Annotated in this window: 182 protein-coding genes, 5 tRNA genes, 4 pseudogenes and 1 other annotated feature (2 of these 192 running past the window's edge); of the genes and pseudogenes, 33 read left to right on the forward strand and 158 right to left on the reverse strand. The window is 43.4% G+C overall.

Annotation, left to right across the window (positions count from 1 at the left end; genetic code table 11):
- From HMPREF9124_RS08585 to HMPREF9124_RS08620, 8 genes are all read right to left on the reverse strand, one after another.
- Nucleotides 1-994, reverse strand: partial view of an amidohydrolase family protein gene (locus tag HMPREF9124_RS08585; RefSeq protein WP_009428671.1) — the 5' portion only. It extends 281 nt beyond the left edge of the window; the window shows 994 of its 1,275 coding nt (coding positions 1-994); it begins with the start codon at nt 992-994; its stop codon lies off the left edge, out of view.
- A 71-nt stretch (nt 995-1,065) separates the two neighbouring features.
- Nucleotides 1,066-2,025 carry an ABC transporter permease gene (locus tag HMPREF9124_RS08590; RefSeq protein ID WP_009429347.1) on the reverse strand — a complete coding sequence of 320 codons (960 nt, stop codon included), beginning with the start codon at nt 2,023-2,025 and terminating at the stop codon, nt 1,066-1,068.
- Nucleotides 2,025-3,191 (reverse strand): ABC transporter permease, encoded by a 1,167-nt coding sequence (locus tag HMPREF9124_RS08595; protein WP_009429203.1) that lies wholly within the window; start codon nt 3,189-3,191, stop codon nt 2,025-2,027. The genes HMPREF9124_RS08590 and HMPREF9124_RS08595 overlap by 1 nt, the downstream gene beginning before the upstream one ends.
- On the reverse strand, nt 3,181-4,716 hold the full coding sequence (locus HMPREF9124_RS08600) for an ABC transporter ATP-binding protein (protein WP_009429857.1): 1,536 nt from the start codon (nt 4,714-4,716) through the stop codon (nt 3,181-3,183). Before HMPREF9124_RS08600 ends, HMPREF9124_RS08595 begins: the two co-directional genes overlap by 11 nt.
- 73 nt (nt 4,717-4,789) lie before the next feature.
- Nucleotides 4,790-5,992: a BMP family lipoprotein gene (locus HMPREF9124_RS08605; RefSeq protein WP_009427985.1), complete on the reverse strand. Its 1,203-nt coding sequence runs from the start codon at nt 5,990-5,992 to the stop codon at nt 4,790-4,792.
- 104 nt (nt 5,993-6,096) lie between these two features.
- The gene (gene mtnA / locus HMPREF9124_RS08610) at nt 6,097-7,203 is read right to left on the reverse strand and encodes an S-methyl-5-thioribose-1-phosphate isomerase (RefSeq protein WP_009428500.1); all 1,107 of its coding nucleotides are present in this window, start codon (nt 7,201-7,203) and stop codon (nt 6,097-6,099) included.
- Between the two features lie 83 nt (nt 7,204-7,286).
- A complete protein-coding gene (locus HMPREF9124_RS08615) occupies nt 7,287-8,129 on the reverse strand; it encodes a purine-nucleoside phosphorylase (RefSeq protein ID WP_009429041.1) in 843 nt (280 codons plus the stop codon).
- 15 nt (nt 8,130-8,144) lie between these two features.
- Nucleotides 8,145-9,521, reverse strand: coding sequence for a hypothetical protein (locus HMPREF9124_RS08620; RefSeq protein ID WP_036598065.1), 1,377 nt, complete (start codon nt 9,519-9,521; stop codon nt 8,145-8,147).
- A gap of 205 nt (nt 9,522-9,726) precedes the next feature.
- Between HMPREF9124_RS08620 and HMPREF9124_RS08625 the strand changes: the two genes are divergently transcribed.
- A tRNA-Arg gene (locus HMPREF9124_RS08625) sits at nt 9,727-9,798 on the forward strand.
- Between the two features lie 474 nt (nt 9,799-10,272).
- Here HMPREF9124_RS08625 and HMPREF9124_RS08630 read toward each other — a convergent pair.
- From HMPREF9124_RS08630 to tnpA (HMPREF9124_RS08655), 6 genes and pseudogenes are all read right to left on the reverse strand, one after another.
- Nucleotides 10,273-11,937 (reverse strand): DUF5722 domain-containing protein, encoded by a 1,665-nt coding sequence (locus tag HMPREF9124_RS08630; protein ID WP_009427718.1) that lies wholly within the window; start codon nt 11,935-11,937, stop codon nt 10,273-10,275.
- A 207-nt stretch (nt 11,938-12,144) separates the two neighbouring features.
- Nucleotides 12,145-13,239, reverse strand: a complete 1,095-nt coding sequence (darG, locus tag HMPREF9124_RS08635; RefSeq protein ID WP_009429360.1) for a type II toxin-antitoxin system antitoxin DNA ADP-ribosyl glycohydrolase DarG — start codon at nt 13,237-13,239, stop codon at nt 12,145-12,147.
- A gap of 1 nt (nt 13,240) precedes the next feature.
- The gene (locus HMPREF9124_RS08640; protein WP_009428163.1) at nt 13,241-13,858 is read right to left on the reverse strand and encodes a DUF4433 domain-containing protein; all 618 of its coding nucleotides are present in this window, start codon (nt 13,856-13,858) and stop codon (nt 13,241-13,243) included.
- Nucleotides 13,859-14,341: 483 nt separating this feature from the next.
- Nucleotides 14,342-14,908, reverse strand: a pseudogene (locus HMPREF9124_RS08645) (ORF6N domain-containing protein); the annotation flags it as partial.
- A gap of 128 nt (nt 14,909-15,036) precedes the next feature.
- A complete protein-coding gene (locus HMPREF9124_RS08650; RefSeq protein ID WP_009429213.1) occupies nt 15,037-16,236 on the reverse strand; it encodes an ATP-binding protein in 1,200 nt (399 codons plus the stop codon).
- 165 nt (nt 16,237-16,401) lie between these two features.
- Nucleotides 16,402-16,839 (reverse strand): annotated as a pseudogene (tnpA, locus tag HMPREF9124_RS08655) (IS66 family insertion sequence element accessory protein TnpA); the annotation flags it as partial.
- A 257-nt stretch (nt 16,840-17,096) separates the two neighbouring features.
- Between tnpA (HMPREF9124_RS08655) and HMPREF9124_RS11470 the strand changes: the two are divergent.
- Nucleotides 17,097-17,432 (forward strand): IS110 family transposase, encoded by a 336-nt coding sequence (locus tag HMPREF9124_RS11470; RefSeq protein ID WP_050791210.1) that lies wholly within the window; start codon nt 17,097-17,099, stop codon nt 17,430-17,432.
- A 306-nt stretch (nt 17,433-17,738) separates the two neighbouring features.
- Here the strand turns inward: HMPREF9124_RS11470 and HMPREF9124_RS08665 are convergent, their stop codons facing one another.
- The 72 genes from HMPREF9124_RS08665 to HMPREF9124_RS09000 form a co-directional block, all read right to left on the reverse strand.
- Nucleotides 17,739-18,686, reverse strand: coding sequence for a hypothetical protein (locus HMPREF9124_RS08665; protein WP_009428015.1), 948 nt, complete (start codon nt 18,684-18,686; stop codon nt 17,739-17,741).
- Between the two features lie 11 nt (nt 18,687-18,697).
- Nucleotides 18,698-18,895, reverse strand: a complete 198-nt coding sequence (locus HMPREF9124_RS08670) for a hypothetical protein (RefSeq protein WP_009429935.1) — start codon at nt 18,893-18,895, stop codon at nt 18,698-18,700.
- A complete protein-coding gene (locus HMPREF9124_RS08675; RefSeq protein ID WP_009429402.1) occupies nt 18,871-20,271 on the reverse strand; it encodes an MBOAT family O-acyltransferase in 1,401 nt (466 codons plus the stop codon). Before HMPREF9124_RS08675 ends, HMPREF9124_RS08670 begins: the two co-directional genes overlap by 25 nt.
- A 1-nt stretch (nt 20,272) precedes the next feature.
- Nucleotides 20,273-20,662, reverse strand: coding sequence for a VOC family protein (locus HMPREF9124_RS08680; protein ID WP_009428267.1), 390 nt, complete (start codon nt 20,660-20,662; stop codon nt 20,273-20,275).
- Nucleotides 20,662-20,904, reverse strand: coding sequence for an acyl carrier protein (locus HMPREF9124_RS08685; RefSeq protein ID WP_009427768.1), 243 nt, complete (start codon nt 20,902-20,904; stop codon nt 20,662-20,664). Before HMPREF9124_RS08685 ends, HMPREF9124_RS08680 begins: the two co-directional genes overlap by 1 nt.
- Before the next feature lie 2 nt (nt 20,905-20,906).
- Complete coding sequence (locus HMPREF9124_RS08690; protein WP_009428008.1) at nt 20,907-22,697, reverse strand: HAD-IIIC family phosphatase; 1,791 nt, start codon at nt 22,695-22,697, stop codon at nt 20,907-20,909.
- Nucleotides 22,698-22,940: 243 nt separating this feature from the next.
- Nucleotides 22,941-24,530, reverse strand: a complete 1,590-nt coding sequence (locus HMPREF9124_RS08695; protein WP_009429129.1) for a hypothetical protein — start codon at nt 24,528-24,530, stop codon at nt 22,941-22,943.
- A 309-nt stretch (nt 24,531-24,839) separates the two neighbouring features.
- Nucleotides 24,840-26,090 carry a S8 family serine peptidase gene (locus HMPREF9124_RS12385; protein ID WP_009428173.1) on the reverse strand — a complete coding sequence of 417 codons (1,251 nt, stop codon included), beginning with the start codon at nt 26,088-26,090 and terminating at the stop codon, nt 24,840-24,842.
- Between the two features lie 17 nt (nt 26,091-26,107).
- Nucleotides 26,108-27,079 carry a S8 family serine peptidase gene (locus tag HMPREF9124_RS12390; protein ID WP_009428688.1) on the reverse strand — a complete coding sequence of 324 codons (972 nt, stop codon included), beginning with the start codon at nt 27,077-27,079 and terminating at the stop codon, nt 26,108-26,110.
- Nucleotides 27,080-27,082: 3 nt separating this feature from the next.
- A complete protein-coding gene (locus tag HMPREF9124_RS08705) occupies nt 27,083-28,042 on the reverse strand; it encodes an AAA family ATPase (RefSeq protein ID WP_009429543.1) in 960 nt (319 codons plus the stop codon).
- A gap of 297 nt (nt 28,043-28,339) precedes the next feature.
- Nucleotides 28,340-29,248, reverse strand: coding sequence for an acyltransferase family protein (locus tag HMPREF9124_RS08710; RefSeq protein WP_009427671.1), 909 nt, complete (start codon nt 29,246-29,248; stop codon nt 28,340-28,342).
- A 338-nt stretch (nt 29,249-29,586) separates the two neighbouring features.
- Nucleotides 29,587-30,786 carry a polysaccharide biosynthesis C-terminal domain-containing protein gene (locus HMPREF9124_RS08715; RefSeq protein ID WP_009427931.1) on the reverse strand — a complete coding sequence of 400 codons (1,200 nt, stop codon included), beginning with the start codon at nt 30,784-30,786 and terminating at the stop codon, nt 29,587-29,589.
- 11 nt (nt 30,787-30,797) lie between these two features.
- Nucleotides 30,798-31,973, reverse strand: a complete 1,176-nt coding sequence (gene wecB / locus HMPREF9124_RS08720) for a non-hydrolyzing UDP-N-acetylglucosamine 2-epimerase (RefSeq protein WP_009428454.1) — start codon at nt 31,971-31,973, stop codon at nt 30,798-30,800.
- 29 nt (nt 31,974-32,002) lie between these two features.
- Nucleotides 32,003-33,070, reverse strand: coding sequence for a polysaccharide biosynthesis protein (locus HMPREF9124_RS08725; protein ID WP_009429220.1), 1,068 nt, complete (start codon nt 33,068-33,070; stop codon nt 32,003-32,005).
- Between the two features lie 79 nt (nt 33,071-33,149).
- The gene (gene aepX, locus HMPREF9124_RS08730; protein WP_036597784.1) at nt 33,150-35,159 is read right to left on the reverse strand and encodes a phosphoenolpyruvate mutase; all 2,010 of its coding nucleotides are present in this window, start codon (nt 35,157-35,159) and stop codon (nt 33,150-33,152) included.
- Between the two features lie 31 nt (nt 35,160-35,190).
- The gene (locus HMPREF9124_RS08735; protein WP_036597788.1) at nt 35,191-36,186 is read right to left on the reverse strand and encodes a hypothetical protein; all 996 of its coding nucleotides are present in this window, start codon (nt 36,184-36,186) and stop codon (nt 35,191-35,193) included.
- Nucleotides 36,186-36,629: a sugar 3,4-ketoisomerase gene (locus HMPREF9124_RS08740; protein ID WP_036597791.1), complete on the reverse strand. Its 444-nt coding sequence runs from the start codon at nt 36,627-36,629 to the stop codon at nt 36,186-36,188. The genes HMPREF9124_RS08735 and HMPREF9124_RS08740 overlap by 1 nt, the downstream gene beginning before the upstream one ends.
- Nucleotides 36,622-37,119, reverse strand: a complete 498-nt coding sequence (locus tag HMPREF9124_RS11485) for a GNAT family N-acetyltransferase (RefSeq protein WP_255348637.1) — start codon at nt 37,117-37,119, stop codon at nt 36,622-36,624. Before HMPREF9124_RS11485 ends, HMPREF9124_RS08740 begins: the two co-directional genes overlap by 8 nt.
- Nucleotides 37,120-37,156: 37 nt before the next feature.
- A complete protein-coding gene (locus HMPREF9124_RS08750; protein WP_009428644.1) occupies nt 37,157-38,254 on the reverse strand; it encodes a DegT/DnrJ/EryC1/StrS family aminotransferase in 1,098 nt (365 codons plus the stop codon).
- Between the two features lie 15 nt (nt 38,255-38,269).
- Nucleotides 38,270-39,688, reverse strand: coding sequence for a lipopolysaccharide biosynthesis protein (locus HMPREF9124_RS08755; protein ID WP_009428441.1), 1,419 nt, complete (start codon nt 39,686-39,688; stop codon nt 38,270-38,272).
- A 60-nt stretch (nt 39,689-39,748) separates the two neighbouring features.
- Nucleotides 39,749-40,312 carry a dTDP-4-dehydrorhamnose 3,5-epimerase gene (rfbC, locus tag HMPREF9124_RS08760; RefSeq protein WP_009429743.1) on the reverse strand — a complete coding sequence of 188 codons (564 nt, stop codon included), beginning with the start codon at nt 40,310-40,312 and terminating at the stop codon, nt 39,749-39,751.
- Between the two features lie 47 nt (nt 40,313-40,359).
- Nucleotides 40,360-41,475: a DegT/DnrJ/EryC1/StrS family aminotransferase gene (locus tag HMPREF9124_RS08765; protein WP_009429494.1), complete on the reverse strand. Its 1,116-nt coding sequence runs from the start codon at nt 41,473-41,475 to the stop codon at nt 40,360-40,362.
- 72 nt (nt 41,476-41,547) lie between these two features.
- Nucleotides 41,548-42,327 (reverse strand): glucose-1-phosphate cytidylyltransferase, encoded by a 780-nt coding sequence (rfbF, locus tag HMPREF9124_RS08770; protein WP_036597796.1) that lies wholly within the window; start codon nt 42,325-42,327, stop codon nt 41,548-41,550.
- 31 nt (nt 42,328-42,358) lie between these two features.
- Nucleotides 42,359-43,606, reverse strand: coding sequence for a glycosyltransferase (locus HMPREF9124_RS08775; RefSeq protein WP_009429339.1), 1,248 nt, complete (start codon nt 43,604-43,606; stop codon nt 42,359-42,361).
- Nucleotides 43,603-44,520, reverse strand: coding sequence for a glycosyltransferase family 2 protein (locus HMPREF9124_RS08780; RefSeq protein ID WP_009429978.1), 918 nt, complete (start codon nt 44,518-44,520; stop codon nt 43,603-43,605). Before HMPREF9124_RS08780 ends, HMPREF9124_RS08775 begins: the two co-directional genes overlap by 4 nt.
- Nucleotides 44,521-44,545: 25 nt before the next feature.
- Nucleotides 44,546-45,805, reverse strand: coding sequence for an O-antigen ligase family protein (locus HMPREF9124_RS08785; RefSeq protein ID WP_009427967.1), 1,260 nt, complete (start codon nt 45,803-45,805; stop codon nt 44,546-44,548).
- Nucleotides 45,796-46,545: a glycosyltransferase family 4 protein gene (locus HMPREF9124_RS08790; RefSeq protein WP_139090293.1), complete on the reverse strand. Its 750-nt coding sequence runs from the start codon at nt 46,543-46,545 to the stop codon at nt 45,796-45,798. The genes HMPREF9124_RS08785 and HMPREF9124_RS08790 overlap by 10 nt, the downstream gene beginning before the upstream one ends.
- A complete protein-coding gene (locus HMPREF9124_RS08795; RefSeq protein WP_009428392.1) occupies nt 46,524-47,054 on the reverse strand; it encodes a hypothetical protein in 531 nt (176 codons plus the stop codon). Before HMPREF9124_RS08795 ends, HMPREF9124_RS08790 begins: the two co-directional genes overlap by 22 nt.
- A 104-nt stretch (nt 47,055-47,158) precedes the next feature.
- A complete protein-coding gene (locus HMPREF9124_RS08800) occupies nt 47,159-48,388 on the reverse strand; it encodes a glycosyltransferase family 4 protein (RefSeq protein ID WP_009428352.1) in 1,230 nt (409 codons plus the stop codon).
- 202 nt (nt 48,389-48,590) lie between these two features.
- Nucleotides 48,591-50,141 (reverse strand): HAD-IA family hydrolase, encoded by a 1,551-nt coding sequence (locus HMPREF9124_RS08805; protein ID WP_009427700.1) that lies wholly within the window; start codon nt 50,139-50,141, stop codon nt 48,591-48,593.
- Between the two features lie 17 nt (nt 50,142-50,158).
- Nucleotides 50,159-50,884: a sugar transferase gene (locus HMPREF9124_RS08810; RefSeq protein ID WP_009428126.1), complete on the reverse strand. Its 726-nt coding sequence runs from the start codon at nt 50,882-50,884 to the stop codon at nt 50,159-50,161.
- A gap of 50 nt (nt 50,885-50,934) precedes the next feature.
- Complete coding sequence (locus HMPREF9124_RS08815) at nt 50,935-52,218, reverse strand: DegT/DnrJ/EryC1/StrS family aminotransferase (protein WP_009429242.1); 1,284 nt, start codon at nt 52,216-52,218, stop codon at nt 50,935-50,937.
- A 131-nt stretch (nt 52,219-52,349) separates the two neighbouring features.
- Nucleotides 52,350-52,610, reverse strand: a complete 261-nt coding sequence (locus tag HMPREF9124_RS08820) for a Txe/YoeB family addiction module toxin (protein WP_139090332.1) — start codon at nt 52,608-52,610, stop codon at nt 52,350-52,352.
- A gap of 11 nt (nt 52,611-52,621) precedes the next feature.
- Nucleotides 52,622-52,876, reverse strand: coding sequence for a type II toxin-antitoxin system RelB/DinJ family antitoxin (locus HMPREF9124_RS08825; RefSeq protein WP_009428543.1), 255 nt, complete (start codon nt 52,874-52,876; stop codon nt 52,622-52,624).
- 119 nt (nt 52,877-52,995) lie between these two features.
- The gene (locus HMPREF9124_RS08830; protein ID WP_009427899.1) at nt 52,996-54,750 is read right to left on the reverse strand and encodes a 1-deoxy-D-xylulose-5-phosphate synthase; all 1,755 of its coding nucleotides are present in this window, start codon (nt 54,748-54,750) and stop codon (nt 52,996-52,998) included.
- A gap of 76 nt (nt 54,751-54,826) precedes the next feature.
- Entirely contained in the window at nt 54,827-55,396 is a 570-nt protein-coding gene (locus HMPREF9124_RS08835) for a DUF5662 family protein (RefSeq protein ID WP_009429613.1), read from the reverse strand.
- On the reverse strand, nt 55,393-56,163 hold the full coding sequence (locus HMPREF9124_RS08840) for a phosphatase PAP2 family protein (RefSeq protein WP_009428418.1): 771 nt from the start codon (nt 56,161-56,163) through the stop codon (nt 55,393-55,395). Before HMPREF9124_RS08840 ends, HMPREF9124_RS08835 begins: the two co-directional genes overlap by 4 nt.
- An 84-nt stretch (nt 56,164-56,247) precedes the next feature.
- Nucleotides 56,248-56,321: transfer RNA gene (locus HMPREF9124_RS08845), tRNA-Met, on the reverse strand.
- Nucleotides 56,322-56,404: 83 nt separating this feature from the next.
- Nucleotides 56,405-56,477: transfer RNA gene (locus tag HMPREF9124_RS08850), tRNA-Val, on the reverse strand.
- 137 nt (nt 56,478-56,614) lie between these two features.
- Complete coding sequence (locus HMPREF9124_RS08855) at nt 56,615-57,343, reverse strand: B3/B4 domain-containing protein (RefSeq protein ID WP_009427791.1); 729 nt, start codon at nt 57,341-57,343, stop codon at nt 56,615-56,617.
- Nucleotides 57,344-57,381: 38 nt separating this feature from the next.
- Complete coding sequence (locus tag HMPREF9124_RS08860) at nt 57,382-58,023, reverse strand: TlpA family protein disulfide reductase (protein WP_036598078.1); 642 nt, start codon at nt 58,021-58,023, stop codon at nt 57,382-57,384.
- 136 nt (nt 58,024-58,159) lie between these two features.
- The gene (gene aroD / locus HMPREF9124_RS08865) at nt 58,160-59,395 is read right to left on the reverse strand and encodes a type I 3-dehydroquinate dehydratase (protein WP_009428715.1); all 1,236 of its coding nucleotides are present in this window, start codon (nt 59,393-59,395) and stop codon (nt 58,160-58,162) included.
- Between the two features lie 89 nt (nt 59,396-59,484).
- Nucleotides 59,485-60,033, reverse strand: coding sequence for a YqeG family HAD IIIA-type phosphatase (locus HMPREF9124_RS08870; protein ID WP_009428232.1), 549 nt, complete (start codon nt 60,031-60,033; stop codon nt 59,485-59,487).
- Nucleotides 60,030-60,506 (reverse strand): transcriptional regulator NrdR, encoded by a 477-nt coding sequence (gene nrdR, locus HMPREF9124_RS08875; RefSeq protein ID WP_009428680.1) that lies wholly within the window; start codon nt 60,504-60,506, stop codon nt 60,030-60,032. The genes HMPREF9124_RS08870 and nrdR overlap by 4 nt, the downstream gene beginning before the upstream one ends.
- Nucleotides 60,503-61,777, reverse strand: a complete 1,275-nt coding sequence (locus tag HMPREF9124_RS08880; RefSeq protein WP_009428172.1) for a DUF975 family protein — start codon at nt 61,775-61,777, stop codon at nt 60,503-60,505. The genes nrdR and HMPREF9124_RS08880 overlap by 4 nt, the downstream gene beginning before the upstream one ends.
- Before the next feature lie 125 nt (nt 61,778-61,902).
- Complete coding sequence (locus HMPREF9124_RS08885) at nt 61,903-62,814, reverse strand: MetQ/NlpA family ABC transporter substrate-binding protein (protein ID WP_009429795.1); 912 nt, start codon at nt 62,812-62,814, stop codon at nt 61,903-61,905.
- Nucleotides 62,815-62,930: 116 nt separating this feature from the next.
- Nucleotides 62,931-63,596 (reverse strand): methionine ABC transporter permease, encoded by a 666-nt coding sequence (locus HMPREF9124_RS08890; protein WP_009429224.1) that lies wholly within the window; start codon nt 63,594-63,596, stop codon nt 62,931-62,933.
- On the reverse strand, nt 63,597-64,637 hold the full coding sequence (locus tag HMPREF9124_RS08895; RefSeq protein WP_009429003.1) for a methionine ABC transporter ATP-binding protein: 1,041 nt from the start codon (nt 64,635-64,637) through the stop codon (nt 63,597-63,599).
- Between the two features lie 122 nt (nt 64,638-64,759).
- Nucleotides 64,760-66,142 carry a Sapep family Mn(2+)-dependent dipeptidase gene (locus HMPREF9124_RS08900; RefSeq protein ID WP_036598081.1) on the reverse strand — a complete coding sequence of 461 codons (1,383 nt, stop codon included), beginning with the start codon at nt 66,140-66,142 and terminating at the stop codon, nt 64,760-64,762.
- 46 nt (nt 66,143-66,188) lie between these two features.
- On the reverse strand, nt 66,189-67,781 hold the full coding sequence (locus HMPREF9124_RS08905) for a peptide chain release factor 3 (RefSeq protein ID WP_009427865.1): 1,593 nt from the start codon (nt 67,779-67,781) through the stop codon (nt 66,189-66,191).
- Between the two features lie 226 nt (nt 67,782-68,007).
- Nucleotides 68,008-69,228, reverse strand: a complete 1,221-nt coding sequence (gene ftsZ, locus HMPREF9124_RS08910; protein WP_009429567.1) for a cell division protein FtsZ — start codon at nt 69,226-69,228, stop codon at nt 68,008-68,010.
- A 125-nt stretch (nt 69,229-69,353) separates the two neighbouring features.
- Nucleotides 69,354-70,097, reverse strand: a complete 744-nt coding sequence (locus HMPREF9124_RS08915; protein WP_009429307.1) for a cell division protein FtsQ/DivIB — start codon at nt 70,095-70,097, stop codon at nt 69,354-69,356.
- Between the two features lie 2 nt (nt 70,098-70,099).
- Complete coding sequence (locus HMPREF9124_RS08920) at nt 70,100-71,242, reverse strand: FtsW/RodA/SpoVE family cell cycle protein (RefSeq protein WP_009428740.1); 1,143 nt, start codon at nt 71,240-71,242, stop codon at nt 70,100-70,102.
- A 30-nt stretch (nt 71,243-71,272) separates the two neighbouring features.
- On the reverse strand, nt 71,273-72,637 hold the full coding sequence (murD, locus tag HMPREF9124_RS08925; protein WP_009427792.1) for a UDP-N-acetylmuramoyl-L-alanine--D-glutamate ligase: 1,365 nt from the start codon (nt 72,635-72,637) through the stop codon (nt 71,273-71,275).
- 130 nt (nt 72,638-72,767) lie between these two features.
- Nucleotides 72,768-73,733 carry a phospho-N-acetylmuramoyl-pentapeptide-transferase gene (gene mraY / locus HMPREF9124_RS08930; RefSeq protein ID WP_009429685.1) on the reverse strand — a complete coding sequence of 322 codons (966 nt, stop codon included), beginning with the start codon at nt 73,731-73,733 and terminating at the stop codon, nt 72,768-72,770.
- Nucleotides 73,734-73,748: 15 nt separating this feature from the next.
- Nucleotides 73,749-75,848 (reverse strand): peptidoglycan D,D-transpeptidase FtsI family protein, encoded by a 2,100-nt coding sequence (locus HMPREF9124_RS08935; protein ID WP_009429686.1) that lies wholly within the window; start codon nt 75,846-75,848, stop codon nt 73,749-73,751.
- Between the two features lie 123 nt (nt 75,849-75,971).
- Entirely contained in the window at nt 75,972-76,535 is a 564-nt protein-coding gene (locus HMPREF9124_RS08940) for an FtsB family cell division protein (protein ID WP_036598083.1), read from the reverse strand.
- A gap of 215 nt (nt 76,536-76,750) precedes the next feature.
- A complete protein-coding gene (gene rsmH / locus HMPREF9124_RS08945; RefSeq protein WP_009429787.1) occupies nt 76,751-77,689 on the reverse strand; it encodes a 16S rRNA (cytosine(1402)-N(4))-methyltransferase RsmH in 939 nt (312 codons plus the stop codon).
- Nucleotides 77,689-78,114 carry a division/cell wall cluster transcriptional repressor MraZ gene (gene mraZ / locus HMPREF9124_RS08950; protein WP_009428787.1) on the reverse strand — a complete coding sequence of 142 codons (426 nt, stop codon included), beginning with the start codon at nt 78,112-78,114 and terminating at the stop codon, nt 77,689-77,691. Before mraZ ends, rsmH begins: the two co-directional genes overlap by 1 nt.
- A 290-nt stretch (nt 78,115-78,404) precedes the next feature.
- A complete protein-coding gene (gene ychF, locus HMPREF9124_RS08955; RefSeq protein ID WP_009427699.1) occupies nt 78,405-79,499 on the reverse strand; it encodes a redox-regulated ATPase YchF in 1,095 nt (364 codons plus the stop codon).
- Between the two features lie 180 nt (nt 79,500-79,679).
- Nucleotides 79,680-80,198 (reverse strand): hypothetical protein, encoded by a 519-nt coding sequence (locus tag HMPREF9124_RS08960; RefSeq protein ID WP_036598085.1) that lies wholly within the window; start codon nt 80,196-80,198, stop codon nt 79,680-79,682.
- Between the two features lie 71 nt (nt 80,199-80,269).
- Nucleotides 80,270-80,527: a type II toxin-antitoxin system RelB/DinJ family antitoxin gene (locus HMPREF9124_RS08965; RefSeq protein ID WP_009428601.1), complete on the reverse strand. Its 258-nt coding sequence runs from the start codon at nt 80,525-80,527 to the stop codon at nt 80,270-80,272.
- Between the two features lie 231 nt (nt 80,528-80,758).
- Nucleotides 80,759-81,610, reverse strand: coding sequence for a DUF2262 domain-containing protein (locus tag HMPREF9124_RS08970; protein WP_009427944.1), 852 nt, complete (start codon nt 81,608-81,610; stop codon nt 80,759-80,761).
- A 21-nt stretch (nt 81,611-81,631) separates the two neighbouring features.
- A complete protein-coding gene (locus tag HMPREF9124_RS08975; protein ID WP_009429955.1) occupies nt 81,632-81,979 on the reverse strand; it encodes a hypothetical protein in 348 nt (115 codons plus the stop codon).
- Between the two features lie 63 nt (nt 81,980-82,042).
- Nucleotides 82,043-82,660 (reverse strand): flavodoxin family protein, encoded by a 618-nt coding sequence (locus HMPREF9124_RS08980; protein WP_009429351.1) that lies wholly within the window; start codon nt 82,658-82,660, stop codon nt 82,043-82,045.
- A 353-nt stretch (nt 82,661-83,013) separates the two neighbouring features.
- Nucleotides 83,014-83,133: an IS66 family insertion sequence element accessory protein TnpA gene (tnpA, locus tag HMPREF9124_RS12975; protein WP_408637222.1), complete on the reverse strand. Its 120-nt coding sequence runs from the start codon at nt 83,131-83,133 to the stop codon at nt 83,014-83,016.
- Between the two features lie 72 nt (nt 83,134-83,205).
- On the reverse strand, nt 83,206-83,748 hold the full coding sequence (locus HMPREF9124_RS12500) for a 5-methylcytosine restriction system specificity protein McrC (RefSeq protein WP_255348632.1): 543 nt from the start codon (nt 83,746-83,748) through the stop codon (nt 83,206-83,208).
- A 50-nt stretch (nt 83,749-83,798) separates the two neighbouring features.
- A complete protein-coding gene (locus tag HMPREF9124_RS12505; protein ID WP_009427679.1) occupies nt 83,799-84,509 on the reverse strand; it encodes a 5-methylcytosine restriction system specificity protein McrC in 711 nt (236 codons plus the stop codon).
- Nucleotides 84,490-86,484, reverse strand: a complete 1,995-nt coding sequence (locus HMPREF9124_RS08990; RefSeq protein WP_009429666.1) for an McrB family protein — start codon at nt 86,482-86,484, stop codon at nt 84,490-84,492. The genes HMPREF9124_RS12505 and HMPREF9124_RS08990 overlap by 20 nt, the downstream gene beginning before the upstream one ends.
- Before the next feature lie 315 nt (nt 86,485-86,799).
- A complete protein-coding gene (locus HMPREF9124_RS08995) occupies nt 86,800-87,963 on the reverse strand; it encodes an iron-containing alcohol dehydrogenase (RefSeq protein WP_009429019.1) in 1,164 nt (387 codons plus the stop codon).
- Nucleotides 87,964-88,024: 61 nt separating this feature from the next.
- Nucleotides 88,025-88,210 carry a winged helix-turn-helix transcriptional regulator gene (locus tag HMPREF9124_RS11735; RefSeq protein WP_009429881.1) on the reverse strand — a complete coding sequence of 62 codons (186 nt, stop codon included), beginning with the start codon at nt 88,208-88,210 and terminating at the stop codon, nt 88,025-88,027.
- 308 nt (nt 88,211-88,518) lie between these two features.
- Complete coding sequence (locus HMPREF9124_RS09000; RefSeq protein WP_009428075.1) at nt 88,519-89,856, reverse strand: DUF5722 domain-containing protein; 1,338 nt, start codon at nt 89,854-89,856, stop codon at nt 88,519-88,521.
- 298 nt (nt 89,857-90,154) lie between these two features.
- Here HMPREF9124_RS09000 and HMPREF9124_RS09005 point away from each other — a divergent pair, with 298 nt between their 5' ends.
- On the forward strand, nt 90,155-91,087 hold the full coding sequence (locus HMPREF9124_RS09005) for an endo alpha-1,4 polygalactosaminidase (RefSeq protein ID WP_009428277.1): 933 nt from the start codon (nt 90,155-90,157) through the stop codon (nt 91,085-91,087).
- Between the two features lie 31 nt (nt 91,088-91,118).
- On the opposite strand, the gene HMPREF9124_RS09010 is transcribed toward HMPREF9124_RS09005, so the two are convergent.
- The 4 genes from HMPREF9124_RS09010 to HMPREF9124_RS09025 form a co-directional block, all read right to left on the reverse strand.
- Nucleotides 91,119-91,191 (reverse strand) — tRNA-Pro (locus HMPREF9124_RS09010).
- Nucleotides 91,192-91,358: 167 nt separating this feature from the next.
- Nucleotides 91,359-93,338 carry a hypothetical protein gene (locus HMPREF9124_RS09015; RefSeq protein WP_009429139.1) on the reverse strand — a complete coding sequence of 660 codons (1,980 nt, stop codon included), beginning with the start codon at nt 93,336-93,338 and terminating at the stop codon, nt 91,359-91,361.
- Between the two features lie 163 nt (nt 93,339-93,501).
- Nucleotides 93,502-94,959: an alanine/glycine:cation symporter family protein gene (locus HMPREF9124_RS09020; protein WP_009429628.1), complete on the reverse strand. Its 1,458-nt coding sequence runs from the start codon at nt 94,957-94,959 to the stop codon at nt 93,502-93,504.
- 245 nt (nt 94,960-95,204) lie between these two features.
- Complete coding sequence (locus HMPREF9124_RS09025; RefSeq protein WP_009428024.1) at nt 95,205-95,591, reverse strand: (deoxy)nucleoside triphosphate pyrophosphohydrolase; 387 nt, start codon at nt 95,589-95,591, stop codon at nt 95,205-95,207.
- A gap of 317 nt (nt 95,592-95,908) precedes the next feature.
- On the opposite strand from HMPREF9124_RS09025, the gene secG reads away from it, so the two are divergent.
- The 3 genes from secG to smpB all read left to right on the forward strand — a co-directional run bounded on the left by secG (nt 95,909) and on the right by smpB (nt 99,313).
- Nucleotides 95,909-96,145 (forward strand): preprotein translocase subunit SecG, encoded by a 237-nt coding sequence (gene secG, locus HMPREF9124_RS09030; protein ID WP_009428141.1) that lies wholly within the window; start codon nt 95,909-95,911, stop codon nt 96,143-96,145.
- A gap of 151 nt (nt 96,146-96,296) precedes the next feature.
- On the forward strand, nt 96,297-98,666 hold the full coding sequence (locus HMPREF9124_RS09035) for a ribonuclease R family protein (protein WP_009428535.1): 2,370 nt from the start codon (nt 96,297-96,299) through the stop codon (nt 98,664-98,666).
- A gap of 179 nt (nt 98,667-98,845) precedes the next feature.
- Entirely contained in the window at nt 98,846-99,313 is a 468-nt protein-coding gene (gene smpB, locus HMPREF9124_RS09040) for an SsrA-binding protein SmpB (RefSeq protein WP_009429612.1), read from the forward strand.
- Nucleotides 99,314-100,322: 1,009 nt separating this feature from the next.
- On the opposite strand, the gene pheT is transcribed toward smpB, so the two are convergent.
- From pheT to HMPREF9124_RS12005, 3 genes are read right to left on the reverse strand one after another with little or no spacing between them, the layout of a single operon-like run.
- On the reverse strand, nt 100,323-102,746 hold the full coding sequence (pheT, locus tag HMPREF9124_RS09050; protein ID WP_009427666.1) for a phenylalanine--tRNA ligase subunit beta: 2,424 nt from the start codon (nt 102,744-102,746) through the stop codon (nt 100,323-100,325).
- 12 nt (nt 102,747-102,758) lie between these two features.
- Nucleotides 102,759-103,781 (reverse strand): phenylalanine--tRNA ligase subunit alpha, encoded by a 1,023-nt coding sequence (gene pheS / locus HMPREF9124_RS09055; protein WP_009429663.1) that lies wholly within the window; start codon nt 103,779-103,781, stop codon nt 102,759-102,761.
- 35 nt (nt 103,782-103,816) lie between these two features.
- Entirely contained in the window at nt 103,817-103,990 is a 174-nt protein-coding gene (locus HMPREF9124_RS12005) for a hypothetical protein (protein WP_175282432.1), read from the reverse strand.
- Nucleotides 103,991-104,066: 76 nt separating this feature from the next.
- Nucleotides 104,067-104,289: a binding site (T-box leader), on the reverse strand.
- A gap of 263 nt (nt 104,290-104,552) precedes the next feature.
- On the opposite strand from HMPREF9124_RS12005, the pseudogene HMPREF9124_RS09060 reads away from it, so the two are divergent.
- Together HMPREF9124_RS09060 and HMPREF9124_RS09065 are read left to right on the forward strand one after the other, a co-directional pair.
- Nucleotides 104,553-105,244, forward strand: a pseudogene (locus HMPREF9124_RS09060) (AzlC family ABC transporter permease).
- Nucleotides 105,245-105,272: 28 nt separating this feature from the next.
- Nucleotides 105,273-105,605 carry a branched-chain amino acid transporter permease gene (locus HMPREF9124_RS09065; RefSeq protein WP_009428806.1) on the forward strand — a complete coding sequence of 111 codons (333 nt, stop codon included), beginning with the start codon at nt 105,273-105,275 and terminating at the stop codon, nt 105,603-105,605.
- Nucleotides 105,606-105,620: 15 nt separating this feature from the next.
- Here the strand turns inward: HMPREF9124_RS09065 and HMPREF9124_RS09070 are convergent, their stop codons facing one another.
- Nucleotides 105,621-107,693 carry a diguanylate cyclase gene (locus HMPREF9124_RS09070; protein ID WP_009428095.1) on the reverse strand — a complete coding sequence of 691 codons (2,073 nt, stop codon included), beginning with the start codon at nt 107,691-107,693 and terminating at the stop codon, nt 105,621-105,623.
- A gap of 15 nt (nt 107,694-107,708) precedes the next feature.
- Nucleotides 107,709-109,166: an extracellular solute-binding protein gene (locus HMPREF9124_RS09075; protein ID WP_036597806.1), complete on the reverse strand. Its 1,458-nt coding sequence runs from the start codon at nt 109,164-109,166 to the stop codon at nt 107,709-107,711.
- 298 nt (nt 109,167-109,464) lie between these two features.
- Between HMPREF9124_RS09075 and flgB the strand changes: the two genes are divergently transcribed.
- From flgB to HMPREF9124_RS09105, 6 genes are all read left to right on the forward strand, one after another.
- Nucleotides 109,465-109,854 carry a flagellar basal body rod protein FlgB gene (flgB, locus tag HMPREF9124_RS09080; RefSeq protein WP_009429510.1) on the forward strand — a complete coding sequence of 130 codons (390 nt, stop codon included), beginning with the start codon at nt 109,465-109,467 and terminating at the stop codon, nt 109,852-109,854.
- A 368-nt stretch (nt 109,855-110,222) separates the two neighbouring features.
- Nucleotides 110,223-112,301 carry a chemotaxis protein CheA gene (locus HMPREF9124_RS09085; RefSeq protein WP_009428299.1) on the forward strand — a complete coding sequence of 693 codons (2,079 nt, stop codon included), beginning with the start codon at nt 110,223-110,225 and terminating at the stop codon, nt 112,299-112,301.
- Between the two features lie 10 nt (nt 112,302-112,311).
- Complete coding sequence (locus HMPREF9124_RS09090) at nt 112,312-112,809, forward strand: chemotaxis protein CheW (RefSeq protein WP_009429141.1); 498 nt, start codon at nt 112,312-112,314, stop codon at nt 112,807-112,809.
- Nucleotides 112,810-112,820: 11 nt separating this feature from the next.
- Entirely contained in the window at nt 112,821-113,636 is an 816-nt protein-coding gene (locus tag HMPREF9124_RS09095; RefSeq protein ID WP_009427996.1) for a CheR family methyltransferase, read from the forward strand.
- An 87-nt stretch (nt 113,637-113,723) separates the two neighbouring features.
- Nucleotides 113,724-114,317 carry a CheB methylesterase domain-containing protein gene (locus HMPREF9124_RS09100; protein WP_009428670.1) on the forward strand — a complete coding sequence of 198 codons (594 nt, stop codon included), beginning with the start codon at nt 113,724-113,726 and terminating at the stop codon, nt 114,315-114,317.
- A 9-nt stretch (nt 114,318-114,326) separates the two neighbouring features.
- Nucleotides 114,327-115,583, forward strand: coding sequence for a C39 family peptidase (locus tag HMPREF9124_RS09105; protein WP_009429368.1), 1,257 nt, complete (start codon nt 114,327-114,329; stop codon nt 115,581-115,583).
- 249 nt (nt 115,584-115,832) lie between these two features.
- Here HMPREF9124_RS09105 and HMPREF9124_RS09110 read toward each other — a convergent pair whose 3' ends face one another.
- A complete protein-coding gene (locus tag HMPREF9124_RS09110; protein WP_009429893.1) occupies nt 115,833-116,489 on the reverse strand; it encodes a methyl-accepting chemotaxis protein in 657 nt (218 codons plus the stop codon).
- 295 nt (nt 116,490-116,784) lie between these two features.
- Between HMPREF9124_RS09110 and HMPREF9124_RS09115 the strand changes: the two genes are divergently transcribed.
- On the forward strand, nt 116,785-117,237 hold the full coding sequence (locus tag HMPREF9124_RS09115; protein WP_009429634.1) for a hypothetical protein: 453 nt from the start codon (nt 116,785-116,787) through the stop codon (nt 117,235-117,237).
- Here HMPREF9124_RS09115 and HMPREF9124_RS09120 read toward each other — a convergent pair.
- The 4 genes from HMPREF9124_RS09120 to HMPREF9124_RS09135 all read right to left on the reverse strand — a co-directional run bounded on the left by HMPREF9124_RS09120 (nt 117,214) and on the right by HMPREF9124_RS09135 (nt 120,149).
- Nucleotides 117,214-118,551, reverse strand: a complete 1,338-nt coding sequence (locus HMPREF9124_RS09120) for a UvrD-helicase domain-containing protein (protein WP_009428649.1) — start codon at nt 118,549-118,551, stop codon at nt 117,214-117,216. The two genes, HMPREF9124_RS09115 and HMPREF9124_RS09120, sit on opposite strands and share 24 nt — an antisense overlap.
- 54 nt (nt 118,552-118,605) lie before the next feature.
- On the reverse strand, nt 118,606-119,544 hold the full coding sequence (locus tag HMPREF9124_RS09125) for a DNA-directed RNA polymerase subunit alpha (RefSeq protein WP_009429865.1): 939 nt from the start codon (nt 119,542-119,544) through the stop codon (nt 118,606-118,608).
- Nucleotides 119,545-119,665: 121 nt separating this feature from the next.
- A complete protein-coding gene (locus tag HMPREF9124_RS09130) occupies nt 119,666-119,944 on the reverse strand; it encodes a helix-turn-helix transcriptional regulator (protein WP_009429370.1) in 279 nt (92 codons plus the stop codon).
- Nucleotides 119,945-120,076: 132 nt separating this feature from the next.
- Nucleotides 120,077-120,149, reverse strand: a tRNA-Thr gene (locus HMPREF9124_RS09135).
- Nucleotides 120,150-120,442: 293 nt separating this feature from the next.
- Between HMPREF9124_RS09135 and HMPREF9124_RS09140 the strand changes: the two genes are divergently transcribed.
- Nucleotides 120,443-121,525 carry a hypothetical protein gene (locus tag HMPREF9124_RS09140; RefSeq protein ID WP_009428117.1) on the forward strand — a complete coding sequence of 361 codons (1,083 nt, stop codon included), beginning with the start codon at nt 120,443-120,445 and terminating at the stop codon, nt 121,523-121,525.
- 127 nt (nt 121,526-121,652) lie between these two features.
- The gene (locus tag HMPREF9124_RS09145) at nt 121,653-121,856 is read left to right on the forward strand and encodes a hypothetical protein (protein ID WP_009429100.1); all 204 of its coding nucleotides are present in this window, start codon (nt 121,653-121,655) and stop codon (nt 121,854-121,856) included.
- A gap of 374 nt (nt 121,857-122,230) precedes the next feature.
- Here the strand turns inward: HMPREF9124_RS09145 and HMPREF9124_RS09150 are convergent, their stop codons facing one another.
- Nucleotides 122,231-126,169 carry a hemoblobin-interacting domain-containing protein gene (locus HMPREF9124_RS09150; protein ID WP_009428394.1) on the reverse strand — a complete coding sequence of 1,313 codons (3,939 nt, stop codon included), beginning with the start codon at nt 126,167-126,169 and terminating at the stop codon, nt 122,231-122,233.
- A gap of 370 nt (nt 126,170-126,539) precedes the next feature.
- Between HMPREF9124_RS09150 and HMPREF9124_RS09155 the strand changes: the two genes are divergently transcribed.
- Nucleotides 126,540-128,570: a leucine-rich repeat domain-containing protein gene (locus HMPREF9124_RS09155; RefSeq protein ID WP_009427964.1), complete on the forward strand. Its 2,031-nt coding sequence runs from the start codon at nt 126,540-126,542 to the stop codon at nt 128,568-128,570.
- Nucleotides 128,571-128,673: 103 nt separating this feature from the next.
- Here the strand turns inward: HMPREF9124_RS09155 and HMPREF9124_RS09160 are convergent, their stop codons facing one another.
- Nucleotides 128,674-129,159, reverse strand: a complete 486-nt coding sequence (locus HMPREF9124_RS09160) for a pyridoxamine 5'-phosphate oxidase family protein (protein WP_009428480.1) — start codon at nt 129,157-129,159, stop codon at nt 128,674-128,676.
- Between the two features lie 292 nt (nt 129,160-129,451).
- On the opposite strand from HMPREF9124_RS09160, the gene HMPREF9124_RS09165 reads away from it, so the two are divergent.
- The 9 genes from HMPREF9124_RS09165 (at nt 129,452) to HMPREF9124_RS09205 (ending at nt 140,923) form a co-directional block, all read left to right on the forward strand.
- On the forward strand, nt 129,452-131,194 hold the full coding sequence (locus tag HMPREF9124_RS09165; RefSeq protein ID WP_009427799.1) for an ABC transporter ATP-binding protein: 1,743 nt from the start codon (nt 129,452-129,454) through the stop codon (nt 131,192-131,194).
- Nucleotides 131,191-132,927 (forward strand): ABC transporter ATP-binding protein, encoded by a 1,737-nt coding sequence (locus HMPREF9124_RS09170; RefSeq protein WP_009429546.1) that lies wholly within the window; start codon nt 131,191-131,193, stop codon nt 132,925-132,927. Before HMPREF9124_RS09165 ends, HMPREF9124_RS09170 begins: the two co-directional genes overlap by 4 nt.
- A gap of 46 nt (nt 132,928-132,973) precedes the next feature.
- Nucleotides 132,974-133,558 (forward strand): MptD family putative ECF transporter S component, encoded by a 585-nt coding sequence (locus HMPREF9124_RS09175; protein ID WP_009428968.1) that lies wholly within the window; start codon nt 132,974-132,976, stop codon nt 133,556-133,558.
- Nucleotides 133,559-133,575: 17 nt separating this feature from the next.
- The gene (locus tag HMPREF9124_RS09180; RefSeq protein ID WP_009428817.1) at nt 133,576-134,322 is read left to right on the forward strand and encodes an energy-coupling factor transporter transmembrane component T; all 747 of its coding nucleotides are present in this window, start codon (nt 133,576-133,578) and stop codon (nt 134,320-134,322) included.
- 19 nt (nt 134,323-134,341) lie between these two features.
- Complete coding sequence (locus tag HMPREF9124_RS09185) at nt 134,342-135,775, forward strand: ABC transporter ATP-binding protein (RefSeq protein WP_009428149.1); 1,434 nt, start codon at nt 134,342-134,344, stop codon at nt 135,773-135,775.
- A 271-nt stretch (nt 135,776-136,046) separates the two neighbouring features.
- Entirely contained in the window at nt 136,047-138,212 is a 2,166-nt protein-coding gene (locus HMPREF9124_RS09190) for a carbohydrate-binding domain-containing protein (protein WP_242821582.1), read from the forward strand.
- 23 nt (nt 138,213-138,235) lie between these two features.
- Complete coding sequence (locus HMPREF9124_RS09195; RefSeq protein WP_009429245.1) at nt 138,236-139,327, forward strand: bifunctional glycosyltransferase family 2/GtrA family protein; 1,092 nt, start codon at nt 138,236-138,238, stop codon at nt 139,325-139,327.
- A 103-nt stretch (nt 139,328-139,430) separates the two neighbouring features.
- Entirely contained in the window at nt 139,431-140,555 is a 1,125-nt protein-coding gene (locus HMPREF9124_RS09200) for a phosphodiester glycosidase family protein (RefSeq protein ID WP_009428796.1), read from the forward strand.
- Entirely contained in the window at nt 140,552-140,923 is a 372-nt protein-coding gene (locus tag HMPREF9124_RS09205) for a hypothetical protein (protein WP_009428137.1), read from the forward strand. The genes HMPREF9124_RS09200 and HMPREF9124_RS09205 overlap by 4 nt, the downstream gene beginning before the upstream one ends.
- A 163-nt stretch (nt 140,924-141,086) precedes the next feature.
- Here HMPREF9124_RS09205 and HMPREF9124_RS09210 read toward each other — a convergent pair whose 3' ends face one another.
- From HMPREF9124_RS09210 to HMPREF9124_RS09220, 3 genes are all read right to left on the reverse strand, one after another.
- Nucleotides 141,087-147,419 (reverse strand): Spy0128 family protein, encoded by a 6,333-nt coding sequence (locus tag HMPREF9124_RS09210; protein WP_050791213.1) that lies wholly within the window; start codon nt 147,417-147,419, stop codon nt 141,087-141,089.
- 225 nt (nt 147,420-147,644) lie between these two features.
- Nucleotides 147,645-148,892: a sensor histidine kinase gene (locus HMPREF9124_RS09215; protein WP_009429668.1), complete on the reverse strand. Its 1,248-nt coding sequence runs from the start codon at nt 148,890-148,892 to the stop codon at nt 147,645-147,647.
- Nucleotides 148,885-149,562: a response regulator transcription factor gene (locus tag HMPREF9124_RS09220; protein ID WP_009428762.1), complete on the reverse strand. Its 678-nt coding sequence runs from the start codon at nt 149,560-149,562 to the stop codon at nt 148,885-148,887. Before HMPREF9124_RS09220 ends, HMPREF9124_RS09215 begins: the two co-directional genes overlap by 8 nt.
- 271 nt (nt 149,563-149,833) lie before the next feature.
- Here HMPREF9124_RS09220 and mgtE point away from each other — a divergent pair, with 271 nt between their 5' ends.
- The 5 genes from mgtE (at nt 149,834) to HMPREF9124_RS09245 (ending at nt 159,155) form a co-directional block, all read left to right on the forward strand.
- Complete coding sequence (gene mgtE, locus HMPREF9124_RS09225) at nt 149,834-151,231, forward strand: magnesium transporter (protein ID WP_036597811.1); 1,398 nt, start codon at nt 149,834-149,836, stop codon at nt 151,229-151,231.
- Nucleotides 151,232-151,393: 162 nt separating this feature from the next.
- Nucleotides 151,394-153,592: a methyl-accepting chemotaxis protein gene (locus tag HMPREF9124_RS09230; protein WP_009429497.1), complete on the forward strand. Its 2,199-nt coding sequence runs from the start codon at nt 151,394-151,396 to the stop codon at nt 153,590-153,592.
- Between the two features lie 221 nt (nt 153,593-153,813).
- Complete coding sequence (locus HMPREF9124_RS09235; RefSeq protein ID WP_036597813.1) at nt 153,814-156,012, forward strand: methyl-accepting chemotaxis protein; 2,199 nt, start codon at nt 153,814-153,816, stop codon at nt 156,010-156,012.
- A 255-nt stretch (nt 156,013-156,267) separates the two neighbouring features.
- The gene (locus HMPREF9124_RS09240; protein WP_009428990.1) at nt 156,268-158,472 is read left to right on the forward strand and encodes a methyl-accepting chemotaxis protein; all 2,205 of its coding nucleotides are present in this window, start codon (nt 156,268-156,270) and stop codon (nt 158,470-158,472) included.
- Nucleotides 158,473-158,795: 323 nt separating this feature from the next.
- Complete coding sequence (locus HMPREF9124_RS09245) at nt 158,796-159,155, forward strand: hypothetical protein (protein ID WP_009428029.1); 360 nt, start codon at nt 158,796-158,798, stop codon at nt 159,153-159,155.
- A 5-nt stretch (nt 159,156-159,160) separates the two neighbouring features.
- On the opposite strand, the gene HMPREF9124_RS09250 is transcribed toward HMPREF9124_RS09245, so the two are convergent.
- From HMPREF9124_RS09250 to HMPREF9124_RS09460, 44 genes are all read right to left on the reverse strand, one after another.
- Nucleotides 159,161-160,150 carry a LacI family DNA-binding transcriptional regulator gene (locus HMPREF9124_RS09250; protein WP_009428554.1) on the reverse strand — a complete coding sequence of 330 codons (990 nt, stop codon included), beginning with the start codon at nt 160,148-160,150 and terminating at the stop codon, nt 159,161-159,163.
- Between the two features lie 17 nt (nt 160,151-160,167).
- On the reverse strand, nt 160,168-161,040 hold the full coding sequence (locus HMPREF9124_RS09255; RefSeq protein ID WP_009427728.1) for a DMT family transporter: 873 nt from the start codon (nt 161,038-161,040) through the stop codon (nt 160,168-160,170).
- Nucleotides 161,041-161,097: 57 nt separating this feature from the next.
- Nucleotides 161,098-162,393, reverse strand: a complete 1,296-nt coding sequence (locus tag HMPREF9124_RS09260; protein ID WP_009428345.1) for an ABC transporter substrate-binding protein — start codon at nt 162,391-162,393, stop codon at nt 161,098-161,100.
- A gap of 201 nt (nt 162,394-162,594) precedes the next feature.
- Complete coding sequence (locus HMPREF9124_RS09265; RefSeq protein WP_009429306.1) at nt 162,595-163,416, reverse strand: carbohydrate ABC transporter permease; 822 nt, start codon at nt 163,414-163,416, stop codon at nt 162,595-162,597.
- A complete protein-coding gene (locus HMPREF9124_RS09270; protein WP_009429965.1) occupies nt 163,413-164,288 on the reverse strand; it encodes a carbohydrate ABC transporter permease in 876 nt (291 codons plus the stop codon). The genes HMPREF9124_RS09265 and HMPREF9124_RS09270 overlap by 4 nt, the downstream gene beginning before the upstream one ends.
- Complete coding sequence (locus tag HMPREF9124_RS09275) at nt 164,281-167,463, reverse strand: glycoside hydrolase family 2 TIM barrel-domain containing protein (protein WP_009429729.1); 3,183 nt, start codon at nt 167,461-167,463, stop codon at nt 164,281-164,283. The genes HMPREF9124_RS09270 and HMPREF9124_RS09275 overlap by 8 nt, the downstream gene beginning before the upstream one ends.
- 195 nt (nt 167,464-167,658) lie before the next feature.
- Nucleotides 167,659-168,531, reverse strand: coding sequence for a shikimate dehydrogenase (gene aroE / locus HMPREF9124_RS09280; protein ID WP_009428618.1), 873 nt, complete (start codon nt 168,529-168,531; stop codon nt 167,659-167,661).
- Nucleotides 168,532-168,610: 79 nt separating this feature from the next.
- Nucleotides 168,611-169,285, reverse strand: coding sequence for a YoaK family protein (locus HMPREF9124_RS09285; RefSeq protein WP_009428358.1), 675 nt, complete (start codon nt 169,283-169,285; stop codon nt 168,611-168,613).
- 15 nt (nt 169,286-169,300) lie between these two features.
- The gene (gene rlmB, locus HMPREF9124_RS09290; RefSeq protein WP_009429070.1) at nt 169,301-170,041 is read right to left on the reverse strand and encodes a 23S rRNA (guanosine(2251)-2'-O)-methyltransferase RlmB; all 741 of its coding nucleotides are present in this window, start codon (nt 170,039-170,041) and stop codon (nt 169,301-169,303) included.
- A complete protein-coding gene (locus HMPREF9124_RS09295) occupies nt 170,038-170,457 on the reverse strand; it encodes a Mini-ribonuclease 3 (protein WP_009429453.1) in 420 nt (139 codons plus the stop codon). The genes rlmB and HMPREF9124_RS09295 overlap by 4 nt, the downstream gene beginning before the upstream one ends.
- Nucleotides 170,442-171,860 (reverse strand): cysteine--tRNA ligase, encoded by a 1,419-nt coding sequence (gene cysS, locus HMPREF9124_RS09300; RefSeq protein WP_009428202.1) that lies wholly within the window; start codon nt 171,858-171,860, stop codon nt 170,442-170,444. Before cysS ends, HMPREF9124_RS09295 begins: the two co-directional genes overlap by 16 nt.
- A 159-nt stretch (nt 171,861-172,019) precedes the next feature.
- On the reverse strand, nt 172,020-173,432 hold the full coding sequence (locus HMPREF9124_RS09305; RefSeq protein WP_009429394.1) for a S1C family serine protease: 1,413 nt from the start codon (nt 173,430-173,432) through the stop codon (nt 172,020-172,022).
- Nucleotides 173,433-173,513: 81 nt separating this feature from the next.
- On the reverse strand, nt 173,514-173,993 hold the full coding sequence (gene ispF, locus HMPREF9124_RS09310; protein ID WP_009428505.1) for a 2-C-methyl-D-erythritol 2,4-cyclodiphosphate synthase: 480 nt from the start codon (nt 173,991-173,993) through the stop codon (nt 173,514-173,516).
- Between the two features lie 71 nt (nt 173,994-174,064).
- Nucleotides 174,065-175,033, reverse strand: coding sequence for a diacylglycerol/lipid kinase family protein (locus tag HMPREF9124_RS09315; RefSeq protein ID WP_009428042.1), 969 nt, complete (start codon nt 175,031-175,033; stop codon nt 174,065-174,067).
- A gap of 83 nt (nt 175,034-175,116) precedes the next feature.
- On the reverse strand, nt 175,117-176,556 hold the full coding sequence (locus tag HMPREF9124_RS09320) for a S41 family peptidase (RefSeq protein WP_009429550.1): 1,440 nt from the start codon (nt 176,554-176,556) through the stop codon (nt 175,117-175,119).
- A 26-nt stretch (nt 176,557-176,582) separates the two neighbouring features.
- A complete protein-coding gene (locus tag HMPREF9124_RS09325) occupies nt 176,583-177,671 on the reverse strand; it encodes a PucR family transcriptional regulator (RefSeq protein ID WP_009428856.1) in 1,089 nt (362 codons plus the stop codon).
- Nucleotides 177,637-177,891 (reverse strand): hypothetical protein, encoded by a 255-nt coding sequence (locus tag HMPREF9124_RS09330; RefSeq protein WP_009428448.1) that lies wholly within the window; start codon nt 177,889-177,891, stop codon nt 177,637-177,639. The genes HMPREF9124_RS09325 and HMPREF9124_RS09330 overlap by 35 nt, the downstream gene beginning before the upstream one ends.
- Nucleotides 177,892-177,932: 41 nt before the next feature.
- Nucleotides 177,933-179,045 carry an ABC transporter ATP-binding protein gene (locus HMPREF9124_RS09335; protein WP_009427900.1) on the reverse strand — a complete coding sequence of 371 codons (1,113 nt, stop codon included), beginning with the start codon at nt 179,043-179,045 and terminating at the stop codon, nt 177,933-177,935.
- A 302-nt stretch (nt 179,046-179,347) separates the two neighbouring features.
- Nucleotides 179,348-180,013 carry a S1-like domain-containing RNA-binding protein gene (locus HMPREF9124_RS09340; protein ID WP_009429445.1) on the reverse strand — a complete coding sequence of 222 codons (666 nt, stop codon included), beginning with the start codon at nt 180,011-180,013 and terminating at the stop codon, nt 179,348-179,350.
- Nucleotides 179,982-180,749, reverse strand: a complete 768-nt coding sequence (locus tag HMPREF9124_RS09345; protein ID WP_009428915.1) for an acyl-[acyl-carrier-protein] thioesterase — start codon at nt 180,747-180,749, stop codon at nt 179,982-179,984. Before HMPREF9124_RS09345 ends, HMPREF9124_RS09340 begins: the two co-directional genes overlap by 32 nt.
- Before the next feature lie 16 nt (nt 180,750-180,765).
- On the reverse strand, nt 180,766-181,887 hold the full coding sequence (locus tag HMPREF9124_RS09350) for a cation diffusion facilitator family transporter (protein ID WP_009429318.1): 1,122 nt from the start codon (nt 181,885-181,887) through the stop codon (nt 180,766-180,768).
- 94 nt (nt 181,888-181,981) lie between these two features.
- Complete coding sequence (gene mscL / locus HMPREF9124_RS09355) at nt 181,982-182,434, reverse strand: large conductance mechanosensitive channel protein MscL (protein ID WP_009429535.1); 453 nt, start codon at nt 182,432-182,434, stop codon at nt 181,982-181,984.
- Between the two features lie 124 nt (nt 182,435-182,558).
- Nucleotides 182,559-183,719 carry an N-acetylglucosamine-6-phosphate deacetylase gene (nagA, locus tag HMPREF9124_RS09360; RefSeq protein ID WP_009428686.1) on the reverse strand — a complete coding sequence of 387 codons (1,161 nt, stop codon included), beginning with the start codon at nt 183,717-183,719 and terminating at the stop codon, nt 182,559-182,561.
- A gap of 218 nt (nt 183,720-183,937) precedes the next feature.
- The gene (locus HMPREF9124_RS09365) at nt 183,938-190,099 is read right to left on the reverse strand and encodes a Spy0128 family protein (RefSeq protein WP_009428170.1); all 6,162 of its coding nucleotides are present in this window, start codon (nt 190,097-190,099) and stop codon (nt 183,938-183,940) included.
- A 223-nt stretch (nt 190,100-190,322) separates the two neighbouring features.
- On the reverse strand, nt 190,323-191,729 hold the full coding sequence (locus tag HMPREF9124_RS09370) for an alanyl-tRNA editing protein (RefSeq protein ID WP_009429219.1): 1,407 nt from the start codon (nt 191,727-191,729) through the stop codon (nt 190,323-190,325).
- Nucleotides 191,730-191,816: 87 nt separating this feature from the next.
- The gene (gene malQ, locus HMPREF9124_RS09375; RefSeq protein ID WP_009429799.1) at nt 191,817-193,319 is read right to left on the reverse strand and encodes a 4-alpha-glucanotransferase; all 1,503 of its coding nucleotides are present in this window, start codon (nt 193,317-193,319) and stop codon (nt 191,817-191,819) included.
- Nucleotides 193,320-193,445: 126 nt separating this feature from the next.
- Nucleotides 193,446-193,877, reverse strand: coding sequence for an aspartate carbamoyltransferase regulatory subunit (locus tag HMPREF9124_RS09380; RefSeq protein ID WP_009429674.1), 432 nt, complete (start codon nt 193,875-193,877; stop codon nt 193,446-193,448).
- A gap of 226 nt (nt 193,878-194,103) precedes the next feature.
- Nucleotides 194,104-195,027 carry an aspartate carbamoyltransferase gene (gene pyrB / locus HMPREF9124_RS09385; protein ID WP_009427808.1) on the reverse strand — a complete coding sequence of 308 codons (924 nt, stop codon included), beginning with the start codon at nt 195,025-195,027 and terminating at the stop codon, nt 194,104-194,106.
- 128 nt (nt 195,028-195,155) lie between these two features.
- Nucleotides 195,156-195,791, reverse strand: a complete 636-nt coding sequence (pyrE, locus tag HMPREF9124_RS09390) for an orotate phosphoribosyltransferase (RefSeq protein ID WP_009428318.1) — start codon at nt 195,789-195,791, stop codon at nt 195,156-195,158.
- Nucleotides 195,792-195,888: 97 nt separating this feature from the next.
- Entirely contained in the window at nt 195,889-196,653 is a 765-nt protein-coding gene (gene pyrF / locus HMPREF9124_RS09395) for an orotidine-5'-phosphate decarboxylase (RefSeq protein WP_009428843.1), read from the reverse strand.
- Nucleotides 196,654-196,665: 12 nt separating this feature from the next.
- A complete protein-coding gene (locus tag HMPREF9124_RS09400; protein ID WP_009429824.1) occupies nt 196,666-197,574 on the reverse strand; it encodes a dihydroorotate dehydrogenase in 909 nt (302 codons plus the stop codon).
- The gene (locus tag HMPREF9124_RS09405; protein WP_009428620.1) at nt 197,568-198,290 is read right to left on the reverse strand and encodes a dihydroorotate dehydrogenase electron transfer subunit; all 723 of its coding nucleotides are present in this window, start codon (nt 198,288-198,290) and stop codon (nt 197,568-197,570) included. The genes HMPREF9124_RS09400 and HMPREF9124_RS09405 overlap by 7 nt, the downstream gene beginning before the upstream one ends.
- Nucleotides 198,291-198,419: 129 nt before the next feature.
- A complete protein-coding gene (locus HMPREF9124_RS09410) occupies nt 198,420-199,808 on the reverse strand; it encodes a dihydroorotase (RefSeq protein WP_009429187.1) in 1,389 nt (462 codons plus the stop codon).
- Nucleotides 199,809-200,037: 229 nt separating this feature from the next.
- A complete protein-coding gene (locus HMPREF9124_RS09420; RefSeq protein ID WP_009429718.1) occupies nt 200,038-200,307 on the reverse strand; it encodes a type II toxin-antitoxin system HicB family antitoxin in 270 nt (89 codons plus the stop codon).
- A gap of 58 nt (nt 200,308-200,365) precedes the next feature.
- Nucleotides 200,366-201,274, reverse strand: coding sequence for a helix-turn-helix transcriptional regulator (locus HMPREF9124_RS09425; protein WP_009427729.1), 909 nt, complete (start codon nt 201,272-201,274; stop codon nt 200,366-200,368).
- Nucleotides 201,275-201,531: 257 nt separating this feature from the next.
- Nucleotides 201,532-203,754: a methyl-accepting chemotaxis protein gene (locus tag HMPREF9124_RS09430; RefSeq protein ID WP_036597820.1), complete on the reverse strand. Its 2,223-nt coding sequence runs from the start codon at nt 203,752-203,754 to the stop codon at nt 201,532-201,534.
- Nucleotides 203,755-203,922: 168 nt separating this feature from the next.
- On the reverse strand, nt 203,923-204,474 hold the full coding sequence (locus HMPREF9124_RS09435; protein ID WP_009429033.1) for a glutathione peroxidase: 552 nt from the start codon (nt 204,472-204,474) through the stop codon (nt 203,923-203,925).
- 323 nt (nt 204,475-204,797) lie between these two features.
- A complete protein-coding gene (locus tag HMPREF9124_RS09440; protein WP_330367771.1) occupies nt 204,798-207,656 on the reverse strand; it encodes a type I restriction endonuclease subunit R in 2,859 nt (952 codons plus the stop codon).
- Nucleotides 207,593-207,940: a type I restriction endonuclease gene (locus HMPREF9124_RS12395; protein WP_009427737.1), complete on the reverse strand. Its 348-nt coding sequence runs from the start codon at nt 207,938-207,940 to the stop codon at nt 207,593-207,595. Before HMPREF9124_RS12395 ends, HMPREF9124_RS09440 begins: the two co-directional genes overlap by 64 nt.
- Nucleotides 207,930-209,858, reverse strand: a complete 1,929-nt coding sequence (locus tag HMPREF9124_RS09445) for a hypothetical protein (RefSeq protein ID WP_009428101.1) — start codon at nt 209,856-209,858, stop codon at nt 207,930-207,932. The genes HMPREF9124_RS12395 and HMPREF9124_RS09445 overlap by 11 nt, the downstream gene beginning before the upstream one ends.
- Before the next feature lie 11 nt (nt 209,859-209,869).
- A complete protein-coding gene (locus tag HMPREF9124_RS11490) occupies nt 209,870-210,571 on the reverse strand; it encodes a restriction endonuclease subunit S (RefSeq protein WP_009428758.1) in 702 nt (233 codons plus the stop codon).
- Nucleotides 210,541-211,029, reverse strand: a complete 489-nt coding sequence (locus HMPREF9124_RS11495) for a restriction endonuclease subunit S (protein WP_050791214.1) — start codon at nt 211,027-211,029, stop codon at nt 210,541-210,543. The genes HMPREF9124_RS11490 and HMPREF9124_RS11495 overlap by 31 nt, the downstream gene beginning before the upstream one ends.
- Complete coding sequence (locus tag HMPREF9124_RS09455) at nt 211,026-212,879, reverse strand: HsdM family class I SAM-dependent methyltransferase (RefSeq protein ID WP_009428427.1); 1,854 nt, start codon at nt 212,877-212,879, stop codon at nt 211,026-211,028. Before HMPREF9124_RS09455 ends, HMPREF9124_RS11495 begins: the two co-directional genes overlap by 4 nt.
- The gene (locus HMPREF9124_RS09460; RefSeq protein ID WP_009428938.1) at nt 212,872-213,744 is read right to left on the reverse strand and encodes a BRO family protein; all 873 of its coding nucleotides are present in this window, start codon (nt 213,742-213,744) and stop codon (nt 212,872-212,874) included. The genes HMPREF9124_RS09455 and HMPREF9124_RS09460 overlap by 8 nt, the downstream gene beginning before the upstream one ends.
- Nucleotides 213,745-214,046: 302 nt before the next feature.
- Here HMPREF9124_RS09460 and rsmI point away from each other — a divergent pair, with 302 nt between their 5' ends.
- Entirely contained in the window at nt 214,047-214,910 is an 864-nt protein-coding gene (rsmI, locus tag HMPREF9124_RS09465) for a 16S rRNA (cytidine(1402)-2'-O)-methyltransferase (protein ID WP_009429500.1), read from the forward strand.
- Nucleotides 214,911-215,007: 97 nt separating this feature from the next.
- Here the strand turns inward: rsmI and HMPREF9124_RS11500 are convergent, their stop codons facing one another.
- The 9 genes and pseudogenes from HMPREF9124_RS11500 to HMPREF9124_RS09505 all read right to left on the reverse strand — a co-directional run.
- Nucleotides 215,008-217,497: an MSCRAMM family protein gene (locus HMPREF9124_RS11500; protein WP_009428212.1), complete on the reverse strand. Its 2,490-nt coding sequence runs from the start codon at nt 217,495-217,497 to the stop codon at nt 215,008-215,010.
- On the reverse strand, nt 217,494-223,442 hold the full coding sequence (locus HMPREF9124_RS09470; RefSeq protein ID WP_009428736.1) for a SpaA isopeptide-forming pilin-related protein: 5,949 nt from the start codon (nt 223,440-223,442) through the stop codon (nt 217,494-217,496). The genes HMPREF9124_RS11500 and HMPREF9124_RS09470 overlap by 4 nt, the downstream gene beginning before the upstream one ends.
- A 672-nt stretch (nt 223,443-224,114) precedes the next feature.
- Nucleotides 224,115-224,969 carry a nucleotidyl transferase AbiEii/AbiGii toxin family protein gene (locus tag HMPREF9124_RS09475; protein WP_009429801.1) on the reverse strand — a complete coding sequence of 285 codons (855 nt, stop codon included), beginning with the start codon at nt 224,967-224,969 and terminating at the stop codon, nt 224,115-224,117.
- Entirely contained in the window at nt 224,966-225,565 is a 600-nt protein-coding gene (locus tag HMPREF9124_RS09480) for a type IV toxin-antitoxin system AbiEi family antitoxin domain-containing protein (protein WP_009427918.1), read from the reverse strand. The genes HMPREF9124_RS09475 and HMPREF9124_RS09480 overlap by 4 nt, the downstream gene beginning before the upstream one ends.
- A 109-nt stretch (nt 225,566-225,674) precedes the next feature.
- Nucleotides 225,675-225,908, reverse strand: coding sequence for a DUF1858 domain-containing protein (locus tag HMPREF9124_RS09485; RefSeq protein WP_009428451.1), 234 nt, complete (start codon nt 225,906-225,908; stop codon nt 225,675-225,677).
- An 86-nt stretch (nt 225,909-225,994) separates the two neighbouring features.
- Nucleotides 225,995-226,708: an adaptor protein MecA gene (locus tag HMPREF9124_RS09490; RefSeq protein WP_009428910.1), complete on the reverse strand. Its 714-nt coding sequence runs from the start codon at nt 226,706-226,708 to the stop codon at nt 225,995-225,997.
- 226 nt (nt 226,709-226,934) lie between these two features.
- Nucleotides 226,935-228,289 (reverse strand): annotated as a pseudogene (gene dnaB, locus HMPREF9124_RS09495) (replicative DNA helicase).
- A gap of 3 nt (nt 228,290-228,292) precedes the next feature.
- Nucleotides 228,293-228,739: a 50S ribosomal protein L9 gene (gene rplI / locus HMPREF9124_RS09500; RefSeq protein WP_009428040.1), complete on the reverse strand. Its 447-nt coding sequence runs from the start codon at nt 228,737-228,739 to the stop codon at nt 228,293-228,295.
- Nucleotides 228,739-230,686, reverse strand: the 3' portion of a protein-coding gene (locus HMPREF9124_RS09505) for a DHH family phosphoesterase (RefSeq protein WP_009428555.1). 98 nt of this gene lie beyond the right edge of the window; 1,948 of the gene's 2,046 nt are visible here — the last part of the coding sequence; its start codon lies beyond the right edge, outside the window — the gene reads right to left on this strand; the stop codon is at nt 228,739-228,741. The genes rplI and HMPREF9124_RS09505 overlap by 1 nt, the downstream gene beginning before the upstream one ends.

A 230,686-nucleotide genomic window follows, 5' to 3' on the forward strand; every position in this document is an offset into this window, starting at 1 on the left:
TCTTCAAAACCTCTTCCGCGGAAACCACGCTCGCATCTTCCTCTCGAAGCTTCGCAAGTCCGGTAACAAGAAACATTTCCCTAAACATATCCAGGCAATTGTTGCTTGCCGCTCCATCCGTCCCGATGGCCATCGGAATACCTTTCTTTAAAATTTCCACTGTATGAGGCACTCCGCTAGCAAGCTTGGTATTGGAGCCCGGATTCGTTACCACAGTCATTCCGCGTTTTTGAAAAATATCCAAATCCGCATCGCTCATATAGACACAGTGGTACCCTCCTCCGCCATAGTCCAACATTCCAAGAGAATCCATCAGGGCCGTCGGGGTCATACCATATCGCTCCATGCAGCCGTCTACCTCTCCCTTCGTTTCCGAATTATGGGTAAATACGGGCGCCTTAAATTCCTGTGCAATCCGAGCGATTCCTTCGAGGAGTTCCTTCGAAGTCGTATATTCTGCATGGAAGCCAAGCTGATAGGAAACCAGCGGATGATAGGCATTGAACTTCTGATAAGCTTCCCGCATTTCTTCCAGAGAAAAGTTGAAATTGCTTAAACCGGAAAGTAAAACCGTTCGAAACCCGGTATCCACCGCAAGACGCGCCATCACTTCCGGATGAAAATACATATCAAAGCAGGATGTTATCCCGGAACTTAAATACTCCAGAATCGCGAGCTTCGAAAAGAGATAAATGTCTTCTCCCGTGAGCTTCGCTTCCATCGGAAAAACCTGTTTCTGCAGCCAGTCAAGGAGTGGCAGGTCATCCGCATAGGAGCGTAGGAAAGTCATGGCGGAATGCGTATGGGCATTCTTAAAGCCCGGAAGAATCAGATTTCCATGCAAATCCACTTCCCGTTCAAAAGGAACGGCACTCTCCTTTCTTTCCGGTCCGATATAGCTGATTCTCTCCCGATCCGTCCACAACTCCCCTTCCATGATATCCAAATTCTCCCGCATAGGCAGGATTCTAGCATTGTAAAAACGAATACTCATCGCCGCACCTTTCTTGTTTCTCCCTCTTTTCTATGTTTTTTGCCGTTTCGCTCTTTCCTCTTGTTTTTCTCTTATCTCTTGCCCTTATCGTAAGTCTCCCCCAAGGCTCTCGGAGCCCTATTGAACTTGGAGAAGAAAATCAAAAGTAATAAGGTTAAAATATACGGCAGAGTCATCGCAAGATCCGAATAGCTGCTCGGCATCTGCATCTTCTGTACCAGATAATAGCCTCCCGAACGAGCAAAGCCGAACAGCAGACAGGAAGCCAAGGTCGGTAGAATCGTCCAGTTACCAAAAATCATGGCCGCAATGGATAAATACCCGTAGCCCACAAAGATGCTGAAAGAAAAGCTTCCGGAAATGGAATAGGCAAAGCAGATTCCGGCAAGTCCCGACAAGGCACCGGAGAACATGACGGCAATCGTCCTAATCTTGGAAACACTTTCTCCTGCCGCATCCACCGCATGCGGATTGTCTCCGCAGGCACGAAGGTTCATGCCGTAACGCGTTTGGTACAAGATGTACCAACAAACGAAAGCAATCAAAATAATCAAGACTTCAAAAGGATAAATATCCTTGAAAAAAGCTCCTAAAACCGGAATAGAGGAAAGTCCCGGAACTGTAAATTTATCGGACACACCCAATACAAACTTATCGGACGCCGCATGAAACAAGCCCTTGTTTAAGGCCTTTGTTAAATAGGCCGTGAGAGACATTGCCAAAATATTTAAAACTACACCGCTAATGACCTGGTTTGCTTTCATCCGAATGCAAAGCAAGGCATGCAGCAGAGAATACAAAGCTCCCCCGAGGATGGCAAAGAAGATTGCCGCATAAAACTGAGAGGATGAATTCCCGATTCCGAGATTCATCATCAGTACTACCGCAAGTGCTCCGGTAAAGGCTCCCATACCCTGAAAGCCCTCTAATGCCAGGTTGGTGATGCCGCTTTTTTCACTGTAAATTCCTCCTACAGCCATGATGAACAGAGGCAAAGAAAAGGACAGTCCGTCGATAATGATTCTTTCCATTATTGTTTTCCTCCTTCCTGCACTTCTTCAGGCCTGTTTTTTTCCTGCATTTCCAGCTTCTCTTTATTCACAAGATACTTAATATACGCATTGCATGCCGAGAAAAGAAGGATAATTCCCGTAATAACCGAAGCAATTTCCGATTCCAGTCCGGACGCGGAATTCATATAAGTACTTCCCTTACTTAAGATGGTGATAAAGAAGGAGAAGAAAATGATGCCGATAGGATTGCTGTTTCCAAGAAGAGCTACCGCTACGGAATCAAAGCCCATACTCGGCAGGACTCTGGGCTGAATGGAGCCGAAGTATCCCAGATAGTAGCTAACCCCGGCAAGACCCGCCAGAGCGCCGGAAAGCGCCATCGTCAGAACCAGATTCTTTCCTACGGGAATTCCCGCGTAGCGGGAAGCTTTTCTGCTGAAGCCCACACTCTTGATTTCAAAGCCGAAACAGGTTCTATCCAACATAAATTGAATCAAAAATGCTACAAGAAGAGCTAAAACAATGGCCAGCGGAATATCGATTTTGAGGTTTCCCACCAAAGTATCCATTAGGGTGAGTCGGGACGCAACGGAGACCGGTCTCGACTGTCTGGAAGTCGGATTAACGAAATAGGTGTTGATAAAAAAGGCAATGACATATTGGGAGATGTAATTCACCATAATGGTCGACACTACCTCATTGATATTAAAACGGTACTTGAGTATCCCCACAAAGGCGCCGAGTGCCAAGCCGACCAGAATCCCGATTAAGATAACCAAGGGCTTGGCCACTACGGACGGAAGATTACTGTAGCCGACAAATACGGAGCTGATAAAGCCCGCCGTAAGCATCTGTCCGGCTACGCCGATATTGAAAAGTCCCGCACGTAAGGCAACGGCAACCGCCAAAGAGGCAAAAATCATCGGGGTCCAGGCATTCAGGAAACTGCAAAAATCCGTAAGAATATTCTTATATCCCGCATAGCTCTCCTTCGGTAAAATGCCGGAGCCCTGTAACAGATTCATATAGGCAACCAGCGGATTTTTCCCCTGCAAAAGAATGATGATTGCTCCGGCAATCAGACTCAGTACAATGGCAAAAACGGGAATCGTGACATTCTGTGTCTTTTCCTGCCCGAGGAGCGTGACTAAGAGGTGTTTACTCTTTGCTTTGTTATTTCTCATGTTTAACCCCCATCATAAATTCACCTACCTGATTTGTGCTTAGCTCCTTCGCATCCGCAATCTTCTGGATTTCCCCGTTATAAATAACCCCGATGGTATCTGCACAGTTCATAATTTCATCGAGTTCCAGGGAAATCAGGAGAATTGCTTTACCTGCATCTCTCTCCGCAATAATTTGCTTATGAATGTTTTCAATCGCTCCGATATCGAGTCCTCTTGTCGGCTGAACGAAAATCATCAAAGCGGAATTCAGTTCAATTTCTCTTCCGATAATGGCCTTCTGCTGATTTCCTCCGCTCATGGAACGTACAATGGTCTGACAACCCTGGCCGGAACGAATATCGTACTTTTGAATCAGCTCTTCTCCGTTAGCGCGAATCTCCTTGGCCCGTAAAATCCCCTTCCGGGAAAAACGGGCATTGTTATAAGTTTTTAAAACCAGATTGTTTTCCAGGGAAAAGTCCATAACAAGCCCTACATCCTGTCGATTTTCCGGAATATAGGAAATCCCGTCCAAACATCTCTTTCGGATGCTTTCACCGGATATGTCTTTTCCGTTTAAAATGACCTTTCCATCGGCAATCTTTATTAACCCTGCAATCGCATCCGCAATTTCAACCTGTCCGTTTCCCGCAACCCCGGCTATCGCAAAAACTTCTCCGCCCCGCACCGAAAAGCTGACATTCTTCACCACGGAGAAGCCGTCCCGATTCTTTACCGTAAGATTTTGTACTTCCAAAACCGTATTGCCAAACTTCGGCTCCGCTTTCTCCACGGTGAAATTCACCTCACGCCCTACCATGAGGTTTGCCATTGTCTTTGTGCTGGTTTCGGCGACATTCAAAACATCAATGAGCTTTCCTCTGTTCAAAATAGCACAGCGGTCTGCAACCTGCTTAATTTCTTCCAGCTTATGGGTAATCAGGATAATGGTTTTCCCCTTATCCCTAAGCCCCCGAATAATCTCCAAAAGGAAGCTGATTTCCTGCGGTGTGAGTACCGCGGTCGGCTCATCAAAAATCAGGATTTCCGCCTCACGGTAGAGCATTTTCAAAATCTCTACACGTTGTTGCACGGAAATGCCCACATTTTCAATGATATCCTTGGGATTGACTTCCAGTCCGTATCTTTCGGAAAGCTGAGCAACCTTCAGCTCCGCCTTCTTCACATCTACATACGGAAGAAACCCGAGCCTCTTATCCCTTGAAGGCAAGCCCAGGATGATATTCTCCGTAATACTGTAATTCTCCACCAGTTTAAAATGCTGATGCACCATACCAATATTCAGCTTGGTTGCATAGCTCGGAGAACTGATCTCTTCCTTTTTTCCCCGAATCCAAATCTCCCCTTCATCCGGCTCATACATCCCGAAGAGCATGCTCATAAGGGTGGATTTTCCGGCACCGTTTTCTCCCAGAAGGGCAAATATTTCTCCCTTTTTGATGCTTAAAGACACATCATCGTTTGCCACAATTCCAGGAAAGCGCTTGGTGATATGTTTCATCTCAACGATATATTCGGACATGCTGTTTCCTCTCTAAGCAGAACTGTCCGGCAGAATTTCCCCGCCGGACAGCCACAAAACTACTGTATTCTGTTTACTTTAAGCCTGTAAAATTATCCGGTGTCATGTTGTTAAAGTTTGCAGCAGGAACAATCTCCCCGCTCTTTACCTTTTCATAAGCATCTTCCAATTTTTCAATGGTCTCAGCGGAAAGCTGCTGTCTTCCCTCAGCCTTTACAAAACCGGTAGAATCCGTATCCGCACCGAGAAGCGCATTTTCTCCCTTGAAGCTTCCGTCCAGAACCTTCTCCAGCTGCTTCTCCACGTTGGAATGCATTACCTTCAAAACAGAGGTCAGGATAATGTTCTTGTCTCCGTTTGCTCCGTCATCGTACTGGTCAACGTCGCAACCGATAACCTGTGCATTTCCCGCTTCCTTCACCGCAGTAAATACACCGTTTCCGGAACCGCCGGCAGCTACAAGCATGATGTCAACGCCCTTATCGAGAAGTGCCTTTCCTACAACCTTTCCGGTAGCCTCATCGGAGAAGTTTCCGATATAGTTTCCGCCAACATTGGCGTTGGTTACATCGGTTCCCGCATAGGAAGGAATCTCTACATACTCTGCCTTCGCATCATACTTTGCCTTCGCATAGTTTACACCGGACATAAAGCCGTACTGGTAGTTTACGTTCGAGGGATAAGCAATACCGTTTACTACGGCAACCTTTCCGCTCTTTGTCTCTAAAGCTGCAGCGATACCGGCAAAGAATCCGCTCTCCTGCTCTTTAAACTGCATAGCATAAACATTGTCCAGAGAAACTTCCTTCCCGTCCGCATCAACAGGATAGGAATCCACTAAGATGAACTTCGTATTGGGATTATCCTTCGCAACGGTTCCGATTCCGGCAAACTGGAAACCGCAGCATACCAAAACATCATAATCCGCAACGATGTCATTTACCGCCTGCATAACAGCCGCGGTATCCCCGGTTTCCTCACGAACGGGAGTAACCGTAGCATCGGGATGCTTCTTGATGAAGCTTAAAATACCGTTGTAGTTATCCTGGTTGAAGCTTCCGTCATCGACTCCGGAAGGACTGGAAACGATGGCAATTTTTAAGCCTTTTTTCGCTTCATCTGTCTTGCCTGCATCCGCCTTTTCTTCAGCCGCAGCTGTTGTAGCACTCTCACCGGCAGCAGCAGTCGTGGACTTTGCAGCGCCGGAAGCACCACAGCCTGCCAAAAGGGAAGCGGCAAGCACAACGCCTGTAATCACGTTCCATGTTTTCTTCATAATGTATCCTCTCCTTATAAAACAAGTTTCGCACATTTTTCGTGCAAGTTTTTCTATTGAGTATCGCAGAAAAGTCCCTGCCTTCCTACGCTATCTCCGAGTTTCTAGTCCTTTGCTCTTTCCGGAAAAGCCTCTTTCAGAGATTCCGTAAAGGGCGCCCGTAAAATTCCTCTTTCCGTAATAATCGCGGTAATCAGGCTGTGATCCGTTACATCAAAGGCCGGATTATAGCATTTTACCGAAGGAAGAGCCATCGGCTTCTCGTAGAACTTACATTTAATTTCCTCAGGATTTCTCTCCTCGATGACAATGTCCTCTCCTGTTTTACAGCTGAAGTCAATGGTGGAACTCGGGCCTAAAACATAGAAAGGAATTCCGTAATACTTCGCCAGAATCGCCACTCCGCTGGTTCCAATTTTATTTGCCGCGTCTCCGTTGGCAGCAATGCGGTCGCAGCCCACGAGACAGGCCTGTACTTTTCCGCTTTTCATGACAATGCTTGCCATATTATCGCAGATTAAGGTTACATCAATTCCGCCTTGGTCCAGCTCATAAGAGGTCAGTCTTGCCCCTTGCAGTAGAGGGCGTGTCTCATCGGAAAAGACATGGAAGTTCACGCCTCTTTCCTTTCCGAGGAAAAGAGGACCCAGTGCCGTTCCATACTTGGAAGTCGCAAGAGGGCCGGCATTACAGTGGGTAAGAATTCCGTCTCCGTCCTTCAGTAAGGAAAGTCCGTACTCGGAAATTGCCTTACACATAGCGGCATCCTCCGCCTGAATCAACCTGCATTCCTCTCTTAAAAGAGCCAGAATTTCCTTCGGCGAGGAAGAAATATGCGCTTCAACCACAGACTCCATCCGCTTTAAGGCCCAGCTTAAGTTTACCGCCGTCGGGCGGGAGGAATTCAAGTACTCCGCATCTTCCTTGAACTTCTTATAAAAAGCCTCTCCCGAATCCGCCTGAATCTGCTGCGCCAAAACGTAAATCCCGTAAGCCGCGCAAATCCCGATAGCAGGGGCTCCTCGCACCTTTAATTCAAAGATGGCATCATAGAGTGCCTTTGCATCTCCAAGTTCAAGGAACTCCTTCTTTCCGGGCAGCTGTGTCTGATCTATAATCACGACAGCCGTCTCCTCTTCGTTCAAGCGAACATTTTCAATGCCCGAAAGCAACTCCGCAATTTCCTCTTCCTTAAGTCTTCCCTGGTTCATTTCTTCTTCTATTTCCCTTCTTCTGTTTCTATACTTAAGACCAATAGGCCATTATCATCCGCTTCTTCTCCGGTCACACTATATCACAGCCGCAATGACTCCTTACCTATCCTGATAATTGCCTCTGTTACAAGCTTTTTAAAGAGCGGCGCCACACGGTTTGCAACCACCTTCACATCCTCGTCACTCAAGGGTTCTTCAGAAAGACCCGCACCCAGGTTGGAAATACAGGAAATCCCGCAAATCCGCATGCCGCAGTGTCTTCCCGCAACCGCCTCACAAGCTGTACTCATTCCTACCGCATCGGCTCCGAGAATATGCGCCATCCTGACTTCAGCCGGAGTCTCAAAACTGGGACCGCTGAACTGCATATATACGCCCTCTCGGAGGGAAATGCCCAAGTCCTTCGCACAAGCAAAGATTTCCTTCCGAAGCGCCGGATCATAAACCTCCGACATATCCGGAAAACGAACACCCAGCTCCTCCGCATTGGCTCCAATCAAAGGATTCGGAACAGAGTAGAGAATATGGTCCGTAAGAAGCATGAAGTCTCCCGCCTGATAGGCCGGATTCGCAGAGCCGCAGGCATTGGTCAGGAAGAGGATTTCCGCTCCCATAAGGTGCATCAGACGTTCCGGAAGAACCACCTCTTCTATGGAGTAGCCCTCATAAAAGTGTACTCTTCCCTGCATAATGACTACCGGCACACTGCCGATATGTCCAAATACAAATCTTCCCTTGTGTCCGCTCACCGTCGATACCGGAAAATCCGTAATCTCATGATAATCGATGCTTGCCTCGATTTCGATTCTTTCCGCATAATCTCCTAGACCCGAACCGAGTACCAGCGCAAGACGCGGGCGAAAAGGAATCTTATCCTCAATGCTTTTATAGCAACGCTGCAATCTCTCGTAAACCTTTGTCATCTCTTCCCGCTTTCTCTATTGATAATCTTCTCCCGTTAAATAATTGAAGAAGGCCGTATTCACATAACGCTTCTCCGGATTAACGGAAAGCCCTTCATGAAGCGCACTAAGCTTCTTCACAACTTCATCCTTTGCCTCCACCGTCGTAAAGGGATGGATGGAATATTCCCCGTTTGTCACAACACAGTCATAAATCTCATGATAATCCTCTTTCGGCATATCTTCTCTGACCGTGCTGTAGAGCGGTTGCCACCAGGAACCGTAGATTAAGCCCTTCATATCCGCATTTTCCGAATTCTTCTTGGCAAATTCCTTAATCACCTTGTCAAATGCCATAAGATCTTCTTTATCCGCAAATTCCAGCTTTAAATCATATTCCACTGCATAAACCAGATACAGCTCATCGCTAAATTTCTTCACTTCATAGGTCGGTGTCGGATCCGGAACGGGGCCCCAGTCCAATAAATACTGATAAATGCTGATTTTCGGTTCCAGCTGAACCCGTGCATTGATATTTTCACTATCCAAAAGGCCGATAAGCTGCTGGGCATGAAGGATATCGGAATGACCGTACTGTAAAGTCAACTCCGGTAAAAATCGCGCATCATACGCTGCGGATTTTAACCCGTACCCCGTCGTAATCTTCTGTTCTACCACCTCTTTTCCAACTTCGGAAAGAGTCGGGTCATCGAAGAGTTGGAAAGCGCTCCATTCCTTCTCGAGCTTTCCGAATATATCCGGATCACTAGCAAGACCCAAATAATTTCTGCCCTTTCCTAACGCATCCGCAACCTTCATTAAAAGAGCATCCAGCGCCGCCTTATCCGGTTTTTCCTTCTTGATGCACTGTACCGCTTCCTCCGGTGTAATTAAATCCACGTCCAAAGCGCAAGCAACAGGAGAAAGATTTTCTCCTTCCCCTTCTATCCCGTATTGTTTCAGTCTCTCTTTCGCCTTCTCCGCATTGTAGGTTAAAGCAAGTTCCTCATAACCCGCAGCCTGCACTGCCGCAGATACCGCATTATCCCAGCTAAGCTCCGCTCCCAAGTCCGCATCCTTTTCCGAAATGGCCTTTAAAGCTTCGGAAAATGCCTTTGCGTCCGGTTCTTCCGGAAGACTTACAGCAAAGTAGGTCTTTAGATACGCGTCTGTCTTCTCCGGTGTATCCTTAAATTCCTCTTCTCCCTTGCGCTTCGCCGCATTCTCGTCGAGAGGCTTTTCTTCCGCCACTTTACTTTCCGCCTGTGCCGTTGTCTCCGCTTCTTCTTTCGCGGACTCCGTCACTTTCGCAGTCGTCTCTCCTGTCTGCTTTCCTCCCCCGCTTCCGCAAGAAGCGAGCGTCACTGCCACTGCAATTGATAACACCGTAGAACCTACAAGACTTTTCTTCATCTTTCCCTCCACTTTGTTCTTCCTACAACGCATCGGACTTTCCATATTAAAACATATGACTCTATAGTACCCGAACTGGTAAGTTTTAATCAAGAACCTTGTAAGATATTTTTTTTGTATTTTTCTACATACTTTATACTTTGATAACGCTTAAATTCTTCGTTCTATTGCAAATGCCAGAGTTTTGTTTTATACTTTTTTCTATGCTTCCGTAGCTTAAGGGATAGAGCCCCGGCCTCCGACGCCGGTAGTGGCGGTTCGAGTCCGTTCGGAAGCATTTTTTGTTGCCTATTTTCCAAAAACACAACGTTTAAAGCCCATTGCATTCTTTTCGAAAGCACGCTCTCGCTCGGCTCCGGCCTAACGGCGGTTCGAGTTCGTTCGGAAGAAGATTTTTTAAAAGAATGCAAAACATAAACCCCGCCGCATCCTTTCTCGAAAGCACGCTCTCACTCGGCTCCGGCCTAACGGTACTAAGCATCAAACTGCGCTATGCTCGTTTTCTGCAAGTACCGAGGCCTCCGAACGGCTTTCTCAAAAGGATACGGCGGGGTTTATTTCTGTATAGCAACTTCTTTCGAAATCAGAATCTTCTTCCAATCGAACTCTCACTGTCCCGTTTTCGGGATATTTCTTTTTATAGAAAACTCTTTTCCGAATGGACCTTCATCGTCCTATCATCCGGGATATTTTATTGAAAAGATCCTACCAAATGGACGTTCTCCCCTATCGGCAAATTATTATCTACCTTTTAGTAGTTAATGACATCCGGCTTTTCAGCCTCTCTTCCGGGGAAGTGGAAGCCGGGAATGAGCTGATCCCAGCGGTCAATGCCGATGACCGCTCTTGCAAAGTCGGCGATGCCTTCCGTTGCACTTGGATTGTCAATCCACTTAAAGACTTCGTGAGCAGGCTTCGGTACCAGCTTATGGTTCACGATGCTGGAAAGCCCGAAAGCAAGTCCGTGCTTCGTTTCGTCTTCATTGTCCTCCTGACGGCTCATGAGGTAAGCTGAAATGTAAGGGTTGTTGTCTGCGATAAAGTAGGAATAGGCTACTGCGGCAGCCTGCTCCGTCGTCTTATCTTTCTTACCCTGTGTGCTGGTAAAGCCTTCCTCCGTGAGGAATATCTTACGCACCTCGCCCTTACGATTTCGCATGGCGGGTAATTGCATAAAGTCCGTAATCACATGCAGGTTCTTAAAGTTAACGACCGGAGAATCGATGGAGTCATTGACCTTTCCGGTCTTATCATCATCCCAGAAATTCGGTGAGGTCATCGGATAAGGATAAGGGTGAAGCGCAAGACCGTAATCCATATAGCCCTCCGCCGCCTCATAATTGTGGAAGGCCAGCATAATATCCTTTCCCTTGTATTTTCCAACGGGAGCAGCCTCCGGGAACATGTTCCAATAGTGGTCGATGGAGAACATAATGTTATCATTCGCCGAAACGGACTTCATCGCAGTATAGAACACGCGGAAGGCTCTCTGGAACCGCACCGTATAGGCTGACACATCATAGTCTCCCATATAGTTCCAATACTGGTTGTTGATTTCATTTCCGACAACCCAGTTCGTAATCTTTCCGTGACCGTTCTTCCCGTTGTAGCGCTTCGCAAGGAAAGAAGCCATGGCCTTCACCGCACGGAACCCTCCCTCGGACTCCACATTAAAACCGTAGTAAACCGCCTGCTCCTTGGGCAGTTCCGTCACGCCCTTCGGATTCAACTCCGGAACAGTCTCGTTCCAGGCATTCAGCAAAATGGCGGTAACCGCAACTCCGGAATCGCTCAGTCTCTTCACTTCCGCGTCCAACTGGTCAATCAGTTCTTTATTTATCTTATAGGTCTTGTTTTCATAGGTATAGGAAATGCCGTTTCCGAAGAAGCGCTGTGTCGGAATATCCACGCCGGCATGCTTGATGTTTAAACTCAAAGCATCGTCCAGGATATTCGGATCTACACGAAGCCCTTTCTTTCCGGGATTTAATGCCGGATCCTGATTCTCCGCAACAATCTCCGGATTTTCGATATAGCGTCTGTCGGAAATCATCTCATAATGCCCATTTACCTTGACTGCCGGTACGAAAGCGCTGTAAAGCCGAAGCTCTCCCGGACCTGCATGCAAAGTAAAGGTAAACTTCTGATCCTGTCCGATATTTCCCTTTGCCAGAAAATCTCTTCTCCCCGTCAAGTCATTCTGGTAAGGCTTAATTTCAAAAATATAAATGAAACCATCGGTTCCCGTATTGTCTCCGCTACTGTCCACGGTAAGCGAAATACTTTCCTTATCCGAGGTAATGTTTACATCATGTATTTTCCCCGTAACGGAATGCGCAAAGGCGGCAAAGGAAAATAATGCCGACATCGCTAATGCAGACAAAAATCCGATACTTTTCTTCCCCAAAACTCTCATTTTCTTTCCTCAAAAATCCTTTCTTCGGAACAAAGTCCCTTTGTTCTCTTAAACGAGATATCGCACGCATTGCGCACGATACTCGTTATGAATCAAAGCTTCTCCATCCTACGATTTTTAAGGAATAATTGCTAGCGGATTTCTCTTACAAGTTCTTACGGAATAAAAACGATAAGGAAAAATAATTCCATTCCACTTTTCTTCATTTTATATCAATAGTGTATCTATTAATAAATCGGTATGTTCTATTGCAATCAGAGATAACATTGCTAAATTGTGAATTGCATCACAAAGCATATATGACTTTTCCTCTTTCCAATGTGGCTTCCAAGACATCACATAGTCGTATACATCTATATCTCTTACCAAATTATTTCTTCCTTTTAATTCATCATATGCATATAATACAGTGGCTACCATTTCCGCCTGTTCCGTATCCTTCATTCTCCCAAACAAATCTACCGTCTTTTTCATCGCATTCCATTCTTCTTCACTAAACTTACTTTGATCAATGAAAAAACTCTCTGACACACTGAGCGACACCATTCTTCCCAGTGTTCTCTCGAGAATTAAATTTGCATTGGCAAGTGTAGTAATTGAATCTTTCACAGACTCGGAATAAGGACCATAATTTCCTTTTGAAAAAATAAATCCTGTATTTACTCCATTTCTCGTTATTACATAACAAATTTTCTGATAAATCGTCCTACCTACTTTTAATGCATATTTTCTTTCATTTAATTCCCTGACTACTTCAAGAATCAAATACCATTTAGGATTAATCTTGGGATTCCCTTTCCCAAAAACTTCTCCTTCTGCAAAATTTCTTGATAAAAAGGTATCCGTTATTTTATTTTTACTTACTCCAAAAGGTGCATAAATTTCAACTTCAATCGGTAATTTTTTTAACTTTTGATACATCAGAGGACCAACAGTGTCCCAATCCAGTCCGCCATTTCCACATCCCAATGGAGGAAAAGCAACACTGGAAATGCCGTAGAATTGATAATTTTCAATAAACCAATCCAAGCCCCTTACCACATAAGAAAGACGTGAGGGAGAACGCCAATGATCTTTAGTCGGAAAATTTATGATTTGAACTCCATTCGAATTTTGAAAAACATAAGGTATTCCGGGATGGACTTCACCGGAATCGCATTTTTTGCTATAGTCACTGTACATCTCCGGATATTTTTTTTTGAATTCAAGCGCAATTCCTTTCCCCATTACCCCTACACAATTTACTGTATTGACAATAGCCTTGCAGTCGCTATCAAATATGTTTCCTATCTTTACTTTCATCCTAACTTCTCCTAAAAAAGAGCCGTGGTTCAATAACAATTTTTCCGGTATAAGCATTTGCATTTAATTTAGCTTTCGCCTCTTCACTCACTACTGCAGCAGCTACAATATACTGCGGTGGTATACGATACGGCACCAAAACCTCTGCGCATTTAATCGATCCTCTTCTGCACTTTTCATAGTAGTTCTCATCCGTCCAGTATCTGGCATATACCAAATCAAAATCTATCTTTTCCAATCCGGTTTCAACCTCGTAAAAAGATGCATAAGCACTTGAAGCGTTTCTATCCGACAAGATTACACCTTCCCTATTCAATATTGTCTTGTCAATTTTTAAGATACATATTTCATGGTTTTGATCTCGCCTTCTTGATAACATTGGATTCCATGGATCAAAATATAAATTTGCATACTGATGTAGTTTTAAGCCTCCCGGAACTTGAACGATGTCTCTGCGAGCTTGTACTTCGTTTAACGCAATAGACTTATGAAAAATCCCCATTGCTTTTTCATTCGATAATATTCCCTTCTCCATTATCGATCTTATATTACTAATAGCTTGTATATTATAAAGCCCAGTATGCTTTGTGATTTCAGTAAACTTATCTGACAACATCATTTCTGTCCTCACTCCGACCAAAAGTATGCAAAACGTTTGTTCTCTATTTAAAATATAGTACCAAATAAACGAATTAGGTGCAAGTAAATAATGAATAACCCATCGTTTTATTCTTAACTAAAAACAAATGATAACATTCCACCATTATGAATTCCGGAGTGATCCTGGGTAAAAATTCAATAGCCCATTCCTTTTAATCGAGTAGGAGGGAAATTTAAATTAAATTTCCCGACCTCTCACACCACCGTGCGTACCGTTCGGTATACGGCGGTTCAATCAACTTAACAAGTAACACACCTTGAGGTGTAGTAGTCTAACATTGAGACTAATCCAAATGAGGTTAGTCTCTTTGTGCTTATAGCCTTTTGTACCCATCCGTTATGGCACATATGCGCAATACGATTTCCTGTATTTGCAACTTTATGTGCTACCCATCTTAGTATACCTAGCTTAACCAAGTTCTTCTCTTTGTTTTGTGGAGTTTTCCAATGTTTTAAGTCCGATATAGTTATCTATAAGATAAATACTTTTCTTTGCCGACTTATATATTTTTGTATAGGCAACATCCGCTTCTATCTTATCTCCGTTCATCAAAAGGAAATGTCTATATGTTTCCGGGTCTATAAAATTATCCATTACCTTCTTCAAATCTTCTTTTGTAGCTAAAGTGTTCATCTTACTATTTAGTTCTGATATTTCCCTTGAATTTTGCTTTATATCATTTGTGTTTTGGTTTGTTTGAATTGATATTTGAACCAAATCCTTTGAGTTGATAAAATCTTGATTTTCAACGATGAAGTCCTTCATCTGCTTAAACATTCGTATTAAAGCCTTACTCTGTCTAACTGCAAGCTCTCCCCTTAATACAGTCATAAGCATATAAATGCCTTGTTCTGTAAAGGCATAAGGTAGTTTTCTACGACTGCCCCAACTTGATGTCGATTTTTTCGATATCAAGTTTTCAAATTCTGATTTCGTCAATCGAAACATAAAATCATCATCAAATTTCTCCGAATTGTTTTTTACTTGTTCGCTGAATCTTGTCGCCATTTTCTTTTTATTTCATTCAGCTTACAGCTTGTAAGCCAATTTTCCATCCTATTTATCAAAGTCTAATTGGTATAATTATACTAAAAATATAGGCTCTTTTCTATCTCTCAGTTTTCAAGACCTTTATACTACTTCAAATCCAGTAGCCAGTCTCTGGCATTCTGTATCTTTATACCTTCTATATCTCTTGGAGGGTCATCATCCAAAGTAAGGATCATCTTAGGATAATCGTCCGGAAGCATTTGCAAAGGCCTGATTTCTCTATCCAATGTAGTTTCCTCTCTTACTGTCAAAGCTACTTGATAATAATGATTACCTTCCTGGTTTTGAGCAACGAAATCCACTTCAAAGGAATCCACCTTCCCCACATACACATCATAGGATCTGCGAAGTAATTCCAAATAAACAACATTCTCCAAAATATGGCCGGCGTCCATAGCTTTTTTGCCCAGAAGCATATATCGAAGCCCAATATCTACAACATAATATTTTTCCAAGGTCTTAAGATATTGTTTTCCCTTGATATCAAATCGTTTTGCCTGATAAATGACATAGGACTCCTTTAGGGCCATAAGATATTTTTCTATTGTCTTCGAGTCAATTTTCCTTCCATCGGAAGTCATTGTATCAGCTATTTTCTTGGTAGAAAGGGGATTTCCAATGTTATCAAAAATAAACTTCAATACACTTTGAAGCATCATAGAATCCGTTACCTGTTTCCGATTCATAATGTCTTTAATGACAATCGTATTGTAAATACTTTCCAAATAATCTCTAATAATATTCGGTTCGGAATCCAATGCTAAAGTATAAGGAAACGAGCTGGATACTAAGTACTCAGTATATTTTGTTATCCTATCTTCAAATCCTCCCTTAGCCAAACAATATTCCTTAAAGGACAAAGGAAGCATCTCAATTTGAATATACCTCCCTGAAATCAAGGTGGCTATCTCAGAGGAAAGCATATAGGCATTGGAACCGGTCACATACAAATCCACATCCGGATTCAACAATAGACTGTCCAATACTTTAGGAAACTTATCTACATTTTGAATTTCATCCAGAAAAATATAAGTCTTGATATTTTTCTTTAAATTCTCTTTAATATATTGATAAAGACTTCTATAATCATTTAAGTCCTCATACTCCAAATCCTCAAAGTTAATGAATATAATCTGAGATTTTTCAACTCCCTGCTCCAGCAACCAATCTTGAAACTGGAGGAGTAGCGTTGATTTTCCGCATCTTCTAATACCGGTCACAATCTTGATAATATGTTTATCCTTGAGAGCCTTTAGCTTATTCAGATATTCTTCTCTTGTAATCACCCTAGCACCTCCTTTCCGTAGAGAATAGCATCCTTTATATAGAAAGTAAAGTTTTTGTATTTAATTCCAAAAACTATTTATTTCTTAATTGTTTTTGGAATTATTTTCTAAAACTATATTTATTCTAATATTTTTTGTAACTCATTCTAAAAAATATTAGATTTTTTATTTTGTGGATTTTATTCCAAAAATTGTAATTTTGAGAAAATTAGGATAATCATTTCTAAAATCATCTAAAATATTTTTTGTAAGCATATCCATTACCTTCTTCAAATCTTCTTTTGTAGCTAATGTGTTCATCTTACTATTTAGCTCTGATATTTCCCTTGAATTTTGCCTTATATCATTTGTGGTTACTGTCAAGTAATCGTTGGCAACATTTGCCGGTAAATCCATCGGCGTGTTTTCGTTAATCCCTAGGACGATTTCATTTAGGGACGCCGTTAACTTTGGAGATGGATGGCAGGCGGAAATCTCCACTTGTTGCCGTACTTCCACAAATCCACTCTGCGTAAGGGCTACTTCCTTTACCTTTCGAAGCCAGTAGAAGTAGGCATTTCCGGATAGGCCATGCTGTGCACAATAGTCATCTACTTTTAGACCACTCTCCTCGTATTATTAAGTTGTAGCTTTTCTTTACCTGTTCTTGGTAATCAGCTACTATTGTTATCTGATGCTGTGGATTGGTTCCGATCTCCTACCGCGCGACGGTTTTTGTAAGGCTCCAACCACAGCCTCTTTGTTACATTGTTGATCAGTTAGATACCGCATGACGGTTTATGTAGAACGAGGATACAATCAGCAAAGAGCCCTGTGGGTCGATAACAGCATCAAACACTTTTTACAGGAGGATTTACTAAATGATTTTCGTTGGAATTGATGTTGCTAAGGATAAGCATGACTGTTGTATCCTTGGGCCAGACACCGAAGAACTTTTCCAAATCTTTACGATACGGAACAATAGTGATGGCTATGGAGAATTATTCCACAAGATTGAGTCTGTCTCAAAGGACAAATCTCAGATAAAAATAGGACTCGAGGCTACCGGTCACTATTCCTACAACATTCTGGGATCACTTCTTGACCATGGCTATCACACCTTTGTCATCAATCCGTTACATACAAATCTTTACAGAAAAGGTCAAAGCCTTAGAAAGACGAAAACGGATAAAGTCGATGCCCGGCTCCATTGCTGAAATGCTTGTGACTGATAAGACACTCAAGCCCTATACAGGTACATCATACCACACCGTTTTTTAAAGATTTTAAAGAGACTTTTCCCAATGATTTATCTTAAAAAAGAAACAGAAAAAACTGAGTTATACAGCTCCGGAATAATAAAAAAGGTGGTCATCCTATCTCATCATAGAGAATCCATACCACCTTTCTTACACTATATTTTTGAATGATTATGCTTTTTTAAGGTCATTTTTTCTTTAATTCACGAACCGCATCACTAATTTGAAGATTGTATTAATCAAGGATTATCCATTTTTTACGAATTAGGGACTGGCCGGAAGGGCACCGGCATTAAGCAAGTCCTGATAGATTCGTTCCGTCCTATACTTCGCGCCGGTATTATTACAATGCATAATCCCATTAAAAAAATATTTCCTGTCAAAAATATAGTCCGATTGCTTCGATATTACCGCAGCACCAAATGTTTTCTTCAACATCCCATCAAATGCATCTATGTCTTCCTTAGAAGAAAGGACAGCCTTATCGTAACAGCAGGGCAAAGTAATATACACCTTGACTCCGTGAAGATTGCAATAAGCAATGTAATCCTTTACATACTTTACCCATAGAGGATTCCAGGCCTTCCCGCTGTAGGTTTGATACGTATAGATTTCCGCCACTTCCTTTGTATAAGGATCCGGTATCACACACTCGGGTCTATCCAGAATCATATTTCCCCGTTCATCATAGGAATCCATAGAATAGATTACGTACGGCTCATATCCCCCATTAAGATCATACAAAATCATTTCTTTCAAATAGGAGGGATAATAGGAAAAAATCTTCCATCTCACCTCCGGAATAAAAAATTTATACATTTCATATTCATGCCCTATCCCTGTAAGAAGTAAATCTTCGCCACATGTGTCAATATAATTTTCAACCAATTCCAAAACAATGATATCCCCCTCTTGCATATTGGACTTGGACATCTCCATGAGAAAAGACATCCCATAGCCACCATGATTTCCAAGAATGGCACAGGGCCTCCCTGTCAACGCTTCCATCCTGTCAAGGTCTAAACCGAAACTGAGGGAAGAATTACCGACAAAAGTAATTTTATTTCCCTGCAAAGATTGATAATACTTATACTGATAAACAAGAGCTCTTTGGTATGCTCTTCCAAACGGATCCGGTAAGAGTATTGTCAAAAGAAGCATAAATATGCAAAATCCGGAGATAAAAGCAGTCCCCCTAAATATATATTTCATATCTTCCTCTATCAAAAGTTAAAATAGATAAAGTTACTTGCATCCGCGGAACGAACCGGGAAGAATACAACCGTTAAGGCTAATATCCCGTATAACAGTATCCATCGAACCACGATATTTCGACTGCAAATCCATTCCGACAGTTTCTCTTTCCGTTCGATTCCGTCAAAAAGAGTGCAGAAGGCTACTCCAAAAAGTAAAAAATCCATCCCCCCCGAGAAAGAACACTTAAGCCTGACAAGGCGCCCTTATAGTAAAAGGCGGAAAGCATTCTTTTATAAATACCCACAGCAATGCCGAGACTTCCGGCACGGAAAATAACATAACCGATTGTCACAAGGAAGAAGGTTCTTGCAATTTGAAAAATCTTCCACAGCGAGTTGTCTTGAATGTGAAAAAAAGCCTTTGCCTTTTTGTATCCGTCGCTCATCCACACCGCAAGAATAATAAAAAATCCATGATACCATCCATAAGCAAGATACTTATAGCCTGCACCATGCCACATCCCAATCACTGTCCACGTGACAAGGAGGCCGATAGTGGCTGTTAAAGAAGAGGCCAGTTTTTTCTTTCCGCTTTTACTCAAGTTTTTTCCCAAACGAGTCAGTGCTTCAGACCTTAGGATCGGATAATAAAGATAATTTCTAAACCACACCCCCAAAGAAATGTGCCATCTTCTCCAGAACTCCGTAATCGAACTCGAAAAATACGGCGTTTCAAAATTCTCCATCATATGAATCCCCAAACATTCGCCGGTTCCTAAAGCAATGTCAATATAGCCGGAGAAATCCGCATATAGCTGAAAAGAATACAGGATGGTGGCCAGAAATAAAACGATACCCGAATAGTCGTGATAGTTCTCATAAACAGGGCTAATAAAGAGCGCCAGTCTGTCCGCTATCACTACCTTTTTGAAAAAGCCGATTAACATTCTGATCAGCCCCTTTACAAAACGATCATATTCAAAAGGCTGCCCTTCCATGAGTTGCGGAAATAATTCCTCATAGTTTCCAATCGGGCCTTCACTTAATTGCGGAAAGAAGGAAACAAACAAGGCGTATTTTAAGATGCTCGGCTGTGCTTCTACCGTCCCGCGATAGACATCAATGCAATATCCAAGACTCTGAAATGTATAAAAAGAAAAACCAAGCGGAAGCACAACCCAGCCTAAAGGTGCAATATTCCAACCTGTCAGAACATGAACTACACCAATACTAAAGTTAAGATATTTCATGACTACCAACAAGCCCACATTTAACAGGATTGCCAGTAAAACCCAAAGCTTTTTTCTTTTTTCATAAGAGGAACGAATCTTTTTCTTCTGCTCTTTCGTTATGGAAGGAAAGGAAAGCAGCTCCGTCTTTTCCAATTGATTGCATCGCTGAATCCCGATAGATGCGCCCCAGGTAACTACTATCGAAAAAAGCAGGAAGAGACTATATTTTATAGAATAAAAACCATAGAAAACAAGGCTCGCGACCAGCAAAACCATCCAACGATATTCTTTCTTTCGTGTTCCAAGAAGAAAATAGAAGAAAAATAAAATGCAAAGAAAGCACAGATAGCGAATCGATAAAAAAGACATACTACACCTCTACAAGCTCAATCATTCCGATGAAGGGATGAATCAAAAAACAGACTCTCTTTCCGGCAATTGCGATTGCCTCATGCTTCTCCGAACAGATAACGTAATGCTGCGCTAAAAGTGCAGCAATCTGATCATCCATATCTTCCGTTTCGTAGCAGATATGATAAGGTGTGTTCCCCACTCTCTTCATTAAGTCAAAAACCACCGACTCCTTCGAAACGGGAGAAACCAACTCAATCTTGTATCCGTCCTTCTCCATGAAACAGATTGTAACTTGACGATAATCATCTAAAACTACATCCTGCACCAAGGTATAACCCAAGTTCAAAAAGGCCTTTACTGCCTTGTCCATCTTCTTTACCAAGTAGCCAATATGATGAATCCGCATTAGTCCAACTGCTCCATGATCAAATCTACCATCTGACCGACATTCTTCATTCCCACAACATCCTTCATGGCAAATTTGATGTCAAACTCATCCTCAATTGTGCCAATCAAAGTAATGTGCATAAGGCTATCCCATCCATCCACGTCACTTGCCACAGTTTCGTCGCTAACACGAATGCTATCATCATCAAACACGTCCTGAATGACTGCATTAACCTTCTCTAAAACCTCTTCTCTTGTCATTTCTATTCTCCTTCATTTACACTGATGTACTTGTTCTTTTTCGTATATGGTTTTGTAAGATCGAATTTCCAGCATGTATTTCCGGCTTCATCCTCAGAAATCTTGTCAAAGCCTAAAGTCGAGTAAAAGTCTCGTACCATAGCATTCTTGGCAGTCGGATAGTAATATCCATAAAGGCTCTGAAGGCCTCTAGCCTGAGCCTCTTCCACCAACTGGTCCATCATGGCATATTCCATATCTCTTTTCAGTACGCGACAACTCATAATCCACAGGTCAATATGAAGCTCCAATCCTTTTATTTCACCAATAACAACACTCACTACGCCGTTGTCACCAAACTTATCCTCCAACTTTCCGTAGAGCGTGATATGTCTGCCATCTTTTGCCGTTTCTTCCACTTCTGCCTGTGTATATCTTCTGGTCGTAAGGTTAAACTGATTGCTTTTATTCGAAAGCTGTGCAATTCTTGACATATAAAGGTCTTGAAAAGGCTTTATAGTTCCAGTCATCTCCAGAGATTTCAGATACTCTCCATAATCCGTAAAAGCAAGCTGTGCATGATTTCTCTTAGCATTTTCCAGATACATCTCGTTTCTTTTCAAATCATCCTCGGAAAGTTTAGTGGGTTCAAAGTATCCCGCGTGATCAAGAATCTGAATATAGTTTTCCACCCTGTTGATTTCAGGAACAGCTGCTCCCAGAATGCCTTGACGAACAATTTCTCTCTCCGCCGGATTATCATCCACAAAGACAAAAGACTCAGGAAGAAGATTTAATTCTGACGCCTCGGCAAGAAGGTTCTGATCCTTTGGCTCCCAATTGGCCTTAAAAGAAACAAAATCCTCCACCTTCAGTACAGAATCGGGCCGTTCAAACCCGCTGCGAGCCACATCCTCATTGTTTTTGGAAATAACCGTCAGTAGCGTTCCGATTCCCTTTAAGTCCTTGACATAATTCTGAAATTCACTATAGGTCTGCCCGAGAGCTGTCTCTTGTCCGATTTCAATGTTCTCTGCACCGTCATCTCCGATTACTCCGCCCCATAAAGTATTATCCAGATCAAGAGCCAGAACCTTTTTATTTTTACCCAAAATCGACTTGATGATCGTCGCTACTCCATAGGCCGTAAAGGGAATCGCCGGTACTGCAAGAGCATACTTATACATATGCCAGTAAAACGGATTGGACCATTCCGCTATACCGTATGAAGCCGCTTCATAATTTATATCATGAATGAAGAAATTCTCCCGTTCCCGTGCGTATTGATAAAATCCTTCATTCAATTGATTCACAAAATAGCTTTTCCCCTGCAGCATAACGGCATCTTGATTGCCAAGAACCCTATAAAAGGGAAGTTCAAAGTTATTCTGAATGATAGGACAGTGATATTTTTCAAAAAGATGATCCCAAAGCCCCCTGAATCTTTCAAGTTCCGCGTCCAATAAAGCCTTTACATCCTCGGGCTTATCCGCAGTCTTCGGCCAGTTTGAAATATTTCTACTCGACGTGTGAATATAAATCAAATCCGGTTTAAACTCAACCAACCTTGCATTATCGAACATACCATCTTCATAAAATTGATTGTATTCCGACTCATAAAAAGTCGCTTCGATTCCCACATTCAAGAGAAAAAGCTCTATCATGTTCTTAATTTCATCCGTGGTGCTTCCACCCAAAATGGCGATTCTCTTCTCAAGGTATTTTGTTGTCGTATCGGACAAAAGTGCCTTACGGTATTTCAGTCTCTTTTTCCGGATTAACTCAGAGTCAAATGGATATTCCAGTTCTCGCATATACTCGTTCTCAACCTTTTCTATATTAATTCACAAGGGAATATAGCATCTTCTATAAATCACAACACTGCCGATTATTATACGCTTTTTTAAAACTTTAATCTAGCAATCTTCTCTATTTATTGCTCTATATCAAAAAACTTTAACATGAACGAGATACCGCACGCTTTGCGGACGATACTCGTTATAAATTAAAAAAGAACTCCCGATTTCTCGGGAGCCCTTTCTAAGTTCCTAATGGAATTACTCTGTGTAATATGTTCTTCCACCAACAGTAATTGCATGATTATGGTCAGTTGACTGAGATGTGTAAAGCTTCTTGTAGCTAGCATAGATAACCTTACCATCCTTATCTGTTACATAGTAAACGTCATTCATGTCCTTCAAATTACCCTTGTTCTTCTGAACAGTTCCAGAAGAGTTTACAAGAACATAATTCGTGGGAGTTGTGATATCTGTAACTCCAAGTCCTCTAACAACGTCATCAAAATACTCAACAACAGTATTTGCTGAAGCTAAATCCCTAACTGTAGTTCCTGTCTTAACAAATCCATAGTTGGAGTCGTCGTTATTAGCTGCAAGCAAAATACCCTTATTAACATACTTCTTAATCTTAGAAACATATCCGTCAGCTGCCTTACCATTGTTCAAGAAGTACATCTGGTAATCATCATCCTGGAAAGAAACCTTCTGATATCCGGTCTTTCTGGAACCGTCCTTATTATAGTCATCGGAGAAGTAGTAAATATCGCCAGCGAATGTAGCAGCTAAATAGTCTTTAGCTTCCATGTCGGAAATACTCATATGAGCTGTGCTCTCATCTGTAAAATTAGTACGTCCATCTGCAGATGCCTGAAGTCCGGAAATCATACGTCCAACCTCATCAAATGCATAAATCTTATTCTTGATTCTCTTTGTAGTGTCCTTTACAATCTTTCCGGATGCATCAGCCCACCACCAAGAGTAGGTATCGTTTTCATAATCCTTAAGATTTAATTCCTCACTCGGAACAGCCCAAATCCACTGGTTCTTTCTAGCACCACCGTCGCCGTTTACATAAACAATAGCATTGCTTCCGGAAGCAGCCGGTAAAAGTACGGAATCAGAACCTACAGTTGTTTTCTTCAAGTTGGACCAATCCTCAATCATGCGTCCATCTTTACCAAAGAAGTATGTAACACCGTTGATGGTCTTCTTGGTGTTCTTGGTAATCTGTCCGTTGTCATTGAAATAGAACCAAGCAGTAGTCTCGTCACCATCCTTCATAACGGAAAGCTGTACCCAACCGTGCTGAGCGGAACCGTCATCAAATCCGCCGTAGTAATACTTAGCACTCTCCCAAGCATCATCACCGGTTACAAGAGCGGATTCATTACCCAGCCAACCATAGAGCATATAGCCTTCCTGGTCAAAGAGATACTTCTTGCCGTTGATAGTTCTGATATCGGAGATAGTTAACTTCTCATTACTATCTCTGTAAGCCTTACCGTCAGCACCAAAGTACATCCATCTGTGATCAGCATTAGTATCATCAGACTCAACATCGAAAGCCACCCACTGATTGGTAACCATAGCACCGTCCTGGTTAACATAGTAGAAATCGTTATTGTTCTGAACAACTTCGTTTGTAGCCATGTTTCCGTCGGATCCAAGGTAGAACCAGTAATCTCCGGACTTTCTCCAAGCATCAGCGATTGGTGTTCCGTCGTTATCTAAATACTGCCAGTTTCCTGTTGTGTTGTTCCAGCCGGCAGCGAATGTAACTGCAGATGCGCCGATAGCCAGTAAAGCTGTTGCAGATAAAGCTGCAACCAATTTTGTTTGCTTTCTCATAATTAATGCACTCTCCTTTTTAAATCATGGAATAATCCAAGTTGCGTGACGATTATAACCCCTTTTCTTAATCGATTCAAGTTTTTTATAAACAAAAGATAAAAATCTTCCGTTTTTAAGGGTTTATCCTCGTGACTTTCTCAATATAGCGTAAGTTGCTTTATATGTCTATTACAAAGCGTAAACGAATTATTACGAAGTTCTTAAGGTAAATATTAAGAGAAAACTAATAATTAACGTTTGCTTTCTGCTAATCCTATGGTTTTCCCATGTTATTTGATAAAAAAGCACTTTTCTGCAAGAAAGCATTCAGATATTCACTTCTACAGGAGTTGCGATCTGGCTGATTATCGGGGTGTACAAATCTGCATCTTGATTCGGCGTTGAGATGGTTATTATTAGAGAATAGCGAATCTTATCGTTAAAACGATTTAGATATCCCCTTTCTTTCCACCATCCTGAAACCGGATAAACGGCAATCTGGTTTATTTCACTCAATTCCACCCCGGTTAATTTCATAAAATCAGAATGAAGTGATCCAACATCTCTGACTTTCTTTCCCAAGAACCAGCGATCACTTCCACTACTTCCATCGCCTTTATCTTTTTTATCATCCCCTCTTGCTTCAACATTGATTCTTTTTTTAAAGTCTTCCAATGTTTCATTGTTATTGATTACATCAAAGCGAAGACCGCTAGACGCATAGCGATATTTATCTTTCCAACCAACTGCCTCGGGACTCGGTTCAATGAAATAAGAAAGTGTCACTCTTAATTCCGCATCCACTTCTCCTAGATCTCTTAGAACCTCTTTAGGCCAAGGAAGTGTATACAAGTGCATTTCATTCATTGAGTTAGAACCGTTTTCCTTCTTTTTATAAGGCTGCAGTATCTCTTCACTGATTATATTTACCGAGTTATTCATACACTGAATTGCGCGATTTAAATTCGGAATACCGTACCCGCAAGAACGAACGAGATTATGTCTCCCCGATCTCTTTTTTTCATCATTACAAAATTGTCTACGCATCTTTTCTGTCCATCTCGCAGAATGAACCATAAGTCCCCTTACTGTTTCAGGCCATATGTCCGGATACTCGACATAGATTTGAGATGCCATCCACGCAGCTTGTGCAGTTGCTGAACTCGTCGCCCAAATAGTCGAAAAACGGTGTTTTGAATAATCTTTTCCCGTCGTTAGCAAAGAAAAGTCCGGACATTCTGAATAGTCTGTTCCATTTGTTGCAACATTGCTCCCATTTAAAAGAATCTCCGGCTTAATCGGCCACTTTTTATCCCAAATTACTGATGTAGCACTATAGGGAGATAGTTCACCGACATCGGCTAAAGGAGCAAAATCGGAAAAATCTTCATGCTGAATATCAACATCCTGGTTATATGCCCCAATTGTTAAAGCATTCCATGACTGTCCCGGATTTTCCACACTATGAAGCTCATTCACCTCCGGATATACTTCTTTAGCCAATTCATTAAATTCATTAGGAAGTACATTTCCGGCACTCACCAGTATTAATCTTTTTTCTCTATCTTCACTGTCCACTCCGGCAGCAAGACTATCTAAAGTGCCTGACCATGAAGACGGCCGGCCATTTCCGTTCCGTGCCCATCATGATCAGAAGTGAACCAAGCAGTATCTACCGACTGAATTCCCCCACGAACTATATGAGGTTTAATTAATGGATGCTCTGCAGAAATGCCGGTATCCAGTAAACAGACCGTTGTCTTAGAATCTCCGATTCTCAGTCTTTCCAACAAATCGTCTTCCCAATCTTTTTGTTCTCCCCTCGAGAGCCCATCAAAGAAGGAAGTTGCTTTAGGCGCTCTCCTGAATTCAGTGATATCATCACATATCCTTAACAAGTCAATCAAATTGTCTTTATTGGCTTTTACTAAACAGACCATTTTTTCAGGAAAGCTGATTTTTTGAGATTTACAAGCAATATTTAATTCTTTACAACAGTTCTTAAATTTTGCCTCAACTACATCTTTATTCTGCTTATATCTTAGCCATACTTCACACCAAACTGCTTCCTGTGCAGGCATAAATTCATTTTCCCCTATCCAGAAAGATTCAATTTTCGCTCTTCTAACATATTCTATACTTCGAATCAAGTCATTATTTTTAGGGTTCCCTTTTCCAGCCAAACTTTTCCTATATTCATCCACTTTCTGCAAATAATATTCTGTCTTGTCTAAGGGAACGTATACTGTAGCTTTTGTAGTGCCATTTTCCTCTTGAATATTAAGAAGTCTAATCCCCTTACGTATATTTTCTAGAGATTTTGTATTAAGTTCTTTATTTGTTTCCCCTGAAAACTCCAAATACAAACCTTCTTTTCCCCTCAATATTTCCACTTTGGTTTGAGTCGGAATTTCTTCCATGCATTGTTTCAACAGACTTTCAATATGCTCTGCATGTTGTCTCGGATTTAATCGTACAGGAAAGGAGTCCGTATTGTGCGCTCCTTCTGCAGAATATGACATTCTGTTCACTTCATGGAGAAATATATTACGTTTCTTCCCTGCCATGTTTTATGCCTCCCTGGGGATATACGCCAGCTTTCGTTCATACACAAAGGAAAGAAGTCTTTCTTCTGTTATCTCATCACCGTATAAAATTGAATCTTTTATAGCATCGTCACAAACGCGAATGATTTCCGCTTGGCTTAAATTCCTTGCCGCTGTAAGCAGCGCCTCACCGGGAATAAAATCCGGACAATATCCCTCCAATTTAAATTCAAATAATCTCTCTATTTCTCTTTCAGACGGCATTAAATAATGAAGCACATCATCAAAACGTCTGAATAATGCCTGATCCAATATCTGCTGATTATTTGTCGCAGCTACTATAATACTATCCGATTCATCTTGCTCTATAAACTGCAAGAAAGAATTAAAAATTCTTCGGGCTTCACCGACCTCGTTATCCAAGCCTCGGTCAGCACCAATCGCATCAAATTCGTCAAACAGATAAACTCCTATGCTTGTGTCAACCGAATCGAAAATCCGGCGTAGTTTTGCGCTCGTTTCACCCATGAATTTTGTAACTACCTTATCCATTTGCACAATATGGAGAGGCAATCCCAATTCTGATGCTATTACAGAAGCCGTAAAGGTCTTTCCCGTACCCGGATTTCCCTCCAAGAGAATCTTCCTTCTATTGCCATATCCATATTGTTTAAGCTTATTTTTATTTCTATACTCTCGGAGTATCCTTTTTATTCTCTCTTCAAGATCTTTAGACACAATAAGATCGGACAATCTATCATTAGGCATCAATGTAAGAAACATGGAATCGTCATTATTCATTTTTATGATATTATTCTTGTGACGAGTCATATTGTCTACATACTTTTTAAGTTCCTGGGCAACAATCTCATGCCCCTGTCTTGCTTCAGAGGCTGCGATTTGTAATACGACTGTTTTGAATTTTTCATCATTCTGATCAAGGTGCGCTTTAATCAGGCTTTTTATCTGATCGGAACTAGCCATATTCATCCCCCTCCATCGCACAAATATTCCTAATGAGCATACATTTTCTACTTGACATAGTCAATGGCATTCGTTAGATGGAGTAAACTTCGTTAATCAAGTATTGGCAATCTTAAAAGTAGCTTAAAAGTACCGGAGATGTTGATTGCTTCTCTTCTCTATAAACGATATACTATAAAGGGCCCTACTGATATAATTAAAATCCTCGCACCTTTTTTAGAAGGAATTTAAGATGAACACACGCCTATGAATTTATCGGCAAAGGTAAATATGGTCTTAAAAAATGCTTGATCCCATTTACTTTTTAAACTCCAAAAATAATGGGACCATTTTTTTCTTTGAAAGCTTTTCCTCGAAGAAAATTAGTATTGACGAAAGAAATATTGTCAAAAAATAATATATAAATAAACTTATAACCGCATCTTTTGTTCCAATCATTTCTTTTACAAGCACTGCAATCGACCAATGAGTTATATAAATCACCATAGATAATTTTTCTGAAAAGTCACATAAACTTGTGGAAAGTCGGGAGGCGACCCCGTCCTCATCTAATAACAACGTTAGGGAAATCATAAAACAAACTAGTTGAATTCTTCGTTCATTAAATTGAAATAAAGCCATCGTAATGGGAACAAGTGAAATTAATACTCCAAGAATGTATAAAATTCTTTTATCTAATTTTATTCTTACTTTTTGATTAAAGTAAAAAATTGTCACTCCAAGTAACATTCCACTAATAATCCTAAAAAAATTCATAGGAAAAGTCGCAGTGACAGCATCCACAATATTTGCATAGTAAATAAGCGGAATTAAAATTGCAAGCATTGAACAAATTGAGTCATTTTTTTGCTTACAAAAAACACAAAATAAAGGAAAAACTATGAACATTGATGAAAGCATCCACAAAGAACCATTACTAAAAGAACATTCAAAAAATACAGTTGTTAACAGCATATCTTCAACAAACATATTCCATATTCTTCTCAAAGAGAAGTCTCGCAAACAAATCAATATAATCCCATTAGATACCACAAGATATGGCATAAATTTAATAAACTTATGGAAAGTATATTTGAAGAAACCACTGTCGGGCTCATTAGATGTCATAAAATGTTTAAATGTATAATATCCTGTGATAATTAAAAAAAATTCAACAAAGATTCCATTTGCGACAAAAGGATACTCCCCCCTTAATTGGGTAAGCAATACAAAAGTGTCCTCCCATTATACAAAGCAACATTATTAGAAGTTTTAAGATACTAATTGTTCCATTTCTTTTTTTCATAACTCTACTTTTTGGTTAAGTTTATTATATCGAAGTGGAGATTGTATTATAGAACACAGTAGTTCTCTAATTTTAGTCAACTATCCCTATGCACCTTAATGATACCCTATAAGAATAACATGAATACTCTTATGAAAGTTTGCACTTGAAATATACTTCGCTCTTTCAGCCGGGTAAGGAGTTCGCGTGAATAAATTTTAGAAGATGCTGTATTTATACTCATAGAAACTGCTCTACGAGAGTTGGTCTAGTTATTTACTTACACCGGTTCAAAAAAGGTATCCGGATGATTGGAGTCAAATATTTCATTCGCCCACATCACTGTTATCAGATCTTCTGTTTCAGATAGATTAATAATATTATGCGTATATCCCGGAAGCATTTGCACTGCTTGTATCTTTTCTCCGGACACTTCAAATTCAATCACTTCATCAGAACCGATTTTTCTTTCTTGAATGAGACCGTGACCTGACACAACAATAAAAATCTCCCACTTTTCATTATGCCAATGCTGCCCCTTAACCTTTCCCGGCTTATTGATATTTACAGAAATCTGACCATGATCAAGTGTCTTAAGTAACTCGGTAAATGATCCCCTTTCATCTTTTTTCATTTCCAGATTATAGGCAATCTTATCTTTTGGAAGATAGCTTAAATACATAGAATATAACTTTTTTTCAAAAGACCCTTTAGGGATTGTAGGCATAATCAATGTTTTCGCTTGGTCATGAAATTGATGAAGGCAATCAACGATATATCCCAAGGTCGCTTTGTGTGTTATTGGTGCATAACAGTATTTTCCTTCTTTTTTCTCTACCGCTTCCACACCGTCAAATTCGCAATGATGTTCCTTGCCCTCCAAGGCATCATACATTTCTTCCAGCATATCATCTATGAATAGCATTTCCAGCTCCACAGTCGGGTCATTTACCATAATCGGTAAATCATTTGCTATATTATTACAAAATGTTCCTACTGCACTGTTATAATTCGGTCTTACCCACTTGCCGACAATGTTTGGAAAACGATATACCAATACTTTAGCGCCGGTCTCCTTTGCATATTGAAAGAAGAGATCCTCCCCTGCTTTTTTACTTAAACCATACTCTGATGTTCCAAAGCGACCTGAAAGGCTTGCCTGTATACTACTGGACAGCATAACCGGGGATAGATTATTGTGCTTTTTTAATCTATCCAAAAGCACGGATGCAAATCCAAAATTACCCTCTTTAAATTCTTCCTGGTTCTTTGGTCTATTTACTCCTGCAAGATTAAAAATAAAATCCGCCTTACTGCAATACTCATCGAGTTCTCCCGGAGTGGACGAAATATCGTACTCATATATCTGTTCTATCTCTATATTCGGTCTAGTCCTATTTTTACCGTCTCTTATATTCTTAAGGTTTTCTACGAGATTACGGCCTACAAATCCTGCCGCCCCGGTAATCAGTATGTTCATAGCTCACCATCCTATACTTCTTTTCTCCATACCATTTTATTGACAACCCCCACATAGGATTGGATTATCTTCACTACTTTATCGGATACATTAATGTCCGTATAATCCGGAACAGGAACCGCTCCCCCATTCTTTTCTACCCTAATCATCAAAACTGCAGTATCTACAGCTTGAAGCAAGCCCTTTGTATCAATCCCCGAGAGTATAAAGCAAGCCTTATCAAGGGCTTCGGGCCTTTCCGTAGAAGTCCTGATACAAACTGCCGGAACCGGATGTCCTACCGAAGTAAAAAAGCTACTTTCCTCCGGCAAAGTCCCTGAATCTGAAACAACGGCATAAGCATACATTTGGAGACAGTTATAATCATGAAATCCCAGAGGTTCATGCTGAATGACTCTTTTATCCAGTTTAAATCCTGAAGCTTCCAGTCTCTTTTTTGATCTCGGATGACAGGAATACAGAATGGGCATATCATACTTTTCTGCCATTTGGTTGATTGCCGTAAATAAACTTATAAAATTCTTTTCCGTATCGATATTCTCTTCTCTGTGAGCGGAAAGCAATATATATTGTCCTTTTTTCAAGCCCAGTCTCTTGTGAACATCGGAGGCCTTAATTGCATACAGATTTTCCGTCAACACCTCCGCCATAGGAGAGCCTGTGACATAAGTACGCTCCTTTGCCACTCCACAATCCGCCAAGTATCTGCGTGCATGCTCCGAATAAGCTAAATTGACATCAGAAATAATATCAACAATTCTTCTATTTGTTTCTTCTGGTAAACATTCATCCTTGCACCTGTTTCCGGCTTCCATATGGAAAATCGGAATATGAAGCCTTTTGGCTCCAATTACAGACAGGCAGCTATTTGTATCCCCTAAGACAAGTATAGCCTCCGGCTTCAGCTCTGCCATTGCCTTATAGCTTTCTGAAATGATATTTCCCATTGTTTCCCCAAGATCACTCCCTACCGCATCCAGGTATAGCTCCGGATTCTCTAAGCCCAAATCCTCGAAAAATACTCCATTGAGATTGTAATCATAGTTCTGTCCGGTATGTACCAATATAGTATCAAAATACCTTCTGCATTTTTTTATAACTGCCGAAAGCCTGATAATCTCCGGACGAGTTCCTACAACTATCATCAGCTTTAGCTTTCCATTTTCTTTCCATTTTGGATATACCATTTCACTATCGCTCCCAATAATCTGTATATTTATGCTTCTACAACATGAGGGCGCCCTTCCAGCTCCTCTTTCACATAATCTGTCTTTAGTATCTTTGAAACAACTCCATCTACATCTAAGCGCTTGGTATTATGAGAGGTATACGCTTCATCCCCCTCGGTAAGGACATCCCCTTCCACATAGAACTTATCATAGTTTAAGCTTCTTCCGTCTGGAGCAATGCGGAAATATTCTCCCATATCTGTTGCACGAAGTCTCTCTTCTCTTGTCATCAGTGTTTCGTACAGCTTCTCTCCATGTCGAGTACCGATTATTTTCTTTTCCGTATCCCCGAAAACCTTCATTACTCCGTCTGCCAAGTCTCCAATGGTACAGGCATCCGCTTTTTGAATAAACAAGTCTCCCGGTTCCGCATTTTCAAATGCAAAAGCAACAAGGTCAACAGCCTCATCCAAGTTCATCAAGAAGCGTGTCATATTAGGATCGGTAATTGTAATCGGGCGTTTATTCTTGATTTGATCAATAAACAGGGGAATAACCGAACCTCTTGAACACATTACATTGCCATAGCGAGTACAACAAAGCACTGTACCCGACCTATCAAATGCACTTTGCGCTCTTGCTCCAACAAGCTTTTCCCCTAATGCTTTACTCATTCCCATCGCATTAATGGGATATGCCGCCTTATCGGTACTGAGAAATACTACTCTCTCAACCCGGTTCTCTACAGCAGCTGTGATTACATTGTCCGTACCCAGAATATTCGTTTTAACCGCTTCAACCGGAAAAAACTCACAGCTGGGAACCTCTTTTAAAGCCGCTGCATGAAATACATAATTTGCGCCATACATTACATCGCGAACCGAATCAAGATTTCTTACATCACCAATGAAAAACTTAACCTTTCCCGCATAATTGGGATAATGTGCTTGCAAGTCATGTCTCATGGAATCCTGTTTTTTTTCGTCTCTGGATATTACACGGATTTCTCCAATCTCCGTTGTTAAGAAATGACGCAAACAAGTTGAACCGAAGCTTCCTACTCCTCCTGTTATTACCAGCGTTTTACCTCTAAATGCGTCCGTAATATTTGTCATTTTATATTTCCCCTTCTTTTCAGTTCAAGCTTTAAAAACTTTCCTTTTAAATATTCAATTCCTATTTAGCCTAAAGATCCTACAGTTCCGCCGGAATCATACAAATTATATCCTTAAACGGCATTAGCATTTCATCACATTCCTGTGCTCTGTGGTTTTCAAGAATTATTTCTGCCGCTCTTTTCATAGCAGGAACTTCTGCCCGCATGAGCTGATTGGCATATATTATAATATTGGCTCCGCGTTCTTTCCACTCCTCTTCTTTAATAGAGTTAAAGCTTGTAGGTACAAGTACAATCGGAGTATTTTTATTTTTCTTTCTAAATACCTCGATGAACTCTTGAATTTCTCCGGGATCCTCCTTTCGGCTATGAATCATGATTGCATCTGCTCCGGCTTCCACGAAAGCAAATGCACGAGTAAGCGCATCCTCCATCCCCTGCTCAAGGATTAAGCTTTCAATCCTCGCACAAATCATGAATTCTTTTGTTCGCTGGGCCTTCTTGCCTGCACGAATCTTTTCGCTAAAGGATTCAATACTATCCTGTGTCTGTACTACCTCAGTTCCAAATAAGCTATTCTTTTTAAGTCCTGTTTTATCCTCAATGATAACCATAGATACACCAAGCCGCTCAAGAGACCGCACGGTATACACAAAATGCTCCGTTTTTCCACCTGTATCCCCATCAAAGATAATTGGTTTCGTAGTTACTTCAGTAATATCCTCAATTGTTCTAAATCTACTCGTCATATCAACCAACTCGATATCCGGCTTGCCCTTCGCTGTGCTGTCACAGAGAGAACTCACCCATATTGCATCAAACTGGTGACCGCCTCCATCTTGATGAACTACTGTATTCTCAACGATAAGACCGGTTAAGCCGTCATGAGCTTCCATAGCCGTTATTAATCCCTTAGCCTCAATCATGCGTCTTAAACGCCCTCTTCTTATATCCGGCATTGCAATATCAGCTCTTGCTCTTGCCTGAATGTCTACATATTTCTGATCCGCGCTATAGGGATACTCAACGAGTTTTCCACCATATGATGCAAGAATAGAGGTCACCTCATCCCTAATCGGTTTTTGAAAGCCCTGACACCAATCATCACCATGAACCACAATAGACGGTTTATACTTTTCCAAATTTTCTCTATACGAGAGTGACTCTTGCTCTACAACTTTATAAACTCCCGCTACATTTTCAAAAATAAGTTTTCGTTCAGATGCCGGAACAAGCGGAAAGCGCTTATAACTTGCTACTGCTTCATCAGAAAGAACCCCTATAATTAATTTCCCAAGTTTTTGCGCTTTTCTTATTATTGCTATATGTCCTCCATGAATAATATCTGTGGAGAAGCACATATAAACCGTCCGAGATTCTATTTCTTTCAATTTTGTACTTACAAGCAATAAATCTTCAGGAGTGTCAACTTCGGAGCATAGAAGATCCCCTACATCCATAGCCATTATATTTGCTCTGCCTTCTAAAGCATTTAATGCTTCTTCAGCATAGACATGCGTATTTCCCTTCTCGCAGAATTCAATTATCTCATGAAGCCACAGCTTCCAATCTTCTTTATTTAATTTGTATAAAGCTTGAGCCTCGATTGCGTCAGTAAAAAGGTCAATCCCAACGCGAATTACCTTGCCATCTTTAATTTGTGCTTTAAAGTCTTTTTGCGGCAAAGGCAAAGTAGACGATACAGCCATGCATGAACTTTCAGAAAGTAACAGCTTTTCGAAAACTTCTGTTTCAAACACAAGATCACCATGCATAAGGACTATATCATCATCAAGAAAATCTTTTGCACAATAAATACTATATATATAATTGCTATTATCATAAATCGGGTTTTTTATAAAGTGAAACTGAAGAGGCATGTCCAAGGATTCACAATAGTTTATCAGAACTTCATCATAATATCCGGTAGTTATAACAACCTCTTTAATTCCGGAATTTACAATTTGTTTAAGCTGACGCGATAAAATCGTATCCTTGGAATTGATTTCCGTCATACATTTTGGATGATTCGATGTTAAAATTCCCATACGGGATCCTAAACCCGAATTTAGTATTAAAGCTTTCATATTCTATTCCCCTATCACTTATCTCAAGACATCAGCTCTGATAAATAAATTCTTTTAATTCCTTTTCTATCTTTCTAATTTCATCTTGATATGCGTGGTTTCTCCACATTCCTATATTCTTCTTTGAGACATCCGGATTAAAACGAGTATATTTCCCAAAATGATGCTCCGGTAGAAAACCGCAAAAATCATAAATTTCCCCGACTATACGATGATAATCAAGAACCAACTCCTCAAATTGAACTTTTAGATATTGCGTATCTTTCCCTTCTTCTTTTCTTACTTTTCTAAACCAATCCACAAACAGCTGAACATCATGATTAATCGCTACATCATATCCTACCAAACTTTTTTCTTTTATCAAATCCACATACACATCTCGCGGATCCCTATCTACTACAATGACCTTGGAATTATTAAAATATCTGTTTCCCCAAGACGGTCTATTAGCCGGGATTGCTTGATCCAGAGCAATAAAATTATTATCGTTATAATTGACGAAAGAGCTAAAAATATTATTTATATATACTTGGGTCAATTCAATAAACTCTTCTTCCGTTTTGACAGATAAAAATAAAGAAGTATATTTTTGATAGTCATAAAGCTTTAACTTTCGTAATATTTTATGAATAATATACGGTATGAAGGGAGTATATACATCCAGATACCACCAATACCCTCTATATTGATAATCGCAAATCGAATCTATGAATTCTCTACTTATGCCTTGAAATGAGCTTCCAAAATCCTGATTATACGACATCCCCAGTGGTCTAAAGCCTCTGGAACCACGAGAATAAATATCAATAAAATGGAGAAACTCCTTTATCGCTATATCCTCATTTAGCGGATCTATAGAACTATTAATCTGGATATCCAAATCCCTAAGCCCATGAGGATCCTTAATCAGTCTAAATTCTTTTTTCGGAACATATACGCCTTTGATTTCTCTCATGATATCCACTAATGCACTACTTCCGGACCATCCAAAGCCGTTTATAAGAATATATGTGAATTGATTCGTCATTATTCTATATTCCCCTCATTCCCGCAATTATCTTTGAGTATTTCTTTAACAAAATCATCGTAATCTCGGATATATTCTTCAGGGTCATAGTGCGTACTAGCAAGAACCAAAAGTACGGAATCCGCGCTAAAATCGTACATATCTTTCCATACCATAGTTGGAAGGTAAATCCCGGTATGCGGACGGTTCAAGCAATAAATCGCCTCATTTCCCTCTCCATCTTTCACCTTGACCTTGCTTTTTCCCGCAACATTAATAAGAACAAATTCAGACTTTCTATTTGCATGCTGTCCTCGTACAACATTTGCATCTGAACCGTAAATATAAAATGCTCTTTTAATATCAAAAGGTATATCTATATTTCCTTCTACTATCACCAAATGTCCACGCTCGTTTCCTTGCTGCTGGAATTCAAGCATTTTTACTTTATTCATATTATGCATAACTATTGTTCCCTTCATTTTCTTTGCACATCAAATATTCCTTTCGCCCGAAGGAATCCACACTTTCTTTCAGCACTTGAAATCCCGCTTTCAAGTAAATATGATAAGCTGCTAAATTATCTGCATAGACAAATAGATTAATTCTCTTTAATTGTAACTCCTGAAATGCCAATGTACATGCTGCAATCGTTGCATTTAGTCCTATACTCCTCCCATGAGCATCTTTATCTCCAATCAAAAGTTTGCCAAATAAACACTCATCCTCTTTAAAAGCGTATAAACTAAGGCTTCCGACCAAACGATTCAGTTCCTTACATTCCACAATGGCAAAGCACATATTATCTTTATCGGACTTGTACTCATTAAACCACTTTTTTTGCATTTCAGATGTAATAAAGGGAAGTTTATTCAAATAAACACTATTGTCGGGATTATTTCTCCATACTCTAAGAGATTCTATATCCCACTCCATAAGCGGTCTAAGATACACATTTTTGAAATATATTTCTTTAGTATGTTCCAATGTATCACCCTTTAAAGCTGTTTACTGTTTCTATTACCAATCCTTGCTCCTCTTCCGTCATCCCGTTATACATCGGAAGACTAAGCACTTCATTAGCATATTGTTCAGTAATCGGAAAATCCCCCTTTTTATATCCAAGATAAGCATACGCTTCTGATAAATGCGGCGGAATTGGATAATGAATCAATGTGCCTATTCCTCTATCTTTAAGATAGTCCACCAGAGCATCCCGATATCTCGGCACATGAATGACGTATTGATGCCAGCTTGAATCCGCACCGGGACGAATCTTAGGTTTCTGAATAATCGGATTACAAATTTCCTTTTGATACCTTGCCGCTATCTTACTGCGTTCCTCGTTCGCCTCATCCAGATGTGTAAGTTTTACGCGAAGAAGTCCTGCTTGAATTTCATCTAGGCGGCTGTTGCTTCCCACCATCATGTTCTGGTAGCGCTTCTCCGAGCCATAATTTCTGAAAACACGAAACATTTGGGCAAGTTCTTCATTATCCGTTACAATACATCCTGCATCACCAAATGCCCCACAGCCCTTGCTCGGATAGAAACTAAAGCATCCAACATTGCCAAAAGTCCCTACCTTTTTACCCTTCCAATGATTTCCATGGCTCTGAGCACAATCTTCAACAACTTTCAAGTTATTTCTATGCGCAATATCCATAATTTTTGTCATATCACAAGCTTGTCCATAAAGATGAACCGCAAGGATAGCTTTAGTTTTTTCTGTTATAGCTGCTTCAATCTTATCTGCATTAATGTTGTCATACTGATCGGGTTCTATGAACACAGGCGTTGCTCCATTCATAGTAATTCCCATAACGCAAGCAATATAAGCATTGGCGCAAACTACTACTTCATCCCCTTCAGCAATATTCAGTAATCGAAAAGAAATCCAAAGAGCATCTAATCCCGATGCAAGGCCTACACAATACTTTGCTCCTACATATTTTGCCCACTCCTCTTCAAATGCAGATACTTCCCGACCTAATATATACCAACCGGAATCCAAAACTTCACAAGCTTTTCTTTTATACTCTTCTGCATATTGAAGATACTGCCTTTTAAGATTGTTGGGCATAATCATAAGTATTGTCTCCTTCTATTGTTTTGTATTGTTCCTTATCTCTTTCAACAATATTTCTTTGTTCCCTATAAGATATCCTCCTCCAAACAAGATTAGTATGATTAGAAGGATAAGGCGAATCCACAAGATATTTATGGATGTAACAATCAATAAATTGAGTCCTGCCAGAAACAAAAATGAAATCAAGAGTACTCTGCTATGAAACATGGGATGATGATCCAATTTCTTTGCGAATCTAAAATGCATCAGAAATAAGGTTATCTTTGATAGTGCTGTGGCATACGCCGCACCGTGATATCCAAAAAGCCGTATAAAAAGCACATCCAAGATAATATTTAGAATAACCGTTATTAGTGTTGCCGTCATGATATAGACAGTATTCTTATTATAATACTCAACGCTGATTGGAATGCTATACATGAGTTCTGCAAAAACGCTAAGCGCCAGCGGAATAAGGCTATATATACATGGCCAATAATTTTGTCCGGTAAATATATGAACCAAATCCGGAGAAACAAGCATGAATCCGCCAATAATAAATGTAAAGAGTGCTATATATCTATCATTAAGCCATAGAATTTCTTGGTAAGCTTTTTTATCGAGCTTTCCATAGAACCATGGAATCCATGCCTGTTGCAGCGATTGCTGCAATACCATAGGAATTGTTATAATGGTTGTGGCAACCGCATATATTCCTGCAGAAGAATAGGCTCCAAAGTATCTAATCAATATTCTGTCTGATTGAGTTAATATAACTGTGGCAACAGTGTGAAAAAATAATGGTATTCCCCAAGCCAGCGCATATCGTATGTTCTCTTTCTGAAAGTGAAATGCTGTTTTTGTTGATACTTGTAAGTATAACATGCTTATTATGGCTGATAAGGTGCTTCCGTATACCCGAGCAAGGTGTACATTTTCCGCTTTATAAATAGTCACACAAAATGCAAGCGATAAAGCTACATTTCCAATCGTGTGTATCCCTAAATATCCCAGATATCTCATATATCTGCCATCAATAACCAATCTGGCCCCTATGATGTTACACACTGCTCCTGTCATAGATGTTATCAATAGACAGTTCCATAAAATGGAATTCATGGATAGAATATCGCCCCAAAAAGGAATTATCATATTGACTACGGCCATGACGATTATGCTTAATGTTATGGGAATAGCCAACACCGTTGACATATAGGATTCAAAGTCAATCTCTTTCGCATATTTTGCTATTGCAACAGTGGAAGAAAGCCCCAAGAGTATTATTGTCTCAAAAATTGTTAAATACGCAATGTAAATACTATATACACCATATTCATGAGTACTCATTAATCTGGTAAAAATTGGAAGCATGAAAAAATTAATACCTTTGATTAAGATATTCCCAATCGTATACCAAGATGCGGCTTTTATAATGTTATATTTCTTCTCAGCCATTGTTTATCAAGCTCTTTTTATTAAACAACAATATTTGAATACGCATATTTTCAACTTTCCTTACATTTTTTTATATTCCTTAAAGCTCATCAGCTTTAAATCCTTCTCACTGATAATCATATTCTCAATTCCGCCTATTATTTCAAATGGCCATTGAACAGCAATTTCAGGATCATTATACATAATCCCGCTATCTCCCTTATCGTAAAACACTTCATTACATTTGTAGCTTACAATAGACTCCTCTAGCACCAGATAGCCATGACCGAAGTGCTCAGGAACATATAATGCATTCCTATTTTTTTCACTTAGTTCATAGCCAACCCACTTCCCAAAAGTATCCGATTCTTTTCTTAAATCCACTATAACATCATATATCTTACCTTTCACACATCTCACCAGTTTTGCCTGCTGCTTCCCCAACTGAAAATGGAGCGCTCGAATAACGCCCTTATGGCTAATTGTGTAAAAGACCTCTTTAAGTTCATGTTGGATTCCATACTCTGAAAACACATCTATATTATAGTCTTTAATAAATCCTCCGCGTTCATCCGTTGCATAAAAAGGGTGAATTAAATATGCCCCCTTTAATGCCGTTTCGTGAAATTCAAATTTTTCAACCATATTCCCATCTCCTAATACTTAATATAAAAAATGAACTCAATTAATGATTATTTTGCCAAAAACTCCTTAACCCATCGGCATACTTCTCTTACATCATCGTCACTCAGCTCATAATGTAGAGGAAGGCACAAAACTTCTTCATAAATTAAATCCGTCACAGGCAGGTCTTCTTGTCTTTTAAACAGGCTAAAATGATGGCATGGAATATAGCTGATACCCGATTCAATATCATGCTCCATCAGAAAATCTTTTAGTTCATTTCTCTTGCCTTTTTTCACTCTGATAACATACATAAACGGAGTAATAGTATCATACTCATCCGGCATAATTTCTATCCCGCTGAGATTTCTTAGTTCAGCATCGTAAATATGACAGATTTCTCTTCTTCTTTCAATAAAGGTATCCACTTTTCTAATTTGGGCAAGACCAATAGCTGCATTAATATTACTCATATGGTAACGATATCCCAAAGTTGGAACATCATAAACCCAAGAACGCTTCTTCCAGTCTTTTACATGCATACTCTTTCTATCTATACCGAGCAATCTCTTCTTCCGCGCAAGGTCATCAAAAGCCGTATCATCTGTAACAATGGCTCCTCCTTCTCCACATGTCATAACCTTAATAGAATCAAAGCTAAAACAGGTAATATCGCCAAACGATCCTATTTTCTTCCCTTTGTAATATGTTCCGAACGCGTGTGCAGCATCTTCAACAATTCGAATACCATACTCTTCTTTGATTTCAAGAAGAGCATCCATATCGCATGGGCGCCCGGCATAATGTACCGGTATAATCGCTTTAGTCCTTTCAGTAATTCTCTTTTTACAGTCCTCTATATCAATCAGGAATGTCACAGGATCCGCTTCACAGAACACCGGTGTTGCGCCGCACATTTCGACTACCTGCGCAGTGGCCACAAAGGTAAAGGAAGGCATTATTACCTCATCTCCGGGTCCAATTCCAATAGAGTCCAATGCCAAATGTAAAGCATTGGTTCCTGTATTTGTAGTTATAACATAACGGTCTGTTCCCAAAAACTTAGCTACTTCTTTTTCAAATTCGCTTGTTTTGTATGCTAGACCAAAATAGCCATATTCAAACGCCTCTTTCACCTCTGCCAGTTCTTCCGCTCCACAACATCCCCTTGAAGACTTAATCATCTATCTTACCTCCACTATAATTGTTTTATGTTTCATAAAAATAAATTTGGCATTGTCGTATACCAAGTTCAACTACTCCCATAATTTCCATGCAGCAGCTCCACTATCCCATAGCTTTTCAATCTGCTGCTTTTCTCTTAGTGTATCCATACACTGCCAATAGCCATTATGTATATATCCTACCAGCTCCTTTAACCTAACCAGCTTTTCCATCGGCTCTTTTTCAAAAGAGGTATCCGGCCCTTCAATAAAATCAAAAATCTGAGGTTTTAAAACCATAAAACCAATATTGATAAGATCTCCATCCATGTCTGATTTTTCTCGAAAAGCTTCAATAACCCCTCCTGCGCCTACTTCTACAACCCCTTTGTTTTGTCCAAAGTTATACATTGACATCGTTCCAATCTTCCCATGCGAATGATGAAAATCAAGCAATGCTTGAATATTCACATCAGCTACTGCGTCTCCATATGTCAGCATAAACTCCTCATCACCAAGATACTCCCTAATGCACTTTATTCGGCCACCAGTTTCCGTGCGCAAACCGGTATCCACAATAGTAACCTTCCAAGGCTCCACATGCTTATTGTGCACAATCATCTCGCTGTTCCCGCTTGTATAATCAAAGGTGATATCTGAGGTATGAAGAAAATAATCTGAAAACCACTCTTTAATCATATGCTGTTTATATCCGGCACAAATCACAAATTCACGGAATCCGTAATGAGAATATAATTTCATTATATGCCATAAGATTGGCATTCCCCCTATTTCAATCATTGGTTTGGGTTTAAGTATGGATTCTTCAGAAATCCTTGTTCCAAATCCCCCTGCCAGAATTACAGTTTTCATAGTTGTCACTCCCTGCTTTCTGCATTACAAACTAGCATTCTTTCCTTATTTGAGAAATATCAAACATTTTTTCTTTTGCATGCTTAATCCGCCCTATAAATCTTAACGCATAAATGAAGACTATCTCTGCAATTGTTAATACTGATTTCCGACTCTTAGGTTTTACAGCAAGCAATAGTTTTAAATTTTTATCAATATCGTAACAATTCTTTACAGCCTCAAAAGATTTATATGCTTCTTCTCTATATTTTGTTTCATCCCAACTAAATACTTTCAAAATTAGATTGGTCGCTAAATCCTTACAATCCTTCGCTGCAACAACAGATTCAGGTAGCTCGCTTAGTAAATTGGATGCCAACGCCTCATAAGTATTATACAGAACGGGGATAGACGGTTTATACTTTAATGCAGCCTCCAGAACGGCCGTCCCCATTCCTACAAAGACCTTACATTCCTCCATATACTTTTTCAGTCTGTCATAGTTCATCCAATCATGATACTCTACTGCATTCCGGATATCTTCAGGTAATTTTTCGATTTCTGCTTTTATTGTTTTTATGTCCTCTACCTCTCCACCCGAAACCATCACTAATCTTGCATCCGATTTTGCCTTTTTTATTTTAGCAAACTCCCTAATCAAACCTATTTGATATCCCTTATAGGGGAATTCCGCTCGAGCTGCAGACATAACAATATTCCCTTGATATCCTTTACTAATAACACTCTCTTTTTCTGCAAGTTCATCACAGAGCATTGGAATCCTAACGAACGGAGTATTGGGCGAACAGTTCTCTCCAAACCAATTTGATGTTTTTTCTGTTGTATCTTCATCCATCATCACAAGTGCATAATTCCTATTCATTTTCCGAAACACACCCAGAAACTGCCTTCTTACTATTCTTTTTATCACCCCCGGATATGTTACTCCTTTCATAAATGTTCCATAATGCACACAGTAAAGAATATTATCAAAAGATAGCTTCCTCTCATATTTTAAGCGTTCCATATCGAGATACTTATCCCACATATAGTTTATAACTTTTAATTGATCTTTACCCAAGCTTTGGATAATCTCAGCTGCTTTCTTTCTATTTTCTGTGTCAAAGCAGAAAATTTTAGTGTTATTTGACTCTAAAGAATATTTCATTTCTTCATTTCCGTCATGCTCACAGAAAACAACTGACTGATATCCATTTTTCACAAGCCACTGACAAATGCGAAGAGTTAATGTATGAGTACCCCCATAAGCACCGAGAGTATCATTAATAACCACTATCATATTCTACTCCTATAAAACCACCGAGTTATTAAAATCGAAAAAGAGGAGGGCAAAAAGGATATTGCATAAAAACACCTGGCTCTAATATTATATTTTAAATATGGTTTCATTAGTTCTCTAACTTTTAAATTTTCTCCTCTATATATAATATCCTTGACAAAAGACAGATCTCTGGCAAATTCTATACGTTTTACTACTTCAGGATATTTTTCATCTAAATCCTTGGCTAAAGCTCTTAAATTATCCAGCGCCATCTGATATTCTATACCGATTCTATCTCTTAGCTGTATCGTGTTCATATTCTTATGAATACGATATGTTACTAAAGGTTCAGAAAGATAGACAGTTCTCCATGTATAGGCAATCCTGGAAAACAGCTCAAATTCTTCTGCATATTTAAATTCATTATTAAAAATATGGTCCAATCCCCTGAGTGCCTCCCTTCTTATCATGAAAGAACTTAAGCAAAAGCTGTAATTCCCCACAAGTTCCTCGAAAGAAAGTTTTCGATAAACAGCCTTTTTATCAAAAATATCTTTCTTGTTGGATAACATATTCCAACGAATAAAATTTGTAAATACCATTCCAACGGAAGAATCTCTTTCAAGTTCATTAACTTGTTTTTCTAGCTTTTCTCTATCCCATAGATCATCACAGTCCACAAATGCTATATAGTCTCCCTGTGCACACGCTATCGCTTTATTTCTGGCCGCCCCCAAGGGCAACATCTCTTCACCCCAAAAATATCTCAATCTCTTATCAAAAGTTTTAGCAATTTGCGCGCTATTATCCGTAGAACAATTATCCCAAAAAATAATTTCATAATCAGAAAAGCTCTGCTGTTTTATCGCCTCCAATGTATCTTTTAAATACTCCGCACCATTTCTACAATTTAGAATTATACTTACCTTCATATATTTTTACCGCCTTTATTAATATTTATGCTTTATTTGTGTGTAGAGAAAAAGCTCTAATGCAAAAACAATAAACAAATAAGCCAAGAGAAGTAATAAGATACGGGTTAAAATATGCAGCAAACATGATAGCTATTAGCGAAAGAAATATCACTCCTCTTAATGTAATATTACTATTTTCTCTCAAAAGTTTCACAAGCATACTTAATACGGGATACAGAAAAAAAGACAAGCCGACAAAACCTATTCTAATTACTATATCTTGGTATGTCATTTCTATTGCTCCATCTCTAAGATTAATGTGTTCTCCTAATCCTCCGCCCCAAAATGGAGCTTCAAGTATTTTATAATGTATCATTTTATTCATCATTTTCCGAAAAACATCACTATTTAATGTTCCGTCATTACTTGTCCCCGTAAAGCGTTCAATGATGTAGGAGAAAAAATGTCCATGCTCCCCACATAACATATAAAGTAGAACAAATAATAGAACTATAAATCCGATAAGATTTAATATTTTTGCCTTGCCCTTTTCAATACCACTGAATTTTGAGGACAAAATAATCCAAAAAGCCAGGGCAAGTATTACTCCCCCAATGATTCCTCTTGAATAGCTTATGGCAATTCCCAAAAAATTAATAAAGGAAACTCCAAGCCAAAAAAGCTTGTTTTCTCCTTTAACAAAAAAATAAAAACCTCCAAATATCCCCAATACTTGTAATACTATTCCCTTAAGCATAACTCTTGCAACCTTTCCCAAGCCGGAAATGAGCAGTACCATATTCATTCGATAAAGAAATTTTAAAATAGTAGAAAGCAAGGGTGGGAACAAGATAAAGGAGATTACTAAACTAATTGCAAATAGGGAAATAACAAATCCCATAATCGTAGAATACTGCAACAGAATTTCGCACTTTTTTACAGAATCCAGACAATAATACATTATTGGGAGATACAGCAGATAAATAAAACCATTTAGAATATAGGGTTTAACAAAATTTATATCTTGTCCTGAAATTACAGCCCTTAGGAATCCTACAGATAGAAGGGCTGACAGCACGATTACAGCGATGTCATTTCTATTCAATTTACAGATCTTTTGTCTAATAATTCCTGTACAGGATATAATCAGCATAAGCCCGAGAAGCCCTATTCTTCCCAGCTTTGATCCCCCTAAAAAGTAGCCTGTAATATGAAATATCGAGTCCAAAATAAATAAGCCCAAAATATATAGACACAAATCTTTTCCATTTAAAATACCAAAATTTTTGAATTTTATTCGCATACTATATATTCCTCCAGCCCGGGAATTTCCATTATCTTCTCATATTCTTGCCGCGCCTTTAAACCCAGATTGCTAAATTCTTCAGGATAATGCAATAGATGTTCTACTTTAGCATATATTTCTTCAATGCTGTTAATACAGACAGCTACATTTCTAAGACAATCCATTGAGCCAATATGATCAGGCCCAATGGCCAGTATGGTTTTTTCTAAAGATAAATATTCAGGAATCTTAGTAGAAAAGGATAATTGGACCTTTTCCATTTGTTTCTCTTCAAAGCTCTCAACAAAAACAGGATAATTACATTCATTAAGTTTGATTTTTAATTCTTTAAAATCTAACTTTCCCAAGTATTTCGCTGTTCCTAATTCTTGAATTTCGTGTAGAAATGAATCACTTGGTAAAGCATTTAAATAAATATGTAAAACTGCCCCTTTTCCTTTCTCTCCATTTTCAATATTGATTTTTTTCAATGCCTTAGCCAGTTCTATAAGTGCCTTTTCCCTACCATAATAAAGACTTCCGGCATACAAAAATATAATTTTATCATTTTCATCTGAACAAAGTGATAATTTCTTATCATAAAGAGAACTACAACGATTAAATAAAATCTCACTGTCAACACCCAGCACTCTTTTATATTCTTTTCTCATTCTCTCACAAATCGTAAAAAATACTGCAGAGGAATTAGCACATTCTTTTAAGGCTCTCAACACCATTAATCTATGTTTTTTTCCCAAAAAGACTCTTGTGACCTTTTTAAAATATAATCATCTGTAACATAGCTAAATAATTTACATTGATACTTTTCCTTAATCCATAAGCATATTTCATATGCATATACAGCATCGCCTGCCATAAAGAAAATATACTCAGGCTTAATATTATCCAACCAACTAATAAGTTGTTCGGAAATCCAAGAATTTTTCCATAGTAAGTCCCTAACCAGCAGCTTAAAGGCGGTCCTTTTGACAGAATATTTCTCCGTTAAGGTTCTATTGTTATCCTGTATCTCTCCCTTAATCGGAAAAACCTGTCTGCCTCGCAGCTTATGATTTATTTTTCCACTAATAATATCTTTATTCGAAATCTGAAAATAATTATATCCTTCTACTTCAGGTAAGCTTCCATAAAAATACAACTGCGATACCATTTTCGAAGGAATTTTTCTAATTAAATTTAATAAAGTTTTTCCATTATTATCTGTTTCACTCAGAACTCTATTACTAATTATCAGTACATTTTTCATTGTCTTTAATTCCTACATTCAGGTCAATTCCCTATGATAGCCAAGCATATTATTGAAATGGATTTATCTTCGCTCATTTACAGCAAAAGTCAGTTCTCTCTTGTTTACCTATTATGATATGCTTGCATGATAGTATTATATGCTCGACTTGTTTCAAAACAATTTCTTACACAACTTCTTGCATTCATTGACTTTAATCTTAATTCCTTCTCTATTTGATTTCCTACAAAGATAGATGAAATAAGATTTCTAAATTCTTGAGGATTCTTACTTTCTATCCACCATCCAAAATTTTCTTCCATAATTACTTTACCTACATCCGTATTTACATCTGTAGCCGCAATAACAGGGAGACCATAATTCATGTAATCCAGTAAACGAGAAGGAAAGTTAGGAATGGTAAATCTGTAATCTAAAAATAACATTCCAACATCACAAGAAGCCACCAAGCAAGAATACTCTTCATAAGGTAATAAACAATCTATTACCGTCACATGCTTAGGATTGGCATTTTTAATGTATAAGTCTATTTTGGAAAACTCGGTTCCCGATCCGCATAATATAAAATGTACGCCTTCTATATCAGAGCAGCTATCAATTGCATCAACAATGTAATCTACATTCTGCGGCTTTCCAAAGTTTCCACCGTACAAAAGTAAGTATTTATCTTTTGGAATTTTATATTTCTCTAAAATTGCATCGTCTTTATGAATATCGGAATCATTCACAATATCTATGGTATTAGGGCAAAGCTCTAGTTTATCCTTTACTATATCTCCATTATTTTTTAAAATAAAATCCATGTTGGCTTTTGACATACAGCCTATTTTATCCGATATACGGTATAGCTGTTTCTCAATATGTTTAAAGTATCTATATACAATCCCTTTCCATCCTGTAGGAGACAAAATACCTATGTCAATAGCATTTTGCGGAAATATGTCTTTTAGTAGCAAATAGGTAAAAGCATTGTACTTCTTTTTTAATTCTGAAACCAAACTTGCTATAGTAATAGGAGGGGTAGTATATAAAATTAAGTCAAAGGATAATTCGTTCCAATACTTATCTATCGCCTTTTTATAAAGATATCCTAACGTCAGTGTTGAAAGCCCTTTCTCAAACACATTGGTTTTTGTAATATTTCCCACTCTGACTCTTAATACATTTATTCCTTGCTCAATTCCAAGTTCAGTAGCCTGAGCATTTCGCTTTTCCAATGCACCTACCACATATACTTTATGGCCTTCCTGTACAAACTTCTTTAATAAATCGGTATAGACACCACTATGATTAAAATTATATACCGCACCTATTGTTAAAAATAATATTCGCATTAATTACCTCTTAATTTACTGAGAGAAATACTTTGTTTCTTTATATCCTTGATTATCTTTTGTTCTTAGTTTCAGTAAATAACCACATACTTCCCTATTAAATATTATCTACCAACATGAAAAGTCATCCACAAATCATCGATAAGTTCTCTTCCGAATAAATATAAGTCTACATCCGAATCGGCCAAGATGAGTATTTTATTCACCTTGCCTTCCGATAAAGACCATCTTGATTATTTATCCACTCATATCGAATCCCAAGCTGTTTACAAGCTTGAAAGTCTTTCGCCATATTATCACCAATGTAAAGCATTTCTGATCCTTGTATCCTCCACTTTGTCATAAGAATGCGAAAAGCAATATCGCAAGGTTTTCTAAACTGTTCCCCTCCTAATTCATCCGTTATTATAATATCATCTACCAACTCTTCCAAATGTAAGGCTGAAATTTTATTTCTTTGCCCCTCCGACCGACCATCCGTTATAATCCCTATCTTTAAGCCTTGCTTCCTATAATTTTGAAGTCTTTCATACATATCTTCATATATTTTTATAGTTGGAAAATGTTCTCTGTAAAGCTTAAGGCACTTCTCTTTTAACTCTATTTTTCCTATACTTAACAAATACTCATCAATTGCTTGATTTCCGCACAAAAAATAGTTCCAAAGTTGAGAAAATGCGTCATCTTGATTCAAGTATTCTGCCACTGCTTTAAAACCGCTACGAACATATTCTTTTTCACTATATAGGGTGTCATCTAAATCAAAAACAACTCCCTTTAATTTACCATTGTAGGCTTCTATATTTGTACAAACACTTTGGTCAAATCTACTAAAAACAGCACCATCAGCAAGATCATCCGGCTCAAACTTCGGTGTTTCACTGGATAATAGCTGAAGAATAAAAATAGCACTATTCGCACCGGCCATCATACTTAAAGGAGCCCCCCCTCCAAAACGGGGATTTATCTCAATATAATAGTTGTCGCCGCTTCTTATTTCCTTTATTAATTGCACAGTAATTGGCCCGCAAGGCTTAAAGCACTTGCAAAGCCTTTTCATTTCTTCGTGCATCTCCTTGTTAGGTGCAATTTGCGTTTTGAGTACTTCCCCAGCACGCACAGACATCCTTATTCTCGGTACAATACTTATTGGCTCTCCATTCCAATCACAAAAAATATCAATTGTATATTCTGTTCCATCGATATATGGTTGCACAATATAATCTTCTATCTGTGCAGCATGTATTTTTAAATCTTCCTCATCCTTAATCTTAAATGCATTAATAGAGCTACTACCATCTTTTGGCTTTATAAAAGCAGGATATCCTCCTTTGTATTTTTTCCAGTCATTAATCGGAATCGGGGCCTTTAATCCACAGTCCATAAAGAATTGGGATGTCTTATTTTTATCTCTACAGATTCGTATCATATCCGGATTGGATATCATGACTTTAGTATCCTTAAAAAGACTGCTATTTTCTGATAGAACAAGTAAATCCGTATCTATAGTAGGTATAAGCAGATCTATCTTATCTTCTTCACAAATTCTAAGAAGCTCCGGAATATAATTTTTATCTTTCATCCCGCAAACTTTTCGTGAAAAATCACAATAAGCCAAAGAAGGAGCCGTTCCCGTCATATCTGCACCGAAAATTTTCAAAGGAATATTAAGGCATAACGCAGCTTGCCTAAAAGCTTGCACCAGTTCTACACGCCTACCCACTCCAGTAAATAATATCCTTATCTCCTTCATAATTTTTCCTTCTACTTTTACTCGTTTCCTGTAAAAAACGGCATTGTTACATCTCCATCGGCAGATATTCCCTCCGAATTCAAAACACTCCGTATAGTATCAACGATAATTTTTAAATCCCCTAAGAATGTAATATGATTCACATACTCTACATCCAACTTAAATTTCTCTTCCCAGCTTAGAGAATTTCTTCCTCTGGACTGAGCTAATCCCGTAAGTCCCGGTCGTACATCATGCCTTCTTGCCTGCACCTCATTGTAGAGTGGTAAATACTTTACCAAAAGAGGTCTCGGTCCGATGAAAGACATCTCCCCCCTGATAATATTCAATAGCTCCGGTAATTCATCCAGAGAGCTGGAGCGGAGCATTTTTCCAAAAGGGGTTAGGCGCTCCGCATCCGCAAGTAAGTTTCCTTCCTTATCCCTTTTGTCGGTCATTGTCCTGAACTTATACAACTTAAAAATTTTTCCGTCTCTTCCCGGTCTGTCTTGTGTAAACAAAACCGGCGCACCCAAAAACGCGCGAACCAGAAGGGAAAGAAACAACATAAGTGGTGAAAAAAGGAGTAAAGAGAAGCTTGCAAAAAAACAGTCAAAAGGTCGTTTTAAATATCTCTCATAAATCCCCTGTCTCTTTTGCCTCTTGGTTTTTTTTCTCTCAAGGGCTTCAAGGATAAGGCTGATAGCGGCCGCAAATATCGATACACATAAAATCAGCTTACTAAGTCTGACTAAAATTTTCATTTTTTACCTCTGTTCTTCATCCTATCCCTTGTGTATTTTTAGAAAGTACTTTAGGAAAATGCCCTTTTTATGACTTCCATAATTCTCTCCTGCTCTTCTTCCGTCATCTTATTGTCGGAGGGAAGGCAGAGTCCTCTTTGGAAGATATCCGCACCTACATCCTGTGCCTTTCCCTCATCGATATAGGCATTGCTTTGTCCCCGACCATTTCCATTTCTTGTTACGAACGCATTCATCCGATAAATGGGCTGCAGATGCATCGGTTTCCAGATAGGGCGGCTTTCCGCATTGACTTTCGCGAGCATCTCCATAATTTCCTGCGGATTACTCTTTCCTTCCACCGACTGATATAAGAAGTTCTGCTCTCCTCGAACTAGCGGAGACATGGCTTCCTCATCAATCAAGATACAGCTGAGCCAAAAGTTCGGTTCGCTGTTCTCTCCATCATAGGGGTTCATCCTTAACGGTAAATCTTTTAATCCCTCTTCGTATCTCTCATAAATTGCTTTCTTCTCCGCAATATGTTTCCTTAAGTAGGGAAGCTGTCCACGCACTACTCCGGCTATAACGTTAGACATACGGTAATTGTAGCCGATTTCTTCATGCTGATACCAAGGTGCATCTTCTCTGGACTGGGTACTCCATTTTCTTACCTTATCGGCATCTTCTTTGGAATCAGTCAGGAACATCCCTCCGGAAGAACCGGTGATGATTTTATTTCCATTGAAACTGATTGCATTGTAATCGCCAAAAGTGCCCGTTTCCTTTCCTTTATATCTTGCCCCAAAAGACTCCGCCGCATCTTCTACGATAAGCGCAGCATGTTTTCTTGCAATGTCACGGATTTCCTCAATATGTCCCGGTGTGCCATAGAGATGGGCAAGCACGATTAATTTCACATCCGGATAAAGGGAAAAAGCTTTCTCTAAAGCAACGGGATCCATATTCCAGGTATCCTGTTCCGTATCAATGAAAACAGCCTCTCCATCTTCATACGCCACCGGATTCACAGAAGCATCGAAAGTCAAGTCTGAGCAGAAGACCCTCTTCCCTTTCAGGGTTCCTTCGTTGGGTTTTGCCTGGCCGTAAAGTTTCTCTCCGGCAAGCTTCGTCGCAAGATGCAGCGCGGCCGTTCCGGCAGAAAGTGCAACGGCATATTGACAATCCACCTCTTCAGCTACTATCCGTTCTACTTCATTGATATTTTTCCCAACAGTAGACATCCAGTTGCTTTCAAAGGCTTCCTGCATAAACGTTAGTTCTTCCCCATGCATCGTAGGGGAACTCAACCAGACTTTCTTTTCAAAAGGCTTTATGCCATCAAGTGATTTCATAATCCTCTATACCTCTGTTTTCTTTTAAAACGATTCTCCAAAAAACTCTTACTCATCCATCAACTTAGTCAACATAAACTTTCCCGCTTTAAATATCTTTCTTTACAGTTTTCTCCATTTAAAACGTAGTACTATCGTTTATAATGACCTCTGCAGGCAAGAATGTATATAATATTTCCATTCACCGAATATACAACTCGATTTGCTCCATCGATTCGTCTGCTCCACATTCCAGTCAGATTTCCTTTTAATGCTTCAGGCTTTCCAATTCCCTCAAAAGGGCTTCTCAAGATGTCCTGCAATAACTGATTAACTTTTCTCAGAATTCTCTTATCTTCTGACTGCCAATAAAGATAGTCACTCCATGCATCTCTGTCCCATTGCAATAGCATAGTACGCATACTTATTCCTCAATTAAATCGTGACTTTCAAACTTCAGATTTCCACTCTTGAATTCTTTATACTTTTTTTCTAAATATCGGATATTACTTTCTTCGTAGAAAGTATCTGCAGATAAAGCAAATGGAATTCGATTCTCACGGACAACTGTTTTTAGAAAAATATTAATGGCAGTAGACATATTTAGCCCAATATCTTCTAAAGTCCTTTCTGCATCTCGCTTAACATCATCATCCACTCGCAAACTGATTTGAGCCATACAGAACACCTCCTTTCTTCTTAATTTTATAGCAATTGAAATTCATTGTAAATAAAATTGCTGATTAAAAGTAAATCACTTGTTCAAATAATTGCTGGTGGTTTTCTTTACTTCTGCACTTACTGTAATCCCTTCACCACAGCTTCCGCGATGCTTTCTCTGTCCATTTTATGCTCTTTCAGAAGTTCCGTAACGTCATATTCGTCATAGAATGCCTTCTGAAGTCCCAAGCACAGCACCTTCATCTCATCCATACCGTAGTAACGGGCAATTTTTTCACCCAAACCGCCGTCTAAGATCCCGTCCTCCAGCACTACAACAAGCTTATGCTCTTTCTTTAAGTTCTGAAGGCACTCTTTATCGAGATGAGAAAGAATAGTCGGCTCGATCAGTGTTGCCGAGATTCCGTATTTTTCCTGCAAAAGTTCTACTGCAGCCTTCCCTTCTCCGTAGAGCGAACCGGGAGCGAAGATTGCCACTTCTTTCCCTGCCTTTACCGTCCGGAAAACGGGCTTTCCAAAGTCTTTTTCTACCGGAAGTTCATCTTCCACCACGTCGGACGGAGCCAAAATCAGCATCGGCCTTTCCCTCTGCTCCAGGCTGTAGTCCAACATGGCAAAGTATTCCTCTTTAAAAGCCGGTGCCAGAACAAAAAGATTCGGAATAGAGTTCGCCATCGAGGCCAGATACAGTCCAAGGTGCGTCTTATCGCTCATCCCATAGAGGGAGGCGCTGTTCACCACGATTGTAATCGGGAGAGAATTGATTCCCGCGTCATGGGAAATCTGATCATAGGCTCTCTGCAGGAAGGTGGCGGAGGTGAAGAACAGCGCCTTTGCTCCGCGTTTCGCCGCGCCGCAGGCCAGAGTCACACCGCTCTGCTCGGCAATCCCGGTATCGATGAAACGCTCTCCCGCTTCCTTTCGCTTTTCCGCGGTGAAGCCCATGCCTCCCGGTACGCCGGCGGTAATAACGAGAATAGACGGATCCTTCTTCATTTTCCGAAGCAGAAAGTCCGCAGTCCTGTCACTCAAGTCCTCGCCAAATTCCCATTCCTCTCTGGTCTTTCCCGTCTCTCTGTAGAACGGCATATGCCAGTGCCACTCCTCCTTATGCTCTTCCGCATAGGGAAGGCCCATCCCTTTTCTGGTGAAAATGTGCACCAGCACGGGTCGTTTGTAACTCTTCGCCTTTTCGAAAATCTGCACGAGACTTTCTACATCATTGCCGTTTCCCTCATAGAGATATTCCAGACCCATACCGCGAAAGATATTGTCCTTTGCTTCGCCTTTTGTCTCCCGAAGCTCCCTGAGCTTCTTATACATGCCGCCGTGGTTCTCCGCAATGGACTGATCATTATCATTTAAAACAAGGATGAGGGGACTTTCCATTTCTCCCGCAACATTCAAGCCTTCGAGTGCCATGCCGCCGGAAAGAGACCCGTCTCCGATGATGCCTATTACATGCTCTTTTCCCCCCAGAATATCTCTTGCTTTCGCCATACCGATGGCAAGGTCAACGGAAGTCGAAGTATGCCCGATGGAGTAAAGGTCATAGGGACTTTCCTTCGGATCGGTATAGGGACCTACATCATCATAATGCTCGGGATCCATATAGGCCTCTCTTCTGCCGGTGAGCATCTTATGCGGATAGGTCTGGTGTGAAACATCGAAAATCAAATGATCATTCGGGGCATCAAATACCGTGTGTAAGGCAATGGTCGCCTCCACAAAACCGAGATCCGGTCCTACGTGCCCCATGTGTAAACTGGCACGCTGAATGAGATTTTCCCGCATTTCCCGTGCCAGTGTATCTCTTTCTTCCTTCGTTAAGCCCTTTAAATCCTCCGGCCCGTTGATTCTTTCCAGTACCATAACGACTCCTTTCCACTCTTTCCGGTTTTGGCGCCTTATCTTATCTGCCCTATCGCACTATCATACCATCTTTCCCCTAAAAAAACTCCTTTTCCTTCCTTCTCCTCTTAATTTCTTTTCGAAGGTAAGAAAAAGCCTCTTCCTGCCCCTTATCCTTTAGAAGACGAAGCAGAAATTCCAGTTCCTCCCGCGTCTTCTCATGAATGAGCGGCGTTCCGATCATTTTCTCATAATACAGATAGGGTCTGTCGTCTGTATACTCCTCTCCCAAGTAATTTTTGGATGCCGCAATCCGGTCACAGAACATCTCCGCCACATAGCGGTAAGGCATCCTGCAACCGATCATCCTATGGACATTTTCAAGGTCATAGTCGCACCAATACTCGAAGTGATGCTTGTTTCTTCCCTTGTGATGTAACCAGGCTTCGGATGTTCCCGTCTCGATTCTTTCCACACCGTTCGGACTCTTATAGCCTCTATAGTAGAGTATTCCGGTACGAAACTCCGTGAAGCTGTATTTGGACAGGTCATGCAGAAGTCCCTGCTTATACAAGCCTATCGAAAAGCAATAGCGCATGACAAGAAGCTTATGCTTCGTAATGGTTTTGAAATGCCCTATGGCATTTTTTAAGTAATTTTGTTTCATACTCTTTCCCTGTTTCTACTCTTCTCTTCCCAATATTCTCCCAATATAAAACTCGGATAACCGTAAACAAAGCCGTAGGTAATGAAGGAAAGGAGCAGTGCTCCGCCGACATCCAGTACGGAATGCTGTTTTAAAACCAGTGTTGCAATACAGATGAAAATGCAGAGGAAGCCGGAAAACCAGCGAACCGCCCTGCCATATTTGGCCCTCCGTAAATCTTTACTTTTCATTAACGCAATATGCATACAAAGAGAATTGTAGGCATGTATGCTGGGAAACACATTGGTCGGCGTATCTACCCGATAAAGACTTTTCACCATGAGGAGGAAAATGTTCTTGTCGCTCAGGTAAGCCGGTCTTAAATCGGTTCCGTTCGGATAAATTTCACAGATAATGAGGCTTGCCACCATGCCGATAAAGAGAAAGAGACTGACTTTATAAAAATCCTCTTTATTGACAAACATAAAATAAAGTAAACCCGCAAAAATATAGATAAACCAAAGGAAATACGGAACAATGAAGATTTCGCAGAAAGGAATCCGATCATCCAGATAGGTATGCATGATATGGTAACCCGTACTGACCGTAACCCGGCTCTCAAGCGAGGCAAACCAGACGGGATAAATGATTCCGATCCAGAGCACATTTGCGTAGCGGTAACGGTAAAAAAGGGACATCAAGCGATGCAGCTTCGGATGCTTTTCTACAATCCCGGGCCACTTACTGTTCCGATATTTCCGATATAGATTTTCCCAGAATCTTTCCATGCTCTCACTTTCCAAGAAATGCCTAGCTCTAAGCGGTTATGAATTGCAAAAAGGAGTTGAAACAAAGTTTCAACTCCTTCACTCTAGCGAGAGGGGGACTTGAACCCTCGACACCACGGGTATGAACCGTGTGCTCTAGCCAGCTGAGCTATCTCGCCTTAAACAGAATGCCATAGTCTTGGCTACTGTCTTAAAAAAATCCGACCCAGGCTGCGTATAAAACGCAGACCGGACCGAAGAATGGGGCCTACAGGGCTCGAACCTGTGACCCTCTGCTTGTAAGGCAGATGCTCTCCCAGCTGAGCTAAGACCCCGTAGTCGCGTGAATCGCGACCAGTAAATGATACTAAAACGGAAAGACTTTGTCAATAAAAATTTTATTTTTTATTCCTTTAAAAATAGTATTTTTAGACCTAAACTTCCTTGAATTAAGTCTCAACTTTACTTCTCTTTATTCTTCTTCCAAAACTGCTTCCCGATTATCCCGATTTACAATCTGCTTATTGATGACTTCCGCACCTACATACTTAGAGAGTAGCTCGGCAAGTTCCTCTAAAGCCACTTTTAATTCTTCCACACGTCCGGGTTCAACACACTCCATGGCAATGAACTCTTTGGTCGTGTCATCGTTTACTTCAGTACGTTTTCCGTCACGCCAATTCCAACAACGGCAGATTACACCTTCATCGTCATAATAGGCAATCTCTCCGGAGAGCGGAGGTTCCGGCTTATCCGACCCGATTGGCCAAAAATCTTCCCCACCCTGCATTATTCCCAAATGCAGGTCCCCACGAAAAGCATCCATATTTTCAGCACCGATGGGAAAGGCATGTTTCAAGGAAATGGCATTCGTAATGTCCACTGTGGGAGCAATACTTCCGACCGGATTGCCCTTCAAAACTCTCTTTAACAGCGCCTCTAGCGAGCATCGTGCTCCCTTCTTCGTAGGGAATTTGGAATAGGCATCTCTCCAGGCTTTCACCACCTCGTTTTCGGAAATGGTTTCACTCGTCAAAAAACGCCTGGCGCCTTCATTTGCGTCCTCAAGGAGAGTCTTGATTTCCTGTGTCTTAGCTTCATCCAGTACTGCTGCTTCCTGTACATTTTTTACTGTAAGAACAGCAATAGCGGCCTCCGGAAAAATCTTCCAAAATGCATCGTCTGCAATAAACTTCTTCATCATCTCTCCTTTCTATAAGCAAAGTGCAACAAATACAACTACTCCAACGTTTTCAGATACTCCTCGACAAAAGTCTTATACTTCGGCACCTGTGCCCCTACGATCGGCTTTCCCACGATTTTTCCGTCTTTATTGATGAAATAGGTTGTCGGAACGCCAACCACATTGGAAAGAAGCGGTACAAAGTCCACACTGGGAATGATGTTCGTGAATTCTCCGGAGGACTGCTCCATAATCTTCTTTGCTAAGGCAATATGCTCGTCATCCGATTCTCCGGAAATATCCGCTACCAAGCCAACAATCTGCACGTTTTCGGGCATTTCCTTCGCCCATGCGGCAAGCTCGGGCATCTCATTAATACAGGGTCCGCAGAAGGTTCCCCAGACATTTAAAACGGTCAGATCCTTATCCGCGAAGATGGAACTGTCAATGTCCTCTTTATCCAGATTCTTCGCAGTAAAAGTTAAACTGTCATCGGAAACCGCAAATTGACTGTCATTCGCCGTATTTTCCGCCTTCGCGCCTTCCTTCTCGGTAGCAGCTTCTCCTGCCACAGCGCTTGTTCCCTCCGTCTTCGTTTCTTCCGTTGTCTTTCCGGCTCCGGCGGAATTTCCGCAAGCGGAAAGCAGGGTTAAGACAGCAAGTGCTGCCGGAAGCATCCATTTTCTAAAAAACAACATTTTCATTCCCTTTCTTTTCTGCATTTTTCATTGGAAAAAATAACTTTTCTCCGGATAAACTCTTATTAAGATAAGTTTTAAATCCTCTTTTAACAAGAACTTTTGTATTAAAATTCAGAAAACAAGACTAAAGATTCTATAATCCATTTTCCAGAAGAACGGAGTAGATCTCCTCTACACAAGCGGATACGCTCTTTCCGTCTCCTTCCAAAATATAGTCCGCAACCTCTTCATAGTAGGCGCTACGCTTCCGCATCATTTCCCCAATTTCGTTGACATTCATCTTTCCCTGTAACAGAGGACGGACGTTCTTCCCCTCTGCAAGGCGCTTTAAGACTGTCTCCGGACTTACCTTGATATAAATGCTGAAGAAATGCTCCTTTAAAACCTTTCTGTTTTCCTCTCTTAAGACGACGCCTCCGCCGGGTGAAAGAACGTGCTCTTTCCCGGATAAAGAACGAAGAAGTTTGGCTTCTTCTCTCCGAAAACGTTCTTCTCCAAACTTCCGAAAAAACTCTTCAATTCGCATAGCGAATTTTTCTTCCAGAAGTTGATCCATCTCATAAGCCTGCCAGCCGCAGCGCTCCGCTATTTTGGGCGCCAAGGTGGATTTTCCGCTCCCCATAAATCCCAGTAACGCAAGGCCTTTTTTCCCGGATAGTTTCTTACTGACTTCCATGTAGTCTTCTATCCCCCATTGTCCCGGTGCGGAAGCGGAGAAAACCTGTACAAAGCTGTGTGAGGAACCGGATAAATCATGGAGGACTCGGCTAGCCTTCCCGAGCTCTCCCATCGACATGGAAATGAGTTCCCTTTTCGGATTTCTATCCTTCCATCTCCTCCCGGCGAGCATAAGATTCAATACGTCTTCCTTGGAGCGCGGCATTAAGGCGATTTTCACAATATCCGTAGAATAGGAAGAAAGCTGATTCAGAATTTCCTCGCATTCCCTCAGTCCGGGAGTTTTCTCAAAGTCGTGGTAGGAGGCAATCACCTTCCCTCCCAGCCCCTGTACCATGGCGATACATTCCTTCCAAGAGCCTCTTCCCTCCTCTCCGGTTTCCACCTCGAGATCGATATAGTCCGGAACACGACTTTCCATGGCTAAAATGTTCGCCTGAAAATAGCTCTTTCCAAAGGGGAATGCACCACCCTGTCGATTTGTCCGTATCGTAAAAATAAGTTTTTTCTTTCCGATGATTTCCCTGCTCTTCCGCAGAAAATCCGAAAGCGGCTCTACGTGCCTCTCCAGAAGATCGTAGCGAAGCTCCACCGCATAGATATGGGGAAAATACGGATTTTCTTTCAGGGCCTGTAAAGTTTCCAAACACTCTTCTTCCGTTTTTCCCTGAATCGGTACAATCATGCCCATTTCCTGTTCTCCTCTTAGTTCTTCTTGTTTCTATGGCTTTTCCTTCCGTCGGATTCCTTTTTTATGATTTTCCCCCTTACTTTCCTGCCTTAGGGCTCATTTCTCCAGAGCGCATGTTTTCGGCTGTAAAAATACAAAAAAGGCTTCTCCAGCATTCTCTTCAGTACGATGTGAAAATATTTTTCCTTCCCCATCGGATACACAAGGACTGTGGGAACCCCTGCCTTATTCCCTCCCAGGATATCGGTAAAAATCTGATCACCGAAAAAAAGACAGCTCTCTTTTTGCAGGGAAAATTCCCGTACGGCATTAAGATATGCTTTCACATCGGGTTTTCCCGCCTTTTCCTGATAATAATCTGCGCCGATTGCTTCCGCAAAGCGCTTCACCCTTTCTTTCCCGTTATTGGAAAGAATGGCCGTTTTAAAGCCGATTTTCTTAAGTCTTCCAAACAGTTCCACGGTTTCAGGAAGAGCAGGCTCATCATGATAGACCAGGGTATTATCAATGTCAAAGAAAAGAGCGCGATACCCTTCCTCATAGAGCCTTTCAAAGTCCAGAGTGTAGACGGAGCGTACGGAGTACGTCGGGAAAAAGGCGTTCTTCCGCTCCTCCCTTCTCTTTACCGCTTTTTTCATAACTTCTCGTCTCCCTTACTGCGACTGGTTAGGAGCTTTCCGATTTCCTCCATAAATGTATTGATATCCTTAAACTCTCGGTATACGGAAGCAAAACGCACATAAGCAACCTGGTCCAGATTTCTTAAGCGCTCCATCACCATTTCCCCAATCTCTTCCGTGCTGACCTCTTTGCTGTCATGCTTAAAAATATTGTTCTCAATATCATCCACGAGTTCGGAAATCTGCTGCGGAGAAATCGGTCTTTTGTGGCAGGAGCGTAAGATGCCGCCCTCCAGCTTTGCGCGGTCATACGGCACACGGCTTTGGTCTTTCTTTACCACCATAAAGGGAAGCGTCTCCGTCTTTTCAAAGGTAGTAAAACGTTTTCCGCAGATTTCACATTGTCTGCGTCTCCTGATTGCCGTATTTTCATCCGCAGGTCTGGAATCGATTACACGGGTATCTTCCGCATTGCAAAAGGGACACTTCATGATTCCTCTTCCTCCTTATAGTCTGTATACCGTTTTCTGGCCTCTTCAAAGCTCAATTCTTCCTTCGGTTCTTCCTCCGGTTTTTCCTTTGCTTCTTTCTTTGGGTCTTCGCGAAGTTCTTTCTCCGCTGTCGCCTTGGGTTCTTCGTCGGATACCTCTCCCGGTACTGCTTTATCCTCTGCTTCAATCGCCGCCTTGGGTTCTTCTTCCGGTTCTGCTTCAACTGCCAATCCGGGGTCTTCTTTCGTTTCTGACTCTGCTGCCGCTTGGGGCTCTACATCTGCTTGGCGCTCTACATCCGCTTGGGGCTCTACATCCGCTTCGGACTTCAGCTCCGCTTCAGGCTTCGGAACCGCTTCGGATTCCGGCACTCCCGCCTTCCGTTCCTCCTCAGCTATCAATCCAGGCTCTTCTTCGCGCTCTTCCTGTGCTTCGGGTTGCACTTCGCGCCTCTCCTGTTCCATCTTTTTCTTAGAGAGAATATCTTGATAGAAGGCAGCCTGTACCAGAATATAGTAAGGGCTTAAGAAGAGCAGGAAAAAAAACATCAGAAAAAAACCGGGTAGAATAGAATTCTCCAAGATGTAGCCCCACATTTCGGCAAGAACATTGGCTATCAGCCTCAAGCCCAGAAAGTACAAAACATGTCGAAAGAAACGAGCTCGCTCCGGCTTCATCCATTCCGCACTTTTCTTCATCGCATCAATGAGCCCTATGGACTTCGATTCCAGAAGAAGAAAGGGTGTGCATAAAAAGAACATTAAAAAGACACCAATCAATACATTGAAAAAGACTTCTTCCGCCATACTGAGAATCGAGTTATTGGCAGAACTTCCGAAAAGGAAAAACGTCAAAAGAGAAAAGAGCCAGGGGATGGCGGTATAGAGTAAGCTATAAGCTAAAACACGAAGCTGCATCGGATAATTTTCCGGACGCAGGGTATAAAAGATATCGAATGGACTCAATTTCTGTCCCCGTATGCTTTTTAAAGCCATATACAGGATGGAAAAGGAGGTAATAATCAGATACATCACCAGCACAAATACCAGAAGGGCAAGCAATATTCCCGAAATACTCAGACTGATTCCTCTCCTTAACTCTTCTATACCGGGCAAAAAGCTGGTCAGTAAAAAAGGACTAAGGACAAAAGAAAAGCCCATTGCCAAGGCGATATAGACGGAAAAAAGAAGCACAAAAGCAGCCAAAACAGTCGGCCAAAACTTTCTCCATCTCTCTCTGGCAAATCTTCTCAAGTCTTTGTTTTTCATCATTTCTTATCCCTTCCTTATAAAACACGATTGCATACAGAAGAGGAGCCACGAAATGAAAGGAAGTATCCTACCCCATACAATAAGGATAGGATACCCTTTCTTTTGTCGCAACTCCTGCTCTCGGATTAGCTTAAGGGAACCACTCCGCCCTCATACTTTTTATTGATAAAATCCTGGATTTCCTTGGAGGTCAAAACTTCCACCAAGGTCTTTGCCCATGCCGCATCCTTATTCTTCTCGGCAACGGCAATAATGTTGGCATAAGTCTGTGCCGCTTCGGAGTCGGACTTCTCGGCTGCCAATGCTTCACTCGGCTTATAGTTCGCCTGGATAGCAAAGTTTCCGTTCATGCAGGCAAAATCCACAGAATCCAAGGAACGGGGAATCTGCGCAGCCTCAACCTCGTAGATTTCCACATTGTGCGGGTTCTCTACAATATCCTGCTTGGTTGCCGTAAGACCTGCGCCGTCCTTCAGCTTAATGATGCCGTTTGCCTCCAAAAGAAGAAGCGCTCTGGCCTCATTGGTGGTATCGTTCGGAACCGCAATCTTAGCACCGTCCTGGATATTTTTCAGGTCCTTCGACTTTCCTGCATAGATTCCGAAAGGCTCATAGTGAATCTTTCCTACAGAAACAACATGGGTGTTATTTTCCTTATTGAAATCATCCAGATACGGCTGATGCTGGAAATAGTTTGCATCAATCTGTCCTTCATCCGTAGCAATGTTCGGCTGAACGTAATCATTATAGGTTACGATTTCAATCTCCACGCCCTTCTTCTTTAAAGCGTCCTTTGCCGCTTCCAAGATCTCCGCATGGGGACTCGGTGTCGCACCGATCTTGATCTTTACGGTCTCTCCGGATGCTGCAGCTGCTTCTGTGGCCTTCTCGCTCTCAGCCGCCTTTTCCGTTGCCTTTTCACTTCCGGCTTCCGTCTCTTTCTTGGTCTCGGTCTTTGTATCCGCCTTCTGTCCCCCGCAAGCCGCTAAGGAAACAACAGCCAAACCAAGTAATAACGCTGCTATTCTTTTTCTCATAATTTCTCCTTTTCTACCTTGAAAACTCTCCCTACTCTCTTATGAAAATTTTCCAAGCTTGTCGCACCGCGGGAAGCATTCCCGTGGCAGGTTTCTATGCTAAAGAGAGAAAAGCTTTATACCCTTCTTCTCTTATCGCTGTATTTTGCAAGACGCATCCAAAACTCCTGAATAATCTGCACAATGATAATGAGTACCAAAACCGCAATAATCATGATGTCCGTCTTGTAACGATAATAGCCGTAGTTCAGGGCAATCGCTCCAAGCCCGCCTCCGCCTACAAATCCCGCCATGGCGGAATAGGACAAAATTGACGTGATACAGATTGCCGCTCCGATATAGAGACTCGGCTTTGCCTCCGGAAGATAGACTTTCCAGATGATCTGCAGTCTGTTGGCACCCATCGAGCGTGCCGCCTCAATCACTCCCGCATCCACTTCCTTTAAAGAAGATTCCACCATTCTGGCAATATAAGGTGCTGCCGCAAAGACAAGTGGCGGGATGATCGCATTCGGTCCGAGTGTGGTATGCACAAGAAACTTTGTAATCGGCAAAACCATGACCAGAAGAATCAGGAAGGGAATCGTTCGAAAGATATTGGTGAGAAATCCCAGAACAGCGTGTACCGGTTTTATCGGATAAAGCCCGCCGTCTTCCGTGACAATTAAGATCACGCCCAAGGGAATGCCAATAAGATAGGAAATCAAGGTAGAGACCCCTACCATATAAAGCGTTGCCAACGTTTCCGTTTGAAACATGGGAATTAATTCTTTTATACTCATCTATGCATGCACCTCCTCAAAGGGGATTCCTCTTTCCTTCATAAATTCCGTAACATGCAGGATATCCTCCAGATTTTCCGGAAGTTCAATCACCATCTGTCCTACCGCCATACCGTCCACTTCTTTGGTATTGGCAAAGAGGATATTCACCGGAGTATGCAAAGCAAGAATCAGCTCCGAAAGAATCGGATCATGTGCATTTTTTCCGTCAAATACGATACGAAAACGCTTTCCGCTTCCGAAGAAGGCTTCTCTTTCTCCCTCTCCCAGGATAAGTCGCTTTCCGATTTCCGTCTTCGGAGAACGGAAAATCTCTTTTACCGGCCCGTGCTCCGCTATTTTACTGTGATCAATGATGGCCACCTCATCGCAAATAGACTCAATCACGCTCATCTGGTGCGTGATGATAATAATGGTAACCCCCATCTCCTCATTGATTTGTTTCAGAAGTTCGAGAATCTGCTCCGTGGTTTTCGGATCGAGTGCGGAAGTAGCTTCATCACAGAGCAGTACCTCCGGATTCGTGGCCAGGGCTCTCGCAATCGCAACTCTTTGCTTCTGTCCTCCGGAAAGTTGGGAAGGATAACTCTTTTCTCTTCCCTCCAGACCGACAAGCTTCAAAAGCTCCTCCGCTCTTGCAATTCTCTTCTTTTTCCGTGCACTGCCCTGCACAATTTTTTGGAAAAAACTGCCCTTTTCCGCAATTTCCAGGGGAAAGCAAACGTTCTCGAGAAGATTCCTCTGCTCCAGAAGATTAAACTGCTGGAAAATCATCCCCATGTTTTGCCGCATGGCGAGAATTTCCTTCTCCTTCATCGTGCTTAAACTTTTCCCCTTAAACAGAATCTGTCCGCTACTCGGTCTTTCCAGAAAATTGATGCAGCGCACCAAAGTGGACTTTCCTGCACCGGAAAGCCCTATGATTCCGTGAATCTGCCCTTTTTTAATATCTAAATGAATGTCGTCCAGAGCGGTAAAGTCTCCGGAAACGGTTCGAAATACTTTTCCCAGGCCTCTTATAGAGATAATATTTTCTTCCATTCTACTCCTTCGGATAAAATCCGAATCCTTCATTTTTCTATTTTACTGACAAAGTGCGAGAATAGACTCCGCATAAATCAATCTGGCGACATAGCGCAAGAATAGACTCCGCATAAATCAATCTAGCAACATAGCGCGAGAATGGACTCCGCATAAATCTCAGCCGCAAGAAGCAGGTCCTTTACCTTAATCCACTCATCCGCGCCATGCATATGGGTATCCACTCCCGGAAGAATGGCACCGAAAGCGACTCCGTTCTCCACATGATGTACATAGGTACCGCCTCCGATAGCAAGGCACTCCCCTTTTTCTCCCGTCACCTTTTCATAGCAGGAAAGGAGAGCCTTGATAAAGTCGGAATCCTTCGGAACATGGTGTGGCGGAACCATTCCCTCCGTCTCAAAGATAAAGCCCTTAGCCTCCACAGTTTTTCTCGCCATGTCTTCACAATTTTCCTTCGTTCCGCAAATGGGAATACGGCTGTCGTAGATAAAGTGCATTTCCTTTTCCCCTACCTCGAAGATGTCCAAGGTGCAGGTAAGCTCTCCGCTTTCCTCATCCTGCAGCTTTGTTCCGATTCCGGAACCATCCGTGACGCCATAAGTGAAGAGTTCTAAGACCGATTCAAAGGCCTTCCTATCCTCCGCTCCGAGGGAAGGAAGTTTTACCGCAAAGGATAAAGCCGCGAGCCCCGCATTCTTTCCGAGATGCGGTGTGGAAGCATGCGCGCCTACACCGATTACGGTCACGGTATTTCCGGATTTTTGAATCTGTACACTGCATTCCTTTTCGACTGCAAGTTTTGCCGCATTAAATTCCTCATCCGAGAGCGTCTTAAATTCCAAAACCGCCTTCTGGGGAACGGCATTTACCGCAACACCGGCTTTCATGGAAAGTAAAGAACCCTCTACTGTTCTATTCTTTCTTAAAGTACCGTGCATGGCGCCTTTTTCAATATTGATAATCGGGAATTCCGCATCCGGCGTGAAGCTCATTTCCCCCGCCTTCTCTCTCTTATAGTAATATTCGAGGTCGGCAGATCCGGTTTCCTCATTGGTTCCCATGATAAGCCGAACGCCCTTCTTCAGAGAATACCCCAGCTCCTTTACGGCACGCATAGCATACAGCGCCGCAAGTACCGGTCCCTTATCATCACTGACTCCTCTTCCGTAAAGGATGCCGTCCTTGACAAGCGGTTCAAAAGGTCCGGTTACTTCCCAACCCTCTCCCGCAGGCACTACATCGAGATGTCCGAGAATATCCAGGTTATGAGGTAGTTCCGGAGAAAAGTCGGACGTTCCGACATAATTGTCCCAGTTCTTGGTATGGAAACCGTAGCGCTCGCAAATCTTTAATCCTGCGTCCAAAGCTTCTTTCGGACCCTCTCCAAAGGGAAGCCCCTCCTTCGTCTCTCCTCTTACGGAATTAATCCGTACCAATGTGAATAAATCCTGTATAAACTCTTCCTCATGCGCGAGGAGCCAGTTTTTAATTGTTTTTTCCATAACTTTGCCTTTCTTTCCGAAATGGTTCATATGAACCATTCCAATCTTAGTTCTTGGAAAATTCCGTTAAATGTAAGTCCTTATTTCGATCCAGCACCATACCGATAGACCAGGGATGGGCGAAAAGAAGCAAAGGTCTGTCCTTTAAGTCCTTTACCAGTTTCATATCGGAAGTACCGGAAATTTCGTTCACTGCAATTTCCGTATAATTTTCAATCCAACGAATATGCTCATAAGGAAGCATATCCAGTCGAACTTCTACATTGTATTCATTTTTCAGTCTATAGGTCAAGACTTCGAACTGGAGGCTTCCGACTACACCGACAATAATTTCCTCCATACCGGTATTGTATTCCTGGAAAATCTGAATGGCACCCTCCTGCGCAATCTGGGATACGCCCTTTAAGAATTGCTTTCTCTTCATGGTGTCAATCTGCCTTACCCTTGCAAAATGCTCCGGCGCAAAGGTCGGGATGCCCTCATAGACAAACTTCTTTCCGGAAAGCTCCAGAGTATCTCCGATAGAGAAAATGCCCGGATCAAAAATGCCGATAATGTCTCCCGCATAAGCCTTTTCCACAATTTTTCTTTCATCCGCCATCATCTGCGTGGGCTGAGAAAGCTTCACCTTTCTGTTACCCTGGATATGGTTCACTTCCATTCCGGCATCAAACTCACCGGAGCAGATCCGCATGAAAGCCACTCTGTCTCTGTGCTTCGGATCCATATTGGCTTGAATCTTAAAAACAAAGGCGGAAAATGCCTCCTCCACCGGATCGATGAGTCCCTGGTCGGACATTCTCGGGAGCGGGGACTTCGTCATTTTCAGGAAATGCTGTAAGAAGGTTTCTACACCGAAGTTGGTAAGAGCCGATCCGAAGAAAACGGGAGTCAGAAGTCCGGCGTCCACCTTTTCTTCATCAAAGCCTTCCGCAGCCCCCTCCAGGAGTTCCAAATCGTCCTGCAGTTTATCAAAATATTCTTTTCCGATTACACCTTCTAATTTTGGATCATCTTTGGAATAGACTTCCTTTTCCACTTCTTTCTTTCCACCGCCTGCAGCATGGAAAAGATCCACTTCTTCTTTTTCCCGGTCAAAAACTCCCTTAAAATTGTGTCCGCAACCGATAGGCCAGTTAATCGGGCAGGTTCGGATTCCGAGCACCTCTTCAATCTCGTCTAAAAGTTCATACGGATCTCTTGCTTCACGGTCAAACTTATTGATGAAGGTGAAAATGGGAATATGACGCATCACGCAAACCTTAAAAAGCTTAATGGTTTGCGGCTCCACACCCTTTGCCCCGTCGATGACCATGACCGCACTGTCGGCCGCCATAAGTGTTCTATAGGTATCCTCCGAGAAATCCTGGTGTCCCGGCGTATCCAGAATATTGATGCATCTTCCGTCATAGTTAAACTGCAAAACGGAAGAGGTAACGGAAATACCCCTCTCCTTCTCGATTTCCATCCAGTCGGAAACCGCGTGTTTTGCGGACTTTCTTCCCTTTACGGTTCCTGCAAGATTAATTGCCCCTCCATAGAGAAGAAATTTCTCCGTCAAGGTTGTCTTTCCCGCGTCGGGGTGAGAAATAATCGCAAAGGTCCTTCTCTTTTCTATTTCTTCTCTTAAGTTTGCCATGTGCCTCCTAAAACTTCTTTGTATTCTTCTTATGCGACTTTGTATTCTTCTTAATTAAATCTTAAAGTAAATCATTCAAGTCGTTAAAAATCATCCTATAATCAAGGAAACGAGAAAAATACGCAAAGCGAACTTTCCCCGTCTTAAGAAAAGGCTATGCCCTTAGGACATAGCCTAGTATTCATAACGAGTATCGTGCGCGAAGCGTGCGATATCTCGTTTACTTTTATTTTCTACGTAAAAAATCAGGAATTTCAAGGCCCGCTTCTCTTCCTATTCTGGGCTTACTCTGTACCTGCGGTTCCACCGTTTCCGTTGTTCTTAAAGACGGATTCTCCATCGGAACCTCCGGTCTTTCTCCCAAAGTCGGAGTGGAAAGACGCGGATTATTCAAAAAGCTCGGAGTCGTAAAGCCCGGCTGTACGGGACTTACATTGCTGTGCAATCCCGCTTGCGGCTTAAACTCGGGAGCTGCCTTTGCCGTTTCCGCACTCTTCTTCTCTTTGATGCCGGTTGCAATTACGGTGATGGAAACCTCATCCTGTGCATCTTCATTGTACATGGCACCGAAGATGATGTTGGCATTCTCTCCTACCAGCTCTTCCACATAGGAAGCTGCATCATTTGCTTCAATCAGGCTAATGTCTCCGGAGATATTGATGATAACATCCGTAGCACCTTCGATGGTACTCTCCAAAAGCGGAGAAGAAATGGCAGTCTTCACAGCTTCAATAGCCTTGTCATCACCCTTTGCTCTACCGATACCCACATGGGCAACACCCTTGTCCTTCATGACCGCGGAAACATCCGCAAAGTCCAGGTTAATCAATCCGGGCACGTTAATCAAATCCGTAATTCCCTGAACGGACTGTTGCAAAACCTCATCCGCCTTCTTCAAAGCATCCGGAAGAGAAGTTTTCTTCTCTACAATTTCAAGCAATCTGTCGTTCGGAATCACAATTAAAGTGTCTACCACTTCCTTTAAAGCATCAATTCCGGAAAGGGCGTTCTTCATTCTCTGCTTTGCTTCAAAACGGAAAGGCTTCGTCACCACACCTACGGTAAGAATTCCCATATCCTTCGCAATCTTGGCAATAACAGGTGCGGCTCCGGTTCCGGTTCCTCCACCCATACCGCAGGTTACGAAAACCATATCCGCTCCCTGCAGAGCAGCAGTAATCTCTTCCGCACTCTCTTCCGCCGCCTTGGTGCCGATCTCCGGCTTTCCGCCGCAGCCCAAGCCCTTTGTCAGCTTCTCTCCAATGGGCATGGAACTGGCAGCCTTGCTGGACTGCAAGGCCTGTTTATCTGTATTCACCCCAATGAACTCAACACCGACAATGCCCTCGTCCACCATTCGGTTTACTGCGTTATTTCCTGCGCCGCCAACACCGACAACGATAATTTTTGCCGCTGCTTCAGACTCGGGAAGCTGGATTTCTATCATGTCTTCCTCCTTAAAATCTATGATGCACTCCTAAAAGGACCCATTCTTTCATTTAACCTAACTATATCATTATAAGAATTTTAGAATATTTGTAAAGGGGGGCTGTGTAAATTTGCTCCCCCCTCCTACTTCTCTTCCTTAAAGACATAGGCTTCCTTCTCTTTTCTGCCCCGGTACTTGCTGAGGTCCAATGTTCCTTTTCTCCCTGCTAAAGCCGGAAGGATATCCTTTAAACTCATCAGCTTCTGTTCCATGTCCTCATGGTCGCCTAAAAGCACCTTGATTTCTCCGATGTAAAGCGTTGCCGTGGAGGAGGCGCTGTAATCAATATGGTCACACTCTATTTTTTCCTGCCTGAGTGCAGAACTCAAATTCAAAATATCCTGAAAAATGGCTTTATTTTCTACAGGAAGTGCCTTATACAAACTCACTTTAGAAAAGCTCAGTCCCGTAATCTTCGGAATGCCGGGTAACTTTTTCTGCGTAGACTCCACCACAACACCGTCCCCGTCAAAATAAAGATTGCTGGACATATACTCTACGTAGCCTACCATATTTTTCTCATATACAATAATTTCCAGAGAAAACGGACTCTTCCAGTGCAACTCATATTTTTCTATAAACGGCAAGCTCTTATGCGGCTTGATTCGGTCTTCCACAAAGGCATAGAGACTATTGTAATCCAGGTCCTTCGGCAGAATCATATTGACCAGTTCTTCCTTGGTGTACTGCTCATTTCCTATGACATTGATTTCATGCACTCTTGTACTTAAAAACAACATAATGAGGAGCAGAAACAACAATAAGATTCCGTATAGACTGAGTTCCTTCTTCTTTTTTCTTTCCCGGCTCTCTTTTCTGTCCCGCATCTCTACTCTCCTTTTTCCCTATCCAGAGTAGTCTGCCAGGATACATTCAGGCAAATGCCGATTTCCGCAAGAAGAATGACCAGTGAGGTTCCTCCGTAGCTGATAAACGGCAGTGTGATTCCCGTATTGGGAATCGAATTTGTGGCTACCGCAATATTTAAGATTGCCTGCAAAGCAATATGGGCCATTACCCCGATTACGAGGAAAGAGCCGAAAAGATCCCTGGCATTTTTCGCGATTTCATAGAGTCGGAACAGAATCAAAGCATAAACAAGCATCAGTCCGACTGCCCCCACCAAGCCGAGTTCCTCACAGATGATGGTGAAAATCATATCATTTTGCGCCTCCGGCATAAGAAACTTCTGAATGCTTTCTCCCAGCCCCTTTCCGAAAAGCCCTCCGGAAGCAATGGCATAAAGCCCCTGCCTCGTTTGATAGGTATCATCCGGAAAAGAAACCGGGTCCTTCCAAGCAAGAATTCTTGTAATCTGATAGTCATGCAGTATCTTTACCTTTTGTAAAAAAATTGCCAACGGATAGGCGCCAAGATAAGCCAAGAGCCCGAGCAGGAACAGTGCGGCATGATAGCGATAGGTTTTTACCGCAACGAAAAGCATGAATACGGCTATCCCGACAATAATCATTCCCGTAGATAGGTTCGTAAACGCCACTACCGCGGCAGGAATCAGTGCATAGAGTAAGGTTCGAAAAATATCCCGTAATGAATTGATGCGATAACCCTTATCGGTGAGTAAGGTTGCCAGGACGATAATCACGGCCGGTTTCATCACCTCGGAAGGCTGAAACTGCATTCCGAAAAGACGAATCCAACGATGTGATCCGTGGGAAGCCACGCCCATAACAAAAGTCGCCAGTAGAGCTCCCCAAGCCAGAACATACAAAATCAGATTCAACTTGGAAAACCAATGGTAATCAAAAAAGCGGGAAATAAGGAGCATCAGCAAAAAACCGGCTATGGCAAAGCTCCCTTGTCTGGTGAGATAATACATATCTCCCAAATCACTTTTAGCCGCCATATAGCCCGAAGCGGAATACAACATCAAAAGACCGAAAAGAGTAATGGAAAAGACCATTACCACCAAGGAAAAATCATAAAAATGCTTGACCTTCATTTTTTTCGCCACTATTCTTCCCTTTCCTTTTCTACCGCTATACTACAGGTTTTTCACACAATCCTTAAAAATTCTGCCTCTTTCTTCATAGTCCTTAAACATCCCCCAGGATGCACAGGCAGGGCTCAAGAGTACATAGTCCCCGGGATCCGCATAGGCCGCACAATCTTTTACGGCTTCATCCATATCCTCGGCAAACATCAGATTGTGAAAGCCGTTTTTCTTCGCGCAAGCTGCAATCTGATTCCGGGTTTCCCCGATAAGAACAAGATATTTTACTCTCCCCTTAAACTCCTTTACCCAAGCATCAAAATCTACATGCTTGTCATAGCCTCCGCCTATCAGAAGCACAGGCCCCGGCATGGCGCGAAGCGCCTGAATAGCCGCATCCACATTAGTCCCCTTGGAATCATTATAATAACGAACACCGGATCTTTCCCGCACAAATTCAATACGATGCTCTACCGGTTTGAACTTCTTGCAGACCTTTACGATTTTATCCATAGGCACACCCATTTTCAAGGCTACTCCCATGGCACACATCACATTTTCATAATTGTGTTTTCCCAAAAGCTGTAAATCGCCGGTCTTAAAGAGTTTTTCTTCTTTTTCTTTATTTTTATAGATAAACTCTTCTCCCCTCAGGAAAAATCCCTCCTTCGGTTCTTCCTCCGAAGAAAACCAAAGTACATTCGGTTTTAATCCCCGCTTCTTTCCGAACTTTCGAAGCTCGGAATCCATATAGTTTAAGACAATGCTGTCTTCTTCCGTCTGGTTTACGGCGATAGATTCCTTTATGGCAATATAATTTTTCATCGTCTTATGACGGTCCAAATGATCCGGCGTGATGTTCGTAATAGCGGAGACATTCGGTCGGAAATCCACAATGCTTTCCAGCTGAAAGGAACTTACCTCACATACGGTCACGGACTGTTCCTCCGTATCCAGCGCTTCGGCGGTAAACGGATTTCCGATATTTCCCACTACATGCGTATCCGGATATTGACTCTTCAAAATTTCTCCGATCAGACTCACCGTTGTCGTCTTTCCGTTGGTCCCCGTCACGGCACAAAGTTTTCCCTTACAGGACTGATATGCCAGTTCGATTTCTCCAATGACCGGAATCTTTGCAGTATTCAGCAAAAGAACATATGGCTCATCAATAGGGATTCCGGGACTGATTACGGCAGCATCAATCTTAAGTAAATCACTTTCCAAGAGCTTTCCTTTTATAACTTTTACAATTTTCAGCACTTCTTTTTTCTTAAATTGGGCGAGAAGCTTTTTCTCATCCAGCTTTGCATTCGCATCAAAGAATACAACTTCTCCTCCCATAGCAAGAATCTGCTTTGCCGCTGCCACTCCGCTTCTGCCCGTACCCAATACCAAAACTTTCTGCCTGTTCATCCTTATCCCTCTGTTCTTCTTGTTTCCACTATTTTTTGACGCCCGCTGTTCACGGCTGTTTTTTTACTATTCTCTAAGCCTATCCTATTCTCTAAACCTGTCCATGATGTATATCCTGCCCATTTCTTCCTTATGTGATTTCCAAAACGAAAGCCACGAAGAAGCAGGCAAGGATGGTAATTGTGGTAAATATCGTAACCACCCTCGTTTCCGACCATCCCAAGAGTTCAAAATGGTGATGTATCGGAGCCATTTTGAAAATCCTTTTTCCGTGTGTGATTTTAAAATATCCCACTTGTAAAATCACGGATAGTACTTCCATAAAATAGATGACGGCAAAGAACGGAATATACAGGGCCGTCTCTGTCTGAATCGCCATAGCCACCACAAAACCGCCCAGTGCAAGGGAACCCGTATCTCCCATAAAGACCTTAGCGGGGTATGCATTAAAACAGAGGAATCCAAGAAGTCCTCCGAGTACCGCTCCGGGTAGTGCCCCCAACTGTGCATTCCCGAGTAAAACCCGATCCGCCATAAAGAGAAAGAATACTATGACGGCCGTCACGCTGCTGCAGAGCCCGTCAATCCCGTCCGTGAAGTTGGCACCGGTATCGGTTGCCGTAATGATAAAGAGGGAAATCGGGAAAAACAGGATTCCAAAAGTCACTTCTGTATCTTTCAAAAACGGAAAAAGAAACGCCGTTGTATGTCCGCTATAAAAAAAGAGGTAAGCAATATAGAGAAGAGAAATAATAATCTGCGCCGCCATCTTTTGCTTGGGATTGAATCCCTCCGACTGATGCTTTACGACCTTCAGATAATCATCTATAAATCCCACAATGCCAAAGCCGAGCCCCAGAAGATAGGCCGGTAAAACGCCTTTTTCTTTGATAAAAGGGAGAATTGCCGCGCTGATCGCGATAAGGAAGAGGATTCCTCCCATTGTAGGCGTCCCCTGTTTCTTCAAATGTGCCTGCGGTCCGTCATCCCGTACTTCCTGTCCGAATTTTAATTGGTGCAGAATTGCAATCCCCTTCGGAGAAATCAGCAGCATGACACAAAACGCAATTCCCAATGCAATGGTGTTACTCAGCATAATTTCCATTCTCCCTTAATTTTCGTTATCCGTATTTTCCTTTTCAGCCGAAGCGGAGTTGACCGCACTGCTCTCCGGAAGCGCTCCGGGAACACTGTCCTCATTGTCCTGTTTTTCGTCACTATCCAAGGAACTTTCTTCCTTTGCTTCAGAGTTCTCTTTTTTCGTCTCCGATGTAGTTTCCCCTGTCTCTTCTTTTGCCTTTATCCCTTCTTGTAAATCCTTGTTTAAGGAAGCCTCCGGGTCCGTTTCTCCCTGTGGAGGGATATTCAAGAACTGTAAGGCATCATTCATGATTTTTTGTTCAATCTTTGTTGCAAAAGACGCACTGGACTGTTCCTCTCCGTCCAAATTGGGGGTATCCACAATGACGTATACGAGAAGCTGCGGGTCCTCCACCGGAGCAAAACCACAAAAGGATACCAGGTAATTTTTTTCGGAACGGGGTAACTTCTGTGCCGTTCCCGTCTTTCCTCCCACATGATAACCCTGAATCTGCGCCGGTCTTCCGGTTCCCTTTTCCACGGTCTGGTAAAGCGCTTCCTTTAAGAAATCACTGGTCGCTTTCGAGCAGGTCACCCGGAGAAGTTCCGGTTCCATTTCCTGTATCACGGTTCCGTTCGCATTTAATATCTGCTTTACCACATGCGGTCTGAAGTAGGAACCGCCGTTCACTACGCTGGAAAATGCCGCCGCCATTTGAACCATGCTGACGTTAAAGTTCTGTCCGAAAGAGTTTGTGGCAAGGGAGGTCTTTCCCAGATTATCCGCCTTATAGACCAGCGCGGAGGTATCGGCTTCTCCGGGCAAATCAATCCCCGTTTTTTCACCGAAGCCAAAAACATGTTGATACTTTACAAAATTCTCGGCGCCTTCCTGAAATGCGGTATCCATCATGTAAACGTTGCAAGATTGCATAATCGCCTGTTCCGCATCAATGGTTCCGTGCCCGTCTCTTTTATGACAGCGAATAGTCCACGTCTTTACACCGTCACTTAAGGTGATGAAGCCTTCGCAGGTAAACATCGTATTTTGCTGAATTGCATTTTCCTCCAAAGCCCCGGCCAAAGTAAAGGGCTTTACTGTGGAGCCGGGTTCATAGGTATCGGAAATCGCTACATTTCTCCACATCTGATTCCAGGCAACCTGTGAACCCAAAGACATAACCTCATCATTACTGTAAACCGTAGAGAGCTTATCCTCGGAAAGTTCCTGATTGTTATGCTCTCTTTTATATTTTGCAAGAGCCTCTTTTTTCCCCATCTCCAGTAAAAGGCTATCGGGATAAAGCGTTTTGTCCAAGTCTCTCGGATGATTCAAGTCAAACCGGTTAGTGCTTGCCATGGCAAGAATTTCTCCATTTTTCGGATTCATAACAATCGCCGCCGCCATCTTGGAACCCACGTCATCCTTCTGCCATTCCTGTAAATATTTCTCTACCGTTCTTTGAATATTAAAGTTGATGGTTGTCACAATACTGTTTCCGTCCGTCGCCTCGCGAATCACGGATTGCAGCTTGGTGTCCGAATCCAGGTAGCCGTACTCTCTTCCGTTTACTCCAATCAGAGAATTGTTGTAGTATTGTTCAACTCCGCCGGTTCCCCCCTCGTTATCGGCGGAAGAAAAACCGATGACATTACAGGCCAGGTCTTTGTAAGGATAGCTCCTTTGATACTTATCCTCAAACCAAAGCCCTTTAATTTCATATTTGTTCCCGCTCTTTCGGTATACTGCGTTTTTTTCGTCTATGAACTTCTGGAAGGCTTCCTTTTCCTCAAAACTCATTCCTTCCTTGAATTTAAAATACGCACTTTTTTTATTTCCCGCTAGATTCCTCTGTTCATTCAGTACGGACTCCGCAACAGCTACTCTTTCATCCTCTTTAAAATACTCTTTTAAGGCGTCCAAGCTTGCTTTCAGATAGCGGTCATCTGTGCGGGAAGTTATGGCTCTCGGGTCCATAATCAAGTTGTAGACCTTTTCACTCGTTGCCAAAATCGTGCCGTTTCGGTCCAAGATATCCCCGCGCCTTGCCTGAATGGAACGGGAACCGTATCCGGACTGCCTTTGCCCCAAAACAATTCGGCTGTACTCTTCACTGTTTTTTCGAATCATTTGAAAAATAACAAGACTTAAAACAGCAAATAGCAGGATTAAAAAACAAATCCCACCATCAGCTTTTCCTGCATATAAAACGGCAGAATCTTAGTCTGCCGCCTTTTTCTTTTTTGTTCTTCCTCAGTGCTTTGGGATGTTCTCATACTGCCTTACATACTCGCTTTCTTGTTTCTTATACTCTATAACCTGATTTTCTCCCGGATATACCATTCCCAATTCTTCCGTTGCCATCGTATAAATTTTTTCCGGATCCAATGAGGCATTAATCGCATTTTGTAAAGCATCATTCTTCTGTTTTAAGACTTCTATCTGCTTCTTCTTTTGTTCTATACGGTGAATCCGTGTATTTACTTCCGTCTGCAACTGGATGTAATGAAAGCAAAGTCCTCCCATTACCAGCATAAACAATGCTACAGAGGCTACCAAAGCAAAATTCGCCGAAGTCTTTCCCTGCAATCTCTCCTGCTGCAGGACATGTCCCATCTCTCGTTCCCGAAGGATTCTTGCTCTTTCTTCGCGGGAAACAGCACCGCCTTTATGAACCGGTTTTCTTGCCGTATTCTTCTTCGGTGCCATTTTTCTCTTAACTTTTTGAACGTTTTTCTTTCTCGGTGCAATTTCCTCTTTCGTCACTACCGAGCCGGCAATGTACCCTGCCTGTCTTCTTATCAGCTTCCTTGCCATACTGATCCCCTCTTCATCTTCTGCCAAACACATTTCTATACTGCAATGTGATCGCATCCCTTCTCTCACATTTGCCTACTCTTTTCCCTTATATACTCTAAAATTGCTTTCGCTTTTCCATACTTCTCCGGATGGGCCTCACCCGGCCTTTTCTATACTTCTCCGGATGGGTTTTATCCGACTTTCTTTCTCCTGTTTTCTTTATCCGGCCTGCTTTATTCTCCTCTTTCAAATATCCGCAGCTTCGCGCTCTTGGATCTCGGGTTTTCTTCTCTTTCCAAATCACTCGGAAGAATTGCTTTTTTGCTGATGACCTTTCCAAGACTTTTCCTGCCGCAGGTACATATAGGAAAGTCTTTTGGGCAAATGCAGGGATCTTCAGCCGTCCGAAATGCTCTCTTTACGATGCGATCCTCCAGGGAATGGAAGGTAATGATGCACAGCCTTCCCCCGGGCTTCAACGCTTTGATCATGCCGTCTAACGATTCTTCCAAAACCTCCAGTTCCCGATTTAAGGCAATCCGTATGGCCTGGAAGGTCTTCTTTGCCGGATGCCCGCCCTGCACCCTCATTTTCATGGGAATGGCATGGCTAATCACTTCCGAAAGTTCAAAAGTAGTTTCTATCGGCTTTTTGGCTCTCTCCAGAACGATATGCTTTGCAATATTTTTAGCAAATTTATCTTCACCGTAATCCCGAATGATGTGATAGAGTTCCGCTTCACTGTAACTGTTTATTAAGTCTTTTGCGGTGAAGTCTTGACGCTTATCCATTCTCATATCGAGCGGAGCGTCAAAACGATACGAAAAGCCCCTGTCCGCCTCGTCAAACTGATAACTGGAAACGCCTAAGTCTAAAAGAATCCCATCTACCGCAGGTATAGAAAGGGTAGAAAGGATCTCTTGAAAATGTTCATAGTTGTCACGCACGATTGTGACCCGCTGTTTAAACTGTGCCAGTCTCTTTGTTGCCGCTTCTATTGCATCTTCATCTTGATCTATCCCTATTAACCGTCCTTTGTCGCTCAGTCTCTGTGCAATATGAAAAGAATGTCCGCCTCCTCCCAGCGTACCGTCCACATAGATTCCGTCCGCCTTGATAGACAGACCTTCCATGCATTCGTTAAGCAAAATGCTTTTGTGCTGAAATTCCATTAGATTCCCAAACCTTCCATATCTGTTGCGAGCTGTTCGTAATCAGAGAAGTCATTGTTTTCACTCCACAAACTCTCTGCCCAAATTTCCGCATGGTCTCCCACACCGAGTAAAACTACATCCTTTTCCAAAGCAGCCTTTTCCCGAAGTGTCTGGGGAATCAAAATTCTTCCCTGCTTATCGCACTCACAAGAAATCGCGCTTCCTAAAAGAAATCGTTTTAAAGTTCTGGCCTGCTTATTGGTCATAGGCAGCGCCTGCAGCTTTTCCTCCAACTCCTTCCATTCCGGAATGGCGTAAAGAGAAAGACAGCCATCGAGGGAACGGGTAAGTGTAAATTCGTTATATCCGTCCTCACGGAACTTAGCAGGAATCATCATCCTGCCCTTGGTATCTAAATTGTGATGATACTCTCCCGTGAACATAATTTACCACTTTCTCCCACTTTTTCCCACTTCTCCATTATAATGCATGATTTTTAGGGAAGAGTCAAGACAATATACTAGAATTCCCCTTCGAAAACCGGCTATTTTTCACGCCTTTTCTTATAGCAAAATCTATAAATAGTACAATTTAAGAAAAACGTGGTGCATAAAAAAACGAGCTGTATTTCTACAGCCCGTTTTTTTGGTTGAATATTCTATTCATAACGAGTATCGTGCGCAAAGCGTGTGGTACCTCGTTTATCGAAACTCAAGTCTTTCGAATTTTAAGTTTAAACGTTGAAACGGAACAGCACGACATCGCCGTCCTGCATCACGTACTCTTTTCCTTCCATGCGCACAAGTCCTTTTTCTCTTGCAGCGGAAAGAGAACCGTTATCCAGAAGATCTTTGTAGTTTACCACTTCCGCCTTAATAAAGCCTCTTTCGAAGTCAGTGTGAATCTTTCCGGCAGCCTGCGGCGCCTTGGTTCCCTTCTTAATGGTCCAAGCTCTGGTTTCCTTCTCTCCGGCGGTAAGGTATGACATCAAACCAAGGAGAGAATAAGAAGCACGAACAATCTTGTCCAGACCCGACTCGGAAAGCCCAAGAGACTCCAGATACTCTCCCTTTTCCTCATCGGAAAGCTCGGAAATCTCCTGCTCAATCTGTGCGGAAATGACGAAACTCTCGGAATGGTTCTTCTTCGCGTACTCTCTTACCTTCTGAACATACTGGTTCGATGCGCCGTCATCGGCAAGGCTCTCCTCTCCTACATTGCAGGCATAGATTACCGGCTTTCGGGTAAGCAGTCCCAAACTGTCCAAAAATGCGGCATCTTCCTCTTCGGCTTCAAAATTAATGGCAAGCTTTCCCTCTTCCAGATGTGCATGAAGCTTTTCCAGAAGAGCATACTCTTTCTTCGCATCCTTATCGTTATTCGCGAGTTTCTTCGTCTTTGCCATTCTACGATCCAGAACTTCCAAGTCGGAGAAAATGAGCTCCAGCTCTATCGTCTCAATATCCCGAATCGGATCCACGGAGCCGTCCACATGGATGACATTATCATCATCAAAGCAACGCACCACATGCACGATGGCATCCGTCTCCCGAATATTCCCGAGGAACTGGTTTCCGAGACCTTCTCCCTTTGAAGCCCCCTTCACAAGCCCTGCAATATCCACAAACTCGATTACCGCCGGGGTAATCTTCTCGGAATGATAAAGGTCGGAAAGAAGCTGCAGACGCTCATCCGGAACCGCCACCACGCCCACATTAGGGTCGATGGTGCAGAAGGGGTAGTTTGCCGACTCCGCACCGGCCTTGGTAATGGCATTAAAGAGAGTGGACTTTCCCACATTTGGCAAACCTACGATTCCTAATTTCATATTTACACTCCTTATTCTTCCTTCTATAGGGAAACAGAACTCTTATTTTCATCAAATGGATTCGAGGTATTATACCATTCCAAGGGGCTTCGCTCAATAGACTTCCCATTCTTACTTATAGCACTTTCCATTCTTACTTATGGCCTAAAATGAAGCTCCTGCTAAACCTTAATCATTGATTTACTTTCTGTGAAATTGTTCTATCTCTTGCATAAAACAATCCGATTTTTTCCTATCTAGGATGATACTTACCTTCTCCAGCTTATTTAGCTTCTTCTCTTGCAAACCATAAAAAACGGGATTCCTAATTTTTATGGTCATCTTCAGACAATGAAACGGACGATTCTTCATTTTTATTTGTTCTATATCTTCAAGTTTAAATTTGAAATGTAGTACACTCCGCCCTCTACTTCCATAAGTATAGTATTGAACAACTTCGTTTTCATAAATTTCTAATTTCACTCCGTTTATGAAGAGATAATATCCTATAAACCATACAAGGAGTGGAGCGACAATCAGCACAATTGCCGTAATCATTTTATCTGAAAAATCTGTATGATAACGCGTAAGATACTTCAGTATCCAAATAACAATAAAAGATAATACTACCATGGATAAGCAGCCTATCCTATTAAAGTTAGACTTGTGAGGATAGGTCAAGACAAGTTTTGGTTCCTCTTGTAAAGATTCTAATTTCATATTTTCCCCTGTCTTTTGTATCCTGCTCAGTCCAATATTCAAATTCCTCCCAAGCATCATCCGTCCAGTATTTAATCATCCAGATTCACCTCATGGGTGGTGCCACCTGTCTTCTCCATCTGGGTCATATTTCTTCTTAACCGGTCCATATTTTCTTCACTAAAGAATGGATCTGCAGTAACTTCAAAAGGTATCCTCTGCTCTCTGGTAACTTTTGTAGCGAACATAGTATATGCTGCAGTTACAGATAGACCCATATCCTTACATGTTTTTTCCATTTTCTCTTTTAATTTTTCATCCATTCGAAAATTAACCATTGTCTGTGCCATAACTACACCTCCTATTCCAAGTAAAGTGTACTGAATATGTACTTCATTTACAATCAATTTTTATTATATTGATATACAAAATATTAGTTAGATTATCCGTCAAAATGTATTTACAGGGAGTTATCTATTCTATCTTTAAAATTTAGCAGTAAATAGAATAATACCTTCTCGCTACAATATCATATTTATGTAGCGAGAAGGTAAATATCTGTTCAGACCATCTGTATTCTCTTATCCCTCAATATCAGCCGACAATAGCCCTTTCTTAGGGCTGCCGCTAACTGCGATGCTATGCCCGAAGAAAAGCTCATCATCATCAAGATAAGCAGTAAAGGAACCACCCGCTGTCACCCAAAGCAACCTTAGACTAATTTTTTTGGCAAAGCTTTCTTCTGTAATTAAAGCAGCCTCTTCATCGGATTCTGCCCACTCGCAGGCCAGTTTCGTAAGCTCTTTGGCAGCAAAACTACGCAGGTCCGCATCCCATTTTTCCTGTTCCAAAACCATTGTTTTCAGAACCTTTTTCGCCTTTGTAATACCTGCTTTATTATCCTTATCTACGTATAAGGAAATATGAATCTTGCCACAAAGCCAGGCTATATTTCCCTCGAAACTTTTAAGCAGCTTATCATAAGTTAGCTCACCCAATACATCATCCTGCAAAACCACGGGTTTTCTATACTCTATAAGCATTTCTTCAAGTTCCGGACAAACTGCATTCCTTTCAAGAATTTCCACCACTAAAAAATGGTTCTTACTAGGCAATGCGCCCTCAGGAACTTCCTCAGGCAGCTTTTCACGCACCCTTAGTTTGTAAATGGTTTCCTCTTCAAACTGAAACGGAGGCTCCTCTTTGTCCATAACCGGAAATTCGATTCGCCCTTCTTCTTTGTGAAGCTCTCCTGTTTCACAGTCCACATAGGCTAGGAAATACTCATCCCATTCCCAAAATCCATTTCGGAGACTTCCTCCGCCTCCTTCGTGCCTTAGGACAATGATTTCCTTTTCCTTTTTCTCAAAAGAATCTTCCCATTCTGAAAGCGTCATTTTATTTCTATGCCTCATATACTCCAGTAGGTTCATAGTTTTCCTCCGATATAGCTATTACCCGTCAACAGAAAAATGTTCCAGCTTATCAAATGCATTATTTGAAAATTCAAACGCAAAGATATGGCAATCATCAAAGCTCTGATCACAGTAAGTCACTGTTCCCTGATTATAGTCAATGATAGGCTTCCCAAGATTATTTTTTACATCTTCTTTGCTTACATCTCCGTACATTTCCCTAAGGTCAGGCAAGATAAAGGCAATTATTCGATCCAAATTATCTTTATAATTCTTTGCTAATGCTTTCACCTTATTTAAATAATGCTCTTTAGGCTCCTCATCCCAAGAAAAAATCAAGTCTTCATACTGATAGACGTACTGCTGCAAGCTTTCATCAAATTCCATGCTTTCCTCCATGCATTACTAAATGATTTCAAAACATGGATACCTTTCGGGTAAACCTTCCCCTTATCGGACAAAATTTGTAGCTATTCCCTCTTCTTGCTCCGGCAAACCGTATTTTTCTTTTCCAAGGGCAATGCTCTTCATCAAAAAGGCCATATTTCTGGCCAGAGTTCTCATGGTCTGCAAGCCCTCCAAGTCTTCCTTCGCCTCCCCTTTTTCGCATCCGTGAACACTGTTCCAGTATTGACTGGAGGCTACCGGCATTCCGCAGATGGTAAAATACTTATTTAGTTCATCAAAGGTAGCAGATAAACCGCCTCGTCTTGCCACAACCACACTGGCGCCCACCTTCATGGTCTTATCAAAATGTGTACTGTAGAACAGTCTGTCCAAGCAGGCAATTAGGGTGGCATTTGCGGAAGCGTAATAAACCGGAGATGCCAGTACCAAAGCATCTGCCGCTTCAAACTTCTCTGCCAGCTCATTTACTACGTCGTTAAAAACACACTTTCCTTTGTCATAACAATACCCACAGGAAATACAGCCTCGTATATCTTTATTGCCAATCTGCACTACTTCTACTTCTATATTTTCCTGCTCAAATACCTTAACCATCTCCGCGAGGGCAATACTTGTATTGCCTTGGGTGCGTGGACTTCCGTTAATCATCAATACTTTCATAAAATATTCTCCTGACTTTTTTGTATCTCCTGTTGTCAATTTCCTTTCGTGTTTTAGCTATTATATATTTCTATAACCCCCTTTACAAGAAAGCTCTAAAAATCTAATTGTACTATCAGAGACTATACAGCCACCTATTATTCAGATTTTCCTGATAATGAAAAGACTATACAAAATGTGTTTGAATCCGGAAGCATCGTTAAGCATTTTTCAAGAACTTTATAATATTTGCTAGTAAATCTAATGTGTTTTCGTCAATCCTAAGAGACTATTTCGTTTACAGACGCTGTTAACTTTGGAGATGAATGGTAGGAGGAAACCTCCACTTGTTGCCGCATTTCCACAAATCTACTCTACGCAAGAACGGCTTCCTTTACCTTGAAAAGCCAGTATAAGTAGGCATTTCTGGAGAGGCCACGCTGTGTACAATAGTCATCTACTTTTAGACCGCTCTCCTTGCAATCTTTAATAATGCCTTAGCTTCTTTCCTTATTTTCACGTACAACAACGGCTACCCAGATTCCAGATTCTATGCAAATAGTTTCCTATAATATTTTTAAGAAAGATATTTCACTCATGCCTATTTGTTGCTCAAAATCCTGATAATCTCTCGCATCACGAGGTATTCTAAGTCCATGTTTAATGAGGCATACATCATCCCTGGCTGAAACATTACCCTCAAAAGATGACCCCTTATTAAGCCATAATTCTTTATCATTCTGGCCTGATGCCTCTGGGTAAAAATAGAAAGCCCTCTTTGCATCAAATCTGAACATGTACGCTAACACCTGCAAATAATCCTGATTACCAATATTTCCCATTGGCTTATACTTTGCATCTGCAATAACTCGATTCTCATCGTCCTTCCCAATGAAGTCCGGATAAATAAGACCGTTATTGCCAGCAAAGAGCCACTGCTTATCTTTCCCTGCTTTATTCATAGGATGATAGAAATAACCCTCCACCAAAGAATTAACATATTCTTCCCACAACCAAGCACCATCAAACAGGATTCCATAAACCTTACGTTTACCATATCCCATCTGTTGTTTCTCATTTTGCAGTATCAAAATACATAAACGCTGCAAATCACGATACTCATGATAATATGCATGACGAATCGTATTCTTGTTGTCCTCTATAATCTTTTTCTTTCACCCGGTGTGTAATCCGTAGTTGAGTCTATGACAAGTTTTACTTCATCCTTAGCGCTATTTAACAGCCTACGACCGTATGGCTTGGTTTTAATATACTCAATCACATGACGCACCAACTCCATAAGGTAGTTATCATATGAATATTCACGCTGACTATACGCCATATTTCCTACAAATGGTGTATTCATGCGTATATGACGTGCTACATCAATCGTTCCTCTAGCATTACCATCGTTGTACCATCTTCTAATGTAAGTCTTAAAAGCACCTTTACGTGCCGCCTTACGAAGATAATGAGGAAACAAAAACACCAATAAGTTAAAAAGTGCATTATCCTGGTTAGCATCCACTTCAAGATCCACTATATTAGGAAAGTCCATCACTTTGTTCAATAAGTACTGAAAAAGGTAATCCTCGCCCGTACTGAATCGTGATTCTATTACAAGCCTTTGGTCGCCAGCACCCAAAAATCCCATTATATTGCCAGAGACATACTTGTCGTTATAGCTCTGCAATACCATCTGATTTCTAGAAATGTCATCAGCATCCTTTATAACTTCTGGAAAGACAAAAATACCATCCTTCTCCAATTGTTCAAAGGTTTTGTCAGCAATAATATCAGTAATCGCTTTAACATCTGCAAAATCAGTTTTAAGTTTTAGCTGATTATCCTTAATTTTGAACAGATTCATCTACCTTACCCTTATCCAGCTCTTCATAGCCATATGCTTTTGCAAACTTCTTCATAATAGCAGACTCATCATACAAGCCTCTAACATAGTCCTGTAAAAGCGGCTTGAGGTAATCTGTCCAAAGCACATCAAATGGTTCATTACCAAGATGCTTAAGTTTAAGGAAGTAAGATGCACCTATCTGATAGTTCTCATTCAAGTCTTCAACATTAAGAATTGCTGCATTCAAATCATCCATACGCTTAACAGCTTCGTTCTTGAGCTCTTCATTTTCCAAAGACTCCAACATTTCTTGTGTATCTTCTGCTTTAACCTCAATAAAGCGGAATCTTCTTCGCATAGCAAAATCAAATGTATCAACAGATCTATCAATATCATTCATGGTTCCAATAATATAAACGTTCTCAGGAATATAAAACTTCTCATCCGGATTTGTGTGCATGCTAGAATACTGCGTCGCAACCATCCCCTCTTTACCTCTATAACTTGGATCAATCGAGAAGAACAGTTCGCCTAATATCTTTGATATTTCGCCACGGTTGATTTCATCAATGATAAAGATGTACTTCTTTAATTCTTCCGGTTCTATTGATGCTTTGGTAAAGCTATTGTCTGTTTCCTTAATAGCCTTATAAAGAGCAAAATCGTAGGAATAGCCCTGTGTTGCAAACTGCTTACCAAAGAAATTTGTAACATCACTTACCTTCTCAAATGAAGTCCCTGATTCAAGCATCTTCTGAACCTCATCAATATTAAGACTCAGCTTGTTTACAGAATCATTACCCGGAATAGAAATATAAATATATTTCTCATTAACATTAGTAATAGTAAATTCACTGCCCTTGATAGTTTTAAACTTATCTTCTCCAAATGCAATATTCGCAAAGAAATTTTCCATAACAGCTTTAGCAGAAACTTCTTGCTCTCTTAATTCCATTGATTTCTGGGAATCTTCAAAGTTCTTTCTTGCTCTATCGACAAATTTCTTAAAAATACCATCTTGGAGCTCAAAGCCCATGCTTCCATCATCATTCATCTTAGGACGTAATCCTTCAACAAAATCAGAGTAATCGTAGCTTGGATGAAATTGCACAAACTCCACCTGTTGTCTCTGCTCATCCGTAAGATCCGAATATCTATCAGTGTAGCCATTACTAATAATATCAGCAGCAATAGACTTAGATAAATATGATTTTCCGGTTCCCGGCGCACCTCTAAAGATGATATTCTTTGATTCTAAAAGTAGCTTAGAATATGGATTATTACTCTCTTTTGTAGTCTTTGTAACATCCTCATCAACAACTTGTTCCGTTTTATTCTGGTTAAGCTCCTGATCCGTTTTATCCCTATATATCAAAATAAATTTATCTCCAGGCTCGCCAAAACGCTTCAAACATTCTCTTACAAACACAAGAGTAGAAAAAACATTCCAAGAATAGATTACAAATTGAGGTCCATTTTCACGCTTATAAATAGAAAACTCCATGGTATTTCTGTATTTCTTAAATTCTGCTTCAGTAGCAAAAATGCCTCGGATTACATCTCGACCCGGGCCATATTGGCAAATAGGAAAACTCTTTTTGTCTTCATCAGATAATGATACTAATTGCTTTTCAAAAATCTGGCATGCAATCCTTGGTAATGTTTGATTTGATATTTTTAGTTCGCCCTTATTCCTATTTCTGCGAATGATTTCTTCCCCATTCTTCATGAAATAGGCATCAATCGGCTTATAATTATCTCCTGCCTCAAGATAATCCATGGTAAATCTATCATCTGTAGATACCACCGAATCAGCCGTTATCGTAATCTCGTATTTCTCCTGCTTCATCTTAATCGTACACCCCCGACTCTCAAGATAAGATTTTGCTTCTACCGCATTGTATTCTTGAGTTGATATTTCTTTACCATTTGCTATGTGATTAGCAACAGCAATTACATACTTTGGAGGATACTTCTTGCCATCCGCAACCAAAACATATAGAGTGCTCCCATTAACTAATCACTCGCTAAGAACGTATTAAAATCCATTTCCTAGAATTCTCTAGGCTTTAACAATTATAAAATGTTCTGCTAAACTGTCATAAATTGCTTGTCCCAATTTATTCTTTAAAATATATATATCGTCATATCAATCTTCATTTTCTAGAAAACAAGATTTTATCGATATACCATCAATATACTTTTTTGTATCTCCTGTTGTGTATCTCCTATTGTATATTTCCTGTTATATATCTCCTGTTGTGTATTTCTTTTCGTGTTTCTCCTATTATATATTTCTATCGCACCTTTACAGAGAAGCCCTGAAAATCTCCGCAATGTCCTTCTCTAGGAGGGGCGCCCAGGCCTCTTCAAGTCCCTCATTTTCCGCAACATGCTTTGCCATTTCATCGATTCTCTTCTCATCAATTCCCACATCTCTAAGATGCATAGGAATATTGATGGACTCGAAAAAATGGTAGGTTTCATCAATCGCCTTATTGGCAATCTCAAATTTATCAAGAGAAGCATCTATGCCAAATACATTTATGCCGTACTTTACAAAGCGGTCCACTGTCTTTTCATTTAAAATATGCTTCATCCATCTTGGCGTGATAATGGCCAAGCCCTCTCCATGGGTAATATCATAGTAGGCGGATAGCGCATGCTCCATACCATGGCAGGGCCAGCCGGATTCACTATTTCCAAGGGAATAAATGCCGTTACAACCATAGGTACAGCAAAGCATCATCTCTGCCCTTGCGGTATAGTCTTCCGGATTCTCCAGACATTTCTTTGTATTAATCATCAGGCTCTTTAAAGCAGACTCCATAAAACCGTCATTTAAGAGGGTAGAGTCCTCACAGAAATACTGCTCGAAAATATGATTCATAGCATCCGCACAGCCTGCTGCAGTCTGCTTCTTGGATACGCTAAAGGTATAAACAGGATCCAAGAAGGAAACCGCAGGATAAAGAAGGGGATCACTATAGCCCGTCTTATCATTGGTTTCGGTTCTGGAAATTACGCCTCCCGCATCATACTCACTGCCTGTCGCAGCAAGGGTAATAATATCCACAATCGGAAGTGCTTCCTTGGCTTTTACCTTATAAGTAATCAAATCCCAAGGATCCCCCTCATACTTTGCCCCTGCGGCAATGGCCTTGGTGCAGTCCAAAACACTTCCGCCTCCAACAGAAAGAATGACATCAATATTCTTTTCTTTACAGATTTTCACGCCGTCAAGAACGCTGGGATCATACTTGGGATTGGGTTGAATATCGGGAAGCTCATAAATCTCATAGTCCTTTAAAAGCTCCTTTACCTTGTCATAAAGACCAATCTTTTTGATGCTTCCACTTCCGTAGCTAAGCAGAATCCTTTTTCCGAACTGCTTCATTACTTCCGGAAGTTCTTCGATAACATCTTTTCCGAAAATCAATCTTGTCGGTGTACAATAATTAAAGTTTTGCATTTTTGACCTCCTGCGTTTATTCATGCTGATAACGAGAATAGACTCTCTATTTACTATTATTTTATACTATAATCCACTCCCCCTTTTTATTTGACCCGATTCTTTTAATTGCTCCTTTATCCATTAATTTTTGAAGTGCTCTCTTTACTGTTGACTCCGAACATCCTATCCTCTTAGCCATTTCGACTCTGGTTAATGATGGATTTTCATATAATAGTTCAAAAATCTGTTTTTCTCTTCCTTCCAATTTTATTAGGTCATTTATCGGGTCATTTATCGGGTCATTTATTGGGTCAGCTTGAACCGATAAAAACTTTTCATATCCTCCTCCGATTTCCTTTATTCTTCTGGAGCACCATATGCTTTTAAATTATATTTGAGCATTCAACGATTTGCAAATCTAAGTGTGTTATCAGCGGCTATACAAAAATAGCCCGCCATCCTCTTCGGATAGCGAACTATTTTACAAATCCTTATTAAGCCTTAACCTTCTTTACAGAAAACTCTTTTTTGCAATTACCCTTTACGGCAAGCTCTTCTTATTGAAAATTCTTTTTACTGCAAACTCTTATATACGGAGTAAGCCTTTCTCGGTCTTCCGCCTCTCTCGTAAGCTTCTCTGATTCCAAAATGCATTTCCTGCAGTGCGCCGCCTACATTGTGCATCTCGCCCGGCTGGTCATACTCTCTTGCCAGGAAGAAAGCTTCGATATAGGGGTTGTTCTTCGCGATGTTGTATGCCTTGGCAATCTGGTCAGCCTGCACATCTTCGTTTGTGGCATTGAAGCCCTGCTCGGAAAGAATCAGATGTCTTACCTTGCCGTTTGGTGCCAAATACTCCGGCTTCTGCAAATAGTCGGTTAAAACATTGATGTTCTTCATGTTGATAATCAGAGAATTCTCGCTGTTCGTTGCCTTCGAATCATCCTCGAAGTTCGGATCAGCCAGTCCCTGCGGATAGGGGTGCCAAGCGATACCGTAATCAAGGTCACGAAGTCTGTCATTTAAGAGGCGAAGAAGGTCCTTTGCCTTATAATATCCGCCGGACGGAGATTGCTCTGTCCACACATAGTCAAACGGAATGTACACATTTGCAGAAGGATTGTTCTGCTTAATCGCCGTGTACCAGATACGGAAAGCATGAGCATACTGGTCGGCATAATTCTCAATACTGCTGTGCGGTGTATAGTTCCATGCGTTCGGGTAGTTAATCTCGTTTCCGATTACCCAGTTGTCGATAGAATCTCTGTATAAAGAAGCAAAACGATTTGCAAGACGGGTGGTTGCATCGATACCTGCCTGGCTTGTCACGTTAAAGCCATAGTAGTTTGCTTCCTGTCCGGTAATGCCTGCCGGAAGAGACTGGGGTTCCGGATTGTTTCTCGGCGTATTCAACATGATTGCCGTTACACTAACACCGTGCGCCTTCGTGTTACGGAAGTTATCCATGAAGTTCTGCTCAAAATTGGTAAAGTTATAAATGATGTGTTTTACACCAAGATCACTTACAGAGGTGTTATTGAAAAGGGTGTCTCTGGTAGCCAATCCTTTCTTGGAACCGGATTTGGAAAATACGGACTCATTCACTGCAGCAGCCACCTGCTTGGTCTGCACAACTCCATTTTCCGTCCATGCGCCATCTCCGTTTACCTGATATCCATCCGGTGTAGTGGTGCCGGTCAGGATATAGCCGCTATTTTCAAAATAATAGCACTCAGCAACACCGTCACGGTTGCCGTCTACCCAGCTCCATCCGTTCTGAAGGTAAGTTCCATTTTCGTTGTCGTACCACCAGCCGATTGCATCTTTCTTCCATGATCCTGCAAAGGCTGTTAAGCTCATTGTCAAAGCCATTCCGGCAACTACGACAGCAGTTAACCATTTTTTCTTCATACTCCACTCCTTATGAATTCGTTTTTTTGTTCCCTATACTATCGACAAGTTTCGGGAATTCCACTAGTCCCTTTTGTCAATCCCGCTTATTATCGCAGATAATCCGAAAAAAAGAAACTTATTTTTTAATTTTCCCATATTTTTATTCGATGTCATGAAAAAATGTCCTGAAAATATTTGCCTTGCAGAATACTTTATTTCGAGAAAGGATTATATTATGCTAAGAGAAATTTAAGCTTTACAATGGTCTGTTACAGCTTAACCAGCCATTGTACGCTCACAGGAAGGACGCTATTCCATGGACAAATATTCCATAAACAAAAGGAAAGAAAAGGATACTCTCTCTTCTAAGAGCCTGCACTTTTCCTTCAATTTCTTTGCTCCGTTTCTGCTCGTTCTCCTGCTTTTCCTCTTTTTCCATGCTTTCCCTCGAAAGAGGGAAGATTATGGCGTTTTCCTCGGAATATCCATGAGTTCCGATACCGGGGAAGAGGGGTTGACTTCCGATGATAAGGAAACCGACCAACTTTTATTTCTTGCCAAATATAAGACTGTTATCCTCTCTCCGGGAAGTTTCACTAAAAAAGACCTGCAGTACCTGCATCGGGCAAGTACCAAGGCCTATGCCTACATCAATGTCGGAGCCCTGGAAGAATATGATCCGGAGTACTTGCGTTTCAAAAAACTCGCCCTTGCCCCATACGAAAATTGGGAGGATGAGTCCTGGGTGGATGTTTCCGATAAGGAATGGCAAAATTACATTACGGAAAAAATTGCGAAAGAGATTGCAGAGCTTGGATTTGACGGCTTCTTCTTAGACAATTTTGATGTCTACTACCTTTTCCCGGAAGAAAAAATTTATCGGGGTTTAGATGCTGTTTTAAGCGGTTTGCAAAAATACAATATGCCGATTATTTTGAATGGAGGAGATTCTTATGTCAGTCGAGCCATAGAAGAGAATGCTACCGATCTCCTCTTTCAGGGCGTGAATCAGGAAGATGTTTTTACCGCCTATCACTTTGATACGAATTCTTCCTCCTTACAAGACAGCGACACGCGGCGCTATTATCAGGACTATCTTGAAAAGGCAAAAAATGCCGGACTATCCGTCTTTATCTTGGAATATAAGGCGGATAAGGAGCTTAGCAAAGAAGTCTCATCCTATTGCAAGGAAAAGCATTTTCAATGGTACAATGCACCGGATATTTTTTTAACCGAAGGAAAAGCATAAAAAAACTCTCCCTATAAAGGAAGAGTTTTTCTCGGAATGACAGGACTTGAACCTGCGGCCTCTTGACCCCCAGTCAAGCGCGCTACCACCTGCGCTACATCCCGCAACATTCTCCAATATACCTTATTCGAATCAGATTTTCAAGTTCTTTTTAAAAAGGGGCCCCTTAAGGCCCCTTTTACTTTCATGCCGATTGCCGTTTGTAAAACCGGAATTATAGGACAAAACCGGCGGCAAGACCTTTAAAACATCAGATTCTTTTGCATTATTCTTATGAATTCGTCGTAGTTTCCGCTTCCGTACTTTCTTCCGCGGTACTCGTTTCCGTGGGGGCTTCTGTCTCCGTAGCGGATTCATTGCTTAAAATCTTCTCTTCCGCCTTGTAGTTGGAGAGATTCTTGCTGACTACCGCCGTTCTTAAGCTGTCCAAAGTCTCGAAACCGTCCAAGTAATACTTTGTGGTAAACCATGTACCTACACCGGTATCAATCACAAAGCTGTTGTAAATGGTATTCATATCGTTTACATCCACACTTACCTTACCGTTGCCCTCATCCATAATATTTTCAAATCCGCCTGTTACATAATAGCTGTAATCCTGTACGAAATTGTTTTCCGGAAGGTTGATACGAATGTTCACTTTATATACGGGGTAGAAAACATTATGCTTATACGTGAATGAGTCCTTTGCCGTTAAGAAATAGTATCCCTGATATTCCGCACTGACAAGCTCTACCGTCTCACCTTCTCTTGCAATATCACTCGTAATCAGGTCTTCCACTTCCTTCTTCATACTGTTCAGAAGAGTATCATCTACCTGAGCTCCGGACTGAATGTAGGAAAGAAGTCCTTCTACGGTATATACCTTCTCGGTTTCCTTTGGTGCCTTACCGGTTTTCTGAATGATCTTATCCAGATATTCCTCAGGCTCCACCTTGACTGTCACCTTGTCCCCATTGGAAAGGCCATCCTGCGGTTCTACGGAAAAATAGAATCCCTTAGAACCGTCCATAATCCCGCTTGCTTCCCATTCCGCAAGACCATCCGGTGCAGTTCCCGTAAATTCCATTTTGAGGTTTTCGAAAGCGTCAAAGCTCTCTACCTTTTCCAGGTCCTTTACCGTAAATTCCTTTGCGGAATCCTGAATTTTCACTTTGAACAATTCTTCAATATTGTCTTTATCCAGATTCCATGTTAAATGAACCTTGTCATCATTTTTATACTTTCCGTTTTCTCCGTCCAGTTCCCAAGCACCGGAAATATAGTAATCGTATAAAAATTCTTCGGCAGTGTAATCATCCAAAATCTCATCGGTCAGCCCGCTCTTCTTTTTCTTGATTTTGATTTTCTTTTTATAATCCTTTAAAAAAGCCTCTTCATCAAACTTAACTTCCGCTTCCCCATATCCTTCATATCCGGAAAACTCGACAGACACATACTTATCCAAATCAACCTTTACACGTCTTTGGAAAAAGGCATAGCCAAGGCCAAGTACTAAAAGCATGAACAAAATGACAATCACGATAATCACTGCGGAATGGCTCTTTTTGCCGTCTCCGCCATTTTCTATCGCAGTCTTTTGCTTCTTTGCCGGCTTATACTTATTGACATTTTCTTTGATTCGATCCGCTGCGGAAATTTTCTCTTCCGCCTTCTCCACAACTGTTTCAACTTTCTGCTCAGCCTGTACAGCAGCCTGTTGTACCGCCTGTTTTACTTCAGTCGCAGTCTGTTGCACTACCGGTGCCGCCTGCTCTACCTTTTGTGATACAGCTTCTTCCGCTTTCTCAGCTGTCTCTTTCACAATAGGCACTGCCTGCTCTACCTTTTGTGTTATAGCTTCTTCCGCTTTCTCGGCTGTCTCTTTCACAACGGGCACTGCCTGCTCTACCTTTTGTGTTATAGCTTCTTCCGCTTTCTCGGCTGTCTCTTTCACAACAGGCACTGCCTGCTCCGTCGTATGTTCAAGCTCGCCGGCAACAGCTTGCACCGCTTCCGCGGCACTTTGCTCTTGAGCGCTCTCCGAAGCCTTCTCTTCTGTATTCCGAAGCGGCGGTTCAACTCTGAACACCGGCTCAGGCTGTGTTTCCTCCTGCACAGATGTAGCAGGCCCTGCTTGTACACCTTCCTGTGCGGATGTTTCCTGCCCTACTTGTGTATCTTCCTGTGCGGAAGCTGTCGAATCCGCTCCTCCAACCTCGTTCGGAGTCGTATTTACAACTTCATTCTCATTCTTTTCTTCTACACCCATTCAAGCTTCCTCCTATTCAAATGATGAAACTAACACGAAAATCATATCATTTTAATGTCATTTTTACAATGGATTAAGTTTTCATCACTCCAAGGAATCGTTTCAAGAAAAGAAGAACGATACTTCTTCTTGTTTCATCAAATTTCTTCTTAATTTCATCAAATCAGCCGTTAAGCTTTTTTCTTTTCTCTTCAAATTCTTTTAAAGAGGATAAGGCTTCTTTACTTAGCGGGTACATCACAAGAAGGTTGAAAATGGTCATAAGTCCGATTCCAACATCCCCTAAATCCCAAACCACAGTGTACTGGGCAAGACCGCCGACAAAGAGCATAACAAGTGCAAAAATTTTATAAGCCGTCTGGGAAGTCCAGTTGTCTCCAAAAAGATAGGAAACATTGGAACGCGCATAAAACAGAATGCCGAGAAAGGTGGAAAAACTGAAGAGCCATAAAATCACGGCGATAAAGATTTTTCCAAAAGCACCAAAGTGGTAGTTCATTGCCATTTGTAAAATATCCATTCCCTGCAGATCCTTAATCATACCTTCCGGGGTCAGCAACATGATAAAGGCGGTACAGGAGCAGAGGATAATGGTATCAATGAACACTCCTATTGCCTGAAAAAGTCCCATTTTCACAGGATGATCCGTATCGGCTGCCGCTGCAGCGCAAGGTGCGGAACCCGAACCCGCCTCATTGGAGAAAAGCCCTCTTTTCACACCATTCATAAGCACTGCCGCAAAGCCTCCGGAAACGATTTGTCTGAGTCCGAACGCCTCCGAGAAAATCCGCTCAAAAACATGCGGAAGCGCCGGTAAATGCGTCAAAATCACAAAAACGGTCATGGCAAAATATAGGCCTGCCATAACAGGAACAATCACATCCAGGACACGTGCTGTTGCATTTTTCCGAAGGACAATCACCGCTGCAATAAGTACCAGAAGAATACTGGAAATAAGGGGCTTTACGGAAAAAGCATTTTCAAAGGCGGAAGACACGGAATTTCCGATAACCTGGCTGATTCCCGCCCAGCAAATCAGGCCAGAAAGCGCAAAAAGAGCGGCGACAATGCTTCTCTTCTTTGGAATCCCCTCTTCCAGCTTTTCTCCCGGTTTATTATGAAAGAAAAAATCATGAATATAGTAGGCAGGGCCCCCACGGAACCCGCCGTAAAGCGGATCCTTCCTCTTATGGAGTTGTGCAAGCGTCGCCTCAACAAAGGCAGTGGAGGAACCAATCAATGCGGTAATCCACATCCAAAATACTGCACCGGCTCCGCCGCCGGAAATTGCCGCAACAACGCCCACAAGATTTCCCATGCCGACTCTCGTTGCCGTAGAAACAATCAGCGTCTGAATGCCGGACAGTTTTCCCTTGGAAAGATCGCCCTGCATCTTTGCATCCGGCTTTTCGATGAGCACGGCTATCATTTCCCGAAACATACGAATCGGCAGAAACTTCGTACGAAGGGTATAATAAATCCCGGCAGGAATGAGTAAGAGCACCATGGGAGAAAGCCCCAGGGTACTTCCGCCCGGAAGCGGAATCTTGAGCAAATCTCCCCAGAGAAATCCCGTCATAAATTCGATTACAAAAATGATTCCGTTTAATACGCTGTGCATTTCGCCCTCCCATTTCCTTGCATTTCGAATAGCTTAACCCTGTCGTTCGCTTTTTCACTTTGACGCTTTTATGCGTCTATGCTTTTATGTGTTAAAGTATTTTTCTAAAAAAGAAAAGCACTCTTGTGCTCTTCCGAGTATAGCCTATCAAAGCAAAGTCTGGCAAGCGGATTCGTAAAGTTTTAGTTGTTTTTTAGTTCCTCAAACGAGATACCTCACGCTTTGCGAGCAATACACGTTATGAATTATAGCTGTTTTTTCAGCTCCTCAATAAGAGAAATATCCGCAGGAAGCCATTTCACCGTATTCAACTCTTCCTTCTTAAGCCAACGAGCGTCTGTTGCTTCCACCAATTTGATTTCCCCCGATAAAACGGAGCAAAAATAGCAGTGCATAGTAAGGTGAAATTTCGGATAGTCATAGTCCAGCACCGTACATTTTTCTTCTATATTGATTTCTACTTGCAGCTCTTCCCGAATTTCCCTCCTTAAGGCTTCCTCCAAGCTTTCGCCCGGCTCCACCTTTCCCCCGGGAAACTCCCAATAGCCTTTAAACTCTCCATATCCTTTTTCTGTAGCGAAAATGGTATTCGCTTTCCTAAAAATTGCCGCCACAACCTCTATGTTTTTCATCGTTTTCTCCTTTTTCTATTATAACCATGATGTATCTGTAAAAGCTTTTAATAAGAATCTTCAAAAGATTAATAAGAATCTTCAAAAGATAGCCTCTTCTTTATATGATCATTTCCCAGTATAATGCTGTTGCTCTTTTCTTAAAAGGAAAAAGGAGAATTTCCAATTGAATTTTCCAAAAATAAAATTGAATTTTCCAAAAATCCGCTCTTGCACCATAAATGTACTTATGCTATACTCCCGTAGATATTGACAAAAGATGGGTTAGAGTCTGTAGCTTTATTTATCGGCTTATTTCCATAAAAAGGATGGTTTTCATGAGAATAGCAAAAATCGCTTTAGTACTTTTATTTGTAATTTTAGGTGTTGCCTTATCTGCCATTATCCTTATGCAGGAGGGAAAGAGTGACGGTTTGGGAGCTTTATCCGGTTCAACCGACACCTATTGGCAGAAAAACAGAGGTCGTTCCGTGGAAGGAAGCTTAGAGAAGTTTACCAAGTACGGAACCGTCGCATTTTTTGCGGTTGCTTTACTTTTGGATATCATTTGGTAAATCTGTTTTCCACCGTTTTTTTAAGCCTGCAAGTTTTGCAGGCTTTTTCTATTCTGTAAAACGAGATACCGCACGCTTTGCGAGCGAGACTCGTTATGAACAAGATGTCTCAGGCTTCGCCTGCGCCACTTGTTAAGAAGTAAGGAGCAGCATGCGCGAAGAGCAAAAGATAAAATTAAAGAAAATCATTTTAGACATCGAAAAGGACAGCTCTCTTCCGAAAATGAAGGAGAAAGAGCTGATCCATTTTTTAGGGATTCCCAAAGAAGAAAAAAAAGACTTCACCGCACTTTTAGAAGAAATGGTAGAGGAAGGGCTGCTCTCTTTTTCCGCTAAAGAGGGGCGGCACTCTTCTTTAACTGCTAAACCGGAAGAAAAGGGACATAGTAAAGCTTCCATGCAAAAAGAGCGGACTCTAAAAGGGATCTATTCCAAGGCAAAAAAAGGCTTCGGCTTTGTGAGTCTCTCGGAAAAGGAGCTCGATGACATCTACATTCCGAAGGGTTCGGAAGGAAATGCCATGGACGGGGACACCGTGCAGATCCTTATCACAAAGGAAAGGCAGGGTGATTCCAGTGCCGAGGGAAAAATCGTAAAAGTCATGAAACGCGCCGTAACGGAGGTGCTCGGACTTGTGAAGGAAAGGCGGGAAGGGCTCTTCCTTTATCCTGATAATCCAAAGCTCCCTTCTCCCTTCTATATTCAGCCGGGAAAGGCCGGTGGAGCCCTTCCTGGGGATAAGGTCATGGCAAAAATCCTCTCCTACGGCGGGGTGCAAAAGGATGAAAAAAGGGGAAGTCGGGGACGTTCTCCTATTCCCCGCGGAAAGAGGAGTCCCCTCCTCTCCTATCCTGTTTGCGGTGTTACGGAGGTGCTCGGCGCAAGTACGGAGCCGGGCGTGGATGTACTCTCCGTCATTCGTGCATTTTCTCTTCCTGAAGACTTTCCGGAGGAGGTAAAAGCCGAGGCTGCTGCGATTCCTATGGAAGTGCCGGAGTCTATCCTGAATTCGAAGACAAGAAGAGACTTTCGTGCGCTCACTACCATTACCATTGACGGAGAAGATGCCAAAGACTTGGACGATGCCATCTCTTTGGAATATTTTCCGGAAAAGAAGCTTTACCGCCTCTACGTGCATATCGCCGATGTCACGGAATATGTGAAGGAGGGCTCTTCCCTCGATTTGGAGGCCTTGGAGCGTGGAACCTCCGTGTATCTAACGGACCGAGTGATTCCCATGCTTCCGCGAGAGCTTTCAAACGGCATTTGCTCCCTGCATGAGGGCGTGGATCGTCTGACCCTCTCCTGCATCATGGACTATAACGAAAAAGGGGAACAACTTTCCCATGAAATCTGCCCGGGAATCATTTGCTCCGATAAAAGAATGAGCTATACGGGCGTGACGGCGGTTTTAGAAGAGGAAAACGAAGCCACTTCGACTTCTATCGATAGAAAAAAAGGGACTTCCAAAACTTCTATTGATACAGAAAATGAGACTTTCGAAACTTCTATTGATAAGAGAAAAGAAGACTACTCCTCCTATCTCCCCTTTAAGGACTTGCTCCTTCATATGCGAGAGCTTTCCCGCCTGCTTCGCCATAAGCGCGTAGAGCGAGGCGGACTGGACTTTGATTTCCCGGAGTCCAAGGTTATTTTCAATGAAAAAGGGCAGATTGCCGAAATTCGCTCCGTGATCCGCGAAGAATCCCATAAAATTATAGAGGATTTCATGCTTGCGGCAAATGAGACCGTCGCGGAGGAATATTACTGGAGGGATATTCCCTTCCTCTACCGTGTGCACGAGCGACCGGACTTCGATAAGTGGCAAGAACTTTCACGAATTCTTTCGAATTTCTCCATTCTCCTCCGTGCAAAGGACCCGGACAGCATTCGTCCGAAGGCTTTGCAAGGGATTTTGGAGACGATCAAGGGAAAGGAAGAAGAGATGATGCTCAGTAATCTCATTCTCCGCTCCTTAAAACAGGCCAAATACAGTGTGGAATGCGGAGAGCATTTCGGACTTGCCAGTAAATATTACACCCATTTCACCTCTCCGATCAGGCGTTATCCCGACCTCCAGATTCACAGAATCATTAAGGAGAATCTGTTTTCTCAGGAAAATGAGAAGCGCTTCGCCCACTACAGTCGTATTTTACCTGACGTAGCAATGCAGAGTTCCCTTCGCGAGAGGCGGGCAGATGAGGCGGAGCGGGATTGCATGAAGTTGAAGAAGTGCCAGTATATGAAGAACTTCCTCGGGGAAAGTTTCCCCGGGACCATTTCCGGTCTTACGGAGTACGGCATTTATGTCACTTTGGAAAATGGAATCGAAGGCATGATTCCGCTTCGCATGCTGAATGACGACTATTTTATTTTCATAGAAAAGGAAATGATAACGAGAGGCGAACGGAGCGGAAAAACTTTCCGTATCGGTGACAGCATGTCCGTCCTGGTGTATGCTGTAGATACCTTGAGCCGGACCATCGACTTCGTGCCGGCCCCGGAATTACCGGAAGAATAATACAGATAAGCTTTCCTCTGAATAAACAAATTTAGTCGAGATGAACTTTCCCCGGAATAAGCAACTTTAGTCGAGATGAACTTTCCCCGGAATAAGCAGATTCCATCGAGATAGACTTCCCTTAAGGAAAGTTTAAGCAAGATAAAATCCACTTGGAGGGGACAGAAAGGAACGAATAAATGGGAGACAGCATTAAGCAAATCGCAAACAACAAAAAGGCTTTCCATGATTTTTTCGTGGAGGAAAGTCTGGAATGCGGCATTCAGCTTTTCGGAACGGAAGTCAAATCTCTCCGCCTCGGACAGGCTTCCATTAAGGAGTCCTTCTGTCAGATTCGAAATGGGGAGTGTTTCATTGTTGGCATGCACATTAACCCCTATGAGCGGGGAAATATTTTCAATAAAGATCCGCTTAGAGATAGAAAGCTTCTCCTCCATAGAAGAGAAATTGACCGCCTGCTCGGAAAAATCAAGGAGCAGGGCTATACTCTTATGCCCCTTCGCCTCTACTTTAAAGGTAGCCTCGTAAAGCTCGATATGGGGCTTTGCCGCGGTAAAAAGATATACGATAAACGGGAGGATATGAAGAAGAAGGCACAAAGAAGGGAGCTCGAGAAGGAATTTAAGAAGGCGAATATTCGCGTGTAAGAAGGATTGCAAAAAGAATATTATGATTCCACATTTTGCAGGCATTGAAGCAGGGGCACGCTCCCGCTAACCTCGCCACGTAGTAGTACTAAGCTTCAAGCATCGCTACTGCTCGCTTTCAGCAAGTACTAACGGGCTCAGATTGCCCCTTGCTTCAATGCCTGCAAAATCGTGAATATGCCATTCCGTATATTCCTCTTGCAATGTTATAAACGCTCAAATTCAACGAAAAGCCATGGAACATTTTGATCCACGGCTTTTTTGCTATGTATTTTAGGAGTACAGTTCTAAAATATCTCTTTCACTTAAGTATAGACCTTTTCCGATATGTTCTTGAGTAAAGCGTTTGGAGGCTCCGGCACTTGCTGAAAACAAAGTAAATGGGCAAAAAGATTATCCCACAGTTTCATAGGTATTAAAGCAAAACACGCTCTCGCTAACTTCGTATTTAATAGATATTGGAACTTTACTCTTTACTTTTGTATTGTAGAGCAAAAAATAAAATTGCCATAGATAGTAATACCACAGATAAAGGTAATGCCCTGGCCATTAAGGCCTCTGCAATATAATCGCCGAACACACATATCTTAACTAGATACATCGTGATAAGTAAAAAAGCTATCAACAAACAGTATTTACAAATAAAAAAAATCTGTCTCATAACTCCCCCTGTAATCTCCAGAAAAACGACGAATAACCGGCGCTTTAAACTCCGGATTTCTTTATGTGTTGTAGAACTGCAGATTTAAAATAACCATTCACTAAAATATAGACCTCCTCCGATATGTTCTTGAGTAAAGCGTTTGGAGGCTCCGGCACTTGCAGAAAACAAAGTAAACGGGCAAAAAGATTATCCCACAGTTTCATAGGTATTAAAGCAAGGGGCAATCTGAGCCCGCCGGTACTTGCGAAAAACAAAGGTACTGCAGTTTTTCGCTTAGTATCCGTTGCGTGGCGAGGTTAGCGAGAGCGTGCCCCTGCTGCAATACCTATGAACCGTGGGATGAAATTACATATCCCTTAACTTCACCCCTATTTTCTCCAGCGCAGCGAGTAAATCCCCTCTGACCTTATTGATTTCCTCTTCACTTAAGGTATGATCTTTTGCTCTTAAGCTGACATTGTAGGAGAGGGACTTAAAGCCGGCAAGAACCTGTGCGCCTTCGTAGATATCGAAGAGCTCCACCTTCTCAAGGAGCGGGGAAGCTGCTTCCCGAATCTCGTCTTCCACTTCGCCGGCAGTCACATTAAGCGGTACAAGGAGGGAGAAATCATGAGACACTGCCGGGAATTTGGCAACCGGCGTATACTTTTTGTGATCTCCTGCAAGGGGATAAACTTCCTCTAAATCAAGTACCGCCACATAGGCTCTTTCCTTCAAATCAAAGTTCTTTAAGACATCCGGATGAATTTCTCCCATTGTTCCGAGTACTTTTCCTTCATAGAGGATGTTGGCCTTTCTGCCCGGGTGGTAATAGGGCTTTTCACAGTTTCCGTCGTAGCGGAAACGACCGTTTAGACCGCAGTGTGTGAGGAGCTCTTCGATTTCTCCTTTCAGGCTAAAGAAATCACCCTCTCCGATAAAACCGAGAGTCAGAGTCATGCGCTCGTCCGGAAGCTCCGTCAGGGGCAGGCTCTTCGGAATATAAAGCTTTGCCATTTCAAAGAGCTTTACGTCTTTATTCTTATGACGGTTATTTAAGCTCAGTGCCTGCAACATTCCCGGAACGGAGCTGGTACGCATAACGGAGAAGTCCTCTCCCAAGGGATTGGAAATCATAATCTGCTGCCACTCGGAAGCATTTTCCGGAAGAAGTAACTTCTCATAAACCTTCTTTGACTCAAAGGAATAGAAATAGCTTTCGTTGTACCCGAGTGCCTCGGCCAAGTGGCGAAGACTGCGATTCAAAGCCAAGTTCGGATGCATTCCTCCCACGGTACCGGACAAAGGAAGAGTACTCGGAATCTTGTCATATCCATAGTATCGAGCCACTTCTTCCGCAATATCTGCCATTCTCTCCAGGTCCTGTCGGAAAGTCGGAATCACAAGCTCCAGACTGTCTCCCTTCACTTCCGTCTTGATTTCCAAAGGAAGAAGATACGCTTTCATTTCCTCTCCGCTTAGATGAAGCCCCAATAAGTTGTTGATTTCGGAAATGGATACGGATAAATGCTTCTCTTCCTTCTTTACCGGATAGCAGTCTACCATGCCGCCTACCACTTCTCCGCAGTGGAGTTCTTCGATTAAGGTGCAGGCTCTGTCCATCGCCATTTCGCAAAGATTTGGATCCAAGCCCTTTTCAAAATAAGAGGAAGCATCGGTACGAAGTCCCAGCTTTCTTCCGGAAAGACGGATATTGGTGCCGTTAAAGCAAGCCGCTTCCAGCACCACATTTTTCACCTTATCGGTAATCATGGAATTCTCTCCGCCCATGATACCGCCGAGGGCAATGGTCTTCTCCCCGTCCTTAATACACAAAATAGAAGAGTCGAGCTCATGTTCCACGCCGTCCAAGGTCACGAACTTTTCCTTATCTTCGGCACGTTCTATGCGAATTTTCTGTCCGCTGATGTCTTCGTAATCAAAGGCATGCATAGGCTGTCCGAGCTCCAGCATCACATAATTTGTGATATCCACGAAGTTATTGATCGGGCGGATGCCGGCAGTCCGAAGACGAATCTGCATCCAGGAGGGAGACGGCGCAAAGCGCACATTTTTAATAAGACGCGCAGTATAACGACTGCAAAGCTCGCTGTCCTTTAATTCCACAGTGAGATAGTCGGAGAGCTTCTCTTCATTCCCCACCTTCTTGATTTCCGGAAAATGAAATGCCTGTCCGAAGGCTGCTGCCGCTTCTCTTGCCAGTCCCACTACGGAGAAACAGTCCACACGGTTCGAGGTAATTTCATACTCGTGCAGAATATCCCGAAATCCGAGGAGTGCCGGAGCATCTTCTCCCACAGGTGTTCCTTCCGGGAAAATGTAAATGCCTCTTTCCGGTGCTTCCGGGAAGAAGTTTCGGTCACTTCCGAGCTCCTCGATAGAGCACATCATCCCGAAGGATTCCACACCGCGGAGCTTTCCGTTATGAATGCTTACGCCACCCTCCGGGTGTTTCCCTTCATGGTCTACCTTTACTTTACCGCCGTCTAAAACGACCGGCACTACCTGCCCCTCTTTTACATTCGGTGCTCCCGTTACAATCTGCAAAGTCTCCTTCCCGACATCTACCTGACAGATTAAGAGGTGGTCAGAATCCTCGTGCTTCTTCACGGAAAGAATCTTTCCTGTCACAATCTTCTCCAGATTTTCCCCGAGGTCTTCCATGGTTTCCACCTTATTGCCGACCAGGGTCATTCTGTCTCCGAAGTCTTTTCCCGATGCGGAAAGCCCCGGAACATATGCTTTTAACCAATTCATGGATGTATTCATCTTCAATCCCCCTTAAAACTGCTCCAAGAAGCGCAAATCATTTTCATAAAGTAAACGCATATCATCGATTTCGTACTTCAGAAGTGCGATACGCTCAAGACCCACACCAAAAGCGAAACCGCTGTACTCGTTCGGGTTGATACCGCAGGATTCCAGCACCTTCGGGTGCACCATGCCGCAGCCTAAAATCTCAATCCAACCTTCTCCTTTACAGAAACGGCAACCCTTGCCTTTACACTTAAAACAGGAAACATCCACTTCTGCGGAAGGCTCCGTAAAGGGGAAGTGGTGCGGACGCAGCTTCGTCTTCGTATCCTGTCCGAAGAGCTCCTTGGCAAAGAGGTCCAGCGTTCCTTTTAAATCGGAAAAATGGATATTTTTATCAATGACCAAGCCCTCCACCTGATGGAAAGAAGGGGAATGGGTCGCATCCACTGCATCGGAACGGAACACTCTTCCCGGGCATATCATACGAAGTGGCGGCTTGTGGGTTTCCATATACCTGGCCTGCACGGAGGAGGTCTGGGTTCTTAAAAGAATATTGCTGTTGATATAGAAGGTATCCTGTTCATCCCTTGCAGGGTGTCCTTTCGGAATATTCAATTTTTCAAAGTTATAGCTGTCGTACTCTACCTCGGGGCCTTCCACAACCTCATAACCCATGCCGATAAAGATTTTTTCCACCTCTTCCAGGGCAAGGGTATTCGGATGCGCGTGTCCGTAGCGAATCTTCTTTCCAGGAAGTGTCACATCAATCGTCTCTGCGGAAAGTCTGGCATCCTGTAAGGCGCGTTCCAGCTCTGCCGCACGCTCCTTAATTTCCTTCTCAATTTTCTGAGAAACTTCATTTACCAACTGTCCGAAAGCCGGCCTTTCTTCGGCACTTAAGTCCTTTAACGCCTTCTTTGCCTCCGCAAGTTCACCTTTTTTCCCTAAAAAATGGGTACGAATTTCATTGATGGAATTCATATCCATGGCAGAGCGCAAACGCTCTTCTGCCGCCTTTCCGATTTCCTCGAGATTGAATGTGTTCATTTTTCCTCCCTTTATCTTAAATTAAAAATTTTCCTTTACGGAATCGTCAGTGCTTTGTGCTCTTGCGATTCCTGTGCCTCGGCTTTTTTCTTTTCTTTTTCCTTTACGGAATCGTCCGCGCTTCGCGCTTTTTCGATTCCTGCCTGCATTCGCACTCTCGAGACTTGCGTCTCTTCGTGCTCATGCAGGGGCGTGCCATCAAGTCCCATTCCCTCTTGCAAACAAGTTTGCAATGGGTATGGGGTCTTATGGCACTGTAAAACAAAATCCCCGTCTGCAAGCGCAGACAGGGACGAATGTTCGCGGTACCACCCTGATTCCCGAAATCTCTTTCGGGCTCTCTTTATGCTTAACGCAGTCTCACGGTTTTTCCTACTCTCCTTGAATTTCAAAAAAACTGCTCCGGTGGGAATATTCCAAAAAGCGCTTGGGAAGAACTTTCAGCCTGTGATTCTTCTCTCTATGCTAAGCGGTCTCCTTTTGTACTGTGCACCTTCATCGCATTTCTCCCGAAGTATATTGAATACGAGAGGAAAAGTCAAGTTCTAAGTTATCCCAACTCTTATGTTCTAAATCCAAGTTCTATTTTAGGAATCACTATTTTTTATTCCCGGCTCTTGCATTGCAAAAAAGAAACCGATAAAATATTGTCTGTTTTTTTGCAAGAGTTAAGCTCAAGGGAGTTACTCTCAAGAAGGTAAAAAATACCCCAAGCTTAGGAGTATGTTACACGAAACGAATCAAGCTGATATAGGAAAGGAAGGCTATATTATGTCGGAAAAACAGAAAAAAGCACTTAAGGCCGCCTTCCCTCATACCATTCCCATCTTAACCGGCTTTTTATTCCTCGGCTTTGCTTACGGAGTCTATATGCACAGTGCGGGCCTTTCCGTACTCTACACCTTCTTTATGGCCTCTCTCATTTTTGGCGGTTCCCTGGAGATTTTGGCGGTCAGCTTTCTTCTTTCCCCCTTTGCACCGCTGGAGACCTTTTTCCTTGCAGTAATGATTCAGCTTCGCCACCTGTTCTACGGCATAGCGATGCTGGACAAATTCCCAAAAACCGGGTGGAAGCGCTTCTATCTTATCTTCGGGATGTGCGATGAAACCTTCAGTATCAATTACAGCGCAGAGATTCCGGAGGACACAGACCCGGAATGGTTTATGTTTTTTGTCACCCTTCTAAATCAAAGCTATTGGGTCATCGGCTCCTGCATCGGAACGCTTCTCGGGAATGTTCTTCCTTTTTCCACGGAGGGAATCGACTTTGTGATGACTGCCCTCTTTGCCGTGATTTTCATGGACCAATTCTTGAAAGAAAAAATCATTTTTCTTCCTTCCTGGGCCTTTCCGTTTCCATTCTCTCTCTCCTTGTTTTTAAAGAGAAAAACTTTATCCTTCCCGCCATGCTCGGGATTACCGCTATTTTACTAATCTCAAGACCTAAGTTGGAAAAGCAATAGAAATGATATAGAGAGGAAGGCTTATTCTATGACAGTATGGCAACGCATCATCACGATTCTTCTTTGCATATTGGGGACAATGCTCACTCGATTCTTACCCTTTATTTTATTTCAAAAAAATACACCGAAAGCGGTGCAGTATCTGGGAAAGGTTCTACCTCCCGCAAGCTTTGCCCTGCTTTTAGTGTATTGTTTTCGAAATGTTTCGATTTTTAGCGGAAATCACGGACTCCCGGAGTTTCTTTCCCTGGGTCTTACCATAGTCATACATTGTTGGAAACGAAATATGTTGCTTTCCATTTTCTCCGGCACCGTCCTCTATATGCTTTTTCGACAGGGAATCCTTGCCTTGCCGCTTTAGTTCTTCTCTTCTTTTTTAGCTTCCCTTTTCTTTATTTTCTTCTGCCGCTTGCCCTTTTGTTGAATTTTCTTCTGCGGCTTGCTCTTTTGTTGAATTATCTTCTGCAGCCTGCTCCTTTGTTAAATTATCTTCTGCAGCCTGCTCTTTTGTTGGATTTCCGGCTTTTGCTTCAACAGGCTCATCCGGCTTATCAGGCTTCTCAACGCCCTTCTTTTCCCCCTCATCTTTTTCTTTTCCAAGATCCGTTGCCTGACTCCACACACGGAAATGAGATTTTGTCGTCTTCTTTACAATATACATCGCATAATCCGCATTCTTCTGCAGCTCATCCGGTGTTACTCCGCCATCAGGATACCAGCTGACACCGCCGGAAAGACGGAGCATCTTCTTCGTTCCGTCCGGAAGCACGATAAAGCTTTCATCTATCGTTTTCTGCAGTTTTTCAATCAGGCTGTTAATTTTACTTCGATTTCCATCCTCATCAAAAATGAAAATATTAAATTCATCTCCGGAAATACGGGAGTACAACGCATTCGAACCCAATGCCTCACGCATGGCATCCGATGCACAACGGATATACTTATCTCCGTACTCATGTCCGAAGCTGTCATTGACCATCTTCAGATTATCAAGGTCCATCATGATATAAGCACCTGTAGCATTTCCGCTTCCGTGATGGTCCAGGAGTTCCCGAATCCGTCGCCCGAAAGCTCTTCTGTTATACAGGTCGGTCAGGAAGTCATGATCTCTTTCATACTGCAGATTTTCCTGCTCTCTCAAAAGACGGTCGGAAAGATCTTCCAACGCCTCCGACATTTGATCAATTTCCAAGATTCCCGTTTTCTTTAAGAGCAATTTTTCATTGGGCTTATTTCTCCTAACCTCCGAAGCCAACGCCTTAATCGGTTTCTGCAGGAAAATGGAAATGAATAGACTACCCAACAATCCGATTAAAATCGTTAAAATGACGGTCACGCCCATAACATAAAACATTCTATCGGCAAAGCGATTCATCGTTCTATAGGGAATCTCGGCGCCAAGTCTCCATTCCAAATCCGCAAAAGGTCCATTTGTCGAGAAAATCCGCAAAGGAATGCTGTAGGCATAGGTATCCCTCTCCACTCCGTCGGTTTCCAAATCAATGTCGTCCTCTATCGTTGTTTCCATGGATTCGAAACGAATCAATTCCTGATAGGTGCTGTCACTTAAGACATCCGAACCCATTTTTTCAATACTCATAAAGTAAGATGCGGTGCCGCTACTGTCCAATTCCTTCTCCGGAAGGTTGCTGTTCAAATAGCTTAAGAGCACATCTACTCCCAGGACACCATATACCCTGCCGTCGGAAAGACGAAGAGGCACCGAATAGGCAATTGCCTGTCTGTCTTCACCAAAGAGGGTATAGGGTTTACTCCAGTACCCCAAATCCTCCCAGCCAACCTTCTCATCATAGTGGAAGCAGGCTTCTGTGGGCTGATAAAGGAAATCATAATAGGGGATATTCGCCTTTCCGAATTGGAAACTGGTATTCCAAGTCGTGTCGGTAGTCATTTGTTTGTTCCGAACCACCAGAAAGGGGGAGCGTTCTATCAAAAGATCCAAGTTCTGAGAACTGGGCTTAGACTCCGGATCCAAATCGCGAAAATACAGTCCGGGCTTATCCTGGTACTGTCCGGATTCCATCCCTTCTTTTAAGTCATCCGCATTTAAAATCAGGAATGCACCGGTCACATGATTGGTTCGCATCATGGTAATCAAATCATCCGTTACGGCATTCAGGAACGGGGCTGCATTTTCCGAGCTGTCATCAATTGCCTCTATATCCAGCTTTCCCGCCTCATATAAGCCATCTGCCAACTGATTGATCTTCTGCACCGTCTGTCCAACGTTCATCCATTGGTTTACCATGATGCTTTCCAGATAATTTCTTCTGGCTTCTACTCTACTCTCAATGATTTCCCTGGAATTGTTGTGAATCAGTTGAAACAATCCCTGTCCATAAATGGAAACCATAAGAATTCCTATCTCTAAAATGAGCAGGCCCATCAGCGGAAGCAATATTTTCCTAAAAATCGGTTGTTTTCTCATTCTTCTCCCTGCATTCTAGCCTTTTATCCCTTCTATATCGGAAAGCAAAGACTCATACCACAGAGTAAAATTCTCCTCTGTATCATACTCCCCTACCGCATCCTCTTTAGACAGGCCGGATGCTACAGCCGTCTCAATCGCCTTTTTATCCTCAATCGCCTTGTCCTTCAAGGTGTTTTCCAGAATTTCCCTAAGCGTAGATATATTGTCCGCTGCGGGAATATAATACATTGTATGAGAGGAAACTGTTTTTAAGGCCTCTTCAATTGCAGGGTTGGTTCCTCTCCCCTTGATAACATCTACCGTTTGCACCGTCAAGCTGTCTGAACGCACCGGCAAATAGTCTGCAGAAAGAGCAAATTTACTGTTTACGGATTCGGAAGTAAGCCAACGCAAAAACTCTATAGAAGCTTTAATTTTCTGCTCTTCTCCCTTCAACACGCCTATCCCCGCTCCTTGCTGAATGGCAATCTTCTGCCCCTTAACAAAGTCCGGTGTGGGGAGAACTGTAGCCTCAATGGGAAAATATTCCTGATCGGATAAAATGACCGCCTCGGGAAAATAACTATAGGAAGCTGAAGTACTCACATAGGAAATAATTTCTCCCGTTCGTAAATCATCGGAACGGTATCTCCCGGAACTGCCAAAGTATCCCTTAATGTAAGGCACATAAAAATAATCCCATAACTTGTGTAAGACATCTTCCGGAAAATTATAGATGACTTTTCCGGAGGCATCCACGGAAACCAGATCCACTCCCATTTGCTTGGCACCGACCAGGAAATACGTCGCGAAATCCTCCTGTCCGAAAAAAGCCTTTCCGTCATCCGCTTCCGGGGTTAAGGCATCCGTATACTCGTAATACTTCTTGGCCACTTCAACCAATCCCTCTCGACTGTCCAAGTCGGAAAGAGTAGCTCCGGTCGCATCGGCAAAGCTCTTCCACGCTGTCGCATTCAAATAGAAAACCTCCGTGGATTTTGCTACCGGAAGAATCTTTATGCCTTCTCTTTGATTTCCAAGCCTGCCTTCTTCCAGAAATCCGGGCACAAAATCGTCCAGTTCTTTCTTAGTCAAGTAATTGCTAAGATCTACAAGATATCCCTTTTGATCCAATACCTTTCCTGTGTCTCTATACATAAAAGCCATATCGGGATAAGTGCCCTGTGCAAAGTTCTTATCCGTAAGGGCGAAAAGATTCGCCTCCAAATCATTCATCGATCCGGGGCTCATCACATGGACCGTAATATTTAAATCCTTTCCTCGCGTTAAATTAAACTCATCTACCGTTTTCAGGAAAACCTCCTGCTGCAAGGCGGAATAATAACTCCATATATTTAATTCTATATTTTCCTTACTTCTTTTATATGTATATGCCTTATCTTCCTGCCTATTCGCCTTTTTCTTGCAAGAAAAGAGGAGCATCATGCACAAGAAGAAAAATAAAAGAAGCGGTAAATCTTTTCTCTTCATTCTATGTTTTCCTTTTTTATCTGTCTCAAAATGAAAGGGAATGTCATGCAAATTTTTAACAGATCTCTTATCAGTGAATATCATCGACTGTTTCATAACTGAATATAAGAAGACCGCAAAGCTTTTCCCCGGCCGTCCTCTTACTGTGCAAAGTCATTATAAACAAAAAAAATTGATGTCCAAGTTTTTTATGATACTATATTCGAAAGCAGGAGAATTTTTTCTGTTTTTCTCTTATATCCTATGCGGTTTTATCCGATAAAAAGAGGAAAGACCGGTTTGAATAGAAAGGATAGCTATGTCATTATTTTACGGAAATGGAATAGCCCTTACGGAGAAGACACTTGACCTCTTGTGGGGAAGGCAAAACATAACGGTAAACAATATCGCGAATGTAGATACCCCAAACTACAAGTCAAAGTATCTCACCTTTGAGAATGAGCTTCTTCACCGTATCTCCACTGCGGAAAAGGGCGGACAGAAAAAAGTTCATGTTGCTCGGGCAATCGACGGGCAAAGAGCTCGGATACACAGCACGAGAAACGAATCCAGCAGGTTGGACGGCAACAACGTAGACATGGATCAGGAACAGGTAGAGCTTGTTAAAACTACCTATGCCTACCAGTATATGGTGAATTCCGTAAACAATGATATAAAACGACTTATGGCAGCTGTAAAAAGCTTCTAGTCCCTTTTCTTCTATATAATATAGGAAGAGCTTATAGCAAGAAGAGGAAAAATGATGACTTCGGTAAGAAGGGATGCTTCCGATTTTCTCCGAATATATTATTTTTCTGTATTCTACTATACGACTTCAGGAATAGAGAAAAAGGATGGAAGCACTGCCCCGGCAGTGTTTTTTTGGCATTATGATTCTTTGCTTATAGACTGAGCAGAATCGCCGATAAATTACCAGGACAGAAATATTGCAAATTGGATAGTGGTAGTAAATACCTCTGGAAATACTTACTGAATCAAAGTGTTTCCAACGAGATAGCGCAGAACAAGTGTGTGATGCTCGTTTAGAATGAAAAATAGCGAAAAGGTGGTAAAACTATGGATAGTACAATGGAAGGAATGTTGGATACCTATCTTCTGGAGACGGAATCTCTCTTGGATAAGTTAGATGAGATGCTGATTGCGGCTGAGAAGGTCGGGGATTTTTCCACAGATGACGTAAACGAAATCTTCCGTATCATGCACACCATAAAAGGGTCCAGTGCCATGATGGAATTCACACCCATCTCCAGCATTGCACACCATATCGAGGATATGTTCTTCTTTATCAGAGACAAGGGCATCGATTCTTTAAACGGTGAGCAAAAGAGGGAGCTCTTCGACCTCATGTTCCGCTCGGAAGACTATCTTCGAAGCGGTCTAGAGAAGGTAAAGGCCGGAGAAGAATTAGACAATAACGTAGATGCCTTTGCAGGAGAAATCAACGGCTTTTTGGCTAAGATTTCCGGAAAAGACGGAGACAACTCTGCCGCAGGAGCAGCCTCTACACAGACTGCTTCCGCTTCGGGAGAAAGAGTCCTTCCAAATGACCCCACTGCCAAAAAGTTTATTCATGTCTTTTTGGATGAGGGAATCGGAATGGAGAATCTCCGTGCATTTATGATCGTAAATGCCATCAAGGAGTTCGATTTGGAGTTCCGTTACTATCCCGAAGATATGGACAGCAATCCCGAAACTGCACAGAGTATAATTGATTCCGGATTTTTCCTTGCTTTCGATAATGATGAAACTCTGGACAAGGGAGAAAAAGTACTCCGTGAGCAGAGCCATATTCTTTCCTACGAAATCGTGGAAGGAAAGAAGGAAGAAGTAAAGAAAGAAGAGACAGGAAATGCTAAGGAAAGTACTCCAAAAGCACAGGGGGATAAGGATAACGGAAATGCACAGCAGGCCGCTCAGCAGAAATCTGCCGCACCGGTTAAGCAGAGCTTGATTTCCGTAAACTTACAGAAGCTGGACAGCTTAAACGACCTCGTGGGAGAAATTGTAATCACGGAATCCATGGTTACCTCCTCTCCCGTTCTTCGTATGTTGCCTCAGGAAAGTCTGGACAACTTTATGAAGTCCGCAAGACAGCTTCGTAAGTTGACTGACGATTTGCAGGATATTGCCATGAGTCTCCGAATGGTATCCATCTCCGGTGTATTCCAGAAGATGAATCGTATCGTTCGTGATATGAAGCAAAAGCTCGGTAAGGAAGTAAAACTGACCATTATCGGTGAAGATACGGAAGTGGATAAGACGATTGTCGACAGCATTCAGGATCCTCTTATGCATATTGTACGAAACAGTATGGACCACGGTATCGAAGAGACCAAGGAAGAACGTATTGCTGCAGGTAAGGATGCAGAGGGAGAATTAACACTCTCCGCCTTCCACACCTCTTCCGAAGTCATTATCACCGTTGCTGATGACGGATATGGCATGAATCCCGAAAAGCTTCTCGATAAGGCGGAAGAAAAGGGTCTCCTCTATAAGCCGCGTTCCGAATATTCCAAAAAAGAGGCACTGGGACTCATTATGCTCCCCGGTTTCTCTACAAACCAGAGCGTAACGGAGTTCTCCGGCCGAGGCGTAGGAATGGACGTAGTGAAGAAGAACCTGGAATCCGTTGGCGGAACCATCAGTATTTCCAGTGAGCTTGGAAAGGGTTCCACTTTCACCATGAAAATCCCGCTTACTCTCGCCATCATGGATGGTATGAAGGTCAATGTAGGCGACAGTATTTTCACTATTCCAATCGTAAACATCCGTCAGTCCTTTAAGGTTGACGATGCGGAAGTCGTTTTCGATGAAAACGGCAATGAGATGGTTAAACGTATGGATGTCTTCTATCCTATCGTACGTCTCAACAACTTCTACGGTATCGAAGGAAAGTATACCGATCTTGCAGACGGTGTTCTGATCTGGGTAGAAGCCAACGACAAGTCCTGCTGCCTCTTTGTGGATGATTTAATCGGAGAGCAACAGGTTGTAGTAAAACCGCTTCCGGCTTACTTTAATGCCTATAATCTGAAGGATAGCGGAATCAACGGATGTTCCATCTTGGGAGACGGTAACATTTGTATCATCTTGGATGTCTTAGGCTTGTACTCTCAAGCCATTGAAAATAATTAAGGAGGGAAGTATGGGCGAAGAAGAATTAATGGATGATTTGCTGGAGGGACAGGAGTCTGTGGAAGAAGCGGACAGCATTGACGCAGAACGCTGCCTTACCTTTGAATCCGGCGGAATGGTGATGTATATGAGCACCAGCTATGTTATTGAAATCATCAATGACCACAGCATCACTGCACTTCCCATTGTGCCCCAGTATGTTAAGGGCATCATTAACTTAAGAGGTTCTATCCTCCCGGTTATTGATATCCGTCTTCTGATGGACAAGGAAGCTGAGGAGTATACCTCTAAGACCTGCATCATCGTATTGAATATTGATTCCGTTTCCATCGGAATCATCGTAGACCGTGTAAGACAGGTTATCGATATTGATTTGAGTGAGGTTCAGCCGATTCCTCTCAGAAACAGACAAAAACTGTGTAACGGTATGATTACATTGGACAGCGGCGAAGTCGCAATGTCCTTTGATGCAGAAGCATTGGTACAATCTTCATCCGATGCTGTATAAGGGGATCTTTCATGTACGATTTGTCGGACGAGGATTTTAAACGCTTATACAGCTATATGCAGGACAAGTTCGGCATTGATTTAAGTAGAAAGAAACCTTTAATCGTAAGCCGTTTGTCCTCCATATTGGAGAAAATGGGATATCGTGATTTTCACAGCTATGTAAGCGATATTTTGAAAAGGGAAGATCAGGAAATGTTGACTACCCTTTTAAACAAACTGACTACAAACTATACATATTTCATGCGAGAGGAATCGCATTTTGATTACTTGGAAAATGTAGTTCTCCCAGAGCTTGCAAAGAAGCACGCAAGAGACAAGGTGCTTTCCATCTGGAGCGCCGGCTGCTCTTCCGGAGAAGAGCCTTACAATATTTCCATGTATCTTCTCGAATATTTCGGAAAACTTCCCGGAAAGTGGGATACCAGAATTTTGGCTACGGATATTTCTCACAATGTCCTCTCCAAAGCTGCAAACCCGCGCTACCCGGAGGAAAGCTTGGAGAAACTTCCGAAATCATGGAAAAATAAATATTTTGTACCGCTGGGAGACGGATTTTACACGGTTACTGAAGCATTGCGGAAAAATGTCATTTTCCGACCGTTTAACCTGATGGAGCCCATTCATTTTAAGAGGGACTTCGATTTAATCTTTTGCCGAAACGTCATGATTTATTTTGATCAGGCCACTAAAGATGCTCTGGTAAAACGCTTTTATGATGTAACCTATCCCGAAGGACACCTGTTTATCGGGCATTCCGAAGGACTGACGAAGCAAACCTGTCCCTACCAATACATAAAACCGGCTATCTACAAAAAAGAAGCATAGCCTACTGCCTTATCTTGCCGCTTTCAGAGTTTTGGAAGAAACAAGATAAGGCTATATTACCTTTAAGGACTGGCTTAAGGAGAGGCGATGAAAGACTTTTCATTTCCAAAAAACCATTTTCAGCTGATTGCAATGGGGGCTTCCACCGGAGGAACGGAAGCTCTACTTGCCGTCTTGGAGAAGCTTCCCGGAAATCTTCCGCCTATCGTCATCACGCAGCATATGCCACCGGTTTTTACCAATATGTATGCGGAACGCTTAAACAGAATTTGTAAAATGGAAGTACGGGAAGCAAAGGATGGAGACCCCCTCTATCCCGGACTCTGTCTAATCGCCCCGGGCGGTTTGCAGATGCAGGTTCTAAAAGATAGCTCGGGAATGAGGGTAGAATGTAAAGAAGGCGAAAAAGTGAGTGGACACTGCCCTTCCATCGACTATCTCTTTTCTTCCGTGGCTAAGGCAATCGGTGCTCACGCCGTAGGAATCATTTTGACCGGCATGGGAAAGGACGGCGCAAACGGTCTTCTGTCCATGCACGAAGCAGGCGCCTATACACTGGGACAAGATGAAAAAAGTTCCATTGTCTACGGGATGCCCATGGAAGCCTATAAATTGGGGGCAGTTGACAGGCAGGGAAATTTATCGGAAATCGCGAATTATCTTCTTAGCGCAATACAGTAGGAGTAAGAAATGGGAATTTTTAAGACAATCACGCATAAGCTTCTTATGTGCAGTGCCAAACAACTCGGCATTGCCGCTGTTGCGTCCCTTTCTGTCATGACAGCCAGCTTTTCCGCCATTGCGTATAACGGCTATAAAGAAAGCTTGAAGCAAATGGATGCCAAAAAGGAAGGCAGCGTATCCGGAGAAAGTCGCTTTCAGCAGGTATTTTATAATCATACTGCCGACCGCTCGGACTCCGTGCAAAACGAAGGTGCTACCGTAAAAGAGGCTGTGTCTATTGATTCGAATGCCCCGAGTGCTTCCGAAAATACCGCTTCGGAATATCCGAAAAAGAATTCTTCCTCCAAAACGAGTGAAAACGAAACAATCCAATCGGAAGAAGATACAAATTCCGCCGAAGATACGGAGGGAACAACAGCGGAAACAACAGAACCAGCCACAGCGGCAAGCTCTGCGGAAGCCGCTACGGATCCGAGTACAAGCGCTACAAAGCCGGCTACAGTCGCTACGAAACCGGACACAGCCGCCACTTCGGAAGCAGCACCTGCCCCGGAAAAAGCAGAGTCCGCCCCGCTTCCCAAAGAAGATTTAAATAACCCTTCTACCATTGCAGATACTGCGGAAGATGCACAGGAGCCGCCTGTGATTCCCGTAAAGACGGATCCTTTTGAAAACTACTACGGCACCTCTACCTTTAATGACTATAATGTTTACCTGGATACAGCCATGGGGCCCATGTATTACTATAATCAACACGACAGCCATTGGGGCAGTTACCTTTACGGCGGACAGGATACCATCAGTAAATACGGCTGCGGTCCGACCACTGCCGCTATGATTGTTTCCGCCTTTGGAAATGTTAACGGCAGCATCACACCGAAGGAAATGGCAAACTGGTCCGCATCCTATGGCTATTTTGCGCCTAAGAGCGGATCCTATCACGATTACATTCCTGCGGTTCTTTCCGCCTTTGACTTAATTGTAGACAGTGTAAAGGACGGAGAACGTACTCCCGAACACGTCGCGGAGCTCTTAAATTCCGGTCATATTCTGGTTGCCCTTATGGGAAAGGGAGCTTTAACAAATGGCGGACATTTCATCATTATTACAAAGCAAAATCCGAACGGAACCGTTTGCATCGCCGACCCGAACTCCTATAACAATACGAATAAAGAGTGGAGTCCGGCTCAGCTGATGCGAGAATTAAAGAAAAACTATGACGCCGGCGGTCCTCTTTGGTCGGTTCGTGCGCCGAAAGCATAAAGCCTATATGAAAACTCCCGCTCTACACTCTTTGCAAAAGATGTAGAGCGGGAGTTTTCGGGTTATAGGACAAAATAGACTTATAACAAAACGTGTTGAAGAAATCCGCTCTACAGCCGGATAAACGAGATATCGCACGCCTTTCGCACGATACTCGTTATGAATAAAGGCGGTAGGGCGATTTTTTTCAGCAAAAAAACGAGGCGGTAAAATCCGCCCCGTAGTCTTTTCCGTTTTCATTTTCAGCGATTAAACTTCTTCTACCAGTTCTTCTCCGCTAATGCTGTTTACCACATCGGAAATCCGCTTTACAACGGAAGAAATCTTCTCGTTTACGGCAGAACTGCTGTCGGACAGACGTCCAACCTCATCAGCAACCACACCGAAGCCCTTACCGTGCTCTCCGGCTCTTGCAGCCTCAATGTTTGCATTTAAAGCGAGAATCTTCTGTCTGCTTTGAATACTCTTTAAGTCATTTGTGCTTTTCCGAATTTCTTTTACCAGGCTCTGCGTCTCATTAATTCCGGATGTGAGCTTATCCACAAAAGAGTGGAAACGACTCTCGCTGCATTCCGCTTCCAAATAATTGGAAAGGCTTACATTGAGTAAACGAATTGCAGCCTCTCCTCTCTCCTGTTCTACTGAAGCATCATCCTTCAGAAAAATCGTTGCTACCTTTTCTCCCTGGTACTGCAGTTCTTCTTGGATAGAGGAAGAGCCAAATTCATGGGAACTGCGATCTAAAGTATCGGCCTTCCCTGGCTCCCTCTTCTCAGCATCGGCAAAATATACCGTTTTTCCATCTGTCGCCTGTACCATCGCCTCAAGTCCTGTAGCGATTGCCCAGTCACGAAGTATGGATTGAAATTGCTCTTTCCCTGCAAAATCTTGAATTTGAATTGCCATTTTCTTCCTTCCTCTTCTATCCTATTCTTAGAATATGAAAATTAACATTGTATACTCTTATATCGACAAAGGAAAAAAGAGATATAACAAATTTTTAAAAAATTATTGCCTTTTAAAAAAATGCTTTTCATTCATGCAATCCCTTCCCAACCGGCTTCTTATCCGGAATTTTTACAATGCATAAAATTTTAAGAGTCATAAGGCAAGAAATAGTGTATACTAACCATCAGTATGAAATAGGCTCGGTTCGGTTTCCCATCACGCCGTTTCCGACTTCAGTGTAGAAAGGATAAACATGCAATTTCAACTCTGCCATGAAAATGATACTTCTCTTCGACTTCGTTTGGATCGTCACCACTTAAGCGGGAAAGAGGAGCAAATCTTAAGCGATATACTTTCTTTACATCCGCAAATTACCGGAATCCAGATTTATCCCGCAACCGCAGGACTTCGCATTTTCTTTAAAGGAAGCAAAGCAAAGCTTTTGGAAAGCTTGGAGGCAATCTCATACGGCAATATCCTTTTTCTTGCCGAGGGACTTCCCAAAACGGAAGATTTTCATGTTCAGCTCCTTCCCAGCGGAAAAGAAATCATAAGGGAATTAAGCAAAACGAAGAAAATGAATCCCAGCTTAAAAAAGAAAATCGGGAAAGAGATTAGTTTGGAGGCCATAGCGGACCTCATTCTTCCCACTCCTCTTTCCCTTGCCTTTCACGTTTATCAGTTACTGCTTCTGGCCAAGGCTTAATTCCTGTAAAGCATGTAGTCTATAGTACTGATCACAAAACCACCCTTCCGTCTCTCCCTTTAGGAAAATGAGCACGTGCTTTGCTCTGGTTACGGCAACGTATTCTAAACGGGTGAGGCGGTTTTCCGTCTTCCCGCTACAATTCCCTCCGGCTTCCATAATAATGACAATATTGGCATTTAAGCCCTTGGATAAATGGGCTTCAAAAACCATCTTATCGAGTGCACTGTCGGAAAAACCGACTCCGGACAGACTTTTCTTGTAATACTCCTGTTTCTCTTTGCTTTTGCACAGAATCAGAAAATCCCTTTCTTTTAAATCCGGATAAGCGAACAGAATCTCGGACACAAGCTCTCGAAGGGCTATTCCGTCTTCTCCCGTAAATTCTCTTCGGAATACACCATGGAAGGGACAGTGCTTTAAGAACTCTTTTCTCTGAGAAGGATACATATCCCGATAGGAATGCATGCGTTTCCGAAAAGCCTCATTAATCCAATCCACAAGTATCTTATTCGCACGATAATTCTCATTCAGATACAAAACCCGCACGTTCTTCTTCTCTTCCATCTTTTTCTTCATATCGAAAAAGACTTGCTTATCCTCTTCCGCCTCCTGATAAATGGTCTGTCTGGGATCTCCAACCATAAAAAGACAGTTGTGCCGCATCTTTCCTTTTTTATCCGTAGCCAGGCTCAGAAGAATGTTCAGCTGTATCTGATTTAAGTCCTGGAGTTCATCTGCATAGATCTTGCTAAAGTCTCTTCTCAGCACCTGTAAAAGCGCCTTATCTTCCTGTAAAAGCCTGTAGCAACGTTCCTCTACGGGCAGAACTTCTTCTGATTTTTCCTTCTCTTCTCCGGTCTTAGCCTCTTCTCCGATCTTAGCTTCCTCTCCAAGCTCAGCCTCTTTTCCGGGCTCAGACTTTTCTATCTCGTTCCTTTCCTTTTCCTCCGTCGTTTCCTTCTTTTTCATGGAAAGAACCCACAGACAAAAATCGTCAAAGGTCATAATATGCATTAAGTCTATGCCGTGGACTTTTTTCTTCAGTCTGTGACTTGCTTCTCGATTGATTGCAATTTCTCTGTACAAATGCTTCTTGATTTTCTGCTTGAATTCCTGTACCGCCTCTTCAGTAAAGGCAATTAAAAGAAAATGGGAGAGTCTTTCGCCTCCCATAATCTGGTTTAAAATTCTCCTCGAAAGTAGGGTGGTTTTCCCTGTTCCGGGCCCTGCAATGATGAAGAGATTATCCTCCGCACTCCGGATATACTCCCTCTTCCTCTGCTCAGTCCAAAATCTCTTGCTCTTCTCCATTCTACCCTCTATTTTAAAAAACAGGGCATCGTAAAAACGATCCCCTGCCTTCTTTTACTCTGCCTTTGTTGTCAAACGAAGTCCCATGCTTTCCAGCTTATTTAAAATCTCATCCAGCGACTTTCTTCCCATATTTCTTACTTTCATCAAATCATCCATGGTTTTCGCACAAAGATCCTCTACCGTATTAATTCCTGCTCGCTTTAAGCAATTGTAGGAACGTACGCTGAGCTCCAGCTCATCAATGCTCTTGTTTAATTCATCGCTCTTCATCTCATCCGTGCTGCCTGCGCCTGCATTTTCACGCACATTTCCTTCCATATCAATGAAAAGCTTCAAATGAGTCTGTAAAACTCTCGCCGCAAGCGAAACCGCTTCTTCCGGGGCAAGCGTTCTATCCGTGCTGACATCCAGCGTCAGCTTTTCCTCTTCTCCCTGCTCTTCAATAAAAACATTCACTTTCTTTACCGGAGAATAAATGGCATCCACTGCAATCACTCCGATAGCCAAATCACTGTGATCACGAGTGTTTGCCCCATCATAGCCTCTTCCCCTGGTAATAGTTAATTCCATATAGAGCTTTGCATCTTCTCCCGAAAGAGTTGCAAGAACCAAATCCGGGTTCATAATCTCAATTTCTGAGCTCACCTTGATATCGGAAGCCTTAACAATTCCCTCTCCCATATAATCCACATAGGCCATAACGGGCTCCTCGGAACTTCCGGTATAGCGAACCGCAAGCTTCTTTAAGTTCATAATAATCTCGGAAACATCCTCTTTCACTCCGGGGATGGAGGAAAACTCATGATATACACTGTCAATTTTCACTTCACTGACTGCGGCTCCGGGCATGGAAGAAAGAAGAATTCTCCGAAGAGAGTTCCCCAGTACAGTTCCTTCTCCCTTAACAAGAGAAGTACAAACAAAACGACCAAACCCCTGATCCTCTATAAGCTCTTCTACTTCTAATACCGGTTTCATAGCATTCTCCATTCCGTACTCCTACTATAGTTTTTTGAAAAGAAATTACCTATATAAATTAATCCAGCCTATCTATTATACTCATTTTCCAGAAATTTTCGAGTGTTTTTCCGAAAATGAGCGGAAAAGACAACTAAGCTGCAAGATGTTTCCCGTTCTCGAGGCCGTCCAGCTGCCTCACAAGAATCTCTTCTATAGAAACCTGAAACAAAATACTCAGAGCAAACATGTTGTCCAGACTCGGAAGAGCCTTTCCCTGCTGCCACTTATATACCGCCTGCGGCTCCACAAAGCCCATAAAGGAAGCAATATCTTTTACGGAAAATCCCTTCTCTTTTCTAAGACGTTCAATATTCTTTCCCGTAGCATACACATCAATCACAGGATATTCCAGTGTTCTGCATTCTTCCATTAAAGAGCTCCCTTCTTCTATAATCTATTGCCCGAATCAAGATTTCTCCTAAGCGAGCGCTTATCTTTAAAAATAAAGCATTTGCTAAAAATAAGCGGAAGCTTAACTAGCCAAGCTTCCGCTGTGTGAAAAAGCTGATGACGGGAATCGGACCCGTGACCTCCGCACTACCAATGCGACGCACTACCGACTGTGCTACATCAGCATACTCAGAACATTAAGAAAATAGCATAAGAACCTACTCCCTGTCAATTCTTTTTGGAAAAAACTATACCTCGCTTTTCTACATTAATTTCCTTCTTAATGTTTTCTTCATTTTTCTTCTTTTGCTTTCTTCTTTTTCTTCTTTTGCTTTCTTCTTTCCTCACTATAATCTATTGTCATAAACGAGCATAAAAGCTATAATAGGCGAGGTTAATTTTTATGATTCAGGAATACTTTTTATGAATCACAGAAATTCATTTCACCTAAAATAAGGCGGGAGGACAGGAAGTAAAAATGAAAAGCAAAACGATAATGGCAGTTGCCGAGGCTCTGGGGCTAAAATACCTGGAAGATATCGGAGAAGCTGCAGGGGTCTTTAACGGGTATTTCATATCCATCCGTTACAGCGGAAAGTTTCACGAAGGTTCCTTTTCCCTTTCACAGATGGGGCAGCATCCGAGCAAAGACCTTTTGAAACTTATTGACAAAAGCGTCAAGCAAGTGAGCCACCTCAATTTGTCCGGCTACCTCGTGAATGCCGTTTTTAAAAACGGTTTTACGGATAAGGGGACCATACAGAACATGATTGACGGGATTGCTCAGCTGACAACGCATTTTTCTGAAAACGAACTGACAAACTGCAGTGAAGTGGACGGGCAGGAGGAAAATATTTCCATCTACTGTCTCAGCGGAAAATGCCATATCTACACCAGAAATCAATTCGATGCTCTTCGGCTGAATGCGGAAGAAAAAAGGCAGAAAGAAGAAAATCGAGGGATTATCGGTGTGATTCTCGGTATATTCGGTGCACTGATTGGTGCGTTTGTCGGTGCCATCTTCGTCTTTTTCATTGCAAGACTCGGGTATATTTCCCTCTATGGCGGTGTAATCATGGGCTTCTCTACTGTTCTCGGCTATAAGCTCTTTGCCGGACGGTTCGGTCTAATCGGTATCCCTGTTTGTTTAGCCTTCATGGGCATCATGGCATACCTTGTCAATCGTCTGGATTTCTCTTTTTACTTATCCGAAGGTTTCTACGGGGACTTCAATCACGTATTGGAATGCTTCCAGTATGTTCGGGAAAGAATCCAGGAAACGGGTGAACCGCAGGTTGCTGCAGACTATCTTCATAACCTTTACTTGCTCTTAGCCTTCACCTTGGCAACCGGAGCCCTCGCTACGATTACCACCTATTTTACAGACAAAAAAGCCCTGCCGTCCTATCCCGTCCTTAATGAAAGTTATAGCATTCCTACAGCAGGTAGCTATTCCGCTACACCGGATTTAAGCGCTCTTTCCGGTTTAGGGGAATATGCGGACAGCAACAGGGACTATACAAGCGGAGCCGGTGACGATACCGACACGAATGCCAACTAAGCCGGCACAAGATAAAATGGACTCCGGTCCTAAAGAAAATACATTTCACGATACTTCCTCCGGAGAGGAGGATGCTTTCGTCAATGCTTTCCTATATTTTTAAACCAAAAAGAAAGAGGAGATTATTATGTCACAAAAGCAGATTTTGACCATCGTTGTTAGCCTTGTTTGTGCCGGTATTGCCTTCGCGGAGATTCAAAACATCCGTTATGCGAAGCAGATTGACACACCGACAACCATTCACCCCATCAGATTGATTGCATGCATTGCAATCGTCTTAATGGGAATCTATTCTCTGGTTACCGGAAACTATATCCTGAACGTAGGATAGTTCAGCGCGGTATTTTCTGAACGAGATATCGCACGCTCTTAGGGCTGTACTCGTTAAGAATAAGAAACGAAAGAAGGGGCTGTAAAAAATCAAAATAATTTTCTAAGCAATATAGGTCTGAACTTGGGGCACGCTCTCGCTAGCTTCGCCACGTAGCGGATACTAAGCGAAAAACTGCGTTTCTCTTGTTTTTCGCAAGTACCGACGGGCTCAGACTACCCCGCATTCAGACCTATATTGCAAAGAATCTCTTTATTATTTTATTTTTTTACAACTCCTTCTTTTTATATACAAAAAACGAGTATCACGCTTTAGTGCATGATACTCGTTTTTACAATACGCTTTTACGAAATCATCTTAACAAGCAGAATCGTTTATTCGGCTGTATTTTCAGCGCTTTCTGCAGTTACAGCACTTCCGGTGGTTTCAACACCTTCTGAAGTTTCAGTGCTTTCCATAGTTACAGCGCTTTCTGTAATTTCAGAACCTTCCGTACTTTCTTCCCTCTTTTCTTCGCTATCCAAACTCTCTTCTAAAAACGGATCTTCCAGGAGAGACCGTCTCACTCTGCTCGCAGTACTTGGATAAGAAAGCACTAAATCATTATAGCCTTCGGCTTGTACAATGACCTTGTCTTTTACACCGGTCATTTTCGAACCGGAAATGGAAATTGCATTATGCTTCCCATTGTTGCCGCCGATATCCGTGGTTGCAAAACTGTCTTCTTTGTAATTAACATTTCCTGAATAGTTTATTCTAGTATAAAGCGTGCCATTTACGGAAACAGACTTTACTTTCGCAATGTATGCGGTAACCTCAGCACTCTTTCGATTTCTTCCGAAAGAAACATAGTAAGTTCCTCCAAAAGCCGCTTTCTTCACTTCAGCCCCTTCCGGCACCGCTATGCTATCCGCTTCTTCTTTTCCTTTCAAAGTGACCTTATACTGTAGTTTCTTATAGCCTTCCGCATAGACTTCAATTACATTTTCCCCTTCTACGAAAGCAGAGGGAGAGAGGCAAATAATGCTATAATTTCCGCCGCCATTGTTATTGTGTAACGCGTATGTCGCGTCCTTCCGGTTCACCTCCGTGTAGTAAGATGCTTTCTTATATTCCTCACCGTTTACCACAACTTTGTTGACTTTCTCCAGGTAATCGGTAACATCCTTTTTCGGATACGTCTTCTCCGGCACGAAAGAAAGCACATTTCGATTGTTATATCCTTTCCGGTCTTCCTCAAAGTACTTAACTTCCGGTGCCTCTAGTCCCTTGTCCTCTTCTTCCTTCGGCTCTTCCGGCGTATCGGACTTTTCTTTCACTTGGAAGGTCGTGTTCAGCGTTCCGTTCTGCTCTTTCACTTTCACATAAACGGTGTACTCGCCTGCCTCCTTGAAGCGTCCGGCTTTGATGATCAGTTGGTCATTCTCTTTATCCAAAACGTAGTAATCGTTTCCGGAAATTCCGCCTGCAGATGCATCCAGAAGGGTTTTCACTTCACCGTCCCCCTTCTGTAAAGAAACCCCTGCAAAGCGTAGTATCGCGTTTCTCGGAAGAGAAAGTGTCAGGTCCTTTCCAACTGCGGCTTCTCCTACCAGAGTCGGCTTCTCGGTGATCTCCTCCTGTGTAATCGTAAGAGTAATATCCACCTTCTTGTAGTCCGCTCCCGCATCAAGCGTAATCGTATGCTTTCCGACTTCCGGAGTCGCCGGATTCAGGAAATTAAAGGCATAACGATGCAGGGTAATGGTGCCTTTCTCCGAATCAATTGTGACTCTCTTCGGATAATTGTAATTCATCTGATTTTCACTGCTGCCATCGGTATACACGCCCTGTATCTTCGAAAGGTAGGCTGTGTTATCCGTATGAAGGACAATTTCCTCTCCTTTCTTGATGGTTGTTCCGCTAAAACTCGGTGTATCCTCTCCCTTGTGCTTCTTAAAATCACTCAGACTTCCGAGTGTTCCGTCTTCCAGAACAAATTGTACTTCCGATACCCCGTTAAAATCATCAGCTTTTGCCTCTTCAAGGTACTCGCTATAGGAGCGAATCTTTCCGCCTTTCGTCTCGTCACTCTTCAAGGCATTCATATACTTTTCTACACTGTAGTAGTTTTTTGCCCCCTCATCAAAGAGGTAACCGAAGCGATCAAAGTTCATGCCGTAGTACCAAACAAGAACATTCCGGGCATCTTCGTTTAGGGCTTTGATTTCATTTAAAACCAGGGCATTTTCAAGGAGATCATAGTCAAATACCACATTCACACGGGTATTCACGGTTCCGGTTGCGGAGGACACCCCGTCGTACACGGATTCCTTCCCCTTCTTCCCGGATTCTTTCTTTCCCGCATGGGTGGAAGTTTTTCCGCTTGTTGCCGCAGAAACCGCGTCCGCCTTCTTTCCGCTGTAGGCAGCTCTCGCACTGCTTCTTGCCGCGTCTTCCTGCTTGTCTTCCGTATTCTGTCCTTCTCCCTTATAAACGATAAACTGTTTACTGAGCGTAGGATAGCCGGAATATTTAATCTTAATGGTATACATCCCGGCTTCATCGGTATTCACCGTCTTCTCTTTATTGGAACTCGTGCCGTAGAGGATGAAATTGCCGCCGAAGTTGAAGTAATCATCGATATAGGAAAGCTTCTCCTTCTTTCCACTCGGTTTCTCCAAAGTCACCTGCATATCATCGACTTTGATTTCATTTCCGAAGCTCTCTCCATTCTCGCCGTTAATCCGGAACTTTACTCTCTCTCCGGTCTTCGGTGCCATGGTCTCCTGTGCGATGTCGACCTGGAATCTCGTGTTGCTCTGCAACTCAATCGGAAGAGTGATGACTTCCTCCGTCTTTTTGGAGTGAATCGCCAGGATATATAGTCCGCGAGAACGCATATTGTCCTGTCCGACCGGCACCTGCAATGTGCCTACAAAGCCATGCTTTCCGGATACCGGATCCGTCTTCTTGAAGCTTAAATTCCGATTCAGGACGGTATTGTCCTCATAACGAAGAAGGGAAATCTGATTAATGCCGTTAAACCAGTCTTTCTCCTTATCCGTTCCCAAGCTGAATTCCGCCTTGATTCCTTTTCCGCCGACGCCGTTTCCTTCCGCATCAATAACAACGGGTTTCACATAAAATTCCGCCTGAATGGCATCCAGGTCCTCCTTCTTCTTTTCGAAAAGCGTAAAAGTGCTCTTCTTCGGCGTGAATCTTTCTTTTCCGTCCTTCCCGTTATTCGGAAGAAGACGGTCAAATACGGTCGCCATTCCCTGTGCAAGAAGGTACTTCGGATGATCCTGCGGGTCGCCCGCCGTGACTTCCACCTTGGACTCTTCCGCTTGGGCTTTCCCTTCTTCCAGCTCAATTTCCTCTGTCTTCCCGTCCGATTTTCTGGAAATCACGAGTTTCTTCGGATGGGCAACCGTAGCTCTCCACTTCGCAATCTGCCCGGAATCGTCCACATTCGTGAGAGCGGAGGAAATGTCCGTTCCGTCCACTGTAACGGTATAGTCCTCTTTCGTGCCGTCTAAAAAGGCAAGAGAAAGGAAATTCCCAAGCTCGGTATTCACCAGTTTGGTCTGTGCAGTCGCTACGAGACTTGCTGTCTTGCTCTCCTCTTGTTCTTCTTTCTTGGTATCGTCTTCTTTTGTAGCGCTACCCTTTTTTCCGGAATCTTCCTTCTGCTTGTCCTGACTCGTATTCTGCTCTGCTCCCGAAGAGCCGCTACTTTGTCCACTGCCTCGAGAGCTTCCGCGAAGGCTGCTGCCGCTACGTCCGTCGGAACTTTCTGTTCCGCCTGAAGGAATCGGTCTGTCCGCACCGGCTACCTGCTGTGCATTTTCCGAAGAAGAGAGTCCTTTTCCGTTTTCATACACGGCAACGCCATCTTTTGTCCAGCGTCCGGCACTGTCTACCGTATACCCGTCCGGTGTTGTTCCACCTGTAAAAAGTTCTCCATATCTTGCATTATCTTCCACAATAAAATAATAGCAATAGCCGTCAATCCACTGCCAAGCGCTAAGAAGCCTTCCCGTGAACTGCCCCGATTCCGTACTTAAGAAATAGGACTTCCCATTCAGTGTTAACCAACCTGTCTTTAAACTTCCGTCTTCGGGACTCAAGTAGTACCAATTCTTATTGTAAACCACCCATCCTGTGATCTTCCGATCCTTCTCATCTGTGAAAATCCACTTCTTTTCCTCAACCTTCCAGGAACCGTCCGTATTTACTCTGCCCGTCTCCGCAAAGACTAACGCTGCCGGATTCAACATCAAAGACATCGCCGCAACAACGGCAAGCTTTCGAAACCCACGTTTTACCATGTTCTCTTATTCCTTTCTTTTGCCTGCACTTACACAAAAAATTTCAAAAAATACACTTCTGTCGTTAAAAAATCATATAAAAGAAAAATCCCTTCTTTTAAGTGCTTAAATATATCTTCAAAAGTGTAAGTTTATTAAAATAATTAATTTCAGTGCGTATTTTATATTCGCCTTGACTAACTTATCATTAGTTATAACTAACGTCAATAAAAGAAACGGGAAATTCTATAACAAAAAATTCCCCCGATGCGTGCAATGTGTTATACTTAAAAAGTTCGCAAAAACGAAAGAAAATAGTATGGAGCCTGTCTCCTTTTATGCTGTGGAAACAACTGCATTACCCACAATACGGAAAAGAGGATAGAAGAAGATGAATCTTACAAAAATGGAATGCCCGAATTGTCACGGTACACTCAATATTCCGGAAGGAATGAAGGAAGGTTTTGTTACCTGTGAATATTGCAAGACGAAGGTCTATATCGAGCCGCATAAGCCGAACATTACGCAGAACATTCATATTGATAACCTGAATATGGGCCAGAGAACTGCTCCGGTAAGGCAGGACCTTGGTGCAGTTCAGGCGGCGGCCATCATTGGCGGAATTGTTTTTATTTTCTTTATGTTCATTCTCAGCAACATATTCCGCACGCCTCATACAACTTCTATCGGTTCCACCCAGACGACGGCAACGTTCCGCAGCGTGCCGGAAGACGAAACCGTGAAGAGCTTCGTAGAAAAGGCTTTCGGAAAGCAATTGAAGGATATCACAACGGAGGATTATAACTCCATCGCTGCCCTGTCCATTCATATAGTAAATAGTACCGACTCCGATAAAAGTGAGAAGTGGAAGTTTGACTATGCCAAGTCTGTGAATGAGGACGGCACGGCGAAGGATCCGGAAACCATCTATCTTCCTGCCACGGATAGTCTTGACGAAGCGGATATGCAGGTTTTTACGGGGCTCACCACGCTCTCCCTTGGATATCAGGTGCATTTCAACTATGATACCGACTCCGATGCGAAGACCTTGAAGAGTCTGACCAATCTCCGCTATTTTTCCGGAGAAAATGAGGACTTTCAAACTGTCGCAAAGCTTTTCGCACACCCTGAGCAGATTATCGGTCTCTACAACATGATGCTGGACGATGATGCTACCGGTGATTCCTACTCCGACGAAAATACAGAAGGAGAAGATCCGGATGCTTTTTTTAAAGCATTTTCTTCTCTGGAAGAGCTCACCGTTCATATCGATGATGACTATACGAAGGGGCTTCTGTTCCTTCGAAACTTTCCGAATCTCAAGACGCTTGCTCTTGGGTTTTATGGAGACAAGCCCACGGACCTTTCCCCTCTTTCTTCTTTAAGTAGCCTGAGTAAGCTGGACCTCTTGGGAACGAATGATTCTACCATGGAAAATATCGGGGTACTTTCCGGTATGCCACAGCTGGAACAGCTTTCCTTACGGAATTTAAAGGATGTGAAGGACTTAAACTTCGTGCAGAACATGCCGAAATTAAAGTCCCTGAACCTGGAAGATCTTGCGATTTTGAATCTGGACGGTCTATCGGGGCATCTTTCCTTAAACAGCCTCTCCATTGACTGCTCTTCTCTGGAAAATGTTAACGCGCTCAGCACCCTCAGTTCTTTACAGACACTTTCCCTCGGCTATCACACGTATGATATTCCCGACTTACACGGGTTAAGCGCGCTGGAAAATGTGAAGTGTTATTCCATGGACCGAGATTCCATTTCCCACATGCCTTCCATAAAGAATCTCACCGTCGATAATTACGGTAGTGAATACAGTGCCGATTTTCTGCAGGGAATGAATGCTTTAACGAACCTTACCATCATAGGAAACGGCATTACCGATGAGGTGGAGCCGGACCTCGGGCCTGTCCTTCGAGCGCTTCCCTCTCTTTCAAGGCTGGAATTTCAGGATTCCCCCTTCAGCCGCTATAAGGATTATACAGAGACGTTTACAAATACCGGGGTAAAAGAACTTCTTTTCACTCCGAACAAAAACCAAGTAGCAAGTAATGATCCTGTCCTTCCCGTTTCCCTAAGCCGCATGGCGGATGACAACACGGTAGAGAGCCTGACCCTCACACAGGCCATTCTTAGGAATGTGGATAACGAGTCGGAAGATTTTTCCGCCAATATTCAGCCTTTCCTTTCTCATTACAAGGCCTTAAAGCGTCTCGATATCAGTAACAATAAACTGCAAAGCCTGGATTGTCTGAATGGTCTGACTACACTGGAAGAAGTGGATTTCTCGAATAACTATATCTCCGACATCTCCGTTCTTCGGAATCTCCCGAACCTAAAGAGAGTGAAAATGAGCGGAAACTCCATCGTGAATGCGGAGCTTCTACCCGATGGAGTAGAAGTAGTGGGATAAAGCAAAGAATTTTGTAATACCAAAGACTGTCATATTTGAAATACTTGAAGGGGCTGTAAAAAATCAAAATGGTTTTTTACAGCCCCTTTGATAAGTTTTACTTCTATGCTTCTTTTACGAGTTTTCCGGTCATTCGGTCAATCGTCATCACAAGCACATTTACCCTGCTTCCCGCGTTTCTGATTTCTTCTTCTATGGATTCTTTCGTCGGATAGAAGCGTTCTGCAAGCTTTCTGCAAATGGAAAGCACCTTATCCCGATTCTCTACGATTTCCATTCTTCCGAGGCAAACGACCGAATGAAAATGCCAAGGCCACTCTCCTTCTTTCTTAAATCCTTCGTCCAACACCGTAAAGCAAACTTTGTTGTTCTTTGTGATGAGATCCAGCTTTAGTCCCTGCAACGCTCCGTGAAAATAAAGTTTTCCGTCTTCTTCGTTATAGAATTGATTTAAGGGAATAGCATAGGGATAACCGTTTTCTCCGTGAAGAGCAAGTACTCCTCTCGGGGCTTCTTTCAGTACCTTTCTACATTCCTCCTCCGTAATTTCTTGCTTAAATCGACGCATTTTTCTGAATTCTTCTTCCATTGAACCTTCCATCCTTCCTCATTTCATAAGCTGAAACAGTCAGAAAACTATAGCATAGGGAAAAACTTTTTCCTATACTCTTCCACTATTAAAAAATGAATATCTTGTCCCCATCCCATTTTTTCTATTTAAAAAATTTATCCTTAAAAATAAACTATTTATAGAGAACGATGGACAAAATACGAGTCTTCTTATTGTTATATAAGACTAACTATTATATGATAGAGATTATTCTTTTGTATGTCTTTTATGATTTTAGATAGTTATTACTAACAATATTTAGGAGGCACCCATGAACGTTTACAAAAAAGTATTTCACTACGTTCCGGAAAAAATCGTGCCGGGAATCCTTTCTATCCTGACTTCCCTTCTTTCCGGAGTGATTCTGGTCTACGCCTATATGCTCCTCTACTTCTTTCTGGAAAATCTCATCCTTTTCCGAGACGAAGGGCAAAGCTACACCATGAGTCTGAAAATTGTTCTTGCCCTTACCCTGGCAGGACTTTGCTATCTCTTTTCCGGTGTCTTATCCCACATCTTTGCCTTCCGCCTGGAGACGAATCTCCGGAAGAAAGGGATTGAAGGACTGGCATCCGCTTCATTTCGTTTTTATGACCTGCATTCTTCCGGTTATATTCGGAAAACCATTGACAGTAACGCAGAGAAAACCCATCAGGCAGTGGCCCACATGATTCCGGACAGTGCTCAGGCTTTCCTTGTACCCCTCCTAAGCCTTGCCCTCGGCTTCTTTGTGAGTCTTCGGGTAGGGGTAATTCTCCTGCTTCTGGTTCTCGTTAGCGGCTTCTTCCTCCAGAAAATGATGGGCGGCAGCCAATTTATGAAGTTTTATCAGGAATCCTTAAATCATCTCAGTGCGGAAACCGTGGAGTATGTTCGGGGTATTCAGGTCGTAAAGCTCTTCGGAAATCGCTTGCAAAGCTTCAAAGCCATGAAAGAAGCCATTGAAAACTATGCAAAATACGCCTTTGAATACAGTTTAAGCTGTAAAACGCCCTATGTTCTCTACCAATGGATCTTCCTAGGATTAATTCCGATTCTTTCGATTCCCCTGTCCTTTCTTCTGGTAAAAGAACCCCAACCCGAAAAACTGATTATCGATTTGATTATGATTTTCTTTCTGGACGGCGTCATCATGGTAGCTTTCATGAAAATCATGTGGTCCGGCATGTACATTTTCAATGCAAGCTTTGCCATCGACGAAATGGAAAAGCTCTACAAGGCAATGCAGGAAGACAGCCTACAATACGGCAAAGAAGAAAATTTCCCCAATTACAGCATGGAGTTTCAAGATGTAGATTTCTCCTACGGAGACAAGAAAGTTTTGGAAGGGCTTTCCTTCCGTTTGGAAGAAGGAAAAAGCTATGCCCTTGTGGGGCACTCCGGTTCGGGAAAATCCACCATTGCAAAGCTTTTCTCCGGCTTCTACAAAGCGGATAAAGGACAGATTCGAATCGGAGATCTCCCCATTGAAAGCTACAGCAAAAATGCCCTTTGTAAGGCTATCTCCTTCGTTTTCCAGGACAGCAAGCTCTTCCATAAGACGATTTATGAAAATGTGCTGTTAGGAAAGCCGGATGCTGCTGCGGAAGAAGTCCATCACGCTTTGGACTTGGCAGGTTGCAGAGAAATTCTGGAGCGTTTTCCCGAGAAAGAAAATACCTTAATCGGTGCAAAAGGCGTTTACCTTTCCGGTGGCGAAAAGCAGAGAATCGCCATTGCCAGAGCCATCTTAAAGGATGCCCCCATCGTGATTCTGGACGAAGCCAGCGCCTCCATCGATGCAGATCAGGAGTATGCCCTGCAAAATGCTTTTAAGAATCTGATTCAGGGGAAAACCGTGATTATGATTGCCCACCGCCTTTCCAGTATTCAGGGACTCCATGAAATCCTTGTTTTGGAAGAGGGAAAGATCGTGGAACGGGGAAGCAGTAAAGAGCTTCTGCAAAAAGACAGTCGTTATAAAAAGCTCTGGGCGCTTTATCAAACTACGGAAGATTGGAGGATAAACAAATGATGAATTGGTTCAAAAAACAGTTCTCCCTTACGGAGCAGGGCGCAAAAAACCTGCAAAAAGCCAGCCTCTACTGCTTTCTTACTTACTGCATCAATATGGGTCCCGTTACGCTCTTACTGTATATCGCGAATCTCCTTCTGGAAAATGCGGGTAGGAAAGCCTTCACGCCATGGGAGCTGATTGTTCCGGCTCTCATAATCCTATTCTTCCTCTACCTCCTGCTTTCCAAGGAATATGTCTGTCTCTATAACGCAACCTACAAAGAATCGGCGAATCTGAGAAAAAACATTGCAGAAACCTTAGCAGACCTGCCCATTGCCTATTTTTCCCGGCATGACTTAAGCGATTTGTCGGAAAGCATTATGTCTGACGTGGAAAGGATTGAACACGCCTTAAGCCATTCTGTTCCCAAAATCGTAGCCATGTTTTTCTTCTTCCCGATTATGGGGATCCTGATGTGCTTCTCAAACTGGAAGCTGTCCCTTGCCACCCTTCTCCCTACGATTTTCAGCTTTCTTTTAGTGCCCTTATCCAGAAAGCTCGTGCTACAAAACAATCAGAAGTACTATCATCTTTTGCGGGAAAATGCGGAAGCTTTCCAGGAACATATCGACCTACATCAGGAAATCAGCAGCTTTCTCCCTGACAGGGAGGTTAAAGAAGCCTTATTTCAAAAAATGGACCTGCAAGAAAAGCTCCACCTAAAGACGGAAATGGGCTCCTTTATCGTCATGGGATGCTCTTCCATTTTTGCTTTCTTAAGTGTGGCCACGGTGATTTTCGTCGGTTTCCCACTCTATCAAAGCGGCAGTATTTCCATCCTCTACTTCTTAGGCTTTATCATCGCCTCCATGAAATTAAAGGAAATCTTCGACATTTCCAAGGAAAGCATGATGGAGATCTTCTATATCGCACCGGCGGTGCAGCGCATCTCCGAAATCAAGGCTGCAAAGAAGCAGGAAGGAGTGAGCACAGCGCTTTCCGACTTCTCCATTGACTTTCAGGATGTGTCCTTCTCCTACAATGAAGACAGGACGATTCTAAAAGACGTCTCCATGTCGGTAAAGGAAGGAGAACTTTTCGCTTTAGTAGGCCCCTCCGGCTGCGGAAAAACCACCATTTTACGCTTACTCTCCAGACTTTATGATGCAAAGTCCGGAAAGATTTTCATCGGTGGAAAGGATTTACAAAACACAGCCACCGACTCCATTTTCCAAAAAATCTCCATAGTCTTTCAGGAAGTGAACCTCTTTAATACCACCATTCTGGAAAATATCCGTCTGGGAAGAGGGGATGCCACGGAGGAGGAAGTGCGGGAAGCGGCACGTCTTGCCAACTGCCTGGACTTTATAGAAAAGCTTCCCGATGGCTTCCAAACAAGAATTGGAGAAAACGGCGCAGAGCTCTCCGGCGGAGAAAGACAGCGACTTTCTATCGCCAGAGCCTTCCTAAAGGATGCTCCTATACTCCTCTTAGATGAAATTGCCGCGAATCTGGATATTGATAACGAAAGAAAAATTCAGGAAAGCCTTAGCAGCTTAATCCGCGGAAAAAACCGAACTGTCGTACTCATTTCCCACCGCTTAAAGTCCATCGAGAAAGCAGACCGTATCTTGGTGCTGTCCTCCGGAGAGGTGGATGCGGTGGGTACCCACGAAGAACTGCTGGAGCACTCCAAGGTCTATCGGAATCTGGTAGAAAAGAGCCGGCTTGCCGAAGAATTCAGCTATTAAACCGTTTTATGAAAGAAGCTTTACCTTATGAAAGGAGATATGCTTTATGAATAGAAACAAACTGACCATTAAAGACCTGGTGTCCATCGGCGTTTTTGCCGTGATTTACTTTATCTGTATGTTTGCTGTGGGGATGATGGGCGTCATTCCGATTTTATTTCTTGTCTACCCTGCTGCCTACGCGCTTATCGGCGGACCTATCGTCATGCTCTTTATGGCGAAGGTGAATAAACCCTTCGGGCTTCTCATTTTCGGCATGATTACCCCCTGTATCATGTTCCTATTCGGACATACCTTTGTGGTGCCCCTCCTCTCCCTTCTCTTCTGCCTCCTTGCAGAAGGCATCCGGCGGATGGGAAACTATCAGTCCGGCTCTGCCACGATGCTAAGCTATGCAATTTTTAGTCTCTGGCCCTGCAATTCCCTTCTGCAAATGCTTCTTTTGAAAGAGCGTTATATGGAGATGGTTATCAAAGAAATGGGAGAGAATTACGGAAATGCCATTGAAAAGCTGATTAGCGTACAAAATATGGCTATCGTTTATGTCTGCACCTTCCTTTTTGGCCTTCTCGGTGCCTTTCTCGGCAGAAAGCTATTGAAAAAGCATTTTGAAAAAGCGGGAATTGTATAGCAAGACGGAGTAAAATAATGCAAAATAAAAGTAATTTAGAGCGTACCATCAAAGAAAAGCCCTGGGCGGAAAAGCGGAATCCCTTTAATCCAAACCCGCTTACGAAGCTTCTCGTTTTGCTGTTTTTAGGCTTTACGATCATGCACTATCTTCCCTTTTACGGAGAGTGGGCAGTGGTGCTTCTCTTCTCTGTCTTCTTCTTTCTGAACGGTTTTCGAAGAACTGCGCTGTTCGCTCCTCTTGTTTTCGCCGCACTCTGCTTTATTCCGGGGTATTCCGCCCAGTATTTTATGCCGGTCCCTTTACGTATTCTGTTTTCCTTTCTCTATATTTTTCGTCTGCTTTTTTTACCCTATCTTGCAGGAAGTTTTTTCCTGAGGACTTCGGATGTGGGCGCCATCTTAAGCTCCATGGATTTTCTCCATATCCCCCAATGCATTTCCATCCCTATAGCCGTGATGTTCCGGTTTTTTCCCGCCTTCACGGAAGAGAAAAAAGCCATTGAACGAGCCATGAAGATACGAGGGATTCAGACCTGGAACCCGATGCAGAATCTGCTCTATGTTTCCATTCCGCTCCTCATCATTTCCGCGAATATCGCGGAGGATATCGCGAAGGCGGCGGAATGCAAATGCATCGAGAATCCCGTCAAAAAGACGCGCTACAATACGGTTCGTCTGCAAATCGTGGACGCTGTTTTTCTATTTTGTATCCTGCTGATACTGGGGCTAAGCTATTTTGGAGTTCACTTACTACACTATTGACGGTAAAAAAGGAGTTTTTATGCTTGCTTTCGAAAATTTTTTTCTATCCTACGGAGATTCCGCCCCGGTGCTACAGGATATTTCCCTCACAATGAAAGAGGGGGAATGTCTGCTTCTTACGGGAGAAAGCGGCAGTGGGAAATCCTCCCTGATTCATGCCGTAAACGGTCTGGCTTACCAGTACTACAACGGAAAAAGCAGGGGGAAAGTCCTTTTTCAGGGAGAAGACTTGTCTTCCCTTCCCATTTACAAAATCGCCCTACGAATTGCCACCGTTTTTCAAAATCCGAAAACCCATTTTTTTAATATTAACACCACAAGAGAATTGCTTTTCACCATGGAAAATATGGGACTGGACCGAGCTGAAATGGACAGGCGAATGGAAGCGCTTCTCTCCATTTTCCCCATTGAAAAACTGCTGGGACGAAATATCTTCGCCTTATCCGGAGGAGAAAAACAGATTCTTGCCCTTGCTTCCGCCTACCTCTCCGGCTGTCCCTTTCTTGTTCTGGACGAGCCCTCTTCTAATCTGGACGAAGGCTCCATTGCCGTTCTAAAAACCATGCTCCATACCCTAAAAGAAAAAGGGATGTCGATTCTTGTGGCTGAACATCGCCTTTACTATCTGATGGACTTCGTTGACCGGGTAGCCTTTTTAGAAGAGGGAAGACTCAGCAAGTTATTTTCCCGGGAGGATTTTCTGGCGCTTCCGGAGGAAAATATCAAAGCCATGGGGCTTCGTGCAAGAACGAAACCAAGCCTTTCTCTTCCGGAATGGAAAAATGAAGGAGCGTTAAAATATCAAAAGGAAGAACACTGTGCTTCTTTTTCCTTTGGAAAGATTTACGGTATTGTGGGAGAAAACGGAATTGGCAAGTCCACCTTCCTTCGTAAACTCAGCGGCTTAGAGAATGAAAGAGGAAGTCATTTCTCCCTGTTCGGAAAAGAGCTCTCAAAAAGACAGCGTCTTGCTCTTTCCGCTATGGTTATGCAGGACGTGAATCAGCAATTGTTCGGAGACTCCGTGGAAGAAGAAATGGAACTGGGGAAGACAGGACAAAAACGAAGTCTGAAAGAGAGATACGAGGGGATAATAGACGGGCAGGAAAACGAACAAAACAAGCCAAAGCCATGTCATACGACAAAAGAAGAACTCCTCAGCACACTGGGACTTTCCGCGTTAAAGGACCGCCATCCCATGAGTCTTTCCGGCGGGCAGAAGCAACGACTGGCCATTGCCGCAACCCTCTATCAGGAGGCAAAGCTTTTCTTCTTTGATGAGCCCACCAGCGGGATGGATCAGAAGAATATGCTTCGTATCGCCCGTCTCTTAAAGTCCGCCATTCGAGAGGATCGAATCTTCTTCATTGTGTCTCACGACTATGCCTTTTTACAGGAGGTGGCGGATGAGGTGGTGGAAATGGATTGTTTAACGGGAAAGCTTTCTAAATAAGAAGACATCTTCCTCGGTTTACTGACAACCACTAAGAAACAATCTTTTTCCCACGTAATCTCCCCTTTTCTCCGTAAAACACTCCCTCCCCAATCAGACCATTCCCGTTCTTTTTTTATCTTCATATTATCTTTTATCTTTTCACATTATCTTCACAAATTCCTCGAAATTTTTCAGTTTCATTTCAGCTTCACTTTGTATTCTCGTTGCAGGAAAGGAAATGAGTCCTTCCCCAAAATCAGAGAACAACTTTAATCGAAAAGAGGAGCTTATGAAAAAGAATATTAAAAACAAGAAAAACGTAGCCTTATCCCTTTTGGGAATCGGAATGGTACTGGCCTTAAATGCCTGCAGCGCATCCGGACAGAATGCGAATGCCGCAACCCTTTCTAATGCTGAAGCCATTACCAAGGGCGAGAAAACCGTCATTACCATTCAAAATGATACAGTTTCCATTAATGGCAACGGCGCAACAGCAGACGGAAAAACCATCACCATCAACGAAGCGGGAACTTATCAGTTTAGCGGAAAGCTCAGTGAAGGACAGATCAAACTGAAAACTGACGGCAATGTAAACTTTATCTTCGATAATTTCTCCCTATCTAACTCGAAAGTCGCCCCGATTGTCGGAGAAACAGGGAATCTGAATATTTACCTTAATGAAAATACGGAAAATACGGTAAGCGATCAGAGAGCCGCCAATACGGAAGAGGAAAATACTTCTACTGAAAGTACAAATGCACAGAATGGAGATGGTAACTCTCATGAAAACACAAAGACCGATACCGCAGAAGAAGCCTATGATGCGGCTATCTACAGTGAAAACGACATCACGATATCCGGAAAAGGAAAGCTCACGGTAGAGGGTGGCTATGAGGACGCCATTCACAGTAAGACGAATCTTACCATTGAAAATGGAACTTACACCATCACTGCTTCTCACCACGGTTTAAACGCGAAGAAGCTCCTTACCGTAAAGGACGGTTCCTTGGATATCACAACGGTAGAGGACGCACTGCACTCGAAGGGTGACGTCACAGTTGAAAAAGGGACCATCGACATCAACGCGGGAGACGATGCGCTCCATGCAGATAATACCCTGACGGTGAAGGACGGTACCATTAATATCAAGAACTCCAACGAGGACTTGGAAGGAATTACCGTAAATGTGGAAGGCGGAGACATTGCCATTTCTTCCACGGATGACGGCATTAATGCTGCCGGAGAGTCCGAAGACGACTCCAGCGTAAATTACGCTATCAATATCTCCGGAGGAACTATCAAGATTGTTCCGGGTGGAGACGGTATCGACTCAAACGGAGACCTGAATGTGTCCGGCGGAACCATTATTGTAGACGGTCCCTCTGACGGCGGTAATGCCCCGATTGACTATGACGGTACGGCAACCGTGACTGGCGGCACCATCCTTGCAAGCGGTAATTCCGGGATGTTCCAGGGATTTAACGGAAACAATTCCACACAGAACAGTATTGTTTACTATTTAAGCGGAAACGGCAGTGCCGGAGACACGATAAAAATCAGTGATGAGTCCGGAAAAGAACTCTTCTCTGCAAGCAATCTCGCACAGAGCTACAATGCCGTGCTTTACAGCAGTCCGGAGCTGGAAAACGGTAAGACCTATAAAGTGAGCGCCGGCAGCAATGAAGAATCCGTAACCATCAATAACACCACCAATACCATCGGAAACGGCGGTATGGGAATGGGAATGGGCATGGGACAGCCTCCAATGATGGGTAACAACGGGCAGAACGACGGTAATGATCAGGGACGCCCACCAATGCCTCCTATGGGTGAAAACAGTCAAGGCGAAATGCAAGGTCAGCCTCCTATGGGCGGCCGTAACGGAAAGCACGGCGGCCATGGACAGAACAATAGTCAGAATGACATGGGACAGCCTCCGATGATGGGCAACAACGGGCAGAACGACGGTAATGATCAGGGACGCCCACCAATGCCTCCCATGGGTGAAAACGGTCAAGGCGGAATGCAGGGACAGCCTCCTATGGGTGGACAGGGCCAACGTGGCGGACGTGGCCAGAATAATGGTCAAAATGGTATGGGTCAACCCCCGATGATGGGCAACAACGGGCAGAACGACGGTAATGACCAGGGACGCCCACCAATGCCTCCCATGGGTGAAAACGGTCAAGGCGGAATGCAGGGTCAACCTCCGATGATGGGAAGCAACGAACAGCATAGCGGACAACATCAGGATCAGGGACAAAATTCCGGCTCCAAGAAAAAGAATAAGTCCAAAAGTAGCAGCAATAAAAATTCCCAACATAATAAACCGCAGAAGCCGAACAATGCCGGAAGTGCAAAGCCAAACAATAATGAAGCCAACTCACAAAAACAGAATACAAATAATGCAGCAAAACCAAATGATGCTACAAGTGGAAGCACACCGACCAATTAGGAGCTTCCCGGAAAGGAGAAAGCATGAAAAGACAATTCGCCCTAATACCGGCCTATAAACCGAACGAAAATTTGATTTCCTTTATACAGTCTCTGGAAACAAGGGGACTCGAGGTAGTAGTGGTGAATGACGGCTCAGGGGAAGACTATCTTCCCCTCTTCCATAAAATCCAGGAGCAGAGCCTTGCAACAGTAATTCACCTCGAGAAAAATCAAGGGAAGGGCGCAGCCTTAAAAGCAGGGCTTTCCTACCTGAATACCGTAAACGATGACTTTCAAGTCATCACCCTCGATGCGGACGGGCAGCATTCCATACAGGATGCTCTCTTCCTCCTACAGAGGTCCCTAGAGAACGAAGGAAGCCTTCTTCTCGGATCCAGGGCACAGTCCAAAGACTCTCCGCTCCGTTCCCGAATCGGAAATTACATTACAAAAAAGGTATTTTCTCTCACTACCGGTGTAAAGGTAGAGGACACTCAGACCGGAATGCGAGCCTTCTCAAAACAACTGATTCCGAAGCTTCTCAAAATTCAGGGAAATCGCTACGAGTACGAGATGAATATGCTTTTAGACTTTGCAAAGGAGGGAATTCCTATTCGAGAATATCCTATTGAAACCATTTACATTAACGACAATGAAGAAAGTCACTTTGATACCGTGAAGGATTCCATCCGGATTTACAGCCAGATTTTGAAGTTTATCTCAAGCTCCCTGCTCTCCTTCTGTATCGACTTTCTGCTCTATACCTTGAGCTTTTCCCTAAGCGGAAGCATCCTTTTTTCAAATGCTTTTGCCCGACTCATTTCCTTACACTGCAACTTTTTTATGAATCAAAACTATGTTTTCCAAAATGCTTCCGAGGGCACAAAGAGAGAGCATTTAAAAGAATACCTCTCCTACCTGGGACTTGCCCTATCTCTCTTTGCCATGAACACGCTGCTCTTAAGTGCTGTCGTAGAGATCCTCGGCGTGAACGCCTACCTGGCAAAAATCATCACCGAAATTCTCTTGTTTATCCTGTCCTACTTTGTACAGAAGCACCTCATTTTTTCCAAACAGGAAAATGCACCGTTTCACAATGAAAATATACCTTTTCGCAACGAATACACCGCGTGAAGCACAGACAACGCACCGAGAATGCACCGTGTGAATCGAGAGGAACGAACTTAGAACACAAGCATTACCCCGTAATGTTCACCATAAAGAAGGGAGAAATCCATTGAAAAGACTGAATACAAAAAAAGCGGGCCTTCTCTACGGTCTGGTCTTATTTTCCTATACAAGCTATGCACTCCTCGATACCTTTGTCATCCCGCATCCGATGAAGACAGTCCTGGCAGAGAGTGCCAACATCGAGGCAACAAGCGGTATAAGGGAAAGTATCGAAGCCAAAATCAACGAAAAGCTGGGCCTTTCCGAATCCGCAGAGGACTCTCTTACGGAAAATACAAACGGAAATAGCAGCTATAGCACGGGACAAAGCACAAGCGAAGCTGAAAACAGCTCGGGAAGCGCAGTAAGCAGCTCCAAAGCAAATGATACCTCCGAGAATAGCGCAAATACCGGAGGCAGCACAAACCTTACCGCTTCCTCCACCGTGGAAGGCGGAACCGTAATCGGAAGCTATTCCGACAGCAATGTTTCCATAACACTTAAGGAATACCGGGAGTACGACAGCGCAATTTATGTTGCAGATGTTACGGTATCGGATGTTTCCTATTTAAAGACCGCCCTCGCAAGTAATACCTACGGTAGAAATATCACGGATACCACCTCCGATATGGCAAACGATAACAATGCCATCCTAGCCATTAACGGAGACTACTACGGGGCAAGGCAAAGCGGCTATGTCATCCGTAACGGAAGTCTATACCGAAACAGTTCCGGAAACAGAGACGCTCTTGCCATCATGAAAAACGGAGAATTTGAATTTGTGACAGAAGGAGAAACTTCCGCCGAGACTCTCCTTGGAAACGGAGCCTTACAGGTATTTTCCTTCGGTCCGGTACTCTTGGAAGACGGCAGTATTTCCGTTACGGAAAATGAGGAAGTCGGCATGGCTATGGCCAGTAACCCGAGAACCGCTATCGGCTATCTCGGAAAGAATCACTATGTCTTTGTAGTTTCGGACGGAAGAACAAGTGAAAGCGCAGGACTCAGTCTCTATGAGCTGGCAAGCTTTATGAAGAGTCTCGGGGTTGTCAATGCCTACAATCTGGACGGCGGGGGATCTTCCACCATGGTCTTTAAGGGAGAGGTAATCAATACGCCGACCACAAACGGACATTCGACACAGGAAAGAGCCGTCAGCGACATTCTTTATATAGGAGGTAAGCAGTCATGAAAAAGACAATCCGATATTTATTCCTTTCTGTATTTGTCTTTGTTTTTTCTCAAATATACGAGTATTTCTCCCATGGCGTATACTCAAACTATATGCTTTACGCCTTTTTAATTCCCTTCCTGGGGCTCTCTGTGCCAAGTTTCCTATTGCATAGTCTTAAGAAAGCTCTCCCGACATATTCCCGTTTCCTATGGAAATGCGGAATTGCAACACTTACGGTAGGCTCTATTTATAAAGGCATACTCGAAATATACGGAACAAACGGCTACTTTGAATTCCCCTACCTTTTCCTCGGTGCCGGACTTTGTATCGCAGCAATCTTTATGATATGCACAAAGAAAAGAGCGATTTCGCTCGGCACGGCCTAGGAAGCTTCGCATTTTTTCTACAGCGGATACAAAAAGCGAGAGATTCGGCATCTGCCGAATCTCTCGCTTTTTCATTCTCATCGAATATCGCTCGCAAAGCGTGCGGTATCTCGTTCATAACAAGTGGCGCAGGCGAAGCCTGAGACATCTTATTCATATCTTCTTATCTTCTTCTCTTTTTTCTATCCACAAGATAGTAGAGAGCAAGGCAGAGGCAACTAATCGCTGATGCAAAAGCATACCAAATCATATGCGATGCATCGGCTGTACGTACCTTTCGGGACTGTTCTTTTCGAAGAGCGCCCAAAACCTCTCCCAAACGTTTTAGCTCTTTCTTTTCCGCTTCCGTCAAAGGACGCTTACGACCTTCTCCGAGAATTTCTCCGATTCTCTTTTCAATCTCTCGGATTCTCTCCGGAATCGTAGGAGCAGGCGGAACATTTTCACCGGGAGTCGGTGTCGGTTCCTCCGGTACATCCGGTACAGTCGGTTTTTCAGGCTCCTGCGGCTTTTCTCCGGGGCCGCCCGGTGTTACAGGCCCTACCGGAATCGGCTTCGGAGGATTTCCTCCCCCACCGCCACCGGAATTCGACTTGTATTGGTTATGAAAGACTATGTTTTCTACCTCTACACCGTCCTTATAAATCTTTCGATCCACAATCAGATTGTAAATATCATCCTCGCTCTGCGTTACGGTGAAGCTAAGCGTATATACGGAAGGATCATAGGTATATCCTGCTATCCCGTCATTTACCTCCTCAACGGTGTAATGGAATACTCCTGGCTTGGTAAAGGTAATCGGTGCAAAATCAGTGTGCCCCTCTCCCGCCAGTTCTATCGTACTGCTGTCTGCCGAGCTGCCTATCGGCATAGGCTGTCCACCGGTCTCTTCAGGGCGCAAAGTGAAACGGAACAGGGCAGGCGTTGCAGGACTTGCTCCGGATACCTTCTTTTCCAACTCAATTCGTTCCTCATTCGAAATCGGTTCAAAAGTATTGGTGAATTCCGGCTCATCTCCGGTTACCAGGGCAAAGAGCTTTCCTAACCCTACATCTTTTACAGAAATTTTGATTCTTCTTTCCGACTGAGGATCATTTACCACGCCATGGAAAAATCCGCTTTCTTTAATAATGTACTCATATACTCCCTGGTTCTCTATTGTAATACTGCCGAAGTTTATTTCTCCTCCATCCTTATCGGGATTCGTGAGCGTCATGCTGTCTTTTGTTCCGGCTCCTATAGGCATGGGAGGAAGCGGAGAATCGTCTTTTCTTACTCTTTCCAAAGTAAAGGAAAAAGCATTGCTGATATCCGGTTTCTTTAATCCCGGAGCCGCGGTAAGAATTTTATCCACCTTGAGCTCCATATCCAAGGCGCTGACAACATAGATATTTTTAAAGGTAAGAGGCTTGTCCTTCGTGTATTTTAAGTCTGATACCAGTTTCTTATGGTCCGGGTCCGTCACGGTAATCGTAACAAACTTATCTCCCATATCCTCGCTCTTCACGCCGGCACCCGCCGCTTTATTCTTTCCTTTTTCTTTAATTTTGAAAGTATACGTTCCCGGCTTCAATAGTCGAAGCTTTTCAAATACCATCAATCCGCCATGATCATCCGGATTCTTCATTTCTGCAACAGTCGTTCCGTCTTCGTTTAAAACCGGTTCTCCATCCGCTCTCTCCAACACGAAAGTAAACCATTCCTTAATGGAGGGAGGAGAGCTTCCTTCCTTAAAGTCATAATCCTTTCTTACCGGCAAGTCGAAAATGAGCGGTTTTACTAAACGATGACTGCTTGTGGACGTTTGAACATCCGGAATTGAGCTTAGCGGTACATCTGCTCCCTTAAACTGAGTGCTGTACATGTACGCCTTATTGTTGTTCACTTTCACTTCCGGGTCAACCTTACTCTTGTCCGTTGAAGCAATCATATTGATTTTTGCCAGCAACAGCCCCTGCTGATCCAAGATAAAGTTCTTCCCGTTCTGCGTTTTCCGAAGGTCAAATGCCAATGCCTTGATTAACTTTCGATCCACGGTGTTCGTGCTTTCATTCTCATAATTCCATACGTGCCAGATTGGGTTAGAGACATCCATCTCCTCTTTGCTTGGCACTACAGTCGCATAGTACACCTTAGGAAGTAGCGTATCCGTATTACTAGAATTTGTTTTATCATAGCTGGGTTTAGTCAGCATGGAACTTATATCTACACCGTTAAAATCTCCGTTTCTTTCCTCCGTATCTCCCAGAACATCAAAAAGTACGATATCCGTGGTTCTGGTAGTTGCCTGAGCCTGATACAGGAGACGATGGCTATAGGGATCTCCCATATAGCTGACATTGTCTGAAAGGAAGTTGGGGTCAATGGCTGTAGAGACACCATTGGTGAAAGCCGCCTCCAATACGGTTACCGGACCGAAAGGCATTATCCTGTCAATTACGGAAGTCGTGAACCGAGGGTTCTCTTCTGCCGCTTTTTCTTTGATGTCTTTATAGAATGTCAATTTCTCTACACCCGGATTCTTGCCTCTCTCCTCCGAAATGTAGTTTCCGTTCCAGACCGTATTCTTGTCTTTATTGATAAAGCCCAGCGTGTTCTTAACCGACCTTCCTCGATCCACTATATTCGTGTAAGGGTTCCAAAGGGTATACATGACCTTCCAACCGCTACGGTTATGATAAGAGCTCCAAGACTGCTTCACATCCGGGATGGTGAAATCGATGATCATCATCGTCTGTTTGGAGCCCTTCCAGTTGTCCTCAAAACGAACGGTATAATTTTCATCCTTTGTCAGCTTTTCGGAAGCATTATCCAAATCCCAGCCGCCAAGCCACCCCGATACCCTAATGCTGTCTTCTTCTACGGATGTACCGGCGGGGAGAAGATCATAGACCGTCCCCTTTTTCAACGTATACTTCTTCGTGTATTCCGGTCCCTGTAAGCTGGTCGGCAAATTTCCCGTGTTCGACCCTTCTAAATACACGGTCATACTTTGTGCACTTTTCTCCGGATGATCCACAAAATTTGCACTGCTCTTGTACATCACGGAGTTAATCTGCAAGGGCGTTAAGGCGTAACCCACTTGAGGCCAGTACTGTCCAATACGAAGCTTAGTAGGATTCGGATCTCTATATTGCCATCCCTCCGCAGTCGCAGCTCCGGCAAGGAAGCTGATATTATAGTCATCCGTTCTGGCCATAGTCTCCGAAATGGCATTCTGCATCTCCGGAGTCGGAGTGATTTGCATAGTATAACTTGCATCAAAGCCCGTTCTGTAGTAAGGGGAATTCTGGATAAGCTTTAATCCGACTATCGGCGCACCAAACTTCTCATTCACTAAGGAAAGCTGATTACTCCAGTCAATTGGCCTATCCTTATCCGTAGTACTGGTCCAGTTTTCATACCCTGCCTCAGGTCTAAAACGCAAGACTCCCGTATTGTCATAATACAATTCTCCGTACTTAAAGAAATCCCCTTCCCCGGCTCCTTGTTTTCTTAGCCATATCTCTACCGGCGGGTAATTATCCTTTCGTTCTCTCAAGGTAGACTTCTGGTTAAAGGAAACGAGGTTCTCACTGGCAGTTGTATCGACCTTTTCTACATCGTAGACTTTCATGCCTTCCAAATAAATGCTGCTGTAGTAATAGTCTTTGTCCTTCAAAGTGTACTTATCCCCGCGATATACATCGTCCGTGGTATTGGTATTGTTGACCAGACCTTCCAGATCCGGTTTATCAGGATTGCTATTTACATACTTTCCGTTCAAGGTACTCGGGTACCTTATCTTAGAGGATAAGAGATAATACTTTCCGTCTGTAAGAGTAACGCCTGATCCGAACGATGTTCCCGGATCATTTTTCGTGGTGCTGTAATTCGTACTTCCCGAATCCATGACTACATTATCATTTTTTGCAGTATACTCAGTAGATAAGGTAAAGCTCTTCGTCCGGTTTCCGTACCGTAAAGGTGCCGGAGTGCCGTCCTTATAGATGGTTTGTAAACCGAAGATATCCAGATAATTCTGTCTCAGATCCACTCCATACTTATTAAAGGAGAACTTTCCTCCTCCGCCCGGACGGGGATAAATCACCATATCCTCTTTCGGTCTTACAGTGAATTCTCTTGTGTGGCCATCCGCCCAAGACTCTGTAACCTTTATTTGGTTGGAAATCTTCATGCCTTTATCGTAGAGGTCCGTTACTTCCTTCATTTTTGAGTAAGGATATCTAAACAGTAAGGCATAGAGCTGCGAATTGTACTTTCCCGAAGGGGAATAATTATGTCCCGTTAAGTAGGGTTCATTGTCCGGAAGTTTATACAGGCTGGGATCCTTGGAAATTCCCACTTGTTCCTGTCCCATCGGGTTTACAAGGTATCTGTCAGCTCCATTGGGATCCGGATCCGTTCCATTCATATATTTGGCAATATTCTTATAGCCGCCCTGGGCATAAACCTCAATGTTATTGCCTCCATCCTCATTATAGATGTAATAATCTCTTCTATAATCCATAGGCATCTTTTTGGCACCGACCAATTCTCCCCCGGCCTTTTCCTGCTCCGTCAGTCCCGTCTGGTCCAAGACAAACTGATAATTAAAAGGCTGAGAGCTTCCTCTTGCTCTGTCCACTCTCACATACCATACAGCATAGAAATAATCCTTGGGATTCCCTGTCGGCTTAGTGCCCCAAGCAGGATCCCAATGATTCAAATCCCCCCATTCAGGATCCCAGTTAAAGAAAACACCGCCGTTCACATCCGCAGTACCGGGCTTAAGCGTTACTTTTGTCTCTTTGACCTCGGTTTCCACATGAACAGACATATCCTGGCTTTTTGAATCAACAGTATTGCCGTTTTCCGTGATTTCCAGGCTCACAGGGAAATTGTACTCATACACTCCCTTATGCGCGCCGTTCACCACCCGATCTTCCACTTTCAGCATACTGGGCGTCATGTTGTAGCCGATATCCGCCTTAAACAGAACGCCTCCGCTAAGATCATTATAGTTCGTTAAATGAAGGTATGGCTCCGTCTTGCCGTCCACCGTCTTCGGCACAACTTCATAGTTAAAGCTGCTTTGGGCATTTGTTGCCGGGGCCTTGGGAAGACCGTGAATGATTCCGGGTAATTCTTTGTATACCCAATTCACTCTGTCTGCAGAGACAGTGATTTTATTCTTCTTAAAATAATCATCTTGACTTGGATTGTCACTATAACCGTCTTCCCAGCCCTTGAAGATACGGGCGGGAATATATAGATTTACTGTTTCCTTCTTATAGACCGTGTTTTTATCTCCCTTTAAGGTAAGCTCAACCCCTAAAGTAGTTGTATTCACGGCATTGGAGTTATTTTCCGGAGGAATAATGCTTAGTTCTGTTTGCTTACGCATCTCCCCATTACTTCCATCCGTATAACTGTGTCCTGAACTTGCCCTATTTGTTCCCGCATTGGGGTCAGGTGCTTCCTTCCAAAAGGCCTTTAATTCGTGTCCGGCCTGACTTAAATCTCTTTTTCTCCTTCCTATCGAGAAGGTACTAAAATGCTTCGCCGAAAAAAGAAGGTTCTCTCCTTCTTCCTTAACCGGGAGAATCTCTGTCGGATGTTCATCGGAAAGGTGTACAATCTTTAGCTCTTCTTCAGCGGATGCTTCCTGCTCCGCTTCCGTTCCGCCCAGTGCCTCCTTAATCTTTTCCGTTTTTTGAAGGGAGATTTCCACCTTCTTTCCCTTCTTAGGCTGCACTTCCTTCACTTCTCCGTTTATTTCACGGTAAAAAGAAATATCCACCGACTCTAAGACTTCTATCTCGGACTCAGCATCAGGATCTTCTTTTTGAAACTCCTTTTCCAACGCTTTCTTTGCTTCTTCTATCTTTTCTTCCTCTTCTACAGGTTCCACCTTCATATAGGTGCCCTCAAAGAAAGTGTCATCAGGAAAAGAAGCAATTACGGTAAGCCCCGATTCTGCCTGTGCACTAAAAGAAGAGGCTTTCAGGTATTCCGCCTTCTCTTCTTCCTTTTTTCCCTCTTCAGAAAGCTTAGCCTTCTCTTCCTCGCTAAGCTCTTCCTCGGATTTTTGTTCCGAAGAATCTTTCTTCTTCTCTTCGGATTCTATAGCCTCATTCCCGTCTTCAGACGAAGAGAGCTCGGTCTTGTCCTTTTCACTTGTCTCCTCGAAAGAGGATCCCTCCTCCGACTCTCCTGTCGTGTCCGATGAGACTGTCGTTTCGGATGTGACCGCTTCTTCCGGTCGATCCGTTCTTTCTTCCGTCTTGACTAAAGCCTCCGTCTCTCCCAAAGACGGCTTCTCTTCGCCAAGCTCCAGATGACCTGCGATTTCTTTTGCATTTTCCTCTGCATAGGTTACAGTTTGAACGCTTCCCATAAGCATCAAAAAAGTGAGGAAATATGCCATTCCCCTCTTTGCAAAATGCTTTCTTCTTACACGGCCGCGTGACAAACCGTTCCCGGAAAGGGTAGTTTTCTCTCTTTCCTTCATCATTTTACTCCTCTGCTTTCCCTCGCTTTGTTTACCTCGGTAAACATTGATAGTACACTCCTCCCGTCTTCTCCTATCAGAAGGATTTTTCCGAACTTTATTTCAGTAAAAAAGTCCCTGTCAGTTTATCGGCAAAACTTAGAAATTTATTATGGATAGAATTAGAGAATTCGAACAAAAATTGCCAAATTTTACCTATCCTGTTTATTGAATAAAAATATTGAACTTTTAGAGTTTTTCCGAAAGAGCAACATGAAAGCAAATCCGCCCTTTCTCACTCTCCACTTTGATTGTTCCTTTATGCATAAGAATAATCTCCTTTGCAATAGACAGCCCCAGACCGTAGCCGTCCCCTCCGCTATGGGCCTCATCTCGCCGGAAAAACCGTTTGAAAAGATTCTCCTTCTCCTCTTTACTCAGTTCTTTTTCCACCGCATTGGAAACGGAAAGAAACAAAGTATTCCTCTTTTTCTTTAAAGAAAGTGCTGTAGCAGTGGCGGGAAGAGAGTATTTCAGAGCATTCTCGAGCAAAATGGAAAGAAGTTCCTTCAGCTTGTTTTCATTCCCTAAAGTATGGAGTCCCTTTTCCACGGTATAGTCCAGGCTCTTTCCCTTCTCGAAAAAGAGCGGTTCAAAATACATACACTCGTGCTCTATGAGGGCGGACAGATCGACTGTTTCCAGCTGACTTCCTCGGTCCTGCCAGTTTTCAAGACGGCTTAAGTCCAGAAGCGATTCCGTTAAATGCTTCATTCTCCCGCTCATTTCCTCGATTCCTCGAATATTACTGCGGATTCCCTCCGCCTCTTCCCCCTTAAGAGCGGGAACATTTTCTATCTTCTTTTGCAGGTTTCCCACGTTGTTGATAATCACTGTAAGCGGTGTTTTCAGTTCATGGGAGGCATCCGAAATAAATTGCCTCTGGGACAGCATGGCATCCTTCACCGGAGCCACCGTTTTCCGTACAAAAAATCGCGATAAAACGATAATCACGAAGGAAAGCGCAAAAAACAGAATAAGCAGTACTATGGAAAGCTGACGAATGTTCCCGATTTCCTTACTGAAGTCCGTTAAGGCAATGCGATAGGCGGTTTTTCCATCCGGCGGAGCATCTTTTTTACAATAGTATTGCAGCTTTCCTCCCTGCATCGAGCCGTAAAAAGACTCCTTTCCCTCCTTAATCCGGGAAAGGGCATCATGCACCGCTTTCTCTTCGGTATCGCTTTCCAGAAAAAAATCCTCTCCGGAATGTTCCAAAATCTCTCCGTTTTCCTTCATAAAAATCTGATAAATCGGATAAGAATCGGAAGTAGAACGATCCATCGGTTTTGTCACGGCAGAAGACAACGCATTCCGCATGGTTCCATACAAACTGTTTCTATTAAAGAAAAACAGAAATCCCAATAAAAACAAAAGCAAAAAGATACTCACGGAAGATAAAAGCAGGGTAAGTTTCTTTTGTAATTGTTCAATCATGCTTTTCTTCCTCCAAATGGTATCCTAGTCCCCGGCTGGCCACAATACTGACATCCGAAGAAAGGGACTTCAACTTCTTCCGGAGGAAGCCGATATAGACCTCCACATTGTTTTCCGTCGCATCACTCTCATATCCCCAGATTTTTTCCAGAAAGGTATTTTTTGTGATGTTATTTTTCCCCTCCGAAAGAAGCAGCTTCATCATCTGAAATTCCTTGGAGGAGAGCCTTATCATATTTTCTCCGCAAATCAGTTCCGAGGAATCCAGGTCTAAGGCCGTATTCCCGAAGCTGATTTGATTCACCTCCTTCCCCTGTCTCCGGAGAAGCGCATTGATACAGGCAAGCAGTTCTCTCTTGTCAAAGGGTTTCGTAAGATAATAATCCGCTCCCGAGTCCAGCCCCTCCACGCGATCCAGAATATCCGACTTGGCCGTCAGCATCAAAATCGGAAGTCCGTTTCGTTCTTTACGTAGTGTTCTTGCGACCTGAAAGCCGTTTAACTTAGGAAGCATCAAATCCAAAATCAAAAGGTCGAAATGATCGGAACGCGCAAGCTCCAAGCCTTCCTGCCCATCGTAGGCCGAGGATACCGTATGCCCGGAATCCTCCAATATTTCCTGCAGTGATTTCGCAAGCAGCACCTCATCCTCTACGATTAAAATCCGCATACCTACTCCTTTTTCCGCTCCCCTTATCTTGATTTTGACTCTATAGAGAAAACAACGAACTGTCAAGGATTTTAAGGCCTATAAAAGACAGGAAGCAGAGGATACAATGAACAAGTTACAGGCCATCATTCCGTTCCTCTTCTCTCTTAAGAAAAAACTCCATAAAAGCATTGCTATCTTCTTCCCTTTAGTGTTACACTTATGCAGGTTTTTGGGGAAAGCTCCAAGTTCTTTTTCCCTGTGTCCATGCAGTTTTGGAAAGGAGAGAAAAATGAACGAAAATGAAAGAGTTCAACAAGACTACGTTCAGGAAATTATAGATTTGCTTCGCAGCGGCGAAGATATTGAAAAGCTTCAGGAAAAATTAGAAGAATACCACGCAAACGATATTGCTTCCGCCCTTCCCCTCTTGGAGGAAGACGAGCGAAAGATTCTTTATAATGCACTAGAGAATGAACGTCTCGGCGAGGTCATGGAATATGCCGAACACGGCTACCTCTATTTGGAAGAAATGAGCTCCGAAAGAGCCGCTGTCATTCTTTCCGAGATGGAACCCGATGATGCGGTAGATCTTCTGAAAGAAGCCAATCCCGAGAAAAAAACCATCTGGCTTTCCAAGATGAGTTTAAAGGATCGAAACGAATTGCAGATTCTGGCGGCTTATGACGAGAGCTTCATCGGTTCCCGTATGACCACGAATTTCGTATTTCTGGATAAGCGTTTAAATATCCGGGAAGCCATGCGTTCTCTGATTGAACAGGCTGCAGAGCATGACAACATTTCCAAGGTCTATGTGGTAAACGAAGACGGTTCCTACTACGGTGCGGTGGATTTAAAGGAACTGATTATCGCCAGAAAAGAAACCAATCTCGATGATATTACGGAAACCGGATACCCCTTCGTCTATGCGGATGAGAAGATTGAAGACTGCTTGGAACGAATCAAAGGCTATGCCGAGAACTCGATTCCTGTCTTAGGAGAAAACAACATTATCCTCGGTGTCATCACGGCTCAGGACGTTTTGGAAGTTTACGATGATGAGATGGGTGAAGACTACGCTCGTTTGGGAGGTCTTACTGCGGAGGAGGATCTGAATGAACCGCTTATCGACAGTGTGAAGAAGCGCCTTCCCTGGCTTGTCATTCTGCTCTTCCTCGGTCTGGTCGTTTCCACCGTGGTCGGCCTGTTCGAAACGGTCGTGGCGCAGCTTACCATTATCATGGCTTTCCAGTCCCTGATTCTCGATATGTCCGGAAATGTCGGCACCCAGTCTCTTGCCGTAACCATCCGTGTTTTGATGGACGAACGTCTTACCGGGAAGCAGAAAATGACTTTAGTCGGAAAGGAAATGGCTGTCGGCGGCTTAAACGGTCTCGTAATCGGCGTCTTTTCCCTGGTCGGCATCGGTGCTTATCTTTTCTTCTTTAAGCACCAACCGGCGCACATCGCCATCGCCATTTCTTCTTGCATCGGCTTTTCCCTGATGCTTTCCATGGTGATTTCTTCTCTGGTCGGTACGGTAACGCCTATCTTCTTTAAGAAGGTCGGCGTAGACCCGGCTGCGGCATCCGGTCCGCTGATTACCACGATTAACGATTTGGTCGGTGTAGTCAGCTACTATGGCCTGACTTGGATTTTACTCCTGGAGATTCTGAAAATTTCCGGATAATTTTCCTAATTCTAAATATAAGAAATTTATATCAAAAACGACAGATTTGCGTCCTGCACTTCTGTCGTTTTTGCTTATAGTTCCTCCTCATTCTGCCGATGAATATGCGTTACATTAAATAGGATGCATATCTTTACTATTTTCAGGGAGGAAAGAAAAAACATGAAGAAGAAACAAAAAGCGAAGGGGTCTTTTTATGAGAATCTGAAATTAAGACAGAAAATGTCTCTCATTCTCGGAACACTGACCTTTTTTGTTTTGCTTGGATTACTGTATTTCTTAATCCATAGCTTTGAAATTACAATGGATAAGAAGATTGATGCCAATATGGCGGAAAAGTCCGCAGACGCATCTTCAGACTTGGAAGGCTTGATGACCAAATTGGATGCTATTACCGATAACATTGAGCAAAGTATCAGCTTTGTCTTTGCGCAAAACGACGAAGTGGGCGGGGTCCCCGGAAATCCGTGGAAAATTCGAGATGTTAAAGGAAATGATCAAACGATTACGCCTATGGATAGCGTAAGCTTCCGAAGCCGTGTAGTGAACTCATTTCTGCCCGCATCCCGTTACAATGCGGAAGTCGTTATCTTAAATGCACTCTATTCCAATATGAAAGGAGAAGAAAATCTGGAAGACATCGGCGTTCTTTTCGAGCCGAATGCGTTCTATAAAGGCATTGAAGATTATGCTCCGATTCTTTTAAGATCCGAAGTGGAAAACAGACGAATCATGAACTTCCCCTACGAGAAGTATCAAAACATTGATTATTATACCGGAGCAAAGAACAAGGGCGATACCTACGTTTCTCCGGTGTACAGCGATTCTATCGATCCGACAAAGAAAATGTTCGCCATTACAAAGCCCATTATGGCGAACAACCAGTTTATGGGAGTCATTCTTCTGGATGTAAAAGAAGATATCTTACTGAATATTACCCAGCAGGATCCGGAATTCCCCTCCATGTTTGTGAATCTGATTGACGGGGATGGACTCATTCACAGTAAGGTGGAAGCGGTAAACGGTAAAACCTTGCAGGAGCTTCTTCCGGAGAAGGCTGCCAATGCGATTTCCGAGAAAATGACAGCAAAGAAGCCCTTTACCTTGCAAATCGTAAATGAAAAAGGGGAAGAAAGACGGGAATACTATAACCCCATCGATATGCACGGCAGCACCTGGTGGGTAAGACTGGATATTTCCGAAAAAGACTATGACAAAGAAGTGGACCGTCTGGTAAATATCGGTGCCGTAGCAGGAGTTGCAACCGTGATTCTCTTAGTCGTTGTCACCTCCCTTCTCATTTCCTATTTCTTAAAGCCCTTACAGAAGGTTTCGGAAGCGGGCAAAAAGTTGTCTGCCGGAGACTTCTCCATGGATCTCTCCTACAAGAACAACGACGAAATCGGCACGCTTATGCATGCTATGAATGATGTGGTAAACCGAATCCGTTCCATCATATCCGACCTTTCCGAGAAGCTCAGCGAGCTTGCACAGGGTAATTTCAATATGGAAATGAAGAATGAAGAATACTATAGCGGTGCATATCGTCCGCTCTTCGATTCCATTAACAACATTACCTCCGACCTTTCCGGAACCATGGCGGAGATTCAGCAGAGTGCAGTACAGGTCAATTCCGGTGCCGAGCAGGTCAGTGCCGGTGCACAGGGACTTTCTCAGGGCGCTACCGAGCAGGCCTCTTCCATCGAAGAGTTGTCCGCTACGGTAAATGACATCTCCGAACACATTAAGAAGACTGCGGAGAATACCCGCCTTGCCAATACGGAAGCGCAGAACGCCGGTAAGGAAGTCAGTCACTCCGACAAGCAGATGCAACAGATGAAGGCCGCTATGGAAAACATCAACCAGAAGTCCGGTGAAATCAGTAAGATCATCAAGACCATCGACGACATCGCCTTCCAGACCAATATCCTGGCACTGAATGCGGCAATCGAGGCGGCAAGAGCCGGTGTAGCCGGTAAGGGCTTTGCGGTAGTAGCCGATGAAGTCGGAAACCTCGCACAGAAGTCCGCCAATGCGGCAAAAGACACTACGATGCTGATTGAAGAAACTTTGCAGGCCGTAGAGCAGGGAACCGTCCTTGCGGACAGCACGGCGGAATCCTTACAGAGAGTGGTTACCGGAACAGGTAAGGTGACCGAATTGGTTAACCAGATTGCCGAGGCTTCCGTAGAGCAGTCCAGAGCTGTAGAGCAGGTATCTACGGGAATAGACCAGATTTCTTCCGTTGTACAGAGCAACACCGCAACAGCCGAAGAATCCGCCGCCGCTTCCGAGGAGCTCTCCGGTCAGGCCAATATCTTGAATGATTTGGTAGGACGTTTTCAGTTAAAGAAAGACTAAAAACAGCGTTTTACGGTTTCTATCATTTATTCAAAAAAATGAGATATCGCACGCTTTGTACACGATACTCTTTATGAAAAGCACGAAAAAGAACTGCATCCCCTCGGGAAGCAGTTCTTCTGTCGTTTTTGCTTATAGTTCCTCCTCATTCTGTCGATGAATATGCGTTACATTAAATAGGATGCATATCTTTACTATTTTCAGGGAGGAAGGAAAAAAGCATGAAGAAGAAACAAAAAGCGAAGGGGTCTTTATTGGAGAATCTCGGATTAGGGCAGAAAATGTCAATTATCATCGGGATTTTGACCTTCTTGCTTTTATTGGCATTACTGTTTTTTTTGATACATAGCTTTAGATTATCTATGTATAAGAAGGTGGATGCCAATATGGCGGATAAGTCTGCCCAGGCTTCTTACGATTTGGAAGACTTGATGACCAAGCTGAATGCTACAGCCAATAACATTGAAGAAAGCATCAGCTTTGTTTTTGATCAGCATGATGAGGTGGGAGGTGTTCCCGGAAATCCTTGGACCATTAACGATGACGATGGAAATCCTCAGAAGATTACCCCTATGGAAAATGTATCTTTCCGGAGCCGTGTGGTAAATGCTTACCTTCCTGCTTCCCGTTACAATGCCGAGGTTGTGATTTTAAATGCACTCTATGCCAATCTTAAGACAGAAGAAAACTTGGCGGACATCGGTATTTTATTTGAGCCGAATGCATTTTATCAGGGGATAGAGAATTACGCCCCAATTCTTTCTCGGGAAGATTTGGATAAAAGAGTGATTACAAACCATCCTTATGCCAATTATCAAAATGAGATTTATTATAAGGCAGTAAAAGAAAAAGGATCCACTTTTATTACACCGGTTTATGGAGATATTACAAAGCCGGAAGAGAGAATGTTTGCTATTTACCATCCTATTATGAAGAATAATCAGTTTTTGGGAACCATTCTTATGGATGTAAAAGAAGATATCTTAATGAATATCACCCAACAGGACCCGGAATTCCCCTCCATGTTTGTGAATTTAATTGATGGGGACGGACTCATACACAGCAAGTCGGATGCGGTAAACGGTAAAACCTTGCAGGAGCTTCTTCCGAAGAAGGCAAGTACTGCCATTACCGAAAAGATGGAGTCCAAGAAAGCCTTTGCTCTTAATATTGTGAATGAGCATGGACAGGCAAGAAGAGAGTACTATTCCCCCATTGACATGGAAGGCAGTACCTGGTGGACAAGACTCAGTATCTCTCACCAGGATTATAGTAAGGAAGTGGACAGATTAAGAAATGTGGGAATTGTAGCAGGATTTAGCACGGTATTTGCTCTTGCATTTGCATGCGCCCTGTTGATTGGCTATTTCTTAAAGCCCCTGCAGAAGGTGGTAGAGGTAGGAGAAAAGCTATCCGTAGGGGATTTTGACATGAATCTTTCCTATAAGAGCAAGGACGAAATCGGAAAATTAATGCATTCCATGGGAGATGTAGTTTCCAGAATTCGTTCCATTATCGGAGACCTTTCCGAGAAATTAAATCAACTCTCACAAGGAAACTTCAATGTGGAAATGAAGAATGAAGAATACTATAGCGGTGCATATCGTCCGCTCTTCGATTCCATTAACAACATTACCTCCGACCTTTCCGGAACCATGGCGGAGATTCAGCAGAGTGCGGTACAGGTCAACTCGGGTGCCGAGCAGGTCAGTGCCGGTGCACAGGGGCTTTCCCAGGGCGCTACCGAGCAGGCTTCTTCCATCGAAGAGCTCTCCGCTACGGTAAATGACATCTCCGAGCACATTAAGAAGACTGCGGAGAACACCCGTCTTGCCAATACGGAGGCACAGAACGCCGGTAAGGAAGTCAGCCACTCCGATAAGCAGATGCAGCAGATGAAGGCCGCTATGGAAAACATCAACCAGAAGTCCGGTGAAATCAGTAAGATTATCAAGACCATCGACGACATCGCCTTCCAGACCAATATCCTGGCACTGAATGCGGCAATCGAGGCGGCAAGAGCCGGTGTAGCCGGTAAGGGCTTTGCAGTCGTAGCCGATGAAGTCGGAAACCTCGCACAGAAGTCCGCCAATGCGGCAAAAGACACTACGATGCTGATTGAGGAAACCCTTCAGGCCGTAGAACAGGGAACCGTCCTTGCGGACAGCACGGCGGAATCCTTACAGAGAGTGGTTACCGGAGCAAGTAAGGTTACCGAGTTGGTTAACCAGATTGCCGAAGCTTCCGTAGAGCAGTCCAGGGCTGTAGAGCAGGTATCTACGGGAATCGACCAGATTTCTTCCGTTGTACAGAGTAACACCGCAACAGCCGAAGAATCCGCTGCCGCTTCCGAAGAGCTCTCCGGTCAGGCCAATATCCTAAATGATTTGGTAGGACGTTTTCAGTTAAAAGAAAACTAAAGATATCGTTTTTACGGTTTTAAAAAGGAAAGCGAGATATCGCAGACTATGCACACGATACTCGTTATGAATAAAGCATGGAAAAGAACTGCATCCCCTCGGGAGGCAGTTCTTTTCTTATATATTCTATTAATCCTGTCGATAAATTATAGGCTTTTTTTATATTCTGTGTGTCTTATGGAAAGCGCACTTCATCTCATTTAAAAAGTCATGCATCCAGTATAGAAGTAGTTTTTTCAAGGAGGAAAGAACAAGATGAAAAAGGGAATTCGTGTGGAGAAGAAGCAGAAGCGTTCCTCCATCAGCACAAGACTGTCTATGATTTTAGGCATTGCCAGCATTTTGGTATTTTTAGCCATGAGCATAGCCATCATCCGGACCGGAGAACATTCCATCAGCTCTGCCTTAGACAACAACTTAAACGACAAAGCCACTATGGCTATCGGAGATTTGCAACAGGTCATTTCCCGTTTGGAGTCCGTTTCCATGACTCTGGAAAATGGAATTCACTCCATGCACAGTCAACATGACAGCATTGGAGCGGCACCGGAAAATCAATGGATTGTAAAGGATAGAGCCACCGGAAATGTAGTAACTAATTCGGGAATGGATGCCACCACCTTCCGCTCCAGAATTGTGAATGCCGCTCTTCCCGCTTCCCGTTACAATGCGGAAACCGTGATATTGGATTCTTTACAATCCGCTTTAACCGACAACAAGGATCTGGTCGGAGCAGGAATCTTCTTTGAGCCGTACGGATTTTCCGATAATGTATCCGATTACGCCGTATATATGTCTGCAGAAGATATAGACAAGAAGACTATAATGGCTTACCAGTACAGCTTTTACAAAGACTCCTCCTGGTACAACGGGGCAAAGGAATCCGGAGACATGGTCTTAACCGATGTATACAGTGATACTCTTCATCCGGAAATCCAGATGATCAGTCTGGGAAATCCCATTACCGATGAAAACAAGCAATTTGTGGGTGCGGTGATTCTGGATATCAACACCAAAGTATTCAGTACCATTCAGCAGACCGATGCCCGTTTTCCGTCTTTGGCTACCAATATCCTGGATGCGAACGGAAGCTTTTTGTACTCTATGAAGGAGCAAGCTATCGGGAAGAAGCTGGAAGAAGTTCTCGATAAAGATACCTATGAAATGCTTCGCCAAAATATGGATAAGGAGGAAGCCTTTACCGCTACGGTGGTAAATGCAGTGGGGGTAAAAGAAAGAATGTACTTCCGCCCGCTGACCATTCACGGCTCCACGCTTTGGTCCATGATCAGCATTGCAGACAGTGAATTTATGGCTGCCAGAAATCAGTTGATTCTGATGTGTGCCCTTTTCAGTGTTGTAGGTCTTTTGATTTTAATTGCCATCAGCTTCTTCTTGATTAAAAGGGCTTTAAATCCTTTACAGGGCATTGCATTGGCAGGAAAAGCCGTTGCGGAAGGAAACTTCGATGTAAAAGTATCCTACGACAGACAGGATGAAATCGGAGATTTGGCAACTGCCATCCAGAGTGTCATGCAGCATGTTCGGGAGATTATTTCCGACCTTTCCGATAAACTTTCCGAGTTGGCAAAAGGGAACTTCAGGGTTTCTTTGGAGAATACCGAACAGTATCCGGGTGCTTATCGTCCGCTCTTAAACTCTTTACAGGAAATCAGCAATGACCTGAACAAAACCATGGCGGAAATCAAGACCAGTGCCAGGGAAGTCAATGCCGGTGCCGAGCAGGTAAGCTCCGGTGCACAGGGGCTTTCCCAGGGCGCTACCGAGCAGGCTTCTTCCATCGAAGAGCTCTCCGCTACGGTAAATGACATCTCCGAGCACATTAAGAAGACTGCGGAGAACACCCGTCTTGCCAATACAGAGGCACAGAACGCCGGTAAGGAAGTCAGTCACTCCGATAAGCAGATGCAACAGATGAAGGCAGCTATGGAAAACATCAATCAGAAATCCGGTGAAATCAGTAAGATTATTAAGACCATTGACGACATCGCTTTCCAGACCAATATCCTGGCACTGAACGCAGCCATCGAGGCGGCAAGAGCCGGAGTAGCCGGAAAGGGCTTTGCGGTAGTTGCCGATGAAGTCGGAAACCTTGCCCAGAAATCCGCTAATGCGGCAAAAGACACTACGATGCTGATTGAGGAAACCCTTCAGGCCGTAGAACAGGGAACCGTCCTTGCGGACAGCACGGCGGAATCCTTACAGAGAGTGGTAACCGGAGCAAGTAAGGTAACCGAACTCGTCAACCAGATTGCCGAAGCTTCCGTAGAGCAGTCCAGAGCTGTAGAACAGGTATCTACGGGAATCGACCAGATTTCTTCCGTTGTGCAGAGTAACACCGCAACAGCCGAAGAATCCGCTGCCGCTTCCGAAGAGCTCTCCGGTCAGGCCAATATCTTAAATGAATTGGTAGGACGTTTTCAGTTAAAGGAAGACTAAGATATCGCACGCTTTGTACACGATACTCATTATGAAATAGGGGCTGTAAAAAATCAAAATATTTTTCTAAGCAATATAGGTCTGAACTTGGGGCACGCTCTCGCTAGCTTCGCCTCGTAACGGATACTAAGCGAAAAACTGCGTTTCTCTTGTTTTTCGCAAGTACCGACGGGCTCAGACTACCCCGCATTCAGACCTATATTACAAAGAGTCCTGTTATTATTTTGATTTTTTACAGCCCCTTTTTTTGTATAATGAATTTATATCTAAAAAATACCATCCGTGATTATACTGCCCGTTTCTTATTCGTAAGGAGTAAAACTATGCTTTCTGTTTCTTTCGACTTAGTGAAAAAAGCCTGTATGGAAAAAGCAGGGCTGAAGACAATGTCCTGCACAATCGAAAAACTAAATGCCGAAACTAATTTCCCTCAAGTTTTCCGCCTGAAGTCTAACGGGCAAGAATATACCTTACAAATTTACAGTGAAGAAGTGGAGGAACTATCTACCATACTTTCCTATGCTCTCTTTTCCGACTCCGGAGAAATGCTTTGCACGGCAAGGACCGAGTTCTACTCTCCCGAGTATCCCTTTGCAGAGGCCCCCTACACCCATCTTATTCCCGAAACGAGTTCCTGCGCACTTTGCAAGAAAAAACTCTCCGGAGAATGTGAAGGGAGATAGTCCATCTACAGCTCCCGAACACTGTTCCGTACTCGAAGCTTGGTCGGTACCATAATCTTAATATTGATTTCCCGGCTCTCCTGAATTCTTTCAGAAAGGAGTGTCACGGCATACTCACCCATAAATTCCATGTAAAGTCGAACCGTCGTTAAAGGCGGCACCATATATTTCGCTCCGGGAATGTCATTAAAGCCGATTACACTGATATCCTCCGGAATTTTCAGACCGATCTCATAGGCTGCCCTGTAGATTCCTGCCGCAATGGAATCATTTGCCGCAAAGATTGCTGTTGGAAGATTCCCCTCGCGATAGAGCTCCGTAAACAGCAATCTTCCATAACGGGCCTCGTGCTGTCCCAGCTTTACATAACGTTCACAGAAGAGATTCTTTTCCTTCAAATACGCACAGAACTCCGTATAGCGCGGGTCTTCGCTTCGTCTGTCGAGCCAGCGCTCCGCACCGCCGCCGATAAAACCGATTTTTCTATGCCCCTTCTCAATCAGAAAATCCAGGAGATCCCGGACTGCATTTTTATAATCTACCGTAATGGTGTCACACTGTTCCAAATCCGCATTGCAATCAATCATCACAATCGGCTTGTTCCAAGCGGAAAGCCTCTCCAGCATCTCATTGGTAAAAGTACCCGTGCAGATAATCCCGTCCAGCCCTGCTATTTTCTCCGCAGAATCCGAAAGGCTAATCTCCATCATATGGCACTGCTCCTCTTCCAGCTTCTTTTTTACCGCAAGACGGATACAAAGATAATACGGATCCTCCAACTCTTCTTCCGGAGAATAGGAGCCGAAAATGCCGATTTTCAGCTTTTTACTCTTTTTTCTTGGAGAAGGCATGGTATATTCCAACTCTTCCGCGGCCTCCATCACCCTCTTCCTTGTAGATTCCTGTACATTCAGGGTTTCATCATGATTAAGTACCCGGGAAACTGTTGCAGGAGAAACTCCGGCCCTCTCCGCTATATCTTTGATTGTTGCCATAGTTATTTTCACCTCTCTTAAACAGAGCTACTTTCCTTTTTCTTGAAAGATACCTCAGAAATCATCACCGCCAGTAAAATGGTGACAGAGCCCAAAATCATGCGGCTTGTCACTTCTTCCTGCAATAAAATGACGGAGAAAACAGTACCGAACACCGCTTCCAACGATAAGATAATGGCGGATTTGGTTTCATCCACATACTTTTGCGCCCAAGTTTGCAGAAAATAGCAAACTGTCGTACTGACAACTCCCAGATAAAGCATCGCAAGCCAACCGGAAGAAGATACCCCTTCGAAAGCTATTCTACCACTAAAGAGAAGGCCGATAAAGGAAAGAATACAGGCCGAAAGCATTTGCATAAAATTGAGAATTGCCGGACGAATTCGATGCACATATTTTCCCGTAAGGTAAATCTGGAAAGCAAATCCTATTGCACAGCCTAAAGTCAAGCTATCTCCCAGTCCAATGGAAAAACCGCTCTGCAGAGAGAGAATTCCCGCACCGGTTAAAGCAAGGATTGCGCCCGCCACACTCTTTAGCTCAACTTTCTTTCTTTCCAAAAGAAAAGCGATAAAAGGTACCATAACGACATTGGTGGCTGTCAAAAACGCATTTTTGGAAGCTGTGGTGTATTGCAGACCCACAATCTGCAGTGCAAAGCCGGAAAATAACGCGCTGCCAAGCAGAAAGCCGCAAAGAATCTCGTCTTTCGTGATTGTCTTTATTTCTTTTCTTGCCAGCATTCCCATGCAAAACGCCCCAATCAGGAAACGTAAAAACATGATTTGAAACGGAGCAAGCGTCTGTAAGGCGATGTCGCTTGCTACAAAACCGCCTCCCCAGATAATAGTAACCGTCACAAGACCTAGAATTCCCAGTATTTTTTTCATTCCTTTTCCCTTTGCCCGAAAGAACAGAGAAGGCAGAAGCCCTCCCTGCTCTGATTCTTATTTCTTGGCAAACTTGCCTTCCAGCTCCGCCTGTAAATCATTCATGGTTTTCTCCACGTCCTCCTTGTTCAGGAAAATCTTGGAAACTGCCGCACTGATGGAATCATTTGCCTCTAAAGAATTGGGAGAAGTGGCAATGTCGGCTACCTTCTTACCATTCTCAATAAATACGGTGTAGACATTGGTACTTCCAAAGAACGGATCTCCCTTCGAGAACACCTCTTCCTCATAGCTTGGGATATAGGAAGGATAAAGCCCGAAGTTTTCAAAACCGGAGGCCTGCAGCTTCGTGTCGGTCATGGCAAATTTCAGGAAATCCTTTGCTATGTCCGGGCTCTTGGTCTTTGCGTTGATCACGATATCCGAACCACCGTTGTTACAGCTGTACTGCCCGCCGGAAATCATGGGAAGGTCTACAACAGACCACTTCCCCTTGGTATCCGGTCCTTTGTCCTTAATGGTTCCGATCATCCAAACCGCTTCCGGAATACAAGCTACGGACTGATTTACCACAGTCTGCTCATACTCGTCCCAGCCATTGTAGTTTAAGCATACACCGGACTCATAAACTTTTGCAGCCTCTTTCATCGCCTGAATGGATTCCGCACTGTTTACGATGGGATTTCCGTTTTCATCAAAAGCACCCTTTCCAAGCTGAGAGCGCATCAGGGTGTAGAAATTGGTCTTTCTAGGATCCATGGGAAGCATCTTTACCGGATCTCCGGACGGCGTCTTGCAAGTCGCCTCTATCTTCTTTCCCGCCTCAATCAGGTCTTCCCAAGTTTTTAAGGATGCCGCATCCACTCCCGCCTCTTCGAAATAATCCGTGCGATAGAACAACGCCTCGGGGCCCGCATCCCAGGGGAAAGCCTGAATTTTATCATTATACTTTACTTCACTGATTTTGGAAGGAAGAAAATCCTTTTCCTCTACGATATCACTTAAATCCAGGAAGCCTTCCGGGAACTTATCCGCATAGCCCACCAGATATTCTCCTTCGATGCAGATGATATCCGCAATGCCGTTTCCGGTTGCAAGAGAAGTGGAAAGCTTCTTGTAAATCTGATCCGTTCCCATCTCTTCAAACTTCAGCTCCACATCCGGATGGCTCTCCTGATATACCTTTCCCGCCTCTTCCAGCTGTTTTAAAGCTACATCCCATGCCCATACGGTCAAGGTCGTCTTTCCGCCCTGTTTTCCCGATCCTCCATTTCCGCAGGCACTTAAGAACAGGGATGAAAGAGCCAGTAATGACAGGCCTCCGCTTACGATTTTCTTCATCGTCTTTTTCATTGTTTTTTCCTCCGTTTAAAATTTTAGTATTTTGTATTTTCGTAATTTAGTTCACTTCATTTAACACACCTTGGCATAATGCAAATACCGTATACGTCAATTTTTTTGTGAGTCACTCCTTCTTGTGCAACTATTTCTTCTTATGCAACTATTTCTTCTTATGCAGCTACTCCTTCTTGTGCAGCTACTCCTTCTTAGCATTTACTCTTTCACCGCACCACCCATAACACCTTGCACGAACTGCTTCTGGAAAACCATAAAAATAAGGAGAATCGGGATAGTGGCAATGGATGCCGCAAGCAGAATTACCGCATAGTTTTTGTTTGTGGGATTTCCGTCGAGCATCGCGAGGGCAATCGGCAGGGTATATTTTTCTTCACTTCCAAGCACGATTAAAGGCCACATAAAGTTGTTCCACATGGAGGTAAACATATAGATGACAAGCGCTCCGATTGCCGGTTTTACATTGGGAAGGACGATACGGAAAAAAATACTTGTTTCACTCAGTCCGTCAATCCGTCCCGCCTCAATCAGTGCCGTCGGAAATTCCAGCATATTCTGCCGCATAAGGAAGATACCGAAGGCATTTGCCAGCATAGGCAGGATAACCGAACTGTAGGTATCCGTCATTTGCACCTTAATCATCATCTCAAAGAGCGGAACATACATCACCACTGCCGGAATCATCATGGATCCCATGATGAAGGCGAAAATCAGATTCTTTCCCTTGAACTCATATTTTGCCAAAGCATAGCCTGCCGCGGAAAAGAGCAAGACCGCAAGAAGGGTATAGACTACGGAAATGAAGACAGAGTTGAATATGCTCATTGCAATATTCATTTTGTCCTGTAAGATGGCAAAATTATCCAATAAAGCCGTTCCGATACTGAGCTTGGGCGGTACCGAAAGAATCTCCGTATTGGTATTTGTCCCCGAAACGAACATGAAATAAAAAGGAAACAAGGAAACAAATGCCGCAAGAATCAAAATCATGTAGCTGAGTATTTTTCCTATACTTTTCATTTCTTTTCCTCTTTCGTGACAAAAAACTGTACAGCCGACAGTCCTGCAATAATAAAGGTCATCACATAGCCGATTGCAGAAGCGTAACCGAATTTCAGATAGCGGAAACCGTTGTTATACAGGTACTGTCCCATGGTAATGGTTGCATTGTTCGGTCCGCCCTCCGTTAAGATAAAAGGCTCATCAAAGAGCTGCAACGTTCCGATGGTGGAGGTAATCGTGCAGAAGAGAATCAGCTGCTTCACCATGGGTACCGTGATATACAGAAACTTCTGCCAAAAGTTTGCCCCGTCAATTTCCGCCGCTTCCATCACATCCTTCGGAATCGCCTGAATGCCGGCAAGCAGGATAATCATATTGTAGCCCAGCCATCTCCAGGTGATGGAAATGATAATGGCATAGCGGGCGGGCCATTCCTCATAGAACCAGTTAATCCCTTGAAAGCCCATGCTTTCCAGTACATAGTTAATGAGGCCGTGATCTCCGTTTAAAAGCACCTTGAACACCAGAGAATAGGCAACCAGTGCCGTAACCGTCGGAAGAAAGATGGCGGTACGGAAAAATCCCCTACCCTTGATAAACTTTTCCTCAATCAGGAATGCGATAATCAGTGCACCGATGATCATAATCGGTACCTGGATAATCAGGTAAATAAAGGTGTTAAACAGGCTCTTGAAAAAGGTCTCGTCCCGAAAGAGGGAGAGGTAATTGTCGAAGCCCACAAACTGATAGCTTCCCGAAATCAGTTCAAAAAAGCTTAGATAGAAGGAACGGAGAATCGGGTAAATCATAAAGGCAAGAAAGATCAAAATGGTCGGTGCCAGAAAAACATAAGGAGCTGTTTTTCGGTTGATCAAAGTCTTTTTACTCATAGCTTCTTTCCCTCGCCCTCCTGTACGCTGAAAATGCTTCCTTCTGCTCTATTTTTTGGAAGAGAAGCTGTAAACGGTAGTCATTGAATCTTGTCTTATTTCGGTAAATTTGTTCCTCTCCGCAGGAATTGCTTCCCACACCGCTGTGCTTTGCATCCAAGTGCAGAATAATATCTTCCGATTTCCGAATCTCCCCTAAATGCTTTGCCTCTTCCAAGGCTTCTATCGTGTAATGATGTGCGTCAAAACCGATTGGATTCGTACTTACAATCTGCAGGCTTCCTTCGGAATTTCCGAGTGTAATCCACTGCGTTCCTTCGCGATGTCCGTTCTCCTGCGGCATCACATAGTTCTCATGCATCTCCTCTATTTGCTTTTTGTAAATGCCGATTCGTGTATGCTCCTGCACATCCGGGTAATTTTCCTCCGGACCGAGGCCGTACCAGGATACCTCGGAAAGCTTTCCGGGGACAGAAAGCTCAACACCGATTCTCGGGATGAATTCCGGTGCAAAGCTGCTGTATCGGAAGCCCTTCATGGAAAGCTCAAGCTCCACAGTACCGTCTCTATAAATCTTATAACTGTATTCTCCTTTGAAGCCGAAAGCCATGCTTAAAGCGGAGAAATGCGTATTTACAAGAACGCTGTAACCGAAGGGCTCTTCTTGGTAGCTGATACCCTCTAACTGTTCCTGCTGTTTATAGATAAAGTACTTTTCGTTCCAATCCTTCACCTTATACATATCGTTATCGATATTTGCCCGAAGCATATTGAGGACGGGACCGCTTGTAATATAGTCTTCTCCGCTGTAGCTTAGTTTCTCGAGCTTACCGCTCACCTTATTAAAGCAGATTGCAAAGTGATTGTTGCTAAAGGAAAGAGTCGTGTTACTCTCTTCTACATGAATTTCCGCAGAATCGGCGCGCTCCCCATCGGACGCGGGAAAAGCCGTTTTCTCCTCGGAAGTTTCCATTTCTAGACAGGTCTTGGGACTGCAGTAGCCTTCTTCTCTCAAAACAAACTGCTGAGCGGAAAGCTCTTCTCCCTTCTTCGCAAAGGCATTCTCTTCTCTATATAAAATGCGGAAATCGATATAGATTGCATCCTTTTCAAAGCCCTTATTTTCCTGCTGCTTTAAGAGCTCCGGTATCTCCGAAATCCGGAAGCTCGTCGAAGACTGCGCATCCACCACAAGCTCCGTAAGGCTTCCCGAAAGAAGCGTTCTTTCTCCGCTCCAGATTCGATATTCTAAAACCATATCGCTACTGTCCCGGAAATATCGTTTACTTCGAAGTGCAAACTCACCCTCAGCCGCATTGAACATTTCAAGAACCAACGGGGCAATCACCTGCTTATAGTTTAATAAGCCGGAAGACATGACTTTGTCCGGTCGTAATAATCCATCGATACAGAAGTTTTCGTTATTGGGTTTGTCTCCGTAATCTCCTCCGTAGCAGTAGATGGTCTGTCCCTCTTTCCCCACTTCCTTCAGTCCGTGGTCATACCACTCCCAGATAAATCCGCCCTGAAGACGCGGATATTTCTCAAAAAGATCCTGATACTCTCTTAAATTTCCCGGTCCGTTTCCCATGCTGTGCCCGTATTCACAGAGAATATGAGGCTTTCCGTGTGCATCATTTCCTTCCGCAATCCTCACCATTCCGTCAAGACGCGTATACATCGTGGAATACACATCCGCAATGTCCGCGTTGGCATCACTTTCATAGTGAATGAGACGAGACTGATCCAGCGCGCGAATCGCTCCCGCCATCTTCACAAAATTCTGTCCTGTCGAAGACTCGTTTCCAAGTGACCACATGATGATAGAGGGGTGATTTCTATGCTCCTTCACCATTCGTATTGCGCGGTCACAAAAAGCCGCTTCCCAGCTTGGGAGATCGTTCAGCCACTCATAACGCTCAATCCATTCAAAGCCGTGTGTTTCCAAATCCGCTTCGTCAATCACATAAAATCCGTACTGATCGCAAAGAGAATAAAACCAGCTTGCCTTCGGATAATGGGAGCAACGGATGGCATTGATATTGCAGCGCTTCATTCTAAGGAGATCCTGCTTCACCTCTTCTTTTTCTACCGTGAGCCCGCCGGTTGGAGAAAAATCATGCATGTTCACGCCGTTGAGTAAAATAGCTTTTCCGTTTACTAAAAAGTTCTCTCCTTTTACTTCTATACTTCGGAATCCGACAGGCATCGTCACAGCATCCACAATTGCTCCGTCCCTTTCCAGGGCAATCTCAAGCTCATACAGGTAAGGATCTTCCGCGCTCCAAGGATGAACAGTCTCCAACTCTTTCACAAAATTTACGCTGAATCTTCTGTCCTCTCCCTTAGCGAAACGGACTCTTTCGCGGAAAAGCGGAGTGTCTGCCTTATCTTTTAGCAAAATCGTAATAGAAGAACTGTCTTCTTGTGAGCCATTCTCTTCTTCCAAGGTGCCGTCCTTTTGCAAACTGCTTCTCTCTATCCCTAAATCCACCTGCAGCTGAAGCTTTCCGGATCCGCTTTCATATCGATAATCCGCATAAACTGCAAGATCTTTCATTCCCTTTTCCGGAACGGAAATCAAGTTTACCTCTCGGAAGATCCCGGAAAACCACCACATATCCTGGCACTCAAGATACGTTCCGTCCGACCACTGGTATACTCTGACACAAATCCTGTTTTCACCTTCACGTAAAAATGCCGAGGCATCAAAGGACGAGCCTAAACGGCTCACTTTACTGTAGCCCAGATGTTTTCCGTTCACCCAAACATCAAAGGCACTGCTTACTCCGTCAAAGCGAAGCAAATACTGCTTTCCTTCTTCCTTCTTCTCCAGATGAAAGCTTCTTCTGTATATTCCTGAGGGGTTGTCGGACGGCACAAAGGGCGGATTAATCGGAAAGAGATACCATACATCCGTGTAGTGTTTTTGCCCATAACCATAAAATTGCCAGCAAGAAGGTACAGGAATCCTTTTCCATTCCCGATCCTCAAAATCTTCCTCATAAAAGTTTTCAGGGGAGTACTCCGGCGCTTTCAGATAAAGAAAATTCCACTCTCCGTTTAAAGAAAGAACTTTTTCATGCTCCGCTTTGTGGTGAAAGTCCGCCACCGCTTCCTTCCTACCAATCATGATCAGTTCTTCATTTTCCCACTGCTTTTTTATTCTTTCCATTCGATTCCCCATCCCATAAAAAAATAAATATCACAGACTTCCTTTAATATAGAAAGGGTATCATTTTACTAGTAATGAGTCAATAAGTTTAGTAAATATTTTAGTCCGGATTTACTCTTTCTATCCTTTTTTCGAAAAGGGAAAGGGATAGAAAAAAAAGACAGTCCCTACTACGGGAATGCCTTTTTTCACTAATCATTTCTTTTCAATCTTTCCTCTTAACGCTTCCAGTACTTCCTCTTCCGGAAAAACCTGTCCGGTCCAAAGCCGAAAGCTTTCCGCAGCCTGGTAAAAAAGCATCGGAAGACCGTTCATATAGCGAAGTCCCTTATTTTTAGCCTGAGAGAGCAACTTTGTCTCTAACGGATGGTAAATGCAATCAGCCACAAAAAGGCCTTTATGGAGCAGTTTTGCATCCGGAATGAGAGACAGCTTTTCTCCCATTCCCACATTTGTGGAATTGACAAGAATATCACTTTCTTCCAGAAATTCTGCTAAATTTTCCTCATAGGATCCAAGGAGAATCCTTTTCCCGGTTTCTTGTTCCACTTTCTCAATAAATGCCCTGTTTTTTTCAATGGACGAGGCTCTTTGCAAAAGCCGAATCTCTGAAACTTCGGTATAGACCGCTCGGGAAAGGACAGCTTTTCCGGCGCCGCCGAGCCCCATAAGACAAAGCCTCTTGCCCTCAGTAGAGCCATTTTCCGCTTCCAAGGCACGGAAGAAACCGATTCCGTCCGTACTGCTTCCTGTCATTTCTCCATTTTCCGAAAAGATAAGGGTATTCACCGAAGAGGAGAGCCTTGCTTCCTTGGAAAGGCTGTCGCAAAGCGGAAGTACCGCCTCCTTCAGCGGCATCGTTAAGTTAAGCCCTCCCACTTGCATTTTCCGAAGAGCGGATAAAGTGCCTTCCAACTCCTTCTCTCCCACACGAAAGGCAAGATAACGGGCATTCAGGGAAATGCGCCGAAAGCCCTCATTATGAATAAAAGGAGACAGGCTATGCGAAACCGGACTCCCGAGAAGGCCGTACAGTCTTGTTTTCCCGTCAATCTCCCATTGATTCACTCTTATCTCTCCCTTCTTTATGAATAACGAGTATCGCTCGCAAAACGTGCGATATCTCGTTTCACCCTTCTTTATTCTCTCATCCTTCTTTATTCTCTCTTCTGGTATGATAGAACAAAAATAAATGCAAAGCGGATACCAGCCAAATGCAATAAAAGCTGAAGATATGACTTAAAAAGACCGCCATAAAAGCACCGGCACAGAAGGAAAGGAGCATGATGGCGTGTCCTCTGAATAAAACGGCCGCATTTTCATTTTTATCCCTAACCGTCTTTACAAGATTTACCCCGAGCTGCCGGACATGTGCCGTACAGAAAGTCGTCGCCATATTGACTCCCTCCGCCTGTCTAAAGGCAGTAAACTGCATTGCACAGATAAAACTGAGTGCGACCTGTGGAACATGATCCGGTACGGAAGACGGCATAAGACCGATTGCAAAGGAAACAAAGGCCTCAAAGAGAAGAAGCTTTTCTTCAAAAAGGCTCTTGTTCTTTTGATTCATTTTCCCGGAAACAAATTCCGCCATACATACCCCGACGATATAAGCCGTCAAAGGAACAAAAGCATATAATCCCTTTTTCCAATCTCCGTTTCCGAAGGAAAGCATCATCATGACCAGATTCGCCGTCTGTGCATTGGCAAAAACCTTTCCCCGAAGGCTAAAGGTATAGCCCCCGTAAAAGCCACCGGCAAACATGAGGAGTGCAAAAAACCACAGTTTTTCCACAACGCGGTAATTTCCTTCCGACTTCAATGCATTCTCCTTTCGCTACCCCATTCTCTGCCTTACGATTTCATAGGCGAGCACGCCGCAGGCTACGGATACATTTAAGGAGTCGATATCGCCTTTCATCGGGATGGACGCCTGCATATCGCAGTTTTCCTTCACAAGACGGGAAACGCCTTCTCCCTCATTTCCCATAACGAGTCCGATTGGTCCCTTTAGGTTCAGCTTATACATGCTCTCGCCCGCCATGTCGGCACAGACGAACCACATGCCTTCCTTCTTCAGCTCCTCCATGGTTTGTACAAGATTCGTCACCTTACAGACCTTCGTATAATTCAGGGCGCCGGCACTACTTCTCGCGACAGTCGCGGTAAGCCCTACCGCACGTCTCTTCGGAATAATGACCCCGTGCGCACCGCATAGATTCGCCGTACGAATCATGGCGCCAAGGTTATGGGGGTCTTCGATGCCGTCCAACAAAAAGAAGAAGGGCGCCTCTCCCTTTTCCCTGGCAACGGAAAGGAGCTCCGGAAGCTCCGCATAGGAAAATGCCGCAAGATAGGCAATCACGCCCTGGTGCAGCTCTCCCGCACTGATTTCATCAAGTCTCGACTTCTTTACAAAGTCGACTACCGTATCCTGTTTTTTCGCTTCCCGTAAGATGCTTAAAATCGGCCCGTCCTTCAGACCTTCCTGCACAAACAAACGATCAATGGTTTTCTTTGCCCGAAAAGCTTCCATGACCGGATTTCTTCCCACAAGGGTATATCCCTCTTCTCTCATTTTCCCTCTTCTCTTTCCAAAAGGAAGGAAAGACCGGCTTCCATAAGTGCCTTTAGTCTTTCTTCCTTATTTTGATAATGCAAATATCCGAGCACTGCCTCAAATCCCGTAGCACGGCGATAATCTCCGATTCCGGAGTTCTTGGAACGACTCTGCGACTTATGATTTCTTGCCCTGCGGTAAACCGCTAACTCCTCCTCTGTAAGAAGCTCATTGGCAAGATAATATTCCATAACATCCGATTGCGCTTTCGCGCAAACTAAGTCCTTTTTCTTACTGTTTATCTTGTTTAAGGACCCGGAAAGGTCTCGAATCAGTCTGTCCCGAACAAAAAAGTCATAAATAGAATCCCCCACATAAGCTAAGCTTAGGGGGGGGATTTGCAATGCAAGGCTGTCCTTTAGATCTTCTGCCATTCCACTCCGTTTCTGGTGTCCTTAAGGGCAATTCCCATCTCCAGCAGTTCATCACGAATCCGATCCGCCTCGGTAAAATCTTTGTTTTTCTTGGCTTCCTGCCGCTTTGCAATGAGAGCGTTGACCTTCTCTTCCAGCCTCTCGTCCAGCTTCTCTTCCTTTTTCTCCGTGCGAATACCGAGAACATGCACAAGGGCAGCAATTGACTCTTTCATGATGGAGCCGAAGTCTTTGGAAGACTCTTCATTTACTGTAGAGTTTGCAAGGCGCACCAGTTCAAAAATCTGGGTAATGGCGTCTGCCGTATTTAAGTCATCCTCCATCTTCTCGGAGAAAAGAGCGGTATATTCTTCTACCTTCTTTAAGCTTTCCTCTTCCTCCTTGGACATGCCCTTCTCTTTCAAACGAGGAAGCAAGTCCTCCAGTCTCCAGATACAGCTTAAGATTCTGTCGAGAGAGGCTTTCGCGGACTGCATCAGCTCTTTCGAGAAATTCAGCGGACTTCTGTAGTGCGCGGAAAGCATATAGAAGCGGAGAACCATGGGATCAAACTGGGATGTCACATCCCGCACGGTAAAGAAATTTCCGAGCGACTTTGACATCTTCTTGTTGTCAATATTGATAAAAGCATTGTGCATCCAGTAGCGGGCAAACTGTTCACCGTGTGCCGCCTCATACTGGGCAATTTCATTTTCATGATGCGGGAAAATGAGGTCCTCTCCGCCGGCATGAATATCCAGAGCCCCTCCGCAATACTTCGGCGCCATAACACAGCACTCCGTGTGCCAGCCCGGTCTTCCTTCACTCCAGGGAGAATTCCAATACGGCTCTCCCATCTTCTTCGGCTTCCAAAGCACAAAGTCGGTGGGACTCTTCTTCTCTTCCTCACCGGAAACCTTGAGTTCTCGAAGTCCGGATTGCAAATCCTCCATATTTTTATGAGATAGCTTCCCATAGGGTTTAAATGCGGTCGTATCATAATAGACTGTACCGTCTACCGCATAGGCAAAGCCTTTTTTCTGCAAGTCCTCGATGAGGCTTACCATGCCGCCAATTTCTTCCGTTGCCTTCGGATGGGCGGAAGCTGCTTCGATGTTGAGATCCGCCATATCCTTTTCCACCTCGGCAATATAGCGCTTTGTAATGGTCTGGCAATCTACGCCTTCTTCTACCGCAGCCTTGATGATTTTATCGTCTACATCGGTATAATTCGAAACATATTTTACCTGATAGCCCTTGTACTCCATAAAACGGCGAAAGGTATCAAATACAATCATAGGACGAGCATTTCCGATATGAATCAGATTGTATACGGTCGGTCCGCAGACATACATTCTGATCTTTCCTTCTTCAATCGGAACGAACTCTTCCTTTTCCTTCGACATGGTATTATAAATCTTCATAAAAATCCTCTTTTCTTAAGCCCTAACGTTCTTTGTAGTTTATATCTTCACCTTATTTTAGTCAAGAAAGGGAAAAGCTGCCATGAACGCTTTTTCCTGTCATAGCAGCTTTTCCTATATCTTATATCTTTTCTTATATCTTTTCTTATATCTCTTTTTCTATCTCTTATATTCGTTGAAGAAATCCTGGAAACTCTTAAAAGGATTCTCTTCCCCTGTACTGCCATTTCCGTTTTCGGTAGAAGGCTCCGTTTCTTCAGGTGTATTTTGATTGCCCTGACCGCCGTTCTGCGAGGGCGCATTTCCGGAATTTCCGTTGTTTCCGGTATTTCCGCTTAAGGCGGAAGCCTTTCCGAGTACCACCTTGACCTCCATCTCGTTATACTTTCCGGATCCGTCCTGACGCATCAGCGTGAGCTTCACCTCTTCTCCCGCTCTGTACTTGGAAAGCAGAGACTTTAAATCCGCAGTGGTATAAACGCCCTGTCCGTCGAGCTTGGTGATAATGTCTCTCTCCTGGATTGCACTGTTCTCGGCACCGGTATCTTCCAATACCTTGAAAATATAGATTCCTTTCGGCATCGCAAAGCTTTCCGCCGTCTGTGCATCAATATCTTTTACCTGCACTCCAAGAACGCCCTGCTCGCCCTCCGGTACCTTATCTCTAGTCGTTAAGTTGGATAAAGAAGAAAGAATGCCTTCCGCTGCGGAGGACGGAATGGAATAGCCCATGCCCTCTACATCCGTATCCGCATATTTTGCTACATTGATTCCAATCAGTTCTCCCTGCATATTCAGAAGCGCACCGCCGGAATTTCCCGGATTGATTGCCGCATCCGTTTGAATCAGTCCCTTGGATACCCCCTCTTTCGTCTGTACATCTCTGTTTTTTGCGGAAATGATTCCGCTGGTCACGGATTGACCGTAGCCGAGGGCATTTCCGATTGCCACAACAGGGTCTCCTACTTCCATATCATCGGAAGAACCCACTTTAATGGCCTTAATCTTCTCTCTTGTTTCCGGTGAAATGTCCGAAAGCTTCACGGAAACCAGAGCCAAATCGACTGTCGCATCGGTTCCCTTTACCTGTGCGTTTGCCGTACTTTCATCGATAAAGCTGACCGTCAAAGAATTGGAGTCTTGAATCACATGATTGTTGGTCGCAATCAGAAGTTCCGTATCGTTCTGTCCCACAATGACGCCGGAACCGCTGGCCGGTAATTCCGTCTCTTTCTGCACTTCTCCGAAAATGGAAAATCCATTTTGCTGATAACGCATCATATTGGTAATCGCAACGACGGAAGGCATAGCCTCCTTTGCCACTTCCGTAACGGTTTTTTCACTTCCGTTAGAAGAGGCCGTTACCGTATTCTCCGAAGCCTGCGTGCTTTTCTCCGTTTCCGGTATCACGGAAGGACTGGACAGCATCGCTTCCGGATTTTCTACTCCGCTATCTCGTAAAATAGAATAGATATTCCGTTCCTGGGCAATGTAGTTCACCCCCACCATCATTCCTCCTGCTACAAGACCAAAAAGCAGGGCAGACAAGATAACCCCTATTATTTTCTTCATTCCACTTCCCTCTCTTTCGGGCACATCGTATAAAAATTTTGTGTCAACTTTGTGACGAGGCAGACATAAACTTGCATTTTCTCAGTCTGCAAGCTTCTCCAAAAGCACGATGGCCTTCGCCGCAATGCCTTCCTCCTGTCCGGTAAAGCCTAAGCCCTCTTCCGTTGTCGCTTTCACGGAAATTCTTTCCCTCTCACAGGAAAGTGCCTTGGCGATATTTTCCTCCATCAGAGGAATAAAGTCTTTTACCTTCGGTTTCTGCATGAGAAGCACCATATCCGCATTTCCCAAGCTATAGCCTTGCCCCTTTACCAGTGCATAGGCCTTCTCCAACAAAATAAGGGAGGATATTCCCCTATACCGTTCATCGGTATCCGGAAAATGTCTCCCTATATCCCCCAGTGCCGCAGCGCCAAGAAGAGCATCCGTCAGAGCATGGAGAAGGACGTCCGCATCCGAGTGCCCCAGGAGCCCTTTTTCATGCGGAATCTTCACGCCTCCCAAAATCAAATCTCTTCCTTCCACCAATCTATGTACATCGTAGCCCAAACCTACTCGCATGACTGTCTCCTCACTTTGCTCAATCCGTAACGGGAAAAATCCTTAATATGAAAAATCCTTACTATGCAAGGTCAAATCTGTATCCGCAATTTTCTGGGGCGACAGGAAATGCTTAAATCCTGCTTTTTCCCCACTGTTTCTCCGTCCACATGACAAAGCAATCCCTCTTCCATATGAATCTCCGCCTTCTTAAAGCGATAGCAGTGCACCCCCGGTAAAGAACGATGAACGCCGAAAAGTGCAGCCAGCATAAAGCGAAGTAAACGAAGTTTATGAGTAGTACTCACCAAGCAGAGATCCAGAAAACCGTCTTCTCCCGAGGCCCCTTTTCCGAAAGCATAGTGTCCTTCATAAGGGTGATTATGCACGGAAAGAAAAAGGATGTGATTGAACTCGATTCTCTCTTCTCCGTCCAAAACTATGGTTCCTCTGCACTTTTTGGCTCCGACAATCCCTTTTAAAAAGGCATAGATATAGCTTAGAGTACCGGAATGATTGCAAATGGAACTCACGAGTCCTCTGTTTTCCTTTGCAATTCGCCTTTTCTCTTTCGGACAGATATCGTAGCGCATGGTAAAAAGCTCATTTAAAACCATGGCATCAAAACCGACTCCGACGCTGACCACAAAACGGCGATGCTTCCTCATGCTCTCCACTATGCCGTAGTCTACTCTTCTTTCTTTTTTTTGCAACAATTCTTCTATACTGCCGGGAACTTTATAACATTTTTCCAGTCCGCGAACAAAATCATTTTCCTTGCAAACCGGAAAGAAAGCCAAAGAAACACGGTCATTGTCCAGCTTAAGACCGTCCACCACCTCATTCAGGGTGCCGGTTCCTCCAACGACCACAATTTTTTTCTCTTCCCGACTGTCTTTTGTGATTTCCCCTGCAATGGACTTGGCATCGCCCTTTGCCTTGGTAAAGAAAAGTCGAAAACCTTCCTTTTCCAGAAAAGCCCTGCCATCCTCTTCCAACTTTTTCCAAGTCTTTAAGCCCTGTCCCCGCTGCGCCAGGGGATTAACAATGAAAAATAACATCCAATACTCCGCACAATGAAAATAAGCCACTTTCGGTATATTCACTCTCTTACTTTATACAGCGGAGTATAGCACAGCTCCTTTTAGCCATGTATAAAATTAGTATAAAGAGTCTCTGCCGCTTTCTTAAGCTGACTGTCCTTTGCGCGGTCCTGGACATAGCTATTGCTGTCCGCCTCGGGAATCTCTACCTTAATGTCCGGAGTGATTCCGACCTTATGAATGTTTCTTCCGGCGGGAGTGAAATAGTAATGTGTCGTAAACTCAACGGCTGAACCGTCCGGGAAAGAGCGAACCGTCTGCACAATTCCCTTTCCGAAAGACTGCGTCCCGACAACTATAGCTCTTCCGTAATCCTGCATGGCGCCCGAAAAGAGTTCGGAAGCCGAAGCTGAGTTTTGGTTGACGAGAATCACAATCGGCATATCCACTTCATGTCCGTCCTCGCAATACCAATCCTTTCCGTTCCCGTTCTTATCTTCCGTATACAGTAACAAGGTATCTCCCGACTTGAATTCTCTATCGGTTTTAGACTGAATTGCTCCGGACTCTTCTGTAGCCTTCTTCTCCGGCTTAGACAGATGGTCCGGCAAAAAATAATCCAAAAGTTTGGTGGCCGCTTCCACATCTCCTCCGGGATTTCCGCGTAAATCAATAATCAGCGCTTCATCCTTCCCGTCTATCTTCTCTTCATATTCGGAAATAAACTCATCTACCGCCTCCATGTAGAAGCCTCTTAAAGAAAGATAGCCGATTTTCCCCTTGGGAAGGCTGTCGTCTTTCAGCATCTCCGCAGGATCTCCGTACTCCACGGCGGGGATAACAACCTTTCCGCGCGTAATCCGAAGCGTAAGTTCCTCTCCGTTTCGCTTTACAATCATTTCCAAGGAGCTGCCTTCCACTCCCTTCACCAGATTTTCGACAATATAGGTTAGGCTCAGATCTTTTACGGAAATCCCGTCCACGCGAAGAATCACATCTCCTGCCTGAAGGCCTCCCTTTTCCGCCGGAGAATCCGGATAGACAAACTCTACCTTAGGTCCCTCTTCCGACTCGGAAACCGTGGCTCCGATTCCCTGGTAAACTCCTTTTTGCTGATTGATCGTCTCGTCAATTTCTTCTTTGGTGTAGTAAGCGGCATACGGATCATCCTCCAAAAGGCTATTTAAAAGTCCCTTATAGATGTCGTTTTCCGCATTGATTCCATTTTCCGTATAAAGATAATACTTCTGAATCAGATCCTGTAATTCTCCGAGCTTCTTGCTTACCCGGGCAAGATTGATTTCTTCCTTCTGCGTCCCCTGTGTCTCTCTTTTCAAAAATTGGAGACCCGGATAGCTGAAATAATAAACATAACAAGCCGCACCACCGAGCGCAAAGGAAAAAAGCATGGCGAACAGGACCAGAACGAAAAGCGCGGTCTTTCCATTCTTCCTGCTTCTTTCCATGCTTAAATTCACTTCTTTCTTTGTATCTTCTTTAAGCTCTATCTCCGACGGATATTCCTTTTCTTCTTCTCCCATGAATCCTGTCCTTACGCTTCTGTTCTTTAAAAATCCAAATGCTCCATGTACTTCATATATTTTACTACCATCAGTGCAATCTGGAATGTAATGGCATCATCAAATACGCGAAGGTCCAGTCCTGTTGCCCGATCCAATTTATCCAAACGATAGACGAGCGTATTTCTATGGATAAAGAGCTGTCTGGAGGTTTCCGAAACATTTAAGTTGTTCTCAAAGAACTTGGAAATGGTTTCCAAAGTTTCTTCGTCAAAATCATCCGGGGACACATCCACAAAGATTTCCTTAATAAACATCTTGCAAAGCGGAATCGGAAGCTGGTAAATCAATCTGCCGATGCCAAGTGCATTGTACGCTACAATCTTTCTGTCCACAAAGAAAATCTTGCCGACTTCCAAGGCCATCTTTGCTTCCTTATAGGAACGGGATACTTCCTTGATTTCGTTCACAATGGTGCCGTACGCCACTCTGGTGGAAAGCATAACCTCGGAGGAAAGCATATCCAGCATGCTTGCCGCAATCTTCTGCACCTCTTCGTAACCGTCTTCCGGCTGCAGCTCCTTCACCACAATAATATTCTTCTCATCCACCGCCGTCACAAAATCATTGGACTCGGAAGAGAAGAACTCCTTCAGCGCATCCTGTGCCTGTACATCGATGGTTTCATCCGACTCCACAAGGAAAACCACTCTGCGAACGCCGACTTCAATGTGCAGCTTCTTTGCGCGGTTGTAGATATCCACCAGAAGAAGATTGTCCAAAAGAAGATTCTTTACAAAATTGTCCTTATCAAACTTTTCTCTATAGGCAACAAGTAAGGTCTGCACCTGCAAAACCGCAAGCTTTCCGACCATGTACACATCATCGGTATCCCCATGCGCAATCAGCACAAACTCTAACTGATGTTCATCAAAAATCTTGAAAAACTGAAATCCGCCCGCAGCCTGTGAATCAGCCTGAGACTCCGCAAAGGATACCACCATCCCCGACAAATCCCTGTCTTCAACAAATGTGGTGGCAAGAACTTTTCCGTCAATATCCGCAATAGCAATGTCCAGCCTTGCGATTCCCTTAATGGAATCAATCGTACTTTGCAAAACCTGATTTGAAATCATCTTTACTCCATCCTTTTCCTCTATTGATCTGCATTGGAAGGGCGAAAACTCTTCTCGCTAAGGCCTGTTTGCATGCATCACCCTTATTTTTGCGACAAAAAAATACTGCATTGCCATAACCCTTGTTTCCATCCTTACTATAAACAGTTTTTAATCCTATTTCAAGCATTTTAAAAAAAGACAGGATGAAGAATCTCTTCTTTCCTGTCTTTTTCTCCAAATTTATAATTTTATTTTATGAAATATTCACAAAGCTTTCGCTTAGTTTGTAATGGTTATCTCTGTTTCTTTATCAAAGATATGAATCTTGTTCTCATCGAGCGCGAAGCGAACCGTATCACCTGTTCTTGCCTTGGTCTTCGGATTGACTCTTGCAGTCCAAGAGGCATCCGCGATGTCAAAGTAAAGCAGTGTCTCGGCACCGAGCATCTCGTATACACGAATCTCTGCAGTAATAAGAGACTTGGAATGATTTGCAAGATAATCTTCTTCATCATGTAAATCTTCCGGACGGATACCGAGTGTTACGGTTTTTCCGATGTAGCCCTTATCCTTTAAGGCAGCAGCCTTCTTTTCGTTCAAAGTAATGGTGTTTCCGGCAAAGCTCAACTTCACTTGGCCGCCCTCTTCCGTACACTCCGCATCAATCATATTCATCTGCGGGGATCCGATAAATCCTGCAACGAACTTATTGCAGGGTGTATCGTAAAGGTTCTCCGGAGTATCCACCTGTTGAATAATACCGTCTTTCAACACTACGATTCTGGTTCCCAGTGTCATAGCCTCGGTCTGGTCATGGGTTACGTAAATGATGGTTGTCTCAAGAGACTTATGAAGCTTGGCAATCTCTACACGCATCTGTGCCCTTAACTTTGCATCCAGGTTGGAAAGCGGCTCGTCCATCAGGAAAACCTTCGGACGACGTACAATGGCACGTCCCATAGCCACACGCTGTCTCTGTCCTCCGGAAAGAGCCTTCGGCTTACGATCGAGCAAATGCTCAAGGTCAAGAATTCTTGCAGCCTCATGCACCTTCTTGTCGATTTCATCCTTCGGAACCTTACGAAGCTTTAATCCGAAAGCCATATTGTCGTAAACCGTCATATGCGGATAAAGAGCATAGTTCTGGAAAACCATGGCGATATCTCTGTCCTTCGGTTCCACATCATTCATCTTCTTTCCGTCGATGAAGAGTTCTCCGGTACTGATATCCTCAAGACCTGCCACCATACGAAGAGTTGTGGACTTACCACATCCTGAAGGACCTACAAAGATGATAAATTCCTTATCTTCAATTTCCAAGTTGAAGTCTTTTACCGCAACGAAACCGTTAGGATACTTTTTGACTACATTCTTAAGCTGTACACTAGCCATGTGCGTTCTCCTCTTCCTTCTGTCTATAAATCTTTTTTATTCTGTCTTATTGCTTCTAAAAGCTTGAAATACCCTTCTCGCTTTCTTTCAAGAATAGCTGTATTGTATCTTGTTTCTCCGCATCTGACTATTGACTATCTTCCGAAATTCATCCGCAAATTTTGTACAGTTTATTATATGTTTGACAGAAAATCGACAATTTAACTAAATTTATTTGCTCAGTTTTAGCGGAAATTCAGTTGAAAACACGAAGAAGCCCAGGGGAGTATGAAGCCTATAAAAATTCTTTATTTCTTTGTCCTTTATTCTTCCTCTTCATGATAGAGTTTAAAAATCGCTGTTTTCGTGATTTTGATCTTCTTTTCCTTCAAGAGCTTCCCTATTGCTTTCTTAAAAGCCGCCTTCGATACGCCAAAATCTTTCTTGACCTGTTCGGGGTCTACCGTTTTATCAGTATAAGGAATATGCCCCGCAAATTTTTCCTCCAGAATATGCTCTATCTGCTCCGCACATTTCTCGTAACGGGAAGTATTGACCTCTTCCTGGCTGATATGCCTTGCATCTTCTTTTTTCTTCGTATACATGCTAGCTGCTAAGCGTTCCGTCTTATCGATATAGAGATAAACCTCTACCTCCATATCCTTCTTCAGGGCATATCGCATTTCTCTATGCGGAAGCAGGATATCTTTTTCCAGCCCGATGTCCATGAAGGCACCGATGGCATTCACGTCGTTCACCCGAAGCTTGGCTATCTCTCCCACTTCCATATAGGGCTTCCTGGTTGTGGCGATGAGCCTGTCTCTGGAGTCCTTATAGACAAAGACCGTTATCTCATCCCCAACTTTCTTTCCCTTCGGAACCTGGCGAATCGGAAGAAGTACCCCTTCTTCTCCCTCATTTCCCACGAAAACGCCAAAGTCCTTTTCTCTTAGAATCTTACATTTTTGGGATTTTCCTAATTTCAACATGGCAGCACAGCTCCTTATTCTGATTGTAAAAGGCAACAACTTTTCTATCTTCTTCTATAGCAAGTCTTGGAAAAATAGAATCCCCGAGGGTATACGCCTTCAAATATTCCGCACGAATCCCGAAAGGCTCCATTCTCTCTTTTTTATTTTCTTCAGAAAAAGAAAATGCAGGCCTCCCGCTGCTTTGGAAGAGAAGCTCCTCGCTAAGCGCAATATAACGGGCATTATTCATATGATGATTGGTGTCCAGATACTCCCTCGGTACGGGAAAGTCCTGCCCCGCCTGCCATTCTTCCGGAAAAGTGATTTTCCGTTGCAGAGGCGGTAGCTGCAGGACATCCTGCGGTTTTCCGAAAGGCTCTACCAACTCTTCCGTAATCTTCTGCGGTCTGCCCTTTTCCGTGTCAATGCAGAACCACTCACTGTCCGCCTTGACCAGGTACTCTCCCTCTTTATTCCTAATCCAGAAATTTCGGTAAGCGAAAATACCGCGAAAGAGATGCGGAGAAGTTCCGACCGTAATTTCCTCATAAAGCGCCGGAAACGAAAAAACCTGAATATCCCAAGCACTTAAAAGCCAGGCTCTTTTCAACTCCAGCACCCTCTCTATGGACATTCCCACATCATGAGAATGAAAGGTGGAACAATCCTGTAAGAGGTTTACAATTCCGAGAAGGCCCATTTTTCCATTTTCCCGAACCTCGGAATAGCGCACTCTTTCCTTTATTTCGTACATTTTTTCCCTCTTCTCTCTACGTTTCTATCATGGGGCGATCCAGCTCTATTACACAATCCATCCCCTTTTCCTCTTTTACCATATCCGTTATCTCCGCCTGAATCTTCGTTGCCGTTTCTTCCGTTACGGAATAGGGCAAAAGAAGGTCAAAGTACAGAATCCCTTTCTCCTTCTCTTTCTTGAACTGAATATCGTGGAAGCTACCCTCGGTATGATAGCGAGCCAAAGTCCGCTTCACAATAGAAGACAGCCAGACAACGTCCTCTTCCGCAACAATCGGATCCACATGAATCAATAAGGAAAAACCGAATTCCTTTTTGATTCTTCTCTCCATATCATCCACCTTCTCATGGATGTAGGCAATACTTTTTCTTCCGTCACAAAGAACATGAATACTGCCCATCGCATTCTGCGCTCCGTAAGGATGATACAGAAAATCATGAACAGCTAGAAAGTCCTTTTCTTCTAAAACGGTATCCCGAATTTCCTTGTATATTTTTTCTTCAATCGGCTTCCCCAATATTTCCGTAATGGTTTCTCTCGCCATCTTTATGCCGTTAAACAAAATCAGTGCACCCAATCCCAAGCCTAAGAAAGCATCTATATTATAGCCTTTTTTATAGTAGAGGAGAACCGATACCAACGTGGAAACCGTCATCAGAGAATCCAGAAGCGCATCCATCGCTGTCGCTTTAAAAAGCGTGGACGAAATTTTCTTCCCGATAAAACGAAAATAGAAGAATAGAAGAAGCTTTATTAAAACGGAAAGGACAAGCAGCCAAACCGCAGGAGCAAAAAATACGAGTTCCTCCTTCTTTCCTAAAGAAAAGAGTCCCGAACGAATGGTACCCAGGCCCAATTGAATTATAAAGGTACTCACCAGAAAAGCTGCCAGGTACTCAATTCTGCCATGCCCGAAGGGATGTTCTCTGTCCGCCTTTTTTCCGGACAGTTTTCCGGCTACAAGGCCGAGGATGGAATTGCCGACATCCGACAAGTTGTTCCAAGCATCCGCCGCAATACTCAGGGAATGAAGAGAAGCAGAAAGAAGATATTTTACAACAAATAGAAAAAGATTTGCCAGTATGCCGAAAGCCGCAGCCCTCGTTGCAATTCGTTCACGCTCCGTTTCCTTCATTTCACCCTCCAAAAAGGAAAATAGGGAGCTGCAAAAAGCCGGAAATGCTCCCGCTTTTCACAATCTCCCAAAGAAAGTTTATCCACTCCGCTTTTTAAACCGACTCCGCATAACCTGCAAGCTTAGAGGTGCAGTGAGGACAACGGGTTGCCTCGATTGGAATCATCGTCTTACAGTACGGGCACTCCTTCTCCGTCTCCACTGCCGGCGCTTCCTTCTTCAGCTTATTCATCTGCTTTACAAAAATGAAAACCACGAGTGCCATGATTAGAAAGTTAATCACTGCGGTAATGAAGGAACCGTAGGCAAAAACTGCTCCCTGTTCTACCGCTTCGCTATATACCTTTGTGGTCTGTCCGGCAAGAGGGATGAACATATTGTCAAAATCAATCTTTCCGGTAACCAGAGAAATGAGCGGCATAACAAGGTCGCTTACCAGCTTGTTTACCAATGCGGTAAAAGCGGAACCGATAATCATACCGACTGCCAAATCAATCATATTTCCTTTTAATGCGAACTCCTTAAACTCCTTTAAAAATCCCTTCATCTTTTCTCCTTATACTAAGTAAACTCTTTTTTGGAACTTTTCCTTACATCGTCCTGAAATCCCTCGCTACTCTAGTATAGAAGAAGCAATTTGGCAAGCATAATTTCAAAAAACGGGAAGGATTTCAAAAAATTGGAAGGATTTTTCCGGCTTGATAAACCGCTTTTTGCTTTAAGTCCTTATCCACAATCAGATAATCCGCCACTTTTCCGACTGTGATACTGCCGTAATCCTGGTCCACTCCCAGAGAACGGGCAGGATTTAAGCTGGCCGCTGTCACGGCCTTCCTAAGTGGAATCCCCATCTCCTTTACCGCCGTACACAGGCAGTCATAAACATTGGATACGGAACCTGCCAGTGCTCCGTTCGAAGTTAATCTGCAGTGCTTTCCTTTCTTCTCCACTTCCTGCCCTCCCAGGTCATAAAGACCGTCCGGCATCCCTGTAGAGCGAAGACTGTCACTGATGAGAATCACTCTGTCCTCTCCCAAAACCGTAAAGGCCAGGCGAACCATCATCGGGTGAACATGAACGCCGTCGGCAATCAGTTCCGCAAAAACCTCTTTTTGTTCCATCGTTGCCCCGACCACACCCGGATTTCTATGATCCAGTCCCGTCATGGCATTAAAAAGGTGTACCGCATGAGAGGCTCCTGCCCGATATGCTTCTACTGCTGTTTGGAAATCCGCATTGGTGTGCGCCAGTGAAATTCTCACCTTTCCCTGCATCTTCGGAATAAAATCCTTAAAAGCGGGATTTTCCTCCGGTGCGATTCCCATATACTTTACCAAGCCTCCGGAAACCTCCAGGAAACGATTCGCAATCCTGTCATCCCATTTCAAGATATAATTCGGATTTTGGGCTCCTTTTTTCACGGGACTGATAAAGGGTCCCTCCATATTGATTCCGAGGAGACGAGCCTCTCCAATCTTTAAACCCTCGTCCCGGTAGGTTCTCGCAAGACCAAGGACCTTTTCCAATTCTTCCACCGGAAGGGTCAATGTTGCGGGGCAAATACCGGTAATGCCGTGCTCCGCTTCATACTTTGCAAGCGTCGAGACGGCTTCCCTTGTTCCGTCGCAAAAATCCTTCCCCAGACAGCCGTGAAAATGAATGTCTATGAGTCCGGGAAGCAGAAAATCTTCCTCCCCGGAAAATAACTCTCCATCACTGAGTTCCCTCTCCAAATCCACCGAAGAGAAGCGTCCATCCGAAACGGCTATTCTTCCCAGATAAAATTTCTTGTCTTCCGCAAAAATCTTATATTTTTTTCTATCCTCGTCCATGCCCTATTCCTTCTTTCCAGCTGCTTCCTTAGAAAATAAATCAGTTCAATATTCGGTTATTTATGCTATTATAACACAGTTCAATATTCGGTTATTTATGCCATTATAACACAGTTCAATCGGATTTCTCAGACTTAAAATAGGTCTGAAAAAGGGTAAGCTCTCGCCACTCTCCTTTCAGACCAATCTTGTACAAAAACTCTTTACAATTTTATTTTTTACAGCCTGATTTTACCCCATCTCCTTTTCAGAGCCATGTATAGGGCAAGCAGTATTCCGCTGATTCCCGAGAAAATGACATAGAGAATCGATTTGGAAGAATCTGATGTTTGGACTCTTCTCTTGTACTTCGATACCACTTTGATAAGCTGCTCCAGCTCTTCCCGATCCTCCTGCGTTAGAGGACGCTTTCTTCCCAGAATAGCCTTAATTCTCGAGTTTATTTCCCGTAAGGTTTTGGGCCTGGGAGTAGAAGGCCTGTTCGGTTCCGGCGGAATCTCCGGTGTTTCCGTCGGTGTCGGCGGAGTCGGCGGCCCCGGCGGAGTCGGCTTGTCATTTGGAGGAAGAGAAGGATCCGGCGGTGTGGGCGGTGTCGGGGGATTCGGCCCCGGTTGGTTCGGCTCGTATTCATTAACGAAAAGAATTTGTTCTGCCGGAACATCGTCCTTGAAAATTTCCTTTTTGACCGTCAGGTGTGAAGGATTTGCCGGATCTTCTTCCACGGTGAAAACCACTTGGTAGCGACTCTTATCAAAGCGATACCCTTTTAAGAGCGCTTCCTCTCTAACTTCATAGGTATACTTTCCGGGCGCATGGAAGGCAATTTTCTCAAAGGTTCCGGTTCCCGCCCCATTTACCGTAATTTGTACTTCCTGTCCCGGACTGTTCCCCGGCATGGGCGCCGGATTTGCGGGAAGTTTCACGCCGGCATTTCCTACGGCTGTCAATTCCGTCTTCTTCCAGCTTAAGCTAAAGCGAAACGGATCTTTATTTTCAGGACTTCCGCCCTTTACTTCTTTCTTGAGAGATAGTTCCTCTTCGGCAGGAGGTAAGGAAAGGAGATTCCTAAATTCCAGTGCATCCCCGGAAACCGTCGCACTCATGGTGCCGTTTCCAAGATCCTTTACCTTGACGATAAGGTTTTTAACGGCTTCCTTATCATTTTCCACGAGAGGAACGGATCCGCTTTCCGTCACGGTATAGCGATACTCTCCCGGTAAGGAATACGTGATTTCTCCAAAAGAGATTTCTCCTCCGTCCGCATCCGGATTCGTCTTCGTAAGGCTTCCTCCGGTAGCTTCCGCAGGCATCGGTGCCCCGTCTAAAGCTGCCAGGGTAAAGCTGTATTTCTCCTTGATATCCGGGACGGTTACTCCGCCGTAATGCTCCAGCACCTTCTTTATGCTTATTTTCGGTTTTACCTTATCTATACCGAAGGTATTGGTAAAGGTAAGAGGCGTTGTTGCATTGACTGTAGAGGTATAGCTCAGCTTTTTATCGTCCGGATTGGTGACCGTTACCGTAAGGGTTTTTTCAGAAAGCAAATCATTCTTGATTCTCGGGAAATTCCCCGTCTCCGTAACCGTATAAGTATAGGTTCCCGGACGAATGAATTCTATCGGTCCAAACTCCAGAAGACCGCCGTCCGCATCCGGATTGGTTTTTTCCGTCACAACCGGCTGTCTGTTTCCGTCCAGTAAGCTTGCTCCGGCTTCCGCCTTCAAAGTAAAGCGGAAGGCATTCTGAATATTGGGAGCCGTAACTCCCGCGGGGCCGTCCAAGACCTTCTTCACCGGAATCGATACCTGTACCGGTGCAATCAGGTTGTGGCTGCTCGGAGCCTCCAATTCTTTGATGACTTCGGAGGCCGGAACATCCTCTCCGTTAAAGGTGATGCTCGTAAGATACCCGGTATTCACATTGTGAACCGGCAGCTTCTTCTTATCCATAGACGCCGTCATCTTTACATAAGCCACCAGCTTTCCCTGCGTATCCAGGATGAATCGCTTTCCCGCCTTCGTGGTTCGCGCGTCGACGGCGATAGCCTTGATGTCTTTCTTATTGACTCCGGCATTATTTTCCGGATGTTTATAATCCCAGACCTTCCAAATACTGTTCGGGTTCTTCGGATTGTAAACACTGTTATCACTATTGTAGGCTGCCGTGTCATACTTCGGCGCTCCCAGACTCCTTTGTTCTTCGGTAGTAGGTACAACCGTGGAGTAATACACCACCGGCTCCAAAACATCCGGATTTTCGGTCGTGAGCCCCTTCTCAAAGGGTTTTTTGTTCAGGAAGGAACTGATATCGATGCCGTCAAAGTCTCCGTTTCGATCCTGCTCTTCTCCCAAAATATCAAAGAGAATGATATCGGTCGTCCTGGTACTGCTCAGCGCCTGGTACAAGAGGCGATGCCGATAGGGGTCGCCCATATAGCTCACATTGTCCTTTGCGAAGGGTTTATGGACTTCTGTGGAGACATAGTTGCTAAAGCCCGCCTGCACAATGGTGATGGCTTCATAGTTCAGAGGCATATCCGTTACACTCATTGTCTTATAGTGGCTCGGATCCGCATTCCATGCATTCTCCATCTCCTTCTGAAAATACGGTTCTTTCAATCTCCCGGAATGCCTTTCCGGAATCCCGTTTGCCTCATCCTTCGGGCTGAAGTTCGGAATCCATTTGGTATCTTTCGAGGTGTTTAGAAAGGCTGCCGTATTCTGGAGAATCCTTCCCCGGTCCAAAATGTTGGAATAAGGATTATGCACGATATAGCCCAAACGAATTCTGGATGCATTTCCTCCAGAAATATTCTTTCGGCCTGCCGGCGTCTTAAAGCTCACCTTCATCATGGTTTGTCCGGAGTCTTCCCAATTATCTATAAACTCAACTTGGTAATCTCCCCTGTCAAAATCACCGCCATAAGCGCCGCCTTGCCCGTTAGGACCCAGATGGATTTCTTCTTCCTTGACATAGGTTCCCGCGGGAAGAAGGTCATAAATAATTCCATCCCTTAAGAGGTAAGGAGAAAGGTATTCCTCTTTTCTTAAGGGTTCCGGCAAAGCCACTTGATTATGTATATCTACATAGCAAAGATGAAGCTGCTCACCGTGCACCGGGTCATCCTTAAATCCCCTTACAAATCCGTCGGAATACGTAATATTATCGAGGTATTTGTTTATACTCGAAGTAAGCTGCATCGGTCTATGGACGTAGGCGACCCTATCCCACTGCTTTCCAAGTCTTCCTGCGAGACTGTCGGCTCCCGTATCCGCCTTCCCATAGCCGGGCCCGGCAACCGCACTATTCAATCCCGCATTTAAGGCTTTCTGATACTGTTCCCGCATGGCTGCACTCGGCGTTAAACTGATACCGAAGGCCGGTTGCAAGTTGGTCTGATAGGCCTTTGTCGTATTTCTGAACTCGATTCCGCTGACACCGCCCGGAAAAGCCGCCTTTAAATCCAGATAGTTCGCACTTGTGATGATATTGTTTCCTTGCTGAGCCGTAACTTTCGAGTAACCGCTTTCCGGTGTAAACGTAAATTGATCCTTGTCTATTGCCTGAAAGCTTCCATATTTTTCATAGCTTGTGTGTCCCTTTTTTCGAATCCACAGCTCTACCGGGGCATAGCTTGCAAAGTTTCTACTGATTCTCCCCGTAGGAGTGTAGTTCACCGGAGCACTGACCTGCTCCACGTCGTACACTTCCATGTTTTTAATGGAAACACTGTCATAATAGTAGTCCTCTTCCTTTAGTTTATAGACTGCCGTTCCCGGCTCTCGAAAGCCCGTTTCCAGGTTTATCGCCGTAGTCGGATCCGTATTTAAAGGCTCAGTCATCCAGACATTGTTTTTCAAAGTATATAAGTAGTACTCTCCGTCATCCCGCAAAACAATCTTTGTTTCCGGCACGGTGTACGTGCCGTCCGCATGCATCACCACCTTACTGCCATCCACTTGATTGCTGGCAAAAAGGTAGTACATGGGACTCGTTCTCGCATTTCCGGAGATGGGAATATTTTGAGCCCCATCCGCAAAGAGAGTCTGTAAACTGTCCGTAAAGATCCATCCGTCACCGGTGTTGTTCTTATCCATCTGGACTTTCCCCTTCGGTCTTAGGGGAAGAATAACCTTGGCCTGATTCTCCAATGTCGCTTCGGAAGAGCCGTTTCGAGTGTACCCGTCTGCCCAGGTTTCCGTCCAGCTCACCTTATTTTTCAAAAGAAAACCATGTTCTACCATGTCCATATGAGCGGCAATGGCATCAGTAATCTTCGTCATGGGATAGCGATACAAAGCGACATAACGCTGCCCCCCTTGATAATACTGAAGCGGATAACCATCATAATCATAATAGCTTCCGTCGGAATTCTCGAAAGTATCGTCAGAAGGGTCACCCGGCCGCTTTACCGGCTCCTTATTAATTCCCACAAAAGTTCTTCCTATGGGATTGACCAACCAATACTGATCTTGAGGCGGTGCGGAATGCATGTATCTTGCAATATCCGGATAACTGCCGGAAGAGGTATCGGAATCCAGATAGGAAGCGTAAGTATATCTGTTCCACCAAACAGACTGGGGCATCTTCTTTACCCCTACCAGCTGTCCCCCGTCTGCTGTATTATTATCCAGGTGAAAACTGTAGGTAAAGCCCTGGGAGCTCCCTCCGGGACGGTCCGCATCAATATACCAGGGGACATAAAAATACGAATCCGCATCAGCCGGTTTGTCTCCCCAGGCGGGATCCCACTTGTAGAAGAGTCCTCCCGTTTTTCCTCCCGTGCCGTGCTTAATTGTCATCTTAAAAGGTTTCACTTCCGTTTGCAGGGTTACGGAAAGATTGTCCTGCATGCTTGCATTGTATTGACTATCCGGATGATGGATTTCGGCAAAAACCGGAAAAGCATTCCGATACTCTCCGATTTCCTTCCCTCCTACCTGTTTATGCTCCATCTGCACCATGGTCGGTCGCATGGGATAGGCGAACTCCGCCTCCAAAATCATGGCCCCCGGTACTTCGCTATGATTGACCAGATGGTAGTACTTCTCTTTTTTTCCGTTAATAGGCCTTTCCACTTCCGTATAGTTAAAATCGCTTAAACTGTTGGTCTCCGGTGCTTTGGGAACCTGGGATTGCACCGGTTCCATCCCGTCCTGAAGGTTATAACGATCTTTATAGGCCACCAGTGTCGGGTGAGTGGTACTCCAGCTTTTAAAGACGCTCTCGGGAATATCGATGCTAATCGATCCGGGCGGATATTTCGTATCCTTATTTCCTTTTAAGGTAAATTCCAGCATCATAGTAGAAGTATCCAGCTGATTGGAAGATTTCGCAGGAGGAATAATCTGCAAATTCTTTCGTTCCCGAATGTTCGTAGCAGCTAAAGGATCGGAGTAGCTGTGTCCGGTCGTGGCATTTTCCGTCCCTGCTTGAGGGTCCGGTGCCTCTTTCCAATAGACCTGAAAGGAGTGGTTACTCGCCTGTCCTACCGATTTTCCTCTGCCGGTCCCTGCCAAACCATAAGGACTGAATTCTTTTCCGGAAAAGCGCAAAGTCGAATCACTGTCAGTAAGAGGAAGGAGCTCCGCCTCTTTTCCTTCCGGAAGATGCACAAGGCTTAATTCTTCTCCCTCCGGGAGGGAAACCGTATACTCGTCCTTTTGGAAAAGAGTCTTTTCTTTCCGGATTTCTTCCTCGTCGACATATTCCTCGACCCATGTGCCCGGCTGAATGGACAGGGCTTCTTCCAGAGCGGGACTCTTCTTGAGCTCAATCTGTACAGCCTTCCCTTTTTTCGGCTGCACCGCCACTTCTTCTCCCTCTTCCGTCACACGGAAAAAACCGATATCCACAGCATAAAAAGAGCGAAGCTCCACCTCTTGTCCGGAAAGTTCTCCTTTCTCTTTTTCACTTAAGACTTTTTCCTTCATGGCGGAAAGCGTTTCTTCCTCCTCCACAGGACGCAGTCTCATAAAGGTTCCCTCGGGGAAGGTGTTCTCGCCATATTTTGCGCGAACTGCAATGCCCTCTTCTGTCGTCTCCTCAAATTCTCCGGCAGCTAAAAAAGCGGTATCCTCCTTCGCATTTTCCGTCTCTGTATTTTCTGTCGTTTTATCACGCAAATTAGAAGGCGACTCTTTCGAAATCCCCTCCCTTTCTTCCTTTTCAGCAAGTTCTGCTTCCGTTCCTTCTGAAGCTTCCCCTTCTATTCCTTCCTGCTGCGGATTGCTCTCCGGTGCAAAAAATGTACCTTCCCGCAATATCTCTTCCGTGCCTTCTCCTGCGTACGCTATCTGTACATTGCTAAAGCTGAGCACCGCACACAAAAATGCGGAAAGTACTCTTTTCCCTACTCCGTTCCCGGAAAACTTTAACATACCGTCTCCTTACTCTTTTTCAATCCTCTCTGCTGCTTCCGCCCTGTATCATGAACTCTTTTTCTATATATTTTTTTATAATAAATCATTTAACGTTCATAAAAGTTTTTATTACTTTCATAAAATAGGCTCCTTAGCTTTTCGACAAGATTCTTTCATTGCATAAGAATAGGCATCCTCACAAGGTATAAGACGGTACGCGCTCATAAAAAAACCGTACAGATTATTCTGCACGGTCTACCCAGGCCTTCAGCTCTTCTTCCGTTCCCAGAAAGCGTCCCTGCAACATTTCCTCTCTTCCCCCTCCGGAAAAATGTCCTGTGTCCTTCCATTTCTTAAATCTTTCTAAAAATCCGCTGCAACCCGTTCCGGCAAACTGCCACTCCTTCTCTCCTCTCCTTGAAAAGCAGAAAAAATCCGTCTGCACGTAAGCTTTCAAGCTTTCACAGGCTTTGTTTAGAAGAATCATCTCAAAGTCCGGAAAATGAAAAACGGCCAGATTTTTGTTTCCGTAGTATTCTAAGCCCTCGCCACGAAGGGATTTTCCTGTAAGAACGGCTTTTTCTTGTTGTATAAGCAGTTCTTTCCTATAAGAATTTCCAAGCATTTCTACTGCTTGGAGGGAAAGGGCGATTCGTCTTCCTCTCTCCTCTTCCGTCTGTTCCTTCAGCTTACCCATCCGTTCGGAAAGGTTTTGATAGTCGGTACTCAACTTTCGGGATACCTCCAAAAGCACCTTTTCTTTTTTCTGCGTGTCCAAAAAAGCAAGTTCCCCGGAAAGCAGAAAAACTCTTGTTCCGCCCCGATGTTTCTCAAAGAATAGAACCTTAAAGAGCCCGATTTCTCCTGTCCGTTTTACATGTGTTCCGCAGCAGGCGCAGCTGTCCACAGCAGGGATACTGATAACTCGAATTGCTCCGGAAAGGGCTTTCTTTTGGCGAAATTCCATTGTCTTCTGCCCTTGTTCAAGGACTTCGCCAGGCTCTTCTACTGACAGCTGTTCCACACTTGTCTCCAGCTCCTCACTTTTCTCCCCGTCTTCTGCATCGGGCAGGCATTTTAAATTCTCTTTCCCAAAGTCATCTTCTAGGTACTTCTCCTCTACCGGAAGATTTTGTCGAATCACGGCATTCACGGCGGTTTCCAGCTCGGAAAGTGCCTCTTCCGAAAGCTCTCCGTCAAAGTCTACAGTCACATGCGGATTTTCCCCGAGAAGCTCCATGTGAAATCCGACATTGCTGTAACCGAATCGCCGATTGATGAGCCCTGCGAAAATATGCTCTCCGCTGTGATTTTCGGACTGTCTTCTTCGATAGGCATAGTCTACCTTGCAAAGCACTTCCTTTCCTACGGGCAGTGCTGTTGGAAGGAGATGGACTATATACTCGTCCTCCACATTTTCTGCAAAGAGAAGCTCTGCACCATCTATCGTCCCCTTGTCCGGCGCCTGTCCGCCACCTTCCGGATAAAAGGGCTCTTCGGAAAGCCGTAGAAGAAAAAGAGCAGGAAAGCTTTTCCCCACTCTCTTCTCCCATGTCGCCTTCTCTTTTCCTTCCAAAGGCAGACAGGACAGAACCTTTGCCTTATAGCTCTCTTTTTCCTCTTGATAATACAAAGCATTCTTAAACATCGTTAAACCTTTTTTCTGCAAGCTCTTTATTGCTTATTCTCTGAAGACATACGGCTACGCAAAAACGCATTTTCCTAAAACGCCACTCTAGCTAAGTCTGCCGCTTTCTTCCGTCATTTTCCGAATCTTTTCCGCCATATCTCCGGAAAAATCCTTCTTTGAAAAACGGTAGCTCCAGTTATTACCCAGTTTAGACGGCGTATTGATGCGTGCTTCTTTTCCCTTATGCAAATAGTCCTGCATGGGAATAATTGCCGTATTGGAAACCGAGTCCAGGGTCATTTTGATAAAGAAGTCAACATAATCCATCTCAAGAAGCTCTTCTACGCTCTTTCCGGAGTACTCGGCAGCCATTTCACGGTCTTCCGGAAGAATTTCCAAAAACCAGTCCTTCAAAACTTGATTGTCATGGGTTCCCGTATAGCAGACCGTGTTCTTGGTCCAAGTATTCGGACGGTAATCTCCGCTCTCCCTCGAGTCAAAGGCAAATTCCAGGAGCTTCATTCCCGGGAAGCCGCTGTCTGAAACAAGCTTCTTCACCGACTCCGTGACATAGCCTAAATCCTCCGCAATAACTTCTTTCTTTCCGAGAGCCTGCTCCACGGCACGGAAAAGCTTCATTCCCGGTCCAACTTCCCAGTGTCCGCGCTTTGCATTTTCATCTCCATAGGGAATGGAAAAATATTCGTCAAAGCCTCGGAAATGGTCTATGCGCACGATGTCATAAAGGGAGAAACAATGCCTTATTCTGGAAATCCACCAGCTATATCCTTCCTCCTCGTGCTTTTCCCACGCATAGAGCGGATTTCCCCAAAGCTGTCCATTTTCCGCAAAGGCATCGGGAGGACAACCGGCAACCGCCGAAGGCTCTCCGTTTTCCTTAAGCTGAAAGAGAGAGGGGTGATCCAGCACATCGGAAGAATCCAAAGAAACATAAATCGGAATATCCCCGATAATCTTTATCCCCAAGCTATTCGCATAGTCTTTCAGGCTCTTCCACTGTTTGATAAAAAAATACTGGCAAACCTTATGAAAATCAGCGGAATACGGCAGCTTCTTCGCCATAAACTCGGCATAGCTCGGAAGCCAATGCGCATTTTCCGAAAGGAAGGCGCTATAGGCTTCTTTCTCTTTTTCACAGTTTTCCTTGCTGTATTTTTTTGCTTCGCCATGCTCCGCACTTCCGCTCGAAGCGGTATCCAAATCCAGCTTCTCTAAAAAACGCTTTACCGCTTTTTCCAGTACAGTAAAACGAATCGAATAAAGCTTTCCGTAATCTACGTGCTCTTCCGAATCGGAAAAAGAGAGATCGGAAAGCTCTTCTTCCAAGAGAAGCCCCTCTTCCGCCAAAGTATCAAGGTCAATAAAATAGGGATTTCCCGCAAAGGTGGAAAAACTCTGGTAAGGAGAGTCCCCGTAGCCTGTCGGCCCCATGGGAAGAATCTGCCAGTAACTCTGCCCCGCCTCCTTTAAAAAGCGGACAAACTCTCTCGCTTCCTTTGAAAAACTTCCTATTCCGTATTTTCCCGGTAAAGAGAACAACGGCATCAAAATCCCCGCCCTTCTCCGTTCTAAAAGAAAACTACTCATATCTTTTCCCTCACATCAAAAAGTCCACTTCCAAAACTACGGTTTCAGAAGTGGACTTTAGCGAATACGACTGCAGTATTACCATAGCCTTTTCCGCTATGAAAACCTTTCTTCTAAAAACATAGTTTATTCAAATTCATCGTTCTTCGCAATTGTATCACAATAAATGCAGCGATACTGCCTATTTTTTCCTTCAATTTTCTTAAACACCTGCGGAAGCTCCTGCTCCGTGGAAGTAATGCAGCGGGGGTTCTTGCAGTGCAGGACATTTTTCAGTGTCTCCGGCAGGGATAGGCACGCCTTATCCACTCTTTTTCCGTCCCGAATATAATTTACGGTGATGCCCGGATCGATGTAACCAAGCACATTTAAGTCAAGGTCAATATTCTCCGCAATCTTTACAATATCCTTCTTTCCCATCTTTCCGGAAGAGCAGTTCTGGATGAGCGCCACAGGACTGTTCAGGTTCTGGAGTCCCAGATACTGATACACCAGCATACTCTTTCCCGCCTTAATGTGATCTAAAACAATACCATTCTCAATTCCATCTATATTCATAATGATTTCCTTTCCTTATTTAACAGTTTATCTTACAGTAAAATGGATTTTTCTATACTACCAGAAAATACTATTTCGTTCTTTTTCCTAAAGCGTATGGAGACGCCGGCACTTGCTGAGAGCAAGCGCAGCGAAGCTCGAGGCTTAGTACCGCTCTGTCGGAATCGAGCGAGAGCGCCTTTAGGAAAAAGGACGGAATAAGTATTTCTTATTGATAAATCCATTTTTACTTATCCAATCCGAGAAGCTTCAAAATCAGCGCCATTCTCATCTGCTTTCCGCAAAGTGTCTGATAGAAATACTTTGCACGCTTGTCCTTATCCACTTGAACGGAAATCTCGTTTACACGGGGAAGCGGATGAAGAATGCCCATGCTTTCCTTGGCATTTTTCAGCTTTTCGGGAGTCAGCACATAGATGTCCTTTAAGCGGAGATAGTCTTCCTCGTTAAAGAAACGCTCTCTCTGGACTCTCGTCATATAGAGGATATCCAGCTCCGGAATCGCTCCTTCCAGGTCCGTCGTCTCTCTGAACTCCGCACCGGCTTCCTTCAGCTTCTCAATCTCATACTCCGGAAGACGAAGCTCTTCAGGGGAAATCAGAATATAGCGGTTATTCGGGTAGCGAAGCATCGCATCGATTAAGGAGTGTACTGTACGGCCGAACTTTAGGTCTCCGCAAACACCGATGCATAAGTTATCTACTCTTCCGTAGGTTCTATGAATGGTCAGAAGGTCCGCCAAGGTCTGTGTCGGGTGGAAATGTCCGCCGTCACCGGCATTGATGAACGGAACCGTTGTGTGTTCTGCCGCCACAACCGGTGCACCTTCCTTCGGATGCCTCATGGTAATGATATCCGCATAGTTGGAAACGGTTTCAATCGTATCGGCTACGCTTTCTCCCTTGGCTGCAGAAGAACTCGATGCCCCTGCGAAACCGAGGACGGAACCGCCGAGCTCCAGCATAGCCGCCTCAAAAGAAAGTCTGGTTCTTGTAGACGGTTCAAAAAACAGAGTCGCCAGCTTCTTATGTTTGCATCGCTCCCAGTAGTCTTCGGGCTTTGCTTCAATCTTATCCGCCAAAGCCATCAGCTCATTAATTTCCTCAATACTCAGATCCAAAATGTTAATGATACTACGATTTTTCTCCATCCTTTTACCCTTTCTTTTGCTCAAACATCATCTATAGAGAATCCTTTTTCAGGATTTGCTCTTATGCATTACAGCTGTTCCACAAACACTAACTTTTCTTTCACAAGGAACAGCTCTGTTTTCCGTCTCTACTTCGCCATCCAGGACTCATCGGAGGGATTGTCTCTAAAGTGCAGGAGCTTCGCCTCTTCTTCCTTTTCGATATAGCCCTTTGCAACAGCTACCGGTAAGAGAGAATCCAAGTCGCAGAGGGAGTAATTCACTACATTGGCCTCGCTCAGTCTCTTCTTTCCCTTTTCCATTCCGTAGGTGAAAATGCTCACCACGCCGAGCACCTTGGCTCCATTTTCCTCTAAGACCTTCACGCAGTCGATGACCGATCCGCCGGTGGAAATGAGATCCTCCACCACAACAACGGGTTCACCCGGAGTAAGCTTTCCTTCAATCTGATTTTGTCTGCCGTGATCCTTAGCAGAGCCTCTCACATAGCCCATGGGAAGGTCCAGGATTTCCGCGGTTAAAGCGGCATGTGCAATGCCTGCCGTAGACGTCCCGAAAAGTGCCTTTGCCTCCGGAAAATGCTCCTTCACAAGCTCGGCAAGTCCCGCCTCAATCTTTCTTCTTACCTCCGGAAAAGAGAGGGTTAAGCGGTTATCACAATAAATGGGGGAATGAATTCCCGATGCCCAGGTAAAGGGGTCCTTCGGTCTTAAAAATACCGCCTGAATGGATAATAAACCTTCTGCAATTTCTTCTTTTCTCATCTTTTCCCTCCTGCTATGTAAACTTGTTATTACTCTTATTCTTCCATGATGCCGGCTCGCTCTATTTCTGTGAGGCCGCTTCTTTGCTCATAGACTCTTAGTCACAGAACTGTCTTACCGCTTCTCTGTAAGCTTCCACCGGATTTTCCGCCTGCGTAATGGGCCGCCCCATTACGATGTAGTCCGAGCCCGCGTCTTTCGCGTCTGCCGGACTCATGACTCTCTTTTGATCCCCTACATCACCACCCTTAAAACGGACGCCCGGAGTAATCGTTAAGAAGTCCTTTCCCAATTTCTCATGGATTTCCCTTGCCTCCCAAGGAGAGCAAACCACACCGTCCAGCCCCGCCGTCTTCGCATTTTGTCCGTAGTGGAGCACGACCTTTTTCAGCTCTTCCTTAATGAGAAGTTCCTCCTCCATACACCTTTGGTCCGTGGAGGTAAGCTGCGTTACCGCAATAAGAAGCGGACGATTTTTTTGATTTCCGCATCCGCAGCTCTCCTTTTCTCCCTTACAAGAAGAAGCATCATTCTCTCCCTCCTCGAAAGAAAGGCCGCGAAGCGCCTGTCGCATCATTTCCACGCCTCCTGAAGCGTGCAGATTTGTCATGTCCACACCGAGGTCTCTTAAAGAGCGCATACCACCCTTTACGGTATTCGGAATATCATGGAGCTTTAAATCCAGGAAAATCTGATGTCCTCTCTCCTTTATTTTCCGTACAATCTCCGGTCCCTCACTGTAAAAAAGCTCCATTCCGACCTTCACATAGGGCTTTCTTTCTTCCTTTGCAAATAAATCCAAAAACGCTAAGGCTTTCTCTCCGCTCGGAAAATCCAGCGCTACCATTACATCCTTTCCCATTTTCCCCTCCTTTTAGACAATTCCGATGATTTCCTGAATATCCTTTATACCGAGCCTTTCGCAGAGTATCGGAAGCTCCGTGATGATTTCTTCGCAAACCCTCGGATTCACAAGGTTCTCCGCCCCGACTTCCACCGCACTTGCACCCGCCATCATCATTTCCAAGACATCCTCCGCACGGCTGATTCCGCCCATTCCGATAAGAGGAAGCTTCACTGCTTGATGTACCGCATAGACGGCACGAACGGCAATCGGGAAAATGCCCGGTCCGGAATAGCCTCCGACCTTGTTTGCCAGCACCGGCTTTCTTCTCTTAATATCGATTCGCATGCCGAGCACCGTGTTGATGAGTGAAAGACCGTCTGCCCCTCCGCTCTCTGCGGCTCTGGCCATTTCCGTAATATCGGTTACATTCGGACTTAACTTCATGTAAACCGGCTTCTTCGTCTTTTCCTTTACTACTTTACAAACCGCTTCCACGGACTTTGCGTCCGTTCCGAAGGCCATACCCCCGTGGGATACATTCGGGCAGGAGATATTCACTTCTAAAATGCCGACATTTTCCACCTTATCCATCTCTTCAGAGAGGATAGCGAAGTCCTCCAGAGAAAAGCCGGAAATGTTCGCTACCAAAGGTTTTTTGAAGAACTTTCCAAGGCGCGGAAGCTCCTCTTCTACAACCTTTTTCACACCAGGATTCTGGAGCCCCACGGAATTCAGCATGCCGCCCGGACACTCCGCAATACGGGGAAGGGCATTTCCCGGCCGTTCCTCCACCGTCGTTCCCTTAAAGGAAATGGATCCAAGGATATTTAAGTCGTAGAGACTCTTGAACTCTTCTCCGAAGGCAAAGGTGCCGGAGGCGGGAATAATCGGATTGTCCAGCTCGATTCCCGAAAGCGTTGTTTTGATGCTTACCATTCGATTTCCTCCCATGCAAATATCGGTCCGTCCTTGCAGATGCGCTTCATGCCGGACTTCATTTTCCTGCTGCAACCCATACAGGCTCCGAAACCGCAACCCATGCGCTCCTCAAAGCTGAACTGTCCTCCCTCTACCTTTTCATACACGGCGCGGAGCATCGGCTCCGGCCCGCAGACCATGGCATAGTTATGATTTCCGAGCAGAGAGGTTACAAAGCCCTTCTGTCCGTGACTGCCGTCCTCTGTCGCCACATTCACGGGAACGCCCAGTGTGCGGAACTCTTCTTCAAAGAAAACATCTTCTTTTGCGCGGAAGCCCAAAGCAACATAAGGGTGTTTTCCGGCTTCTACCAGCTTTTTGCAGAGGTAGTAGAGAGGCGGAACACCGACTCCGCCGCCGCAGAGTACAGGATTTTTCGGGGCGTCCTCCACGCTGTAGCCGTTTCCAAGTCCTGTTAAGATGGAGAGGTATTCTCCCTCTTCCATGCAGGAGAGCTCTTCCGTTCCCTCTCCCAAAACCTTATAGATGAGTGTCAAGGTATTTTCCGAAACATCACATACGGAAATCGGTCTCCTCAAATACTTACCGGGAATCTTAATCTCGCAAAACTGTCCCGGCGCTGTAAATTCCGAGCAGTCCCCGTCCAGCTTCATCAAGAAAACCTCTTTTGCAATCATTTTGTTTTCCAGTATCTTAAACTCGCATTCTTGCATGCAGTTTTTCTCCTCTCCTTACTCTTACTCAACTCTTTCCCCATAATAAAGTTTTTTCCAAAAGTAAACCGTTTTCAGAAAACACAGTTCTTCCCTGGTATGCCCTTGCTCCTCAGAGTCTTAGTCTTCCTAAGCTTTCAAAATCCCTTTTTCGCTGTCATAGACTTCTCTTCCCTGATAGAAAGTCTTCAGCACCCTGCCCTGTACCTCCTGACCGGAAAAGAGCGTGCTTCTGCCTTTCGTATAGAAGCTCTCTACATCTACCTTGTACACTGCGTCAAGGTCTAAAATCGCAATGTCCGCTTCGGCCCCGTTCTCGATATACTTCGGTCCGCAAATCGGGAAAATTTCTCTCGGCTTTGTGCACATCAGCTCCAGTAGCCTGTAGAGGGAAATCGCTCCATGCACTGTCTTCCCTCCCTCAGAAAGAATTTCCGAAACCTTTGCCTTAGCTTTTCGTCTGTCTACTCGTGCTTCTTCTCTGTCTAAGGGGTTCCGGAGAACCATATTGTGGAGCATAGCCGGAAAGGCGGTTTCCAGTCCTACGATACCAAAGGAGGATTGGGAGAGACCCCTACTCTTTTCTTCCGCACTGTGCGGCGCATGGTCCGTGATTAAACAATCAATCGTGCCGTCCTGTATTCCCCGAATTAAGGCTTCTCTGTCAGCTGCTGCTCGAATCGGAGGATTCATCTTCCAGCTTCCGTCTTCTTCCAAATCCATGTCCGTAAACATGAGGTAATGCGGTCCGGTCTCTCCCGTCGCCTTCACTCCTCTTTCCTTCGCTTTTCGAAGAAGCTCTACGGATTCTTTTGTGGAAATGTGGCAAATGTGATACTGTGCGCCTGTCTCTTCCGACAGCCGAAGGTCTCTTTCCACCTGCTTCCATTCCGATTCAGAGTTAATCCCGATATAGCCATGGGCTTTTGCAAAGTCTCCGTCATGGATACAGCCGCCCGGCTTTAGTTCACTTTCATCTTCACAGTGTGCAACGATAGCCTTTCCGAGCGCATGCGCTTTTTGCATAGCCTCTCGCATAAGTGCCTCTTCCTGCATGCCCTTTCCGTCATCGGAAAAAGCAATCACATCCTCTGCTATCTCCTCCATATCGGAAAGCACACCTCGTCCCTTTTGTTCCCGGGTAATCGTACCGTAAGGATAAACCTTAATGAGTGCATCCTTCTCTATTGCCTGAAGTTCAACGGAAAGATTCTCCACGCTTGATGGCGGCGGATTTAAGTTCGGCATAGCACAGATCGCGGTATACCCTCCGTGCGCAGCTGCCCGTGTTCCGCTCTCCACCGTTTCCTTATACAAAAAACCGGGCTCTCTGAGATGTACATGAACATCTACAAAGCCCGGAACAATTAATTTCCCCTCTAAGTTGTAAACAGTAGTATTCTCTAAATCATTTTCAGAAAAATCAAGAAAAAGTCTATCTTCGGAAAGCAATACATCCGCCTTCCCGATTCCCTCTTTCGTATACACATAGCCATTTTTCAGAAATACCTTACTCACCTCGACCTCCTATCCTGCCCAAATGTCTGCAAGAGTATAGCAAAAAATAAAGGGGGTGGCAAGAGGGAAAAATGGACTTTGAAAAATACAAAAAAAGACTTTGTTTCAGCAAAGTCTTTCCCTCCTTCCGGTGTTTTCCTATTGAAAACACCTCCACTCATGACTGAGCGTGGACTTGAAGTCCACTGCTCACTTTGCTTCGCAAAGCAGATTCCTTCGGAATCTGGTCTCACTCATCCCACCCTTCTTTTGGCATGAGGAAGGCAAGCATGGTCTTCTCTTCTCCGTCTTTCAGTTTTATATCGTCCAAGTGAGTCTGCTTCGGGAAGTTCATGCTGTCCTCGGATTCCACAAGAAGCCAGTTTACCCCGGCGTGCCGTGCATCTTCCAAGGCATCCTGCTTGTCTTTTCCTTCTCCGAAGCAACCTTCCAAATCAATCACATCCACTCTATAGCCTTCTTCTTTTTTCCGAATAATAGCCGGATAATAATACGTCATTTTCCATTCCCTTCTTTCTATCCATTTCTTTTACTGATTCTACTCTAAGTTTTTTTCGCTATTCCTGCATTCTCTTTCTATATTGGTTCGGCGTTTCTCCCATGATAGCCTTGAAAGTCTTAATAAAATTCCCCTGATTATGAAAACCCGTATTCTTGGCAATATCGATAATTTTCTCCTCCGTATGCACCATAAGTTCGGTTGCCATTTTCACCCGGTAACGGTTTAGATATTCCAATGGCGGAATGCCTACATGGTTTCCGAAGAAGCGGGTAAAATACTGTTCGTTTAATTGACACCGAGAAGAAAGATCATGGATATACAGCCTTTCTCTGTAATGTTCCTCCATAAAAAGAATACAGTTTTTCAAAAGCTCGCTCTTTCTCTCTTCTTCCAGGGGGCTCTTATCCCGAATCAATCCCATGCTCTCCAGGGTTGCAAAGAGATGCAACATTTCCGCACGGACATACATATGTTGAGCCAGACCTCGAAGACCGTATTTCTTACTGGCTTCAATACTTTTATCATTTGTTCCGTGCTTGTGAAAATACTGCACCAGACGAGAAAAGCTTTGCACCGCCTCAATAAATCCCATATCGTTCAAACTGATATCTTCCGGAAAAAAACGGGAGCCGTTCCTGAGCGGTCCAAAAAAATCCTGCTCCAAAAAATCCCCTTCGGCAAAAGAAAAATCTTCCAAGCGAAAGCAAAGAGAATGCTGAACCGCCTTATCCGATGTCGCATAAAGCCTGTGGAAACAGCCTCTCGGGATAAAGTAGAGAGATTCTTCCTTGATTAATTTTTCTTTCAGGTTCAAGTAAAGCTGAAATTCTCCCTCTTGGAAATAAATCAGCTCATCATAATCATGCCAGGTCGCTTCTACCGCCAGGCGCTCTCTTTTTCCGCTGAGACTGCTATACAAAACGGGTAAACTTATAGAAGAGGTCGTGTTTTGTTCCGTTTTCATTTTTCCCTCTCCTTCCCCGTATTAAAAACGAGATACCGCACGCTTTGCGAGCGATACTCGTTATGAATAAATGTCGAGCCGTTCATGCGATAGGTTCGCTATAGACAAGCTAACACGCTTTTCACAATGCATAAAATTTTCATAATGCATAATATTTTCATAATGCATAAAAATAGCTACACCTCCATCGAAGTGTAGCTACCAGTTTAACATAGGAAGAGGCTTTTATCCAGAGAGCCGCAAGCGAATCGTTAAAACTATTCTTCTTCCTTTAACTGAAATTTACTCATAAGCTCATTTAAAGTATGTGCCTGTCCGGAAAGTTCTTCAGACGCAGCGGCACTTTCTTCCGCCGTAGCGGAATTGTTTTGTACCACGGAGGAAATCTGATCGATTCCCACGCTTACCTGCTTTACTCCCTTGGCCTGTTCATCCGACGCCTGAGAGATATTCCCGATCATACTATTAATTTTCTTACTTTGCGTGGAAACCACTTCCAAAGATTGAACTGTTTCCCCGGAAAGCTTTGCACCCTTCTCCACTGCATCAATTGCCTCGGCAATCAAGCTGCTGGTATTCTGAGCGGCCTTTGCAGATTTTTGAGCAAGATTTCCTACCTCATCCGCTACAACGGCAAATCCCTTTCCGGCTTCACCTGCGCGGGCTGCCTCAATAGCGGCATTTAAGGAGAGAATGTTGGTTTGGAAGGCAATATCATCAATGGTCTTGATGATTTTGCTGATTTCCTGGGATTTTACCGTAATATCTTGCATGGCTTTTGCCATCTCATCCATCTTATCGGTGCTGACATTGACGGCTTTTTCCGCATCATTGCTTAACGTAGCCACTTCCTCGGTGATTTTTAACGTACTGTCAATTTTATGAGAAATGTCAACCATCGTAGCGGAGAGTTCTTCGATGGAGGACGCCTGCTCCGTAGCCCCCTCGGAAAGAGACTGGGCTGCATTACTCACTTGTTCCGATCCTGCCTTTACCTGTTCTGCGGAATTCTTAATTTCCTTCATGGTATCGGATAAGTCTCCACGAATGTCCCGAAGAGACTGTAAGAGCGGTGCATAAGCACCGGCATAATACTCCTGATCCTCCATATCCACGCGATAATTTCCCTTGGACAGTTCGCTGAGTTTGTTCTGCAGGTCGGAAATAATCGCCCGAATTCTCTGCATGATTTCTCTCATGCTCTCTGCCAGTTCTCCAATCTCATCTTTCTTATTGTACTGAATATCTACATCGAAATTTCCCTTAGCCACTTCCACACCCGCAGAAGAGATTTTCTTTAAGGGTGCCAAGGAGGTTCGAATCAGGAAATGCGTAAGACAAACCAAAATCAATACACCGAGAATATTGGATAACAACGCCGTTTTAACCAAGGTCATCAGGGTGGCATTGTATTCCGCCTCGGAAAGGCTTACGGTCACCCACCAATCGGAGTCTCCCACTTCTACCGGCGCAATATACCGTTTTACATTTCCCTTGTCTGCACTGGAGGTCACGGTAGTAAAGGATTTTCCTTCTTCCTTCTTTGTTTCAAGAGCATTATATGCTTCCTCCGGCATAATTTCTTTTAAGGGTTTGGCAATGGTATCCGCATCCATGGAATAGGCAATATTTCCTTCATTATCCGCCAAGTCTATAGCTAAAGAAGGAAAACGCTCGTCCTTCTGCTGCAAGAGTTCGAAAACGTCCATTTTCATATCCACAAGAACATATCCTTTAAACTCTTCTTTGATGACGATGGGAACCATAATGGAAAATACCCAGTCCTTGGTATAGGCATCCTGATAAATTCCGCTAACACTAAGCTTTTTCGTTTCTTTTAAATGCTTGAAATCCTCTTCTTCCTGGTATCCTGCGGAATAGGTTTGTATCGTTCTTGTTTTCGCATTTTCCTTCGTAAGATACAAAGAATAATCATCCACTCCCGGAATAAAGGCATCTTTATCAAAATAAATCCCTACCCCGAAAATGCTGTCATCACTGTTTACCGCCGCGTAAAGCGCGTCCAACATAGAGGATTCGGCGTTGTAGAGGTTTGCCGGAATGGCAACGTTTCTTATACGAGACTGAAACGTGGCGGGCCCCATCGCTTTGGCAGAAACCGGATCACCCTTACCATCCACAACATTCCAGATTTTGGTCGGAGCCGCTCCCACCTCTTCCTCCGTCTCATAGGCGGATGAAATTCCTTCTTTAATCGTTTCGGCAACCACCTGATTTTGGTAGAGTATATTTTGAATATCATTGATTGCCATATGGGTTTTGTCCACCATATTGCTGTCAATGCTTTTTTCCATGCTTCTCTTACTGATATCAATCAAAATAGAGCCTGACCCAATTAGCGCTATCGCCGAGCAAAGGCCAAGTAAAATCGACATTTTGCTGCTTAAACGCAAGCTATGGAATAAGCCGGCCTTTTTAGGACCGGCTGGTTTTTTCTTTCGTTCCACTCCTTTATTCATTTTCTTCTTCTCCTCTGATGCTAAAACACAGCTGTAGTCCGCTGACTCTTTATTTTTTTCGTCGAGGAGCAAGAAAAGAATAAGAAATATAGGAAAATCTTATACTATGGGCTTACTGTATAGTGGATTTTTTATAGCTTAAACGAGATATCACACGCTTTACGAACGTTACTCGTTATGAATCAGTTCTGCCACTTTCTTCCTTACCTCTCCCATATCCGCCGTCGGTTCAAAACGTTCCACAACATTTCCGTCTCTATCGACCAGAAACTTCGTAAAATTCCACTTAATATCCGGATTCTTCTTATAGTTGACGTCTCTGGTCAGGCACATAGCCGCCATAGCAAGTCCCTTCGGGCTGTGCCCAAATCCGGAAAAGCCCTTCTGCTCCTTTAAGAAAGCATAAAGAGGAAGTGCATTGTCTCCATTTACATCCGACTTCTTCATCTGCGGAAATTTGGTATTGTAGGTTAATGTACAGAATTCATGAATCTCTTCATCGGTTCCCGGAGTCTGTCCCGCAAACTGATTGCAAGGGATATCAATGATTTCCAATCCCTTCTCATGATACTCCTCATAAAGCTTCTCGAGATCCTCATACTGTGGCGTGAATCCGCAGCCGGTTGCCGTGTTCACAATCAGCATGACCTTGCCCTTATTCTCTGCCAAAGAAAGCTCTCCGCCGCCTACCATCGGTACTGAAAAATCATAAATGTTCATATCTTCCTCCTTTTTGATCCTTACTACTCTGTACTGTTTTTGTTTAAAATATTAGCCATGCACACTTGCTTCCACTCTCTCCCCTACCCGATATACGAGATGGGGTATAAAGCAAACAGCAACCTTTAATTGCTTACAATTTAATTATAAGCAATATTTATCATATGTCAAGAAGTTTTGATAAGTGAAGCTACAAAAACTAGATTCACGTCTATTTTTAGAATTTTCTATAACACTTATTCTATGTCATTTTTGATTAGCCTGTTTCTCATAGCCTTCCCTCTAATTATTTTAAACTGAGATTAATTTAATATTTCTTATTCTTATGCCACTGTTTTATATCTTGTATAAAAATACTCATAAATCTTTTGACGATACTCAGAGATACTAAGTTCGTCATAACACTCCGGTAATTTTTCCCATAACGTATCTCTTATTAAGTTATCGATCTCAGCCTTCGTTTCCTGTTTATCTGTCCAGTGGTCAAGTTCGGCAATTTTAGATTTTATTTTTTGGAGAAGAACTGAGGCCACTTCTTTTAATTTCTGAATTTCAGCTTTAGTCAGATTATCTCGGAAAAGCATATCATAAAGGGAAAGTTCCTCGTCATTATCAAAGTCCTCTCTAGCATAACGCTGTTCTTCTTTTGTCATTTGCTCAGCCAAGTCCATTAAATCCATAAAAGTCTTTTCAATATTGGCTCTATCCTGTTCTGCGTTATAGTCTTTAATAATCTGCTGGTATCGTTCATAATAATTAACTCTATTAGGATTCGTAAATAGCAATCCATCAAGACGCTGTTGTATGAGTTCTTCTAAATCTTTCATCACAAGATTCTTAGTCTGTGCTCTAGCAAATTCTTTTCTGAGTAAATCAAAATTAATTGCACTGATATCAAACCTGCGATAGGCATCACAAACAACGCCTGATAATTCCTCAACTTCAATGTGCTCATCGATAATATTATGAATCTGAATCATCAAATCTACAGTGTTGATATGCTTCCGTTTTTTCTGTAACTCTCCATAAATAGCAGAAATCGCTTCAAATTGTTTACGAGTATAACCGTATAAATCCTCCCTATCTGCATATCTCACCAAGCGATTCAGTTCTGATGCGTAAGTTGTAAATGTTTTCTTATCCTCAAGTGAATCACATACAGCATTAGCTGCCTTTTGCAAATAGTATAGCTTTTCAAAATCTATTGCATGAATAAGCTCTGTTAAATTTATTCCTTTTCCGGACAAAAACAGTTCTGCTTTACCAATCGTTTCCAAAATACGATGTATCAATTGCTCCTTGTCTACAGTAGGATCCAATCCACCGATGCCACCAACATTAGCTGTATAATCTGCTAACGCTTTTCTTAGGGCTTTCACAATACCTATGTAATCAATAATCAGTCCATTGCTCTTCCCTGCACTGACACGATTCGCCCTTGCAATCGTTTGCATCAAGGTATGAGCCTTTAATGGCTTATCCAAATAAAGACAGGATAAACTTTTTACATCAAATCCTGTAAGCCACATTGCACAAACAAACACAACACGAAGTGAAGATTTTGAGTCTTTAAATTCCTTATCCAGCTCTCGCTTCTCCATTTTTTCTCTATGAAACTTTATATCTAAGCCCCACTTTTTAAAAGTTTGAATTTCATTTTGTTCCTGACTGATGACAACAGCCATTTCTGTTTCTTGCATCCACTTTAGTTTTCGTTCCAGTTCCTTCCTTTCCTGCTGAGTGGCTAAGCTTAGGGAAGATTTTATGCTTTCAATTTCTTCTTTCCAGTATTCCCGTACATAATTGTACATCCGAACACAAGTCACTTTATTAAGACAAACAAACATTGCTTTCCCACTAGTCCATAGGTCGGAATAGTGATGCACAAAATCACGGGCTATCGAACGTAGTCTAGGCTCGGCAGTAAGCAAATGTATTTCTTTAGCAAATTCCATCTCTAACTTATCCTGCTGATCCACATCTATATCTGCATTCTCTATGGCCTCTAAGATTTGATTAGTAATTTCCGGATTATGAAGATCAAGAATTTTCTCACCACGATTCTCATAATACAGTGGCACTGTTGCTCCATCCTCTACAGCACGCTTAAAATCATAAACTGAAACATAGCCTCCAAAGGTTCTCGCTGTAATATTGTCGCTGGATAAGAGCGGCGTCCCTGTAAAGCCTATGCGTGCAGCTGTCGGTAATAGCTTCATCATGTTATCTGCAAATATACCATACTGACTACGGTGGGCTTCATCAGACATGATAATTAAATCATGATCCGGATAAATCGGTTCTACATTCGATTGGTTGAATTTCTGAATCAAAGTGAAAATAAAGCTTGGATTGCCTTTCAACTTTTGTATGAGATCTTCTCCGCTGGAAGCAATAAACTTTGATGCCTTAATATCTTTTCCTAATAGTCCGCAATTTTCAAAAGTGTCGCTAATCTGCGTATTCAATTCGTCACGATCTGTAAGGATCACAAAAGTAGGTGTTCCTTCCATTTTTCTTCGCACTTTTTTCGCAAAGAAGAGCATAGAATAACTTTTCCCTGACCCTTGTGTATGCCAAAACACACCAAGTTTTCCGTCATTTATCTTCCTCGAAGCATAAGCTTTCATAGCTTCATTTACGCCTAAGTATTGGTGATTTCGAGCCAGAATCTTAGCTGTATTCCCATCAGAATGATCATATAAGATAAAGTTTTCAAATAAGTCCAAAAAATTCTCTTTTTTACAGATTCCACGAAGCATTGTTTCTAAAGCTACGCTTCCTTCATCTTCTTCCGTAAGGCGCTTCCATTCATGGAAAAACTCAAACTTACTGCCAAGAGTTCCCACCCTCGCTTCCAAGCCATTGGAAAGTATCAAAAAAGCATTGTAGTAGAAAAGATGGGGAATAGTATCCTGATAATCAGTGTAATTATCCTCATAAGCATTTTGGACATCGACCGTGCTCTTTTTAAGCTCCACAAAGAGAAGTGGAATTCCATTTACAAACCCGACAATATCCGTTCTTCTACGATAAAGTTCACCATATATCTTCAATTCTTTGATTGCTAGAAAATAATTATTTTCCGGATTTTGAAAATCAATAATCGTAGCCTTCTTTATTTCTGTCTGTCCATTTGGTTTTTTATTGTAACTGGAATTCCATCCCGAAGTAGAAAGTATTTTTCTTCATTGATCTGTAGTAAAGATGAGGTGGATAATCTCTGTTCTAAAGCATCCCTCGCTTGAACAATTTGAGCATCCTGTATCCACGGATTAAACTTCCTAATCGCCTCTTCAAAATAACGAGTCAAAAGGATTTCCTTATAGCTTTCTCTTCCGAAGCTACCATCTTTTCCTAATTTTTCCGCTTCAAACGCGAATTGAACGTCCCAGCCCAGCTCTTCACGGAGGAGATTTCCGGCGCTTTCTTGTACTAGTAAATTTTCAGAATAATCATAGCCCATAGGATTCCTCCTTTAACCTATCTTCTCTTAAACAAAATTCCTCGTTGATTTTAGTCACGATAAGAACCATTATCTTTAATAACTCTATATAATCCATCTGTTGCACATCTTTATTTATTGTATATGTGCTATGAGCATACTTATTACGTATATCAAGTCCGTCACTATACTGCGACCTATTGAGCATAAAGTTTAAATAATTCTTCTCCGGTACCGAAAAGAGTGTACTTTCTATCCTAATATCTCCTGCATTTATCATTTCTTTCAAAGCAGAGCGTGTTGTACTCAAATAATGAATACATATAACTTCATGCTCATATAATTCTCTCAATAAAAAGGCTCTCTCTCTATCATAAGATATAGTCCCATCATGATTAAGTAAGATTGTTCCTCTATCTATTAACCACTTTAAGACAGGTTCTTGAAATGGTGCAAAATCTTCTACTGACACTTTTTCATTCGTAAGAACTTCAAATAGTGATGAGTATTTTGATTCAAGCTTTTCTACATATGTTAATTGAGACGAGAATAGGGTATTCATTTCTTGTTGGATATCTTCTGTACAGGCATAGGCATATTTTTCTCCAATAAGGCTTGGTATACTTTCAAAAGATAGTGGCGCTGACGACATTTCATAAAGTTCTCTATCCACAACACCATCTTGTACAAACATTCGAAATTGTTTTAAAATCCCATCCATTTCTGAAACTAGAGTACGACACTTTTCTGCATAATTGGAAGAGTTGGAAGACTGCATGAAAAATCCATGCGTATTGAATTCATTCTGTAAATATTCTGTAAAAAACCACACAAAAACATCTTCAAGGTTTATCCTATGCTCTTCTAAAAGTGCTTTATACATGCCCATCTGGAGAGATGCTATAATATTCCTAGATAGATACCAACTTCCTCTTGGATAAGCGTTTTTCCCATTATTGGCAGTTATGCTTTCTAAAACATCAATTTTCACTTTTAATGATGGAAGCGTACTTCTCCAACATCTATCAAACATCTCAAAAACATAGAAAAAATTATTCAATATTGTTGGATAATCTAAATTTTCTTCCAGCCATTTCCTATCATAAGAAATATATATTCCATGCTCATCATTTATACACTTTTGGTATTCTTCCTGCTCAATTAAACTAATACTATATTTATAACCAACATGACTAACTTTACTATCTCGACCAGACCAAAATTCCTCATATTTCTTTTTTGCATTTAGTTTTATCCTATCACTTATTGGACATTCTCTACTACTTTGTGAATGAATGATTAATCTAAGGGTATTAGGACTCGGATCTACGGAATCGATGAATTTTTGAAATATCAGTTCAAATTCTTCAGGTTTTAATAAGGACGGTATATAGTATCTAGTATCCTCCTGCTCAGCTAAATAGCAGGCAACCAGTATTTCACAAGTTTGATCTGATGTACGTAGTAATTCTGCTAATTGCCCATTATAAGCCTTCACTAATTTCTCATGTTTTAAGATTTCGAGCAAACTGATTTTCGACAAAAGAAGATATTCTTTAAATATCTCATCCTCAACATGCTCATAGGCCTTATAGTTCTCAAACAATGTCCAAAAGTCCTTTAAATAATGGATATCCACATTGTGAACAATTTCGATAAAATTCTCATTGTTAATCCGGGAGAAGTATTTTGCAATAATCGCTGTAAATAACTTAACCTTTGTTTTGTATTCTTTATATGTTTCTGTAGACCATCTTCTTAAGGGTCTGTCTAAATCGATAAGCTCTTTAATATTATATAGCTCAATGATTTCATTCATTGAATCAAACATCTTATCAGGAAAGAATGCATGTAAAATAGGCTCAGCTTTTTCTAAATTCCATCCAATACTCAGATCATGACTACTATAGAATTTTACGCCATCATAGTCTGAACTCATAGTTCTCTCCTTTATATCGTAATCTCTCCACTCATAAGTTTTGGAAGCAAGCGGTCACGAGCTTCTTGTGCAATCCAAATTTGCTGTTTTAAATTTTCTATTTTCCTTTGATATCCTTCACTATAATCAAAAAATCTACCCATAATTTCTTTGTTAGGTATGCTTACTTTTATACCTTCAAGCATCTGCTTCGTTAAAAATTTAATCGTAGAACCACTCGCTCCCAAAATCAGTTGATGCATGTTTTCTCTAATTGCGTAATATAATAAATACAAATTTTGAATATTATACGGTGAAAAAACATAAGTTCTTTGATAAGCTTCAAACTTTCCTCTATACAACTTAACATTAAAATCACCATTTCCCGCCAAAATAACTGCAGCACAATCAAAAGAATATGCATGTGATCTAATTGGTTCTTGGGCACAAGTGAAAAATAAATATTTTCCATTATCCTGTCCATAATTAGCATCTTTTTTCCCCGTAAGTATTGGAGCAATATTTGATAATGGCATTTTTTTCCAACCTTTCGGTACATCCTCAATAATCTTCGACTGCTCATATCCCGGAAAGCGCAAATCCACAAACCACTCTTTATACAATCGCTGTGCAGCCTCTTCAAGAAGTTTTATTTGTTTTTGATTATTCTTAATGAGATTGTCATATGGCCTTAGCACACTTACTATTTTTTTTGGATATCTAAGTGCGGGCAAGGAATTTCAAAATTTTCTATCATTTCCTTTGTCATCGCATTTCTAGATGCACCTTTTCCAACAGCTAGGTTAAGCATATAAGATTGCATAAATGGACTTGCAAGGTAATACATCAGAAAAAATGGGTCTAATTTTTCTTTGCTGGGTCTAACGATTGCAACATGTTGATTAACTCTTGCCGGAAGTAATGACTTGGGAACCATACAAGTTCGAGCAACTGAATCTCCCGTTATATTTAGCAATACATCATTCTCCTCCAGAGTGACTCCATTAAGTCTTTCAGCTGCCTGTTCATTAACAAATACTAATCCGCTAATATCAAAAGCAAGGTTATAAACATTTTGACTTCTAATAAAACTTATTCCTCTCTTTTGGTAAACTGATGAACCTCCTTTTGGAGTTGCGCCACTTCCAATTTTTGTACAAATATCTCCAAGTCTTACTTTATCCCAACTCATAGCCCCATCTCCTTCATATTTTTAGAGATAGCCTCCATCAAGTCATTAGATTCTGCCTGTAAGGATAGAAGTTCTCTGTGAATTTCCACCATACGTTCTTCAAAGTTAACTCCATCATCTTCAATGGGAGCTACACCAACATAAGCCCCCGGAGTAAGGGACCAAGCTTTTTCTTCTATACTGACACTATCTTGACTGTCTAACTTCGCTTCTTCAGTGGTGTATGCCACTTTGCAAAGCCCCGGGATATCTTGATACTTTCCTTCTCCGAATTTCTCGTACAGCCATTGGGCTTCTTTAGCAACGTTTAATATATCTGAAAGAGCGGAAAGTTTGTCATCATATTCTTCCTGCTTCTTTTTCTTTTCACTTCTTCCGGCATTCTCTACTGCTTTTTTTGCTTCCTCTTTACATTGTTTTATCTTCTGTGTTAATTCATCTATTAGCTCTGCAAAAGATTTCTCATTACCAAGTACTGTATAATATTCATTTAAAAGAGCTATATATTTCTCTATCTCTCCACGATAAAGCCATACAATAGCATTTAGATTTTTTAACTGCCACTCAGACCACTCGTTCAGAGTACGATCCACCACGGTGTAATAATTTCTTGCATCTATAAAAAGAAGCTTGTCCTTTGTTTTTTCAGTCTTTCCCTTATCAAAGAACCAAAGAGAACAAGGAAGCGATTTCGTATAGAAAAAGTTATTTCCCACGCTAACCATAACATCTACATGACCTGTTCTTATCAGCTTCTCTCTAATATCCTTATCCTTTCCTTGACTGTCTGTAGCAGAAGAAGCCATAACAAAACCTGCACGCCCATTTTCCTTTAAATAGCTGTAAAAATAGGAAACCCAAAGATAATTTGCATTTCCGACTTCCTTATCTTTATTGATTCCCGGCATACCAAAAGGAAGTCTCTTTGCACTTTCGCAGGACTCCGCTTTTACTTTATCTACATTAAATGGAGGATTTGCCATAACATAATCACAACGCCCATCCAAATTATGGGCATCATGATAAAAAGTATTTGCACTCTCCCCTGCTTTAATAACGCCGGTAAGCCCATGTACTGCCATATTCATAAGGCAGAGCTGTGCGTTATAGGGTGTTTTCTCCTGTCCATAAAAGGTCATTGTGCTATTAGCATTCATCCCCGCTTCATTAACAAAATCCCCGGACTGAATAAACATCCCCCCTGACCCACAAGCCGGATCAAGTAAAATTCCACTCTTGGGTTCAAGTATATTGACAATCATCTTCACAAGGGATTTTGGTGTAAAGAACATACCATCATCCGAAGCGATGCTCTTTGCAAACTTGTTCAGAAAATACTCATAAATTCTTCCGATAATATCTCCTCCCACTTCATCCAATGCAGAATTGTTAAAAATACGAAGGAGTTCTGACAATATTCCATCGGCAAAATCTGTATAACTTTTCGGAAGAATACCTACTAACTGCTCGCTCTGCTCTTCTATTAAAGACATGGCATTATTTACTACTTCGCCAAGACTCCTCATAGTATGACCATCTTTATTTTTGAGCTCGGCAGAAGAAATGTCATCCGGAAGATTAAGCAGATAATCGTATTGGGCTTCTTTGGGTAGAAAAAGAGCACTCTTAGCTGTAAAATCACTGGCTTCCACTGGCATGACTCTTCCACCACGGGATGGTCTGTCTTTTAAAATCTCTGCTTCAACCAGTTTGAATCTGCTATAGGCATAGCGTAAAAAAATAAGACCAAGAACAGGCATGCAATATTGATTTGATGTTAACGGTGAACCTGAGCGGAGTAAATCTGCCGACTCCCATAATTCACTCTCCAGTTTTCTAATATTAATCATTTCTTTTACTCCTATCTATCCTGTTTTCAGGCAGCTCTTTCGTTACATCATTAATCAACTTTCCAAAATCAATTGCATTTTGAGAGGTGATGACTGCTTTCCCGGTATGCTCCTCAATTTCTTTTCTCGCATTTCCGGCAATCTTACCACCGTCTCTTGCCGCTTGCCTATTCTCTTCTAATCCATAGGGATTTGTCGCATTAGTAATATCCTTTGTAGCCGCTTCCGCAAGCATATTTAATATTAACTCGGTACTACTCATATTATCCCTAAGATTTTGCTTCTTCAATCCTTTGAAGTCTTTGTACTCTCTTGTTGTCATACCGCTCCAAGCTTTAGATATTTCATTGGTTAGTATGGCATATTCTTTGCCCTCTTCTACTCCATGGTCTTGCCAAGCATCAGTCAGTTCTTTTCTTACTTGAATGGCTTGTAATCTCTGATTAATCCATTCTCTTGAATATCCCTTCTGCACATAAGTTTCCAAAGCTCTATCTATCGTCAACTCCGGATCTATAATTTCATCTATTCTTTCTTTTCCAACTTCTGCCAACCACATCTTAAAGGGTTCTGCCTTGGGAGATGGTACGGATTGAATAATGCGGAAAATCCCCTGCATATTGGCTACATCCGTTTGCCTCATTTTTCCGTCTGAGGCTTTCATTTTCAACTGGCTACAAATTGTAGCCAGTTCATTGCCCTCTTTTTTCAGCCTTACTTTTAACACGCTCCAATATTTTCTTGGATTTTCACTTTCTGTAAGAATCCCTAGAATATCAATAATTGAAAAATACCACTCTTCCCTTTCCTCATCCCAACTTGAGCGAATCCGGTTCCCTTCAAAGATTTTAATTTCATTATCCATTTTAAAACCTCTCATTTACTATGAACTATTAAACCTGCAAAAAACTCCAACGACCTATGCTAACTACTGCCATTATATATGCTTTCTCAACTAATTTACCTAGAAAAAAATATATTTTCTTACATGAATGCTATTTAAACGAGATATCGCACACTTTGCGCACGATACTCGTTATGAATAAAGAAGTTCGCGAGAACTCCATTTTCCATCGTATAGGACTGGGCAATCGCCCTGAACTGTAGTACTATTCATTCTGAAACTTTAGGCAATCCCCTTTGCACGGAAAGGAGCTCTCTTAAGTCATGGAAAGCGGAACATTAAGCCTTTGTGCCACCCCTATAGGAAATCTGGAAGACATCAGCTTCCGAGTGCTCCGCACGCTGAAAGAGGCGGACTGCATTGCCGCAGAGGATACAAGAAATTCCATTAAACTTTTAAATCACTTCGAAATTAAAACGCCGATGACCGCCTACCATGAGTTTAACAAGGTCGAAAAAGCGAGAGAACTCGTCTCACGTCTTTTAAAAGGGGAAAATATTGCCCTCATTACCGATGCCGGCACTCCCTGCATCAGCGATCCCGGAGAAGAACTGGTACGGCAGGCAATTGACGCCGGCATTCGCGTAGAAAGTCTTCCCGGTCCTGCCGCCTTTGTGACTGCCCTGACACTTTCCGCTCTGAGTACAAGACGCTTTGTCTTTGAGGCCTTTCTCCCTACGGAAAAGAGCAATAAAAAAGAACGAAAGGCGATTTTGGAGAGCCTGAGCACAGAGGAACGAACGATAATCCTTTATGAGGCCCCGCACCATTTAAAGAAAACTCTCGAAGATCTTCGAGAGACTTTTCAGGAAAATCGAGCTTTAAGCCTTGCGAGGGAACTGACCAAAAAACATGAAGAAGTGCTGTATTTCAGTTTGGATGACGCCATTCGGAAATACCGGGAGGAAGAACCCAGAGGAGAATATGTGCTGGTCCTTGCCGGAGCGTCCCGTGAGAAAAAGAAAGAGGAAGCGCAGGCCAAGTGGGAAGAATTCTCGATAGAAGAGCATTTTTCATATTATCTTAACGAGGGTTTCAGTGAAAAAGATGCTTTGAAACAGATTGCGAAAGACCGCGGGATGGGAAAGCGGGATGTCTATAAAATCCTAAAAGGGGCTGTAAAATAAGTCCCCACAAAAAGACCGATAAATCCGGCTAATGCCGGTTCATCGGTCTTTTTCTAACTTTTTCTTCTGGGCGTTTTTTTACAGCCCCTTTTATCTTTTATAAAAGAGAAATTCGAAATAACGTATTCGCTTTGTCTTTATGCCTCTTGCTTTTCTTTTTCTTCCGTCTTAAGTACTCTTCCAAAAGGACGGCACTGAGCGCACACATTCCGAGATAAACCGGCAATTGGCTACGGTCTCCGGTAGCAACCCATCTGCCATAGATATCCATCTGTCCTCTTCGCATCGCACCAAGGATTTCTCCGATGTAATTCAGTTCATCCAGGTCTTCTTGGCTTAATGTTCTGCTGGAACCGAGAACCTCCGCCAGACGGTCTGCAATCTCATCCCTGGTATAGCCGCCGCCGATTTCTCCTTTTTTCTTCTTGGGTCTGAGGATTCTCCCCTTCTTGGAAATGGGCGTTTGGGAACTTTTATGCGGCAATCCGTACTTTTGCAAATAGCGGATAATTTCCGGATGCAATAAGCGTTTGGGAAAATAAATCGGATTTCCGTTTTTATCCAAACCGACAAAAATCAGTTCCACATCCTCCGTTACTGCAGGATTATTCGGCTGTGTCTCCTCCACTCCCGGTTTACCGCCATTCGGTTTTGTCCCCGGAATCCTTCCGGTTTTGCTGACATGCGGACTACCTCCGCCATGGGATTCTCTCGGATAAAGCAGCCACTGGAATGTCAGCTTCTCTGCAATTTCTTCCCCTTCTCCCAAGACTCCTTCCTCATTCATCGGATAGTAGAGATCGGTCTGCAAATCTCGCTTTGTTCTGCGAATGTACAGCTCTTCTCCCTTGGAAAATGCGGTCTGGTATCTGGGACGAGTCGGATTTCTCAGGTCTCTTCCATAGGAAAGAACCTGCATTGTTCTGCTTCCGTCCGTTTCTTCCACAATACGGAAAGCCGTCTCCATGCTCGGATTCTCATACTCTCTTTCTTCGGAAAGATTTAAAAGCAGATAGTCTTGTGCCAGAGTCAGGTTCTCTATCGCAAGATTTCCATCCGCATCATTTTCAAAAACTTCCTGTAAAAGGTAGTCCTCTCCATGATAGGAAATAACGGTTTTCGGCACTCTTTCACGATATTCCGTCCCCTTCTCTATGCTGTCATCTTCTCCTTTCTCTCCTTTCAACAAATCCTTAAGGCTCCAGTCTTTCTTCATGTAAAGGGCATATTTCTGCTCCCCGACATCCTTTGTTCTGGTCTTAAAGTCCGTTGTATGGAAGGCAATTTTGTCCTTCTTCAATCCGTATGTGAAAATGGGCTCTTCTCCCGGACTGAAGCTTTCTTTTGCTCCGTCTTCTTCCTTTTCCACCGTAATATTGCTGTCGGAAGCCACCGTAATCTTGTAGAGTCCGATGCCGTCCGGGGAAAGATCCAGATTCTTCCTGCTATCCGGGTCTTCCGCTAAATTACTTGCACTGGCACGAAGATAATAGCTTTTTCCTCTTTCCAGTCCGAAGATGCTTAAACTTCCTTCGGCATAGGGACGGTATCCGTTTCGCTTATCGGCACGAATCTCTCCTGTCCGGACAGCGGAGTCTATCTTATAGGTGGTAAATGCTGTCGGCGTGCTTACCCTGTCTCCATTTACCGTAAGCTTCTGATTCGCGGGAATAACCTGCAATCCCGCCGGGTCTTCGGAAAGCAGGTAGGAAATACCGTAAAGCGGTAAAACTTCCGCCTTTCCGACGCGTTCCTGATGTTCCACCCTTGCTGAAAACTGTAAAGCCGTACGCTCCCTGGCAAGGTCCAGGTAATTCCTGTCCACATGGGAAATGATGCTCTTATCCGCTTGGATAAGCTCTATACGGTTCTTATTGTTGATTTTAAACTGCAAATCCTTCATCGGACGAAGAGAGGAGGGAAGCATAGTTCCTTCCTTTATGGTATAAACCTGTCCGGCAAGAAGGTCTCCGGAAATAAGCACAGCTCCCGATTCCGTTCCGCTGTTTCCTGTCGTATACGTTTTCTCCGTTGATCCGTCGCGGAAATTTCCGGAAATCGTGAAACTATACGATTTCATTGCTTCCTTATTTTCCCAGTTTTCTATTTTCTTATCTTCCGGCGAATAGGACAGCAAAGGATCGATGCCAAACATACTAATCTGAATTCCGTTTTTACTGTTTTCTTGCTGTGTTGTTACGGAAAGACTTGTAGCAGAAAACGTAAAAGGCTTCTTCTCATGCGATTTCCCGTAAAAATCGTCATCAATCAAATAGCCGCTCGGCTCCTGCAACTCCTTAATATAGTAATTCTTATACCAATCCAGTCCGGTAAACTCAAGTTCTCCGTTTCCGTTCGTAATCGCTGTATAGTCTGCACCGCCCCTCTGTACCGCTACCTTTCCGCTTGCACCGTCGGTATAGAGGCCGTACTTGGCACCGCTAAGTTTCTTCGTTGCATCGTGAGAATCCACCTTGGTAAGCTTTAAAGTTCCCGGGATACGATCATTTTGCGCGATTCCTTCTTCCTCTGTTGCCGCAATGCCGTCTTCCACATCAAGACGGGAGCTTAAAGACTGGGCTTTCAACTCCTGTCCCTGATCGGCGTTTCGTACAATAAAGACATATTTCTTTTTTGTGCGCCTTCTTTCTGCAGAGTATAACCGGTCGGCTCCTTCGTCTCTACAAAATAGTACACACCGACCGGAAGGCCTTCCGTCAGGGATTTTGAACCATAAACCTTGACTTCATTTTTAGCGGCCTTTTTCGTCGTAATCTTTCCGTCCCGGTCTGTCGTGTATACGCCCAGGGCTTTTGCATTTTGGGTTTCGGGTCTGTTCAGGAAATTAAAGTAATCCGCAATCGCGCTCAGCATATTTCCGCCGGCTTCGAGTCCCTCCGCCTTCAGTCTCTGATCGGAATCCTTCACCTGATAAAGCGTAAACTCCGCCCCCGCCAAAGCTTTAAAATCCGTACCGCCCTCTGTGGTCGGAAGTGCATCCAGCTTCTGCAAAGTAGCATGTGCCAGAACACGGGTTGCCCGAATCGTCAACGTCTTTTTATTTGCGGAAACCGCTCCCGAAAGTCCTCTTTCCTTGACTTTCTCCATGCTTTTTCCGTCATGACTTACTTTAAAAAGAACGTAATCGCTGTTCTCTTCTTGATTATTCTTACTCTGCACATAGAGGATAGACTGCTGCCTTCTTTCCAGACGGTAATAGCCGTCCGCTTCCAGCTTTTTAACGGTGTTACTATTTTGGGTCTGATTTCTCCAAGTTGTAAACGGCGGGGTCGTGGGATTTACCCTTTCTCCGGTTTCCTTAGCAGGATAGATCACAAATTCGGTATCCAAAACGGCATAGTCATTTTGATCTTTCTCATCAAAACTGAAGGAAGTCGGCTGATTCTTCATCTTTAAGGTATTGCCGGCTATTCCAAAATTTCCCAGATTCTCCGGGCCTGCAGCTACAATACCGCTTCCGTCCGCCTTTAAGCTAAATCCTCCCTTCGCCCCGATTTCATAGCCCTTCGGTGCACTCATCTCTTCGATTACGTACTTGGTTTTTCCGTCTGCTTTCAACACGCCTTCCAGACTGAAGCCGTTCCCGGTAAGATTATCTTTATCTATTGTGATGTAAGCATTTGCCCCGTCTTCCACAAGGGTATAATTCGCTGCTCCGTCCCCCTTTAAGAAGTCTTCCTTCTTTCCGTGCAAACGGAACTCTCCCTCCGTAAGCTTTCCGGAATCTCCGAGTTTTTCAAAAGCGAACTTGGAAGGATAGTTTTGAATGGCAATCGGCGCCGTAACGGTAGCCCCGTTATAAATAACATCAGCCTGGTTTTCTCCCGCACCCTGATTGTCTTTTACTTCAAACTGAATTTTCGACGAAAGTGTATAGCCCTCTTCCGTCTTGATTTCCTCCAGTTCATACTTTCCCCAGGGGAGGTCTTTAAAGCGCAGATTGGCTACTCCGTTTACGGAAGGCGCAGTCTGAAGCTCTTCCACGGTATCTGCAGCATTTAAGTCGGCATACTGATACTCCCCTTCAGAAAGCTTCTTCAACTTTAAAACGCGCTTCTCCGTATTGTCATTCTTCTTCGGGAAAATGGACAGCTTGAAAACGGCTGTATAGTTATTTCGGTTTCCCTGATTCTTTCCGGTATAACGCGGGGTAAAGCTCAGGGCATGCTCTTCAAAATGCTTCTGAATCGTCAGTTCCCCTGTCTTGTAAGTCTTACGCTCACGCTCGTCTGTAAAGAGCTCTCCCTTTTTCTCCTCTATTCCAAGTATATTCCGGGTAAGGGGATAGATATCCTTGAAATATTTTTCTCCGGTGTTAATCCGATACGTTCCGTACTTTGTCTTATCCAGACTATAGCCTGCGGGAGCCTTTAGCTCCATAATATAGTATTCCTTATTCCGATCTCCGGCTAAACTGATTTCTCCCTTGTCATCGGTATCCTGAATATCTTCTGCCAGACCCAGAACTTTCTCGTCATCCGAAGCGGCAAGCGCAGTATTCAGTTCGGACAAATCGTCCTTTAAGAAGAGTCCGTATCTTGCCTTTGCAAGCGGAAGCTTTGCGGAAAGAGAATCCACTTTCTTCATATTAAACTGCACTTTAGAGCTGGAGGAACTCCAGTCCATATTTTTATTCAAATCCACTACGGCGATGCTCTTACTCTGGCCCTTATCCGTTATGGTATTCTCCGCCCGCGTTATGGCACTCTCTCCCTTGACCATTTTAATATAGGTTCTATAGGTCAGGATGTAACTCTTATCCGTATTTTCCGGAAGGGTGATTTCTAAAGCAGTGGTATAAGCTTCCCTGGAAGCATTCGTATAACTTCTTTTTCGCTCCGCCTTCCAGACTCCGGTGCCCTTGGGAAGCGGAGTAAGCCCCTCCGGGGTATCCGGCAACTTGGCCGTTCCGGAAACGTGCCCCACCTCATAAAGCTGTACGGAATCTAAATCCAGGAAGGTTTTATCCTGAATTTCATCCCTCAGAATGCAGGAGCCGGAAAGCTTTGCTCCGAGTGGGTTGATTTTCACCGTCCAATTAACGACATTGGTCTTTTTTCCCGCCTCTTCTCCCTGTTTTCCCGTCTTTTTCAGGATTTCATTCCATAAGTTCTCCGTGTTTGCATGCCCTTCCGCCGTCACGGTAACCGCCGTATTGGACGGATTACTAACCTGACTCGTCGGGAAAGTCGTGGACTCCAGCTTCGCCGTATTTCCGGCGTAGATTTCCATGTCCTGCAATGAGTCCGTACCGGAAAATTGATAGAGACGCTTCCGTCCTTCTTCATTTAAATAGGCATAAACATCCAGTTCAAGCCGGTTCTCTAAAGGCTGATTCAAGGCCACTTTTACCAACTTATGCGTATCATCGATCGTAATCTCGGATGCGGAAAGCTTCTGCTCGCCGCCCGCCTTATGAATAACCGCCTTGGTCGGATATTTGGGATCAGAGGCGTCGGTTATCGTAAAATACTCTGCCGAAAGCGAAGTTGCCCCCGTTCCGTCCTTCTTTCTAAACTTAAAAATATTGGAGAGGTCGTCCGTAAGAACCACGTTTTCCAGCCCCTTATACTCGTCATTGTTTGCGTTAATGGTGAAATGGAAATACGCTCTCTGCTCCTGATCATCGTAAAAAGTCTTGATTTCCTTCCTCAGAAGATCGTTTGAATGGCTTTGCTTTACCTCCTCGGATTGCATTTCATGCCGCAGTAATGTTCCCTGGTAAATAGCCAGTGTAGCTTTATTCTTATACTCATGGGCCTCTTTATTGTGCCCGATATAATGCAATGCCTTTGTATGGTAGCTTATTTTCAGCTTGGACAAGTCCAAAGGTACGGAAGCTCCCAATTTTTCCGCTGTGATTTGCAGCACACCGCCGGCCGTATTGGGTGTAGCACTCGGCGTATAGCGCACGGTAAGATTCGCAAGGCTCACTCCCTCGCTTACTATCGTATCCGTCTTATCGGCACTGTCAAAGTTCGCTACGGGTTCATCCCTTAAAATGTCCGTACCCTTGTAAGAAATACTGAGGTCCGCTAAGGCACTGTCCCCTGTAATGTTATCGGTAACGACCGCTTTGTCATAGTCGTCTCCTCTTGTGGATACATCCAGACTCCAGCCCATAAGAGCCGATGCCTTATTCCATCCGCCTGCCGTTTTCTTAATAAACGCTTTGTGGAACGGCACGTTGGCAATCGAAGGAAGCTGCGTCACGCCGGTCGCTCCCCCGTCCGAAAGGGGATATTCCACCTCTACATGCGCCGTATTTTTAACCTGGGCTCCGGTAGCGGAAGTCGTCTCCGCTCCTTCCTCCACCTTGGTTCGGAAGCTGATGCGATAAGCCTGATCAAAGCCGGTCCCGAAATTGACCCTAAGCTCATTTCCTCCTCCGATATTGCTGGGAGAAATCACATAGTCCACCGTGCTCGCATGACCATCTACTCCGCCGCCCGGAATGTTTTGTGCTTGGTTTCCCTGCTTTAAAACAACGATTTTCTTCGGTCCGTTCAGACTTTCAATCTTGATTCCCTGCTCTTCGTCTACAATCAGCCCGGAACTCAGACTATCCACAACCGCCACTTTATGCGCATAAGCACGGTTCGTATTAAAATCCATCTGCCAGCTGATATACTTTCCCTCAGTCTGACCGCCTTCTTTTTTCAGCTCCACTTTCTTAACGCTCATATCCGCAACAGCCTTCGTATGGGTCTTTGTCGGATCGCTTATCAGACGGGAAGGATCCTCATGACTGAGCTCCACCGTATTTTGCTCTACATTTTGCGGATTTTTATAGATATTCTTTGTTAAACCGGTCGTGAAAATGATTTTTTGCGGTGCACGAATAGGCTCTCCCTCTTTCGGGAAAGTAAAGGAATAGGTACCGTTCGTTTTCTTTTCTATGGCTTCTTTAATATTGATATTGGAACTTGTCGCCGGATTTTGCCACTCCGCATCCAGGAATTTTAAACGATTTTCATCGAAAATATCTGTCACGGTGAGGCCGTTCAGTTTTGCGCCCTTGCTTTCCGTTCCGACTTCAATCGTCCAGCGAATCTTTCCCTCCTTTTGGAGGTTTTCAGCGGTCTTCTTTACGCCGGAAATGAGTTCCGGAATCGCCGGAAATTGCATCACATGGGTCTTTCCCGGAATATTGATTTCTACGGAGGTCTCTCCCTCCGCCTTAATCTTGTCAGGATTTAAGCGGAACTTTAAAGGGATATTTTTCAAAATATCCCGGATGTTATCATCCACTATTCCCTCGGTGAATTGCAACTGAAGCTCGTAATGATTGCTCACCTTTTTTACTTCATATTGAAAAACCTTCTTCCCGTCTTTGTTGTATACTCCGCTGTCTGCAATAGAGGGATCCGTCGGGGAGGGGTTCACATGCACAGCCTGCAAAAGCTCCGGAAACGGAATCCGAATGGTATCTCCGTTTTTAATGCTTCGATTATTCTTCACTTCAAAGTAGAGCGACATTTCCACTGTATCCAGATTCAGAGGGTTATAACTCTTGTTGATTTTCCAGTTCGTCTTTCCGCCTGCCTCCGTCGCAGTGAAGTCGGAATCTGTCGTTTCCCCGCTAAGACGCCCGGTAAGATTTTTCAGACTGAAGCTGACATCATTTCTGATTCGCTCTTCTCCTGTTGTACCCGCCCTATAAAAGGAAACAACGGAAAAGCTGTCCAAACTGAATTCCAGCTTGTCCCGCTTATCTCCGAGATACTTCTTTCCTTCCTTTACGGAAAGTTCCTCGACCTTGATATCCTCCTTCTTCACATCCAGAATATCCAAGGTACTGATGCCGTCTTCCTTCTTCTCCTTCTTTAAGGGTAAATGCGTCGCCTGAAGCTCTCCCTTTCCTTCCAGAGGCTTACGAAAGGAAAATTTCAGATCGACCGTTCCCCGGTTCGGCTCGACTTCCTCGTATTCTCCCGTTTTTTCTTCCGTCAAAAAGAAGCCTATATCATATAGGCGGAGGTCCCCCGCCCGGAAGTCCTCCTCATGCTCCGTAAGCGCCTCGGTATAGGCACTGTATTGCTCCGGTCTTTCTTCTTCCTTAATCGGGCGCACCAGAAAAACCACTCCCTTCGGCAGACTTTCCGGCACGGAAAGAGTGGCATTGACCGTAATCTCCTCATCCTCATACTTGAAGCTTTTGATTTGGTTCGCTTCCAAATAGGAAGGACTGGTCAAATCCTGCTCCGGATCGGATGTGTTTTTCTCTTTTTCCTTTTTGCTCTCGGCATTCATTCCCTGATAAAGGGAATCCTCAAAGCTTTCTCCGGATCCTTCCGTAAGAGCTTCTTTTCCCGCAAGAGTAAAGTCTTCGGCACTTCCGCCTTCTCCTACGAAAGCTTCGCCGCTTCCGCTGTCTTCTCCCCGCGGATCTAAAACAAAATCCTGCTCCGAATCCCGCACTGTAAGCGCCGGAATCTGCTCTTCCCCCACTGCTATGATGCTTTGCATCACAATCATTAACGCCAAAAATAAGGAAAATACACGTCTCATATTACCCATCCTTAGAGCAAATCGATACTGCAAGTTCCCTCCTGCAGTATCCCCGTTAATAGTTTCGCCCGTCTTTTTTGACGGGTTTTCTTGCTTTAAAAACAAGACCGGATTTTTACGCTTCAACTAATTCAAAATATTTAAATTAGAGTACTGTTCTAAATATTACCTTGTTTTATCGACCAAATTTATACAAATATAATGAGGAAAGGCAAGTAAAAGGAAAGACAAGTAAAAAGAAAATCTTTTGCAAGCAAAAAGCAGAAGCCGAGCACGCTTCTGCTTTTCTTTCCGCCTTAAAGGCGGACACTTAAGTTGAGTCTATTTATTTCAGGAGATTCCCGCTTTATCGTGCTTATGGTCAGGAGGACACGACAAAGGGATTTGTTATGAATGCTTAAGTCATGCTGCATAAGGGACGGTAATTCTCTTAGGTGGCAAAACCCTTATTCACAACGGTTAGTTTTATCTAACTGCAGTTATATTACACTAACTATTTATTTCTGTCAAGCAATTTTTTTATTTTTTTCAAAACGAGTGTTACTGTCAAGTAATCGTTGGCAACTCCATCATACAGACTAAGGAATGTCTTGCTTTGGTTTAGGCTCTGCCTCAAAGACACACTACAAAAAAAGAGCCGGTGCAACCCTAAAGACCATACCGACCATAATACTATTTAGTATCATCATTCACATTTAATACAGTACCTATTTCTTCATAGACTGATATAGTATCTAAGAAATCAACATCTTTAGAATACGGGTTATTCTGTGTGTATTTTTTCCATAGTTCTTTTGGTGTTTCACTTTCCCGGAATAACTCTACGATTTCCTTATACTGTAAAGCTGTTTCAAAAGAACCTCTGTATTTACTCGTTCTTTCTATTGCTTTTCTTAATATGTCTTTATCAATTTTATCTTTATAAATGCTGTATATCATATACAAATCATAGAAATCCCTTGCTCTTGTTGTGGTAATATTTCTGCTTGAAATAGTTTCAAATTTTTCAGCGAGTATAGTTTCTATGGTATAGGTCATAATCGGTATTGTACCTTCTTCTAAGATTCTTGAATAGGAATAATTCATTTCTCTTGGAGTAATAACATCTCCTGTCGTTATATCTATATTTAAGGTTGCATTTATTTTCCCAAAAATGCAGGATATGCTTGCACAAAAATCTTCATACACATCTTCCTGTCTTATTGGCGATAATTTAATCAGCTTATATTCAATATCTGCATCAATTTCAATCGCTAATATTTCATTTAAAATATTTGATATAGACTCTTCATTTAGCGGAATGCCTCTAAGCGTGGTATCCATATCCATCGTACTACGCATATCAACACCGATAAGAGAGGAGATAAGAAGTCCGCCTTTTAATATAAAATTCTCACTATATTTTGATTTTGAGAGTTTTTCAAGTATTCCTTCAAACAAGCACATCTGAAGCAGAGAGTTCGGATTAACTCCCGTTTTTTTAGATATGTTCCTAATCGCTCCTTTTATCTGTTCCGATGTTTTCATAACAGCACCTCCGTATATCGTTTTAAAGCTTGCTCCATATTCATCCTAATGGCATATTTTGACAGTTTTAATAAATTTTTCTCCTTACCTGCAAAGTAAGATTTTATTGCTTCGCTAAATACTTGTGCATCTATTCTGTCCTTATCTTTGATAATATCAAGTATGGTTCTTTCTTTGTCATACACTAATATTTCTCTGCCAAAAGGACCGGTTATAGTTGTTTTTCCAATATCGTAATAATCTTTTTTCACATACTTAAAAATAATATTATCTCTTGCTGACTTGACTCTGCTGACATTATCTCCTACCTTTACAGTCATCACATAAACAAGGGGCATTCGTGTTGATAATCCTTGTAAATATGCCGCTGTTTCGTGAGAAAAAATACCTTTGGGTATTCTGTATGAGAAATAAAGATACTCATCAATATTCTCATCCGGAAGTACATAGAGTCCGTTGGCTATTTTTTCAAGTTCTTCTTTTATGGTTAATTCTTTTAGGATATCCTTATGAATACCAAGATTTAAGGCTTCTTTGGTAGTTATAATCCCATTATTTTCTTTTATTTTTTTTAGCAGGAGTTCCCGTTTACTCATTTCTATCACCGCCTTTTCGTTCTTAAATTATGGTATTTATAAGAACAAAAGTCAATATTTAGAAAAAAAAAGACGGAGAACTCATTTTCTCTCCGTCCAATCCTTTCCATCAAGCGTTCCGCGAGGCTTCCTGCATCTCCAGATACTCCCGCAAAACATCATTCAAATCCTCTGTCAAATCATCCACATCAATGCCGTGAGCCTCACAGGCTTCTTCTAAAGACTCTGCTTGAGAGGCTGCACAAGATACGCAACCCATACCGTTTTGCATAAGAAATGGAGCAATCAATTCATTTAGCGCCAAAATCTCGCTAATCTTCATGTCTTTTGTAATTTCTTCCATAGCCTTCTCCTTCCTTAACGCCTTTTCAAGCTATTTTTTGTAAGGGATTCTTTTCTGTTCCATAACTCCCGCCCGGGTAATCTCGATTACACCGTCTTTAACTTCTGTAAAGCGTTTTCTTGGATCAATTGCTCCATATGCTCCTTATAATAAGCCTCTGTAGCGGAACCGCCGTTCACTCTTTCTCCATATTCCAGTAAAAGATTTGCAGCACGATTCAGGCTGTCAATGTCGTCTCCTTTACTGTGCAGACTCAAATAATACCCCTTTTTGTCCTCTGCCTTATACAGACTGTTTGCACCCAAATCACAATACGACACCGCCTTGGCTGCATCGATTACGCGATCCAAAGTCCGGAAGCGATATAAGCGAATCCCCTCATCTCCGGATTCCTTCTTCTCTTCCGCTACGCCGGGTTCTTCTTCGGTCTCCTTCAATTGCTTCATCAAGCCCTGCGCCCCCTCCAAAATCTGGGTTGCCAGTTCTGAAATCCAGCCGTTCTGTCCACTGCCGGCTGCGGAAAACTTCGAAAAGCGTGTATCTAACTCTTCCGGGTCATCCACCTTAGAAATAATGAGTTGTACCGCACCTCCTTGCAAAGGAACAGCCTCAATCATGAGGGGCGTGTTTTCAATGGAAAATCCAACCTCTTCCTTCGCCTTTTGCATCATTTCATTAAATAGCCTTTTAGCAGCTTGAGAGCCATAGGTCATATCCCTTAGGTTTAAATTCCTCGAAGATAAATCTAAACTGGACAATGTACACTTGATGGAGTTGTCATCAATTTTCTCGATTTTCATGGCTCCTCCTTACTATCGATAGCCTTTTTCCCTTACTAAAAAAGATTTATCGATTGCACTATCATACTATTTAATCGGTTCATTTGCAATTTCTAATACCCGTTTTTAGAATATTTTAAGCTAATATACAGGATAAATTCTGTTGATATGCTATATTATAAAAGAAATTTATCTGACTTTAAGAATATTAAATCAATTTTATTATTATACAAAATCCAAGATTCCTCTATCGCTCCTTCTCCGCATTTTTAAAGCGCGTATACTGCGGTTGCCACAAAAGGCGCACCGTCCCTATGGGACCGTTTCTTTGCTTTGCTATGATCAACTCCGCTTCATTAGGGTGCTCCGTATCCTTATTGTAATAATCATCTCTGTAGAGGAACATGACGATGTCGGCATCCTGCTCGATTGCCCCCGACTCTCTTAAGTCGGAAAGCATGGGGCGGTGATCCGGACGCTGTTCCACGGCACGGGACAGCTGGGAGAGTGCAATAACCGGGCAGTCCATCTCTCTGGCAAGCGCCTTTAGGGATCTGGAAATGTCGGAAATCTCCTGTTGCCGGTTTTCCGAAGACCGTTTTCCCTTTTCTCCGCTCATGAGCTGAAGGTAGTCTATCATCACAAGGGAAAGTCCGGACTCCAGCTTTCTCTTCCTGCATTTTCCTCTCAATTCGCTTACTGTGATTCCCGGAGTATCGTCGATAAAAACCTGCGACTTGGATAAGCGGTCGACTCCTTCAATGAGGTCTCCCCACTCATCGTCCGTAAGGGTTCCTTTTCTCAGCTTATCCGCCTCAATCTTGGTTTCCAAAGAAAGCAAACGGTTTGCCAGCTGTTCTTTGGACATCTCCAAGGAAAAAATCATAACCGGTTCCTGCTTCTTTACCGCTACATGGTCCAGGATATTTAAGACAAAGGCCGTTTTTCCCATGGAAGGTCTTGCCGCAATCAAAATCAAATCGGATTTCTGGAAACCTGCCGTCCGATAGTCCAGGTCAATGAAGCCGGAAGCAACTCCCGTAATGGCATTCTTCTGTTTGGATGCTTCCTCCACCTTCCGAAGCACATTCATGGCCACCTCGGAAATGGGCACAAATTCTCTGGTATTCCTCTCGAGTAGAAGATTGAATATCTTTTTCTCCGTAGTCTCCAGTATGGTTTCCAGGTCCTCTTCTCCCCGGTAGCACATGTTGGCAATCTCTTCGTTCGTTCGAATCAGGGCACGAAGAATAGACTTGGAACGCACCATCTCGCAATAAATGCGGATATTCGCCACGCTGGGTACTTCCATGGCCAGATTTTTCAAGGTTTCCAAGGAAAAAATTCAGGCGGAACATCCTTCTTCGCCTTCAGTCTGTCCTGTAAGCTGACAAAGTCAATGCTGATGCCTTCCCTGGCCATTTCCTTCATCGTAGAGAAAAGCACCTGAAACTGTCTTCCGTAAAAATCTTCAGGCTGTAAGATCTCCAAGGCCTGCAGTACCGCATCCCCGTCGCGAATCATCGCACCGATTACACTTGCCTCCGCCTCCTTCGAATGGGGAATCGTTCGTAAAAGCAGCTCTTCTTCCTGTGATGCCATAATTTACTCCGATTGTACACTGACATGGAGAGTCGCCTCCACATCCTTATGCAACTTCACCTTGATATCATAGCCTCCGAAATTCTTCATCGGCACGTCCAGCTCCATCTTCTTCTTATCCACACTGATGTCATACTGCTTCTTCAGCTCTTCCTGTACCTCTTTTGTGGAAATGGAACCGAAGGCTCTTCCGTCTTTTCCCGCCTTCATATGGAAGATGAGCTTTACCTCTTCCAGCTTCTTCTTCAGCGCCTCCGCTTCTTCCAATTTTTCTTCCGCAATCTTCTCGGCGTTCTGCACTTGCAGCTTTAAGGTATTTAAGTTCTTGGCATCCGCCAGAACGCCCGCCTTAGTGGGAATGATGAAATTTCTGCCATATCCCTCACTGACTTCTACGATTTCTCCCTTTTTCCCTAAGCTCTTTACATCCTTTAATAAAATAACCTTCATTATTCCACTTCTCCTTCTTCAATCATTTCGTCAATCGCCGCTCTTACCTTGTCAATACACTCTTCTATTGTGAATCCCTTCATCTGGGCGCCGGCCACCGTACGGTGTCCGCCCCCGCCAAGCTTCTCCATAAGCACCTGCACATTCAGCTCATCGATAGAACGGGCGGAAATAAAAACCGTATCCTCCACCTTCGTTAAAACGATGCTGGCTTTGATGCCGCGAATATTCAGAAGTTCATTGGCTGCCTTGGCGCAAAGCACGGTCGGACTCTCTGTCCCGGTCCTTTCCAAGGTGCTGATGGCGTAGTATTCCCGATAAATATCCGCCTTACTGATGGTGTCCGCCTTCGCCTGATAATCAATAAAATCCTCTCGGAACGTTTTTCGAATGCGGATAATGTCCGCACCGCAACGTCTTAAATAGGCAGCTGCCTCAAAGGTTCGTACGCCGGTCTGGTTGGTAAATTCCCGCGTGTCGATAACGATTCCCCCGTACATACAGTCCGCCTCTATCGGCTTTGCCTTGATTCCCTCCCGAATGTACTGCATCATCTCCGCAATCAACTCCGAAGCGGAAGAAGCATAGGGTTCGCAATAGCTTAGAACCGCCCCCTGTATTGTCTCGGAACTCTGCCTGTGATGATCGAATACCACCTTCGTTTTCACCATGGTCAGCAAATCCGGCTCATCGATAATGGAAGGTCTGTCACAGTCCACCACCACGAGCATGGTATTGTTATCCACCAAAGCCTTTGCCGTCTCTCCGTCAATAAACATATCATTCGGATAATCCGGATTGTTCAGAAAGCGTTCCTTTAAAGGAAGAATGGTGGAGGTCACCTTATTCTGCACAATATAAGCTCTCTTGTCCAGTGCCGTAATCATACGGTAAACTCCTACGGAAGCTCCGAGACAGTCCATATCCGCATTCTTATGTCCCATAATCAGGACCTTATCCTTCGAGTCAATCAACTCCTCAAAGGCCTGCGCCTTCACTCTTGCCTTAACTCTGGTCACTCTTTCTGTACTTTGGCTCTTACCGCCAAAGAAGCTGAGCTTCTCGGGATTCTTTACTATCGCCTGGTCCCCGCCTCGACCGAGTGCCATATCCATGGCGGTTCTCGCATAGTCGTAGTTCTGGGTAAATTCTCCCGCACCGTAGCCGATTCCCAAGCTTAAGGTTACCGCCAGTTCATTTCCCATATCCACTTCTTTCACCTCTTCCAGGATGGAAAAACGATCCTCCATCATCTTCTCCAAGGCTGTCTGCTTTAAGAGGAAGAAGTATTTGTCTTTTTCAATTTTCTTGATAACACCGTTTGCGGAACTGATATAGCGGGTGATTTTTCGATCCACAAGAGCCGTGAGTAGGGAACGTCTGACTTCCTCAATCTGCTCCATAACATCTTCATAGTTATCGATATAAGCCAGTCCCAATACTACTCGTTCTTCATCCAGCTTCTGTTGGAGCTCCACTTCCTCCGTTTCGTCCCGAAGATAAACCGCTACAAGCTCTTCTTCCTCCGAAAGACCGTAGTGTACAACCTCTCCTTCATCCCGTAAGCTGTCCAGACGGATGATGTCGATACAATACTTTCTTCCCATGAAGGAGGAGTGCAGCTCCACCACCGCTTCCTTTTCTTCGAGCATCTCTTTCTGCATATTGGGAAAAATACTGAAAATGTTCTTCTCCGGCTTATTGCCGTTTTGCAAAATTTTATGTAATGCCTTATTCTCCCAAAGCAGGTCTCCATTCTGTCCGATAATACAATAGGCGGTAGGCATTTCCTCAAAAAGCTTCGCCCTGTTTTCATTTGCCCGCAGGGAAAATTCCAAAAGAGCGGATAACATCAGGCTCTTTCTGCTGCGATACAGGACAATAGCCGCACAAAGGTAGAGCAAAGCAAAGAAGATGAGCATAAGCCCATATCTCCACTCCCTAAAA

It is taken from the genome of Oribacterium sp. oral taxon 108 str. F0425, from assembly GCF_000214455.1.
Taxonomy (GTDB): domain Bacteria; phylum Bacillota; class Clostridia; order Lachnospirales; family Lachnospiraceae; genus Oribacterium; species Oribacterium asaccharolyticum.

Coding starts and splice junctions, on each gene's coding strand:
- HMPREF9124_RS08590 (WP_009429347.1), bottom strand. CDS start 2,025: ATGGAAAGAATCATTATCGACGGACTGTCCTTTTCTTTGCCTCTGTTC.
- HMPREF9124_RS08595 (WP_009429203.1), bottom strand. CDS start 3,191: ATGAGAAATAACAAAGCAAAGAGTAAACACCTCTTAGTCACGCTCCTC.
- HMPREF9124_RS08600 (WP_009429857.1), bottom strand. CDS start 4,716: ATGTCCGAATATATCGTTGAGATGAAACATATCACCAAGCGCTTTCCT.
- HMPREF9124_RS08605 (WP_009427985.1), bottom strand. CDS start 5,992: ATGAAGAAAACATGGAACGTGATTACAGGCGTTGTGCTTGCCGCTTCC.
- mtnA (WP_009428500.1), bottom strand. CDS start 7,203: ATGAACCAGGGAAGACTTAAGGAAGAGGAAATTGCGGAGTTGCTTTCG.
- HMPREF9124_RS08615 (WP_009429041.1), bottom strand. CDS start 8,129: ATGACAAAGGTTTACGAGAGATTGCAGCGTTGCTATAAAAGCATTGAG.
- HMPREF9124_RS08620 (WP_036598065.1), bottom strand. CDS start 9,521: ATGAAGAAAAGTCTTGTAGGTTCTACGGTGTTATCAATTGCAGTGGCA.
- HMPREF9124_RS08630 (WP_009427718.1), bottom strand. CDS start 11,937: ATGAGAGTTTTGGGGAAGAAAAGTATCGGATTTTTGTCTGCATTAGCG.
- darG (WP_009429360.1), bottom strand. CDS start 13,239: ATGAAAGTAAAGATAGGAAACATATTTGATAGCGACTGCAAGGCTATT.
- HMPREF9124_RS08640 (WP_009428163.1), bottom strand. CDS start 13,858: ATGATGTTGTCAGATAAGTTTACTGAAATCACAAAGCATACTGGGCTT.
- HMPREF9124_RS11470 (WP_050791210.1), top strand. CDS start 17,097: ATGATTTTCGTTGGAATTGATGTTGCTAAGGATAAGCATGACTGTTGT.
- HMPREF9124_RS08665 (WP_009428015.1), bottom strand. CDS start 18,686: ATGAAATATATATTTAGGGGGACTGCTTTTATCTCCGGATTTTGCATA.
- HMPREF9124_RS08670 (WP_009429935.1), bottom strand. CDS start 18,895: ATGGATTTTTTACTTTTTGGAGTAGCCTTCTGCACTCTTTTTGACGGA.
- HMPREF9124_RS08675 (WP_009429402.1), bottom strand. CDS start 20,271: ATGTCTTTTTTATCGATTCGCTATCTGTGCTTTCTTTGCATTTTATTT.
- HMPREF9124_RS08680 (WP_009428267.1), bottom strand. CDS start 20,662: ATGCGGATTCATCATATTGGCTACTTGGTAAAGAAGATGGACAAGGCA.
- HMPREF9124_RS08685 (WP_009427768.1), bottom strand. CDS start 20,904: ATGACAAGAGAAGAGGTTTTAGAGAAGGTTAATGCAGTCATTCAGGAC.
- HMPREF9124_RS08690 (WP_009428008.1), bottom strand. CDS start 22,697: ATGCGAGAACTGGAATATCCATTTGACTCTGAGTTAATCCGGAAAAAG.
- HMPREF9124_RS08695 (WP_009429129.1), bottom strand. CDS start 24,530: ATGAGAAAGCAAACAAAATTGGTTGCAGCTTTATCTGCAACAGCTTTA.
- HMPREF9124_RS12390 (WP_009428688.1), bottom strand. CDS start 27,079: ATGGCAGGGAAGAAACGTAATATATTTCTCCATGAAGTGAACAGAATG.
- HMPREF9124_RS08705 (WP_009429543.1), bottom strand. CDS start 28,042: ATGGCTAGTTCCGATCAGATAAAAAGCCTGATTAAAGCGCACCTTGAT.
- HMPREF9124_RS08715 (WP_009427931.1), bottom strand. CDS start 30,786: ATGAACATACTGATTACCGGGGCGGCAGGATTTGTAGGCCGTAATCTC.
- wecB (WP_009428454.1), bottom strand. CDS start 31,973: ATGGTATATCCAAAATGGAAAGAAAATGGAAAGCTAAAGCTGATGATA.
- HMPREF9124_RS08725 (WP_009429220.1), bottom strand. CDS start 33,070: ATGACAAATATTACGGACGCATTTAGAGGTAAAACGCTGGTAATAACA.
- aepX (WP_036597784.1), bottom strand. CDS start 35,159: ATGAAAGCTTTAATACTAAATTCGGGTTTAGGATCCCGTATGGGAATT.
- HMPREF9124_RS08735 (WP_036597788.1), bottom strand. CDS start 36,186: ATGACGAATCAATTCACATATATTCTTATAAACGGCTTTGGATGGTCC.
- HMPREF9124_RS08740 (WP_036597791.1), bottom strand. CDS start 36,629: ATGCATAATATGAATAAAGTAAAAATGCTTGAATTCCAGCAGCAAGGA.
- HMPREF9124_RS08750 (WP_009428644.1), bottom strand. CDS start 38,254: ATGATTATGCCCAACAATCTTAAAAGGCAGTATCTTCAATATGCAGAA.
- HMPREF9124_RS08755 (WP_009428441.1), bottom strand. CDS start 39,688: ATGGCTGAGAAGAAATATAACATTATAAAAGCCGCATCTTGGTATACG.
- rfbC (WP_009429743.1), bottom strand. CDS start 40,312: ATGGTTGAAAAATTTGAATTTCACGAAACGGCATTAAAGGGGGCATAT.
- HMPREF9124_RS08765 (WP_009429494.1), bottom strand. CDS start 41,475: ATGATTAAGTCTTCAAGGGGATGTTGTGGAGCGGAAGAACTGGCAGAG.
- rfbF (WP_036597796.1), bottom strand. CDS start 42,327: ATGAAAACTGTAATTCTGGCAGGGGGATTTGGAACAAGGATTTCTGAA.
- HMPREF9124_RS08775 (WP_009429339.1), bottom strand. CDS start 43,606: ATGATAGTGGTTATTAATGATACTCTCGGTGCTTATGGGGGTACTCAT.
- HMPREF9124_RS08780 (WP_009429978.1), bottom strand. CDS start 44,520: ATGAAGGTAAGTATAATTCTAAATTGTAGAAATGGTGCGGAGTATTTA.
- HMPREF9124_RS08785 (WP_009427967.1), bottom strand. CDS start 45,805: ATGCGAATAAAATTCAAAAATTTTGGTATTTTAAATGGAAAAGATTTG.
- HMPREF9124_RS08795 (WP_009428392.1), bottom strand. CDS start 47,054: ATGAAAAATGTACTGATAATTAGTAATAGAGTTCTGAGTGAAACAGAT.
- HMPREF9124_RS08800 (WP_009428352.1), bottom strand. CDS start 48,388: ATGCGAATATTATTTTTAACAATAGGTGCGGTATATAATTTTAATCAT.
- HMPREF9124_RS08805 (WP_009427700.1), bottom strand. CDS start 50,141: ATGAAGGAGATAAGGATATTATTTACTGGAGTGGGTAGGCGTGTAGAA.
- HMPREF9124_RS08810 (WP_009428126.1), bottom strand. CDS start 50,884: ATGAAAATTTTAGTCAGACTTAGTAAGCTGATTTTATGTGTATCGATA.
- HMPREF9124_RS08815 (WP_009429242.1), bottom strand. CDS start 52,218: ATGAAATCACTTGATGGCATAAAGCCTTTTGAAAAGAAAGTCTGGTTG.
- HMPREF9124_RS08820 (WP_139090332.1), bottom strand. CDS start 52,610: ATGCTATTGCAATGGGACAGAGATGCATGGAGTGACTATCTTTATTGG.
- HMPREF9124_RS08825 (WP_009428543.1), bottom strand. CDS start 52,876: ATGGCTCAAATCAGTTTGCGAGTGGATGATGATGTTAAGCGAGATGCA.
- HMPREF9124_RS08830 (WP_009427899.1), bottom strand. CDS start 54,750: ATGGTACTGGAAAGAATCAACGGGCCGGAGGATTTAAAGGGCTTAACG.
- HMPREF9124_RS08835 (WP_009429613.1), bottom strand. CDS start 55,396: ATGAAACAAAATTACTTAAAAAATGCCATAGGGCATTTCAAAACCATT.
- HMPREF9124_RS08840 (WP_009428418.1), bottom strand. CDS start 56,163: ATGGAAAGATTCTGGGAAAATCTATATCGGAAATATCGGAACAGTAAG.
- HMPREF9124_RS08855 (WP_009427791.1), bottom strand. CDS start 57,343: ATGAAGAAGTTTATTGCAGACGATGCATTTTGGAAGATTTTTCCGGAG.
- HMPREF9124_RS08860 (WP_036598078.1), bottom strand. CDS start 58,023: ATGTTGTTTTTTAGAAAATGGATGCTTCCGGCAGCACTTGCTGTCTTA.
- aroD (WP_009428715.1), bottom strand. CDS start 59,395: ATGGGCATGATTGTACCGATTCAGGGAAAAACGGAAGAAGAGTGTTTG.
- HMPREF9124_RS08870 (WP_009428232.1), bottom strand. CDS start 60,033: ATGAAAAAAGCGGTAAAGAGAAGGGAGGAGCGGAAGAACGCCTTTTTC.
- nrdR (WP_009428680.1), bottom strand. CDS start 60,506: ATGAAGTGTCCCTTTTGCAATGCGGAAGATACCCGTGTAATCGATTCC.
- HMPREF9124_RS08880 (WP_009428172.1), bottom strand. CDS start 61,777: ATGATGAAAAACAAAGACTTGAGAAGATTTGCCAGAGAGAGATGGAGA.
- HMPREF9124_RS08885 (WP_009429795.1), bottom strand. CDS start 62,814: ATGAGAAAAAGAATAGCAGCGTTATTACTTGGTTTGGCTGTTGTTTCC.
- HMPREF9124_RS08890 (WP_009429224.1), bottom strand. CDS start 63,596: ATGAGTATAAAAGAATTAATTCCCATGTTTCAAACGGAAACGTTGGCA.
- HMPREF9124_RS08895 (WP_009429003.1), bottom strand. CDS start 64,637: ATGGAAGAAAATATTATCTCTATAAGAGGCCTGGGAAAAGTATTTCGA.
- HMPREF9124_RS08900 (WP_036598081.1), bottom strand. CDS start 66,142: ATGGAAAAAACAATTAAAAACTGGCTCCTCGCGCATGAGGAAGAGTTT.
- HMPREF9124_RS08905 (WP_009427865.1), bottom strand. CDS start 67,781: ATGGCAAACTTAAGAGAAGAAATAGAAAAGAGAAGGACCTTTGCGATT.
- ftsZ (WP_009429567.1), bottom strand. CDS start 69,228: ATGATAGAAATCCAGCTTCCCGAGTCTGAAGCAGCGGCAAAAATTATC.
- HMPREF9124_RS08915 (WP_009429307.1), bottom strand. CDS start 70,097: ATGCGGGACAGAAAAGAGAGCCGGGAAAGAAAAAAGAAGAAGGAACTC.
- murD (WP_009427792.1), bottom strand. CDS start 72,637: ATGAACAGGCAGAAAGTTTTGGTATTGGGTACGGGCAGAAGCGGAGTG.
- mraY (WP_009429685.1), bottom strand. CDS start 73,733: ATGCTGAGTAACACCATTGCATTGGGAATTGCGTTTTGTGTCATGCTG.
- HMPREF9124_RS08935 (WP_009429686.1), bottom strand. CDS start 75,848: ATGATTCGAAAAAACAGTGAAGAGTACAGCCGAATTGTTTTGGGGCAA.
- HMPREF9124_RS08940 (WP_036598083.1), bottom strand. CDS start 76,535: ATGGCAAGGAAGCTGATAAGAAGACAGGCAGGGTACATTGCCGGCTCG.
- rsmH (WP_009429787.1), bottom strand. CDS start 77,689: ATGGAATTTCAGCACAAAAGCATTTTGCTTAACGAATGCATGGAAGGT.
- mraZ (WP_009428787.1), bottom strand. CDS start 78,114: ATGTTCACGGGAGAGTATCATCACAATTTAGATACCAAGGGCAGGATG.
- ychF (WP_009427699.1), bottom strand. CDS start 79,499: ATGAAATTAGGAATCGTAGGTTTGCCAAATGTGGGAAAGTCCACTCTC.
- HMPREF9124_RS08960 (WP_036598085.1), bottom strand. CDS start 80,198: ATGAAATTAGAATCTTTACAAGAGGAACCAAAACTTGTCTTGACCTAT.
- HMPREF9124_RS08965 (WP_009428601.1), bottom strand. CDS start 80,527: ATGGCACAGACAATGGTTAATTTTCGAATGGATGAAAAATTAAAAGAG.
- HMPREF9124_RS08970 (WP_009427944.1), bottom strand. CDS start 81,610: ATGAACCTACTGGAGTATATGAGGCATAGAAATAAAATGACGCTTTCA.
- HMPREF9124_RS08975 (WP_009429955.1), bottom strand. CDS start 81,979: ATGGAATTTGATGAAAGCTTGCAGCAGTACGTCTATCAGTATGAAGAC.
- HMPREF9124_RS08980 (WP_009429351.1), bottom strand. CDS start 82,660: ATGAAAGTATTGATGATTAACGGAAGTCCACGCACCCAAGGCAATACA.
- HMPREF9124_RS12505 (WP_009427679.1), bottom strand. CDS start 84,509: ATGAATCTGTTCAAAATTAAGGATAATCAGCTAAAACTTAAAACTGAT.
- HMPREF9124_RS08995 (WP_009429019.1), bottom strand. CDS start 87,963: ATGCAAAACTTTAATTATTGTACACCGACAAGATTGATTTTCGGAAAA.
- HMPREF9124_RS09000 (WP_009428075.1), bottom strand. CDS start 89,856: ATGAAGAAAAAATGGTTAACTGCTGTCGTAGTTGCCGGAATGGCTTTG.
- HMPREF9124_RS09005 (WP_009428277.1), top strand. CDS start 90,155: ATGGACAAATATTCCATAAACAAAAGGAAAGAAAAGGATACTCTCTCT.
- HMPREF9124_RS09015 (WP_009429139.1), bottom strand. CDS start 93,338: ATGGGTGTAGAAGAAAAGAATGAGAATGAAGTTGTAAATACGACTCCG.
- HMPREF9124_RS09020 (WP_009429628.1), bottom strand. CDS start 94,959: ATGCACAGCGTATTAAACGGAATCATTTTTGTAATCGAATTTATGACG.
- HMPREF9124_RS09025 (WP_009428024.1), bottom strand. CDS start 95,591: ATGAAAAACATAGAGGTTGTGGCGGCAATTTTTAGGAAAGCGAATACC.
- secG (WP_009428141.1), top strand. CDS start 95,909: ATGAGAATAGCAAAAATCGCTTTAGTACTTTTATTTGTAATTTTAGGT.
- HMPREF9124_RS09035 (WP_009428535.1), top strand. CDS start 96,297: ATGCGCGAAGAGCAAAAGATAAAATTAAAGAAAATCATTTTAGACATC.
- smpB (WP_009429612.1), top strand. CDS start 98,846: ATGGGAGACAGCATTAAGCAAATCGCAAACAACAAAAAGGCTTTCCAT.
- pheT (WP_009427666.1), bottom strand. CDS start 102,746: ATGAATACATCCATGAATTGGTTAAAAGCATATGTTCCGGGGCTTTCC.
- pheS (WP_009429663.1), bottom strand. CDS start 103,781: ATGAACACATTCAATCTCGAGGAAATCGGAAAGGCGGCAGAAGAGCGT.
- HMPREF9124_RS12005 (WP_175282432.1), bottom strand. CDS start 103,990: ATGGGACTTGATGGCACGCCCCTGCATGAGCACGAAGAGACGCAAGTC.
- HMPREF9124_RS09065 (WP_009428806.1), top strand. CDS start 105,273: ATGACAGTATGGCAACGCATCATCACGATTCTTCTTTGCATATTGGGG.
- HMPREF9124_RS09070 (WP_009428095.1), bottom strand. CDS start 107,693: ATGAGAAAACAACCGATTTTTAGGAAAATATTGCTTCCGCTGATGGGC.
- HMPREF9124_RS09075 (WP_036597806.1), bottom strand. CDS start 109,166: ATGAAGAGAAAAGATTTACCGCTTCTTTTATTTTTCTTCTTGTGCATG.
- flgB (WP_009429510.1), top strand. CDS start 109,465: ATGTCATTATTTTACGGAAATGGAATAGCCCTTACGGAGAAGACACTT.
- HMPREF9124_RS09085 (WP_009428299.1), top strand. CDS start 110,223: ATGGATAGTACAATGGAAGGAATGTTGGATACCTATCTTCTGGAGACG.
- HMPREF9124_RS09090 (WP_009429141.1), top strand. CDS start 112,312: ATGGGCGAAGAAGAATTAATGGATGATTTGCTGGAGGGACAGGAGTCT.
- HMPREF9124_RS09095 (WP_009427996.1), top strand. CDS start 112,821: ATGTACGATTTGTCGGACGAGGATTTTAAACGCTTATACAGCTATATG.
- HMPREF9124_RS09100 (WP_009428670.1), top strand. CDS start 113,724: ATGAAAGACTTTTCATTTCCAAAAAACCATTTTCAGCTGATTGCAATG.
- HMPREF9124_RS09105 (WP_009429368.1), top strand. CDS start 114,327: ATGGGAATTTTTAAGACAATCACGCATAAGCTTCTTATGTGCAGTGCC.
- HMPREF9124_RS09110 (WP_009429893.1), bottom strand. CDS start 116,489: ATGGCAATTCAAATTCAAGATTTTGCAGGGAAAGAGCAATTTCAATCC.
- HMPREF9124_RS09115 (WP_009429634.1), top strand. CDS start 116,785: ATGCAATTTCAACTCTGCCATGAAAATGATACTTCTCTTCGACTTCGT.
- HMPREF9124_RS09120 (WP_009428649.1), bottom strand. CDS start 118,551: ATGGAGAAGAGCAAGAGATTTTGGACTGAGCAGAGGAAGAGGGAGTAT.
- HMPREF9124_RS09125 (WP_009429865.1), bottom strand. CDS start 119,544: ATGGAGAATGCTATGAAACCGGTATTAGAAGTAGAAGAGCTTATAGAG.
- HMPREF9124_RS09130 (WP_009429370.1), bottom strand. CDS start 119,944: ATGGAAGAATGCAGAACACTGGAATATCCTGTGATTGATGTGTATGCT.
- HMPREF9124_RS09140 (WP_009428117.1), top strand. CDS start 120,443: ATGAAAAGCAAAACGATAATGGCAGTTGCCGAGGCTCTGGGGCTAAAA.
- HMPREF9124_RS09145 (WP_009429100.1), top strand. CDS start 121,653: ATGTCACAAAAGCAGATTTTGACCATCGTTGTTAGCCTTGTTTGTGCC.
- HMPREF9124_RS09150 (WP_009428394.1), bottom strand. CDS start 126,169: ATGGTAAAACGTGGGTTTCGAAAGCTTGCCGTTGTTGCGGCGATGTCT.
- HMPREF9124_RS09155 (WP_009427964.1), top strand. CDS start 126,540: ATGAATCTTACAAAAATGGAATGCCCGAATTGTCACGGTACACTCAAT.
- HMPREF9124_RS09160 (WP_009428480.1), bottom strand. CDS start 129,159: ATGGAAGAAGAATTCAGAAAAATGCGTCGATTTAAGCAAGAAATTACG.
- HMPREF9124_RS09165 (WP_009427799.1), top strand. CDS start 129,452: ATGAACGTTTACAAAAAAGTATTTCACTACGTTCCGGAAAAAATCGTG.
- HMPREF9124_RS09170 (WP_009429546.1), top strand. CDS start 131,191: ATGATGAATTGGTTCAAAAAACAGTTCTCCCTTACGGAGCAGGGCGCA.
- HMPREF9124_RS09175 (WP_009428968.1), top strand. CDS start 132,974: ATGAATAGAAACAAACTGACCATTAAAGACCTGGTGTCCATCGGCGTT.
- HMPREF9124_RS09180 (WP_009428817.1), top strand. CDS start 133,576: ATGCAAAATAAAAGTAATTTAGAGCGTACCATCAAAGAAAAGCCCTGG.
- HMPREF9124_RS09185 (WP_009428149.1), top strand. CDS start 134,342: ATGCTTGCTTTCGAAAATTTTTTTCTATCCTACGGAGATTCCGCCCCG.
- HMPREF9124_RS09190 (WP_242821582.1), top strand. CDS start 136,047: ATGAAAAAGAATATTAAAAACAAGAAAAACGTAGCCTTATCCCTTTTG.
- HMPREF9124_RS09195 (WP_009429245.1), top strand. CDS start 138,236: ATGAAAAGACAATTCGCCCTAATACCGGCCTATAAACCGAACGAAAAT.
- HMPREF9124_RS09205 (WP_009428137.1), top strand. CDS start 140,552: ATGAAAAAGACAATCCGATATTTATTCCTTTCTGTATTTGTCTTTGTT.
- HMPREF9124_RS09210 (WP_050791213.1), bottom strand. CDS start 147,419: ATGATGAAGGAAAGAGAGAAAACTACCCTTTCCGGGAACGGTTTGTCA.
- HMPREF9124_RS09215 (WP_009429668.1), bottom strand. CDS start 148,892: ATGATTGAACAATTACAAAAGAAACTTACCCTGCTTTTATCTTCCGTG.
- HMPREF9124_RS09220 (WP_009428762.1), bottom strand. CDS start 149,562: ATGCGGATTTTAATCGTAGAGGATGAGGTGCTGCTTGCGAAATCACTG.
- mgtE (WP_036597811.1), top strand. CDS start 149,834: ATGAACGAAAATGAAAGAGTTCAACAAGACTACGTTCAGGAAATTATA.
- HMPREF9124_RS09230 (WP_009429497.1), top strand. CDS start 151,394: ATGAAGAAGAAACAAAAAGCGAAGGGGTCTTTTTATGAGAATCTGAAA.
- HMPREF9124_RS09235 (WP_036597813.1), top strand. CDS start 153,814: ATGAAGAAGAAACAAAAAGCGAAGGGGTCTTTATTGGAGAATCTCGGA.
- HMPREF9124_RS09240 (WP_009428990.1), top strand. CDS start 156,268: ATGAAAAAGGGAATTCGTGTGGAGAAGAAGCAGAAGCGTTCCTCCATC.
- HMPREF9124_RS09245 (WP_009428029.1), top strand. CDS start 158,796: ATGCTTTCTGTTTCTTTCGACTTAGTGAAAAAAGCCTGTATGGAAAAA.
- HMPREF9124_RS09250 (WP_009428554.1), bottom strand. CDS start 160,150: ATGGCAACAATCAAAGATATAGCGGAGAGGGCCGGAGTTTCTCCTGCA.
- HMPREF9124_RS09255 (WP_009427728.1), bottom strand. CDS start 161,040: ATGAAAAAAATACTGGGAATTCTAGGTCTTGTGACGGTTACTATTATC.
- HMPREF9124_RS09260 (WP_009428345.1), bottom strand. CDS start 162,393: ATGAAAAAGACGATGAAGAAAATCGTAAGCGGAGGCCTGTCATTACTG.
- HMPREF9124_RS09265 (WP_009429306.1), bottom strand. CDS start 163,416: ATGAAAAGTATAGGAAAAATACTCAGCTACATGATTTTGATTCTTGCG.
- HMPREF9124_RS09270 (WP_009429965.1), bottom strand. CDS start 164,288: ATGAGTAAAAAGACTTTGATCAACCGAAAAACAGCTCCTTATGTTTTT.
- HMPREF9124_RS09275 (WP_009429729.1), bottom strand. CDS start 167,463: ATGGAAAGAATAAAAAAGCAGTGGGAAAATGAAGAACTGATCATGATT.
- rlmB (WP_009429070.1), bottom strand. CDS start 170,041: ATGAGAGAAGAGGGATATACCCTTGTGGGAAGAAATCCGGTCATGGAA.
- HMPREF9124_RS09295 (WP_009429453.1), bottom strand. CDS start 170,457: ATGGCAGAAGATCTAAAGGACAGCCTTGCATTGCAAATCCCCCCCCTA.
- cysS (WP_009428202.1), bottom strand. CDS start 171,860: ATGAAGATTTATAATACCATGTCGAAGGAAAAGGAAGAGTTCGTTCCG.
- HMPREF9124_RS09305 (WP_009429394.1), bottom strand. CDS start 173,432: ATGAAGAAAATAATAGGGGTTATCTTGTCTGCCCTGCTTTTTGGTCTT.
- ispF (WP_009428505.1), bottom strand. CDS start 173,993: ATGCGAGTAGGTTTGGGCTACGATGTACATAGATTGGTGGAAGGAAGA.
- HMPREF9124_RS09315 (WP_009428042.1), bottom strand. CDS start 175,033: ATGTTATTTTTCATTGTTAATCCCCTGGCGCAGCGGGGACAGGGCTTA.
- HMPREF9124_RS09320 (WP_009429550.1), bottom strand. CDS start 176,556: ATGGGAGAAGAAGAAAAGGAATATCCGTCGGAGATAGAGCTTAAAGAA.
- HMPREF9124_RS09325 (WP_009428856.1), bottom strand. CDS start 177,671: ATGATTTCAAATCAGGTTTTGCAAAGTACGATTGATTCCATTAAGGGA.
- HMPREF9124_RS09335 (WP_009427900.1), bottom strand. CDS start 179,045: ATGGCTAGTGTACAGCTTAAGAATGTAGTCAAAAAGTATCCTAACGGT.
- HMPREF9124_RS09340 (WP_009429445.1), bottom strand. CDS start 180,013: ATGTTGAAATTAGGAAAATCCCAAAAATGTAAGATTCTAAGAGAAAAG.
- HMPREF9124_RS09345 (WP_009428915.1), bottom strand. CDS start 180,749: ATGTACGAAATAAAGGAAAGAGTGCGCTATTCCGAGGTTCGGGAAAAT.
- HMPREF9124_RS09350 (WP_009429318.1), bottom strand. CDS start 181,887: ATGAAGGAAACGGAGCGTGAACGAATTGCAACGAGGGCTGCGGCTTTC.
- mscL (WP_009429535.1), bottom strand. CDS start 182,434: ATGAAGGGATTTTTAAAGGAGTTTAAGGAGTTCGCATTAAAAGGAAAT.
- nagA (WP_009428686.1), bottom strand. CDS start 183,719: ATGGACGAGGATAGAAAAAAATATAAGATTTTTGCGGAAGACAAGAAA.
- HMPREF9124_RS09365 (WP_009428170.1), bottom strand. CDS start 190,099: ATGTTAAAGTTTTCCGGGAACGGAGTAGGGAAAAGAGTACTTTCCGCA.
- HMPREF9124_RS09370 (WP_009429219.1), bottom strand. CDS start 191,729: ATGTTTAAGAATGCTTTGTATTATCAAGAGGAAAAAGAGAGCTATAAG.
- malQ (WP_009429799.1), bottom strand. CDS start 193,319: ATGAGTAGTTTTCTTTTAGAACGGAGAAGGGCGGGGATTTTGATGCCG.
- HMPREF9124_RS09380 (WP_009429674.1), bottom strand. CDS start 193,877: ATGAATATAGATGGAATTGAGAATGGTATTGTTTTAGATCACATTAAG.
- pyrB (WP_009427808.1), bottom strand. CDS start 195,027: ATGGAGAAAAATCGTAGTATCATTAACATTTTGGATCTGAGTATTGAG.
- pyrE (WP_009428318.1), bottom strand. CDS start 195,791: ATGAGAAAAGAAGAAATTGCAGAAGGTTTATTATCCATTCAGGCGGTA.
- pyrF (WP_009428843.1), bottom strand. CDS start 196,653: ATGGGAAAGGATGTAATGGTAGCGCTGGATTTTCCGAGCGGAGAGAAA.
- HMPREF9124_RS09400 (WP_009429824.1), bottom strand. CDS start 197,574: ATGGTAAGCATCAAAACAACGCTTTCGGGAATCGAGCTGGACAATCCG.
- HMPREF9124_RS09405 (WP_009428620.1), bottom strand. CDS start 198,290: ATGCAAGAATGCGAGTTTAAGATACTGGAAAACAAAATGATTGCAAAA.
- HMPREF9124_RS09420 (WP_009429718.1), bottom strand. CDS start 200,307: ATGACGTATTATTATCCGGCTATTATTCGGAAAAAAGAAGAAGGCTAT.
- HMPREF9124_RS09425 (WP_009427729.1), bottom strand. CDS start 201,274: ATGAAAACGGAACAAAACACGACCTCTTCTATAAGTTTACCCGTTTTG.
- HMPREF9124_RS09430 (WP_036597820.1), bottom strand. CDS start 203,754: ATGAATAAAGGAGTGGAACGAAAGAAAAAACCAGCCGGTCCTAAAAAG.
- HMPREF9124_RS09435 (WP_009429033.1), bottom strand. CDS start 204,474: ATGAACATTTATGATTTTTCAGTACCGATGGTAGGCGGCGGAGAGCTT.
- HMPREF9124_RS12395 (WP_009427737.1), bottom strand. CDS start 207,940: ATGGGCTATGATTATTCTGAAAATTTACTAGTACAAGAAAGCGCCGGA.
- HMPREF9124_RS09445 (WP_009428101.1), bottom strand. CDS start 209,858: ATGAGTTCAGACTATGATGGCGTAAAATTCTATAGTAGTCATGATCTG.
- HMPREF9124_RS11495 (WP_050791214.1), bottom strand. CDS start 211,029: ATGAGTTGGGATAAAGTAAGACTTGGAGATATTTGTACAAAAATTGGA.
- HMPREF9124_RS09455 (WP_009428427.1), bottom strand. CDS start 212,879: ATGATTAATATTAGAAAACTGGAGAGTGAATTATGGGAGTCGGCAGAT.
- HMPREF9124_RS09460 (WP_009428938.1), bottom strand. CDS start 213,744: ATGGATAATGAAATTAAAATCTTTGAAGGGAACCGGATTCGCTCAAGT.
- rsmI (WP_009429500.1), top strand. CDS start 214,047: ATGGAAAGCGGAACATTAAGCCTTTGTGCCACCCCTATAGGAAATCTG.
- HMPREF9124_RS09470 (WP_009428736.1), bottom strand. CDS start 223,442: ATGAGACGTGTATTTTCCTTATTTTTGGCGTTAATGATTGTGATGCAA.
- HMPREF9124_RS09475 (WP_009429801.1), bottom strand. CDS start 224,969: ATGAAAACATCGGAACAGATAAAAGGAGCGATTAGGAACATATCTAAA.
- HMPREF9124_RS09480 (WP_009427918.1), bottom strand. CDS start 225,565: ATGAGTAAACGGGAACTCCTGCTAAAAAAAATAAAAGAAAATAATGGG.
- HMPREF9124_RS09485 (WP_009428451.1), bottom strand. CDS start 225,908: ATGGAAGAAATTACAAAAGACATGAAGATTAGCGAGATTTTGGCGCTA.
- HMPREF9124_RS09490 (WP_009428910.1), bottom strand. CDS start 226,708: ATGAAAATCGAGAAAATTGATGACAACTCCATCAAGTGTACATTGTCC.
- rplI (WP_009428040.1), bottom strand. CDS start 228,739: ATGAAGGTTATTTTATTAAAGGATGTAAAGAGCTTAGGGAAAAAGGGA.